The organism is Agrobacterium sp. NPDC089420, assembly GCF_044900305.1.
GTDB lineage: Bacteria > Pseudomonadota > Alphaproteobacteria > Rhizobiales > Rhizobiaceae > Agrobacterium.
Map to the genome: position 1 here is coordinate 1 of NZ_JBJDMY010000001.1, position 224484 is coordinate 224484.

General features: G+C 60.0%; 223 protein-coding genes, 7 tRNA genes and 1 riboswitch (1 of these 231 only partly in view). Of the genes, 91 read left to right on the forward strand and 139 right to left on the reverse strand.

Going from position 1 to position 224484, the window contains the following annotated elements:
* Window positions 1–175: 175 nt before the first annotated feature.
* Window positions 176–1651, reverse strand: coding sequence for an NAD(P)H-hydrate dehydratase (locus tag ACI2KA_RS00005; protein ID WP_404498129.1), 1476 nt, complete (start codon window positions 1649–1651; stop codon window positions 176–178).
* 358 nt (window positions 1652–2009) lie between these two features.
* Here ACI2KA_RS00005 and ACI2KA_RS00010 point away from each other — a divergent pair, with 358 nt between their 5' ends.
* The 4 genes from ACI2KA_RS00010 to hspQ all read left to right on the forward strand — a co-directional run bounded on the left by ACI2KA_RS00010 (window position 2010) and on the right by hspQ (window position 5265).
* Window positions 2010–2348 carry a P-II family nitrogen regulator gene (locus tag ACI2KA_RS00010; RefSeq protein ID WP_003515720.1) on the forward strand — a complete coding sequence of 113 codons (339 nt, stop codon included), beginning with the start codon at window positions 2010–2012 and terminating at the stop codon, window positions 2346–2348.
* A 71-nt stretch (window positions 2349–2419) separates the two neighbouring features.
* Complete coding sequence (gene glnA, locus ACI2KA_RS00015; protein WP_404498131.1) at window positions 2420–3829, forward strand: type I glutamate--ammonia ligase; 1410 nt, start codon at window positions 2420–2422, stop codon at window positions 3827–3829.
* A gap of 99 nt (window positions 3830–3928) precedes the next feature.
* Window positions 3929–4855 (forward strand): DMT family transporter, encoded by a 927-nt coding sequence (locus ACI2KA_RS00020; protein ID WP_404498133.1) that lies wholly within the window; start codon window positions 3929–3931, stop codon window positions 4853–4855.
* A gap of 80 nt (window positions 4856–4935) precedes the next feature.
* A complete protein-coding gene (gene hspQ, locus ACI2KA_RS00025) occupies window positions 4936–5265 on the forward strand; it encodes a heat shock protein HspQ (RefSeq protein WP_149740849.1) in 330 nt (109 codons plus the stop codon).
* Between the two features lie 97 nt (window positions 5266–5362).
* On the opposite strand, the gene ACI2KA_RS00030 is transcribed toward hspQ, so the two are convergent.
* The gene (locus ACI2KA_RS00030) at window positions 5363–6019 is read right to left on the reverse strand and encodes an invasion associated locus B family protein (protein WP_404498135.1); all 657 of its coding nucleotides are present in this window, start codon (window positions 6017–6019) and stop codon (window positions 5363–5365) included.
* Window positions 6020–6533: 514 nt separating this feature from the next.
* Between ACI2KA_RS00030 and ACI2KA_RS00035 the strand changes: the two genes are divergently transcribed.
* Genes ACI2KA_RS00035 through ACI2KA_RS00045 form a run of 3 tightly spaced genes read left to right on the forward strand, consistent with a single transcriptional unit; the run spans window position 6534 to window position 10073 of the window.
* Window positions 6534–8369 (forward strand): extracellular solute-binding protein, encoded by a 1836-nt coding sequence (locus ACI2KA_RS00035; RefSeq protein ID WP_404498137.1) that lies wholly within the window; start codon window positions 6534–6536, stop codon window positions 8367–8369.
* A gap of 43 nt (window positions 8370–8412) precedes the next feature.
* Window positions 8413–9081, forward strand: coding sequence for a DsbA family oxidoreductase (locus tag ACI2KA_RS00040; RefSeq protein WP_404498139.1), 669 nt, complete (start codon window positions 8413–8415; stop codon window positions 9079–9081).
* Window positions 9082–9131: 50 nt separating this feature from the next.
* Window positions 9132–10073, forward strand: coding sequence for a DMT family transporter (locus tag ACI2KA_RS00045; RefSeq protein ID WP_404498141.1), 942 nt, complete (start codon window positions 9132–9134; stop codon window positions 10071–10073).
* 40 nt (window positions 10074–10113) lie between these two features.
* On the opposite strand, the gene ACI2KA_RS00050 is transcribed toward ACI2KA_RS00045, so the two are convergent.
* The 3 genes from ACI2KA_RS00050 to ACI2KA_RS00060 all read right to left on the reverse strand — a co-directional run bounded on the left by ACI2KA_RS00050 (window position 10114) and on the right by ACI2KA_RS00060 (window position 14717).
* On the reverse strand, window positions 10114–10452 hold the full coding sequence (locus ACI2KA_RS00050) for a hypothetical protein (protein ID WP_404498143.1): 339 nt from the start codon (window positions 10450–10452) through the stop codon (window positions 10114–10116).
* 452 nt (window positions 10453–10904) lie between these two features.
* Window positions 10905–14402 carry a transcription-repair coupling factor gene (gene mfd / locus ACI2KA_RS00055; RefSeq protein ID WP_404498145.1) on the reverse strand — a complete coding sequence of 1166 codons (3498 nt, stop codon included), beginning with the start codon at window positions 14400–14402 and terminating at the stop codon, window positions 10905–10907.
* A 3-nt stretch (window positions 14403–14405) separates the two neighbouring features.
* Entirely contained in the window at window positions 14406–14717 is a 312-nt protein-coding gene (locus ACI2KA_RS00060; protein WP_077982075.1) for a succinate dehydrogenase assembly factor 2, read from the reverse strand.
* A gap of 320 nt (window positions 14718–15037) precedes the next feature.
* On the opposite strand from ACI2KA_RS00060, the gene recG reads away from it, so the two are divergent.
* The 4 genes from recG to ACI2KA_RS00080 are packed head-to-tail and all read left to right on the forward strand — an operon-like array spanning window position 15038 to window position 18121.
* Window positions 15038–17143: an ATP-dependent DNA helicase RecG gene (gene recG / locus ACI2KA_RS00065; RefSeq protein ID WP_404498147.1), complete on the forward strand. Its 2106-nt coding sequence runs from the start codon at window positions 15038–15040 to the stop codon at window positions 17141–17143.
* Between the two features lie 12 nt (window positions 17144–17155).
* A complete protein-coding gene (locus ACI2KA_RS00070; protein WP_404498149.1) occupies window positions 17156–17428 on the forward strand; it encodes a hypothetical protein in 273 nt (90 codons plus the stop codon).
* A 55-nt stretch (window positions 17429–17483) separates the two neighbouring features.
* Window positions 17484–17741, forward strand: coding sequence for a type II toxin-antitoxin system Phd/YefM family antitoxin (locus tag ACI2KA_RS00075; protein WP_404498151.1), 258 nt, complete (start codon window positions 17484–17486; stop codon window positions 17739–17741).
* Complete coding sequence (locus tag ACI2KA_RS00080) at window positions 17738–18121, forward strand: type II toxin-antitoxin system VapC family toxin (protein WP_404498153.1); 384 nt, start codon at window positions 17738–17740, stop codon at window positions 18119–18121. Before ACI2KA_RS00075 ends, ACI2KA_RS00080 begins: the two co-directional genes overlap by 4 nt.
* Before the next feature lie 3 nt (window positions 18122–18124).
* On the opposite strand, the gene ACI2KA_RS00085 is transcribed toward ACI2KA_RS00080, so the two are convergent.
* The 10 genes from ACI2KA_RS00085 to pcsA form a co-directional block, all read right to left on the reverse strand.
* Window positions 18125–18793 (reverse strand): DUF502 domain-containing protein, encoded by a 669-nt coding sequence (locus ACI2KA_RS00085; protein ID WP_077982070.1) that lies wholly within the window; start codon window positions 18791–18793, stop codon window positions 18125–18127.
* 13 nt (window positions 18794–18806) lie between these two features.
* Window positions 18807–19310: a GNAT family N-acetyltransferase gene (locus ACI2KA_RS00090; RefSeq protein WP_404498155.1), complete on the reverse strand. Its 504-nt coding sequence runs from the start codon at window positions 19308–19310 to the stop codon at window positions 18807–18809.
* Window positions 19307–21133 carry a glutamine--fructose-6-phosphate transaminase (isomerizing) gene (gene glmS, locus ACI2KA_RS00095; RefSeq protein ID WP_404498157.1) on the reverse strand — a complete coding sequence of 609 codons (1827 nt, stop codon included), beginning with the start codon at window positions 21131–21133 and terminating at the stop codon, window positions 19307–19309. The genes ACI2KA_RS00090 and glmS overlap by 4 nt, the downstream gene beginning before the upstream one ends.
* A 204-nt stretch (window positions 21134–21337) precedes the next feature.
* Window positions 21338–22699, reverse strand: coding sequence for a bifunctional UDP-N-acetylglucosamine diphosphorylase/glucosamine-1-phosphate N-acetyltransferase GlmU (gene glmU, locus ACI2KA_RS00100; protein ID WP_404498159.1), 1362 nt, complete (start codon window positions 22697–22699; stop codon window positions 21338–21340).
* A 209-nt stretch (window positions 22700–22908) separates the two neighbouring features.
* A complete protein-coding gene (locus ACI2KA_RS00105; protein ID WP_404498910.1) occupies window positions 22909–23646 on the reverse strand; it encodes a FadR/GntR family transcriptional regulator in 738 nt (245 codons plus the stop codon).
* A gap of 213 nt (window positions 23647–23859) precedes the next feature.
* Complete coding sequence (locus tag ACI2KA_RS00110) at window positions 23860–24933, reverse strand: BMP family ABC transporter substrate-binding protein (protein WP_404498161.1); 1074 nt, start codon at window positions 24931–24933, stop codon at window positions 23860–23862.
* 38 nt (window positions 24934–24971) lie between these two features.
* Window positions 24972–25892 (reverse strand): ABC transporter permease, encoded by a 921-nt coding sequence (locus ACI2KA_RS00115; RefSeq protein ID WP_404498163.1) that lies wholly within the window; start codon window positions 25890–25892, stop codon window positions 24972–24974.
* A complete protein-coding gene (locus ACI2KA_RS00120; protein ID WP_404498165.1) occupies window positions 25892–26983 on the reverse strand; it encodes an ABC transporter permease in 1092 nt (363 codons plus the stop codon). The genes ACI2KA_RS00115 and ACI2KA_RS00120 overlap by 1 nt, the downstream gene beginning before the upstream one ends.
* A complete protein-coding gene (locus ACI2KA_RS00125; RefSeq protein WP_404498912.1) occupies window positions 26973–28532 on the reverse strand; it encodes an ABC transporter ATP-binding protein in 1560 nt (519 codons plus the stop codon). Before ACI2KA_RS00125 ends, ACI2KA_RS00120 begins: the two co-directional genes overlap by 11 nt.
* Window positions 28533–28744: 212 nt before the next feature.
* Complete coding sequence (gene pcsA, locus ACI2KA_RS00130) at window positions 28745–29470, reverse strand: phosphatidylcholine synthase (protein ID WP_400816634.1); 726 nt, start codon at window positions 29468–29470, stop codon at window positions 28745–28747.
* A gap of 209 nt (window positions 29471–29679) precedes the next feature.
* Between pcsA and ACI2KA_RS00135 the strand changes: the two genes are divergently transcribed.
* Window positions 29680–30888, forward strand: a complete 1209-nt coding sequence (locus tag ACI2KA_RS00135) for a UbiH/UbiF family hydroxylase (RefSeq protein WP_404498167.1) — start codon at window positions 29680–29682, stop codon at window positions 30886–30888.
* On the opposite strand, the gene ACI2KA_RS00140 is transcribed toward ACI2KA_RS00135, so the two are convergent.
* Together ACI2KA_RS00140 and ACI2KA_RS00145 are read right to left on the reverse strand one after the other, a co-directional pair.
* Window positions 30872–31810 carry an AEC family transporter gene (locus ACI2KA_RS00140; RefSeq protein WP_404498169.1) on the reverse strand — a complete coding sequence of 313 codons (939 nt, stop codon included), beginning with the start codon at window positions 31808–31810 and terminating at the stop codon, window positions 30872–30874. The two genes, ACI2KA_RS00135 and ACI2KA_RS00140, sit on opposite strands and share 17 nt — an antisense overlap.
* A gap of 34 nt (window positions 31811–31844) precedes the next feature.
* Window positions 31845–32591, reverse strand: coding sequence for a cytochrome c biogenesis CcdA family protein (locus ACI2KA_RS00145; protein ID WP_065116233.1), 747 nt, complete (start codon window positions 32589–32591; stop codon window positions 31845–31847).
* A gap of 281 nt (window positions 32592–32872) precedes the next feature.
* On the opposite strand from ACI2KA_RS00145, the gene ACI2KA_RS00150 reads away from it, so the two are divergent.
* Window positions 32873–32948, forward strand: a tRNA-Lys gene (locus ACI2KA_RS00150).
* 123 nt (window positions 32949–33071) lie between these two features.
* On the opposite strand, the gene ACI2KA_RS00155 is transcribed toward ACI2KA_RS00150, so the two are convergent.
* Window positions 33072–33758, reverse strand: coding sequence for a hypothetical protein (locus ACI2KA_RS00155; RefSeq protein WP_404498171.1), 687 nt, complete (start codon window positions 33756–33758; stop codon window positions 33072–33074).
* Window positions 33691–34128 (reverse strand): hypothetical protein, encoded by a 438-nt coding sequence (locus ACI2KA_RS00160; protein WP_404498173.1) that lies wholly within the window; start codon window positions 34126–34128, stop codon window positions 33691–33693. Before ACI2KA_RS00160 ends, ACI2KA_RS00155 begins: the two co-directional genes overlap by 68 nt.
* A 193-nt stretch (window positions 34129–34321) precedes the next feature.
* Between ACI2KA_RS00160 and ACI2KA_RS00165 the strand changes: the two genes are divergently transcribed.
* Window positions 34322–35260: an FkbM family methyltransferase gene (locus tag ACI2KA_RS00165; RefSeq protein ID WP_404498175.1), complete on the forward strand. Its 939-nt coding sequence runs from the start codon at window positions 34322–34324 to the stop codon at window positions 35258–35260.
* Window positions 35261–35528: 268 nt separating this feature from the next.
* Here ACI2KA_RS00165 and ACI2KA_RS00170 read toward each other — a convergent pair whose 3' ends face one another.
* From ACI2KA_RS00170 to ACI2KA_RS00195, 6 genes are all read right to left on the reverse strand, one after another.
* A complete protein-coding gene (locus ACI2KA_RS00170; RefSeq protein ID WP_404498176.1) occupies window positions 35529–35780 on the reverse strand; it encodes a hypothetical protein in 252 nt (83 codons plus the stop codon).
* A 191-nt stretch (window positions 35781–35971) separates the two neighbouring features.
* The gene (locus tag ACI2KA_RS00175; RefSeq protein WP_404498178.1) at window positions 35972–37231 is read right to left on the reverse strand and encodes an HlyD family type I secretion periplasmic adaptor subunit; all 1260 of its coding nucleotides are present in this window, start codon (window positions 37229–37231) and stop codon (window positions 35972–35974) included.
* Window positions 37232–37278: 47 nt separating this feature from the next.
* Window positions 37279–38958, reverse strand: coding sequence for a type I secretion system permease/ATPase (locus ACI2KA_RS00180; RefSeq protein WP_404498180.1), 1680 nt, complete (start codon window positions 38956–38958; stop codon window positions 37279–37281).
* Between the two features lie 180 nt (window positions 38959–39138).
* On the reverse strand, window positions 39139–39636 hold the full coding sequence (locus ACI2KA_RS00185; RefSeq protein WP_404498182.1) for a toxin-activating lysine-acyltransferase: 498 nt from the start codon (window positions 39634–39636) through the stop codon (window positions 39139–39141).
* An 83-nt stretch (window positions 39637–39719) separates the two neighbouring features.
* Window positions 39720–46181 (reverse strand): M10 family metallopeptidase C-terminal domain-containing protein, encoded by a 6462-nt coding sequence (locus ACI2KA_RS00190; RefSeq protein ID WP_404498184.1) that lies wholly within the window; start codon window positions 46179–46181, stop codon window positions 39720–39722.
* A 497-nt stretch (window positions 46182–46678) separates the two neighbouring features.
* Complete coding sequence (locus tag ACI2KA_RS00195; RefSeq protein ID WP_404498186.1) at window positions 46679–47200, reverse strand: hypothetical protein; 522 nt, start codon at window positions 47198–47200, stop codon at window positions 46679–46681.
* A gap of 499 nt (window positions 47201–47699) precedes the next feature.
* On the opposite strand from ACI2KA_RS00195, the gene ACI2KA_RS00200 reads away from it, so the two are divergent.
* Window positions 47700–48320 (forward strand): ParB/RepB/Spo0J family partition protein, encoded by a 621-nt coding sequence (locus tag ACI2KA_RS00200; RefSeq protein ID WP_404498188.1) that lies wholly within the window; start codon window positions 47700–47702, stop codon window positions 48318–48320.
* Window positions 48321–48641: 321 nt separating this feature from the next.
* On the opposite strand, the gene ACI2KA_RS00205 is transcribed toward ACI2KA_RS00200, so the two are convergent.
* From ACI2KA_RS00205 to ACI2KA_RS00215, 3 genes are all read right to left on the reverse strand, one after another.
* Window positions 48642–49385 carry a glycosyltransferase family 25 protein gene (locus tag ACI2KA_RS00205; protein ID WP_404498190.1) on the reverse strand — a complete coding sequence of 248 codons (744 nt, stop codon included), beginning with the start codon at window positions 49383–49385 and terminating at the stop codon, window positions 48642–48644.
* Between the two features lie 176 nt (window positions 49386–49561).
* Window positions 49562–50800 carry a YcbK family protein gene (locus ACI2KA_RS00210; RefSeq protein WP_404498192.1) on the reverse strand — a complete coding sequence of 413 codons (1239 nt, stop codon included), beginning with the start codon at window positions 50798–50800 and terminating at the stop codon, window positions 49562–49564.
* A 156-nt stretch (window positions 50801–50956) separates the two neighbouring features.
* On the reverse strand, window positions 50957–51397 hold the full coding sequence (locus ACI2KA_RS00215) for a VOC family protein (RefSeq protein ID WP_404498194.1): 441 nt from the start codon (window positions 51395–51397) through the stop codon (window positions 50957–50959).
* A gap of 192 nt (window positions 51398–51589) precedes the next feature.
* On the opposite strand from ACI2KA_RS00215, the gene ACI2KA_RS00220 reads away from it, so the two are divergent.
* Together ACI2KA_RS00220 and ACI2KA_RS00225 are read left to right on the forward strand one after the other, a co-directional pair.
* Entirely contained in the window at window positions 51590–52168 is a 579-nt protein-coding gene (locus tag ACI2KA_RS00220) for a cold-shock protein (protein WP_142859176.1), read from the forward strand.
* Window positions 52168–52650 (forward strand): DUF192 domain-containing protein, encoded by a 483-nt coding sequence (locus ACI2KA_RS00225; protein ID WP_404498196.1) that lies wholly within the window; start codon window positions 52168–52170, stop codon window positions 52648–52650. The genes ACI2KA_RS00220 and ACI2KA_RS00225 overlap by 1 nt, the downstream gene beginning before the upstream one ends.
* A gap of 58 nt (window positions 52651–52708) precedes the next feature.
* Here ACI2KA_RS00225 and ACI2KA_RS00230 read toward each other — a convergent pair whose 3' ends face one another.
* Window positions 52709–52957: a BON domain-containing protein gene (locus ACI2KA_RS00230; RefSeq protein ID WP_003522642.1), complete on the reverse strand. Its 249-nt coding sequence runs from the start codon at window positions 52955–52957 to the stop codon at window positions 52709–52711.
* 213 nt (window positions 52958–53170) lie between these two features.
* Here ACI2KA_RS00230 and ACI2KA_RS00235 point away from each other — a divergent pair, with 213 nt between their 5' ends.
* Together ACI2KA_RS00235 and ACI2KA_RS00240 are read left to right on the forward strand one after the other, a co-directional pair.
* The gene (locus ACI2KA_RS00235; protein WP_404498198.1) at window positions 53171–53440 is read left to right on the forward strand and encodes a DUF982 domain-containing protein; all 270 of its coding nucleotides are present in this window, start codon (window positions 53171–53173) and stop codon (window positions 53438–53440) included.
* A 217-nt stretch (window positions 53441–53657) separates the two neighbouring features.
* Window positions 53658–54800: a ceramide glucosyltransferase gene (locus ACI2KA_RS00240; RefSeq protein ID WP_404498200.1), complete on the forward strand. Its 1143-nt coding sequence runs from the start codon at window positions 53658–53660 to the stop codon at window positions 54798–54800.
* Window positions 54801–54852: 52 nt separating this feature from the next.
* Here the strand turns inward: ACI2KA_RS00240 and ACI2KA_RS00245 are convergent.
* Window positions 54853–54929: transfer RNA gene (locus ACI2KA_RS00245), tRNA-Pro, on the reverse strand.
* Window positions 54930–55194: 265 nt separating this feature from the next.
* On the opposite strand from ACI2KA_RS00245, the gene ACI2KA_RS00250 reads away from it, so the two are divergent.
* Both ACI2KA_RS00250 and ACI2KA_RS00255 read left to right on the forward strand, forming a co-directional pair.
* The gene (locus tag ACI2KA_RS00250) at window positions 55195–55500 is read left to right on the forward strand and encodes an ETC complex I subunit (RefSeq protein ID WP_004442361.1); all 306 of its coding nucleotides are present in this window, start codon (window positions 55195–55197) and stop codon (window positions 55498–55500) included.
* A 42-nt stretch (window positions 55501–55542) separates the two neighbouring features.
* Window positions 55543–55619 (forward strand) — tRNA-Arg (locus tag ACI2KA_RS00255).
* 56 nt (window positions 55620–55675) lie between these two features.
* Here ACI2KA_RS00255 and ACI2KA_RS00260 read toward each other — a convergent pair.
* The 3 genes from ACI2KA_RS00260 to ACI2KA_RS00270 all read right to left on the reverse strand — a co-directional run bounded on the left by ACI2KA_RS00260 (window position 55676) and on the right by ACI2KA_RS00270 (window position 56819).
* Complete coding sequence (locus ACI2KA_RS00260; protein ID WP_404498202.1) at window positions 55676–55894, reverse strand: hypothetical protein; 219 nt, start codon at window positions 55892–55894, stop codon at window positions 55676–55678.
* Window positions 55895–56000: 106 nt separating this feature from the next.
* Window positions 56001–56444 (reverse strand): VOC family protein, encoded by a 444-nt coding sequence (locus ACI2KA_RS00265; protein ID WP_404498204.1) that lies wholly within the window; start codon window positions 56442–56444, stop codon window positions 56001–56003.
* A 225-nt stretch (window positions 56445–56669) separates the two neighbouring features.
* On the reverse strand, window positions 56670–56819 hold the full coding sequence (locus ACI2KA_RS00270; protein WP_404498206.1) for a hypothetical protein: 150 nt from the start codon (window positions 56817–56819) through the stop codon (window positions 56670–56672).
* A 237-nt stretch (window positions 56820–57056) separates the two neighbouring features.
* On the opposite strand from ACI2KA_RS00270, the gene ACI2KA_RS00275 reads away from it, so the two are divergent.
* The 3 genes from ACI2KA_RS00275 to ACI2KA_RS00285 are packed head-to-tail and all read left to right on the forward strand — an operon-like array spanning window position 57057 to window position 60286.
* Window positions 57057–58355, forward strand: coding sequence for an efflux RND transporter periplasmic adaptor subunit (locus ACI2KA_RS00275; RefSeq protein WP_404498207.1), 1299 nt, complete (start codon window positions 57057–57059; stop codon window positions 58353–58355).
* A gap of 13 nt (window positions 58356–58368) precedes the next feature.
* Entirely contained in the window at window positions 58369–59088 is a 720-nt protein-coding gene (locus ACI2KA_RS00280; protein WP_404498209.1) for an ABC transporter ATP-binding protein, read from the forward strand.
* Window positions 59078–60286, forward strand: a complete 1209-nt coding sequence (locus tag ACI2KA_RS00285) for an ABC transporter permease (protein WP_404498211.1) — start codon at window positions 59078–59080, stop codon at window positions 60284–60286. Before ACI2KA_RS00280 ends, ACI2KA_RS00285 begins: the two co-directional genes overlap by 11 nt.
* Before the next feature lie 92 nt (window positions 60287–60378).
* On the opposite strand, the gene ACI2KA_RS00290 is transcribed toward ACI2KA_RS00285, so the two are convergent.
* Window positions 60379–60882: a DUF6714 family protein gene (locus ACI2KA_RS00290; RefSeq protein WP_404498212.1), complete on the reverse strand. Its 504-nt coding sequence runs from the start codon at window positions 60880–60882 to the stop codon at window positions 60379–60381.
* Window positions 60863–61096, reverse strand: a complete 234-nt coding sequence (locus ACI2KA_RS00295) for a hypothetical protein (RefSeq protein ID WP_404498214.1) — start codon at window positions 61094–61096, stop codon at window positions 60863–60865. The genes ACI2KA_RS00290 and ACI2KA_RS00295 overlap by 20 nt, the downstream gene beginning before the upstream one ends.
* A gap of 178 nt (window positions 61097–61274) precedes the next feature.
* Here ACI2KA_RS00295 and ACI2KA_RS00300 point away from each other — a divergent pair, with 178 nt between their 5' ends.
* Window positions 61275–61565: a hypothetical protein gene (locus tag ACI2KA_RS00300; protein ID WP_404498216.1), complete on the forward strand. Its 291-nt coding sequence runs from the start codon at window positions 61275–61277 to the stop codon at window positions 61563–61565.
* A 203-nt stretch (window positions 61566–61768) separates the two neighbouring features.
* Here ACI2KA_RS00300 and sufA read toward each other — a convergent pair whose 3' ends face one another.
* From sufA to ACI2KA_RS00335, 7 genes are all read right to left on the reverse strand, one after another.
* Window positions 61769–62158: a Fe-S cluster assembly scaffold SufA gene (gene sufA, locus ACI2KA_RS00305; RefSeq protein ID WP_059760334.1), complete on the reverse strand. Its 390-nt coding sequence runs from the start codon at window positions 62156–62158 to the stop codon at window positions 61769–61771.
* Window positions 62159–62315: 157 nt separating this feature from the next.
* Window positions 62316–62699, reverse strand: coding sequence for an SUF system Fe-S cluster assembly protein (locus tag ACI2KA_RS00310; RefSeq protein WP_174029631.1), 384 nt, complete (start codon window positions 62697–62699; stop codon window positions 62316–62318).
* A 38-nt stretch (window positions 62700–62737) separates the two neighbouring features.
* Entirely contained in the window at window positions 62738–63979 is a 1242-nt protein-coding gene (locus ACI2KA_RS00315) for a cysteine desulfurase (RefSeq protein WP_404498218.1), read from the reverse strand.
* Window positions 63980–64089: 110 nt separating this feature from the next.
* The gene (sufD, locus tag ACI2KA_RS00320; RefSeq protein WP_404498220.1) at window positions 64090–65364 is read right to left on the reverse strand and encodes a Fe-S cluster assembly protein SufD; all 1275 of its coding nucleotides are present in this window, start codon (window positions 65362–65364) and stop codon (window positions 64090–64092) included.
* A 24-nt stretch (window positions 65365–65388) separates the two neighbouring features.
* Entirely contained in the window at window positions 65389–66144 is a 756-nt protein-coding gene (gene sufC, locus ACI2KA_RS00325; RefSeq protein WP_003522658.1) for a Fe-S cluster assembly ATPase SufC, read from the reverse strand.
* Window positions 66145–66320: 176 nt separating this feature from the next.
* Complete coding sequence (gene sufB / locus ACI2KA_RS00330; RefSeq protein WP_003522660.1) at window positions 66321–67790, reverse strand: Fe-S cluster assembly protein SufB; 1470 nt, start codon at window positions 67788–67790, stop codon at window positions 66321–66323.
* A gap of 199 nt (window positions 67791–67989) precedes the next feature.
* Window positions 67990–69159: a cysteine desulfurase family protein gene (locus ACI2KA_RS00335; RefSeq protein WP_404498222.1), complete on the reverse strand. Its 1170-nt coding sequence runs from the start codon at window positions 69157–69159 to the stop codon at window positions 67990–67992.
* Between the two features lie 212 nt (window positions 69160–69371).
* Between ACI2KA_RS00335 and ACI2KA_RS00340 the strand changes: the two genes are divergently transcribed.
* Complete coding sequence (locus ACI2KA_RS00340) at window positions 69372–70049, forward strand: alpha/beta hydrolase (protein WP_035263309.1); 678 nt, start codon at window positions 69372–69374, stop codon at window positions 70047–70049.
* Window positions 70050–70285: 236 nt separating this feature from the next.
* Here the strand turns inward: ACI2KA_RS00340 and ACI2KA_RS00345 are convergent, their stop codons facing one another.
* Window positions 70286–71407 carry an anhydro-N-acetylmuramic acid kinase gene (locus tag ACI2KA_RS00345; protein ID WP_404498224.1) on the reverse strand — a complete coding sequence of 374 codons (1122 nt, stop codon included), beginning with the start codon at window positions 71405–71407 and terminating at the stop codon, window positions 70286–70288.
* A gap of 148 nt (window positions 71408–71555) precedes the next feature.
* Here ACI2KA_RS00345 and tyrS point away from each other — a divergent pair, with 148 nt between their 5' ends.
* Complete coding sequence (gene tyrS / locus ACI2KA_RS00350; protein ID WP_404498226.1) at window positions 71556–72809, forward strand: tyrosine--tRNA ligase; 1254 nt, start codon at window positions 71556–71558, stop codon at window positions 72807–72809.
* A 239-nt stretch (window positions 72810–73048) separates the two neighbouring features.
* Here tyrS and ACI2KA_RS00355 read toward each other — a convergent pair whose 3' ends face one another.
* Window positions 73049–76432 carry a DUF3971 domain-containing protein gene (locus tag ACI2KA_RS00355; protein ID WP_404498228.1) on the reverse strand — a complete coding sequence of 1128 codons (3384 nt, stop codon included), beginning with the start codon at window positions 76430–76432 and terminating at the stop codon, window positions 73049–73051.
* 235 nt (window positions 76433–76667) lie between these two features.
* On the opposite strand from ACI2KA_RS00355, the gene bcp reads away from it, so the two are divergent.
* The 14 genes from bcp (at window position 76668) to ACI2KA_RS00425 (ending at window position 89318) form a co-directional block, all read left to right on the forward strand.
* Window positions 76668–77135: a thioredoxin-dependent thiol peroxidase gene (bcp, locus tag ACI2KA_RS00360; protein ID WP_404498230.1), complete on the forward strand. Its 468-nt coding sequence runs from the start codon at window positions 76668–76670 to the stop codon at window positions 77133–77135.
* A gap of 17 nt (window positions 77136–77152) precedes the next feature.
* A complete protein-coding gene (locus ACI2KA_RS00365) occupies window positions 77153–77977 on the forward strand; it encodes a ferritin-like domain-containing protein (protein WP_404498232.1) in 825 nt (274 codons plus the stop codon).
* 111 nt (window positions 77978–78088) lie between these two features.
* A complete protein-coding gene (locus ACI2KA_RS00370) occupies window positions 78089–79387 on the forward strand; it encodes a M23 family metallopeptidase (protein ID WP_404498234.1) in 1299 nt (432 codons plus the stop codon).
* Between the two features lie 219 nt (window positions 79388–79606).
* The gene (locus tag ACI2KA_RS00375; RefSeq protein ID WP_404498236.1) at window positions 79607–81103 is read left to right on the forward strand and encodes a DEAD/DEAH box helicase; all 1497 of its coding nucleotides are present in this window, start codon (window positions 79607–79609) and stop codon (window positions 81101–81103) included.
* Window positions 81104–81119: 16 nt separating this feature from the next.
* Entirely contained in the window at window positions 81120–81545 is a 426-nt protein-coding gene (locus ACI2KA_RS00380; protein WP_404498238.1) for an NUDIX domain-containing protein, read from the forward strand.
* Window positions 81546–82347: 802 nt separating this feature from the next.
* Window positions 82348–83475: a branched-chain amino acid ABC transporter substrate-binding protein gene (locus ACI2KA_RS00385; RefSeq protein ID WP_404498240.1), complete on the forward strand. Its 1128-nt coding sequence runs from the start codon at window positions 82348–82350 to the stop codon at window positions 83473–83475.
* Window positions 83476–83606: 131 nt separating this feature from the next.
* Window positions 83607–84284, forward strand: coding sequence for a ribulose-phosphate 3-epimerase (gene rpe / locus ACI2KA_RS00390; RefSeq protein WP_404498242.1), 678 nt, complete (start codon window positions 83607–83609; stop codon window positions 84282–84284).
* A gap of 56 nt (window positions 84285–84340) precedes the next feature.
* Entirely contained in the window at window positions 84341–84859 is a 519-nt protein-coding gene (locus ACI2KA_RS00395; protein WP_404498244.1) for a hypothetical protein, read from the forward strand.
* A 78-nt stretch (window positions 84860–84937) separates the two neighbouring features.
* Window positions 84938–86245, forward strand: coding sequence for an adenylosuccinate lyase (purB, locus tag ACI2KA_RS00400; protein ID WP_404498246.1), 1308 nt, complete (start codon window positions 84938–84940; stop codon window positions 86243–86245).
* A gap of 68 nt (window positions 86246–86313) precedes the next feature.
* Window positions 86314–86877 carry an alpha/beta hydrolase gene (locus ACI2KA_RS00405; protein WP_404498247.1) on the forward strand — a complete coding sequence of 188 codons (564 nt, stop codon included), beginning with the start codon at window positions 86314–86316 and terminating at the stop codon, window positions 86875–86877.
* A gap of 205 nt (window positions 86878–87082) precedes the next feature.
* Entirely contained in the window at window positions 87083–87847 is a 765-nt protein-coding gene (gene purC, locus ACI2KA_RS00410) for a phosphoribosylaminoimidazolesuccinocarboxamide synthase (RefSeq protein ID WP_003495374.1), read from the forward strand.
* A gap of 54 nt (window positions 87848–87901) precedes the next feature.
* Window positions 87902–88144 (forward strand): phosphoribosylformylglycinamidine synthase subunit PurS, encoded by a 243-nt coding sequence (gene purS / locus ACI2KA_RS00415; RefSeq protein ID WP_080790454.1) that lies wholly within the window; start codon window positions 87902–87904, stop codon window positions 88142–88144.
* A 19-nt stretch (window positions 88145–88163) separates the two neighbouring features.
* Entirely contained in the window at window positions 88164–88835 is a 672-nt protein-coding gene (gene purQ / locus ACI2KA_RS00420) for a phosphoribosylformylglycinamidine synthase subunit PurQ (RefSeq protein WP_404498249.1), read from the forward strand.
* Between the two features lie 78 nt (window positions 88836–88913).
* The gene (locus ACI2KA_RS00425; protein ID WP_404498251.1) at window positions 88914–89318 is read left to right on the forward strand and encodes a hypothetical protein; all 405 of its coding nucleotides are present in this window, start codon (window positions 88914–88916) and stop codon (window positions 89316–89318) included.
* Window positions 89319–89635: 317 nt separating this feature from the next.
* Here the strand turns inward: ACI2KA_RS00425 and ACI2KA_RS00430 are convergent, their stop codons facing one another.
* Complete coding sequence (locus tag ACI2KA_RS00430) at window positions 89636–89941, reverse strand: DUF1127 domain-containing protein (RefSeq protein ID WP_404498253.1); 306 nt, start codon at window positions 89939–89941, stop codon at window positions 89636–89638.
* A 93-nt stretch (window positions 89942–90034) separates the two neighbouring features.
* Here ACI2KA_RS00430 and ACI2KA_RS00435 point away from each other — a divergent pair, with 93 nt between their 5' ends.
* The 3 genes from ACI2KA_RS00435 to ACI2KA_RS00445 all read left to right on the forward strand — a co-directional run bounded on the left by ACI2KA_RS00435 (window position 90035) and on the right by ACI2KA_RS00445 (window position 94092).
* On the forward strand, window positions 90035–91453 hold the full coding sequence (locus ACI2KA_RS00435; RefSeq protein ID WP_404498255.1) for a PLP-dependent aminotransferase family protein: 1419 nt from the start codon (window positions 90035–90037) through the stop codon (window positions 91451–91453).
* Window positions 91454–91607: 154 nt separating this feature from the next.
* A complete protein-coding gene (gene purL, locus ACI2KA_RS00440) occupies window positions 91608–93842 on the forward strand; it encodes a phosphoribosylformylglycinamidine synthase subunit PurL (protein ID WP_404498257.1) in 2235 nt (744 codons plus the stop codon).
* A gap of 16 nt (window positions 93843–93858) precedes the next feature.
* Entirely contained in the window at window positions 93859–94092 is a 234-nt protein-coding gene (locus tag ACI2KA_RS00445) for a BolA/IbaG family iron-sulfur metabolism protein (RefSeq protein WP_003507909.1), read from the forward strand.
* Between the two features lie 136 nt (window positions 94093–94228).
* Here the strand turns inward: ACI2KA_RS00445 and ACI2KA_RS00450 are convergent, their stop codons facing one another.
* Window positions 94229–95377, reverse strand: a complete 1149-nt coding sequence (locus ACI2KA_RS00450) for a hypothetical protein (protein WP_404498260.1) — start codon at window positions 95375–95377, stop codon at window positions 94229–94231.
* Window positions 95378–95546: 169 nt separating this feature from the next.
* On the opposite strand from ACI2KA_RS00450, the gene ACI2KA_RS00455 reads away from it, so the two are divergent.
* From ACI2KA_RS00455 to ACI2KA_RS00465, 3 genes are all read left to right on the forward strand, one after another.
* Window positions 95547–95795: a hypothetical protein gene (locus tag ACI2KA_RS00455; protein ID WP_404498262.1), complete on the forward strand. Its 249-nt coding sequence runs from the start codon at window positions 95547–95549 to the stop codon at window positions 95793–95795.
* 147 nt (window positions 95796–95942) lie between these two features.
* Window positions 95943–96278 (forward strand): Grx4 family monothiol glutaredoxin, encoded by a 336-nt coding sequence (gene grxD / locus ACI2KA_RS00460; protein ID WP_404498264.1) that lies wholly within the window; start codon window positions 95943–95945, stop codon window positions 96276–96278.
* 137 nt (window positions 96279–96415) lie between these two features.
* The gene (locus ACI2KA_RS00465; RefSeq protein WP_404498914.1) at window positions 96416–97624 is read left to right on the forward strand and encodes a multidrug effflux MFS transporter; all 1209 of its coding nucleotides are present in this window, start codon (window positions 96416–96418) and stop codon (window positions 97622–97624) included.
* 225 nt (window positions 97625–97849) lie between these two features.
* Here the strand turns inward: ACI2KA_RS00465 and ACI2KA_RS00470 are convergent, their stop codons facing one another.
* From ACI2KA_RS00470 to rpsD, 5 genes are all read right to left on the reverse strand, one after another.
* Window positions 97850–98674: an inositol monophosphatase family protein gene (locus ACI2KA_RS00470; RefSeq protein ID WP_404498266.1), complete on the reverse strand. Its 825-nt coding sequence runs from the start codon at window positions 98672–98674 to the stop codon at window positions 97850–97852.
* 30 nt (window positions 98675–98704) lie between these two features.
* Complete coding sequence (locus tag ACI2KA_RS00475) at window positions 98705–99532, reverse strand: inositol monophosphatase family protein (protein WP_404498268.1); 828 nt, start codon at window positions 99530–99532, stop codon at window positions 98705–98707.
* A gap of 16 nt (window positions 99533–99548) precedes the next feature.
* Window positions 99549–100475, reverse strand: a complete 927-nt coding sequence (ttcA, locus tag ACI2KA_RS00480; protein ID WP_404498270.1) for a tRNA 2-thiocytidine(32) synthetase TtcA — start codon at window positions 100473–100475, stop codon at window positions 99549–99551.
* Between the two features lie 61 nt (window positions 100476–100536).
* Window positions 100537–101466: a glutaminase gene (locus ACI2KA_RS00485; protein WP_404498271.1), complete on the reverse strand. Its 930-nt coding sequence runs from the start codon at window positions 101464–101466 to the stop codon at window positions 100537–100539.
* A 70-nt stretch (window positions 101467–101536) separates the two neighbouring features.
* Window positions 101537–102154, reverse strand: coding sequence for a 30S ribosomal protein S4 (gene rpsD / locus ACI2KA_RS00490; RefSeq protein ID WP_003520423.1), 618 nt, complete (start codon window positions 102152–102154; stop codon window positions 101537–101539).
* A gap of 450 nt (window positions 102155–102604) precedes the next feature.
* On the opposite strand from rpsD, the gene ACI2KA_RS00495 reads away from it, so the two are divergent.
* Both ACI2KA_RS00495 and ACI2KA_RS00500 read left to right on the forward strand, forming a co-directional pair.
* Window positions 102605–103591, forward strand: coding sequence for a TerC family protein (locus tag ACI2KA_RS00495; protein WP_404498273.1), 987 nt, complete (start codon window positions 102605–102607; stop codon window positions 103589–103591).
* Entirely contained in the window at window positions 103588–104232 is a 645-nt protein-coding gene (locus ACI2KA_RS00500; RefSeq protein WP_404498275.1) for a hypothetical protein, read from the forward strand. Before ACI2KA_RS00495 ends, ACI2KA_RS00500 begins: the two co-directional genes overlap by 4 nt.
* Before the next feature lie 3 nt (window positions 104233–104235).
* Here ACI2KA_RS00500 and ACI2KA_RS00505 read toward each other — a convergent pair whose 3' ends face one another.
* The 8 genes from ACI2KA_RS00505 to ACI2KA_RS00540 all read right to left on the reverse strand — a co-directional run bounded on the left by ACI2KA_RS00505 (window position 104236) and on the right by ACI2KA_RS00540 (window position 111161).
* Window positions 104236–105753, reverse strand: a complete 1518-nt coding sequence (locus tag ACI2KA_RS00505; protein WP_404498277.1) for a helicase HerA domain-containing protein — start codon at window positions 105751–105753, stop codon at window positions 104236–104238.
* 126 nt (window positions 105754–105879) lie between these two features.
* On the reverse strand, window positions 105880–106767 hold the full coding sequence (locus ACI2KA_RS00510; RefSeq protein ID WP_404498279.1) for an EamA family transporter: 888 nt from the start codon (window positions 106765–106767) through the stop codon (window positions 105880–105882).
* 35 nt (window positions 106768–106802) lie between these two features.
* Window positions 106803–107438, reverse strand: a complete 636-nt coding sequence (locus ACI2KA_RS00515) for a LysE family translocator (protein WP_404498281.1) — start codon at window positions 107436–107438, stop codon at window positions 106803–106805.
* Window positions 107439–107482: 44 nt separating this feature from the next.
* On the reverse strand, window positions 107483–107971 hold the full coding sequence (locus ACI2KA_RS00520) for a GNAT family N-acetyltransferase (protein WP_404498283.1): 489 nt from the start codon (window positions 107969–107971) through the stop codon (window positions 107483–107485).
* A 110-nt stretch (window positions 107972–108081) separates the two neighbouring features.
* A complete protein-coding gene (locus ACI2KA_RS00525; protein WP_404498285.1) occupies window positions 108082–108321 on the reverse strand; it encodes a hypothetical protein in 240 nt (79 codons plus the stop codon).
* A 392-nt stretch (window positions 108322–108713) separates the two neighbouring features.
* Window positions 108714–109535, reverse strand: a complete 822-nt coding sequence (gene murI, locus ACI2KA_RS00530; protein ID WP_404498287.1) for a glutamate racemase — start codon at window positions 109533–109535, stop codon at window positions 108714–108716.
* Window positions 109519–110352 (reverse strand): RNA methyltransferase, encoded by an 834-nt coding sequence (locus ACI2KA_RS00535; protein WP_404498289.1) that lies wholly within the window; start codon window positions 110350–110352, stop codon window positions 109519–109521. The genes murI and ACI2KA_RS00535 overlap by 17 nt, the downstream gene beginning before the upstream one ends.
* A gap of 278 nt (window positions 110353–110630) precedes the next feature.
* The gene (locus ACI2KA_RS00540; RefSeq protein WP_404498291.1) at window positions 110631–111161 is read right to left on the reverse strand and encodes a hypothetical protein; all 531 of its coding nucleotides are present in this window, start codon (window positions 111159–111161) and stop codon (window positions 110631–110633) included.
* Between the two features lie 215 nt (window positions 111162–111376).
* Between ACI2KA_RS00540 and ACI2KA_RS00545 the strand changes: the two genes are divergently transcribed.
* Entirely contained in the window at window positions 111377–112591 is a 1215-nt protein-coding gene (locus tag ACI2KA_RS00545; RefSeq protein ID WP_404498293.1) for an NADP-dependent isocitrate dehydrogenase, read from the forward strand.
* 613 nt (window positions 112592–113204) lie between these two features.
* Window positions 113205–113831, forward strand: a complete 627-nt coding sequence (locus ACI2KA_RS00550; protein ID WP_404498295.1) for a glutathione S-transferase family protein — start codon at window positions 113205–113207, stop codon at window positions 113829–113831.
* 83 nt (window positions 113832–113914) lie between these two features.
* Here ACI2KA_RS00550 and ACI2KA_RS00555 read toward each other — a convergent pair whose 3' ends face one another.
* From ACI2KA_RS00555 to recA, 3 genes are all read right to left on the reverse strand, one after another.
* The gene (locus ACI2KA_RS00555) at window positions 113915–114295 is read right to left on the reverse strand and encodes a VOC family protein (protein WP_404498297.1); all 381 of its coding nucleotides are present in this window, start codon (window positions 114293–114295) and stop codon (window positions 113915–113917) included.
* Window positions 114296–114405: 110 nt separating this feature from the next.
* The gene (gene alaS / locus ACI2KA_RS00560; protein WP_404498299.1) at window positions 114406–117069 is read right to left on the reverse strand and encodes an alanine--tRNA ligase; all 2664 of its coding nucleotides are present in this window, start codon (window positions 117067–117069) and stop codon (window positions 114406–114408) included.
* A 230-nt stretch (window positions 117070–117299) separates the two neighbouring features.
* A complete protein-coding gene (gene recA, locus ACI2KA_RS00565) occupies window positions 117300–118391 on the reverse strand; it encodes a recombinase RecA (protein WP_269340932.1) in 1092 nt (363 codons plus the stop codon).
* A gap of 246 nt (window positions 118392–118637) precedes the next feature.
* On the opposite strand from recA, the gene ACI2KA_RS00570 reads away from it, so the two are divergent.
* Together ACI2KA_RS00570 and ACI2KA_RS00575 are read left to right on the forward strand one after the other, a co-directional pair.
* Window positions 118638–119579 carry a carbohydrate kinase family protein gene (locus ACI2KA_RS00570; RefSeq protein WP_404498301.1) on the forward strand — a complete coding sequence of 314 codons (942 nt, stop codon included), beginning with the start codon at window positions 118638–118640 and terminating at the stop codon, window positions 119577–119579.
* A 30-nt stretch (window positions 119580–119609) separates the two neighbouring features.
* Window positions 119610–120533: a pseudouridine-5'-phosphate glycosidase gene (locus ACI2KA_RS00575; protein WP_404498303.1), complete on the forward strand. Its 924-nt coding sequence runs from the start codon at window positions 119610–119612 to the stop codon at window positions 120531–120533.
* A 286-nt stretch (window positions 120534–120819) separates the two neighbouring features.
* Here ACI2KA_RS00575 and ACI2KA_RS00580 read toward each other — a convergent pair whose 3' ends face one another.
* Window positions 120820–123051: an OmpA family protein gene (locus ACI2KA_RS00580; protein ID WP_404498305.1), complete on the reverse strand. Its 2232-nt coding sequence runs from the start codon at window positions 123049–123051 to the stop codon at window positions 120820–120822.
* Between the two features lie 341 nt (window positions 123052–123392).
* Between ACI2KA_RS00580 and ACI2KA_RS00585 the strand changes: the two genes are divergently transcribed.
* The 5 genes from ACI2KA_RS00585 to ACI2KA_RS00605 all read left to right on the forward strand — a co-directional run bounded on the left by ACI2KA_RS00585 (window position 123393) and on the right by ACI2KA_RS00605 (window position 127356).
* A complete protein-coding gene (locus ACI2KA_RS00585) occupies window positions 123393–124166 on the forward strand; it encodes an ABC transporter substrate-binding protein (RefSeq protein WP_404498307.1) in 774 nt (257 codons plus the stop codon).
* Between the two features lie 114 nt (window positions 124167–124280).
* A complete protein-coding gene (locus ACI2KA_RS00590) occupies window positions 124281–125084 on the forward strand; it encodes an ABC transporter permease (protein ID WP_404498309.1) in 804 nt (267 codons plus the stop codon).
* Window positions 125081–125911: an ABC transporter permease gene (locus tag ACI2KA_RS00595; RefSeq protein WP_404498311.1), complete on the forward strand. Its 831-nt coding sequence runs from the start codon at window positions 125081–125083 to the stop codon at window positions 125909–125911. Before ACI2KA_RS00590 ends, ACI2KA_RS00595 begins: the two co-directional genes overlap by 4 nt.
* Window positions 125912–126180: 269 nt before the next feature.
* On the forward strand, window positions 126181–126447 hold the full coding sequence (locus tag ACI2KA_RS00600) for an usg protein (RefSeq protein WP_174057312.1): 267 nt from the start codon (window positions 126181–126183) through the stop codon (window positions 126445–126447).
* Between the two features lie 84 nt (window positions 126448–126531).
* The gene (locus tag ACI2KA_RS00605; protein ID WP_404498313.1) at window positions 126532–127356 is read left to right on the forward strand and encodes a methyltransferase domain-containing protein; all 825 of its coding nucleotides are present in this window, start codon (window positions 126532–126534) and stop codon (window positions 127354–127356) included.
* Between the two features lie 158 nt (window positions 127357–127514).
* Here ACI2KA_RS00605 and ACI2KA_RS00610 read toward each other — a convergent pair whose 3' ends face one another.
* The 4 genes from ACI2KA_RS00610 to ACI2KA_RS00625 form a co-directional block, all read right to left on the reverse strand.
* A complete protein-coding gene (locus ACI2KA_RS00610; RefSeq protein ID WP_404498315.1) occupies window positions 127515–128480 on the reverse strand; it encodes an aliphatic sulfonate ABC transporter substrate-binding protein in 966 nt (321 codons plus the stop codon).
* A 286-nt stretch (window positions 128481–128766) separates the two neighbouring features.
* The gene (locus tag ACI2KA_RS00615) at window positions 128767–129255 is read right to left on the reverse strand and encodes an Lrp/AsnC family transcriptional regulator (RefSeq protein WP_065115978.1); all 489 of its coding nucleotides are present in this window, start codon (window positions 129253–129255) and stop codon (window positions 128767–128769) included.
* A 70-nt stretch (window positions 129256–129325) separates the two neighbouring features.
* Window positions 129326–129979: a uracil-DNA glycosylase family protein gene (locus ACI2KA_RS00620; protein ID WP_404498317.1), complete on the reverse strand. Its 654-nt coding sequence runs from the start codon at window positions 129977–129979 to the stop codon at window positions 129326–129328.
* Complete coding sequence (locus ACI2KA_RS00625; protein WP_404498319.1) at window positions 129972–130565, reverse strand: thermonuclease family protein; 594 nt, start codon at window positions 130563–130565, stop codon at window positions 129972–129974. The genes ACI2KA_RS00620 and ACI2KA_RS00625 overlap by 8 nt, the downstream gene beginning before the upstream one ends.
* Window positions 130566–130672: 107 nt before the next feature.
* Between ACI2KA_RS00625 and pdhS2 the strand changes: the two genes are divergently transcribed.
* Entirely contained in the window at window positions 130673–132208 is a 1536-nt protein-coding gene (gene pdhS2 / locus ACI2KA_RS00630; protein ID WP_404498321.1) for a two-component system sensor histidine kinase PdhS2, read from the forward strand.
* Between the two features lie 12 nt (window positions 132209–132220).
* Here the strand turns inward: pdhS2 and ACI2KA_RS00635 are convergent, their stop codons facing one another.
* Both ACI2KA_RS00635 and cobT read right to left on the reverse strand, forming a co-directional pair.
* A complete protein-coding gene (locus tag ACI2KA_RS00635) occupies window positions 132221–132625 on the reverse strand; it encodes a diacylglycerol kinase (protein WP_404498323.1) in 405 nt (134 codons plus the stop codon).
* An 8-nt stretch (window positions 132626–132633) separates the two neighbouring features.
* Entirely contained in the window at window positions 132634–133668 is a 1035-nt protein-coding gene (gene cobT, locus ACI2KA_RS00640; RefSeq protein WP_404498325.1) for a nicotinate-nucleotide--dimethylbenzimidazole phosphoribosyltransferase, read from the reverse strand.
* Window positions 133669–133821: 153 nt separating this feature from the next.
* On the opposite strand from cobT, the gene ACI2KA_RS00645 reads away from it, so the two are divergent.
* The 4 genes from ACI2KA_RS00645 to ribB all read left to right on the forward strand — a co-directional run bounded on the left by ACI2KA_RS00645 (window position 133822) and on the right by ribB (window position 136596).
* Complete coding sequence (locus ACI2KA_RS00645; RefSeq protein ID WP_404498327.1) at window positions 133822–134607, forward strand: adenosylcobinamide-GDP ribazoletransferase; 786 nt, start codon at window positions 133822–133824, stop codon at window positions 134605–134607.
* A gap of 19 nt (window positions 134608–134626) precedes the next feature.
* A complete protein-coding gene (locus tag ACI2KA_RS00650) occupies window positions 134627–134818 on the forward strand; it encodes a DUF1289 domain-containing protein (protein WP_404498329.1) in 192 nt (63 codons plus the stop codon).
* A complete protein-coding gene (locus tag ACI2KA_RS00655; RefSeq protein WP_404498331.1) occupies window positions 134815–135522 on the forward strand; it encodes a TIGR02281 family clan AA aspartic protease in 708 nt (235 codons plus the stop codon). The genes ACI2KA_RS00650 and ACI2KA_RS00655 overlap by 4 nt, the downstream gene beginning before the upstream one ends.
* Window positions 135523–135683: 161 nt before the next feature.
* Window positions 135684–135833, forward strand: a riboswitch (FMN riboswitch).
* A gap of 121 nt (window positions 135834–135954) precedes the next feature.
* Window positions 135955–136596, forward strand: a complete 642-nt coding sequence (gene ribB / locus ACI2KA_RS00660; protein WP_404498333.1) for a 3,4-dihydroxy-2-butanone-4-phosphate synthase — start codon at window positions 135955–135957, stop codon at window positions 136594–136596.
* Window positions 136597–136867: 271 nt separating this feature from the next.
* Here ribB and ACI2KA_RS00665 read toward each other — a convergent pair whose 3' ends face one another.
* The 4 genes from ACI2KA_RS00665 to ACI2KA_RS00680 all read right to left on the reverse strand — a co-directional run bounded on the left by ACI2KA_RS00665 (window position 136868) and on the right by ACI2KA_RS00680 (window position 141305).
* The gene (locus ACI2KA_RS00665) at window positions 136868–137656 is read right to left on the reverse strand and encodes an SDR family oxidoreductase (RefSeq protein ID WP_065115987.1); all 789 of its coding nucleotides are present in this window, start codon (window positions 137654–137656) and stop codon (window positions 136868–136870) included.
* 14 nt (window positions 137657–137670) lie between these two features.
* A complete protein-coding gene (locus ACI2KA_RS00670) occupies window positions 137671–139149 on the reverse strand; it encodes a sugar ABC transporter ATP-binding protein (RefSeq protein WP_404498335.1) in 1479 nt (492 codons plus the stop codon).
* Window positions 139150–139262: 113 nt separating this feature from the next.
* Complete coding sequence (locus ACI2KA_RS00675; RefSeq protein WP_404498337.1) at window positions 139263–140192, reverse strand: sugar ABC transporter substrate-binding protein; 930 nt, start codon at window positions 140190–140192, stop codon at window positions 139263–139265.
* A 132-nt stretch (window positions 140193–140324) separates the two neighbouring features.
* Window positions 140325–141305, reverse strand: a complete 981-nt coding sequence (locus ACI2KA_RS00680) for an ABC transporter permease (RefSeq protein WP_404498339.1) — start codon at window positions 141303–141305, stop codon at window positions 140325–140327.
* Between the two features lie 440 nt (window positions 141306–141745).
* Here ACI2KA_RS00680 and ACI2KA_RS00685 point away from each other — a divergent pair, with 440 nt between their 5' ends.
* The 5 genes from ACI2KA_RS00685 to ACI2KA_RS00705 all read left to right on the forward strand — a co-directional run bounded on the left by ACI2KA_RS00685 (window position 141746) and on the right by ACI2KA_RS00705 (window position 146884).
* On the forward strand, window positions 141746–142555 hold the full coding sequence (locus ACI2KA_RS00685; RefSeq protein ID WP_404498341.1) for a transketolase: 810 nt from the start codon (window positions 141746–141748) through the stop codon (window positions 142553–142555).
* Entirely contained in the window at window positions 142555–143511 is a 957-nt protein-coding gene (locus ACI2KA_RS00690) for a transketolase family protein (RefSeq protein WP_404498343.1), read from the forward strand. Before ACI2KA_RS00685 ends, ACI2KA_RS00690 begins: the two co-directional genes overlap by 1 nt.
* Before the next feature lie 114 nt (window positions 143512–143625).
* The gene (locus ACI2KA_RS00695) at window positions 143626–145095 is read left to right on the forward strand and encodes an FGGY family carbohydrate kinase (protein WP_404498344.1); all 1470 of its coding nucleotides are present in this window, start codon (window positions 143626–143628) and stop codon (window positions 145093–145095) included.
* 20 nt (window positions 145096–145115) lie between these two features.
* Window positions 145116–146075, forward strand: a complete 960-nt coding sequence (locus ACI2KA_RS00700; RefSeq protein WP_404498346.1) for a sugar-binding transcriptional regulator — start codon at window positions 145116–145118, stop codon at window positions 146073–146075.
* A 23-nt stretch (window positions 146076–146098) separates the two neighbouring features.
* Window positions 146099–146884, forward strand: coding sequence for an SDR family oxidoreductase (locus ACI2KA_RS00705; protein WP_404498348.1), 786 nt, complete (start codon window positions 146099–146101; stop codon window positions 146882–146884).
* Between the two features lie 167 nt (window positions 146885–147051).
* On the opposite strand, the gene ACI2KA_RS00710 is transcribed toward ACI2KA_RS00705, so the two are convergent.
* The 5 genes from ACI2KA_RS00710 to ACI2KA_RS00730 all read right to left on the reverse strand — a co-directional run bounded on the left by ACI2KA_RS00710 (window position 147052) and on the right by ACI2KA_RS00730 (window position 153602).
* Window positions 147052–147813: an ABC transporter permease gene (locus ACI2KA_RS00710; protein WP_404498349.1), complete on the reverse strand. Its 762-nt coding sequence runs from the start codon at window positions 147811–147813 to the stop codon at window positions 147052–147054.
* Window positions 147810–148736, reverse strand: coding sequence for an ABC transporter ATP-binding protein (locus ACI2KA_RS00715; protein WP_404498351.1), 927 nt, complete (start codon window positions 148734–148736; stop codon window positions 147810–147812). The genes ACI2KA_RS00710 and ACI2KA_RS00715 overlap by 4 nt, the downstream gene beginning before the upstream one ends.
* Before the next feature lie 104 nt (window positions 148737–148840).
* On the reverse strand, window positions 148841–149662 hold the full coding sequence (locus ACI2KA_RS00720; protein WP_404498353.1) for a sulfite exporter TauE/SafE family protein: 822 nt from the start codon (window positions 149660–149662) through the stop codon (window positions 148841–148843).
* Window positions 149663–150189: 527 nt separating this feature from the next.
* Window positions 150190–151473, reverse strand: a complete 1284-nt coding sequence (locus tag ACI2KA_RS00725; protein ID WP_404498355.1) for an extensin family protein — start codon at window positions 151471–151473, stop codon at window positions 150190–150192.
* Window positions 151474–151787: 314 nt separating this feature from the next.
* On the reverse strand, window positions 151788–153602 hold the full coding sequence (locus ACI2KA_RS00730) for a methyl-accepting chemotaxis protein (protein WP_404498357.1): 1815 nt from the start codon (window positions 153600–153602) through the stop codon (window positions 151788–151790).
* A gap of 251 nt (window positions 153603–153853) precedes the next feature.
* Between ACI2KA_RS00730 and ACI2KA_RS00735 the strand changes: the two genes are divergently transcribed.
* Window positions 153854–154168: a DUF1883 domain-containing protein gene (locus ACI2KA_RS00735; RefSeq protein ID WP_404498359.1), complete on the forward strand. Its 315-nt coding sequence runs from the start codon at window positions 153854–153856 to the stop codon at window positions 154166–154168.
* 112 nt (window positions 154169–154280) lie between these two features.
* Here the strand turns inward: ACI2KA_RS00735 and ACI2KA_RS00740 are convergent, their stop codons facing one another.
* Window positions 154281–155597: a replication-associated recombination protein A gene (locus ACI2KA_RS00740; protein ID WP_404498361.1), complete on the reverse strand. Its 1317-nt coding sequence runs from the start codon at window positions 155595–155597 to the stop codon at window positions 154281–154283.
* Complete coding sequence (locus ACI2KA_RS00745) at window positions 155594–157000, reverse strand: DegQ family serine endoprotease (protein WP_404498363.1); 1407 nt, start codon at window positions 156998–157000, stop codon at window positions 155594–155596. The genes ACI2KA_RS00740 and ACI2KA_RS00745 overlap by 4 nt, the downstream gene beginning before the upstream one ends.
* A 172-nt stretch (window positions 157001–157172) precedes the next feature.
* Here ACI2KA_RS00745 and ACI2KA_RS00750 point away from each other — a divergent pair, with 172 nt between their 5' ends.
* Entirely contained in the window at window positions 157173–157526 is a 354-nt protein-coding gene (locus ACI2KA_RS00750; RefSeq protein ID WP_404498365.1) for a lysozyme inhibitor LprI family protein, read from the forward strand.
* Window positions 157527–157541: 15 nt separating this feature from the next.
* On the opposite strand, the gene ACI2KA_RS00755 is transcribed toward ACI2KA_RS00750, so the two are convergent.
* The gene (locus ACI2KA_RS00755; protein ID WP_404498367.1) at window positions 157542–158543 is read right to left on the reverse strand and encodes a serine hydrolase domain-containing protein; all 1002 of its coding nucleotides are present in this window, start codon (window positions 158541–158543) and stop codon (window positions 157542–157544) included.
* A 388-nt stretch (window positions 158544–158931) separates the two neighbouring features.
* Window positions 158932–160767, reverse strand: a complete 1836-nt coding sequence (gene ilvD, locus ACI2KA_RS00760; RefSeq protein WP_404498368.1) for a dihydroxy-acid dehydratase — start codon at window positions 160765–160767, stop codon at window positions 158932–158934.
* A gap of 313 nt (window positions 160768–161080) precedes the next feature.
* On the opposite strand from ilvD, the gene msrP reads away from it, so the two are divergent.
* The 3 genes from msrP to ACI2KA_RS00775 all read left to right on the forward strand — a co-directional run bounded on the left by msrP (window position 161081) and on the right by ACI2KA_RS00775 (window position 163007).
* Window positions 161081–162022, forward strand: a complete 942-nt coding sequence (gene msrP, locus ACI2KA_RS00765; protein ID WP_404498370.1) for a protein-methionine-sulfoxide reductase catalytic subunit MsrP — start codon at window positions 161081–161083, stop codon at window positions 162020–162022.
* Between the two features lie 2 nt (window positions 162023–162024).
* The gene (gene msrQ, locus ACI2KA_RS00770; protein ID WP_404498372.1) at window positions 162025–162690 is read left to right on the forward strand and encodes a protein-methionine-sulfoxide reductase heme-binding subunit MsrQ; all 666 of its coding nucleotides are present in this window, start codon (window positions 162025–162027) and stop codon (window positions 162688–162690) included.
* Window positions 162691–162752: 62 nt separating this feature from the next.
* Window positions 162753–163007 (forward strand): hypothetical protein, encoded by a 255-nt coding sequence (locus ACI2KA_RS00775; RefSeq protein ID WP_404498374.1) that lies wholly within the window; start codon window positions 162753–162755, stop codon window positions 163005–163007.
* Between the two features lie 77 nt (window positions 163008–163084).
* Here the strand turns inward: ACI2KA_RS00775 and rplQ are convergent, their stop codons facing one another.
* The 32 genes from rplQ to rpsL form a co-directional block, all read right to left on the reverse strand.
* Window positions 163085–163510: a 50S ribosomal protein L17 gene (gene rplQ / locus ACI2KA_RS00780; RefSeq protein ID WP_080790406.1), complete on the reverse strand. Its 426-nt coding sequence runs from the start codon at window positions 163508–163510 to the stop codon at window positions 163085–163087.
* A gap of 118 nt (window positions 163511–163628) precedes the next feature.
* Window positions 163629–164639, reverse strand: a complete 1011-nt coding sequence (locus tag ACI2KA_RS00785) for a DNA-directed RNA polymerase subunit alpha (protein WP_003495228.1) — start codon at window positions 164637–164639, stop codon at window positions 163629–163631.
* Between the two features lie 195 nt (window positions 164640–164834).
* Complete coding sequence (rpsK, locus tag ACI2KA_RS00790; RefSeq protein ID WP_003495225.1) at window positions 164835–165224, reverse strand: 30S ribosomal protein S11; 390 nt, start codon at window positions 165222–165224, stop codon at window positions 164835–164837.
* Between the two features lie 137 nt (window positions 165225–165361).
* Window positions 165362–165730 (reverse strand): 30S ribosomal protein S13, encoded by a 369-nt coding sequence (gene rpsM, locus ACI2KA_RS00795; RefSeq protein WP_003516122.1) that lies wholly within the window; start codon window positions 165728–165730, stop codon window positions 165362–165364.
* A gap of 303 nt (window positions 165731–166033) precedes the next feature.
* Window positions 166034–166624, reverse strand: coding sequence for an adenylate kinase (locus tag ACI2KA_RS00800; protein ID WP_269340890.1), 591 nt, complete (start codon window positions 166622–166624; stop codon window positions 166034–166036).
* On the reverse strand, window positions 166621–167961 hold the full coding sequence (secY, locus tag ACI2KA_RS00805) for a preprotein translocase subunit SecY (RefSeq protein ID WP_404498376.1): 1341 nt from the start codon (window positions 167959–167961) through the stop codon (window positions 166621–166623). Before secY ends, ACI2KA_RS00800 begins: the two co-directional genes overlap by 4 nt.
* Window positions 167906–168073, reverse strand: a complete 168-nt coding sequence (locus ACI2KA_RS00810; RefSeq protein ID WP_404498378.1) for a hypothetical protein — start codon at window positions 168071–168073, stop codon at window positions 167906–167908. Before ACI2KA_RS00810 ends, secY begins: the two co-directional genes overlap by 56 nt.
* Window positions 168074–168290: 217 nt before the next feature.
* Window positions 168291–168770, reverse strand: a complete 480-nt coding sequence (rplO, locus tag ACI2KA_RS00815; protein WP_003521009.1) for a 50S ribosomal protein L15 — start codon at window positions 168768–168770, stop codon at window positions 168291–168293.
* A 16-nt stretch (window positions 168771–168786) separates the two neighbouring features.
* Complete coding sequence (gene rpmD, locus ACI2KA_RS00820; protein ID WP_003495212.1) at window positions 168787–168993, reverse strand: 50S ribosomal protein L30; 207 nt, start codon at window positions 168991–168993, stop codon at window positions 168787–168789.
* A gap of 11 nt (window positions 168994–169004) precedes the next feature.
* The gene (rpsE, locus tag ACI2KA_RS00825; RefSeq protein WP_035224070.1) at window positions 169005–169574 is read right to left on the reverse strand and encodes a 30S ribosomal protein S5; all 570 of its coding nucleotides are present in this window, start codon (window positions 169572–169574) and stop codon (window positions 169005–169007) included.
* 119 nt (window positions 169575–169693) lie between these two features.
* Window positions 169694–170056 (reverse strand): 50S ribosomal protein L18, encoded by a 363-nt coding sequence (gene rplR / locus ACI2KA_RS00830; protein ID WP_269340884.1) that lies wholly within the window; start codon window positions 170054–170056, stop codon window positions 169694–169696.
* Between the two features lie 12 nt (window positions 170057–170068).
* Window positions 170069–170602 carry a 50S ribosomal protein L6 gene (rplF, locus tag ACI2KA_RS00835; protein ID WP_003495204.1) on the reverse strand — a complete coding sequence of 178 codons (534 nt, stop codon included), beginning with the start codon at window positions 170600–170602 and terminating at the stop codon, window positions 170069–170071.
* A gap of 43 nt (window positions 170603–170645) precedes the next feature.
* Window positions 170646–171044 (reverse strand): 30S ribosomal protein S8, encoded by a 399-nt coding sequence (gene rpsH / locus ACI2KA_RS00840; RefSeq protein ID WP_004442588.1) that lies wholly within the window; start codon window positions 171042–171044, stop codon window positions 170646–170648.
* 12 nt (window positions 171045–171056) lie between these two features.
* Window positions 171057–171362: a 30S ribosomal protein S14 gene (gene rpsN / locus ACI2KA_RS00845; protein WP_400813424.1), complete on the reverse strand. Its 306-nt coding sequence runs from the start codon at window positions 171360–171362 to the stop codon at window positions 171057–171059.
* Between the two features lie 33 nt (window positions 171363–171395).
* Window positions 171396–171950, reverse strand: a complete 555-nt coding sequence (gene rplE / locus ACI2KA_RS00850) for a 50S ribosomal protein L5 (protein ID WP_003495201.1) — start codon at window positions 171948–171950, stop codon at window positions 171396–171398.
* Window positions 171943–172251 (reverse strand): 50S ribosomal protein L24, encoded by a 309-nt coding sequence (gene rplX / locus ACI2KA_RS00855; RefSeq protein ID WP_003521006.1) that lies wholly within the window; start codon window positions 172249–172251, stop codon window positions 171943–171945. Before rplX ends, rplE begins: the two co-directional genes overlap by 8 nt.
* A 12-nt stretch (window positions 172252–172263) precedes the next feature.
* Window positions 172264–172632: a 50S ribosomal protein L14 gene (gene rplN, locus ACI2KA_RS00860; protein WP_003495199.1), complete on the reverse strand. Its 369-nt coding sequence runs from the start codon at window positions 172630–172632 to the stop codon at window positions 172264–172266.
* Between the two features lie 235 nt (window positions 172633–172867).
* Window positions 172868–173104 carry a 30S ribosomal protein S17 gene (rpsQ, locus tag ACI2KA_RS00865; RefSeq protein ID WP_003495195.1) on the reverse strand — a complete coding sequence of 79 codons (237 nt, stop codon included), beginning with the start codon at window positions 173102–173104 and terminating at the stop codon, window positions 172868–172870.
* An 11-nt stretch (window positions 173105–173115) separates the two neighbouring features.
* On the reverse strand, window positions 173116–173316 hold the full coding sequence (rpmC, locus tag ACI2KA_RS00870) for a 50S ribosomal protein L29 (RefSeq protein ID WP_003495193.1): 201 nt from the start codon (window positions 173314–173316) through the stop codon (window positions 173116–173118).
* Between the two features lie 12 nt (window positions 173317–173328).
* Complete coding sequence (gene rplP / locus ACI2KA_RS00875; protein WP_003495190.1) at window positions 173329–173742, reverse strand: 50S ribosomal protein L16; 414 nt, start codon at window positions 173740–173742, stop codon at window positions 173329–173331.
* A 38-nt stretch (window positions 173743–173780) separates the two neighbouring features.
* A complete protein-coding gene (gene rpsC / locus ACI2KA_RS00880) occupies window positions 173781–174512 on the reverse strand; it encodes a 30S ribosomal protein S3 (RefSeq protein WP_003495188.1) in 732 nt (243 codons plus the stop codon).
* Window positions 174512–174901 carry a 50S ribosomal protein L22 gene (gene rplV / locus ACI2KA_RS00885; protein ID WP_003495184.1) on the reverse strand — a complete coding sequence of 130 codons (390 nt, stop codon included), beginning with the start codon at window positions 174899–174901 and terminating at the stop codon, window positions 174512–174514. Before rplV ends, rpsC begins: the two co-directional genes overlap by 1 nt.
* 2 nt (window positions 174902–174903) lie before the next feature.
* Window positions 174904–175182: a 30S ribosomal protein S19 gene (gene rpsS, locus ACI2KA_RS00890; protein ID WP_003507772.1), complete on the reverse strand. Its 279-nt coding sequence runs from the start codon at window positions 175180–175182 to the stop codon at window positions 174904–174906.
* 15 nt (window positions 175183–175197) lie between these two features.
* Window positions 175198–176034 carry a 50S ribosomal protein L2 gene (gene rplB, locus ACI2KA_RS00895; RefSeq protein WP_003521004.1) on the reverse strand — a complete coding sequence of 279 codons (837 nt, stop codon included), beginning with the start codon at window positions 176032–176034 and terminating at the stop codon, window positions 175198–175200.
* A gap of 43 nt (window positions 176035–176077) precedes the next feature.
* The gene (locus ACI2KA_RS00900) at window positions 176078–176371 is read right to left on the reverse strand and encodes a 50S ribosomal protein L23 (RefSeq protein WP_003521003.1); all 294 of its coding nucleotides are present in this window, start codon (window positions 176369–176371) and stop codon (window positions 176078–176080) included.
* A complete protein-coding gene (gene rplD / locus ACI2KA_RS00905) occupies window positions 176368–176988 on the reverse strand; it encodes a 50S ribosomal protein L4 (RefSeq protein WP_003495173.1) in 621 nt (206 codons plus the stop codon). The genes ACI2KA_RS00900 and rplD overlap by 4 nt, the downstream gene beginning before the upstream one ends.
* A 12-nt stretch (window positions 176989–177000) precedes the next feature.
* On the reverse strand, window positions 177001–177642 hold the full coding sequence (gene rplC / locus ACI2KA_RS00910; protein ID WP_004442604.1) for a 50S ribosomal protein L3: 642 nt from the start codon (window positions 177640–177642) through the stop codon (window positions 177001–177003).
* Window positions 177643–177810: 168 nt separating this feature from the next.
* Complete coding sequence (gene rpsJ, locus ACI2KA_RS00915) at window positions 177811–178119, reverse strand: 30S ribosomal protein S10 (RefSeq protein ID WP_003507767.1); 309 nt, start codon at window positions 178117–178119, stop codon at window positions 177811–177813.
* 311 nt (window positions 178120–178430) lie between these two features.
* The gene (gene tuf, locus ACI2KA_RS00920; protein WP_063948570.1) at window positions 178431–179606 is read right to left on the reverse strand and encodes an elongation factor Tu; all 1176 of its coding nucleotides are present in this window, start codon (window positions 179604–179606) and stop codon (window positions 178431–178433) included.
* Window positions 179607–179671: 65 nt separating this feature from the next.
* Complete coding sequence (gene fusA / locus ACI2KA_RS00925; RefSeq protein WP_404498382.1) at window positions 179672–181771, reverse strand: elongation factor G; 2100 nt, start codon at window positions 181769–181771, stop codon at window positions 179672–179674.
* 34 nt (window positions 181772–181805) lie between these two features.
* Complete coding sequence (gene rpsG, locus ACI2KA_RS00930; RefSeq protein WP_003507761.1) at window positions 181806–182276, reverse strand: 30S ribosomal protein S7; 471 nt, start codon at window positions 182274–182276, stop codon at window positions 181806–181808.
* Window positions 182277–182352: 76 nt separating this feature from the next.
* On the reverse strand, window positions 182353–182724 hold the full coding sequence (gene rpsL, locus ACI2KA_RS00935) for a 30S ribosomal protein S12 (RefSeq protein WP_003507760.1): 372 nt from the start codon (window positions 182722–182724) through the stop codon (window positions 182353–182355).
* Window positions 182725–183251: 527 nt separating this feature from the next.
* On the opposite strand from rpsL, the gene ACI2KA_RS00940 reads away from it, so the two are divergent.
* The 3 genes from ACI2KA_RS00940 (at window position 183252) to ACI2KA_RS00950 (ending at window position 185094) form a co-directional block, all read left to right on the forward strand.
* Complete coding sequence (locus ACI2KA_RS00940) at window positions 183252–183545, forward strand: transcriptional regulator (RefSeq protein ID WP_404498384.1); 294 nt, start codon at window positions 183252–183254, stop codon at window positions 183543–183545.
* Between the two features lie 14 nt (window positions 183546–183559).
* Window positions 183560–183910 (forward strand): VOC family protein, encoded by a 351-nt coding sequence (locus ACI2KA_RS00945; RefSeq protein ID WP_404498386.1) that lies wholly within the window; start codon window positions 183560–183562, stop codon window positions 183908–183910.
* A gap of 98 nt (window positions 183911–184008) precedes the next feature.
* A complete protein-coding gene (locus ACI2KA_RS00950; protein WP_404498388.1) occupies window positions 184009–185094 on the forward strand; it encodes a helix-turn-helix transcriptional regulator in 1086 nt (361 codons plus the stop codon).
* A 172-nt stretch (window positions 185095–185266) separates the two neighbouring features.
* On the opposite strand, the gene rpoC is transcribed toward ACI2KA_RS00950, so the two are convergent.
* The 11 genes from rpoC to tuf (ACI2KA_RS01005) all read right to left on the reverse strand — a co-directional run bounded on the left by rpoC (window position 185267) and on the right by tuf (ACI2KA_RS01005) (window position 200173).
* Window positions 185267–189475 carry a DNA-directed RNA polymerase subunit beta' gene (rpoC, locus tag ACI2KA_RS00955; RefSeq protein ID WP_404498390.1) on the reverse strand — a complete coding sequence of 1403 codons (4209 nt, stop codon included), beginning with the start codon at window positions 189473–189475 and terminating at the stop codon, window positions 185267–185269.
* A 179-nt stretch (window positions 189476–189654) separates the two neighbouring features.
* Entirely contained in the window at window positions 189655–193791 is a 4137-nt protein-coding gene (rpoB, locus tag ACI2KA_RS00960; RefSeq protein ID WP_404498392.1) for a DNA-directed RNA polymerase subunit beta, read from the reverse strand.
* 262 nt (window positions 193792–194053) lie between these two features.
* Window positions 194054–194431: a 50S ribosomal protein L7/L12 gene (gene rplL, locus ACI2KA_RS00965; protein WP_404498394.1), complete on the reverse strand. Its 378-nt coding sequence runs from the start codon at window positions 194429–194431 to the stop codon at window positions 194054–194056.
* 59 nt (window positions 194432–194490) lie between these two features.
* The gene (gene rplJ, locus ACI2KA_RS00970) at window positions 194491–195009 is read right to left on the reverse strand and encodes a 50S ribosomal protein L10 (protein WP_004442637.1); all 519 of its coding nucleotides are present in this window, start codon (window positions 195007–195009) and stop codon (window positions 194491–194493) included.
* Window positions 195010–195363: 354 nt separating this feature from the next.
* Entirely contained in the window at window positions 195364–196059 is a 696-nt protein-coding gene (gene rplA, locus ACI2KA_RS00975) for a 50S ribosomal protein L1 (RefSeq protein ID WP_003507704.1), read from the reverse strand.
* A gap of 2 nt (window positions 196060–196061) precedes the next feature.
* The gene (gene rplK, locus ACI2KA_RS00980; RefSeq protein WP_404498396.1) at window positions 196062–196493 is read right to left on the reverse strand and encodes a 50S ribosomal protein L11; all 432 of its coding nucleotides are present in this window, start codon (window positions 196491–196493) and stop codon (window positions 196062–196064) included.
* Window positions 196494–196638: 145 nt separating this feature from the next.
* On the reverse strand, window positions 196639–197169 hold the full coding sequence (gene nusG, locus ACI2KA_RS00985; protein ID WP_065113670.1) for a transcription termination/antitermination protein NusG: 531 nt from the start codon (window positions 197167–197169) through the stop codon (window positions 196639–196641).
* A 32-nt stretch (window positions 197170–197201) separates the two neighbouring features.
* Window positions 197202–197402, reverse strand: coding sequence for a preprotein translocase subunit SecE (gene secE, locus ACI2KA_RS00990; RefSeq protein ID WP_003523719.1), 201 nt, complete (start codon window positions 197400–197402; stop codon window positions 197202–197204).
* A gap of 183 nt (window positions 197403–197585) precedes the next feature.
* Window positions 197586–197661 (reverse strand) — tRNA-Trp (locus ACI2KA_RS00995).
* Window positions 197662–197862: 201 nt separating this feature from the next.
* Window positions 197863–198666: a glycosyltransferase family 2 protein gene (locus ACI2KA_RS01000; RefSeq protein ID WP_404498397.1), complete on the reverse strand. Its 804-nt coding sequence runs from the start codon at window positions 198664–198666 to the stop codon at window positions 197863–197865.
* Between the two features lie 331 nt (window positions 198667–198997).
* On the reverse strand, window positions 198998–200173 hold the full coding sequence (gene tuf, locus ACI2KA_RS01005; protein WP_063948570.1) for an elongation factor Tu: 1176 nt from the start codon (window positions 200171–200173) through the stop codon (window positions 198998–199000).
* A gap of 405 nt (window positions 200174–200578) precedes the next feature.
* Between tuf (ACI2KA_RS01005) and ACI2KA_RS01010 the strand changes: the two genes are divergently transcribed.
* Complete coding sequence (locus ACI2KA_RS01010) at window positions 200579–201211, forward strand: TerC family protein (RefSeq protein ID WP_404498399.1); 633 nt, start codon at window positions 200579–200581, stop codon at window positions 201209–201211.
* A gap of 466 nt (window positions 201212–201677) precedes the next feature.
* Here the strand turns inward: ACI2KA_RS01010 and ACI2KA_RS01015 are convergent, their stop codons facing one another.
* Window positions 201678–202046 carry an MliC family protein gene (locus ACI2KA_RS01015; protein WP_404498401.1) on the reverse strand — a complete coding sequence of 123 codons (369 nt, stop codon included), beginning with the start codon at window positions 202044–202046 and terminating at the stop codon, window positions 201678–201680.
* Between the two features lie 449 nt (window positions 202047–202495).
* A complete protein-coding gene (locus ACI2KA_RS01020) occupies window positions 202496–202945 on the reverse strand; it encodes a hypothetical protein (protein WP_404498403.1) in 450 nt (149 codons plus the stop codon).
* Between the two features lie 329 nt (window positions 202946–203274).
* On the opposite strand from ACI2KA_RS01020, the gene ACI2KA_RS01025 reads away from it, so the two are divergent.
* Window positions 203275–203601: a BA14K family protein gene (locus ACI2KA_RS01025; RefSeq protein ID WP_404498405.1), complete on the forward strand. Its 327-nt coding sequence runs from the start codon at window positions 203275–203277 to the stop codon at window positions 203599–203601.
* A gap of 132 nt (window positions 203602–203733) precedes the next feature.
* The gene (locus tag ACI2KA_RS01030; protein WP_404498407.1) at window positions 203734–203928 is read left to right on the forward strand and encodes a hypothetical protein; all 195 of its coding nucleotides are present in this window, start codon (window positions 203734–203736) and stop codon (window positions 203926–203928) included.
* A gap of 81 nt (window positions 203929–204009) precedes the next feature.
* Here the strand turns inward: ACI2KA_RS01030 and ACI2KA_RS01035 are convergent, their stop codons facing one another.
* From ACI2KA_RS01035 to ACI2KA_RS01045, 3 genes are all read right to left on the reverse strand, one after another.
* Window positions 204010–205860: an ABC transporter ATP-binding protein gene (locus ACI2KA_RS01035; protein WP_404498409.1), complete on the reverse strand. Its 1851-nt coding sequence runs from the start codon at window positions 205858–205860 to the stop codon at window positions 204010–204012.
* 313 nt (window positions 205861–206173) lie between these two features.
* A tRNA-Gly gene (locus tag ACI2KA_RS01040) sits at window positions 206174–206247 on the reverse strand.
* A gap of 25 nt (window positions 206248–206272) precedes the next feature.
* Window positions 206273–206357 (reverse strand) — tRNA-Tyr (locus ACI2KA_RS01045).
* A 209-nt stretch (window positions 206358–206566) separates the two neighbouring features.
* Between ACI2KA_RS01045 and rlmB the strand changes: the two genes are divergently transcribed.
* The 5 genes from rlmB to ACI2KA_RS01070 all read left to right on the forward strand — a co-directional run bounded on the left by rlmB (window position 206567) and on the right by ACI2KA_RS01070 (window position 210407).
* Window positions 206567–207454: a 23S rRNA (guanosine(2251)-2'-O)-methyltransferase RlmB gene (rlmB, locus tag ACI2KA_RS01050; protein WP_020009380.1), complete on the forward strand. Its 888-nt coding sequence runs from the start codon at window positions 206567–206569 to the stop codon at window positions 207452–207454.
* Window positions 207455–207529: 75 nt separating this feature from the next.
* A complete protein-coding gene (locus ACI2KA_RS01055; protein ID WP_004442658.1) occupies window positions 207530–207922 on the forward strand; it encodes an acyl-CoA thioesterase in 393 nt (130 codons plus the stop codon).
* A gap of 5 nt (window positions 207923–207927) precedes the next feature.
* Entirely contained in the window at window positions 207928–208521 is a 594-nt protein-coding gene (locus tag ACI2KA_RS01060; protein ID WP_404498411.1) for a hypothetical protein, read from the forward strand.
* 70 nt (window positions 208522–208591) lie between these two features.
* Entirely contained in the window at window positions 208592–208996 is a 405-nt protein-coding gene (locus ACI2KA_RS01065; RefSeq protein ID WP_404498413.1) for a DUF2946 family protein, read from the forward strand.
* 46 nt (window positions 208997–209042) lie between these two features.
* Window positions 209043–210407, forward strand: a complete 1365-nt coding sequence (locus tag ACI2KA_RS01070) for a PepSY-associated TM helix domain-containing protein (RefSeq protein ID WP_404498415.1) — start codon at window positions 209043–209045, stop codon at window positions 210405–210407.
* Window positions 210408–210474: 67 nt separating this feature from the next.
* Here the strand turns inward: ACI2KA_RS01070 and ACI2KA_RS01075 are convergent, their stop codons facing one another.
* Both ACI2KA_RS01075 and ACI2KA_RS01080 read right to left on the reverse strand, forming a co-directional pair.
* Window positions 210475–210951: a nuclear transport factor 2 family protein gene (locus ACI2KA_RS01075; RefSeq protein WP_404498416.1), complete on the reverse strand. Its 477-nt coding sequence runs from the start codon at window positions 210949–210951 to the stop codon at window positions 210475–210477.
* Window positions 210952–210963: 12 nt separating this feature from the next.
* Complete coding sequence (locus ACI2KA_RS01080; protein WP_404498418.1) at window positions 210964–211575, reverse strand: NAD(P)-dependent oxidoreductase; 612 nt, start codon at window positions 211573–211575, stop codon at window positions 210964–210966.
* A gap of 156 nt (window positions 211576–211731) precedes the next feature.
* Between ACI2KA_RS01080 and ACI2KA_RS01085 the strand changes: the two genes are divergently transcribed.
* Complete coding sequence (locus ACI2KA_RS01085) at window positions 211732–212115, forward strand: winged helix-turn-helix transcriptional regulator (protein WP_404498420.1); 384 nt, start codon at window positions 211732–211734, stop codon at window positions 212113–212115.
* Window positions 212116–212148: 33 nt separating this feature from the next.
* Here ACI2KA_RS01085 and ACI2KA_RS01090 read toward each other — a convergent pair whose 3' ends face one another.
* Together ACI2KA_RS01090 and ACI2KA_RS01095 are read right to left on the reverse strand one after the other, a co-directional pair.
* On the reverse strand, window positions 212149–212571 hold the full coding sequence (locus tag ACI2KA_RS01090) for a GNAT family N-acetyltransferase (protein WP_404498917.1): 423 nt from the start codon (window positions 212569–212571) through the stop codon (window positions 212149–212151).
* A gap of 99 nt (window positions 212572–212670) precedes the next feature.
* Window positions 212671–213024: a DMT family protein gene (locus ACI2KA_RS01095; RefSeq protein ID WP_404498422.1), complete on the reverse strand. Its 354-nt coding sequence runs from the start codon at window positions 213022–213024 to the stop codon at window positions 212671–212673.
* A gap of 255 nt (window positions 213025–213279) precedes the next feature.
* On the opposite strand from ACI2KA_RS01095, the gene uvrB reads away from it, so the two are divergent.
* Together uvrB and ACI2KA_RS01105 are read left to right on the forward strand one after the other, a co-directional pair.
* The gene (uvrB, locus tag ACI2KA_RS01100) at window positions 213280–216258 is read left to right on the forward strand and encodes an excinuclease ABC subunit UvrB (protein WP_404498424.1); all 2979 of its coding nucleotides are present in this window, start codon (window positions 213280–213282) and stop codon (window positions 216256–216258) included.
* Window positions 216259–216332: 74 nt separating this feature from the next.
* Window positions 216333–217301, forward strand: a complete 969-nt coding sequence (locus ACI2KA_RS01105) for an alpha/beta hydrolase (RefSeq protein ID WP_404498426.1) — start codon at window positions 216333–216335, stop codon at window positions 217299–217301.
* A 37-nt stretch (window positions 217302–217338) separates the two neighbouring features.
* On the opposite strand, the gene ACI2KA_RS01110 is transcribed toward ACI2KA_RS01105, so the two are convergent.
* The gene (locus tag ACI2KA_RS01110; protein ID WP_404498428.1) at window positions 217339–217764 is read right to left on the reverse strand and encodes a DUF1801 domain-containing protein; all 426 of its coding nucleotides are present in this window, start codon (window positions 217762–217764) and stop codon (window positions 217339–217341) included.
* 163 nt (window positions 217765–217927) lie between these two features.
* On the opposite strand from ACI2KA_RS01110, the gene ACI2KA_RS01115 reads away from it, so the two are divergent.
* Both ACI2KA_RS01115 and ACI2KA_RS01120 read left to right on the forward strand, forming a co-directional pair.
* Window positions 217928–218383, forward strand: coding sequence for a PRC-barrel domain-containing protein (locus ACI2KA_RS01115; protein ID WP_404498430.1), 456 nt, complete (start codon window positions 217928–217930; stop codon window positions 218381–218383).
* Between the two features lie 160 nt (window positions 218384–218543).
* Complete coding sequence (locus ACI2KA_RS01120; protein ID WP_404498432.1) at window positions 218544–219155, forward strand: DUF922 domain-containing Zn-dependent protease; 612 nt, start codon at window positions 218544–218546, stop codon at window positions 219153–219155.
* 8 nt (window positions 219156–219163) lie between these two features.
* On the opposite strand, the gene ACI2KA_RS01125 is transcribed toward ACI2KA_RS01120, so the two are convergent.
* Window positions 219164–219766 (reverse strand): J domain-containing protein, encoded by a 603-nt coding sequence (locus ACI2KA_RS01125; RefSeq protein WP_404498434.1) that lies wholly within the window; start codon window positions 219764–219766, stop codon window positions 219164–219166.
* Between the two features lie 385 nt (window positions 219767–220151).
* Between ACI2KA_RS01125 and ACI2KA_RS01130 the strand changes: the two genes are divergently transcribed.
* Window positions 220152–220505, forward strand: coding sequence for a nuclear transport factor 2 family protein (locus ACI2KA_RS01130; RefSeq protein WP_404498436.1), 354 nt, complete (start codon window positions 220152–220154; stop codon window positions 220503–220505).
* A gap of 51 nt (window positions 220506–220556) precedes the next feature.
* Here the strand turns inward: ACI2KA_RS01130 and ACI2KA_RS01135 are convergent.
* Window positions 220557–220632, reverse strand: a tRNA-Thr gene (locus ACI2KA_RS01135).
* Between the two features lie 212 nt (window positions 220633–220844).
* Between ACI2KA_RS01135 and ACI2KA_RS01140 the strand changes: the two genes are divergently transcribed.
* Complete coding sequence (locus ACI2KA_RS01140) at window positions 220845–222584, forward strand: GGDEF domain-containing protein (protein ID WP_404498438.1); 1740 nt, start codon at window positions 220845–220847, stop codon at window positions 222582–222584.
* 18 nt (window positions 222585–222602) lie between these two features.
* Here the strand turns inward: ACI2KA_RS01140 and ACI2KA_RS01145 are convergent, their stop codons facing one another.
* Together ACI2KA_RS01145 and ACI2KA_RS01150 are read right to left on the reverse strand one after the other, a co-directional pair.
* Window positions 222603–223712, reverse strand: a complete 1110-nt coding sequence (locus ACI2KA_RS01145; RefSeq protein WP_404498439.1) for an endonuclease/exonuclease/phosphatase family protein — start codon at window positions 223710–223712, stop codon at window positions 222603–222605.
* A gap of 209 nt (window positions 223713–223921) precedes the next feature.
* Window positions 223922–224484 carry the 3' portion of an ABC transporter ATP-binding protein gene (locus ACI2KA_RS01150; protein WP_404498441.1) on the reverse strand. Its footprint extends 466 nt past the window's final position, so only the last 563 of its 1029 coding nucleotides appear in the window; its start codon lies beyond the right edge, outside the window; its stop codon occupies window positions 223922–223924.

Consider the following 224484-nt stretch of genomic DNA (forward strand, 5'->3'; position numbering starts at 1 on the left):
GCCAAAGCCAGCAAACGGTCTCAATCGACCAGGACCCCGACGGCCTTCCGCCCGCAACCCTTATAACACAAGCGCAATACACAGGACCCCGGATCGGGTCCGGGGTGACGAAGTGCGGATGATAGAACTGCGGTAAGATCGCAGGTTCAGCGAGCAGCCAGCAAATCAGACCAATTCACCCAAACGGCCGAACCGCATGGGCCAGGTCTTCCGCCGTCATCCCGGCACCCGCTCTATGGCCCGCCTCGCCATGCAGCCACACCCCGGCCGCAGCCGCTTCGAAGGCGGGCGCGCCCTGCGCCAGCAGCGCGCCGATGATACCGGCCAGCACGTCGCCTGATCCCGCCGTCGCAAGGCTCGCCGGCGCGTTCGTGTTGACCAGCGCCCGGCCGTCCGGCGAAGCAATCACCGTATCCGCACCCTTGTAGACCAGCACCGCGCCGCTGCGCGCCGAGGCGACCTGCGCTCTCTCGATCTTGCTCAATCCAGCATCCTTAACGAGATCAGGAAACAGTCTCGCAAACTCACCCTCATGCGGCGTCAGCACGAATTTGCCCGTGCCCGACGTAACGCGCGCGAAGAGGGCCTCCTTATGATCCTTGAACGCCGTGATCGCATCGGCATCCAGCACCACCGCCCTGTCTCCAAGCATGGACACGAATTGCCGCGCCTTTTCGAGGTCGCCGAAGCCCGGACCGAGAACGAACGTGCCGTGGCGCCCGTCGTCCAGCCAGTCTTGCAGATCATCGCCATTATCCATGGGCGTGTTCATCACGGCCGTCAACGTCACTGAAAGCACATCGAGCGCTGCCTTCGGGGTGGCAATAGTGACGATACCCGCTCCCGCCTTCAGCGCCGCAAGCGCCGTCATGCGGCTTGCACCGGTTGCATGCGCCGGTCCGGAAAACACGGTCAGATGCCCGCGGCGGAATTTATGGGTCTCCATGTCGGCATGGGGCAAGGCATGCCGCCAGACAAGCGGATCGTTTTCCGCCACAGAACCGGCATGGGCATCGAGCACGCGGGACGGAATGCCGATATCGAACACCTCGATCGTCCCGCAAAGCGCCCGCCCCGGCATCAGCAGATGGCCCGGCTTGCGCGCCATGAAGGTCACGGTCCGCTCGGCCCTGAATGAGGCTCCGAGAGGCATGCCCCGCCGGCCGCAGAGCCCGGAGGGCAGGTCGACGGCGAGAACCGGCACCTTAATGCTGGCCACCGCCTCGATGACAAGAGCAAGTTCGCGGGGAATATCGCGCGACAATCCGGCCCCGAAAACCGCATCGATGACCACGTCGCCGGCAAGAGGCTTGTAGTCGCCGAGCGGCAGCGGCATGACCCCGCTCCGTTCGAACGCTGTCCGGGCATCGCCCTTGAGCGCGCCGGCGTCACCGAGATGATGAACCGCCACCGCAGCCCCGCATTGCAGGAGCACCCGAGCCGCCACGTAACCGTCACCGCCATTATTGCCGCCGCCGCACAGCACGACGAAACGCAGCGCCTGCGGATAATGGCGCAGGGCGGCAGCCGCAACCGCCTGCCCCGCCCGCTCCATCAGATCGTAAAGCGGAATACCCGATTGCCCGGCCGCCGCATCGATGCGGGCCATCACAACGGGGTCGATCAGGAAGAGCTGCGAAAGGGATGTCATGCGCCGATCATCCCTTCAAAACGCCGAAAAGGCAATCGATGCAAAAATAAGCAAATATCCAAGCCCAAATAATAATCAATTGCATAAAACATAAACAATCAAGTTTTCGCGTACCCGCGGATCCTTAAATATTCAATATATCTAAAATAATACAAATTCACAGAAATGCTCATGGATTTTTCAGATTTTCGCGAGAAATTCGCCGCAAAACCACAAAAAGCGAATGCATTTTGTGCCGGAAAGCCGAGGGAGCGAAGTTTTTTCTTCAAGCCCGCTTCCGATCTGGCACAATACGTGCATTCTTGTGGCAGAGCGGGAAGAACCTGCTTTAACGGGAGAAGCGGAGAGATATTTTCTCATGAAAAAGATCGAAGCGATCATTAAGCCTTTTAAGCTCGATGAAGTGAAGGAAGCCCTTCAGGAAGTCGGACTTCAGGGAATCACGGTCACGGAAGCAAAAGGCTTTGGTCGTCAGAAGGGCCACACGGAACTCTACCGCGGTGCAGAGTACGTCGTGGACTTTTTGCCGAAAGTGAAAGTCGAAGTCGTATTGGCGGACGAGAATGCGGAAGCCGTCATCGAGGCGATCCGCAACGCGGCGCAGACGGGACGTATCGGCGACGGAAAGATTTTCGTTTCCAATGTCGAGGAAGTCATCCGCATCCGTACCGGTGAAACAGGCGTGGACGCCATATAATCAAGAACGTCCCGAGCCGGGGAGGCTTGGGTTTTCACCTCGTCATCATCACACTCAAGGAAAACGTTTAAATGACGACCGCAAACGATATCTTGAAGCAGATCAAGGATAACGACATCAAGTTCGTGGACCTGCGCTTTACCGACCCCAAGGGCAAGCTGCAGCACGTCACCATGGATGTTGTCTGTGTGGACGAAGACATGTTCGCCGATGGCGTCATGTTCGACGGCTCCTCGATCGCCGGCTGGAAGGCCATCAACGAGTCCGACATGGTGCTGATGCCGGATCCGGCCACCGCCCACATCGACCCGTTCTTCGCCCAGTCCACCCTGGTCGTCCTTTGCGACATTCTCGACCCGATCTCGGGCGAGGCCTACAACCGCGACCCGCGCGGCACCGCCAAGAAGGCCGAAGCCTATCTCAAGGCCTCCGGTATCGGCGACACCGTTTTTGTTGGCCCCGAGCCCGAATTCTTCGTCTTTGACGACGTGAAATACAAGGCAGACCCCTATAACACCGGCTTCAAGCTCGATTCGTCCGAACTGCCGTCCAACGACGATACGGATTACGAGACCGGCAACCTCGGCCACCGTCCGCGCGTCAAGGGCGGTTATTTCCCGGTTCCGCCGATCGACAGCCTGCAGGACATGCGCTCCGAAATGCTGACGGTCCTGGCCGAAATGGGCGTTGTCGTCGAAAAGCACCACCACGAAGTGGCCGCCGCACAGCACGAGCTGGGCGTGAAGTTCGACACGCTGGTCTCCAGCGCCGACAAGATGCAGATCTACAAGTATGTCGTGCACCAGGTCGCCAATGCCTATGGCAAGACGGCAACCTTCATGCCGAAGCCGATCTTCGGCGACAACGGCTCGGGCATGCACGTGCACCAGTCGATCTGGAAGGGCGGCAAGCCGACGTTTGCGGGCGATGAATATGCCGGCCTCTCCGAGACCTGCCTCTATTACATCGGCGGCATCATCAAGCACGCCAAGGCCATCAACGCCTTCACCAACCCCACCACCAACTCCTACAAGCGTCTGGTGCCGGGTTATGAAGCGCCGGTTCTGCTCGCCTACTCCGCGCGCAACCGTTCCGCCTCCTGCCGTATTCCCTTCGGCTCCAACCCGAAGGCAAAGCGCGTCGAAGTCCGTTTCCCGGACCCGACCCAGAACCCCTATCTCGGTTTTGCGGCCATGCTGATGGCCGGCCTCGACGGCATCAAGAACAAGATCCACCCCGGCAAGCCGATGGACAAGGACCTTTACGACCTTCCCGCCAAGGAACTGAAGAAGATCCCGACCGTCTGCGGCTCGCTGCGTGAAGCGCTGGAAAGCCTCGACAAGGACCGCAAGTTCCTGACCGCCGGCGGCGTGTTCGACGACGACCAGATCGACTCGTTCATCGAGCTGAAGATGCAGGAAGTCATGCGTTTCGAAATGACCCCGCATCCGGTCGAATTCGACATGTATTATTCGGCCTGATCGGCATTCGGGACGCTCTTCGGGGCGTCCCTTTCCATTCCGGCGGTTTTCCCTGGAAAGCCGCCGTTTTCTTTTGAAGCCCAGCCATCATTTCGAAGCATGTCGATCAAGCCAGCCTCTCAGCAAACACGCCTCACGGACTGGCTCATCTTTCTGGCGGTGCCGTTCTTTTTCTCCAGCAATGTCATTTTCGGCCGCGGCGTGGTCGGTGAAGTCTCGCCTTTCATCGCCGCCTTCATCCGTTGGATGGGGTCGACCCTCATCATCGCGCCCTTCATGATCGCCGACTGGCGTAACTGCCTTGCCTTCCTGCGTGACAAAACGCTGCTCTGGCTGGTTCTCGGCATTCTCGGCATGGGCATCTGCGGCGGTGTGGTCTATTGGGGCCTCACCATGACGACGGCCGCCAACGGTACGCTGATCTACACCACCTCGTCGCTGTTCATCATCCTGTTCCAGCGCATATTCCAGGGCCGCCCCATTCGAAAGCTCGAAGTGGTTGGCATGGTCATCGCCTTTGCCGGCGTGGCGGCCATCGTGCTCAAGGGCGATTTGTCCGCGCTGCGGCACATGAATTTCAACATAGGCGATTTCGCCATACTGACGGCGGCCATCGCCTTCGCCGTCTATTCGCTGCTTTTGCGCGATCCGGCGGCGCGGCAGATGGCCTCTTTCAGCCTTTTCGGCCTGATCGCGCTCTCCGGCGCGCTCGTGCTTCTGCCGCCGGCGGCCCTCGAACTGGCGCAGGGCGGCATGTTGCCCACCACGCCCGTCGCCTGGGCAAAGATCGGCGGCATCATCCTCTTCGCATCGCTTCTCGCCTTTTATTGCTTCACCCATACGGTGCGTGTCTTCGGTCCCGCCACGGCCGGCATCACCCTTTACATGATGCCGCCGGTCTCGATCCTCATGGCGACGCTGTTCCTGGGAGAAACCTTCGAGACCTATCATGCCGTCGGCATCGTGCTTGTCACCGGCGGCGTCATTCTCGCCACCGCGCCGATCGGCAGAAAGCGCCGATCCTGACGGTAGTCCGGTGCGAAACCGCTAGGTCTTGATATTTCGCATTCCGACCCCAACTAGTATTGGGAAAGGAAGTTCATGCCATGAAACAAAGAAACGCAAAATTCACGCTTGGCGAGATCGTCCGCCACAAGGTGTTTCCGTTCCGCGGTGTGGTGATCGACGTGGATCCGGAATATGCCAATACCGAGGAATGGTGGAACGCCATTCCGGTGGAAATCAGGCCGGATCGCGACCAGCCCTTTTATCATCTTCTGGCGGAAAACGAGGAGACGGAATATGTCGCCTATGTTTCCGAACAGAACCTCGTGCACGACGAAAACGAAACGCCGCTGAGAAACCCCAATATCGGCCGCATCTTCGACAAGGCGCCGAACGGCGAATGGCGTCCGAAAATGTCGACGGCGCATTGACGCCCGCAAACACTTCCCACCTCCCAGGGACAAAAGCGCATAAAAAAACCGGTCTGTCGCCAGACCGGTTTTGTCATTCTTGATGCTTTCGCAGCAATCAGGGCTTGGGCGCGCCCTTGGCGGCGTCCTGAGCGGCTTCCAGCTTCTTGCGGGCTTCTTCAGCCTTCTTCTGCATGCCTTCCTGCAGGCTGCGCTGGCTTTCTGCAAGCTGCGACTGCGAGATGGCCGGGCCGTCGAAAGCGCCGGTGAACCCGTTGAGCGCGATCTTGATCGGGTTCGGCGCGCGGCGGAAGTTGATGGAGGTGAAGACCACCTCGTTGCCCTTCTTCAGCGAAGCGATCATGGCGTCCGTCAGCGGCACTTCGGCCGTGCACTTGTCGGGAAGGCAAACGGCGTAGTCGAGCTTCTGGCCCTTGCCGCCGTCGATCTGCATCACAACGCCCGGAGGGATGAGACGCGCGGTCGGAACGGAAACCTGCAGCAGCTTGCGGTTGACCTTGCCTTCGACGGTGATGAGGCCGACGGCGGTGATCATCTGGCCGTTCTGGGCAAGAACCACGTTCTGCACGACGCAGACATCGTTGTCTTCCTGCTTGGAGCAGGTCTTGAACCAGCCGAGCGGCGGCGCGCCGGCGCCCTGAGCGGCGGGAGCAGCATCCTGCGCCTGCGAGATGGCCGGAGCGGACATTGCGCCGAGAGAAAGGACCAGAGCGGACAGAGCCGTCCGGGTGAATGTGTTTGCCTTGTGCATCATAAGAGTTCCGTCTCCTGAATGTCTGCCAGAACCGGACCGCAAGGTCCCGTTCGCCGATGGCGGTATCCTTCTGCCCGTTCAACTGTCGTTTAAATGAGGCAAATGCGTGACCCGTCTCTTCCGGTCCCCCTGTTACATGCCGATCGCGGCGATATCCAGCACTTCTTTAACTTTTTCTTGAGCGGACCCAAGATTTCCCGCCCTCGCATGGGTCATGCAATGTCCGTATGCTACATATCTGCCAGAATCATGACGATAAACCGGTCTGACGCACATCGGACGGACAATTGGACAGGATAGTGACATGCGCAACCTTATGACGACAAAACACGTCAAAGCGGCTTCAAATGCCGGCGCATCCGTTATTTCTTCATTCCTGGGCTTTTCACAGGAATTCAGCCGACGCGCGTCTGCGCGGCGAGACGAGTCTTTTCAGCCCACGGACCTGGGCTGGCTGGATTCCTGTGACAGGCACAGGAATGAGGGAAGACAGCTGCTGCGCCGGTCACGCGCTTTGCTCCGCACATTCGGTCTGACAATAGTTTTTGCAGCCGCGCTCCTGCCCGGAATATCGCAGGCGCAACCGCTTCACGCCATTTCCATGCACGGCACGCCGGCGCTGCCGGCAGACTTCCGGCATTTCCCTTACGTCAATCCGGACGTGAAGAAGGGCGGCCGCATCTCCTATGGCGTCGTCGGCACCTTCGACAGCCTCAACCCCTTCGTTCTCAAGGGAATGCGCACCACCGCGCGCGGCGTCTGGGACCCGGAATTCGGCAACCTGCTCTACGAACCGCTGATGCAGCGCTCCGGCGACGAACCCTTCAGCCTCTACGGTCTTCTGGCCGAAACCGCGGAATGGGACGAGGAGCGCAGCTTCGTCCAGTTCAACATCAACCCGAAAGCAAAATGGTCGGACGGCCAGCCGGTGACGCCGGAGGACGTGATCTTCACCTTCAACCTCCTGAAGGAGAAGGGCCGCCCGCCTTTCAACAGCCGCATGGACGGCGTGGCGAAGCTGGAAAAAATCGGCGATCGCGGTGTCCGTTTCACCTTCAACGACAAGGCAAACCGAGAAACGCCGCTCATTCTCGCTTCCGCCACCCCGATTTTGCCGAAACATGCCATCGATCCGGAAAAATTCGAGCAAGCCGGTCTGGGGCCAGTTGTCGGCTCGGGTCCATACCGAATCAAGACCCTGCGGCCGGGCGAACGAATCATCTGGGAGCGGAACCCGGATTATTGGGGCAAGGATATTCCCGGCAAGGTCGGCTTCGACAATTACGACGAGATCAGCGTCACCTATTTCCTTCAGGTCACCACCATGTTCGAGGCCTTCAAGAAAGGCGATATCGACATCTACCCCGAAGGCGACGCCATCAACGGCACTTCCGATACCTCCCACTGGGGGCAGGCCTATAATTTCCCGGCGGTCCATCGTGGCGATATCGTCAAGGACGTCTTCCAGCCGCGCCTGCCGTCCGGCATGTTCGGCCTCGTTTTCAACACCCGCCGCGCGGTCTTCGCCGACGAGAAGGTGCGCGAGGGGCTGTCTTACGCGCTCGATTTCGAGTGGATGAACCGGAATATCCTCGGCGGCTCATTCAAGCGCACGCAGAGCTACTGGCAGAATTCGCCGCTTGGCGCCTATGGCAATGCTGCCGATGCGCGCGAGCTTGCGCTGCTTGGCGACGCGGCGAAAACCATGCCGCCCGACCTTTTGGCGGGAACCTATGCCATGCCGACCACCGACGGCAGCGGCGCGGACCGCAAGGTTCTGAAAATGGCCGTCGATAAGCTGAAAGAAGCCGGATACAGCATCAAGAACGGCAAGATGTCCGATGCCGGCGGCCGTCAGCTCGCCTTCGAAATCATGACGCAGAACCCGGCGCAGGAACGCATCGCACTGGCCTATCAGCGCTCCCTCAACCTGATCGGCGTCGCCATGGGCATCCGCTCGGTCGATGACGGGCAATATCAGGCCCGCTCGAACAGTTTCGATTACGACATGATCATCCGCTCCCTGCCATCCTCTCTTTCACCGGGCATGGAGCAGCTCAACCGCTGGAATTCGCTCTCGCGCGATGCGCAGGGCAGCTTCAACTATGCGGGTGCCGCCAATCCCGATATAGACCGCATGATCGAGGCGCTGCTGCAGGCGCGTTCGACGGAGGATTTTCAAGCCGCCGTGCGCGGTTACGACCGCCTTCTCGTGGCCGGCCACTACGTCATTCCGCTCTATTATATCGGCGCGCAATGGGTGGCCCGCTGGAAATATATCGACCGCCCGGATATGACGCCAATATCCGGCAATCAGAAACAGACCTGGTGGGATGCGCGGGCGCAATAACCGCACCGCACCCATCACCGGCAGAAAAAGGGAAGATAAAACCATGGAACGCATCGTTATCGACGTCGTATCGGATATGGTCTGCCCGTGGTGTTATCTCGGCAAGGCAAGGCTCGATCTCGCCATTGCCGAGGTGCAGGACGAAATCAGCGTCGACGTGAACTGGCGTCCCTACCGCCTCAACCCGGACTATCCGCCTGAAGGCGTCGACCAGAAAGCCGCTCTTGAGGAGAAGCTCGGCAAGGAGCGTCTCGAACAGGCCCATGCCACGCTGGTGCAGCTCGGCAGGGAAGTCGGCATCCATTACGATTTCGACGCGATCAAGATCGGCCCGAACACGCTCGACGCCCATCGGCTGTCCCTCTGGGCGCATTCGGAAGGCCGCGACGTGCAGGAGAAGGTCGTCACCGCCCTGTTCAAGGCCAATTTCGAGGAAGGGCGCAACATCGGCGATCACGCCGTGCTGACCGATGTGGCCGAAAAATCCGGCATGGACGCCAAGGTCGTGGCGCGGCTTCTCGCCTCGGATGCCGACAAGGATACGGTGATCGCCGAAATTGACGCGGCGCAGCAAATGGGCGTCGCCGGCGTGCCGTTTTTCATCATCGACCAGAAATACGCCATAAGCGGTGCACAAACGCCCGACGTCTTGATTGCTGCACTGCGGGATATTGCAAAAATCAAGACGGACGAGCATAGATCGATGAACTGACGGTCAAGCACCGGCGGTTTTCAGCAACTCGATTTTTCGCCGGTGTTTCCGTGTCCGACAAGACCCTGAAAGGCATTCTGCTCGCCTTTGCCGCCTTCGCTGCCTACGCCTGGAGCGATGCCAGCGTTAAACTCATAGAAGGCCAGATTTCGCCGATCGAATCGGTCTTCTTCGGCGCCCTGTTCGGCCTCATCGCCCTGCCCTTCATCCGCAAGCGCAATGATCGCTGGCTGGATGTGGTGAAGACGACGAACCGCCCTTTGTGGATCATCCGTTTTTTTGCCGCCGGCACGGGTGCCGTCGGCAGCGTCACCGCATTCACCCACCTTTCCATGGCAGAAGCCTTTGCGCTCATCTTCCTGCTGCCTTCCTTTGTCACCATCATGTCGGTGGTGTTTTTGAAGGAACAGGTGGGCATCCGCCGCTGGTCGGCGGTCATCATCGGTTTTCTCGGGGTGCTGGTCATCCTGCGTCCGGGCTTTCGCGAACTGGGCGTCGGTCATCTCGGCGCCATCATCGGCGGCTTCAGCGGCGCGCTCAGCATCGTCATTTTCCGCGCCATGGGTCCTTCGGAAAAGAACGTCTCGCTTTATGGCGCTGGCGTGCTGGGCTGTCTCATCATCAGCGGCATCGCCATGGTGCCGACCTTTGTCATGCCAGGCGGCGAGCAGTGGCTGCTGCTGGCGGGCTATGGCCTGCTCGGCGCACTCGGCAACGTATTGGTGATGTATGCCGCCCAGTATGCGCCGGCCGCGATGATCGGCCCGACGCAATATAGCCAGATGCTCTGGGCCATCCTGTTCGGTTATCTGATTTTCGGTGACCGCATCGACGGGTGGATGCTGATCGGCATCGCCCTCATCGTCGGCTCCGGCCTGCTGACACTCATCCGCGAGAAGCAGAGGAAAGTGCCGCTGCCCGCCTCGATCGCTGCGACCGACCAGAACGTCGCCGTCGCAATCACGCCGGAAGACGCGCCGCGGACCCTCTAGTCAACGGCGCGTTCCCGCATCGCCGCTTGGGCGGCAAGGCTCAGTCGCAAACCCGTGCGCGATACATGTCGCCCCAGGCATTCTGCCGCCAGACGACATGGCAACGCGGATATACCGGCTGATAGATCACCGGAGGGCCATAAACCGGCGGACCATAAAAGGGGTCGCCGTAATAGGGGCCGCCATAGGAATGCCGCGCCCCGGCGACGATAGCGCCGCCGATAATTGCGCCGGCAATACCCGCGGCAATGCCGCCGCCGCCATGCCCGTGTCCGAAATGGTTGCGTGCTTCCGCCTGACCGGTGGTGGCAATTGTGGTGCCCGCAATTGTCAAAGCAACCAGACCTGCGGTGACGAACCTGTTCATGTTGGTCCACATCGTCTTGCTCCTTCGTCTTCCCACTCGCGCGTCACATTGGGCGCAGCAGAGGAGATGAAAACAAGACTACGCCCACCGAAGCTACCGGCGCATGTCCGTTTCATTACATCCCGGTAATGTTTGCAGAACCTCGGGAGCGGGAGAGCAGACGGATGGCGGATCCTTCCGTTTTCGTTTGTCCGGGAGTGTTTTAGGTTTTGGCTTTAGGGACGTTGTTTGTTGACAGTGGATCGAGGGTGGGTGGGGCTTTACCCCCCTCTGCCCTGCCGGGCATCTCCCCCTCAAGGGGGGAGATCGATCTGCGGCGAGGTTTCGCCCATCTCAACATCTGAGGACGAAGCGACGAGAGAGCCTCCTGCCGATCTCCCCCCTTGTGGGGGAGATGCCCGGCAGGGCAGAGGGGGGTAAAGCCCCACGCACCCTCGATCCGCTATAAATGGACAAGCTCAAATCTACGACCGCGCCAGCTCCGCAAGCTGCGTCATGATCATCGCCGCACCCGCCAGCCGCTTTTCCGGCGTCGGCAGATCGCGGGTCAAAAACAGGCTGTGGTCGGGACGGATCTTCGCCATCGTGCCCTGTTTGCCGATATAGGCGACCAGCGCTGCGGGGTTGGGGAATTCCTTGTTGCGGAACTGCACAACCACGCCCTTCGGCCCGGCATCCACCTTCTCGACATTGGCCGTGCGGCAGAGCGACTTGATGTAGACGATCTTGAGGAGATGCTGCACCTCTTTCGGCAAGGGGCCGAAACGGTCGATCATTTCCGCACCGAAACCGTCGATCTCGCTGATATCGGCAAGCTCGCCGAGACGGCGGTAAAGACCCATGCGCAGGTGCAGATCGGGAACGTAATCTTCCGGGATCATGACGGAGGTGCCGACCGAGATTTGCGGCGACCAGCCGCTATCCTGCACCTGCTCGTCACCCTTCACCTCGGCCACCGCCTCTTCCAGCATCTGCTGGTAAAGCTCGAAACCGACCTCCTTGATATGACCGGACTGTTCTTCGCCGAGCAGATTGCCCGCGCCGCGAATATCAAGATCGTGGCTCGCCAGCTGGAAGCCGGCGCCGAGTGTATCGAGCGATTGCAACACCTTCAGCCGGCGCTCGGCAGTCGTCGTCAGCACCTTGTTGACCGGCAGGGTGAAGAGCGCGAAGGCGCGCACCTTTGAGCGGCCGACACGGCCGCGCAGCTGGTAAAGCTGGGCGAGACCGAACATATCGGCCCGGTGCACGATCAGCGTATTGGCAGTCGGCACGTCGAGGCCGGATTCGACGATGGTGGTCGACAGCAGCACGTCATATTTGCCGTCGTAGAAGGCGTTCATGATGTCTTCGAGTTCGCCGGCCGGCATCTGGCCATGCGCCACCGCGACCTTCAGTTCCGGCACGTCCGATTGCAGGAAGGCATGGATATCGGCGAGATCGGCAAGCCGCGGGCAGACATAAAAACTCTGGCCGCCGCGATAATGCTCGCGCATCAGCGTCTCGCGGATGACGAGCGGGTCGAACGGCGAAATGAAGGTACGGACCGCCATGCGGTCCACCGGCGGCGTGGTGATGAGCGACAACTCACGGACGCCCGTCATCGCCAGCTGCAGCGTGCGGGGAATGGGCGTCGCGGATAGCGTCAGCACATGCACGTCGCTCTTCAGCTCCTTCAGCCGCTCTTTGTGCTTCACGCCGAAATGCTGCTCTTCGTCGATGATCAAGAGGCCGAGATTGGCGAAGCTGATGCCCGCGCCGAGCAGCGCATGGGTGCCGACAACGATATCGGTCTTGCCATCCGCCACTTCCTTTTTCGTCAGCGTCAGTTCCTTGGAGCCGACAAGGCGCGAAGCCTGCTGCACCCGGATGGGCAGGCCGCGGAAACGTTCCGAGAAGGTACGGAAATGCTGGCGGGAAAGCAGAGTGGTCGGCACCACCACCGCCACCTGCACGCCGTTCATGGCGGCAAGGAAGGCGGCGCGCAGCGCCACTTCGGTCTTGCCGAAACCGACATCGCCGCAGATGAGGCGATCCATCGGCCGGCCGGCACCAAGATCTTCGCGAATGGCCTCGATGGCGTTCAGCTGGTCTTCCGTCTCATCATAGGGGAAACGGGCGGCGAATTCGTCATAAAGCCCGTCCGGGGCCGTCAGCACCGGCGCATGGCGCACCAGACGCGCGGCTGCGATGCGGATAAGCTCGTCGGCCATATCGAGCAGGCGCTTCTTGAGCTTGGCCTTGCGCATCTGCCATGCGCCGCCGCCAAGCTTGTCCAGCTGCGCTTCCGCCGCATCCGAGCCGTAACGGGACAGAAGATCGATGTTTTCAACCGGCAGGAACAGCTTGGCATCGTCGGCATAATGCAGTTCGAGACACGCACGCGGCGCACCCGCCGCCTCGATGGTGCGCAGGCCGACGAAGCGGCCGATACCATGCTCGGCATGGACGACCAGCGAGCCCTCATCCAGCCCCGCCACTTCCGAGATGAAATCCGCACCGCGCTTGCGGCGCTTGGAGCGCCGCACCATGCGGTCGCCGAGAATGTCCTGCTCGCCGATGACGGCAAGATTGCCGGTCTCGAAACCCGCTTCGAGGCTCAGCACCGCCGAGGCCGCCTCGCCCTTGCCGAGCGTCTCCACCTCTTTCAGCGCGATGACGGGTTTGATCTTCTCAAGCCCGTGTTCGTTCAGCACCTGCAGCAGCCGGTCGAGCGAACCTTCCGACCAGCCTGTTATCAGCACCTTCCAGCCCTTGGCGCGGCGCTCGGCGATGTGCTTCACCGCCAGATCGAAAACATTGACCCGTTCTTCGCTTTCGCCCTCGGTTGGCGGACGCGCCCAGCGCGGCCCGACATGGGCGTCCAGCGTCGCGACCGGGCGGCCTTCGCTGTCCTGTTCGTTGAAAGGTGTCAGCCGAACCGCGTTGACGGCGGCAAGCTCCGCATCAAAACTCTTGCCGTCGAGATAAAGCTGGCCGGGCGAAACCGGTTTGTAAGGCGCGCCCTGCGTCGACCCCTTGGTCTCGCCGGAAGCCCGCCGAGCGTCGTAATAGTCGAGCACCAGCTTGGAGCGTTCCTTGGCTGCTTCCCGTGCCGTGTGATCGGTGACAATGCGGAAACCCTTCAGATAATCGAAGGCGGTTTCCAGCTGTTCGTAAAACAGCGGCAGCCAGTGCTCCATGCCGGCATAACGGCGGCCCTCGGAGACGGCCTGATAAAGCGCATCGTCACGCGTCGCAGCACCGAACAGCGACAGGTAATTCTTGCGGAACCGGCTGATCGTATCCGGCGTCAGCGTCACTTCGCTCATCGGGTTCAGATCGAGCGAACGCGCCTGGCCGATGGTGCGCTGGCTGGCCGGATCGAAGGTGCGGATGCTCTCCAGCGTATCGCCGAAGAAATCGAGCCGCACCGGCTCTTCCGTGCCCGGCACGAAAACGTCGAGAATGCCGCCGCGCACGGCGAATTCGCCCACTTCACGCACCGTCGCCACCCGGTCGAAACCGTTGCGCTCCAGCCGCGCGGCAATCTCCTCCATGCGGATCTGGTTGCCGGGTTTGGCAGAAAAGCCGAGGCTCTCGATAATGTCGCGCGGCGCCATCTTCTGCAGCATGGCGTTGACGGTGACGAGCACGATGGCCGGATGCGGTTTCTTCGCATGGGCGATGAGGCCGGAAAGCGCCGCCAGCCGGCGCGCCGAGGTGTCGGCGCTCGGTGACACACGGTCATAGGGAAGGCAGTCCCAGGCCGGCAGCGTCATCACCGGAATATCAGGCGCGACGAAACCGAGGATCTGTTCGAGATCGGCGACCCGCTGTCCATCCGACATCACGTAAGCCACCGACGTGCCCGCCCGCGCCATGTCGGCAAGCAAAAGGGCTTCCATGCCGGAAGGCACGTTTCCGATGGTCAGCGGCGTATCGGCCGACGACACCAGCTTTGCATCGAATCCGGCTATCATGTTTCAGGCTTTCAGGGTGTCAGTGGTGACGAGATCGAAATCGGGACGGTAGGAGGCGATCTTTTCAAACAGCGGTGTCTGGAATTTTTCCGGGATGGCAAGGGCGCCGGTCACCATCTTGACGAGGTCGTTATCCTCTTCCGCCATGATGACTTCCAGCTCGTCGAGCTGCTCATCGGAAAGCCCGGCAATATTATCTTCCGCGAATTGCCCGAGCACCAGATCCATCTCGCGAATGCCCCGGTGCCAGCAGCGGTAAAGAATCCGCCGGCGTCTCGGATCGAGGTCGGCACTCGTGCGTACCAGTCCAGTCATCGCATTTTCCTTCCCGTATGGATCGCAGCGCATGATTCAATGGTTTCATCTGCCGGTCCGTCCCCACCACCCTCATTCCTGTGCCCGTCACAGGGATGAGGAAGAGGAGAGCATCGTGAAAAACAGCAGGCTCCGAACTCGCAGCGCGCCCTTCAATCTTTGCCTCGTCTATCGTGACCTCCTATAGAACAGGAGGCGAACGCTTGGGAACCGTTTTTTATCGAAATAATGCCACGGCCACGAAAATCTGCCGGTGATAACCCGCCTTTGTGACCCACCAAGTCTTGCATAAGCCGCTCCCTTCCCCGATTTTCCTGACCATGCGCCCGGCCATTCTCGATCCGTTGTTTGCCTCCGTCTCCACCCTTGCCGGCGTGGGGCCGAAGCTCGCCGATCTTCTGGCCAAGCTGCTGAGCCGGGAAAGCGCCGACGACACCCGCGTCATCGATCTCCTCTTCCACGCGCCATCCAACGTTATCGACCGCCGCAACCGCCCCGGCATTGCGCTGGCCAGCCCCGGCGCCATTGTCACCATCCAGGGACGCGTTGACCGGCACCAGCCGCCGCCGGCTGGAAACCGCTCCGCGCCCTATCGCGTCTTCCTGCATGACGAGACCGGCGAACTGGCGCTGACCTTCTTCCGCACCAAGGGCGACTGGCTGTCCAAGGCCCTGCCTGTGGACGAAGAGGTTCTCGTCAGCGGCAAGGTGGACTGGTTCAACGGCCGCGCCTCCATGGTGCATCCGGATTTCATGGTGAAGCTTTCCGAGGCGGAGAACCTGCCGCTGGTGGAAGCGGTTTACCCGATGACCGCCGGTCTGTCGCCCAAGGTGCTGCGTCGCGCCATCGAAGGAGGGCTGGCGAAGCTGCCGGTCTTTCCGGAATGGATCGACGAGACGCTGAAGACCCGCCAGGGTTTCGGCGATGTCGCCTCGAGCTTCCGCGAGTTGCACGACCCACGTGACAGCGCCGATATCGAACCGCAGGCCCCGGCGCGCAGGCGGCTGGCCTATGACGAATTCCTTGCCGGGCAGCTGTCACTGGCGCTGGTGCGCCAGCGGCTGCGCAAGGTGGCGGGCCAGCCGATCCGCGCCAAAGGCGATATCGCCGCCAAGATTCTCTCGCAGCTGCCCTTCTCGCTGACGGCAAGCCAGAGCGCTGCCGTGAAGGATATCCTGACCGACATGGCCGGCGAAGACCGCATGTTGCGGCTGCTGCAGGGCGATGTCGGCGCCGGCAAGACGCTGGTGGCGCTGATGGCCATGGCAACGGCTGTGGAGGCCGGCGGACAGGCGGTGCTGATGGCGCCCACCGAAATCCTCGCCCGCCAGCACTACGCCACCATCTCCAAACTCGCTCAGGCAGTGGGCATCACCGTCGAGGTCCTGACCGGCCGCACCAAGGGCAAGGAGCGCCGCGAGATCGAGGAGCGCGTCGCATCCGGCGAAGCGCAGATCGTCATCGGCACCCATGCACTGTTTCAGGACAGCGTGACCTATAAAAACCTCGTGCTGGCCGTGGTGGACGAACAGCACCGTTTCGGCGTGCACCAGCGCCTGCGCCTGACCGCCAAGGGCATCACGCCGCACATGCTGGTCATGACCGCCACGCCCATTCCGCGCACGCTGGTTCTGGCCGCCTTCGGCGACATGGACGTCTCCAAGCTCACGGAAAAACCGGCCGGCCGCAAACCCATCCAGACGGTCACGATCCCCACCGAACGGATCGGCGATATTGTCGAGCGGCTGCGCGCGGCGCTGAAAGACGGTAAGAAGGCCTATTGGATCTGCCCGCTCGTCGAGGAAACGGAAGAATCCGATCTGATGTCGGCGGAGGAGCGGCATGCGGTGCTTTCGCAGATGCTCGGCACCAATATCGGTCTCATTCATGGCCGCATGAGCGGCCCGGAAAAGGATGCCGCCATGCTCGCCTTCAAGAGTGGCGAAACCCGGCTGCTGGTGGCGACGACGGTGGTGGAAGTCGGCGTCGATGTGCCGGATGCGACAATCATGGTCATCGAACATGCCGAACGTTTCGGCCTTGCCCAGCTTCACCAGCTGCGTGGCCGCGTCGGCCGTGGCGACGAGGCCTCCACCTGCATCCTGCTCTACAAGGGACCGCTCAGCGAGAACGGCCGCGCCCGGCTTTCCATCCTGCGCGACAGCGAAGACGGCTTCCTGATCGCGGAAGAGGATCTGAAGCTGCGGGGTGAAGGCGAATTGCTCGGTACCCGCCAGTCCGGCACGCCGGGCTTCCGCATCGCCAGCCTCGAGGCCCATGCCGACCTTCTGGAAATCGCCCGCAAGGACGCGGCCTACGTCATCGAGCGTGATCCTGAACTCACAGGCCCGCGTGGCAATGCGCTGCGCACCCTGCTCTATCTGCACCGCCGCGACGAAGCGATCCGCTTCCTGCATGCCGGCTGAAAGTGAACGTCCATGAACATGATCGACCCCCGCCGCCCGCCGCCCGCTTTCCGCAAGGGTTACGCGCTCTGCTCGCCGCAGAACATCCTGCAGCCCGAGACATTTGCGAAAAGCGAGAAAAAGGCGATCGGCAAGGCCTTCAAGAAGCCCGGCCGCAAGAAGGCGTGGTCGGAGGCACTGGAACAGGGCTGGAGCGTGCGGCTGGTCTATATGCGGCTTTTCGTTCCGGTATTCCACGCCACGACCACGGGGACGGAGGTGGATGATCTGGATGACGAGGATTGATATGGTCCATTGAATGGACTAATCTGATACTGGCTTTCAACGCTGGAGATTAACCATGCAGATATCCGTGACCGATGCAAAAAGTCAGCTTACCGAACTGGTGCGCCGCGCTGAAGCTGGTGACGAGGTTATTCTCACGCGTCATGGCCACGCAGCTGTAAGGCTGGTTCCGATCACTGCCGTGGCGGATAAATCATCCCGTAGAGCCGCGCTCGCAAAAGTGCGCGCGACTGTCGCCAACAAAACACATGATGGCCCGGATGCCGCGCAGAGTCAGGATTTTCTATACGACGAGGACGGCCTTCCAAAATGATCGTTATCGATACGTCGGCTCTGATGGCAATCCTGTTTGATGAACCCAAAGCGGATGCCTGCGCCTTAGCTCTCGAAACAGATGAGCTTTTGCTTATTTCCGCGGGAACACTTGCAGAAGCTATGATCGTGGCAGAACGGCGCAACCGCGGCCGCGAACTCCAAATGCTAGTCGAAGGACTGAGCATCGACGTCAGACACGTTACGCCCAAATCCGCGCATGGAATTTCAGAAGCCTATCGTATCTGGGGCAAAGGCATTCATCCCGCCGGGTTGAATTTCGGCGACTGTTTTGCCTACGATCTCGCAAAAACCGAAGGCTGCCCTTTGCTTTATGTCGGAAATGACTTTGCGCAAACGGACGTCGCCAGCGTTCTTTAGCCGTCAAACCGGCGCGATCATCTTTGGCGGCGTGAAGTCGGGCGCCACCAGACCGCCTGATATCAACAGTTTCGCCGCATCTTCCGGCGTCATGTCCAGCATCACGATCTTGTCTTTCGGCACGAACAGCAGGAAGCCCGCCGTCGGCACCGGTGTCGGCGGCAGGAAGACGGCGACCATCTGCTGGCCCATCTCGTTGAAACGATGGGCAAGCTCGCCCTTGGCCTCGGAGGCGACGAACACCATCGCCCAGGTGCCGGATGAGGGAAACTCGATCAGGCCAACCTTCTTGAAGGAGTTCGAATGCTCCTTCAGAACCGATTCGAACAGCTGCTTGATGCTCTTGTAGATCGGCCGCACCAGCGGCATGCGGTTGAGGATGGATTCGCCGACGCCGACGATCCACTTGCCGATGAGGTTATTGCCGAGAAAACCGATGAGCGTGATGCCGATGACGGCAATCAGCAGGCCGAAGCCGGGGATCGCCACATCGAAATATTGCTCGGGATCGTAACGGGCGGGAATATAGGGTTTCACCCAGCTATCCGCCCATTGCAGGAAGCTCCATACCAGCCACATGGTGATGGTGACGGGCGCAAGGATGAGGACACCCGTGAGGAAGCTGTTGCGCAGACGGGCTGCGAAGGAGATTTTTACTGGAATATCGGTCATTTACCGTTCGGCATTAAGCGTTGTCGCTATCGAAACCCGGATGAAAACCGACAATGCCGGATGGAGTTCCACCATGCAAGCGAAGAACTGTGAAATATTCGTCAGGAATCCCCGCGCCGCTCAAGCCCTCGACGGGGCGAAAACCGAAGCGGCCATAATAGTCCGGATCGCCGGCGACCACGCAGCCTGAAGCGCTCAGCCGATCCAGCGCGGCAAGCCCTTCACGCACCAGCCACGAACCGACGCCCTCACCCTGTCTTTCCGGTGTCACGGAAAGCGGCGCAAGGCAGAACCAGCCGCTTTCGCCGCTGCCCAGCGTCACCGGCGAAAAACCGACATGGCCGATGACGCCCTCGCTGTCTTCCGCCACCAGCGAAACCGTCAGCGCGCCGGCATTCCGCAGCCGCTCGAGGATCAGATGTTCGGTCTTGTCGCTGTAATCGACGTTACGGAAGGCCTCTTCCGTAACGCGCGCAATCGCCTCTTCATCGCCCTGCCGTTCCGGGCGGACGATCATTCCACCGTCACCGATTTTGCCAGATTGCGCGGCTGGTCCACATCCGTGCCCATGAAGACGGCGGTGTGGTAGGCCAGCAGCTGGATCGGCAGCGAGAACACCATCGGCGCGATCAGCTCATCGACATTGGGCAAGGTGATCGTCGCCATCGTATCGAGCTTGGAGGCGGCGGCCCCCTTCTCGTCGGTGATGAAGATGATCCTGCCGCCCCGCGCGGCGACCTCCTGCATGTTCGACACGGTCTTTTCGAAGAAACGGTCATGCGGGGCGATGACGATGACCGGCATGTTCTCGTCGATCAGCGCGATCGGCCCATGCTTCAGCTCGCCGGCGGCATAACCTTCGGCATGGATATAGGAGATTTCCTTGAGCTTCAGCGCACCTTCCAGCGCCAGCGGGAAACTGGTGCCGCGGCCGAGATAAAGCACATCCTTGAAGCGCGACAGATCACGCGACAGCGCCTCTATCTGCGGCTGGATGATGTTCAGCACCTTGCTCATGATGCGCGGCATCTCGATCAGATGCTGCACCAATTCCTTTTCCTCACCCGGCTTCAGCGTGCCGCGCGCCTTACCGGCGGCGACGGCAAGCGATGCGAGCACCGCAAGCTGGCAGGTGAAGGCCTTGGTGGAGGCGACGCCGATTTCCGGACCGGCGAGGATCGGAAAGATCGCATCGGATTCGCGGGCCATGGTCGATTCACGCGTATTGACCACCGCGCCGATCTTCAGCCCCTCCTGCTGGCAATAACGCAGCGCCGCCAGCGTATCGGCGGTTTCGCCCGATTGCGAAATGAACAACGCCGCCTGCGTCGGAACCAGCGGGATTTCGCGGTAACGGAATTCCGAGGCGACATCGATTTCCACCGGCAGGCGCGCATAACGCTCGAACCAGTATTTGCCGATCAGGCCGGACAGATAGGCCGTGCCGCAGGCGGAAATGGCAAGGCCGGAAAGCTTGGCGAAATCGATTGCCTTATCGGCGTCCTTGACGGTCTTGCTGGCGAAATCCACGTAATGGCTGAGCGCGTGGGAAATCACCTCCGGCTGCTCGTAGATTTCCTTTTCCATGAAGTGGCGATGGTTGCCCTTGTCGACCACAAAGGCGGTCGCCTGGGAAATCTGCCGCTCGCGCTTCACCGGCTTGCCGGAGAAATCGATGATTTCCGCACCCTGCCGGGTCACGATGGCGCAGTCGCCATCCACCAGATAGGTGATCTCGTTGGTGAAGGGCGACAGCGCGATGGCGTCCGATCCCAGGAACATTTCACCGCGGCCATAACCGACCGCAAGCGGCGGGCCGGAGCGCGCCGAGAGGAGCGTGCCCGGATCGTCCTGGAACATCACGACCAGCGCATAGGCGCCGGTAACGCGGTTCAGCATCTTCAGCATCGCTTCGCGGTGGCCAAGACCTTCGCGGGTATATTTCGCCAGAAGCTGCGCCACCACCTCGGTATCAGTCTGGGTGGTGAAGGTCGCGCCCTCGGCGGTCAGCTCGTCGCGCAGTTCCGCGAAATTTTCGATGATGCCGTTGTGAACGACGGCGACGCCCTCGACGAAATGCGGATGGGCATTGGTTTCGTTCGGCACGCCGTGGGTCGCCCAGCGGGTGTGGGCGATGCCGACGATACCGGGCAGAGGCTCTTCGGAGAGCCGCTTTTCCAGATTGAACAGCTTGCCTTCCGCCCGGCGGCGATCCATCGCGCCATTGTCGATGGTGGCGACACCCGCCGAATCGTAACCGCGATATTCGAGACGCTTCAACGCATCGACAAGCCTTTCAGCAACGGGCTCAGTTCCGACAATTCCGACAATTCCGCACATATGTTTCTCCAGACGGCGATCTCTTCGCCGAAACTACCAGAGTATTTCCGCCTTTCCCTGAAATACGAAAATACTCTACATTTTTGTTCTGAGGCATTTCCGGACGTAAGACCGCCAAGCAGTTTTACGGGAAATGCTTTACCCGTTTCCCTGAAATCGGCAATTGTGCCGCCGGTCACTTTCGGTATCGCTTGGTAACGTCCCTCAGGACGATTTTTTACTGGCTTCCTTCAGCGCCTTCGCCCGCTCGCGCACGACGGTCGCCCGGCCCGGCTTTACCTCCTGGCGCGCACGCCCGAAGGCCAGCGCATCGGCGGGCACGTCCTCGGTAATCACGCTGCCGGAAGCGATATAGGCTCCCTCCCCGATCGTGACGGGCGCGACCAGTGAGGAGTTGGAGCCAACGAAGCTATTGGCCCCGATCCGGGTTTCGGCCTTGTTGTAACCGTCGTAATTGCAGGTGATGGTGCCAGCGCCAATATTGCTGCCCGCGCCGACGAAGGCATCGCCGATATAGGTCAGGTGGTTGACCTTGGCGCCCTCGCCGATTTCGGCCTTCTTGACCTCGCAGAAATTGCCGACCTTGGCATTGGCATGCAGGTTCGCGCCCGGGCGCAGCCGCGCATAGGGACCCACCGTGGCACCCTGCGCGACATGCGCGCCTTCCAGATGCGAAAAGGCGTGAATGACGGCCCCAGACTCGATCGTGACACCGGGACCGATGACGACATGCGGCTCGATCAAAACGTCCTGGCCGATTTTCGTATCGAAGGAGAGGAACACGGTTTCGGGCGCGATCATCGAAACGCCGTCCACCATCAATTCGTGGCGGCGGCGCTCCTGCCAGAGCTTCTCGATAAACGCCAGTTCGGCGCGGTTGTTGCAGCCGACCAGCTCCGTTTCCGGCGCATCGATGGCGACGGCGCGGCGGCCAAGGGAACGGGCGATCTCGACCACGTCGGTCAGATAATATTCACCCTTCACATTGCTGTTGCCGATCCGGTCGAGCAGGTCCAGCGCATTGCGGCCGTTGATGGCCATCAATCCGCTATTGCACCAGGTGACCTTGCGCTCCGCATCGGTCGCGTCCTTCTCCTCGCGGATGGCGACAAGTTCGCCATCCTTGACCAGAAGCCGGCCGTAACCGGTCGGGCGATCGGTATGGAAACCGATGACAGCGACATCGGCGCCGGCGGCAATCGCCTCACGCGCCCGGTCGAGCGTTGCGGAGGTGATGAGCGGCACGTCGCCATAGGCGACGATGAGATCGTCGAAACCGCGTTCGATGGCTGCGCGCGCGGCAAGAACGGCATGGCCGGTGCCCTTGCGTTCCGTCTGCAGGAAAGCCTCGACCTGAAGGCCCGGAAGGCTGGCGGCAGCGGCGACATTGTCGGCATCGCGCCCGACAACGAGCGCCGCCGTGCCGACGCCCGATCCAGCCACCGCCTGCACCACATGCGCAATCATCGGCCGCCCCGCGACCGCGTGCAGCACCTTGGACTTCGACGACTTCATGCGCGTGCTGTCGCCCGCAGCGAGAATAACGGCTAGAGAGCTGCGCTCCATAAGACCTCCAACACCCCGTTTGCGGCTGCCTTGCAGCCGGTACAGCGGCATATGCTTGACTTTGCGCCGGCCGAAGAAACGGACGGACGCGTCGGTAATTGCGTTCCGGCATTGCTATAACGGCGGCCCGCTTAAGAAACCATGCAAATCCGAACCAAAATTTCCGCACCGATTTTCATCAAAAGTGATCAGCGGCCGGACGGCGTGATCTAGCGGCGGGGATTGCGGGCGGTGAATTCCAATATCTGCTGACGGCCATTTTCAATCAGCCGTTCCATTTCACGCCGGGCCGCAGCCTCGTCATGCAGACGAAAGGCTTCGACAAGCCGTAGGTGAGACGCCGATACGTCGGAAATCTCATTGGGATCGGTGTCGGGATTGCTCATCCGGAAAATGCCTGCCAGAGCCGCCTTTATCAGCGAACCGACGGTGCGCATGAAGGGGTTGCCGGACATTTCGGTGATGAGCACATGGAAATTCATGTCCGCAAGCGCCCGTTTTTCCTTGGAATAGGCCGTATTGCCCATCTCGTTGGCATAAGCGGCCAGCCTTGCGATATCGGCATCCTTGGCGCGGGTGGCGGCAAGCCCCGCGCCATAGGGTTCGAAGGCTTTGCGGATGTCGTAGAGATGCAGCAGGAACTCGTCGCTGACGCCCGCCTCGAAATGCCAGAGCAGCACTTCGCTGTCGAACATGTTCCAGCTTTCGCGCTCCGTCACCCGGGTGCCGATGCGCGCCTTGGGGGAAATCATGCCCTTGGCGGTCAGCGTCTTCATCGCTTCGCGCAGCACCGTGCGCGACACTTTCAGCCGCTCCATCAACTCGGCATCGCCCGGCAGGATGTCACCCGTCCTGAAGGTGCCGGAGACGATATCGAGACCGAGCTTGTGAACGACCTGTGCATGATTTGTCCGCAGCTTTCGAAAACCGATCGCCGCATCGAGCATTCCGCGCTGCAAGTGTCATGTCCTTCCGTTCGGTTGGCGACTTCAAAAATCGCGCCAGACGTGTGTATCGCACGTCAGACTATAGTGAAAAACATCATGTCGCATGAAAAGCAAAGGCAAACTGCATCGACAGCGTAAAACGGATTAAAATAACAAAGGCCGCGCATGAATTTCATGCGCGGCCTGTCATTCAATACGCAGAGAAAATCCGCATTATTGCGGCAGCTTGTCATCCACGCCGGCAACATAGAAGTTGAGGCCGAGCAGAACGCCGTCCTCGGCCTTCTCGCCCGCCTTCAGCCACTCGGAACCGTCCTGCTTCTTCACCGGGCCGGTGAAGGGGTGCAACTCGCCCGACTTGATCTTGGCTTCGGTGTCCTCGGCCATCTTCTTCACGTCATCCGGCATGTTGGTGTAGGGCGCCATGGTCAGGATGCCGTCCTTCAGGCCGTCCCAGACGGATTCGGACTTCCAGGTGCCATCGAGAAGAGCCTGCGTGCGCTTGATGTAATAGGCGCCCCAGGTGTCCTTGATGGCGGTGAGCTGCGTCTGCGGGCCGGCCGCGATCATGTCGGACGCCTGGCCGAAGGCCTTGATGCCGCGTTCGGCCGCAACCTGCATCGGTGCCGTCGTGTCGGTGTGCTGCGTCAGGATATCGACGCCCTGATCGATCAGCGCCTTGGCGGCATCGGCTTCCTTGCCGGGGTCGAACCAGGTATTGGCCCAGACGACCTTCACCTTGAAGTCGGGATTGACGGACTGCGCGCCGAGAACGAAGGCGTCGATGCCCATCACCACTTCCGGGATCGGGAAGGAGGCGATGTAACCGGCGAGACCCTTCTTCGACATCTTCGCGGCGATCTGGCCCTGAATGTAACGGCCTTCATAGAAGCGCGAATTGTAGGTGGCGACGTTTTCAGCCGTCTTGAAGCCGGTGGCGTGCTCGAACTTCACCTTGGGGAACTTCTGGGCAACCTTCACGGTCGCATCCATGAAGCCGAAGGAGGTGGTGAACACCAGTTCGCAGCCGGAGCGGGCCATGCGCTCGATGGCGCGTTCGGCATCCGGGCCTTCGGGAACGCTTTCGAGGAACGGCGTCTCGATCTTGTCGCCGAAATGCGCCTGCAGTTCCTGGCGGCCGATATCATGCGCCTGCGTCCAGCCGCCATCGGTCTTTGAACCGACATAGATGAAGCAGACCTTCTTGGCGTCGGCGGCCTCAGCCGAGGAAACGACGCCGCCGAGCGCCGCGACGGAAGCGGCAAGTGCGATGACCAGTTTTTTCATTTTTACCCCTGTTGGTTTGGAGACGTGAGGATTCTTCTTCACCTGTCCGGCACGAAGGATTTGCCCAAAGATGCCGGCGTGTTGATCAAGGTCGTGCGGCGATTATGCGAGATGATGACCAGCACGACAATAGTTGCGAGATAAGGCATCGCCGAAAGCAATTGCGACGGCACGCCGATGCCGAAGGCCTGCGCATGCAATTGGCCGATGGTGACGGCGCCGAACAGATAACCGCCGGCCAGCAGGCGCCAGGGACGCCAGGAAGCGAAAACAACGAGCGCCAGCGCAATCCAGCCACGCCCGGCCGACATGTTTTCCACCCATTGCGGCGTATAGACCAGCGACAGCTGCGCTCCCGCAAGACCGGCGCAGGCGCCGCCGAACATGACCGCCAGATAGCGCGTGCGGATGACATTGATGCCAAGCGCGTGGGCCGAGGCGTGATTGTCGCCGATCGCCCGGATTTTCAGGCCCGTGCGGCTTTTGAACAGGAACCAGCTGATGCCGAAGACCAGCGCGATGGACATGTAGAAGATCAGATCCTGGCGGAACAGCAATGGCCCGATGAAGGGGATTTCCGACAGCACGGGGAAGACAATCGGCTGCAGCTTGATGCCCGGCAGGCCGACGAAACTTTCGCCCAGCATGCCGGAAACGCCAAGCCCGAGAATGGTGAGCGCCAGACCCGTCGCCACCTGGTTGGTGACAAGCGTCAGCGTCAGGAAACCGAACAGCAGCGAAAACACCGCACCGGAAGCGATACCGGCCAGAATGCCGAGATAGGGCGACCCCGTCATATGCGCGGTGGCGAAGGCGCAGACCGCACCCATGATCATCATGCCCTCGACGCCGAGATTGAGCACGCCTGCGCGTTCCGTCACCAGTTCGCCCGACGCAGCGATGACGAGCGGGGTTGCAGCGGTGATGACGGTGAGGAGAATGGCCTGGAGCATATCCATCATGCCGCTCCTTCTTTGCGATGTGTCTTGCCGGTGAACACGACCCGGATGCGATAGAAGATCAGCGTGTCGCAGGACAGGACGAAGAACAGCATCAGCCCCTGGAAGACCCGCGTCACCTTGTCGGAAACACCAATGGAGAGCTGCGCCGCCTCGCCGCCGAGATAGGTCAGCGCCAGCACCAGCCCGGAAAGGATGATGCCGAGCGGATTGAGACGGCCGAGAAAGGCGACGATGATGGCGGTAAAGCCGTAACCCGGCGAAATGCTGGGCTGGAGATGGCCGATGGAACCGGAAGCTTCCGAAATGCCCGCAAGCCCGGCCAGCGCCCCCGATAACAGCAGCGAGAACCACACCATGCGGCTCGACGAGAAACCGGCAAAGCGCCCTGCCCTTGCCGATTGGCCAAGCACGGTGACTTCGAAGCCCTTCAGCATGTAGCGCATCATGAACCACAGCGCGATGGCCGCGACGATGGCGAACACGAAACCCCAATGCGCCCGGCCAGAGGCCAGCATTTCCGGCAACACGGCGCTGTCGTTGAACGGCTTGGTCTGCGGGAAGTTATAACCGCCGGGATCGCGCCAGATGCCGCGTGTCAACCAGTCGAGGAAAAGCTGCGCGACATAGACCAGCATCAGGCTGACGAGGATTTCATTGGTGTTGAATTTCGTTTTCAACAGCGCCGGAATACCCGCATAAAGCGCGCCGCCGATAGCGCCCATCACCATCATCAGCGGCAGGATGAGCGGCGAATGCCAGTCGGGATAAAGCACCGGCAGGATGGAACCGGTAATCGCGCCGATGGTGAATTGCCCCTCCGCGCCGATATTCCAGTTATTGGAGCGATAACAGATCGACAGGCCGACGCCGATCAGGATCAGCGGCGCGGCCTTGATCGCCAGCTCATGCAGCGACCAGACCTCCAGCAGCGGCTCGACAAAAAAGGCATAAAGCGCATGGGCCGGATTTTTGCCGAGCATGGCGAACATGACGGCGCCGACCAGCAGCGTCAGCACCAGCGCCAGAAGCGGTGACAGCAGGGTGAAAAGCTTCGAGACCCCTGCGCGTTTTTCAAGCTCAATGCGCATGCTGGGCGGCTCCCGAATGTGACGTGTGAATGCCGCCCATCAACAGGCCGATCTTTTCGAGCGTCATCTCCTCCACCGGATGGGCTTCGGAAAGCTTGCCATCGGAAATGACGGCGATATTGGTGGCGACCTCGAAGATTTCATCGAGATCCTGGCTGATGACGATGACGGCCGAGCCGGCCCTGGCAAGATCGACCAGCGCCTGGCGGATGCGGCTTGCGGCACCCGCATCCACACCCCAGGTCGGCTGGTTGACCACCAGCACGGAAGGCTGGCGGTCAAGCTCGCGCCCGACGATGAATTTCTGCAGGTTGCCGCCCGAAAGCGAACCCGCCAGCGGATCGGCCCCGCTCTTGCGCACATCCATGGTTTCCGAAATGCGCCGCGCCGCCGCCTTGATGACCGACCCGCGGATGACGCGCAGGAAACCGCCGGTCAGAAACGCCTTGCGGTCGGAGCGCGCCCGCGCCAAGAGCAGATTGTCGGAAAGGCTCATGCCGGGAACCGCGGCATGGCCATGGCGCTCCTCTGGCACGAAACCCGCGCCCATCAGCCGCCGGCCGTTGATGCCGATACGGCCGACCGGCTTGCCGCGCAGATGGATGGCATCATTATTATAAACGGGATATTCACCCGAAAGCGCATCGAACAGCTCGCCCTGCCCGTTGCCCGCCACACCGGCAATCGCCAGCACCTCGCCGGCGCGCACAGTCATCGAAACCGATTTCAGCGCCACGGCAAAAGGCGTGCGCGGCGCAACCGAAAGCCCCATGACCTCGATCTGCGGCGCGCCGAGCGCTTCGCCCGCTGCCCGCGAAACGCTTGCGACATCGCTGCCGACCATCATGCGCGCCAAGGATGCCGGCGTTTCCCTGCGTGGGTCGCAGGCGCCCGTCACCTTGCCGTGACGCAGGACGGTGGCGCGGTCGCAGATGCGCTGCACCTCTTCGAGGCGATGGCTGATATAAAGCACCGAACGGCCTTCGGCCTTCAGTTTTGCCAGCGTCTCGAACAGCTTGTCAGCCTCCTGCGGCGTCAGAACCGAGGTCGGCTCGTCGAGAATGATGAGGCGCGGGTTCTGCAACAAAGCGCGGACGATCTCGATGCGCTGGCGCTCGCCGACCGAGAGATCGGCCACATGCGCATTGGGGTCGAGCGGCAGGCCATAGGCCCGCGACAGCGTTTCCGCTTGCCCGGCGATTTCCTTCAATGAAATTTTCGGGTCGAGCGACAGGGCGATGTTTTCAGCGACCGTCAGCGCTTCGAACAGCGAAAAATGCTGGAAGACCATACCGATGCCCAGACGGCGGGCCTCGCTTGGCGAGCCCACGGAAACCGGCTGGCCCTGCCAGATGATCTCACCCTCCGTCGGCGAAAGCACACCGAACAGCATCTTGACGAGCGTGGATTTTCCCGCGCCGTTTTCCCCAAGAAGCGCGTGGATTTCGCCGGGCGCAATATCGAGATCGATGCCGTTGCAGGCGGCGAAATTGCCGAACAGCTTGGTCAGCTTGCGAACGGACAGGAGAGGCACGGCCTCCGGCGCCAAAGTTCCAGTCACGAGTTCCCTCTCTCACCGACCGCCCATGCCTTCTTCGAGGCGTTTCGAACGGTCGCGGTCATTGTTCCCAATCCCGCACCAAAAAGTATGCAATGACACGCGATCAGAACTTATTGATAACTGTTTTGCTGCTGCGCACAACTGAAAAAGACGTTGCTTAAATGCAATTTGCACAAGCAATAAACGGCTTTACCTTTTTCTCATTTCGCACCGAGCGACGGGAAAAACTGCAAGATTCCACCGATGCAATAAAGGTAGATTCCGCTCGCCACAAAGCCAATCACCGCCCATGTCGGCGTCTGGAAATGCATCAGCAGCGCATAACCGCCAAGTGCGCACCAGATGGCCACGACAAGGAGATTGAGCGGCCGCAGCCGCTTCACCCGCACCGGATGCAGAAAATTGATCGGCAGGAAAGTCAGGAACACCGACACCGTCACCACCGTCATGGCCGTGGTCGCGCTGGCATCCATGACGAACAGGGTGAAGATCACCATGTTCCAAACGACAGGGAAGCCGGAGAAGAAATATTCGTCCGTCTTCATGCCCATATCGGCATAATAAATGGCGCTGGACACCACGATCATGCCGGCCGCCACAAAGGACCAGGGTTCGCCGATCATGCCGCTCTGGTAGAGCGCAAAGGCTGGCAAAAGCACATAGGTGACGTAATCGATGATATTGTCGAGCGTATCGCCGGACCAGTTGGGCAGAACGTCCTTCACCCTGACCTTGCGGGCGATGGGACCGTCAATGCCATCCACCAGAAGTGCCAGCCCCAGCCACCAGAACATGTCGACGAAGCGATGTTCGGAAGCGGCGACGACACCGAGAAACGCCAAGAACGAGCCAGAGGCGGTCAGAATATGAACGGAAAAGGCGCGGATTTCCGCGTAGGGAACACGCTTGTAGTTGAAAATTTTCATGGTCAGCGTCTGCGCCCCGCTTTTCATCCGCCTTGTTCATTCCGGTATGCGGCCATTCACCACGCTTTGCAACCGGCTCAATCCGCTTATCCTAGGACTAATATAGTGACGCAACCAACGAATGTTTGCGCCCGGATGTTCCGGCGCCCAAGTGGATTTACCCGCACAAAGCCTTTATGATGCTCTGGAAATAACAACGGATCAGGACCATGAGACACTTCGATATCGCCATCACCGGTGCGGGACTTGCGGGCCAGATCGCGGCCATCGCGCTGGCGCGGGCCGGCCGCCATGTGGCGCTTGTCGCGCCGTCCAGCGAAAAGAAGGACCAGCGCACGACCGCGCTGATGGACCAGTCGATCCGTTTCATGGACCGCCTTGGCCTCTGGTCGCGTATCGCGCCGTCGGCCGCGCGGCTTTCCACCATGCAGATCATCGACGGCACCGACCGGCTGCTGCGCGCGCCGACAGTGCAGTTCCGCTCTTCCGAAATCGGGCTCGACGCCTTCGGCTGGAATATCCCGAACGAAGCGCTGCTCGGCGTTCTCGGGCAAGCAGTGGAGCAGGAACACAATATTACCCGCCTCGACACGACAGCCGAGACGATCGACATCGGCAACGACCGAGTGACGGTGACGCTTGCGGACGGCGAAACGCTCTCGGCCGATTTCCTCATCGGTGCGGATGGCCGCAAATCGATGGTGCGGGATGCGGCCGGCATCGGCGTCAAATCCTGGTCCTATCCGCAGACCGCTATCGTCCTGAACTTCGGCCACAGCCGGCCGCACGGCAATGTCTCGACGGAATTCCACACTCCCACCGGCCCTTTCACCCAGGTTCCCCTGCCCGGCAACCGTTCCAGCCTCGTCTGGGTCGTCACGCCGGAGCAGGCAGAAGAACTGACGGCACTGCCGCTGGAGGCGCTGAGCCTCCGGATCGAGGAGCGCATGCAATCCATGCTCGGCGCGGTAACCGTCGAGGACAGCGTTCAGGCCTGGCCGCTTTCCTCCATGACGGCACATCGCTTCGGCAAGGGCCGCGTGGCCCTGATCGGCGAGGCCGCCCATGGTTTCCCGCCCATTGGCGCACAGGGGCTCAATCTCAGCCTGCGCGACATCATTGCCCTGACCGAACTGCTGGGCGCCGTCTCCGACCGGCCGATTGCGGCCGACGCCGGCGAGCGCTTCGACCGCAGGCGGCGGGCAGATGTCTATAGCCGTACCCTCAGCGTCGATCTCCTCAATCGCTCGCTGCTTTCCGACCTCCTGCCGGTGCAGATGGCGCGCGCGGCCGGCCTGCATGTCCTCTCCGGCATCGGCACGCTCAGAAGCATGGTCATGCGCGAGGGCATCGAGCCCGGCCGCGGGTTGAAGGCCCTGCCCTCACTGTTGTTCGGCAGCTTCAAAAAGGCTGGATGACATAAACCACGCCCGTCAGCGTGAAGACCGACAGCACCGTCGAGATCAGGATCGTCGCCGACGCCCGCTCCTGCCAGACGTGATATTGCTGGCCGATGACAAAGACATTCGTCGCGGTCGGCAAGGCGGCCAGCAGCACGGCGGAATAGATCCACACCGGTTCGAACCGCTGTAATGATGAGAGCACGAGATAGGCGGCGAGCGGATGCAGGATCAGCTTCGCCGGCACGATATAGATGATTTCCGCCGGCACCCGTTTCATCGGCCTGAGCGCCAGCGTCACGCCCATGGCAAACAGCGCGCAGGGCGCTGCCGACTGCGCCAGATAATCCACCAGCCGCTGCACAGCCTCCGGCGGCTGCCATGACAGCGAGGCGGCGAGAAAACCGGCGATTACCGACACGATGAAAGGATGGGTGATGACCTTGCGCGCCACATCCAGCGCAAGCCTTGAGGCAGAACGCTTGTCACCGCCCGCAACCGCCATCATCGCCGGCGCGACGATGAAATGGGCGGCGTTTTCAAGGCAGACGATCAGCGCCACCGGCACCGCCGCCTTTTCGCCAAGTGCGAGAAGCGCAAGCCCCGGACCCATGTAGCCGATATTGCCGTAACTCGCCGCAAAGCTCTGGATCGTGGTTTCGGCGAGACTGTTTTTCCGCACGAACCGGCCGATCAGGAACACCAGCAGGAAGATCCCATAGGTGCAGGCAAGGCTGGCGGCGACAAAATCCATCCGCGCCAGCTCTTCCACCGGCGTTTTCGAGACAAGCTTGAAAAACAGCGCCGGAAGTGCGGCATAGATGATGAAGGTATTCAGCCAGCCCATCGCCTCGACCGGCTGCCTCGTGATGCGCGCCGCGCCGTAACCGATGAAGATCAGGCCGAAAAACGGCAACAGCAATCCCACGATATCGGCCACGATCATTCCCCTCGCCTATAATGTCCGGGGAGGCTTAACCGATTTTCATCAGGATCGGAAAGGTCTCCTGGAACCAGATCGCCACATTGGTGATGAAACCGGACATGAAAGCGAGGCCGGTCAGCACCAGCAGCACGCCGAGGAGCTTTTCCACGAGGCCGAGATGGCGGCGGAAGCGCACGAGGAACCGCATGAAGGAACCGGAAAACGCCGCCGCAATCCAGAACGGCACGGCAAGACCGAGCGAATAGACCGCAAGCAGCGCCGCACCGTCACCAACCGTGTCGCGTGATGCGGCAACGCCGAGGATCGCCCCCAGAACCGGGCCGATGCAGGGCGTCCAGCCGAAGGCGAAGGCGAGACCCATGACATAGGCCCCGGAAAGTGTGGCCGGCTTGCCCGCGCCCTGAAACCGCGCCTCGCGCGAAAACAGGCCGATGCGGAACACGCCGAGAAAATTCAGACCCATGAGGATAATGATGAAACCGCCGATCTTGGCGAGAATATCGAGATTCTGCCGCAAAAGCGTGCCGATCGTCGAAGCGCCGGCCCCCAGCGCCACGAAAACCGTGGCGAAACCGAGCGTGAAGAAGAAAGCCGAAAACAGCACGGCCCTGCGGATCTCCGGCCGCGGCGCGGTCTCCTCCGTCCTGAACTGCTCGACCGAGACACCCGCCATGTAACAGAGATAAGGCGGCACCAGCGGCAGGACGCAGGGTGACAGAAACGAAAGAGCGCCGGCCAGAAGCGCGCTGAACAGGGAAATATCCGCAATCGACAACAAGGACTCCGCATCCCGCAAAGCGGCCGCGATTTTGAAAATCCGCCGGCACCTCGCGCTTCATTTTCGTGCATGTCATTGCTGCAAAACGATTTCACCCGCTTATCCGACACGCGTGAAGCCGGTTTTATCCCCAGCCGGCCCCTCTCTCCAATCACCTTTTCGGGGGTGCGACAAAAAAAACCGGATTGATTGTAGAAAGCGCTTTTTTTGGGTTGACCGAACGGATCGCTCTACCTATGTTCCGCGCACTTCCGAAGGGCAAATCAGCCCCGCCACGGGAGAGCGTAGCTCAGCCGGTAGAGCAACTGACTTTTAATCAGTAGGTCCAGGGTTCGAATCCCTGCGCTCTCACCAAAAACAACAATAAAATCAAATACTTACCGGTAATTTTCGCTTTCATGCGACTTGCTTGCGACAATTTGCGACTGATAAATGTCGCACATGTCGCATGCCGGTTTTGCGGCTGACTTTTCCGCATTACCCCGGCGTCCTTTTGTTTTCGATCCATCTGCCGAGAGCAAGAAAGACCAAGTCGGAAATCCACATCGCGCTCGTACCAACCTGAAATGCGGCCGCCAGCATCGTGGCATATGTGGCGGCAATACCGGCTACCGCCCCGCCTATTGCCACCAGCGCGGTTTTGACCGTGTTAAGCACGCCGATACCAAGGGCACGACGCACCGCCGGCATAGTGGCGATCGCGTCGACCGCAGAACCAACGATGACGGCCAAGAGCGCGATCTGGACGCGCCAATCAAGCTGGAAAGCGCCAAGTTTCTCGGTGATGGTTGTGCTTGAGATGCCACCAGCAAGAAGCCAGGCCCAAAAGCGGCCGGACTTGCGCACAGGCTTAGCCTTCGGCCTGTCCAGCTTCTCCGGATCAACATTTTTGACCGGGGCGACAGATGCGCCACCGCCGCCCCGCCCAGCCGTTGACGGCTTCGGAGCGATCGTTGCCGTCTTATCCGCCTCAGTCATGAGCGCAGCGAGCTCACGAACGTGACGTAAGCGCTGCTCGACCTGCTCCGGCTTGACGAGAGATTTATTAAGCCTGTCGCCAGCGTAATAGCTCTGCCCGCGCGCGACGTCCCGATGCTCACCTTTGGTAGCGGACAACACCGGAAAACTTGCCCACTCTCTTGCAAGGTTGAGCCCGAACTGCACGAGGCTGATCCGGCCCGCGATGAAATCCGCAGCCGCAACGCAAGAGCAGAAAAGAGCCCAGGCGACCCTGCAGGCTCGAAGAAAAGATTGTCCTGCCATCGATGGAGCCGGCTGCCTTGGCGATATCCTGCAAGGTCTTGCGCATGAACTGATATCGACCAGCAGCGCTCGAGGCGGTCTTGTGGCCCCAGTTTGCGCGCACCCAGGTCTTGTTTCCCCAGTTTCCCTGGGCGTCAACAATCTCGCCGTAGGTCATTTGCGTAAGCCGAACCGGCAGGTTCGCCTGACGGTTACCAAGAATCGTGTCGTAGCCTTGCGGCGCTTCGATATCCCCGATGAAATCCAGCAGGTTTTGCGCATGCAGCGGCACGGTATCAGGCAGTTTAGCAGACGTGAAAATGGCTCCAATTTTACGATTGAAGCCATGATAAGCGCCGCCCGCAGGGTCAAATGTAGCTCACAAACCAACAAGTTAATAAATCAACCATAAATTGAAGTTGACCGAAATACACGGCCTAATTAGGGTGGCGGATCATTCATATTTGCCGGGGGGCAATCAGGAAATGTCACTATCGAAAAGTATAGCCCGGAAACTTCTGGGCGGTCGCGCTATTTGGAGAAAGCGCAACGACGCCAAGGCAAGAACCGACCAACTTTCCCGCGAACTGGAAGAAGAGCGACACACCACCGCCGCACTGCAGAAAGAGATCGAGCAACTCAGGAACCCGCCAAAGCCATTCAAGACCGTTTCGCTTATGGGGCGGCAGATGAAGATCTTCGGCCGGCACGGAGACAGTTATTTCGACAATCTGGATGAGGCACACACCAACAACTTTCTGGCGTTCGCCGCATCGAGGCTCGATCGCAACAGTGCTGTCGCCTTTGACGTCGGCTCCAATATCGGGCTCATCGCATCCACCCTGTCAGGAGCATGCAAGGAGGTGCACTCCTTCGAGCCCAGCCCGACAACGCAGCCATTCCTCATGCAAACACTGGCTGCCAACGGCGCGTCCAACGTCACCGTCAACAAGGTGGCAGTCGCGGCCGAGAAAGGCGAGCTCCGGTTTTTCGATGACTACAATTCGACCTCAGCAAGCCACGTCATCACCGGCGACACGCTCGGCCGGATCTCGGAAGTCGTCGTTCCAGTCACGACGATCGACGCCTACACCGATGAAAAGAAAATCAATCGCCTAGATTTCATGAAGATCGATATCGAGGGTTTCGAGATCGACGCGCTGCGAGGCGGAGAAAACACGATCAAAACGCTCAAGCCGAGCGTTTTGGTAGAATTCAACTCATTTACGATGATCGGCTTCCGAAACGTAAACCCGCGCGAGCTCCTGGACTATCTACGCGGCTTGTTCCCCCATCTGTACAAATGGGAAGGCGGGCAGCCCGTCGAGCTAAAGACCGACGGCGACGCCCTTGGGTTCATTCATAACAACCTGGTGCACCATGGTTGCGTCGACGATTTGCTAGGAACCTTTGCGCCCGTCTGATCTGTGACGCTGGCCCTCGATGGGCCAGCGCTTCATTCGGTTCAAATACTCGCCTGCCAGGACACCTGGCGGTCGGCTGTCACAGCAACACCCAGATCAATCGTAAAAGTCGTCTGGGTTTTCGCAGAAACGCGAGGGATGAACGAGCCAAGGTTCTGAGCGCCAGCGCCGTAGGCGTCGGACGTGACGCTCCGGGGAATGACGCCCAGCCCATGCGTGACAGCAATGCCGGACGCTCCGTTCGGAATGGTAGCAATTCCACAGCGGCTCAAACCCGTGACAATGCCGCCGTTGGTTTCAGAGAACAGCGGCGCTCCTCTTCGGCGAAGCCTTCGGCGGACGCAATTTGCGCTGCATTCGGGCCTTTCACAACCCGATTGCCCTGCTTCATCAGCGCGTCGCCATCCTGAAGACCGGCATCGCGCAAAGAAAGCACGATGTATCGAGTGGTGGCGGGCACATTGGAAGGGAATGTGATGGTGAAAAAATCAAGCGGGTTCAGAACGCTGTTTCCGTTCACCTTGGTGACGGTGACGCCGGCCGTCTCCGCGAACCTCAGCTCGTCGACAGCCTGGGCACAGACAAGAACGTCCTCCGGATCGAATATCTCGAAATCGAAAGGTCCGTAAACAAGCCCGCGCTCACTGCGTTGCGCGCATCGCCTGTCCGTGGGACGTTTAAGTTAACCTGTCCGCCAAACAACCGATCATGCTAATCCTCTCGCATAGCCTTCGCGATCTGGTCCGTGAGCGGCTTGACGAGATAGGATAGCGCGGTTCTTTCGCCGGTCTTGATGTAGGCCTCCACCGGCATACCCGCCAACAAGCTCAGATTGCCGAGTTTCGCCAGTTCATCCGGCTCGATCTCAATGCGCGCTGTATACCAGCTTTCACCCGTTTGTGGATTGCTGACGAGATCGGCGGCAACCGTCTTCACGTACCCGGCGACTTCCGGCGTCGTGCGTTGGTTGAAAGCGGAAAAACGCAGGGTCGCCTGCTGGCCGACATGCAACTGGTCGATATCGGCCGGCTGGATTTTTGTCTCGACCACCAGCCGGTCGTTGATCGGCACGATCTGCATCACGGTCTCGCCGGCGGTGATGACACCGCCAATGGTGTGGACGGCAAGTTCGTGCACGATCCCATCCTGCGGTGAGCGGATATCGATCCGCTTCAACTGGTCTTCGGCCGTGACCTTCTGCTCTGAAAGTTCGGCGAGCTTGTTGTCGACGTCGCGAAGTTCCGTCAGAACCTCCGCCAACCGATCCTGATCGAGCTGAAGGATCTGCAGTTCGGTTTCAGTGATGCGTGTCGCAGCCCTGGCGATCTCGGCGATCAGCTGGCCGCGCTCGCCATCGAGCTGCGCCCGTAGCCGCTCCAGCTCCGCCAGACGGTTGAACTGGATCAGTTGCTGCTCGTTGAGGCTTCGGACGCGAACAAGCTCCTGCCCGATCCACGACAATTCTTCCGCCTTGGCACTCTTGCGAACGACCAACCCTTCGTTCTCCTGCCGTATCTGGTCGATCCGCTGTCCGAGCTGGGCCTTCTGGCCATCAAGGGTGCGCCGCCTGGCGGCAAAAAGCGACGTTTCCGCCGCGATATATTCGGCAACGTCCGCTTCATCGGCCTCATCAGCTCGCCGCATCGCGACCGCGCGCATGCCGGCATTATCCCGCTCTGCCACAAGCCGCATTCTTCTGGCACCCAGTTGAGCCATCTGTTTTGCAACGATAGCAAGATTGGCTCGCGTCACCGTAGCATCAAGGCGAATGAGCAGATCGCCCGACTTGACGATCGCGCCGTTGCGCACGGTGATCTCGCCGACAATACCGCCTTCCCTGTGCTGGATACGTTTGACGTTGCCATCAACGACGACGGTGCCAGTACCGATCACCGCACCGGACAAATTGGCGGTGGCGGCCCAGCCGCCGACGCCAAAAACCATGAGAGCGAGGGTGAATAGCCCCGTCATTGTATAACGCCGAATGGAACGGCTTGCCGGACTTGGTTTTGTTGTGTTCACGCTTTTTCCGATACTGCACGCATTGTCGTCTTGCGGAGCACCTCGTCGCGTGGCCCGAAGGCCACCATCGCGCCTTGGGCAAGGACGAGAACATTGTCGATAGCCGAGAGCGCATTGGGGCGATGCGCGACGATCACCACGATGGCGCCGCCCTGCCGGGCGATGGTGATCGCATTCGTCAACGCCAGTTCGCCTTCCGCGTCGAGGCTGGCATTCGGCTCATCCAGAACGATCAGGAAAGGTTTTCCGAACAACGCCCTGGCAAGGCCGATCCGTTGCCGCTGACCTGCGGAAAGTATCGCGCCGCTCGTGCCGATCCTCGTATCGTATCCTTCCGGCATCGACAGGACGAGGTCATGCACATCCGCCAGCCTCGCCGCCTCGATAATGTTCGACGGTTCAGCTGAGTTGGAAAAACGGCTGATGTTTTCCGCAATCGTGCCGTCGAACAGCTCAACGCCCTGCGGCAGATAGCCGATCGACGGGCCAAGCGCTTCGGGATGCCATTGGTCGAGTTCCGCCCCGTCCAGCCGGATCGTTCCCCTTGCCGCTGGCCAGATGCCGACAAGCGCGCGCACGAGTGTGGATTTACCAGAACCGCTTGGACCGATGATGCCCAGACCTTGCCCTGCCTTGAGGGAAAAGGTGACATCACGGACAATCAGGGACTGATTGCCCGGGGCTGCGACGGCAAGATTGGAAACCAACACGGATTTTTCCGGCGCCGGTAGCGACATCTTCTCCTGGTGTGCTCCCGCCTTGTCGAAAAGCTCGCTAAGACGTGCTTTAGCCTGCCGAAAATTGACGAAGCTTCGCCATTGACCGATCGCCAGCTCAATTGGTGCAAGCGCTTTAGAGGTGATAATTGAGGCTGCGATCATCGCACCCGGCGAAGCCAGTTGTTTGATCGCAAGCCATGCACCTAGTGCGAGGACGGCTGACTGCAGCGCCAGACGAAAAATTTTCGAGAAGGTGGAAAAGCTGGCGGTCGCATCGCTTACTCGTCGCTGCTCGTTCAGGTATGCGACGTTAGTTTTTGACCATCTCTGCGCATATGCGCTCTTCATGCCCATGGCATGCAATGCCTCCGCATTCCTCCGTCCCGCTTCGACGAAATTAGCGCGAACTGACGACAGACTGGACATGCGCTTGCTAGGTGCCCGGAAAAAGGCTTCGCTGGAAAGCGTTATCACGATCAAAACGGCCGCACCGATTATTGCCAACCACCCGAGATAGGAATGAAACAGAAATAACACACCAACATAAAGCGGCAGCCAGGGCATGTCGCAAATGGCAACCGGACCCGGACCGCTCATGAATTGCCGCATCTGCTCGAGGTCCCTGACCGGCTGCGAAGCAACCTCTCTTTTCGACATTTTGAGCGGCAAAAGCATTACGGCGTCAAAAGTCGGACCACCCAGCTGCTCGTCGATCCTCTGGCCGATACGCGCGAGGATTCTTGCGCGTATCAGTTCGAGAATACCGAGGAACGCATATAGGGTGATGGCGAGCACTGACAAAGCAACAAGAGTCGGAACGCTGCGGCTCGAAAGAACCCGGTCATAAATCTGCATCATGTACAGCGGACTGGTCAGCATCAGGATGTTGGTGAAAGCGCTGAGCAAAGCGACCGAGAGAAAAGCACCTCGGGTCGCGCCCAAGGTGGCGTCGACCAATGGTCGTCGCCTGTCATGGTTCAATTGTCTGGGCAATGGTCAATTCCTGGGCGAATTAGCCCGCGCAAATGCTGCGGGGGCCGCCGTTACCTTCAAATATAATTGTCTAATATATCTATCTTTTCACACCCGATGACTAAGGCGAATTTGACCCTCGTCAATGTTGCAAACTACCCCGCCTCACACCGTATGCCTTGCGCGCATGTAATTTACACCATGTAAATGACGGACCCGAAGCTTCGCGTCTCCCCTAACTCGAACAGAACGTGCAGCAATATCTGGGAAGATATTTTTTCGAAGATCGCGAACGATGTTCTTTCCGTCGCCAAACGGAGCCATGAAATCCATGAACAATATTCGATCGCCGCTATTCCAATCTTGCGGACGCAGGATGTAGTCTGTGGAGAGATACCGCTCCTCAATCTCTTTACTGAGCGATGCCCATGTTACAAACCCCACAGGACCACCGTTTTTATAATATATGCGAAATTGATTGAGATCGATCGGTGGAAAAAACACAGATCCAATATCATTGATGAAATATTTCCGATGAAGATCAGACGATAACATCAGGTAAACCAATTCACCGAGAAGCTTGATTATTCGTTTTCCGCTCGCCTGAGCCAAAATACCCAACTGAGCCGCATCAGACGATGTAGAATTGTTATCGCTCGTCATTGTTCGATTTCACAGTTTGTAACTCAATCATTCAAGAACTCATTCCGACTCCTGCAGAAGCCGGAATGAGCAACACAAATCGCTTAGAGCAGAAAGTGGGATTGATCGAGCTTGTGCCCGGCACCCAAAAGCCGGATCGAGAAATCACCTTCCCGATCCAACGAAATGTCGGTGTGGTTGGCACTTTCAACGATCACAAGGTTTTCAAAGGATATTTCAAGTTCTCTGAAATCAAGTTTGTCGATATTTCGTTCGAAGTCGGTAATGACATCGATCATCGCACGCTGACTATCTGTTCGGAAAGAGAAGCGGAACAGGTCCGCCCCTTGTCCGCCTACAAGCACGTCGGCGCCGGCTCCCCCGATAAGAACATCGTCATCCGCGCCGCCTTCCAGCAGATCGGAACCATGTCCACCGATAAGATGGTCCCGGCCCTGCCCCCCAAGCAACTGGTCATTTTGGTCCCCACCATCCAAGGTGTCGTTACCTAAATCGCCTATCAGCCGGTCTTTGCCTTCGTTACCATGAAGTGTGTCGTCGCCTGTTCCGCCATCAATGTAGTCTTCACCGGAGTCTCCGCTCACACGATCATTTCCAGCCCCTCCGAAAAGCCGGTCGTTCCCAATTCCACCCTTCACAACGTCATTATTGACACCACCGAAGATGAGATCACTTCCATCCCCACCTTCAATCAGGTCGGATCCGGACCCACCGTATATTATCTCATCGCCAGTGCCGCCATAGATGACATCCGCGCCAACACCCCCGTGAATCCAGTGATTGCCGGCTATCCCGTAAATGAGATCGCTATCATCTTCTCCGACAATATAGTCCCAGCCGGAGCCTCCTCTGAGAACGTCCGTGCCGGTACCGCCATAGAGCCGATCGTTTCCTTCATTGCCTTCGAGATCATCGGACCCGGCCCCACCATGTAGGGCATCATGCCCGGTGCCGCCAATCAGACGGTCCTCACCCCAGTCGCCAATCAAGGTGTCGTCGCCGTCATCTCCGTACAACGTATCATTGTGACCACCGCCATTCATCCAGTCATTATGAGCTCCACCGCGAAGAATGTCATACCCATCTTCCCCGTTTAGCACATCATGACCATTTCCACCGTCGAGGAAGTCCTCGCCCCACCCGCCATTAAGTTGGTCATTGTCGTCGTCACCATAAAGACTGTCACTATGCCCACCGCCATGCAGAGCATCGTGACCGCTACCACCCCTCAGTATATCGAACCCTTCTTCGCCATGGAGCTGGTCATCCCCGTTTCCGCCGTCAATGAGATCTTCACCCCACCCGCCATTCAAGAAATCATTGCCATCTTCGCCATAGAGTCTGTCACTATGACCACCGCCGTGAATCCAGTCATCCTGGGATCCGCCAACGAGATGATCGAATCCATCTTCACCATAGATGGCATCGTTGCCATCCATGCCGTTGACATAATCATTTCCTGTTCCTGCCCAGATCTGATCGTCACCTGCACCCGCGTAAACCGCGTCATTACCGCCGAATGACCATATACGCTCCGACCACCAGTTGCCATGCATCTCGTCATTCGAGAGGCTCAATTCATCGCTTGGAAGATCATAAAAGCCCGAATAAAGGAGAAACTCCTCAACTCGGAAATCGTAATCTTTGACGAGCACGTTTTGCTTTTTCTTCCCCCCCGTCCGTACCCATTCCTCGTTATTGTGGAAAACTGCATTGGGACCTGTTTTGAAGATATTATCGAAGCTGTCAAAAGATGGATCGTGGTGCCAAATACCGGCACCGGACGACCCCTTGGGAATATCGGCGTTTCTATGCACTTGCGCAAACACGGAACTGTCAGCCTCACCTTCAGGATTGTCGTCCCTGCTGAAATCGTGATCGACATGTCCACTGAAACGTTGCGCCTCCATCGTCCGATCAACGAAGACGTCAAAATAGAAATTCTCGTCTTTGAGGGAATTGGCCTGAACTCTTTCCAGGAGTAGATGCTGATTGTTGCCTAACTCGACAATCGTATCATCGCCCTTTTGAGTGAAACTCAATTGCGCTACCGAAATTCGATCCCCAAATGCGGAGAGATCGATACGATCCTCGGCTGAATTAAAATCCGTAATGGTGTCAATATCACCACTGCGTGCAGTGACCTTGAAAACATCACTACCGGCACCACCCGTCATGATGTCGAAGCCACTGCCATCGACAATGACGTCGTTGCCGGCGGTGCCATCAATAATATCGTTCCCGCCAGTCCCAGAAAATCCTTCTACTTTCTTTATGTTAAACAGGAAGTCATTTTCCGCGAGAGTCGACGCATCGACGTCTTCGATCAACACAAGTTGTCCAGACCCCAGTTTCATCACAGAGTCGGTACCGGCCTGCTCAATACCCGAACCAAAATACTTCATCTGCTTCAGCGAGACGAACCTGTTTTCAAATCCAGTGAGATCAATGCGATCGTCGCCTTTTTCGAAATCGGAAATCGTTTCCTTGCCTGCTTCAATGTTAATGACAAAAAGATCCTTGCCTTGGCCTCCGACGAGCACGTCATCGCCAGTGCCACCAATGATCACATCATTTCCGTCATCACCGACAAGAAGATCGTTTTCGCCTGAACCGTGGATCGTATCATTTCCACCGCCGCCGAAAATCCCATCTTTACCGGCGCCGCCATCCAGAAAATCATCACCGCCAAGGCCAAGGATGCTGTCGTTACCGCCGAGGCCGAGAATTCCGTCATTCCCCTCTGTGCCGACAAGATTGTTGTCACCATCATCGCCAATGATGAGATTGGTCAGATTTATGGTGTAGGCGTTTGAAAATTGAACCGCCTCCACCTTACGCGCGCCATCAGCAAACTGTCCCTGGATACGAACCGCATTTGCGTTGTCCCGAACGGAATATATAACGAGATCATCGCCGTCCCGAGTTAGCGACACATGCTTCGGTTCCACGCCGCCTGTCAGCTTGAGAACATCTGTTCCCTCAGTCTCTGATATAGTTACTGACCCGCCAAACAAATCGACTTCGTAGATGTCATTGCCAGTACCGCCCGAAAGGCTGTCGGTTCCAACGCCACCAATGAGCCTGTCATCACCCAATCCACCGCTGAGAACGTCGTTTCCTTCTTCTCCGTCCAGTGTGTCGGCGCCATCTCCCCCGTTTAGCGTGTCATTACCACCGCCTGCCAGAAGTTCGTCATTGCCAGCACCACCGCTCAGTGTGTCATCACCAAATCCACCTACCAGGACGTCTTCACCATTACCACCATTAAGGACGTCGTTGCCCGCATCGCCGTTCAGAGCATCGTTCTCTGTACCGCCTTCAAGAATATCGTTCCCTTCGCCACCATGCAGCACATCGTCACCAGCACCACCGGAAAGCGTGTCGTCACCCGCATCGCCTTTCAAAATGTCGTTGCCGATCTCTCCAAGCAAGCGGTCGTTGTGTTCTCCGCCAGCGAGTACATCATCACCGACGCCTCCCAAAAGAAGATCATCGCCAGTGCCACCGGAAATCTTGTCGTTGCCTAAATTTCCATTGAGGATGTCATTGCCATTGCCGCCATTAACGGTGTCGTTGCCCATCCCGCCATCAAGGCTGTCACGCCCGTCCCCTCCTTCAAGGATATCGTTGCCTTCCCCGCCTTCGAGTGTGTCGTTGCCGGTTTGCCCGTAAAGAATGTCGTCTCCAGCCCCTCCGAAAAGCGAGTCATCGCCGTTCTCGCCCCATACGGTGTCGTTCCCGTCCATACCGCTGATGACATCGTTACCGTCATTGCCGGTGACAATATCGTTTCCGCCCCCTGCGTAGACGGTGTCATTACCAAGACCTGCGTAGATGCGATCATCGCCTGCGCCGGAGAACGTCATGTTTCCCGCAGGGTCGATGACGACCATATCGCCAAAGAGGGTGTCGTCGCCCGTGTCGCCCGACACAACATCATTGCCCGATCCGCCAATCACCACATCTGCGCCATCACCGCCGTTAAGCTTGTCATCTCCTTCGCCGCCGTCGACAAAGTCAGTATTGCCACCAGCGTGGATATAGTCGTTGCCAGCGCCACCCGTGACCGTATCCTTGCCACCGGGGCCGTTGCTGGCGTAAGCGGTCTTTCCATCCCATTCCTGGTCGCCGTAGAGCGTGTCGTCACCTTCCCCGCCGGAAATGCGATCGTCTCCATTGCCGCCCAAAACGTAGTCGTTTCCATCACCTCCGATCAGGACATCATTACCATCCTTGCCATGGAGAATGTCGTTTCCACCATTCCCATAGAGTTCGTTGTCTCCATTGGAACCAACCAGAGTATCCGGCCCATGATTTCCGATAAGCTTGTCATTCTGTCCATCACGGGCCGAAACGCCATAGCCGCTTGATTGTGCAGTAACGTATTGGGTCAGCGTGCCATCGGCATGGTATTCGATTTTAACCAGAGGCGGTGGCGGCGGCAGCTTGCGTCCGCCAAAGAGGCTGCCGAACAAACCTCCCAGTATGCCTCCCAAGATCGGGCCCAGCGGCCCGAGAACCGGCAGAAGAGCTGCGCCAAGCGTCTGGCCAATATAGGTGGTGGCCGCGGCGACAGCCGTCTGGACTAGGGTTTTATCGAAATCCTTGAAGCCGTGATCAACGAGGTTGGAAAAGAACGTGACCGCAGCCGCAACCGCGGCGCCCCCCGCTGGCGTCAACTTTGGCGTTAGCAGGATTGTGCCCTTGTCGGCAATCATTGCCACGGGCACACTGGATGCGACCCATTCGAACTGCTTCACGACTTCCGTGACCGCATAACGAATAGACGTGTTAGCCGCCAACTTCGCCCAGTCGCTTCCATTCATTTCACTACCGCGAAGGGCAGCGACTACCGCAAACTGTATAACGGCACCCTTAACAGCTTGGCCAGCCGACGTATCGAAGAACTTCGCGCTGTTTATAACAGGGAGGTCACCCACCTTAGTAAAGCCGATTTTATCGCCAGTGAGACCGAACGTGTCTGCGAGGAAATCGACCCCAAGATTTATTGCCAATTGAATTGCGTAGCTCTCAGCAACTTTTTCTAGGTCACCCCCCCTCACAAGATCAGAGATGATCTGGGGCGCATAATTCATCAAGTAACCCGGAATACTCTCAAGCGCGTCACTTAAGGCCTCCCTCACCGCAGCGGCGCCTTCAAGCGTCATGGGTACGTAGTCGCCGAGTTTTACGCGCGTTCCGTCGAGCTGTACGATCTCGATATTTTTATCCAAGAAATACAGAAACTTGCCGTCATCTTTTTCGATAAGGGTGACCTGATCTGCCGTAAACATATCCCGCAAAATGTCTGCGTCCTGACGCGACACAGTGTGGTCTGACTCTGTGCTCTTGTTGTGAACACGCACGCCGCTTGCCACATAAGTATGGAGTTCTTCCACCTCGAAGTTATAGGTTTGCCAGCAATCCTCCATTGTTGGAGCGAGAGCTGCGTTATCTACCGAAATAAGTTGTGTTTTCGCGCGCTCGAACATATGCGCGGTATCCAGAGAGTAGACGATACGTTCCGCCGCTACTTCAACTGTGGCTCCCGATGCAAGGACAACGGTCGCCTTTCCATTCTCGATCATATCTTCAATCGGGGGAAATTCACCGAAAACGTTAAGGAAATGATGGCCTGGTGTCGCCACAAGTACCTGTGCTTGACCGTTCTCCTGCCACGTCAGTTTTATCCACTCTGTCGTCGTATTGCGATAAAGCCTAGTTACCTTACACGGTACAAGCCCGCCACGTCCTAGATCCGCGGAAGGATCGAAAGCGAGAACCGTGTCGCCCTCTGATATATCACTAATTGGCTTGCATTCTCCAGAGTCCATCATGATGGATGTGAAAGAAGGAAAGCACCAATCACCATAAGCTGTTTGATAATTGCCCTGATTAACTAGACCTTGATACCTCGCACCTTCAAAGACCATTTTAACGGGTTCGTATATGCCGAACGGTTTTGTGATTGCATTTATGACAGATGCGGTACCGTTCACCACACCGCTCACGTTGCTGGATCGAAAATCATAATTATCTTCAGCAACGTAGTATCCGAAATTAGATATACTGACGCCGGCCGGAGAAAGATGGAACTTAGTATCATCTGCAATTCTTACACTGTAAGACCCGATGGTAAATCCCACCTCACTCGGCAGCTTCTTGCTACCGAAATTCGATCCCCAATCATACAGCGTGCCGTTAATCGACAGTCCCCCAACTTTGGCATCGCGCAATTGAGCAGCGCTATACGTTCCGTATGCCAAACCAGACTTTCCGGCAAAAAAAGTTTGGACAAAAGAAAACTTGTCGGGAGAAAGTTTATCGAAGTCGATGCCCTTATCTGCATCTACAACCTTCTTAAAAAATTCATCAGCAGGAAAAATTACGGTTGCAGCCTTTCCACCCCCACCTTGAGTAAGAGCAGTGTAACCGTCGGGCACCCCATAGCTGTAGAAATTGTTTGCAACATTGGCATTGAAATCCGCTAGACTCCCAATCCAAATATTATTTTCTTCATCGATAAGCTTAAAGCTTCCCATACCTATATCCCGCAAATGGTTTATTGAAAATCATGTTTATTTTCCCGCAGCTCCCAATAAAAGCGCTCACGAATTGACGTGGATGTGTAAAATTTGCTTCATATTTATTTGTGTCATACTCGGATTCAGGATTGGCAGGAATTTTGTGTTTCTTTATTTCCCAGGAACCGTCCTCTGCTCTCAAATCGGTGGCATTTTTTGGAAAAAAAGATCTCAATCCTGAGGTCTTAATTTCATCTATGACGATGTTTCGTATTTCAAACTCCGACAGCTCTACGTCGCAGCTTTTTGGCGGAAAGTAAGGTATAAGGAGAGGAATAAATAAGGGCCCCGCCGCAATAATTAATACTAACAATACAAAAAATACTGGTATTATTGAAATTATATTTCGATTACCCATAATAACCAGGACCGTTAAAATATTTATATTCGTATTTTTTCGTTTATTAAAGCAGACTGGCGAATTATATTCATGACGTCTGACTCATCTCTATTTCTCAAGGCAATTCAAAATGAAAATGTTCTGTATCGGCATAAATTTCTGAAAGTCGGCCCGCATCATCCGTTCGCCAGGCAATCGAGAAAATAGAGCGCCCAACCGGAGCGTTTCGGGACAGCCCACGTAAAGTTAAAGAGGAGTTTGTCGAACGTCGGATGGCGCTTCGTCGAAGCGACTGGGCATCTTCAGGAAAATGAGATTCGTAATCGCTTTTTCTAGCTTCCCCGAACCCCATGTAGTTCATCCACTCCACGAGATTGCTTTCGCAGGAGCCGATTGGGAAAGCGGCCAGTACGAGGTTCCTGAAGTTTGGCGAGATGCCGTAAATCACAACCGGCGGCCATGCAAAGGCGGATGATTTACTCAAAGGGATACAATTTCTCGGACGAGATTTATAAGTATCGATATAGTGCGGCCCGTAAGGAATCCCCCCAAAAAAAGACAAAAAAAGGACTAAAAACAAAGACATAATAATATTAACATATATTAATATTATTGACTTATTTTCTTTTTGCGACATTATTAAATTCGCCTACGGTATTAAATGTAAAATAACGATAAAAAACCATGACAAGCTACGCCAACTCATGCGTATATTTTAAAACCCAACAAAGTATACTTATTTATGAAGGATTATTGGCGTATTTGAAGAATGTCAACATCTGAAAACAAGATGCCTATACATTAGAAAAATCAACGTACCTAATGCACAAATAAGCCCACGATAGAACCACATTATGCCAATTGGGCAGAACCAATCCGAGAGACCCGCCCCGGTCCGAGACATGCCAAGAGTCGCGGTGCCCACGTCATTTTAGTTGTGTGGGGACCGAGGGGCGTTGCCCCTTCTCTCCCCCAAACAGGTCTTCCGCCCAGCTTCCTCCACTGCGTTCCGTGCAGCCGGTTCCCCGCGAATCCCTGTTGTCCCCTTCCAGCCCCACCGCTCACGCGGCCCAGGGAAACAGGACGGGGTCCTATTTCCCTGTCCTATCCAAGCAACCAAGACAAAGGACGCCATCATGAACATCATTAGGAGCTCACACGAGGCCGTCATCGCCATGACCGTGGCAGAGCCCACCGTAGCCATGCATTATGCAGTTGAAGCCATCGCCCTCAACCGGCTGGTGCCAAGTCCGGCAAACGTCCGGCGCACTAATGCCGCCGCGGGCATATCGGAGCTGGCTGACAGCATCGAGGCCCATGGCCTCATCCATAACCTGACCGTGCGAAAGGCTAAGAAAGGCAAATACGAGGTCGTGGCAGGTTCGCGTCGTCTGGCCGCGTTGCGTCTTCTCGCGAAGGAAGGCCGTTTGACCCCTGACGCGGGAATTCCTTGCAGCATCCGCAATGCAGAGAGCGACACAGAGCTTTCGCTGGCTGAAAACGTGCAGCGGGAGGCGATGCACATCGTTGACGAAATCCTCTCCTATCGTCAGCTTGCCGCGGACGGCATGGCACCGGAGAACATTGCGGCACGGCTCGGGCAGTCCGTTATCACCATACGGCAGCGGTTATTGGGATATCGCTGGGCCAACCTGAAAGAACCGCTCGGAAACGAAGGAATCTGGCCGCACACGGCACGCCTGTGGACGAAGATTCGGCCATCCCCACAATCCGCGAAAACAAATTGCTCAAGATAATTTTGAATAGGCTCTTTCTAAAAATAACGAATGCAAGCGAGAGCTATTACGACGACTATACGATTGGGCACGCCAGACGGCATATCAACGAACCAGTACCGAATTAAAACCCGAATTGGCCGAGTAACATCTCCGTGAACATCGACTGAAACGCCTTCAAATCGCCGCCACTCACACACACATTTTTACGCATACTCTCGAATCCACTGTGAATAAAATAGAAAATACAATAACTTATAGATAGATTACCCTGACTCCGGTTCAGCCCCCATGGCGAAATCCGATCATGCAGCCTGTCCGCGAACGGACATGACCGGCTTCCTAGCGATAAGCGTAAACATACCGCGCAATATTGTCGTAGAAGCTCGCAAGATAGGCTGGTATCCGCTTGAAACGGGCGAATTTGCTGCCGCGATATTCGGCGCGCGTGCCGACCAGCGTATCCGGATCACCGAATGGCAGGAAATCCCTGTCGGTGACATAGACGTCCGTGCCATAGCCCCAGCCGCACTCCAGGGCGCGGTCGAAAGGCAACGTCATCACCCGTGCCGCTTTCACAAACCGCTCCGCCCCGCCCCGCGAGATAATATAGCAGGCCGACGATCCTTGCGGACCGTAGATGCAGCGGCCGAGCGTATCGCCGAGCGCACTGGTTTTCCGGCTCTTGAATCCGCTGCGGCGATGGTTGGTCAGTTTCACGATCGCATTTTCCGGCATCACCGCGACCATTGCCCTGACCCGCTCGGAAAATTCCGGCGTGAAGGCAACGTCGTCCTCAACGATCACCGCCACCGGCGCATCGGTGGCAAGAAATATCTCCAGCGCCCTTATATGGCTGGCGTAGCAGCCATATTCACCGGCGAGCGCATGGCGGCCGTTGCGCAATTCGAAACCGCGCCGGTCGAAATCCGTCCATTCGGCCGGAGGAACGGTCTTGCCGTCGACACCCTCCACCGGGCGCAGATCCAGCCCGAGACCGGCGGCGCCCTCCAGCATCTTCTCAAGCCTTGCCCGCGCCCGGGCAATGGAAATGATGTAGATGGGAAACGTGGAGATCGGCAGCATTCGGAACACACCATGCGCATGAGACGGGAGACCGTCTCCTACAGCAAGGCGCGCCGCCCGTCCATTCGCAGACCGAAAAGCGCAGCGTCGTCAGGCACGCCTGAAGGGACTTTCGGCCCGGCGGTTTGGAGGCCGCAACATGCCGGTCTGATCGCCACCCGAAACGCGGCGCGAGATTATTTGCGGGGAGCAGTGCGGCGGCAGCGCCAGTTCCAGTCTCTCGGTTCGCCCGTATCCATATGAACCGATTCGGTATGGCAATAGGTGCCGACGCCACCACGATCAGGCAGGGAGCGCAGATAGGTGGCAAGCTCCCATTTGGAGACACCCTTGATCTGGATATCGGCGGCATCGCAGGTATAGTGCTTGGAGCCCTGCCTTATGCCCTTTGGCGGACGATAACCCGAGGTGACGATCGCCGGGCTGTTGTAATGGTGCTCGACATCCTTGATCATCCGCACCAGCTCCGGCTTGAAGCAGCCGACTTCGACATGGTCCGTCTGCAGGAAAAGCCCGTTCGGGGCAACACGGGTCAGGCCGGAAAGCGAGGCAAGCTTCATCAGGCCTGTCGGCTGATCCTCTTCGTCTTCGAGATGGGCGTCGTCGAATTCATCGGACATCATCGAGCGGCCGGCAAGCGCAATGCCCATCGTCCTGTCCGCCGCGCCGGGCAGCGCCGCCACCTCGGTATTTGCGGCGCCGCCGTTCTCGATCATTTTTGGCAGCCGCTTCTTGGCGGCTCCGGCGAAAAATGCCGCAAGCGTAACGCCGGTGCCCTCGCCCTGCCGTCTTTCACCTCCGGGCGCCGCATTGGCGGCGGGCGGCGCGGCAGCAACGGCCGCGAGCTGCGGCGGCGCGGGCACGGGAACAGGCTGGCGGTTTTCGCTGTGCTGTTCCGCCACCGGCACCGCAACCGGTGCGGCGGCGGGCTGAAGCTGCGCCGGCGCCGAATAAACGCTGCTGACGGCGGGAACGATCTTCTGCGATGGCGTGACGCCGGCAGCGGCTGCATCCGCCGCTGCGGAAGGCGCGACCGTCCGGGCGGTGGAATAGATGCTGGAGGTGCCGGCGGAAATCGCCGTCGGCTGTGTGGTCAGGCCGCCAATATCGGCGGCGGCGCCGTAGACCTGCGCCGGGCCGCCCGGTGTCTGCGGCGGGACCGGCATCGCCCCGCCGGAGGCGGACGCCACGGCGGGATCGACATAATGCCCGGCCTGCGCGCCGGTCGAAGCCGCAGCGACGGCCGCTGCGGCCGACTGCGGTTTCTGTTGCGCCGTAATTTCCGGCTTCTTGGCGCTGGCGGCCATCTCGTCATCCGTCACCGCCGAGACGCAGCCGGAAAGTCCGAGCAGCGAAACCGCAATGACGAGACGCTGACAGGAAACGCGTCCTTTCGCGCCCTCGACAGTTTTCATGGATGGCCTCCGTATCTTGCATTTCCAACAGCAGCACGGCAACGGAATCGTGCGCTTTCCCCAAACGGGACAGGCCGTTTCGATTCGCGGACTATGCCTCATCCCGTCCGGACAAGGCAAGAGCACCCGAAAATGCCGCTACTGGCCGGAAAATCCTTACCAGGAACCGGTATTCTGCATAGATATCCATGGTTCGGCTGGTGCGAGGCTTTCGCCCTTCTGCAGGATTTCGAAGGAAATACCGTCGGGGGAGCGGATGAAAGCCATGTGGCCGTCGCGCGGCGGGCGGTTGATGACGATACCGTTCTGCTGCAGGCGGGCACAGAAGTCGTAGATATTGTCGACCTCGTAAGCCAGATGGCCGAAATTGCGGCCGCCGGTGTAATCCTCGGTATCCCAGTTATAGGTAAGCTCAAGGCACGGCGCCTTGTTTTCCTTTGCCGCAGCAATGTCGTCGCGCGCCGCAAGAAACACCAGAGTGAAACGGCCTTTTTCGTTTTCGATTCGGCGTACTTCCGTAAGACCCAGGAGGTCGCCATAGAATTTCAGTGATTCGCCAAGGTCTTTGACGCGCACCATCGTGTGCAGATACCGCATTGTCTTCCTCTCCAATACACGGGTCCGGGGTCGTTAAACGCCAGATGGCAAGCCCCGGACAAGGACGGCGACATAAAAGCAGCTGCGCAAATCAAAAACTAGGGCTTGCGTCGAACCGTTACCAAGATGTTAATCTGGCGCACAGGAATCAGTTGACCGGTGTATGGCGCGTAATCGAGGGGTTGGCAGGATATGGCTGATAGGATGTCATCGAAGACGATAGTCGATCTCGAGGACCTTTCGGGCGATGCCGTGGACCTGACCGAAATCACCGGCGTCGTGAAATGGTTCGATGTCGCCAAGGGTTTCGGTTTCATCGTGCCGGACAACGGCATGCAGGATGTGCTGCTGCACGTCTCCTGCCTGCGCCGTGACGGATACCAGACCATCCTCGAAGGCACCCGTATCGTCGCGCTCATCCAGCGGCGTGACCGCGGTTTCCAGGCTTTCCGCATCCTGTCCATGGATCAGTCGACCGCCGTTCATCCCTCGCAGCTGCCGCCGGTGCGCACCCATGTTCAGGTGACGCCGTCCAGCGGGCTGGAACGCGCCATCGTCAAGTGGTTCAACCGCACCAAGGGTTTCGGTTTTCTGACGCGCGGCGAAGGAACTGAAGACATTTTCGTGCATATGGAAACGCTGCGCCGTTTCGGCCTGACGGAGCTTCGCCCCGGCCAGGTGGTGCTGGTGCGTTACGGCGATGGCGACAAGGGCCTGATGGCCGCGGAAATCCATCCCGACAATCCCGCTTCCATCGGAATGTCGCATTGATGGCCGCCCTGCGCGCCATGGTGAAAAGCGCCGTCCTGGCGCTTGTTTTTTTCACACTCGCCAGCGCCGCCCAGTCTCAGGAACGGCAGACATTCACGTCAGAGCCGCTGACGGTCGAAACCGCTTCCGGTAAAACCCACGATTTCGTTGCCGAACTGGCGCTCGACAATGCCCAGCGCGAGCAGGGCCTGATGTTCCGCAAGTCCATGCCGCCGGAAAACGGCATGCTGTTCGATTTCGGTGAGGCGCGGGATGTGGCCATGTGGATGCGCAACACCCTCATCCCCCTCGACATGCTGTTCATCGCCCGCGACGGGCGCATCACCCATATTCACGAAAACGCGGTGCCGCATTCGGAAGCGATCATCAGCTCCCGTGGTCCGGTGAAATTCGTGCTTGAACTGAATGGCGGCGCTGCCAGACGTTATGGCATCAAGCCGGGCGATATGGTCCGCAGCGCGCAGATCGGCAACCGGAAATGATATTGCCGCGTTATTGTATCTGAACGAGCCGGACAAACCCGTCCGGCTGTCGCAATCGTCAGTAAACCGGCTCGATATGGCTCAGAATCCGGCAGTTGGAAATGGAAGCGGCGAGATTGATGGCGATATCGATCGCCTCGACCGAATCGGCCGTCCCTTCCAGATAGATCACATCATTTTCGACAGTTGCGGAAATACGCGACTTTTCAAGGCCCGATTCGAAGGCCAGAGCCGAGGTGATCGCCTGGCAGACACCGGCCATGCGGTCGCCGAAAAAGCTTTCCTGAATGCCTGACAAATTGAACATCTGCGTTCTCCTTCTTATGGACATTACAACGCGCCAATAGCGGTTTTGTTCATCTCCGGTTCATCATTTCGTTCATCTTCCATTCATCTTGCAAAATTGGAACCCCCCGACCGATCACATTTTAGGTGATCGGGAACCATTTCGTGAGACGGGCATTTCGCGCATGGGAGTGAAGACCGCCATGAAGGCGCGTGAAACAGGGAGGAAAATGACATGCTGATCAACAGAACGGAGCCGTGTCACCACGCTTCGTGGATGAAGCCGGTGGCGATCCACCTGCCCTTGTCCGCGGCCGTGGAAATCTACAGCCCGCTGGTGGCGCTGGACATGCTGATGTACCGCTGGCCGGAAGAACACGGACCGGAATATGAAGAAGCGCGCAGAAACTGCCTCGATGCCATCGCCGGAAAATGCGACATCGAAAAAGCCAGGGAATCGTTTCTCATCGCAAGCAGTCACGCGCATATTCTGAACATCCACTAAAGTTCATTGCCCGTGGTGACGACTGGCCCTTCGCTGCGAAGGGCTTTTTCTTTTGCGGCAAACCGCATCCCCGGCACCATGTCCGGCAGCATGCACCCTGCTCACCGGTGGATGATGACATGTAACTGTCACCTAAACGTTATAATCGGCAGGAACGAATTCCATGGAATCGGGAGGCGGACAGACCGCCAGCAGCTAGGGAGTGGAACTGGCCAGCATGGAAACTGTCTTTGCTTTTTGCGCAATCCTGCTCCTTGCCTTCAATCTTCTCGGCATCCTGCTGGCCGGCTGGCGGCTGACGCGGCGCGACGCGGAAAACCTGCTCGTGCGGCAAAAACCGCCGGTCTCCATCGTCGTGCCCCTGCGTGGGGTGGAAAGCTTTACCCCGTTGACGCTGTCACGCGCCTTTGAACTCGACTGGCCGGATTACGAATTGCTGTTCTGCGTCGCCGACGAATTCGATCCGGTGATTGAGGAGGTCAGCCGCGCAAGCGCCGCCTTCCCGGCAATCGCAGCGCAGATTCTCATCGGCGACGACCGGATCAGCGCCAATCCAAAGCTGAACAATTGCGTCAAGGGCTGGCGCGCCGCCCGGCACGACTGGGTCATTCTCGCCGATTCGAACGTACTGATGCCGCAATCCTATATAGCGACGATGATGTCGGCCTGGCGGAAAGACAGCGGGCTGGTCTGCTCGCCGCCGCTCGGTTCGCAGCCGGCAGGGTTCTGGGCGCATGTGGAATGCGCCTTCCTCAACGGCTCGCAGGGCCGCTGGCAATATGCGGCGGAAGCGATCGGCATGGGTTTCGCACAGGGCAAGTCGATGTTGTGGAACAGGCCGTTCCTCGAAGATCATGGCGGTATCCGCGCGCTCGCAGCAGAAATTGCCGAGGACGCCGCTTCGACGAAACTGATCAGAAATGCCGGTCGCAGGGTGCATCTGGTATCCGCTCCCTTCGAGCAGCCGCTGGGCCGCCGCCATGCCGGCGAAATCTGGTCGCGCCAGACCCGCTGGGCACGGCTGAGACGCGTGACCTTCCCGCACTATTTCGCACCGGAAATCCTGACCGGCGCGCTGCCCCCGCTTCTCCTCGCCCTCGCCGCCGCCGCCATGATGGATATGGACCTTGCCGCGACCGCCTTTGCCGTGCTCGCCATCATGTATGTTCCCGAACTGGCGCTCACCGCCCTCAACCGCTGGCCGCTGTCGCTCCATACGCTGCCGGCCATGATCGCCCGGGATATGATCATGCCCGTCGTCTGGACGCGCAGCTGGATCGGCAGCGCCGTGGCCTGGCGCGGCAATGTCATGACGATCGGCACGGCGGAGAGCACTCTGGCCGGGCCATCCACAGATTGAACGGAAGCTTTTTGAAGAGGTTACGCCGGAAAGCCGATGCTTTGCCTTAAAATGGTCGGAGTGGAGAGATTCGAACTCCCGACCCTCTGGTCCCAAACCAGATGCGCTACCAGACTGCGCTACACTCCGCCGAGGCGATGGCTGGGGAATACACGGTTCACCTGAAGTCCGCAACAGGAAATTCATCTTTGTTCAGCCGTACCCCTCATCGGCGAAATCCGGGCCGGCGCGGCGGCGGCGGCAAAGGAAAGCGCGGGATAATCGTCTTGACTCTCACCGGAAGTCGGTCCATTTCAAATTCAGCGTTCCTGACACGATTTGGTTATTCTATTCAGGTACGTGAAGAATAATTCAGGGGCGCCATGCCCCGCCGCCCAACCGGAGCAGTTTCGACATGTCTGCGAAGATCTACCGCCCTGCAAAAACCGCCATGCAATCCGGCAAGGCGAAGACCAATGTCTGGGTTCTGGAATTCGACGCCGAGGTTCCGCGCAAGATCGATCCGATCATGGGATACACCTCCAGCTCCGACATGAAGCAGCAGGTCAAGCTGACATTCGAGACGCAGGAACAGGCCGAAGCCTATGCGCAGCGCAAGGGCATCGAATATCGCGTCATCCAGCCGAAGGAAGCGACCCGCAAGGTGGTTTCCTACACCGACAATTTCCGTTTCAACCGCACCCAGCCCTGGACGCATTGAAACACGACAGTTTTCGCCGGCAGCATCGCTGCCCGGCCAGACGGCCCCTTAGCTCAACTGGATAGAGCAACTGCCTTCTAAGCAGTAGGTCGCAGGTTCGAGTCCTGCAGGGGTCGCCACCGCTTCTCAAACTACTGATAAATTGCGTCTTTAGGGCCTGATCGCCGGCACGGTGTCACTCCGTGTTTGCACGCCCGTTATTCTTCATCTTTCTCCATCTGAAGAGATAACCGAAACCCGGTCCGATCAGCATCCCGCCGATAACCCATTCCAACAGGGTCAAGGGTCGCTCGTCCGGGTCGCGGCCTGTCACGTAAAGGAAGAGAAAAAACGCGACCACGCCGCCGGTCAGGAGCGTGAGGGGAAAAAACACGCTGTCACGAAAGCCTTTCATATAACCACCTCCCTTGGCCGTGGATAAAGATATTGGCTATGAGCCTGTTGGCAAATGGCATTTTAAACAGTGATCGCACATGATCGCCCAGGCATCTCTGCTGCCACTAGCCACCACTGACGCTTTGTTCAAGTTCAAGCACATTTCCTTCAGGATCGCGCGCGTAAGCAATCAGATAGGGCATCTCTGGCGTTCCCAAGTCCGTGATCTGCCCGATCTGCGTCCCTCCCGCTTCAATGACTTTGGAGAGGGTTCTGCCGATGTCCTTCATCTGGAAAGCCAAGTGCCCGAAGCCGGGTTCATTCACCCTTGGCAGCTCTCGGGGGTGGGTGACACCGTGCTCGTGAATCTCCAGAAACGGCTGTTGCAGCCCGGGGAATCTGAGCCAGATACTACGTATCTCAGAAGCTGGAATCCCGTTCCCGCGCGAGATTTTGTCACCGGATAAAGTTGTCAGTTCACGAAGGACATCGCATTTCATCACATTCACATAGAAAGCGGCGAGCGCTTCCACATCCCGCGCAACCAGATTGATGTGAGCAAGCTTCATAGCGTTCAGCACTCTCATATATGAGGCATACCATACCTGGTACCCTGCGTTCACCAACAAGGACTATTTGGAGCCAATAGCCGTCATCAGGATCAGCGGTGGCTTCCCCGGTTCTAAAGGATTATCAAAGAAACCCGCTTGGCAGGCTTACACATTCGCGAGCCCGTCCTGAACCAAAAAAGAGCGGCAACGCCGCCTGCCCCAGCAGGCATTTTTTATCTACCCCTACCCCACCAGCGTAAAATACCCCCACACCGCCACAAAAAACGCGATGACAGCCACAATCGTCAAAACCTTTTTCGCTTTCGGCCCCAGCGGTTCGCGCGGTTTTTTCGGCGGCACCGGTTTGCGGAACTTCACCACGTTGTCGTTCATTTCATCATCGTCCTGGCTGTCGCTGCTGAAACCTCTGCCGGATCGGTGGCATCGGCCTTGTTAATGCTTATCTCTAACAGAGCAGAACTATCATAAATATTACCAAGTTTTCACTTCACCCCGGGGGCAAGCTATGTCACTTCCCACAATCAGAGGAATACGGAACGACAGATGGACGGACAAACCGGAGAGCGGAAACAACCCTCTGTGGTATTTTGAATTTTGCGGGTGACGAGAATGAATGACGCCAATACGAATGGCAGCGACTCAAAAAACAGCCAGCCCGATCTGCGCGAGATTCTGGGAACGAACAGAAACGGCCGCAAGAAAAAGTCGCGCCGCTATCTCTATGCCGCAGCAGCCATCGTGCTGATTGGCGGCGGCCTCGGTTATTATTACCAGTCGCGCGCGGCGGGCGTCGCCTATAGCTACACGACCGAAGCGACCCGCCAGGGCGATCTTTCGGTCATCGTCACCTCCACCGGCTCGGTCCAGCCGACGGATCAGGTCGATATATCGAGCGAACTGTCCGGCACGGTGCGCAAGGTCAACGTCACCTATAACAGCCCGGTCAAGGCCGGAGACGTCCTGGCCGAGCTGGATACCAACAAGCTGGAGGCCGACGTGCAGAGCGCCCGCGCCAAGCTTGCCTCCGCCAAGGCCAATGTGCTGAAGGCGCGCGCCGACCTCGGTTCGGCGAAAACCTCGATGGAACGCCTGAGATCGCTGGTGCAGAACCGGGTGTCCAGCCAGCAGGATCTGGATGCCGCCCAGTTCAGCCACGATGCCGCCGCCGCCACGCTTGACGTCAACGAGGCGACCGTACTTTCGGCGGAAGCGGATCTCAGGCTCGCCGAGGTCAATCTCGGCAAGGCCAAGATCGTTTCGCCCATAGACGGCGTCATCCTCACCCGCAGCGTCGATCCCGGCGCCACCGTCGCCTCTTCGCTCAACGCCCCGGTGCTGTTCACCATCGCCGGCGATCTGCGCCACATGGAATTGCAGGTCTCGGTGGATGAAGCCGATGTCGGCAAGGTCGAAACCGGCCAGAAGGCCAATTTTAACGTCGACGCCTATCCCGACCGCAGTTTCCCGGCCGAGATCGAGACCGTGCGTTTCGCCTCGGAAACCGTGTCCAACGTGGTGACCTACAAGGGCATATTGACGGTCGACAATGAGGAGCTGCTGCTGCGCCCCGGCATGACGGCAACCGCCAATATCGTCGTCGAGGACATCAAGGATGCGCTGCTGGTGCCCAATTCGGCGCTGCGTTATACGCCGCCGCGCGAATCCGCCTCCCGGGGCGGCGGGCTGATGAGCCTGTTCCGCCCGCCGCGCATGGGCCGTCCGCAAAACCGCGAAGCCGGCCAGGCCACGCAAGGCAAAAGAACCGTCTGGGTGCTGCGCAACAATACGCCCGTCTCCGTCGCCATCGAAACCGGCTCCACCGACGGCCAGCATACCGTGGTGAAATCCGGCGAGCTGAAGGCCGATGACCAGGTGATAACCGACGCAACGGCCCGCAACGCCGGCTGACGGAGGAAAACCCATGCAACAGCCGCCGCTCATCGAATTCCGCGATGTCGTCAAGCAATATGGCCGCGGCGAAGCCACGATCCGCGCGCTCGACGGCGTCAGCCTGTCGATCCGCGCGCAGGAATTCGTCGCCATCATGGGGCCGTCCGGCTCCGGCAAATCCACCTCGATGAACATCATCGGCTGTCTGGATGTGCCGACCGCCGGCGAATATCTGTTCCAGGGCGTGCCCACCAGCGGCTTCGACAACGAACATCTGACGCTGCTGCGCCGGCATATGCTGGGTTTCGTGTTTCAGGGCTTCAACCTTCTGTCACGCACCTCGGCGGTGGAGAATGTCGAGCTGCCGCTGATCTATCGCGGCATGAAGGCCTCGGAGCGGCGCGAGCGCGCCATGGAGGCGCTGGCGCAGGTCGGCCTCAAAGGCCGCGAGGACCACACGACACAGGAGCTTTCCGGCGGCCAGCAACAGCGCGTGGCCATTGCCCGCGCCATCGTCACCCGCCCTGCCCTGCTTCTGGCCGACGAGCCGACCGGCAATCTCGACACGAAGACCAGCATCGAGATCATGGAACTGATCACCGCGCTTAACCGCGACAGGGGCATCACGGTCGTCATGGTCACCCATGAAGAGGATATCGCCGCCCACGCCGGCCGCCTGCTGCGCTTTGTCGACGGCCACCTCGCCTCCGACAGCGCCGTGGACGAAAAGGAGACATCGGATGTTCTTTGAAACGTCGCGTCTTGCGTTGCGCGCCATCAGCCGCAACCTCCTGCGCTCCTTCCTCACGGTGCTCGGCGTCGTCATCGGCGTGGCCGCCGTCATCGCCATGGTCACCATCGGCAACGGCACGACCGAGCAGGTGAAATCGGAATTGTCACGGCTCGGCACCAACATGCTGTTCCTGCGCCCCGGCCAGTTCGGCCCCGGACGGGCGAGCACGGAGGCCAAGCGCTTCGACGACCGCGATGTCGAGGCCATTCGCAACCAGATCACCGGCATCCGCGCCGTCGCGCCACAGAACCGCAGTTCCGCCGCCACCGTCATTTTCGGCGGCAAGAACCACCAGACGAGCGTTGTCGGCACCAGCAACGACTATCTGATCGCGCAGGACTGGACCATCGCGCTCGGCCGCGAGTTCCAGCCCGCCGAAGATCGCGGCGGCCAGATCGGCTGCATCATCGGCGAAACCGTCCGCCAGGAACTTTTTGGCGCGGAAAACCCGGTCGGGCAGACGATCCGCGTCAGCAACATCTCCTGCCCCGTCATCGGCGTATTGGCCAGAAAAGGCCAATCCGGCCTCGGTGACGACCAGGACGACACCATCATCATGCCGCTTAAAATCCACCAGCGGCGCATCGGCGGCACCACCACCATTTCATCCATCATGGTTTCGGCACAGGACGGCGTTTCCACCGCCAAGGTGCAAAGCGACCTGCAGAACCTGCTGCGCGAACGCCGCCGCATCGGCATCGGCCGCGAAGACGACTTCACTGTCAACGACATGACGCAGATCGCCTCGGCCATGACCGGCACCACGACGCTGCTGACCGGGCTTCTGGGCGCGGTCGCCGCCGTCAGCCTGCTGGTCGGCGGCATCGGCATCATGAACATCATGCTGGTGTCGGTGACGGAACGTACCCGCGAAATCGGCATTCGCCTCGCCATCGGCGCTCTGGAAAAACAGGTGCTGACGCAGTTTCTGGTGGAAGCCGTCATGCTGTCGGCCTTCGGCGGCCTCGTCGGCATCCTCACCGGCCTTGGCCTTGCTTATGCCGTCGTCGGTTATCTCAACGTGCCTTTCGTCACCAGCCCGTCGATCATCTTCCTCGCCTTCGCCTTTTCGGCGGCCATCGGGGTGATTTTCGGCTATTTCCCGGCGCGGCGGGCGGCAAGCCTGAGCCCGATCGAGGCGCTCAGGCATGAATGAAAGCTGGATTTCAAACCGCAACCGGCTTTTGGGACAATAAACGGAAACCTCCGGTTCTTCCGGGGGATTAGCCGAACCGCTTTAATCGCTCGCTAAGGCGCGCGCAGACCAACCCACTCTTCAAGTGCGCGATTTATGTCATCCTGATAGGACGGCACATTTTCCCTCTCACTGATGGCGCGGAGATACACCTCCACGGCAGTCCGTTGCAAAGGGGTCAGCAAGGAAAACTTCTCCTCGCACCCGCATAAATAGGGTGCGAATTCATGCCTATAGTCGCCATCGAGATCAGCGATCATATAGGCAGGCAGATGAAATCGCATTCCTTCAGCATCAAGGAAGGTGGGGCTGCCGGAATGTCTGTTGAGCTCCCTCGGCGGGATCGCCGCCCAATCATGCTTCTCATCGCCGGCGCGATATGTCGCGCGAACCTCATCATTCGCATAATCGTCAAGTGCCTGCGCCTCGGAAAGACCGACGCCGCCACCCAAAGTGACACCCGCGAATGCCGCTCGCACAGCGGCTTTGGCATTGGCAATCATATCGGGTTCCGGCCTCATCAAATAGCCTGCCTGTTCAATGGTGCGTTCCGCCACTCGCGTCGCCGTGCACTGTCGGCCAGTCTCCACCCTCAGTCCGTTCGAGCGGGGGGCTGTTCAACGCGTCACCCTTGGATGCCGCAGATCCCTTTGTCTCCTCCCAGTAAAACGCAAGGCAAACAATACCAACGATCAGCGTCAGGCCAGCCACGACGCTGGCGACGATCACAGCTATCGTCCAGATATCAATCGAGGCGCTACTGATGTCCATTTCGGTTCACTCCCCACGATCAATCCCGCCGGCGGCCCGAAACGCCTTCCCGGAGCATGGAAGGCATGCGGTTCCGCACCCCCCGCCAAACTTCGCAGAATATCCGATATCCTTGCTGATCTTGCGTCAGGGCGTCAATCGGATAGGCTCACCCTGAAGTTTATCGGATGGAGTTTGGATGTTCAAATCGGTATTGGACAGCGCCGCTGCCGCAGACGGCGGTTCGCTCGCCCTCTTCGTGGAGCGCATTGACGGCCAGACGGAGCAGTTTGTCATCAATCGCTCCCTCGCATCGCGCGGGACACCCGCCTACAACAAAATCGTCTCGAGCCTTCGACCGCTCTCGGCAGACGATTGCCAGACGATCGCCGCCGCTCTCGAACCGTTATTGACGACGACGCCACCGATTCATCCCCTGGCGGATTTTATCAACACCCTGAAACAGCAGCCATCGTCCTTCGAGAACTGATTTCCGGTGACAATCAGTTCCGGGAAACGCAATCCCAGACCTGTCCTCCGTCATCCTCGGGCTTGACCCGAGGATCTGCGAACATTTCAAGCGATGTGAGGGGAATGGATCCTCGGGTCAAGCCCGAGGATGACGTCGCGTTTGCGGGAATGCTGCGTGCACAAGGAAAGGACCCCCGCGCTATCGAAGGCCCACGCAAGCGATCAAACGCTGGCTTCAGCCTCGCGCTGCTTTGCCAGCGCCGCCAGATCGGCGGGTTTCAGCTCCACCGACTCACCGCAGCCGCAGGCCGACGTCTGGTTCGGATTGTTGAAGGTGAAACCGGAGCGCATCTTGGTAACTTCGAAATCCATCTGGGTGCCGAGCAGATAAAGCACGGCGGAAGGCTGAACCCACACCTTCGCCCCTTCGAATTCGACGAGATCGTCCTTCGCATCCGGCTCGGTCACGAGGTCGATGGTATATTCCATGCCCGCGCAGCCGCCCTTCTTGATGCCGACGCGCACGCCCCTGGCATCCGGTCCGGAATTTTCGACGATTGCTTTAACGCGCGAGGCAGCAGCCCCGGTCATGGTCATGATCGCAAAGCCCATGGGCTTATTCTCCTCATGCATCGGCCCGAAAAGTGGAACCCGGTTTTCGGACAGGCGATGCTCATAAATCCAATCGAGTTCAAGGCTCGATGTTTATGGAATTCAATTTAATCGCGTCCGAGAGTCTCATCAAGGGATGACACCCGTCAAAATCACGTCAGTACCAACCGACGGCGACCTGCGCTTCTTCCGACATGCGGTCCGGCGTCCACGGCGGATCGAAGGTCATTTCCACTTCCACACCCGAGACGCCCTCGACAGCACCGACGGCATTTTCCACCCAGCCCGGCATTTCACCGGCCACCGGGCAGCCGGGAGCGGTCAGCGTCATGACGATCTTGACCATCCGGTCGTCTTCGATATCGATCTTGTAGACGAGACCGAGTTCGAAGATATCGGCCGGAATTTCCGGGTCATAGACGGTCTTCAGCGCCGCAATCACGTCGTCGCTGAGGCGCGCCAGCTCATCCGGCGGAATGGTCGACACCTTTTCCTGAGCTTCGGTCGCATCCTGTGTCTTTGCAGTGGCTTCGGCAGTCATGGTCTTAAACCTCAATCCTGATCTCTTTAATCCCGATATCAGGCGAAAAATTTGCGCGCATAGTCCAGCGCCTCAACAAGAGAGTCTACTTCGGCGCGGGTATTGTAAAGGCCGAACGATGCCCGGCATGTGGAGGTGACGCCGAACCGTTTCAAGAGCGGCATGGCGCAATGGGTGCCGGCCCGCACGGCAACGCCGCGCCGGTCAATCACCATCGAGACATCATGGGCATGGATGCCCGCAAGCTCGAAGGAGAAGATGCCGCCCTTGTCCGGCGCATTGCCGATGATGCGCAGCGAATTGATTTCGCGCAGGCGCTCCGCGGCATAAGCGGCAAGATCGGCCTCATGTGCAGCAATCGCGGCACGGCCGAGATTGTCCATGTAGTCAAGCGCGTAACCGAGGCCGATCGCCTGAACGATCGGCGGCGTACCGGCTTCGAAACGGTGCGGCGGCTCGTTATAGGTGACATTGTCTTCGGAAACGTCGAGGATCATCTCGCCGCCGCCCTGGAACGGCCGCATCTCGCGCAGGCGATCCGCCTTGCCATAGAGCACGCCGATTCCCGAGGGACCGTAAAGCTTGTGGCCGGTCATGACATACCAGTCGCAATCGATATCGCGCACATCGACCGGCATGTGAACAGCGCCCTGCGAACCATCGATCAATACCGGAATACCGCGCTCATGGGCAATGCGGCAGATTTCCTTGACCGGCACGATGGTGCCGAGCGCATTCGACATATGGGTGATGGCAACGAGCTTGGTACGCTCCGTCAGGCTCTTTTCGAAAGCCTCGATGTGGAACGCGCCGTCATCGTCCACAGGCACCCAGACGAGTTTCGCGCCCTGCCGCTCGCGGATGAAATGCCACGGCACGATATTGGAGTGGTGCTCCATGATCGAAATGACGATCTCGTCGCCCTCGCCGATCTTCGGCATGCCATAACCGTATGCGACCGTATTGATCGCCTCGGTGGAAGATTTGGTAAAGACGATCTCGTCCACCGAACCGGCGTTCAGGAACCGGCGCACCTTTTCGCGTGCCGCCTCATAGGCGTCGGTTGCGGCATTGGAGAGGAAATGCAGGCCGCGATGCACATTGGCATATTCGTTCGCATAAGCATGCGAAACGGCGTCAATCACCACCTGCGGTTTTTGAGCGGACGCGCCGTTGTCGAGATAGACCAGCGGCTTGCCATAGACCTCGCGCGACAGGATCGGAAAATCCTTCCGCACGGCTTCGATGTCATAGGGGGCCGCCTTTGCGGTCTGGTCCATTTCTCAGGCCCTTTCTTGGCGCTCGTCAAAAGAGTTCCGGGTTTCGCCCAGCCTTATCGCCGCTCCACGTCATCCTCGGGCTTGTCCCGAGGATGACGACGGAGAAGTTGCTAAGCGTGTTTTTCCAGCCAGCCGGAGATGATCGTCTCCAGCGCCTCTACCAGTTCTTCTTCCTCTTCCAGCTCCTCGACGATCTCCGCAACGAAGGCATTGACGAGCATCGCCCGCGCCTTGGCCTTCGGCACGCCGCGCGCCATCAGGTAATAGAGGTGGTTGTCGTCGATATCGGCAACCGTCGCACCATGACCGCACTGGACGTCATCGGCGAAGATTTCGAGTTCCGGCTTTGCCGAAAACTCGCCATCGTCGGACATCAAAAGCGTATTGCACGCCATTTTCGCATCGGTCTTCTGGGCGTCGGGCGCCACCCGGATCATGCCCTGGAAAATGCCCTTGGCACGGTCGAACACCACGTTGCGGAACACTTCCGTCGAGGTCGTGTTCGGCACGTTGTGGCCAAGAACCATCGTCACGTCGGTATGGGTTTCGCCGCCCAACAGGTTGACGCCACGAACGATGAGGTCCGTGCCCTCGCCTTCCACGTCGATGCGCAGTTCCTGACGCACCAGCTTGCCGCCGGCATTGATCACGAACAGGCGGATCTTGGCGTCCGCACCGATTTTCAGGCGCAGCTGGCCAAGATGGATATCGGCGGCGCCCTGCTGCTGCAGGATGATCCAGGTCACATCCGCGCCGTCGTCGACGACAATGTCGCTGACGGAGGATACCAAGGCCGCATCAGGCGTCACCGAAAGGTGACGCTCGATGACGGTCGCCTTGGAACCCTTGCCGAAACGCACCGGGAAGCGGCTGTGCACCTGGCCTGCGCCATGGACCGCCTGCAACTCGATCGGCTTTTCAAGCTGTGCATCGGCCGGAATCTCGATCACCAGACCGTCACGCACGAAGCTGCCATTGATGCGGCCAATCGTGTCGTCCTTGCTGGCTTCGGCAAGACCCGCGGCAGCGGAGCCATCGAGCAGGCTGTCGGCAAAGCGCGATACGCGGATATCATCGATCTTGCCGATATCGGCCGTGCCGTGCAGCACGTAAGCGACAGGCGAACCGGCAATGACCGACGCGGCCTTCTCGATAACGGGTACGGGCCGGTCTTCCGGAACGGTCCGCAGCAGGCTTTTCAGATCGGTATAGTGCCACGCCTCGATGCGGCGGGTCGGAAGACCGCCGGTCTTCAGATCGTCGAACAGCACGTCGCGTGCGGCAACCACGGCACCGTCACCGGGCAGCTCGCTGAACTTGGCGGTATAGGCGTCGACCAGCGCGGTTTCCGCTGGCGTCAGCCGGTTGGTAGCTTGAATGTTCATGGACATCACCTCCTGGCCTCTGGCTTAGGCCGCTTCACCGATGATGTCGGCGTAACCATTGTTTTCCAGCTCCAGCGCCAGCGCCTTGTCACCCGAGCGGATGATCTTGCCCTTGTAGAGAACGTGAACGCTGTCAGGCACGATGTAGTCGAGCAGGCGCTGATAGTGGGTGATGACGACGGTGGCGCGATCCGGCGACTTCAGCGCGTTGACGCCGTCAGCCACGATCTTCAGCGCGTCGATGTCGAGACCGCTATCGGTTTCGTCGAGAACGCAAAGCTTCGGCTCCAACAGCGCCATCTGCAGGATTTCGGCGCGCTTCTTCTCACCGCCGGAAAAACCGACGTTCAGCGGACGCTTGAGCATCTCCATGTCGATCTTCAGATCGCCGGCCGCTTCCTTGACGCGGCGGATGAAGTCCGGCGTCGTCAGTTCGGACTCGCCGCGCGCCTTGCGCTGCTCGTTCATCGCAACCTTGAGGAACTGCATGGTGGCGACACCGGGAATTTCGACCGGATACTGGAAGGCAAGGAAGATGCCCTTGGCCGCACGCTCGGCGGCATCCAGTTCCAGAATGCTTTCGCCGTTGTAAAGAATGTCACCGGAGGTGACTTCATAATCTTCGCGGCCCGACAGGATGTAGGACAGCGTCGACTTGCCGGAACCGTTCGGCCCCATGATGGCGGCAACCTCACCGGCGGCAACCTTCAGGTTGAGACCCTTGATGATCTCGGTTTCGGTATCGGCGATCTTTGCGTGCAGGTCGATGATTTCAAGCATGGTATGGTTCCTGTTCGTGGTGCGGTTTCAAGGACCGCCTCGTGCGCCCCATCAGGGACTTGTCTCAATTCTCTCATCCGTCATCCTCGGGCTTGACCCGAGGATCCAGGAGGTCGGCTATCTCTGCTCAGGCGATGGATCCTCGGGTCAAGCCCGAGGATGACGCCGAGCGAGGGTCAGCCCACGCTTCCTTCCAGCGAAATGCCGATCAGCTTCTGCGCTTCCACGGCAAATTCCATCGGCAGCTCCTGAATGACTTCCTTGACGAAGCCGTTGACGATCAGCGCGATGGCCGCTTCTTCCGGAATGCCGCGCTGCAGGCAATAGAACAGCTGGTCTTCGGAAATCTTCGACGTCGTCGCCTCGTGCTCGAAATGCGCGGACGAGTTCTTCGCCTCGATGTAAGGCACGGTATGCGCGCCGCACTTGTCGCCGATCAGCAGCGAGTCACACTGCGTGAAGTTGCGGGTGTTGGTCGCCTTGCGGTGAGCCGAAACCTGGCCGCGATAGACGTTTTCCGAGAAACCGGCGGCAATGCCCTTGGCGATGATGCGGCTCGACGTGTTTTTGCCGAGATGGATCATCTTGGTGCCAGAGTCGATCTGCTGATGGCCGTTGGAAACCGCGATCGAATAAAATTCGCCACGGCTGTCATCGCCGCGCAGAATGCAGGACGGGTATTTCCAGGTAATCGCCGAGCCGGTTTCCACCTGCGTCCACGAAATCTTCGAACGGTTGCCACGGCAATCGCCGCGCTTGGTCACGAAGTTGTAGATGCCGCCCTTGCCTTCCTTGTCGCCCGGATACCAGTTCTGGACGGTGGAATATTTGATTTCGGCGTCATCGAGCGCCACCAGTTCGACAACGGCGGCGTGAAGCTGGTTCTCGTCGCGCTGGGGAGCGGTGCAGCCTTCCAGATAGGAGACGTAGGCGCCCTCTTCGGCGATGATCAGCGTGCGCTCGAACTGGCCGGTGTTCTTTTCGTTGATGCGGAAATAGGTGGAAAGCTCCATCGGGCACCGAACGCCCTTCGGCACGAACACGAAGGAACCGTCGGTGAAGACGGCCGAGTTCAGCGTCGCGTAAAAATTGTCCGTGGTCGGAACCACAGAGCCGAGATATTTCTTCACCAGTTCCGGATGCTCGCGCACGGCTTCCGAAATCGACATGAAGATGACGCCGGCTTTCGCCAGTTCCGCCTTGAAGGTGGTGACGACCGAGACGCTGTCGAACACGGCATCCACGGCCACCGGGCGCTTTTCGACGCCGGCCAGGATTTCCTGTTCCTTCAGCGGAATGCCGAGCTTCTCATAGACCTTCAAAAGCTCCGGGTCGACTTCATCAAGCGACTTCGGGCCGGGTGCAGTCTTCGGCGCGGCATAATAATAGAGGTCGTTGAAATCGATCTTGGGGTAGCTGACGCGCGCCCAGGTCGGCTCTTCCATCGTCAGCCAGCGCTTGTAAGCCTCAAGACGCCATTCCAGCATCCATTCCGGCTCCTGCTTCTTGGCCGAGATGAAACGGATCACCTCTTCCGAAAGGCCCTTGGGGGCCTTGTCGACTTCGATATTGGTTTCGAAGCCGTATTTATACTGGTCCACATCGATCTGGCGGACCTGATCGATCGTTTCCTGAACCGCTGCCATGTCGTTCTCCAATCTCGCCGGAGCCAAGGTCCGGTGGCTTGTCAACGTATCAAGGCGGAAAGCCGCCTTATTCATCTTCGGGCAAATCGTTCCGAGCCGTCAGCCGGGGCGGAGCTTATACCCATGTAGGTGCGGGATGGCGCTTTTCACACATCCCGGCAAGCGGAAATTTGCGTTTCCGCAATTCTTTGCCGCTTTTTCAAGCGGCCTGACCGGAAAGCTTGCGCCGCCCGGCAATTTTCGTGAACGCCGCAAGCGTCCTGTCTATATCCGCCTCTTCGGTCGCATGACCGAGGGAAATCCTGAGCGCACCGAGCTTGGGATCACGCCCCATCGCGCTCAGCACATGGCTTTCGCCCACCTTGCCGGAGGAGCAGGCCGAACCGGCCGAAAGCGCGATGCCTTCTATGTCGAAGGCAATCTGCCCAGTCTCCGCCTTCAGGCCCGGCAGGGTGAAAAACGTGGTATTGCCGACACGGGCGACATCCTCGCCGTGAATGATCACGTCAGGTGCAGCCGACCGCATGCCGTCTTCCAGCCGCGCCCGCAGGGCGGCAAGACGCGCCGCTTCAACATCCGCATTCCGCGTCGCGACACCAGCCGCAACACCGAAACCGATGACGGACAGGGTGTTTTCCGTACCCGAGCGATGCCCCTTTTCCTGCCCGCCGCCATGGATCAGCGGCTTCGGCATCATCACCTCGCCGCGCGAGATGACAGCGCCCGCGCCCTTGGGGCCGCCAAGCTTGTGGGACGAGATGACGAGGAAATCGGCATCGAGAACATTGATATCGAGCGGAATGCGACCTGCCGCCTGCACGGCGTCGACAACCATCAAACCACCCGCCGCATGCACCAGCCGCGCCGCTTCCGCCACTGGCTGGAGGATGCCCGTCTCATTATTCACCAGCATGCAGGCAACCATCGGCAGGCCGGCGGAAGCATCATGCGACGCCAGCAGCGCCTCAAGCGCCGCAAGGTCAAGCACACCCGCTGACGTAACGGGAACCTCCGTTACGTCATCCTTGCCGAACCGCCCGCCTTCGCGAAACGCCGGATGTTCGATGGCCGAAACGTAAAGACGGCTCACCCGTACCGGGCTGCGTCCCATTTTGAATTGGGGTGTCAGCACCAGATTGGCCGCTTCCGTCGCCCCGCTGGTGAAGGTGACATGGGCCGACTGCGCACCGGCAAGCACTGCAACCTCGCGGCGGGCGGTCTCGATGGCGGCGCGGGCCGCACGCCCTTCCCGATGAACCGAAGACGGGTTGCCGGCGAGATCGAGCGCAGACACAAGACTATCGCGCACGGCGGGCAAAAGCGGCGCCGTGGCGTTCCAGTCCATATATGTGCGCGTCAAAACCGTCATGGCGGTGAGGCTTTATCCAATCTTCCATGCGCAAAAACGCATTTTTCTTGAAATTACAGTTGCGCTTGCCTTATGACACCACCCGAGTGCTTAAGCACACGCAAAGTTTCGAATTGTTCTAAACTGCGTTCTAGAAAAGCTGACACAGTTCGTCAAGTCTTCTCATTGGCAGAATGCGGTTCGGGAACGAAAAAACACGCACCGGAGTACCAATGCCCGAAGTCATCTTTAACGGCCCTGCGGGTCGCCTCGAAGGCCGTTATCAACCCTCCAAGGAAAAGAGCGCGCCGATCGCGATCATCCTTCATCCGCATCCGCAGTTTGGCGGCACGATGAACAACCAGATCGTCTATCAGCTGTTCTATCTTTTCCAGAAGCGCGGTTTCACGACGCTCCGGTTCAACTTCCGCTCCATCGGCCGCAGCCAGGGTGAATTCGACCACGGCGCCGGCGAACTTTCCGATGCCGCCTCCGCGCTCGACTGGGTGCAGAGCCTGCATCCCGACTCCAAAAGCTGCTGGGTCGCGGGTTATTCCTTCGGCGCCTGGATCGGCATGCAGCTTTTGATGCGCCGCCCGGAAATCGAAGGTTTCATGTCGATTGCGCCGCAGCCCAACACCTACGACTTCTCCTTCCTCGCCCCCTGCCCGTCGTCGGGTCTCATCATCAACGGCGATTCCGACAAGGTCGCGCCGGAGAAGGACGTCAACGGCCTCGTCGAAAAGCTGAAGACCCAGAAGGGCATCCTCATCACCCACCGCACCGTTCCCGGCGCCAACCACTTCTTCAACGGCAAGGTGGACGACCTGATGGGCGAATGCGAGGACTATCTCGACCGGCGGCTCAACGGCGAGCTGGTGCCGGAACCGGCGGCGAAGCGTATTCGGTGATTGGCCGTCCGGGATCCGGGCAGGCTTGAATTCCTATAGTGATACCCAGCGGTTGGGCTCACCCCCCTCTGCCCTGCCGGGCATCTCCCCCTCAAGGGGGGAGATCGGCATGAGGCTTGCTCTTCGCCTCAGCTGCAACGTTCAAGGTGGCCGATAGGTCGCCACGATTCGATCTCCCCCTTGAGGGGGAGATGCCCGGCAGGGCAGAGGGGGGTGAGCTACACCCACTGACCCCACTACCCCCGCACCAAAACCCCACCCGTCACAGGCTCCTTCACCCCCGTAGTCCCCGGATAGGTCAGCGGCAGCCCTTTGAGCGAACGCACGGCCAGATAGGCCCAGGCCTCCGCCTCCATCGCCCCGCCATCGAAACCCGCCTCTTCGGCCGCGATCACCCGCGCCCCAACCTTCGCGGCAAGGCCCGCAAACTCTTCCATGATCACCGGATTGAGCCGCCCGCCGCCGCAGACCACGTAAGTCTTCGCCGCCTCCGGCAAATAGCTCGCCGATTTGAGGATCGCCACCCCCGTCAGATGCGCCAGCGTCCGCGCGCCATCCGCCAGCGAGACCTCGCCCTTTTTCGGCGGCAGGAAATCGCCGCGGTCGAGCGAACGGCGGATGTTGGCCGAGAAGAACGGGCTTTCCATATAACGCGTCACCAGCGCGGCCACGACGCTGCCGCCCGCCGCCGTCTGGCCGCCCTTGTCGAAGGCCTTGCCCGTATGCACCTCGATCCACTGGTCGATCAGCATATTGCCGGGACCGCTGTCGAAGGCGGCAAGCCGCCCGGCCTCACCGATATAGGTGAGATTGGAGATGCCGCCGATATTAACGAAAACGGCCGGCGTTTCGAACCCATCTGGCAGATTTGCCGAAAGCGCCATGTGATAGGCGGGAATGAGCGGCGCACCCTGCCCGCCATAAACCATGTCGTTGGCGCGCATGTCGTAAACCACGTCGATGCCGGTCTCTTCGGCAAGCAAAGGCCCGTCGCCGATCTGCACGGTCAATGCCTCGTCCGGCCGGTGCAGCACCGTCTGGCCGTGAAAGCCGATCACATCGATGTCGCCGGGCTGAAGCCGGTGGCGATGGAGGAAGGATTTCACTGCCGCGGCATGGGCAAGCGTCAGCTTGCGCTCGGCCTCCGCCAGATCGCCGGGGCGTTCACGCCTGTCGACGATGGACTTGGCCGTGACCAATGCCTTCTGCCAGACGGCGCGCAGGCCCGGATCATAGGGAAAATAACCGCTCGGCCCGTGCCGCACCACGCTTTCGCCATCCGTGCGCAAAAGGGCGATATCGATGCCGTCCATCGATGTGCCGCTCATCAGCCCGATTGCCGTTTTGATCTCGCCCACCTGCCGCTCCCCTGCATTCTCGAATCATGATGTCCCGAATCCCGATATTCATGGCCGAAACGGGTGCACATTTCAAAAAACAATGATAAAGCCGCGACGGTCATCGGTTCTCGATGACCGCAAAGATCAAACCAGAAAGTAAAAGGTTATGTCCAGGTTCAAGTCCGATTTCCTCCGCACGCTCGACGAGCGCGGCTTCATTCACCAGATCTCCGATGAGGCAGGTCTCGACGAACTGTTCGCCAAGGAAACCGTGACCGCCTATATCGGCTATGACCCGACGGCCTCCAGTCTGCATGTCGGCCACCTCACCCAGATCATGATGCTGCACTGGATGCAGAAGACCGGCCACCAGCCGATCTCGCTGATGGGCGGCGGCACCGGCATGGTGGGTGACCCCTCCTTCAAGGAAGAGGCCCGCAAGCTGATGACGATCGACATGATCGAGGACAACATCACCTCGCTCAAGCATGTCTTCGCCAACTACCTCGATTACGACCGCCCCAGCAACCCGGCGCTGATGATCAACAATGCCGACTGGCTGCGCGGCCTCAACTACCTCGAATTCCTGCGCGATGTCGGCCGCCACTTCTCGGTCAACCGCATGCTGTCCTTCGACAGCGTGAAGACGCGGCTTGACCGCGAGCAGTCGCTGTCCTTCCTCGAATTCAACTACATGATCCTGCAGGCCTACGACTTCGTGGAGCTGAACCAGCGTACCGGCTGCCGCCTGCAGATGGGCGGTTCGGACCAGTGGGGCAACATCATCAACGGCATCGATCTCGGTCACCGCATGGGGACACCGCAGCTTTACGCGCTGACCTCGCCGCTTCTGACTACCTCCTCCGGTGCGAAGATGGGCAAGTCGGCTTCCGGCGCGGTGTGGCTGAACAAGGACCTGCTGCCGGTCTATGATTTCTGGCAATACTGGCGCAATACGGAAGATGCGGACGTCGTCCGCTTCGCCAAGCTGTTCACCACCCTGCCGATGGACGAGATCGCCCGTATCGCCGCCCTTGGCGGATCGGAAATCAACGAGGCGAAGAAAATCCTCGCCACCGAAGTAACGGCGATCCTGCATGGCCGCGCCGCGGCGGAAGAAGCAGCGGAAACGGCGCGCAAGACCTTCGAGGAAGGCGCGCTCGCCGAAAACCTGCCCTCCATCGAGGTTCCGGCGGCCGAGCTCGACGCCGGCGTCGGCGTGCTTTCCCTCATCGTCCGCGCCGGGCTTGCCGGCTCGAATGGCGAGGCCCGCCGCCATGTCCAGGGCGGCGCGGTGAAGATCAACGATCAGGGCGTTTCCGATGAGCGCCAGATGATCGGCACCGGTGAAGTAACCGGCGACGGCGTCATCAAGCTGTCGGTCGGCAAGAAGAAGCACGTTCTGGTTCGCCCGGCGTAAGACTTACAAAAACATCGCATCGAGGACTGCGAAAGCGGTCCTCGATGCACCGATACCCCCAATTCCGTCATGCCGGACTAGATCCGGCATCCAGCCACGGCGCGTCTGCGCCGTGAAAGAGTTCTCGCGCGATCAAGGACTTGATCGCACTGGACCCCGGATCAGGTCCGGGGTGACGGAGTGCGGGTGCACCCGTTCTCGCCAAACAGCCGCTTGCGCCAAGCTTTGCGACGCTCCATTCACTGAAATTCGAAAATCTGCCGGAAGACGCCGGGCGCGATCAGCGACAGCGGGTTGATCGTCAGCTTCGGCTGGTCCGTCTGGCCGGACAGCTTGAAGGTGATGCCAAGCAATCCCCGGTCGCGGCCATTACCGAGGAAGATACCGATAAAGGGCAATTCGCCGAACAACCGGTTCAGGCCGTAGGCGGGCATGAAGGTGCCGGTCATGTCCATGCGGCCGCTCTGGTCCTTCAGCAGACCCTGGAAGGTCGCGCCGATCTGTTCGCCGCGCACCACACCGTTTTCCACCGCAATAGAGCCATTGACGTAGACGAGCCGGGCAAAACCGCGCTGGAATTTTTCCGAGCTGACATCGATATTGCGGCGAACGGCGTTGTTGAGGCTCCTGCCATCCTCACCGGTCGGCGTGGCGACGATATCCTGCAGCTTGGCTTCGTTGACGACGGCAAAATTGCGCAGGTCGAGCGAACCGCTCCAGTCGCTGCCATTGGCGGTCGTCAGCGCGAGATTGAGAAGACCGCCGCGAATGCGGCTGTAGATATTGGCGAAGCGGGCGACAGAACCGGCATCGCTGCTGGTCAGCGTCACCGTCCCCGTAGCCCCGCGATTGGTGGTCTGCGCCACCACGGCCTGGCCGTTTGCGGTGACGCCGCGGAAATCGATCGATCGGACCTTGCCGTCGCGCACGCTGACATCGGAACTGACATTGGCCAGGACTTCGTCGTTGAAACCATAGACCTTGTCGAATTGCGTCTTGATGGCAAGCGACGGCTGCGAGCGCGACGCCCCGTCACCGCCGCCGGAAGAACTGCGCAGCTTCGAGATGAAAGGCCGGACATCGGCGGATTTCCCGGACGCATTGACGATATAGCCGGTTTTGGAAGCCGCGACGGACACGGCGTAATTGTCGGACGGCGACAGCTGCACCCGGCTGAGGTCGGCTGAAATCAGTCCGTTCTTGTTAAAGGCAATATCACCCGCCGCGCCGAAACCGTCACCATCGAGGGAGAAGTCGCTGATCGTCGTGCGGCCGTCCGTCGCCTCCATGGTGAAAGCGGCCTTTGCCGGAATGCCGATGCCCTTGCTCCAGCCAAGCCCCGGCAGAATGATCGACGCCCGCGTCAGATCAAGCTTGACGTCCTGGCGTTTCGGGTCCGCGCCATCGACTTGCATCACCGTCGTGCCGCCCAGAACGGAGGACAGTTCCGGCGCGAGCTTTGCGACCTGCGTCTCGTTCAGGGTCGCCTTCAGAGACAGCGTCGGAGGCACGTCGCTGTTCTTGCGCACCGGCTCCGTCATCTCGATATCCATCGGCACGTCATCCACCCGGCCCTTGCCCTGAAGCAAAAGCTGCCGGTCGTTCAACGTCATGAAACCGTCAAGCGCGGTGACCTTATGGCCGGCGAAGGGCTTTATCAAAGACAGGTTCTTCAGGTCGAGATCGGCCGTCCACACCGGCGCAGGCGGGTTCTGGCTGGAAAGCAGACCCACGGTCAGTTTCGCATTGGCCTTCACGTCGCCGGTAAAATCCTCCGGCTTGAACTGGGTGTCTTTCAGCGCATTGATGGGTTTGAGCGTCGCCAACTCCGCCACGGCATCGGCTGCGCCCGACAGGTTCAGCTCGAGATTTCCAAGCAGCGGCTTGTCATAGACGGAGGAAATGAGGAAGCGGCTGTTTTCCAGCGCCAGCGACCGGTTGGACGGGAAATAGGAAGTCGCCCGCTTGATATCGACATTCATCTTGCCGCCAACAAGGTCGAAATGCGCGTCGACATCGCGCAGCGGCGGAATGTCGCCGGTGGTGTTGAGGCGGGTGTCGTCGATGTCGAAACGGATCTGCATCTCGCTTTCGCCCAGCACCAGCGGGCAACCGGGGCCGCACATCCGGCCCTGCGGAATGAAGATCGCGATCGAGCCGTTGGTCACCGTGCCGCCGTAAAGATTGGACACCACCCAGTCGCGCGGCTTGTGCGCCATCCAGAACGGCCAGAGCTGCTTGACCGCCGTGGCCTCCATCTTCGGGATCTGTCCGCCGAAGCTGATTTCGGGCGACCCCTCGCCAAACCGGATTTTCAGCGATCCCGCCATGTCGCCGAGCGGACCGCTGACATAAAGCGAGGGAACGTCCAGCTGCTTCGTGGCCGCGGTAAAGTGCCCGTCCGCCTTCAGGCTGAAGGGAACGGGGGCTTCGCCGGAAGCTTCGGACGACGCAACCGCATTGTCGACCCTGAGCGAGAGGCCGAACCCCTCTTCCGTATCGCTGATTTCACCGGTGACGGGAATGATTGTCCGTCCGAGCTCCACCCGCGAATTGTCGATCACCAGGGTGCTTTTTGCAAAGTCATACCGCGCATTGACGGTGCCGGCCGTAAAGGGCTGGGCCTCGCCGCCGATCAGAAGCGTTCCGTTGCCCATGCCAAGCGAGACTTCCAGTCCCGGCTCCTGCCCGTCCCTGGCGCGCCGGGCGACAATATTGACGCCCGTCTTGACGTTCAGCCCTTCATGGAGATTTCCGTCCGGATCGTATTTCTCCAGGAACGGGCCGATATCGAAACCGTCGATACGGGCCTGAAAACCGTCGATACGGCCGGCCGCTCCCGATGTCTGCAGCGACACGCTGGCAATTTCGCCGTTAAACAGCGTCTCGCCATCCAGTGAATAGCCGCCCTGCTGGTCAGGCGTCAGCGACAGTTCGCGTATCTCGATGGTGCGCGGCTTGCCGTTTTCGCCGGGCGGCAGATGGACCGACACGCTGGAAATATCGATTTCCTCGGTTCCGCTGCTGAGAAAGGCCTGGGCAAGCTTGTCGAGCTGCGCGAAAGCATCCTCCAATTGCTGCGGCACGGCGTCGAGTTTGACGCTGGCGAGATCGAAACCATTGCCCTTGGGCAAAAGTGCCGTGTCGAGCTCCATGCCGTCGGCTTCGAGGCTTTGTACGGAGACGCGGCCGGCCAAGAGCGCGATGGGATCAAGCGCCATGCCGATCGCCCGCGCCCGGCTGAGATGCTGGCCGGACTCCTTCTCGACGATATCCACATCCTCGGCCACCAGCGCAAGGCGCAGTCCGGTCGAAAACCTTATCGCCGAAGAGCCGATCCGGGCGCTGTAATGCGGACCGAGCGCCCGTTCCAGCGCCTGCTGCGCCTGGCTGGAAAGCGTCTTGTCGATCGACCCGGTCTCGACCGAGAGGATGATCCCGCCGATGGACAGGAAGGCCAGCACGAAAAGCGCCGCAAAAATCTTGATGAAGGCGCGCACCATGGAGCGCGGCGGCGGGCAATGCACGATGATGGGATCTTCGGCCTGCGCCGAAGGAAGATCGTGCAACGCGATGATATCGCGCCTGCCGAACCTGACCTTTTCACCCCGTATTTCAGCCATACGCCCGTGTTTGCCCCTGAATAGCTTTAGTTTCGCCGCAACACCGGAGCGGGATGGCGAAAAATGTAAGCGGTTTTCGTCCGGAATCCCGCTCTGATTCTTTAATTCGGATCACGATTGAGATTTAAGGTCGAAACGATCTGAAATCTCAATCGTGATCTGGACGACGCGCGGTTTCGCTATATATCGAATGTGGCGACTTTCACTCAACATCCCGGCGAAAGAAAGGTAGATTATGACAGACTTGACGATTGGCAGCCCGGCTCCCGACTTTACTTTGCCCCGCAACGGTGAAGGGACGGTGACATTGTCCAAACTGCAAGGCAAGGCCGTCATTCTTTATTTCTACCCCAAGGACGATACCTCGGGCTGCACGGCCGAAGCGATCGACTTCAGCGCGCTTGGCGGCGAATTCGAGGCTGCCAATGCCGTCGTCATCGGCATTTCGCCAGACAGCGTCAAAAGCCACGACAAATTTGCGGCAAAACATTCCCTTTCCGTCATGCTGGCTTCCGACGAGGAAAGGCAGGCTCTTGAAGCCTATGGCGTCTGGAAGGAAAAAAGCATGTATGGCAAGAAATACATGGGTGTCGAGCGCACCACCTTCCTTATCGCGCCGGACGGCAAGATCGCCGAAATCTGGAACAAGGTGAAGGTTGCGGGCCACGCGCAGGCCGTTCTTGAAGCCGCCAGGAAACTTTGAGGGACCGGTCCGTCGTGATGAGCGCCTGCAAGATCACGTCGCTGCGCGGCGGCGCGACGGATGCGATCGCGAGCGCCGATCTCGACCGGAAGACCGCGCTGGCGCAGGAAACGGCGACACGGTGGTTTGAACGCCGCCTGTCGCTGCGCTCCCCGCTCGACCCGCCGCTGCCTAAACGTCCGGGCAGGCCGGAAAAGCCTGATCTCGTTCCGCCGACCGCCGTGGAGCGCCGCTCGCTTCACAGCCTCAAGGGCCGCATCGCGCTGCTGCACGCCATCGCCCATATCGAACTCAATGCCGTGGATCTCGCGCTCGACATCGTTGCGCGTTATGCCAGCGAGCCGGTGCCGCATTCCTTCTTCGATGGCTGGATGCAGGTCGCCTTCGAGGAGGCGAAACATTTCCGGCTGGTGCGAGACCGGCTCAGAAGCCTCGGGGCAGATTATGGCGATCTCCCCGCCCATGACGGGCTGTGGCAGGCGGCGCATTCCACCCGCAACGACCTGACCGCGCGGCTCGCGGTCGTGCCGCTGATCCTGGAGGCGCGCGGTCTCGATGTCACGCCGTCTCTGCAGGCCAAGATGCGGGAAACCGGCGACCTCGAAAGCGCCGCCGTCCTCGACGTCATCTATAATGATGAAAAGGGCCATGTCGCCATCGGCGCCAAATGGTTCCGGTTCCTGTGCGCCCGCGAAAGGAAGGATCCGGCCGCGACCTTCAAACAGCTGGTGCGCGCCAATTTCCGCGGGCCGCTGAAACCGCCTTTCAACGACCTCGCCCGTGCCGAGGCCGGCCTCACACCTTCCTTCTACCGTTCGCTGACCGCCGTCAGCCAGAGCTGACGCCGCCCTTGAGAGCGGGATACCGGCGCCGACCGACACCCCCGGCAAAACTTCGTTAACCTTAACGAATTATGATTTCCGCTGAGAAATCGGCCAGTCCGGAGAGAGATTGTGACTGATACAGCGGAAAACCGGGTATTCGGCAAAAAGCGGCCGCAGCACGTCCTCATTCTGGCGAGCGGCGAGAAGGTTCGGCACATGACGATCCGGCCGTGGATGACCGCGCTCGCCGGTTGCACGATCGGCCTGCTGTCGCTCGGTTATCTCGGCGCCACCGGCTATCTCATTTTGCGTGACGACCTGATCGGCGCGACCATGGCGCGCCAGACCCGCATGCAGAACGATTATGAAGACCGTATCGCCGCCCTCAGGGCTCAGGTGGACCGTGTCACCTCACGGCAGTTGCTCGACCAGCAGGTTGTTGAAAAGAAAGTGGAAAAGCTGCTGGAACAGCAGGCGGCGCTGACCTCGCGGCACGGGCGCATGAGCGAGCTGCTGGAACGCGCCGAAAACTCCGGCATCGCCGCCTCCCCGGCCGCGCCCTCTTCCCTTTCCAACGCCATGGCGCCTGAAAAACGCGCCGACATGTCCGGCGGCCTGTCCGCCATCGAAAAGCTGATGGCCCCGCGCAGGCCGCAGCCGGACAAGCCCGCAGCGACAGACCGGCGGGCCTCCTACGCCCCAGAAGCCGGTGAAACCCCTTCCGACCGGGCGGACCGGGTGTTTTCCAAGGTGACGCTGTCGCTGAAAGATATCGAACGCCAGCAGATATCGCGCATAGCCAGACTGACCAACGACGCCGAGGACAAGGCGAGCGCGATGCAGGACATCATACAGCAGGCGGGATTGAAAATCGAAGAGAACGGCACGGAGGATATTGGCGGCCCCTATGCGGCCCCCCAGCGGGGTGAAACCGATCCGTTCAACCTGTCGCTCACCAATCTCGACAATGCGCTGAACCGGCTGGACATCGTCAAGGAAACCGCGACCGCCCTGCCCTTCGGCAACCCGGCGCCCGGACAGGCGATCACCAGCCGATTCGGCAACCGGATGGATCCGTTTCTCGGAAGGCCCGCTTTGCATACCGGCATCGATTTTCGCGCCGAAACCGGTGCCGACGTCAAATCCACCGGTGCAGGCAAGGTGACGGTCGCTGAAAATTCCGGCGGTTACGGCAATATGGTCGAGATCGATCACGGCCAGGGCGTCTCGACACGATTTGCCCATCTCTCCGCGATCCTCGTTAAGGTAGGCGACAGGGTTGACGCCGGCGACGTGGTCGGCCGCGCCGGCAGCACCGGCCGTTCGACCGGCCCGCACGTGCATTACGAGGTGCGCCGCAACGATACGCCGGTGGATCCGATGCGGTTCCTGATCGCCGGTGCCGAGCTCAAGACCTATCTGAAATGACCGGCGGATTTTAACGCTTTTTTTGCGCTTTTGACGATAAATCGCTGAAAACCGCGCCACAGGCCAAAAAGCCTCGACCGAACGGTCACGTTTCGTGCGCTTTTCCCGTTGTTTCCTTGACTTTCAGGCAATTTGGGCATATCCCCGCGCCAAGTCTTTGCAAGTGCCGTTGCGGCACGCAGGTGTTCTTACCGAACCAGAACGGAAAAAGTTCTTCCTTTGACAACATTCTCTGACCTTGGCCTGAGCCAAAAAGTTCTTTCCGCTATTGCAGATGCCGGCTACACGACGCCGACACCCATTCAGGCTGGCGCCATTCCGCCGGCACTGGAAAAGCGTGATATCTGCGGTATCGCACAGACCGGCACGGGCAAAACCGCGTCCTTCGTTCTGCCGATGCTCACCCTGCTCGAAAAGGGCCGCGCGCGTGCCAGGATGCCGCGCACGCTCATCCTCGAGCCGACGCGTGAGCTTGCAGCGCAGGTAGCGGAGAATTTCGAGAAATACGGCAAGAATCACAAGCTGAACGTTGCGCTTCTGATCGGCGGCGTTTCCTTCGAGGATCAGGACCGCAAGCTCGAGCGCGGCGCCGATGTGCTGATCTGCACCCCCGGCCGCCTTCTCGACCATTGCGAACGCGGCAAGCTTTTGATGACCGGCGTGGAAATTCTCGTCATCGACGAAGCCGACCGCATGCTGGACATGGGCTTCATCCCCGATATCGAACGTATCGCCAAGATGATCCCCTTCACCCGGCAGACGCTGTTCTTCTCGGCCACCATGCCGCCGGAAATCCAGAAGCTGGCCGACCGCTTCCTGCAGAACCCCGTCCGTGTCGAGGTCGCCAAGCCTTCCTCCACGGCCAAGACCGTTGCCCAGCGCATCGTCGCCGCCCACAACAAGGATTATGAGAAGCGCGCCGTGCTGCGCGATCTCGTCCGGGCCGAAGAAGCCGAACTGAAGAACGCCATCATCTTCTGCAACCGCAAGAAGGATGTGGCCGATCTCTTCCGCTCGCTCGACCGTCACGGCTTCTCCGTCGGCGCGCTGCATGGCGACATGGACCAGCGTTCGCGCACCACGATGCTGCAGAACTTCAAGGACGGCAATCTGAAGCTGCTCGTCGCTTCCGACGTTGCGGCGCGCGGACTGGACATTCCCGATGTCAGCCATGTCTTCAATTTCGACATCCCCATTCATTCGGAAGACTATGTTCACCGCATCGGCCGTACCGGCCGTGCCGGCCGCTCGGGCAAGGCCTTCACCATCGTCACCAAGAGCGACACCAAATATCTCGACGCGATCGAAAAACTGATCGGCGAAAAGGTCGAGTGGCTGAACGGTGATCTCTCCACCCTTCCCGCGCCGATGGAAAGCTTTGAAAGCAATTCCGGCCGCCGCGGCAAGGAACGGGGCGGCAGGGGTCGCGACCGGAACCGTCGCGACGCATCGCCGGCCGAAAACATCAATCAGGATGCACAATCCGCTGCGGACACGGACATCGCGGCTCACGGAGACGACAAGGTGAAAGCAGAACGCAGACCGGAAAAGACCCCGCGCAATTCCGAGCGCAACATTCGCAATCCGCTGCACGCCAACGACGACAACCGTGACCGCCGCCGCCATTATCGCGACCATGACGATGGCCCGACCCCCGTCGGCTTTGGCGACGACATTCCGGCATTCATGCTGATCGTGGCCAACGCCAAGGCCTGATCACGGGAACGGCAGCATGACGCCGACCATCAAGCCAGGCCTCGATTTTCCGGGCGTCGGCGTGGGTCTTGCCATATTGCGCGAGGGCCGTATCCTCTTGTGCCGGCGCATCAATGCGCCGGAGGCCCGATATTGGAGCATTCCGGGCGGCAAGGTCGATCTCCTTGAAACCTCCCTCGCCGCAGCGCGACGAGAAGCCGAGGAAGAAACCGGGCTGACGATCGGCGACGTCGAATTTCTCTGCCACAGCGAATTGATCGATACCAGGGACCGCCACCATTGGGTCTCGCTGATCTTCGTCACGCGCGACACGCGGGGAGAACCCGCATTGACCGAACCCGACAAGCTTTCCGCCATCGGCTGGTTCGATCCGGATAAACTTCCCCAACCCGTTTCCGCTTTTGCGAAAGCCGCCCTGAACGCCCTCGGACAAGAGCGCTGACGCTCATTGACGAGTGGACAAGGGCTCATCGACGGGCGCCGGCGAGCGCCACGGCACATCGATTGCCGGCGTCGAACCAGCCTTTGCCCGCCATATGTTTTCGATAAACACCGGAATAAAGGAAAGTCTTTGCGCAAGACTTTTCAAATTCAATTTTAAATTGCTTGAATTAGCTTCATGTAAAAAACCGCCCCAGTTTCCCGAAGCGGTTTATACGTAATGAAAATAATAGAATATGAAAGCAATATAGTCTGGCAGTGCTTATAATCGGAACACTTTCCGAGGCCTTTTATGGCCAATTTCAGTCGTCCCCTGAAACAGTTACATCTAAGCCAATCATTTACTTTCCGTCAAGCAAATCTTCTCGCAAATGCGAAAAAAACACGGCGGAAAAGAGGTGGAAAGTCTGAAGGTTTTAATATTATGTCTAAATATCAATGGATTGAATTGGTGAAAATAAAATGTGCATCATTTTGTCCTGCACTTTAAAAAAGCAGAATCACCAGAAAACTTTCTCTAAACTGTGCTTATAAGCGCCACATGTAATTGTTTTATGAAGTAACGCGCCATTGGGTTGCAACCCGAGATACTTGACCGTTCCTTTTTCTATGAAACCGATTGCACGATGGCGAAACAATCCCGGGCAAGGACGACGATGCGCGATCGCATCGGGCGGCAACAACTACAAGATGCCGCAGCGCCCGCCCTCTTCAATCGACGGCCTCGGATCAAAACCGCGACCCTGCGGGGGACCATATGCGATTATGATCGGCCATCGGCGATTTTTCCTTTGGAAAACCGTTTGTTGCCGATAAACATCAAGCCGGGACAACAGGATTTCGATCACGACATGCTTTCATTTCGCCTGCTAACGATCATCGCCGGTTTTGCCTTTGCGGGTTCAGCGAGCGCGGCGTCGATCGGCATCGTTGCCCCGCAGAGCGGTCCTTACGAACTTCTCGGACAGCAGGTGCGGCAGGGTGCGAAAGCGGCGGCCGCCAAGCTTGGCCTCGATGTCGTCGAAATCCATGAAAGCTGTGAAGACGGCAGCGGCGGCGCGGTTGCCGATGGCCTTGTCGCGGCCAAGGTCAGCGCCGCGATCGGTTTTTTGTGCACGGAAACGCTTCAGGACGTTCTGCCGCCGCTCAAGGCAGCGGCCATCCCGGCCATCACGCTTTCCAGCCGTGCGCCGATTCTCATGGAAGACGCCCTGAAATACGGTTGGCCGCTTTTCCGTCTCGCCCCCTCCGACAGGGCCGAATCGGACAGGGCAGCCGAAATCATCCTGCGCGACTGGAAGGGTCATTCCATCGGGCTGGTGGATGACGGCACGATCTATAGCCGCGAGCTTATCGACCGCATCCGCTCGGCGCTGGAGGAAAACGGGCTGAAGCCCACCTTCGCCGATACGATGCGGCCCAACCAGGAGCAGCAGGTGGCTCTGGTGCGCCGGCTGGCGCGCACCGGCGTCACCCATGTCTTCGTCGGCGCCGAGCGCAACGATGTCGCCATCATTGCCAGAGATGCGGCTTCGGAGAACCTTCCTCTGACCTTCATGGGCGGCGATGCCCTGAATGCGGCCAACAATCCGGTTCCGCTTGCCGCAAACGTGCTGGCCATCACCCGCCCCTCCTATGACACCTTGCCGTCGGCGCAGGCCGTTGCCGGCGAATTGCGCGCCGCCGGCGTCGAACCGGACGGCTATGTCCTGCCCGCCTATGCGGCTGCGGAACTGACCGCGGCGCTGGCGGAAGCGACACAGGCGCAATCCAAACCCGCTGCGGAAATATTGGCGAGCGGAACCGTCTTCAAAACCGTGATCGGCGATCTCGGCTTCAACCCGTCGCACGAACTTTCGGACAATCCCTACCGCCTGCAGCGCTGGAACGGCCAGCGCTTCGAACCCGCGGACAGAGCCGAAAGACAATAGCCGTGGCCGGCACCGGGCGAAATTCGGCAGAGCGCGGCTGAAAACCGCCGGCAACCACGCGGCAAGCCGTTTCAAACCCGGATACTTGGTGCTAAAGGCAGCTTACCCAACGCGTCGAGAGGAGTTTGCCCATGTCCCTGCCCGTCCGGATAGCACCGTCGATCCTGGCTTCCAACTTCGCCAAGCTCGGACAGGAGGTCGCCGATGTCACGGAAGCCGGCGCGGACTGGATCCATCTCGACGTCATGGACGGCCATTTCGTGCCGAATATTTCATTCGGGCCGGATGTCATCAAGGCGCTTCGTCCGCACAGCAACGCCTTTTTCGACTGCCACCTGATGATCGCTCCCGTCGATCCCTATCTTGAAGCCTTTGCCAAGGCCGGCTGCGACGGCATCACCGTGCATGCGGAGGCCGGACCGCACCTGCATCGCTCGCTGCAGACCATCCGCACGCTCGGCAGGAAGGCCGGTGTGACGCTCAACCCCGCCACGCCGCTTTCCGTCATTGAAAACGTGCTCGATGACGTCGATCTCATCCTGATCATGAGCGTCAATCCCGGCTTCGGCGGCCAGAAATTCATTCCGGCCATGCTCAACAAGATCCGTGCCGCCAGGGCGATGATCGGCGACCGGCCGATCGAACTGGAAGTGGATGGCGGCGTGACGGCGGAAACCGCCGGCGCCATCGTCGCCGCCGGCGCCAATGCACTGGTTGCGGGTTCGGCCGTCTTCAAGGGCGACGGCGTCGAAGACTACCGCAAGACGGTGACGCTGCTGCGCACGGCGGCAGAAGCGGCAAGATCCTGATTTAAAAACGGAGATACGCTGCAGGCAAGACGAGAAGGCGTCCGGATGAGGGCTTGATGGACAGCGACACGCAGGACTTCCGCAAGATCATCTCAAAAGCGCTGTTCCCGCTCATCGCCTCGTTTGTCTGGGCTCTCTGTTCGGCGGCCGTCGCCACACTCGGCCTCTATCTCCGAAACCGGCTGGAAACCGACCATGCCGACGAGATCGCAGCGCTGTTCTTCTTCGCTGGCCTTGTCGGATGGCCGCTGGCGGCCGGCGCGTTGCGCTTCCTTCCCGCCTCCACCGCCCTGCCGCTGCGTTTTGCGGCAAGCTGTCTTGCCGTCGCCTTCTTCACACTGGCGGCGGCTGCGGCGTTTTTCGCTTTGCAGTACCGCATGTTTTATGCGCAATGGCATGCGCCGGCGTTCTCCCGCATCTGGTTTTTCCAGCAGCTCTTCACCTCGCTCGGCGCGGTCTACCAGTTCGCCATTCTCGGCCTCGGCCTCTATTTTCCGTTTGCCGCCGCGCCGCTCGCGCTGGCGGGTGCAGTCCTTTGCCGGCGGCGGCATCGCGCTTCTGAGTTCATAGATTGAGATTACCGGAACACTTTGCTAAACGGGCAGCAAAATTCCTCCACCAAGCCAAGCCTCTCTACGAAGAAAGTCATTGCCATGATCCCTCGTTACTCCCGGCCGGAAATGGTCGCCATCTGGTCGCCGGAAACAAAGTTCCGCATCTGGTTCGAGATCGAGGCGCATGCCTGTGACGCGCTGGCGGACCTCGGCGTCATTCCCAAATCCGCGGCGCAAACCATCTGGGAAAAGGGCGGCAGCGCCACCTTCGACGTCGCCCGCATCGACGAGATCGAGGCCGTCACGAAGCACGACGTCATCGCCTTCCTTACCCACCTTGCCGAATTTGTCGGTCCCGACAGCCGTTTCGTGCATCAGGGCATGACCTCGTCCGACGTGCTCGACACCACGCTCAACATCCAGCTCGTGCGCGCCGCCGATCTGCTGCTCGCCGATATGGACCGGGTGCTGGCCGCGCTGAAGACCCGCGCTTTTGAGCACAAGAACACGGTGCGCATCGGCCGCAGCCACGGCATCCATGCCGAGCCGACCACCATGGGCCTGACCTTTGCCCGCTTCTATGCCGAGATGCACCGCAACCGCGAGCGCCTCGTCAATGCCCGCGCCGAAATCGCCACGGGCGCGATCTCCGGCGCCGTCGGCACCTTCGCCAATATCGACCCGCGCGTCGAGGAGCATGTCTGCGCCAAGCTCGGCCTCATCCCCGAGCCGGTCTCCACGCAGGTCATCCCGCGTGATCGCCACGCCATGTTCTTCGCCACGCTCGGCGTCATCGCATCGTCGATCGAAAACGTCGCCATCGAAATCCGCCACATGCAGCGCACCGAGGTTCTGGAAGCGGAAGAGTTCTTCTCGCCCGGCCAGAAGGGTTCCTCGGCCATGCCGCACAAGCGCAACCCGGTTCTGACCGAAAACCTGACCGGTCTTGCCCGCCTGGTGCGCATGTCGGTCGTTCCGGCCATGGAAAACGTGGCGCTGTGGCACGAGCGCGATATCAGCCACTCCTCCGTGGAGCGCGCCATCGGCCCCGACACCACGGTTACCCTCGATTTCGCCCTGAACCGTCTTGCCGGCGTCATCGAAAAGCTGGTGATCTACCCCGACAACATGCTGAAGAACATGAACAAGTTCCGCGGCCTCGTGCATTCGCAGCGCGTTCTGCTGGCGCTGACGCAGGCCGGCGTTTCGCGTGAAGACGCCTACCGTCTGGTCCAGCGCAACGCCATGAAGGTCTGGGAACAGGGCGCGGATTTCCTTGAGGAACTGCTGGGTGACGAGGAAGTGCGCACCGCCCTTTCCGAAGAGGTGATCCGCGAGAAATTCGACCTCGGTTACCACACCAAGCATGTCGACACGATCTTCGCCCGTGTCTTCGGCAAGGCCTGAGACAACTCCCTGAAGTTAATGCCGCCGCGGCCTTGATCGCGGCGGTATCACAACACAGATATGGGCGCATGAAAGTTTCAGAAGCAGATATCCTGATCGTCCCCGGTTATACCAATTCCGGCCCCGACCACTGGCAGAGCCGCTGGGAGCGCAAGCTGTCCACCGCGCGCCGTGTCGAGCAGGCGGAGTGGTCGAAACCCGTGAAGGAAGATTGGGTCGCCCGGCTGGTGGAAGAGGTCAACGCCTCCACCAGGCCCGTGGTTCTCGTCGCCCATTCGCTCGGCGTGCCGACCGTCATCCATGCCCTGCCGGAAATCGGCAAGAAGGTCTCTGGCGCGCTTCTCGTCGCGCCGCCCGATGTCGCCAACCCCGATATCAGGCCGAAACATCTGATGACCTTCGGGCCTTATCCGCGCGATCCGCTGCCATTTCCGACGATCACCATCGCCAGCCGTAACGATCCTTTCGGCTCCTATGAACATGCCGACGACATTGCCGCGGCCTGGGGTTCGCTGCTGATCGATGCCGGCATGTCCGGCCATATCAATGCCGAGTCCGGCCATGGTCCATGGCCGGAAGGCGGCATGGTCTTCGCCCAGTTCCTGAGCCGCCTGAAGGCAATCGATCCCTGACGGCTGCGGCCCGGCGCAAACCGCCTCGCCCGCGGCCATCGGCACCGGCCGATTTCCGGCCGGGGCGGCCTTGCAGGGCCTGACACAAGAATTGAAGGGAAATATGCGCGCCGCATTGTAGAATGCGCTCTTTTCCTTTATGGGACCGCTTCAAAGACCAAACGCAACGCCACCAGAATCGGCGTCAACCAAGAGACCTGCTATTATGAACCGTCGCCGCCGTATTTACGAAGGCAAGGCCAAGATCCTCTACGAAGGTCCGGAGCCAGGCACGCTTATCCAGTTCTTCAAGGACGATGCGACCGCCTTCAACAAGAAGAAGCACGAAGTCATCGACGGCAAGGGTGTGCTGAACAACCGCATCTGCGAATATGTCTTCACGCATCTGAACAAGATCGGCATTCCCACCCACTTCATCCGCCGCCTCAACATGCGCGAGCAGCTGATCAAGGAAGTGGAGATGATCCCGCTCGAGATCGTCGTGCGCAATGTCGCCGCCGGCTCTCTCTCCAAGCGCCTCGGTATCGAGGAAGGCGTGGTGCTGCCGCGTTCGATCATCGAGTTTTATTACAAGTCGGATGAGCTCGAAGACCCGATGGTCTCCGAAGAGCACATCACCGCTTTCGGCTGGGCCAACCCGGCCGAGCTTGACGACATCATGGCGCTCGCCATCCGCGTCAACGACTTCCTGTCCGGCCTCTTCCTCGGCGTCGGCATCCAGCTCGTCGATTTCAAGATCGAATGCGGCCGGCTGTTTGAAGGCGACATGATGCGCATCATCCTCGCCGACGAGATTTCGCCCGACAGCTGCCGCCTCTGGGACATCGAGACCCAGAAAAAGATGGACAAGGACCTGTTCCGCCGCGACATGGGCGGGCTTCTCGAAGCCTATTCCGAAGTGGCGCGCCGTCTCGGCATCATCAATGAAAACGAACCGATCCGCGGCACCGGCCCTGTTCTGGTAAAGTAATATCGGCCTCGTGAAATAATATTGGCCTCGTAGGGTAAATCAGGAGAAGATCAGGTGATCAAGGCACGGGTGACTGTTACGCTGAAGAACGGCGTTCTCGATCCGCAGGGCAAGGCAATCGAAGGCGCGCTCGGCAGCCTCGGCTTTGATGGCGTCGGCCATGTCCGTCAGGGCAAGGTCTTCGACCTGGAGCTGGAAGGCGCCGACAAGGCCAAGGCCGAAACCGACCTGAAGGCGATGTGCGAAAAGCTTCTGGCCAATACGGTCATCGAAAACTACGCTATCGCCATCCTCTGAAGCTGCAGGAGCCGCTCCGATGAAATCCGCTGTCGTCCAACTTCCCGGCCTCAACCGCGACCGCGACATGATCGCGGCGCTGACGAAAATCTCCGGAAGCGCGCCCGTCACCATCTGGCAGACGGAAACGGATATTCCCGATGTCGACCTGATCGTCATTCCTGGCGGCTTCTCCTACGGTGACTATCTGCGCTGTGGCGCCATCGCCGCCCGCATGCCCGTCATGCAGGCCATCCGCGAAAAGGCCGAACAGGGCGTCAAGGTTCTCGGCGTCTGCAACGGCTTCCAGATATTGGTCGAGGCAGGCATGCTGCCGGGTGCGCTGATGCGTAACGCCTCGCTGAAATTCGTCTGCCGGGAAGTGAAGCTCGAAGTCGCCAACAACGACACCGAATTCACCCGCGCTTACGACAAGGGCCAGATCCTGCGCTGCCCCGTCGCCCATCACGATGGCAATTATTTCGTCGAAGCGGAAGAATTGAAGGCTGTCGAAGGCAATGGCCAGGTGGTGTTCCGTTATGCGGAAGGCACCAACCCCAACGGCTCGCTGAACGACATTGCCGGTGTTATCAATGCCCGGGGCAATGTTCTCGGCATGATGCCGCATCCGGAAAACCTCATCGAAGCCGCCCATGGCGGCAATGACGGTCGCGGCCTCTTTGCTTCGGCACTCGGCGTCATCGCAGCCTGATGGACCGGGCGGGCTTCAAGCCCGCCTTTTTTGATGCCGGCTTCCGGCGATGTTTCGGCTTCTCTTCTGGATGACCTGATGCCCCGCATTCTTCGACACGATGCCTATAAAGCCACCGGACTGATCCTTGCTGCCGCCGCGCTTGCCGCCTGCCAGCCGAAACCACAGCCGGCCGCCTCCGTCTCCCGCGCCGCCCTGCCGACGATGGAACGCATCGCGCTTGGCGCCAATGCCTGCTGGTTCAAATCGGGCGATGCGGCTTTCAAGGCCTATCGTCTGGCGCCGGAACTCAATTCCTTTTCCGGCCGGCCGCGCATCCTGCTCGTGCCCCGCAACAGCCCGGAATCGCGCCCCATGCTGGTGGTGCAGGCGGAAGGCAATCCGGCAAAGCTCGATGCTTTCGGACCTGTCATGAACGAAGCCATTTCCGGCCGCATCGCAACCGATGTCAAGCGCTGGGCGAATGGCGGCAAGGGCTGCTGATTAACGAACACCGGTAAAGGGCTCGCGGCGGGCGCATGGGTTAGATGCGGGCCTTGATGATGCCCTGTCCTTCCTCATCCCTGTGCTTGTCACAGAAATCCAGCCAGCCCAAGTCCTGGGCTGAAAAGACTCCTCCCGTCGCGCCGACGCGCGTCGGCTGGTTTCCTGTGACAAGCACAGGAATGAGGGAGTACGCGGTGAGGTTCCTCCAAGCGACACGCATAAAAAACCCGCCGACGCCGGTTGGGATTGGCGTGGCGGGCTGCCGAATGGCTTTCTGGTGCCGGGGAAAGAAGGCACCGCTCTCCGACAAAAAATCAAAGCGGCTGGGACGGCCAGGAGAAAAGCCGCGATTTTCCGGCCTCCTTCAAGGCCTCATCCCGCGTAACGCCGATATCCTCCAGAAGATCGTCGGACAGTTCGCGCAAGGCGAGCCGTCCCCGTCGTTTCTGCTGCCAATGGGCGATGCCCGCAATCAGGCGACCAATAAGCGTGCGGGCGATCTTGGCCGGAAAGGGCGCCGGTGCGACCATGTCGCCGGCATCGCGGAACACGCGTTCCCGTTCGTAACCGTCAGGATAAAGCGTATCCGCTGTCGAAAGGTATTGATCCATCTTGCGCATATTGCACCTATTGTCTCCGTGCGTTAAATTCCACTCAATGCAGACAATAAATACAATTGACTTGACGATAGATACAATGCATAAATTGTCACCATGACAAATTGGCTTCCCAACATCACCGAGGGCGACGGCCCGATTTATCTCCGCCTCGCAGACAGTATCGAGGGCGCGATTTCCGACGGCACCTTGCAATCGGGATCGAAATTGCCGCCGCAGCGCAATCTCGCCTATGATCTGGGTGTGACAATCGGCACAATCAGCCGGGCCTATGCGCTCATTCATGAACGCGGCCTCGTCAGCGGCGAAGTCGGCCGCGGCACCTATGTCAATGAGCGCAAGACGCCTGCCCCCTCCTTGCCCATGGAGCCGGCAGCGGCAGCCTTCGGCAGCACGCGCCACGCCGCCGACAATAGCGCCGAATTCCGGCTGAACACGACGGCAGCGCCCGATGTCGGCCAGAGCGCGCTGATCGCCAGCCATATCGAGGCCGTCACCAGGGAGCATGGCTTCGACATCACCAATTATGCCCGCTCTTTCCCCGACAGCTGGTGCATGGCGGGCGTCCGCTGGCTGTCCCAGAACGGCTGGTCGCCGAAGCCGGAAAACATCGTCTCGACCCTTGGCGCCCATGCCGCGGTGATGAGCGTGATCACGGCCATGACCGCGCCGGGCGACCGCATCGTCTTCGAGCCGCTGACCTACTCCCATATCAGCCGCAGCGCCACGCTGGCCGGCCGGCGGGTGACGCTGGTGGAAGCGGATGAGAACGGTATCGTGCCGGACGATTTCGAGCGCGTCTGCGCCCAACAGCACCCGAAGATGATCTTCCTGATGTCGGCCGGCCAGAACCCCACCTGCGCCACCCTGCCGGAAGAACGCCGCCGTGCGATTGCCGAGATTGCCCGCCGATACGGCGTCTGGATCGTCGAGGACAATCTTTATGGGGCGATGACCCGCGAGGCGATCCCGCTGATCGCCGAATTTGCCCCCGACATTACCTTCGTTGTCGGCGGCCTGTCGAAATCCGTCGCCGCCGGTGTCCGGGGCGGCTGGGTCGCCTGTCCGGCGCAATATTCCTCGCGTATCCGCATTTCCCATTCGATGATGACGGGCGGCCTGCCCTTCATGCTGGCGGAACTGAATGCGCGCCTGGTCAACAGCGGCGATGCCCACGATATCCGCCGCGATTGCATAACCGAACTGAATGGGCGCGAAGCGATTGCCCGCCGCGTTTTTGCCGGGCTGGACTTCAACTCCCTGCCCGATATCGCCTTCATGTGGCTGCGGTTGCCCGAACCCTGGCTTTCCGGCACCTTCCGCAATGCGGCAATGAAGGAAGGCGTGCTGATCGACGACGAGGACGAGTTCAAGGCCGGGCGGGCGGAAAAGGTTTTCCACCGTGTCCGCATCAGCTTTTCCGGACCTTCCACCCGCGAGGAACTGACGCACGCCTTCGGCATTCTGCGCCATCTGCTCGACAACGGTTCGGCCGGCTATGAAAGCGTGGCCTGATCCCGGCCACGGCCCTGCGGGCACCGCCCGCAGCTCGCCAATATCGGTATAAACCGCCAATTAGCGGGCAAAGCGGCGCATTTTCCTGTCGCGCCATTGAGCCTCTTGCGCTAAAGAACCGGAAACTTTCCTCGGCTCGAACCGCGTGAGACCTATGTCGATTCCTAATTCCATCAAGATCACCCCGGAACTCGTTGCATCCCACGGGCTGAAGCCCGACGAATACCAGCGTATCCTCGACCTGATCGGACGGGAGCCGAGCTTTACCGAGCTTGGCATCTTCTCGGCCATGTGGAACGAGCACTGCTCCTACAAATCTTCCAAGAAGTGGCTGAAGACCCTGCCGACCACGGGACCGCGCGTCATTCAAGGCCCCGGTGAAAATGCCGGTGTGGTCGATATCGACGATGGCGACTGCGTCGTCTTCAAGATGGAGAGCCACAACCACCCATCCTATATCGAGCCCTATCAGGGGGCTGCGACCGGCGTCGGCGGCATTCTGCGTGACGTCTTCACCATGGGCGCCCGCCCGATCGCCGCCATGAACGCGCTGCGTTTCGGCGCGCCCGATCATCCGAAGACCCGCCATCTCGTGGCCGGCGTCGTCGCCGGTGTCGGCGGTTACGGCAATTCCTTCGGCGTGCCGACGGTTGGCGGCGAAGTGGAATTCGACCCGCGTTACAACGGCAATATCCTCGTCAACGCCTTCGCTGCCGGGCTAGCCAAGTCCAATGCGATCTTCCTCTCGGAAGCCAAGGGCGTCGGCCTGCCGGTCGTTTATCTCGGCGCAAAGACCGGCCGCGACGGCGTCGGCGGCGCGACCATGGCCTCTGCCGAATTCGATGAATCCATCGAGGAAAAGCGCCCGACCGTTCAGGTCGGCGACCCCTTCACCGAAAAGTGCCTGCTGGAAGCCTGCCTTGAGCTGATGAAGACCGGCGCCGTCATCGCCATTCAGGACATGGGTGCCGCCGGCCTCACTTGCTCCGCCGTCGAAATGGGCGCCAAGGGCGATCTCGGCATCGAGCTTGACTTGAACGCCGTACCGGTGCGCGAAGAGCGCATGACGGCTTACGAAATGATGCTGTCCGAAAGCCAGGAGCGCATGCTCATGGTTCTGGAACCCTCCAAGGAAGAAGTCGCCAAGGCGATCTTCGTCAAATGGGGTCTGGACTTCGCCATTGTCGGCAAGACCACCGACGACCTGCGTTTCCGCGTGCTGCACAATGGCGAGGAAGTCGCCAACCTGCCGATCAAGGAACTGGGCGATCAGGCTCCCGAATATGACCGGCCCTGGACCCCCGCCAAGGTACAGGCGCCGCTTGCGGAAAACGACATTCCTTCGGCCGATATTGCCGATGCGCTGCTGTCCCTCGTCGGTTCGGCCAACAATTCCTCGCGCCGCTGGGTCTATGAGCAATATGACACGCTGATCCAGGGCAATTCCCTGCAGCTGCCGGGCGGCGACGCCGGCGTGGTGCGTGTCGAAGGCCATGACACGAAGGCGCTCGCCTTCTCCTCCGACGTGACCCCGCGTTATGTCGAGGCCGACCCCTTCGAAGGCGGCAAGCAGGCGGTCGCCGAATGCTGGCGCAACATCACCGCGACCGGCGCTTTGCCGCTGGCGGCCACCGACAACCTCAATTTCGGCAATCCGGAAAAGCCGGAAATCATGAGCCAGCTCGTCCATGCCATCAAGGGCATCGGCGAAGCCTGCCGCGTGCTGGAATTCCCGATCGTTTCCGGCAACGTCTCGCTCTACAACGAGACCAACGGCCAGGCGATCCTGCCCACCCCCACCATCGGCGGCGTCGGCCTTATCAAGGACTGGTCGAAGATGGCCCGCATCCGCTTTGCGGCCGAGGGTGAAGCGATCCTGCTTGCCGGTGCGCCGGCCAGCTGGGGCACGCATATCGGCCAGTCGGTCTATCTGCGCGACATTCACGGCCGTACCGACGGCCCTGCCCCGCATGTCGATCTCGTCCATGAAAAGCGCGTTGGCGATTTCGTGCGCGGCCTGATCGAGACCGGTCTTGCGACCGCCGTTCACGATTGCTCTTCGGGCGGTCTGGCGCTCGCCGTTGCCGAAATGGCCATTGCGTCGGGTATCGGCGCAACGATCAATGCGCTCGAAGGCCATGATCCGATCCCGGTCTTCTTCGGCGAGGATCAGGGCCGTTATGTGCTGACGGTGCGGGAAGCCGATGTGGATGCCGTTCTTGCCAAGGCAAAGGCTGCAGGCCTGTTCTGCCCCTGGATCGGCCGCACCGGCGGCGAAAGCGTAAAGCTGGGCACGGCACGCGCCGTCGAGATTAAAGAATTGCACTTGGCCTATGAATCGTGGTTCCCTCAATTCATGGACGGCGAAACTCTGGTCGCCGCAGAATGAATTAAGGAGAAACACCATGCCCATGAAACCCGGCGACATTGAAGACATGATTAAGGCGGGAATTCCCGGGGCAAAGGTCACGATCCGCGATCTGGCCGGTGATGGCGATCACTACGCGGCGGAAGTCGTTGCGGAAGCATTCAAGGGCAAGACCCGCGTGCAGCAGCACCAGATGGTCTATGACGCACTGAAGGGCAATATGGGCGGCGTTCTGCACGCCCTTGCCCTGCAGACCTCGGCTCCCGAATGATGGCGCCCGTCAAAGCGGTTCCGGCGAGGTCCCCTCTCTGTCCCGTCTGAGGCAGAGGATGACGGCTGCCAATATATCAAAGGCCCGCGTGATGCTCTCACGCGGGCCTTTTCACGTCCGGTGGAACCGGTGGCGTCTACAGAACGGGCGGCGTCTGCGAATCCAGATCGGCAAAGGATGCGGCCGGCACAGGCCCCGCCGTCAGCAGCGTGAAATCATAGCCGGATCGGCGGTCCGGCCCGAGAACATATTGCCGGTGCATGCGCAGGAAATTGCGCTTGTTCTTTTTATAGCGTTCCGACGAAAGCGAATGCTTGAAACGGATCGGCACGATCTTCGGCTGCGGCGCATCGTTGTGGCCGGTCAGCGCCACGGTGTTGCAGCGGTAGAGATGGATCGGATCGGTCAGACACTGGATATCGAACCATGTCACCTCCGGGTGATGCGCAATCGCGCCGATGCTCCTGCGAAGCCGCTCGGCGTTCGACAGGAAGGCGCATTGCAGCGCAGCGCCGCCAAGCGTCGCAAAAGACAGTGTCCGGCCATTCAGCGCATCGGGCTTGACTTCCAGCACCCGGCCGATGACCGCCAGCGCCAGACTGGCGCCCATGCTGTGCGACACCACCAGCACCTCATCCGCGGGCTGCTCCAGCGCCGTCAGGACAAGTGCCGCCCTTTCTTCGATCCAGTCCCGGGCAATCGGCTCATCGCGGCCGACCGCGAGCGCGAACCGCCAGTCCGCATAAAGATGCAGGGTGTGAAACCGCTCCGCAAACGGCAGGAACGCCTTCATGAAAAACAGGGCGGCAGCGGGAAGGCTGACCGCAAAGAGCCAGAGCGGCAAAGCGAAAATTAAGGGCGACGCGGCAATCACCGCAGCAAGCGCGCCGCCGGCAAGCATCAGCAGGAACGGGAAGATGAAGAACAGCCCAAAACGCCAGGCATGGCGGAAATAACGCGCCGCGCCGCCCTCACTGACAATGCCTGCCCCGGCCCGAAAGCCGAGCCAGATCTGCCGCCAGACCGGCGCAGCCCGCAATTCGGAGATGACGGCGTTATGATCGTAGACAAAGATGGCCGAACGCGTCCGCCACTCGCCCGCCGAAGCCTCCACCGAGAATGTCTCCCCGCCCGGCGCATTTTCCAGCGGTCCCACCGCATAATCGACATCCCAGGTCTTGCCGGCCAGCGCCGCAGCGCGCTGGTAACGCAGATGATGGGCGGCCGCGTCGAGCGGATCGAAACCGGGGAAATAAAGAACAAGTCGGGACGTGACGCGCGGCATGCATGAACCTTCGGGCCGGAGCATTTCCGGTAAAAGCGGAATCGCTTTTGCGCCAGGACAATGCGTAAAACACTCTAGAGATACCCGAAAGGATCGCTTGATACAGTGGGCGATGCACGTATAGTAAAAATCGCGACGGAAATATGATTTATTTGTTGGCGAGGGAAATTTGTCTGGCATCGTCGATCAATTGCTCAACGGCGTCGTCAAGGGCGCGCTGTCTGAAATCCTCACCAAGACCGGCATCCGCAAGACGCGGCGGACCCGCCGGACGAAAAGCAACGGTTCGCTGGCCGGCGGCATCGTCGGCTCCGTTCTGGAAGCCGCGATCAATGCCGCCGTCAAACCCAAGCCGGCCAAGAAGCAGGTGAGCAAGAGACGCACCGCCGCGGCACGCAGCAGACAGAGATATCGATGATGCATCGCAAGCCGTTTTTCTGACCTGCCATGCTTTGCAACACAGACGCAGTTTTTTCCGCGCCACGGGTGGAAATCGCGCCGCGACATGTTATCTAGGAACAAACGAAAGCAGCGGCCTTGAACCGCATGTGAAAGGAATAGGCCTATGAGCGGCATTCACGACATGATCGACAGCGAAGTGAAGAGCAACGACATCGTTCTTTTCATGAAGGGCACCCCGCAATTTCCGCAGTGCGGTTTTTCCGGCCAGGTGGTACAGATCCTCGATTATCTCGGCGTCGACTACAAGGGCATCAACGTGCTTGCCGATGCCGATATCCGCCAGGGCATCAAGGACTATTCCAACTGGCCGACCATTCCGCAGCTCTACGTCAAGGGCGAATTCCTCGGCGGCTGTGACATCGTAAGAGAGATGTTCCAGTCCGGCGAGTTGCAGAACCACTTCCAAGAACAGGGTATCAGCGTCCGCGGCGCGGCCTGATTTCGGCCGGTTCATCCGGCCCACCCTGATTGTCAGAAATTTATGCCAGGCGTTGCTTCATGCAACGCCTTTGCCGTTCTTTTTGAGGCAATCCTGTGACAAATCTTTCACAATCCACCGCTTCGCGCGCAGGCTCGATGGGGCGCACGGAATTCATCGCGCTGGCCGCGATGCTGATGGCGCTGAATGCGCTCGCTATCGACATCATGCTGCCTGGCCTTCAGGAAATCGGCGCCTCTCTCGGCGTCGAGAATGAAAACCATCGCCAATACGTGATTTCGGCCTATCTTCTCGGCTTCGGCATCGCCCAGCTTCTCTACGGGCCGATCTCGGACCGTTTCGGCCGCCGCAAGCCGATGCTGGTCGGCCTGGCCATCTATATCATCTCCGCCATCGCCGTGGTCTTCACGCCGTCCTTTGCCGGGCTGCTGTTCCTGCGCTTCGTTCAGGGCATCGGTTCGGCCGCGACACGCGTCATCACCATCTCGATCGTGCGCGACATCTATGGCGGCCGCCAGATGGCGGAAGTCATGTCGCTGATCATGATGGTCTTCATGGTCGTTCCGGTCATCGCGCCCGGTACCGGCCAGATCGTGCTTTTCTTCGGCGACTGGCATCTGATCTTCGCCTTCATGGCTGCCATTGCCGCCGTGGTGACGGCGTGGATGTATTTCCGCCTGCCGGAAACCCTGCATCCGGATGATGTGCGCCCCTTCACCGCCCGTTCGGTCCTCGGCGGCTTCAAGATCGTTCTCACCAACCGTATTGCGCTTTGTTACACGCTCTCCAGCACCTTCATCTTCGGGGCGCTGTTCGGTTTCATCAACTCGGCCGAACAGGTCTATAAGGGCATTTACGGTCTCGGCGCATGGTTTGCGGCGGCCTTTGCCGGCGTGGCGCTCTTCATGGCCTTCTCGTCCTTCATCAATGCAAGGCTGGTCGGCCGGTTCGGCATGCGCAAGCTGTCGCACGGGTCGCTGCTCGGCTTCATCGGCATCACCTTCATCTGGCTGGTGGTGCAGATGCTGGGGCCGGAACCGATGCCCTTTGCCATCTTCATCGTGTTCTTTGCGCTCGCCATGTTCCAGTTCGGCTGGATCGGCTCGAACTTCAACTCCCTCGCCATGGAACCGCTCGGCCATGTCGCCGGCACCGCCTCCTCCGTCATCGGCTTCATGGGAACCGTCGGCGGTTCGCTGATCGGCGCCGGTATCGGCCAGGCCTTCGACGGCACGGCGCTGCCGATGGTGGCCGGCTTCTTCGCCGTCTCCATCATCGGCCTCGTCTTCGTGCTGATCGGCGAAAAGGGCATGCTGTTTCAGGCGCACAACAAGCCGATACGGTAACAGCCATTGGAAAAAAGAAAGGGCGCGGAATTCTGTTCCGCGCCCTTTTGGTTTGACGGTTCACGTCATACGTATTCCGTCACCCCGGACCCGATCCGGGGTCCAGCCAGCCCAAGTCTTTGGGCTGAAAAGAGTCTTTCCGCCGCGCAGACGCGCGGCTACTGGATGCCGGATCTAGTCCGGCATGACGGGAGAAAGCCTTGCCGGCCTGACCAGTCAGCCGCCTCACACCGTAAAAATCTTCTCGCGCAGCAATTCCCATGTCTGCTGATCGGGAGCGAGCAGCAGCCCGCCATCCACATGGCGGGGAAGATAGGGCGAACCGTCGAGACGCGCCGCATAGGCGCCCGATTCCTGCGAGATCAATGTGCCGGCCAGATGGTCCCAGGGCATCAGCTTGTTATACATCAGGAAATGCATGTGGCCGCCGCAGAACAGGCGGTATTCGTGTGCGGCGCAGCGATAGCTGGTGAAGAGCCGCACATCGGCGAGGTTCGTCAAGATCTTGCGCCGGGTCTCGACATCGAAATAGCCGGTATTGGCGATGCCGACCATCTGCGACAGTTCCGGCGCCGGCACCACCGACATCTGCGTCTGCGCGCCATCGGCGCTGCAAAGCCATGCGCCGGAGCCTTTTTCGGCAATCGCCCAGTCATTGCCCATCGGATCGAAGATCAGGCCGGCGACGGTCTCGCCTTTCGAGATGACGCTCATCATCACGCCGAAGAGCGGCAGGCCGGAGGCGAAGTTGTAGGTGCCGTCGATCGGATCGACGACCACGGCCAGATCGGCATCGGCAAGCTTGCCGAGCAGCGAAGCATCCGCCGCCACCGCCTCTTCGCCGATAAACAGCGCCTGCGGCATGATTTCTTCGACACGGGCGCGGATCAGTCGCTCGGCAGCCTCGTCGGCCTCCGTGACGAGGTCGATCGCCTCGGTCTTCATCCGCACATCGCCCTCGCCCAGATTGCGGAACCGCGGCAGGATTTCCACGGCCGCCGCCTCCTGAAGCGCATTGGCGAGAGAGGCGATGTCGAGTTCGAGAGCCATGGGCGATATCCTTCTATTGGAGCATCAAACTTATAAGGCGACGATTTCCCGCCGCAGCATTTTCCAGCTTTCCCTGTCAGGGGCAGACAGGATGCCACCCGCCGTTTGTCCGGGCCGATAAGGCGTATTGTCGAACCGGGCCGTATAACCGCCCGCTTCCTGATGAACGAGCACGCCGGCGAGATGATCCCACGGCATCAGCTTTTCATGGCCGATGAAATGCAGCTTGCCGGCCGAGGCAAGCCAATATTCATGTGCCGAGCAGTTGAGCGACAGCGCCATCTTGATCTTGGCCATATTGGCGGCAATGACCGGCCGGCGATCCTGATGGCTGTGGCCCCAGGAAAAAATGCCGACCATGTCGGACAATGGCGCGGGATCGGCGACCTTGAGCCTGGCCTGCGAGCCGTTCTTGCGGTTGAGATAGGCGCCTTCGCCTTTAAGCGCGACGATGCTGTCGCCCATGACGGGATCGTGGATGATGCCCGCCACCGTTTCACCCTTGACGGTGACCGCGAGCAGCGTGCCGAAAGCGGGAAAACCCGAAGCGTAGTTGAAAGTGCCGTCGATGGGATCGATGACGAAGGCGAGCGGCGCATCGGCAAGGGCGGGAACGACGGACTGATCGGCGTCGTAGGCCTCTTCACCGACGATATGGGCCGCCGGGAACCGCGCGAGCAAAGCAGCGGTGATCGCCTTTTCCGCCAGCACATCGGCCTCGGTGACGAGATCGACGGCGGATGTCTTTTCCGAAATGGCGCCGGCGCTCAAGTTGCGGAAGCGGGGCAGGATGACATCGGTGCCGGCAGCGGCAACGGTGGAAACGAGAAAGTCGATATCTTTGTCGGAAAGGCTCATCGGGCGGGGCACTTCTTCATAAGGGAGAGTGGGCCTCCCTACGCTCTTCAGGTGACGCCCCAGTGACAGAAAGCGCCGAGAAATCGAAAAGCCCGGGGTCGAGCAGATGCGACGGGTTCACATGGGCAAGCGCCCGCAGCATCACATCCTTGCGGCCCGGCATGCGCCGTTCGATATCGGCCAGCATTTCCTTCATGGCGTTGCGCTGAAGCCCGTCCTGCGAGCCGCAAAGGTCGCAAGGAATGATCGGGAATTCCATCGCCGCCGCGAATTTCGCCATGTCCTCCTCGGCGCAATAGGCCAACGGACGCATGACCATCAGGTCGCCCTCGTCATTCAAAAGCTTCGCCGGCATGCCGGCCAGCCGGCCGCCATGGAAGAAATTCATGAAGAAGGTTTCGAGAATATCCTCGCGGTGATGGCCAAGCAGCAGCGCGTCGCAGCCCTCTTCGCGCGCGATGCGGTAGAGATTGCCGCGCCGCAGCCGCGAACAGAGCGAACAGTAGGTGCCGCCGGAAGGCACCTTCTCCTTCACCACCGAATAGGTGTCGCGATATTCGATGCGATGGGCGACGCCGATCTTCGCCAGATATTCCGGCAATACGTGCTTTGGAAAATTCGGCTGGCCCTGATCGAGATTGCAGGCCACCAGCTCCACCGGCAGCAGACCGCGCCATCTGAGATCGAGCAGCAGCGCCAGAAGACCGTAGCTGTCCTTGCCGCCGGAAAGGCCGACAAGCCAGCGCTTCTGGCCCTTCAGCATGCCGAAATCTTCAAAGGCCTGCCGCACATTGCGCAGCAGCCGCTTGCGCAGCTTGTTGAAGGAAACCGAGCGCGGTGCATTGTCGAACAGCGGATGCGAGTTGCCGTTTTCTTCCGGCGGCTCCTGATCGGCCCCGACCTTGTCCGCGATATCATCGATCCTGGTGAGAATGTTCATCATCCGCTCGCTCCGGCACGACTGCCGTTCTTCATGCAGGCAATGCCCCCATCCGCCGGCAAGATCAAGCCCCGAATACCGACCAGCCGGTTTTCGTCGCCAGCAATTCCAGCGCCTGTGACCCGAGCGCCGAATTGCCGACCTTGTTGAGCCCCGGCGACCAGACGGCAATCGACGCAGTGCCCGGCGCCACCGCCATGATGCCGCCGCCGACGCCGCTCTTGCCCGGCAGGCCGACATGATAGGCGAAATCACCCGATCCGTCATAGTGGCCGCAGGTCAGCATCAGCGCATTGATGCGCCGTGCGCGGCGGTCCGACACAACCGTATGCCCCGTCAGCGGATTGCGGCCGCGATTGGCCAGAAACAGTCCGGCGCGGGAAAGCTGCGCGCAGGTCATGGAAAGCGCGCACTGATGGAAATAGACGCCAAGCGTATATTCGACGGGATGGTGCACATTGCCGAAGGAACGCATGAAATTGGCAAGCGCGAAATTGCGAAACCCCGTCGCCTGTTCGGATTTCGCCACCGTATCGTCAATGCTGATCGTGTCGTCGTCCGCAAGATAACGAACGAAGCGCAGAAGTTCGCCGATCGCCTCGCGCGGCTGGTGGCCGGCAAGCACGATGTCGGTCACCACGATCGCGCCGGCATTGACGAAGGGATTGCGCGGGATTCCGTGTTCATGCTCCAGCTGGACGATCGAATTGAAGGAAGAGCCTGAAGGTTCGCGCCCCACCCGGTTCCACACCGTTTCCCCCGCCTTGCCAAGCGCCAGCGTCAGCATGAAGACCTTGGAGATGCTCTGGATCGAAAACGGCGTGAGCGCGTCACCGGCCGTATAGGTCGTGCCGTCGACGGTGGTGATGGCGATGCCGAACTGATTGGGATCAACCTTGGCGAGCTCGGGAATGTAATCCGCGACCTTCCCCTCACCGAGCCTCGGCACCATGCTGTCATAGATGGAATCGACGATCGCCTGAATGTCCTGCATGCAAAGCCTTCCCCCGGCAAACAAAAAAGCCGCCCCGAAGGGCGGCTTTCTGAATACTGAAACGCGTCGATTAACGCGAGTAGAATTCGACGACCAGATGCGGTTCCATGACGACCGGGTACGGAACGTCGGAGAGAGCCGGAACGCGGGCGTAGGTCGCAACCATCTTGTTGTGGTCAACTTCGATGTAGTCCGGAACGTCGCGCTCTGCGAGCTGAACGGCTTCCAGAACGGTGACGAGCTGCTTGGACTTCTGGCGAACTTCGATGACGTCGCCCGGCTTGCAGCGGTAGGAACCGATGTTGACGCGAACGCCGTTAACCGTGACGTGGCCATGGTTGATGAACTGGCGCGATGCGAAAACGGTCGGAACGAACTTTGCGCGGTAGACGATGGCGTCCAGACGCGACTCGAGCAGGCCGATCAGGTTTTCGGAGGTGTCACCCTTGCGACGGTTTGCTTCGTCGAAGGTGGCGCGGAACTGCTTTTCGCGCAGTTCGCCGTAATAGCCCTTGAGCTTCTGCTTGGCGCGCAGCTGCGTGCCGAAGTCGCTCATCTTGCCCTTGCGGCGCTGGCCGTGCTGGCCCGGGCCGTATTCGCGGCGGTTGACCGGGGACTTCGGACGGCCCCAGATGTTTTCGCCCATGCGGCGGTCGATTTTATACTTGGCCGATTCGCGCTTGCTCATCGTATTTCCTTCTCAAAAGGTTATGCCGGTCTGTCGCCAAACCGGTTCAAGGAAACACGCCCTCCTCTGAAGCCCGTTTCAGGACCTCTGACAGGCTTCTCACATGCGAATGGAGAAGCCACGGGACATGTCGGTGATGTTGACCGCCGAACGTCAGCTTATAAACTGCAGGGCAGTCAACGAAACACACCGGACATCACTGCCCGGCGTTGGGGCGGCTTCTACAGAGCTTTCACGGTTTTGTCAAACAAGGGCCAGCTGTTTTTTTCCGAACCGCCCCTTGAACCAGTTTCGACCTTCCCCATTTATCTTCCGTGATCAGGACTCGGGCCCCTCTGACGTGTTACCGGACAACACGTGATGTCGAGTCTCTTAAGGTTGGGGCCACGTATATTCTTGACACACGTTCCCCATCCGCAAAGCCAACCTCGTCCGGCTAAAGGTTGACTGATGGAGTTCCTCCTCAACGATTTTCTCGGCACCCCCACCTGGATGTGGGCGGTCTTCATTTCTCTCGTCCTTGGCCTTTTGGCGCTCGATCTTGGCGTGCTGCACAAGAACTCCAAGGAAATCGGCATTCGTGAAAGCCTGCTGATGTCGGGCTTTTACATCGCCATCGGCTTGGCCTTCGGCGGCTGGATCTGGTATCAGTCCGGCCAGCAGTCGGCGATGGAATATGTCACCGGCTTCGTGGTCGAAAAAAGCCTGGCGATGGACAATATCTTCATCATCGCCATGATCTTCTCCTATTTCGCCATTCCCCGCCAATATCAGCACCGTGTGCTGCTGTGGGGTATCCTCGGCGTCATCATCCTGCGCGGCATCATGATCGCCGGCGGTGCTGCCATCGTCGAAAACTTCCACTGGGTGCTGTATCTCTTCGCGGCCTTCCTGGTCTTCACGGGTCTCAAGATGCTGTTCTCGTCCGACCATGACGAGTCCGACATCGGCAACAACCGCATCCTGAAATTCCTGCGCAGCCGCCTGCCGGTGACGGAGAAGCTGCATGGCGAGAAGTTCTTCGTCAAGGAAACGGATGCGACTACCGGCAAGCTCAAGACCTTCGTGACGCCGCTTTTCCTGGCGCTCATCATGGTCGAAATCGCCGACCTGATCTTCGCGGTCGATTCAATCCCGGCGATCTTCGCGATCACCACCGATCCGTTTATCGTCTACACCTCGAACATCTTCGCGATCCTCGGCCTGCGTGCCCTCTATTTCGCGCTCGCCGCCCTGATCCACCGCTTCGCTTATCTGAAATATGCGCTGGCTGCGGTTCTGGTCTTCGTCGGTTCGAAAATCTTCGTCGCCGACATGCTCGGCATCGCCAAGATCCCGCCCGCCGTCTCACTCGGCGTCACGGTCGCCATCCTCGCAACCGGCATCATTGGTTCGCTGATCGCGACGCGGAAAGAAGTGAAGGCAGTCGAAGAATGATGAACAAGGAGGAGGCGGTGACGCCTCCTCCTTCTTTTTTTTATAGTGAAAATATAAACTTCGTACTATTGCTGCCGAGACGAAAATCTATTTGCTCCAATATAGAAACTCATTGCGTTAAAATGACCTTTGAACCCGTAGATCAGGCCATTTCCGAACAGAAATTCTGGCGCGCGAAGGAAATCCTTCAAGGCAGGCTTAGCCATCCTGAAGTCAATCTGGCGCTCTTTCAAAAATATGGCGAAGTGCTGCTTGAGATGAATGATCTCATCGAAGCGGGGCGTATGTTGTTCTGCTCGGGCGCAAGGGACGAGCGCTTCCGGGAAGCGATTGATATCTTCCTCTCAAGAAATGACAGGCGCGAACCGCAACGCTTTCTGGCGCGGTTGCCCTCTTCCATGAGACGGCAACGGCATCTGGCGGAGTTTATCGCTTCGCCGGAATTCGAACGCAGCGGATGGACCGCGGCGCAGCTCTCCCACATTGTTCCAATACAAATGGATATCGGCGCTCGTCCCTATCAACGGTCGCATCGCATGACCTCGATATTGGTGATCGTCTCTTTGGTTTGCGTCCTGGCCCTCAGCCTTGTCGGCCTCTACACGACAATCGGCTCCGCAATGCGGCTTTTTGCAGAATAGCGATTACTCCGCCGCAAGCCTTGCATCATCCTCAGCCGCATCCGCATCGCCGGGTGCGGTTTTCGCGTCAAGATCGGGAAACGCCACGATGCGCTTGCCGGAGAAATCGGCATGCACCACCACGAGCTCCTTCTCTTCGAAATAACCGAGCAGACGCCGCGCGCGGCGGGCGGAATGGGTGCCATAGGCGCGGGCAATGCGGGCATCTGACGGGCAAGGCTCTTCACTCAGCGCCGCCTTGACGAGCAGCAGGAAGACCCCCTGCAGATCGTCGGAAACCGACATGGACAATTCCAGCGCCTTTTCCCAGCCTTCGCTCGCCGCCATCGCCGCATCCACGCCGGAACGGGCGATCGCCACCTGCCGGCGGAATTCCGCCAGCGCCATCGGCGTGCCGGGAATGCGACGCATACGGGCGCGCACCAGAAAATCCTGATAAAGCACGGCGTCCGTGCGATAGGCCGATTGCGGATCGTCGAGAATTTCGACCAGAACCGCGCCGATTTTCTCCTCACGCTCCTCCGGCGTCATCTCCGGCTGACCTGCACGCGGCGACTGCTCGGGTGACGGGCCAACGGCAGCAGGCGTTGAACGGGAGAGTTCGGCCAGAATATCGGTGGTCGGACGTGGTGCCGGCGGCGTGCGGCGCATAGCGGGTCGCGTGAACTCCTCCGGATCCGGCGTGAAGATCAGGTCTTCTACATCCTGTGGTGCATCCGGCAGCGGCATCAGCTTTGGCGAAGATGAGCGCGCCGAGGTTTCCACCGGGCCAATCACGATGGGCAGCGGACGGCGCGACAGCGCCGGCCCGAGCGCCACGAAATTGCCGCGCTGCAGGTCGCGGAACATTTCCGCCTGCCGCCGGTCCATGCCGAGCAGATCGGCAGCACGCGCCATGTCGATATCGAGGAAGGTACGGCCCATCAGGAAGTTCGAAGCTTCCGCCGCCACGTTCTTGGCGAGCTTCGCCAGACGCTGCGTGGCGATGACGCCGGCAAGGCCGCGCTTGCGCCCACGGCACATCAGATTGGTCATGGCGCCCAGCGACGCCTTGCGCGCATCTTCCGTCACCTCGCCGCCGACGGAGGGCGCAAACATCTGCGCCTCATCCACCACGACAAGCACCGGATACCAGAATTCGCGATCCGCATCGAACATGCCGTTGAGGAAGGCGGCCGCAGCCCGCATCTGCTGCTCGATATCGAGACCTTCGAGTGTCAACACGCAGGAAACGCGGTGCTGGCGAATGCGGTTGGCAATGCCGGCAAGCTCCGCCTCGGTCCGCTCGCCATCCACCACCACATGGCCGAACTTGTCGGAGAGCGTGACGAAATCGCCCTCGGGATCGATGATGACCTGCTGCACCCATTGCGCCGATTGCTCCAGCAGCCTGCGCAAAAGATGCGACTTGCCGGAACCGGAGTTGCCCTGCACCAGAAGACGTGTCGCAAGCAATTCCTCGATATCGAGCTTGGCCTGCTGTCCGCCCGATAGGGTTCCCATGTCGATGCCGACCTGCAATGTTCCGTTCCTCGTATTGCATCCGATAGGGCCGATTCCCCCACGGGCGGCCGAACATGCTCTTTACCAAAAAATCGGGGATTGCGTCTGGAACATCCCGATAATGCACAGGCAATTACGCCGCAGCTAGGCAGCCCCGGACGAAATTCGCGAAAACGCAAACCGTCTGCCGAACACGTTCAGCACCAGCCCCAGAATAACCAGCCCACCGCCCAGCACTTCAAGGATGGTTATGTGTTCCGCAAAAGCGAGATAGGCGCTGACGAAACCGACCACCGGCACCAGCAGCGAAAAGGGCGCAACCGTTCCGGCCGGATAACGCAAAAGCAGATAGCTCCAGATACCGGCCCCGACGATGGTGGCGCCATAGGCCATGTAGATCACCACGAAAGCCGTCATCGGCGTCGCATTGACCAGCCCCTCGACAATCGCGCCCGGCCCCTCCACGACGAGCGACAATGCCGCAAGCGGCAGAACCGGGACCAGGCTCGTCCACGCCACGAAGGAAACGGCATTCACCTGGCCGACCCGGCGGTTGACGATATTGCCGAAAGCCCAGGCGATCGCCGAGCCTATGCACATCAACAGCGGCATGAAAGCAGCCATCGTCATGCGCTCTATCCCGATCACCGCAAGTCCGCCAAAGGCGATGACCGCGCCCGCGATCTGCGAAGGCAGAGGCCGCTCACCGAGAAACAGCACGGCAAGCGCGAGCGTGAAGAAGGCCTGCGACTGTATCACCAGCGAAGCGAGTCCGGCGGGCAGGCCGAGCTTGATGGCCGGATAAAGCAGGCCGAACTGCACGAAGCCCATGGCCATGCCGTAAACGATCATATGCCGCCACGGCACATTCGGTTTCGGCAAGAAGAACACCAGCGGCACGGCCGCGCACAGATAACGCAGCGCCGTCAGGAACAGGGGCGGCATGTCGGTGACGCCGATCTTGATGACAACGAAGTTGAAGCCCCACAAAAACACGGTGATCAGGGCAAGGAGAATATGCGGCAGCGCCATTTGTTATGTCCGGTATTTGGCCGTCAGCGAAAACCTTACGGCGCAACCGCCCTCTTCCAGCCAAAGGCAACAAGACCGGCGCCGATCAGGAGACCACCGCCCGTGCGGTTGACGATGCGCTGAACCTTCGGCTTGCGGATCGTATTGCGGGCGGCACTTGCCAGAAGTCCATAAAGGGCCGCGTTCACGCTGGCAAGCACCAGGAACGTCACCTCGAAAATCAGCACCTGTGGCCAGAAGGGCAATGTCGGCACCAGAAACTGCGGCAGGAAGGCCACGAAGAACACGATGCTTTTCGGATTGAGCGCCGTGACGACATAGGCGTGCAGGAAGATCTTGAGCGGACGCTCCCGGCCGGTCACGCCCGTGCCTTCCGCCGCTTCGCCAACCGGCGAACGCCACAGCTTGATGCCGAGATAGATCAGATAAGCCGCACCGATCCATTTAAGGCCAGTGAAAAGGGCAGCCGACGCCGCAAGCAGCGCCCCAAGCCCCAGCATGGAGGCGGTCATCGCGGTAAAATCGCCCAGCGCGACACCCGTTACCGTCGCCGTGCTCGCCTTGCGGCCATGACCCAACGCGTAGGAAATCACCAGCAGGATCGTCGGTCCCGGAATGGCGAGCATGATGGCGGATGCGGCCACGAAGGCCAGCCAGTTCTCCAGCGGCATGAGGAGTCTCCCTTGTCCGATGTGCCGAGCAAGCCATGGAAATATTATTCTGGCAAGAGCTCCGTTTCCGCTCCGGCAAGACGCGTAAGCGCCGCCTCTTCGAACCGAAGGAAAACACTCTCCACTTCCTTCGCGCCGACGCGGCCATAAAATCGTTGCGCGCCGATATTGTCCCTACCCGTGGTGAAATCGAGACGCGAACCGCGCCGCTCAACAACACATTTCGCCGCCTTGCGGATCAGCTCTTCCCCGACGCCACGGCCCCTCGCCCACTCGGCGACGTAAAGCTCCTTCATGAACCACGCCGGCCGTAACGCCACTCCCGGAAACATCTCAAACATCGAGAGAATACCCAGAGCGCGCCCATCAAAAGCCGCAAGCATAATGCCCTGCCCAGATTGAAGATATCCGTCCAAACGAACGCGGACCGTCTTCTCATCAATCGCATCCGCGCCCTCGTAGTGCCGCTCCATGTCCACGAACACCGGGCAAAGCAGCTCCATATCGGCCACTGTAACTTTTCGTATCTGCATGAAACTTCGCTCCAAAAACCAGGACGAAAGCATAAGATCACAACGGTTTCGTAAAACCGATGGACAGCTTCGCCGGGAGTGATCGGCCCGGCGAAGCGCAATTGGCCCGATCAGAACCGCGGCGCCCATGGCGGTGCCGGCAAGTCCCTGCGCCGCTTCACTTGCGATGGTTCGAGGCCGATATCGATCAGAAGACGTTCCGGCAGATCGGCAGGATCGGTCGGCGGTGGACGTGGCACCAGTGCGGCCACGAGAACCGCTTTCAGGGTTTTCCAGACGCCGAATGTGACGAACAGGCGGTCCACCGCATCCGGCAGCGTAAATGCTACCAGTGGTTGATCATTTTGCATGGGGAATCCATCCCGGCGCGGCGAAGCGGCCAGGTCCTTTATCGATGAAAAACGACAAGCCGGAACGACGGGCGCAGCAACGGGGCCACGCGGACGCACAATTCAGATGTCGAACGAAGTGAAAATGCCAAACGGCAGGGAAATCAGGCCATAAGCCTTATCGGAGGGAGATGCCTCGCATCGCATAACCGCCGATAAAGATGCCGGAAAAGCCGGACATGCCGTTAAGGCGCATATTCATGTCATTGGTCATTCCACGCCTCCATTTCGTGCGGTTACAGACACGGAGCATCTTACACAGGAAAACCGGTGCGACAAGGGGCCGCAATCTCGAATTGCAAAAGACCGGCAGGCAAGATGCAAAAATACAACAGTTTTCGGGGACAGAGAACTCAGGCCGCCGAAGCGCTGAGACCGAAGCCCTGCATCAGCCGCCGCGTGGCGAAATCCGGCTTGCCGGAGGTAAAGACGGCAAAGTCGAAACCATCGGGATGTTCGGCATCCTGCGGCAACGGCACCAGATGGCGGGCACGCCGGGCAATCGCCTCGGCGGGGTCGAGCCAGTCCACCGGCCATGGCGCCAGCCTGCGGAACAGATTGGCCATGAAGGGATAATGGGTGCAGGCCAGCACGATGATATCGGTGCGTTTGCCGTCGCTCTCGATGAAGCAGGGTTCGATTTCGGCCAGAACCGCCTCATCCGGAACCGGCTCTCCCCTGATCCAGCTTTCCGCCATGCGCGCCAGATTTTCCGAGCCGACGAGACGCACATGGCACTGGGTGGCGAAGGACTGGATGAGATCGCGCGTATAGGCGCGCCTGACGGTGCCGGGCGTTGCCAGCACCGAGACGAGGCCGGAACGGGTACGTTCGGCGGCCGGCTTGATCGCGGGCACGGTGCCGATGAAGGTCATCTGCGGAAACCGGGCGCGAAGATCGGCGCCAGCCAGCGTGAAGGCGGTGTTGCAGGCGATGATGCAGACTTCCGGGCTGTAATCCTGCAGCAATTTCTCGAAAAGCGCCAGAATGCGCGTCTTCAGCGCCTCTTCCTCCCAGCCGCCATAGGGAAAACCCGCATCGTCGGCCACGTAGATGAAACCGCGCTCGGGCATTAGCACCCGCGCCTCGCGCAGCACGGTCAGCCCGCCAATGCCGGAATCGAACACCAGCACCGGTTTCAGCACATCGGCCGCCGCCTCACTCGTCTTCAGCATTCTCCCCTGCTCCCTCGGCCGACGGCCCCGCTGCCCGGCCCGCCTGCTTCGGCCATTGCCGGGGAAAGCGGTCGAGCGAATTGATCACGCCGCGGAAAACACTGATTTCCTGTTCGGAAAACCCGCGCCGCGACAGCACGGCGCGCAGATTGTCGACCATTTTCGGCTTTTTTTCAGCCGGATGGAAATAACCGCGCGCGTCCAGCGCCTCCTCGATATGTTCGAACAGGCCGAAAACCTGTTCCTTGGTCGAAGGCCGCTGCTCGACGGACTGGAAAAGCGTCTCGCCCAGATCGTCCATGCCGGATTTCATCCATTCATAGGACATCAGCAGCACGGCCTGCGCAATGTTCAGCGAGGCAAAAGCGGGGTTGACCGGGAAGGTCACGATCTCGTCGGCCAGCGCCACTTCCTCGTTCGTCAGCCCCCAGCGCTCGCGCCCGAACAGGATGCCGGTTCTTTCGCCCGCCTTGAATTTCGCGCGAAGCGTATCGGCGGCGGTGACAGGCGCCCGCACCGGCTTGAAGCCGTAACGCTCGCGCGCGGTCGTGGCATAAACGAAGTTGAGATCCTTTATCGCCTCTTCCAGCGTCTCGAACACCTTGGTGGCGTCGATGACGTGATCGGCCTTGGAGGCGGCGGCGCGCGCCTTTTCGCTCGGCCAGCCGTCGCGCGGGTTGACGAGGCGCAATTCGGCAAGGCCGAAATTGGCCATGGCCCGCGCCACCATGCCGATATTTTCGCCGAGCTGCGGTTCGACCAGAATGATCGCCGGGCCTTCCGCCAGAAGTTCAAGCTCGCTATTTGTGCCTGCCATCGTTGTTTGTCCGTTTTCTGAAGCGCGACATCGATTTTTGAACCGATGCCCTTAAAGCGCGCCTCACTGGCACAGATCGGCGCTAAAATCAAAGTCGGAGCGGGCGAATGCGGCGCCTTGAGACGGATGCCAACTCCTCAGTCTTACTCCACTTCATCCTCGAGCTTGACCCGAGGATCCACAACCCGTTGAAATCAATGGATCCTTCAGGTCAAGCCCGAGGATGACGCGCAGTGTGGCGAAAACCTTGGCACTCTCGTCTCACCAAAACCCTGCTGTCACTCACCCTTGATGATCGTCGCCATCTCCTCACGCAGCGAATCCCTGCCCTCATCGCCGACCCGATGAATATCGCTGATGACCGGCCGGCCGTCTTCCTCGATGACGTCGAAATGCACCTCGTCGACGGTCGCCTTCATCTCCGCCTCGTCCATGCAGGCCCAGAGCTTGAATTTCGCCGTCACATCGGTCACGCCGTCCTTCGCAGCGCCCGGCGTCACCGACACCTCCTCGAGCGGGCAGCCATCCTGCGAATTCGTCACGACATCGTAACCGAAGGGATCGCCGGTCTCGCCGCTCTCCGCCTCGTAAGCCGGCTTCTTGGACGCTTCGCGATACTGGGCGACGAAATCCTTGCTGAACAGGCTGGTCAGCATGTCCTCATCGAAAATATATTTCCAGTTCTCGGCATCGCCGGACCAGTTCTTGACGGTGATGTCCATCACCTTCTGGACGGGATCGGCAGGCCCCGCCGCAAGGGCGCTGTGCGAAAAGAGGACGGCGGCAGTCAGAAGCAGAATTTTCCGCATGATGTGATCCCGGGATAGGCCCGATAAGCGGGCGAAGCGATTCGCCTGACTGTATTCCGGCATTGCGGTTTGGCAATGCGCAAAGCGTTATTGCGCTGCGCCAAAAAAGCGCCCCCCATGGCTTTGCCTCAGGCGCGTGCGATGCTATAGCCGCACCGGATATTTTTCCGACTATTGGCGTCACCCGGCGCCACAGCTTCGAAGGTGAGGAATTCATGGCAAAGATCAAGGTAGCCAATCCGGTCGTCGATCTCGACGGCGACGAAATGACCCGTATCATCTGGCAGCTCATCAAGGACAAGCTGATCCTGCCTTACCTCGATCTCGATATCGAATATTACGACCTCTCGGTTGAAAACCGCGACGCCACCAACGACCAGGTGACCGTCGATGCGGCCCACGCCATCAAGAAGCACGGCGTCGGCATCAAATGCGCGACCATCACCCCGGATGAAGCCCGCGTCGAGGAATTCGGCCTGAAGCAGATGTGGAAGAGCCCGAACGGCACGATCCGCAACATTCTGGGCGGCGTCATCTTCCGCGAGCCGATCATCTGCAAGAACGTTCCGCGCCTCGTTCCCGGCTGGACCAAGCCGATCGTCGTCGGCCGTCACGCTTTCGGCGACCAGTACAAGGCGACCGACTTCAAGTTCCCCGGCAAGGGCAAGCTGACCATCAAGTTCGTCGGTGAAGACGGCCAGGTCATCGAAAAGGACGTCTTCGACGCCCCGAGCGCCGGCGTGGCGCTTGCCATGTACAACCTCGACGAATCCATCCGCGAATTCGCCCGCGCCTCCATGAACTATGGCCTGATGCGCAAGTGGCCGGTCTACCTCTCCACGAAGAACACCATCCTCAAGGCCTATGACGGCCGCTTCAAGGATATCTTCGAAGAAGTCTACCAGAACGAGTTCAAGGCGCAGTTCGACGAAATCGGCATCACCTACGAACACCGCCTGATCGACGACATGGTCGCTTCGGCGCTGAAGTGGTCCGGCGGCTACATCTGGGCCTGCAAGAACTACGACGGCGACGTGCAGTCCGACACGGTTGCTCAAGGCTTTGGTTCGCTCGGCCTGATGACCTCGGTTCTTCTGTCTCCCGATGGCCGCACGGTCGAAGCCGAAGCCGCGCATGGCACGGTAACGCGCCACTACCGCCAGCACCAGAAGGGTCAGGAAACCTCGACCAACTCCATCGCCTCGATCTTTGCCTGGACCCGTGGCCTCGCCCACCGTGCCAAGCTGGACGACAATGCAGAACTGGCAAAGTTCGCGGCAACGCTCGAAACCGTCTGCGTCGACACCGTGGAAAGCGGCTACATGACCAAGGACCTGGCGCTCCTCATCGGACCGGACCAGCCCTGGCTCTCCACCACCGCCTTCCTCGACAAGATCGACGAAAATCTCAAGAAGGCGATGGCGGCTTAAGCCTTTTCGTTCAACGACGTTTAAAACCCGGCCGCAGTGCCGGGTTTTTCATGTGCGCCGTAAACCGGCAGCACGATAATAATCCACCCCTGAAATGACACCTTGCCGTCGAACCGGCCATCCAGCAGTTCCGCCGATGACCCGCTCGCCCTCGCCAGCTCCCGCATCGACAACCTGGCATATCCGTGCCGGTGCAATTGCCCGCCTTCATTTCATCTTCGCACCCTGCTGACCACCGTTGCGGTTTTCCTTACACTGCCGGCAACAAGCCGACAGGCGGCCGCGAAGATGGCCGGCCAGACTATATCGGCAACAGGAAATCCGGCGGAGACGCCGGATTTCCTTTTTTGTTCGCAGTATCTTGATTAGCCTTTGCACTAGGCGCAGAGTTCGATTCCGTGTGCCGCGGCCTGAACAACAATAAGACCAAGTCTAAACCGCATCTACTTGCAGATAATTTGCCCGGCGCAGTCAAACTTTCATCGCAGCATCGGCGCGATCTTGAGGAAACATGCGAAGGATGCTGCGGACCGTGAAAAAGCGAGGCACGCGTGTGAAATCCGCCCCGGTTTTCCCATGATGCTTCGACGACTTTGCTTGGGGAGGCAAAAACATGAGCGAATTAATCTTCTATACCAATCCCATGTCGCGCGGACGCATCGCGCGCTGGATGCTCGAGGAAGTGGGTGTTCCTTATAAAACGGAAATACTGGGCTTCGAGACCTCGATGAAATCGCCGGCCTACCGGCTGATAAACCCGATGGCCAAGGTGCCGGCCATCAAACATGGCGATACCATCGTCACCGAGGCGGCGGCGATCTGCGCCTATCTCGCCGATGCCTTTCCCGGCGCGAACCTGGCGCCGACACCCAAGGCGCGCGGCCTTTATTACCGCTGGATGTTTTTCGCCGCGGGTCCGCTGGAAATGGCGGCCAGCATGAAGGCGATGGGTTTCGAAGTACCGAAGGAAAAACTGCGCATGGCCGGCTGCGGCAGCTATGCCGATGTGATGAATACGCTTGAACGCGCCGTCAGTGAAAATCGCTTCATCGCCGGCGATCTCTTCACCGCGGCGGATGTCTATGTCGGTGCCCATATCGGCTGGGGGCTGCATTTCGGCACGATCGAAAAGCGCCAGCCCTTCATCGACTACATGGCCCATCTCACCGACCGCGCGGCCTTCAAGCGCGCAGCCCAGCTCGATGAGGACGCGGCGAAGGATTTGCAGGCAACGGGATAATCGGCTCGCCCCGTTCCGGACGAACGAACGAAGCATAGACCGTCCGGAAATCGCCCATCGGATCGATTTTCGTGACGGGTCGTTCAACCGGACTGGCCGAGCGGCTCTCCGACCTCTATCGCATGCCCGTCCGGATCGTAAAAACGAAACACTCTCTGGCCCCAGGCCTGCCGCTCCAGCGGGTGGATGAGTTCCACATGCGGCGCAATAGCTCGAAACGCCGCATCCACATCCGCATGTTCGAAATAAAGCAGCATGTTGCGTCTGCCATAGGCTTCCTGCTTGTCCGACGGCGTCCGCCAGACCGTCTCCTCGAGCGACCGCCCCTCATGGATTGCAAAGCCGGTTTCAAAAAGGACGAAGTTTCCAAAATCCTCGACGATATTGAGGCCGAGCGTGTCACGATAAAACGCTCTGGAACGCGCGATATCGCGCACGAAAGGGATGGGATTTACAAAGCGCATCACATTCCTCCGTCATCTTTCCCCCTCTTGGCCGCGCATGCCGCCGTCGCAAGACCTTGGGCGGAACAAAAAAGGCGGGGTAAAACCCCGCCTTGATCAATTGTCCCGGATCATGCCGCCAGTGCTGCGGCCACCGCCTCGATGGCCTCCTGCGCCTTGGCGCCATCCGGACCACCGGCCTGCGCCATGTCAGGGCGACCGCCGCCGCCCTTGCCGCCAAGGGCGGCGGATGCGGTGCGAACGATATCCACGGCGCTGAAACGGGCCGTCAGATCTTCGGTCACGGCTGCGACAGCGCTTGCCTTGCCGTCTTCGGAAACCGCGATCAACAGCACGACGCCGGAGCCGAGATTGGCCTTGGCCTCATCGGCAAGACCCTTGAGGTCCTTGGCATCGATGCCCGACATGGATTTCGCGAGGAAATTGACACCGGCCACCTGCTTGATGTCGCTTGCGCCGGCATCGGCCGAACCGCCGCCCATGGCGAGTTTCCGGCGCGCATCGGCAAGTTCGCGTTCCAGCTTCTTGCGTTCGTCAAGCAGCCCTTCGACGCGCGACAGCACATCGCCCGGCTGCACCTTCAGCGAAGACGCCAGCGCCTTCACCCGTTCGTCCTGCTCGGCGAGATAGGCAAGCGCGCCCTGCCCGGTGACGGCTTCGAGGCGGCGCACGCCCGCACCGACAGCGCTCTCGCCGAGAATGCGGATGAGGCCGATCTGGCCGGTGGCGGCGACATGGGTGCCGCCACAGAGTTCGACGGAATAGGGCCGGTTGGCCTTCGCGCCATGCAGGCCGGTGCCCATCGAGACAACACGAACTTCGTCACCGTATTTTTCGCCGAACAGCGCCATCGCGCCCTCGGCAATGGCGTCGTCGACGCTCATCAGCCGGGTCACGACCGGCGAATTCTGCAACACGATCTCGTTGGCCATATCCTCGACGACCTTCAGCTCTTCGGCCGACATCGGCTTCGGATGCGAGACGTCGAAACGCAGGCGCTCGGGCGCAACCAGCGAACCCTTCTGGGCAACATGGGTGCCAAGCACTTCGCGCAACGCCTCATGCAGCAGGTGGGTGGCGGAGTGGTTGGCGCGCAGGCGCGAGCGGCGGCCATGATCGACCGTCAGCTGAACGGCATCGCCAACCTTGAGACCGCCCTTGGAGACCGTGCCCAGATGCACAAAGAGGCCTTCGCCCTTCTTCTGGGTATCGGACACGGCAAAAGCGCCATTGTCGCCGGAGATCACGCCGGTATCGCCCATCTGGCCGCCGGACTCGCCGTAGAACGGGGTCTGGTTGACGACGACCTGCACGGTCTCGCCATCGGCCGCACTGTCCACCGCCTTGCCGTCCTTGACGATCGCCTGGATGACGCCTTCGGCGGTTTCGGTGTCGTAACCGAGGAATTCACTCGCGCCGAGCTTTTCCTTGAGTTCAAACCAGACGGTTTCAGTCGCCTTGTCGCCGGAACCAGCCCAATGCGAGCGGGCTTCCGCCTTCTGGCGCTCCATGGCATCGGTGAAACCGGAAATATCGACGCCGATTTCGCGGGCACGCAGCGCATCCTGCGTCAGGTCGAGCGGGAAACCATAGGTGTCGTAAAGCTTGAAGGCGGTTTCGCCATCCAGCATGTCGCCCTTGTGCAGCGTCGAGGTGGCGTCGGAAAGCAGCGACAGGCCGCGTTCCAGCGTCTTGCGGAAACGGGTTTCTTCAAGCTTCAGCGTCTCGGAAATCAGCGCCTCGGCGCGGACCAGTTCCGGATAGGCGCGGCCCATCTGCTGCACCAGCGCCGGCAGCAGCTTGTAGATCAGCGGCTCGCGCGCGCCGAGAAGCTCGGCATGGCGCATGGCGCGACGCATGATGCGGCGCAGGACATAACCACGGCCTTCATTCGACGGCAGGACGCCATCGGCGATCAGGAAGGCGGACGAGCGCAAATGGTCGGCGATGACCCGGTGGCTGGCGCGCTTTTCGCCTTCGGCCGGAACGCCGGTCGCTTCCACGGAAGCGGCGATCAGCGCGCGGAACAGGTCGGTGTCGTAATTGTCGTGCTTGCCCTGCAGCAGCGCGGAAATGCGCTCCAGACCCATGCCGGTATCGATCGACGGACGCGGCAGGTCGATGCGCTCTTCCTTCGTCAACTGCTCATATTGCATGAAGACGAGGTTCCAGATTTCGATGAAACGATCGCCATCCTCTTCCGGCGAACCGGGCGGGCCACCCCAGATATGATCGCCATGGTCGTAGAAGATTTCCGAACAGGGACCGCAGGGACCGGTATCGCCCATCGCCCAGAAATTGTCGCTGGTCGGAATGCGGATGATCCGGTCGTCGGAGAAACCGGCGATCTTCTTCCAGAGGTTAAAGGCCTCGTCGTCGGTGTGATAGACCGTGACCAGCAGACGGTTGCGGTCGATGCCGAATTCCCTGGTGATCAGGTTCCAGGCATGGGTGATCGCCTCTTCCTTGAAATAATCGCCGAAGGAGAAATTGCCGAGCATTTCGAAGAAGGTGTGGTGACGGGCAGTATAACCGACATTGTCGAGGTCGTTATGCTTGCCGCCGGCACGCACGCATTTCTGCGCCGAGGCGGCCGTGGAATAGGGACGGCTTTCAAGACCGGTGAAGACGTTCTTGAACTGCACCATGCCGGCATTGGTGAACATCAGCGTGGGATCGTTGCGCGGCACCAGCGGGCTGGAGGGCACGACCTCGTGTCCGTTCTTCTTGAAGTAGTCGAGAAAGGTCGACCGAATTTCATTCACACCGCTCATGCCCACACACCGCTCACAGCTGGAGTCCATCACCGCCACCCCGAAGGATGGCTATATTGCAAAATCACTGGCTTTTATCGTCCGCACCCGGCCCTGTCCAGCCATGGCGGCCAGCGAAGACGCGTCGGCAAACAAAAAGGGCCGCGCGAAGAAAAATCGCTCGACCCTTTTGATCCTTATCAGTCCGGCAAAGTCTCCGGGCAGCGATGCCCGGACCTTCGCGGAATGTATCAGCCCTCGTCGCTGCCGTCGTCGCCTTCGCCGGCGTCCGGGCCGCCATTCTGCAGGAAGCGGTCGGCAATCAGACCGGCATTCTGGCGCAGCGCCAGTTCGATCTCGTTGGCCGTATCCGGATTGTCGCGCAGGAAGGTCTTGGCATTTTCACGCCCCTGCCCGAGACGCTGGCTGTTATAGGAGAACCAGGCGCCGGATTTCTCGACGATACCGGCCTTCACGCCGAGATCGACCAGCTCACCGGTCTTGGAAACACCTTCGCCATACATGATGTCGAATTCCACCTGCTTGAAGGGCGGCGCCATCTTGTTCTTGACGACCTTGACGCGCGTCTGGTTGCCGACAACCTCTTCGCGCTCCTTGACGGCGCCGATACGGCGGATGTCGAGGCGCACGGAAGCGTAGAACTTGAGAGCGTTACCACCCGTCGTCGTTTCCGGCGAACCGAACATGACGCCGATCTTCATGCGGATCTGGTTGATGAAGATCACCATGCACTTCGACTTGGAGATCGAGGCGGTCAGCTTGCGGAGCGCCTGGCTCATCAGACGCGCCTGAAGACCCGGCAGGCTGTCGCCCATCTCGCCTTCGATTTCCGCCCGCGGCGTCAGCGCCGCAACGGAGTCGACCACGAGCACGTCCACCGCACCGGAACGCACCAGCGTATCGGTGATCTCAAGCGCCTGCTCGCCGGTATCCGGCTGCGAGATCAGCAGGCCTTGCAGATCCACGCCGAGCTTGCGGGCATAGACCGGATCGAGCGCATGTTCGGCGTCGACGAAGGCGCAGATGCCGCCCTTCTTCTGGGCTTCCGCAATCGTCTGCAGCGCCAGCGTCGTTTTACCCGAGCTTTCCGGACCATAAATCTCAATGATACGCCCCTTCGGCAGACCGCCGATGCCGAGCGCGATATCCAGGCTGAGCGAACCCGTCGAAACGGTCTCAACTTCCACCACATTTTCATTGGAACCGAGCTTCATGATCGATCCCTTGCCGAACGACCGTTCGATCTGGGAGAGCGCCGCTTCCAGTGCCTTGCTTTTATCCACCGATTTATCCTCTACGAGACGCAAAGAATTTTGTGCCATCCGAACCACCTTTAGGTTATTGAAGCCGCACAGGCAATGAAGCAGTATGGAAACGGTATGTACTCTATTTGTTCTCATTTCGCAAGGCTGAGCCAGCATATTGAAAACAAATAGCGATAAGTCGTTTGTTCTGCTTTCGTTTTTCCGTGCCGGGCCTATAGCCGCAAACCGGATGCGAGGTCAGGAAGACATCAGTTTAGGCCGAATCGTCCGGTCTTTCCATCCGCCAGAGAGGGAAACGCAAGCGTGAAAAAAATACTCGTTCTGGGTGGTGCGCATATCGACAGGCGTGGCATGATCGAGACCGAGACGGCGCCCGGCGCCAGCAATCCGGGCTCCTGGATGGAAGAGGCAGGCGGAGGCGGTTTTAACGCCGCGCGCAATCTCTCCCGGCTCGGTTTTCAGGTCCGCATCATCGCCCCGCGCGGCGGCGACGTGACGGGGGAAGCGGTGGCGGAGGCCGCACGCCAGGCGGGTGTGGAAGATACGCCGTTTACCTTCCTCGATCGCCGCACGCCGAGCTACACCGCCATTCTGGAGCGCGACGGCAATCTGGTCATCGCGCTGGCCGACATGGATCTCTACAAGCTGTTCACCCCGCGCCGCCTGAAGGTGCGCGGCGTGCGCGAGGCGATCACAGCAAGCGACCTCCTGCTCTGCGACGCCAATCTTCCCGAAGACACGCTGACGGCGCTCGGCCTCGTCGCGCGCGCCTGCGAAAAGCCGCTCGCGGCCATCGCCATTTCGCCCGCCAAGGCGGTGAAGCTGAAAGGCGCGCTTACCGATATCGACATCCTCTTCATGAACGAAGCGGAGGCCCGCGCCCTTACCGGCGAGACGGCGGCCAATGTCCGCGACTGGCCCGCCATCCTGCGCGGGGCCGGGCTTTCCGGCGGCGTCGTCACCCGCGGCGCAAGCGAGGTCGTGGCCTTCAACAGGACAGAAACGGCGATGCTCCATCCGCCCCTCATCCGTGATGTGAAGGACGTGACCGGCGCGGGTGACGCCATGGCTTCCGGTTACCTTGCCGCCATCGCCGGGGGAAAGACGATTGCAGAAGCCTTGAGGCACGGTGCGGCCGCAGCCGCCATCACCGTGCAATCGCCCTTCGCCACTGCCCAGGATCTATCAAAAGACAGTGTCGAAGCCATGTTGGGGCTTGTTCCCCAGGCCGAAATGCTGGCATGAACCCGCTTTTGTAAATTGGAACAAACTAAAATGACCCGGCCCATCTCCCCGCTCCTTCCCATCGTCTATTCCCAGGAAGTCGCCGCCGCCAAGCAGCGCGGCGCGCCGATCGTGGCGCTCGAATCGACCATCATCACCCATGGCATGCCCTATCCCGGCAATATCGAGATGGCGGAAAGCGTCGAGCAGATCATCCGCGACCAGGGTGCCGTTCCCGCCACCATCGCCGTCATTCACGGCACCCTGCATATCGGCCTTGAGAAGGACCAGCTCGAGGCGCTCGCCCAGACCACCGACGCCATGAAGGTCTCGCGCGCCGATATCGCCTTCGCAATTGCCGAGCGCCGCACCGGCGCCACCACGGTTGCCGCCACCATGATCGCCGCCGCCCGCGCCGGCATCCGCGTTTTCGCCACCGGCGGCATCGGCGGCGTGCACAAGGGCGCGGAAGAGACCTTCGACATCTCCGCCGACCTGACCGAGCTTGCCAGAACCGGCGTGATCGTCGTCTGCGCCGGCGCCAAGGCCATTCTCGATATTCCGAAGACGCTGGAGGTTCTCGAGACCAACGGCGTGCCGGTCGTCACCTTCGGCTCGGAAGAATTCCCGGCCTTCTGGTCGCGCTCCTCCGGCCTGGCAAGCCCGCTCTCGCTGAACAGCCCGGCGGCGATCGCCAATTTCCAGACGACGCGCGAACAGCTCGGCATCGAGGGTGGCATGCTGGTGGCCAACCCCGTGCCGGAAGAAGACGAAATTCCGCGCGAGGAGATGGAAATCTACATCAACCGCGCCATCTCCCATGCCGAGCGCGACGACGTCACCGGCAAGGCGGTCACGCCCTATCTGCTCGGCGATATCTTCCGCCTGACGGACGGCCGCAGCCTGGAGACCAATATTGCGCTGGTGCGTAACAATGCCCGGCTGGCGGCGGAGATCGCGGTGGCGCTGAACTAACCGCCGGGGTTGGGATCATCCTCAAATTTGCGGGCGATGGCAGGGTTCGAAAACCTCTCCTCCGTCATGCCGGACTTGATCCGGCATCCAGCCACGGCGCGTCTGCGCCGTGAAAGAGTCTTTCGTGATCAAGGACTTGATCACGCTGGCCCCCGGATCTGGTCCGGGGTGACGGATTGCGGATGATCCAACTTCGTCAAACGCTTCGGCGCTGGGGACATCGTAATCAACAAAAAGGCCCGGAAAGCTTGCGCTTCCGGGCCTTCGTTTTTCCTGTCGAACCCAATCAGTTCTGGGCGACCGGCTTCACCAGCGGCGTCACGCGGCGGATGGTGACACGGCGGTTCTGCTGTTCCGGACCGAGCGTCTGGACCTTCAGGTAACGCTCGCCATAGCCCTGCGTCGCAAGGTTTTCCGGCGGAATGCCGTAGACATCGGTCAGCACATTGGCGACGGAGGCGGCGCGCTCGTCGGAAAGAACGAGGTTGCTTTCATCCGAACCGACGGCATCGGTATGGCCTTCGATCAGGAAGGTTTCCGCCGGGTTCTTTTCCAGCGCCTTGTTGATCGCATCCGCCACCTTGCGCAGCGTGCGCGCCTGCGCCATCGGAATGTCCGCGCTGCCGGTGGCGAAGGTGATCGTATCGAGGTCGATACGGCGCACCTTGTCGCGGATACGGGCAGAATAACGCACCTCGTCCAGCGAATAGACACGCTCCACCGGTTCCACCGGCGGCTGCTCCAGGAAACGGTAATAATCGCGGTCGGGATCGCTCGATGTGTCGATGATGTAATCGCGGACGGGGATGCGCAGGCGCATCGGCGGCAGGTCGAGGCCCGGATCGCGATAGACGTAGTCGCGGTCGGGATCGTCCATCAGTTCCGGTGCGTAGAACAGCACATATTCGCGGCCGCGATCGTCGATGCGTGAACGCTGGATCACGTCGCCATACCGGTTGCGGATGGTCACCACCTGCGTGCCGTCACGGCGCTCGACGGTTTCGCGCACACGGCCGCCCGGCAGACGCTCGTAATAGGGCTCGCCGCCATCGCGGATAAAGCGCTGGTTGTCGTCGCCGCGCACCACGACGCGATCGCCGAACTGCAGGATGATCGGTGCGTCGCGATCCCGGTCGCGCGGACGGCCCTCACGCGGCTGCCATTCACGCACACCTTCCGGCCGCTCATATTGCGGACGACGGTCGATGCGCTCGCCCTGCTGGGAGGTGATCGCCTCCATCTTCACGGGCGGCGGCGGCGCCTTGCCTTCGGCGGCACCGGCGCGCTGCGCCTCGGCGTCGGAGGTCGGAACCTTCACGTCACCGGCCTGTTCGCGCTCGCGGCGGCGTTGCTCACGGGCCTGGTTGTTGCCCGAGCGCTCCACTTCCTTGTCGCTGTCGAGAACGGCCGCACCCTTGTCGACCGGCAGAATGACGGTATCCACGGTCTTGGAGGGGTCCTTGGCAACCGCCTTGGCTTTGTCCAGCTCCTCCTTCGTCATCGGCGGCGCTTCGGTCTGCGGCACGGCAACCTGGTTGGGAACCGGCTCGCCGGCAGGCGCCTGCCCGGTCGCGGCGCCGCTCGGCGGAGGCGTCGGGCTTCCCGGCAGCGGCGCTGCCGGCTCCGCCCTGCCCTGGCCTTCGGCCGGTTTTTCGGACGGCTGCTGGCCCGGTGCGGGGTTGGGCTGGGCCTCCGGTGCCGGCGGGCGTGCAGGCGTCGGCGCTTCCGCCGGAACAGGGGCTTCCTTTGCGGCCGGCTCAGGGGCTGCGGGCTTCTTTTCCGGAACGGCCTTCTCCGCCGGTTCGGACGCCTTTTCCTCTACCTGCGGCTTTTTTTCCGGTGCCGGTTTGGCGGGCTGCTCGGCATTTTCAGGGCGAGCGGCAGGCTGCTCGGCGGCCGGCTCCTTCGCACGTTCCTTGCGCGGGCGCTGCTCACCCTCGCCTGCAGGCTGCTCGGCGCGCTCCGGCTTGCGGGGGCGCTCCTTCGGCTGCTGTTCGGCCGGTGCGGCCTCTGGAGCAGCTTCGGGCGCTGCTTCCGGGCGCTGGCGGGCGGGACGCTGTTCGCCTTCGGCCTGCGGCTCCTGCGGGCGCTCGGCGCGGCGTGGCCGCTCCTGCGGCTGTTCGGCAGGCGCGGGCTCCGGCCGGGCTTCGCGCTGCTGCGGCTCGGGCGGGGCTTCGCGCTTCGGTTCCGGTTGCGGTTCGGGGCGCGGTTCGGCGGGTGCGGCTTCCGGCTTCGGCTCGGGCGGGCGCTCACGCGGCGGCTCCGGCGCGTGTTCCTGCTTGTGCGGCTCGGCCTGCGGCTGCGCCTCTTCGGCCTGCTTGCGCTGTTTGCGCAGCAACTCTTCCGGATTTTGCTCTTCCGGTTGCGCCTGCGCCAGAATTAGCGGGCTCTGCGTCTGGGGCATCTGTGTCTGCGCCCGCGCCGCGCCGGCAAAACCGGCGGCAGCCGGCTCCACCGCAATCGCCAGCGACATGAGGGGGAAAACCACCCCCGTCAGCAATGTGTTCTTCTTCAGCATCGGTGCTTCCTCATCTGCCATTATTGGTCGCTTGTGCCGCGACGTCTTGAAACCGGCTGCGCGTGCAGGCGCTGGTCAACACCTTACACCCGCTTCGGTTCCCATGATGAACAAAGCCTTCTGTACCGGAAATGAACAGATCAAGGCGTTTTCGTGAAAGCTCTGCGGCACAATCGCGGTCACTAATATTGCAGTTGCATTTTTTGACCAACCGGATGAATAATTGCATCCGCGCTGAAGGCCACGGGCGGTATCATCCGTCCCATCACGCCCCGCGCCCATGGCGTCCGCACTGAAAACAACAACAGACCGCGGATAAACGACCAAAAGAGAGGATCGAAATGCCTATTTCCACCCGTCTGCTCGCAGCCGCATCGATTGCCGCCATCTCGCTGTTTTCCGGCGCAGCCCTCGCGCAGGACAAGATCGTCATCGGCACCGAAGGCGCCTATCCGCCCTTCAACAATCTCGAAGCCGACGGCACGCTGACCGGCTTCGACATCGACATCGCCGAGGCGCTGTGCGTTGAAATGAAGGCCGAATGCACCTTCGTCACCAATGACTGGGACGGCATCATTCCCGCCCTCCAGGCCAAGAAGTTCGACGCCATCATCGCGTCCATGTCGATCACGCCCGAGCGTCTCGAGAAGGTCGATTTCTCCAAGAAATATTACAACACGCCGCCGGCGATTGCCGTGCCGAAGGATTCGCCGATCAAGTCCGTCGACGATCTCAAGGGCAAGTCGCTTGGCGCGCAGGGCTCCACCACTCACTCCAATTATGCCGAAAAGCATTTTCCGGACGCCAACGTGAAGATGTATCCGACCGCCGACGAATATAAGCTCGACATCGCCAATGGCCGCATCGACGCCGTCATCGACGATATCGTCGTGCTGTCGGAATGGCTGAAGACGGATGCCGGCGCCTGCTGCAAGATCCTGACGCCGCTGCCGGTCGATGTCGAAATCAACGGCAATGGCGCGGGCGTCGCCGTTCGCAAGGGCGACACGGCGCTTGCCGACAAGTTCACGGCCGCCATTGCCGCCATCCGCGCCAACGGCAAATACCAGGAGATCAACAAAAAATACTTCGATTTCGACGTTTACGGCGAGTAAGACCGCCCGGCCTGTTGAAATCTGGTGGCGGAAGGCTTGCCCTTCCGCCATTTTTGTTTGAAAACGTCACCATAAAACAATCACGGCGGCTTAAGACCGCAGGGGAAAACTGGCATGAGCGGAGCATTTTCCGCCATAGGTGCATTCTGGACCTATGTCTCTACACTTCTTGACCCCTTGTGCGGTCCGGTCGGAATCTTCTCGCTTTTCGGAAACGGCACGCTTGTGGCGTGCGGCGGCGCCGGATGGGGCGACCAGATCGCATTCGGCGTCAAGGTCACCATCTCGCTGGCCTTCGCAACCCTTCCCGTCGGGCTGCTGATCGGATTTTTCATCGCGCTTGCCGCACAATCGGAAGAAAAATCGCTGCGGCTCGCCGCCGGCATCTATACCACCATCTTCCGCGGCCTGCCCGAACTCCTGACCCTCTTCATCGTCTATTACGGCATCCAGATGCTGCTGCAATCGCTGGCCGGCTCCATCGGCATCAGCGGTCCGATCGAGATCAACGCCTTCGTGGCCGGCATGATCGCCCTGTCCGTCGTCTTTTCGTCCTATGCATCGGAAGTGCTGCTCTCCGCTTTCAAGGCCATTCCGAAAGGACAATATGAGGCGGGCGCAGCCCTCGGCCTGTCACGCGGGCGCACCATGATGCTCATCATCCTGCCGCAGCTGGTCAGGATCGCCCTGCCCGGCATGACCAATCTCTGGGTCATCCTGCTGAAGGACACCTCCTATGTCTCGATCATCGGCCTCGCCGATATCATGCGCCAGACCGGCATCGCCGCCCGCGTCAGCAAGGAAGCCTTCTTCTTTTATGGCATAGCTTGCCTGCTTTATCTCACTCTCGCCCTGGTCTCCTCGATCGGCATCGGCTTCATCGACCGCTGGTCGCGCAAGTCGGAGGCGCGCCGATGAGCCATATCCAGGAACTCATTCCGCCCCGCCCCGCGCCGATCGTGGCCGACAGGCCGCTCAACATGTCGCGCATTGCCGGCATCGCCGTCATCACGCTCTGGCTGCTGCTTGCCGCCGGGCTGATCTTCGCCATGATCGAAGGCTGGGACTGGGATAAATTCAACCGTTACGGCCCGCGCTATATAGACGGCCTCATCACCACCATCACGCTGGTCGGCAGCTCGATCGTTCTCGGCGCCATCCTTTCCGTGCCGATCGCCTTCGGCCGCATGTCGAAAAACCGGATCGTCGGCGCGCTCGCCTACGCCTATGTCTACGTCTTCCGCAGCACGCCGCTGCTGGCGCAGCTGTTCCTGATCTATTACGGTCTCGGCAGCTTCCGCCAGGGGCTGGAAACGGTCGGCCTGTGGTGGTTCTTCCGGGAGGCCTGGTATTGCGGCCTGCTGTCTCTGACCCTCAACACGGCGGCCTACCAGGCGGAAATCCTGCGCGGCGCGATCCGCAGCGTGCCGCTCGGCCAGCATGAAGGCGCCGCCTCGCTCGGCCTGTCGAAATTCGTCACGTTCCGCAAGGTCATCCTGCCGCAGGCACTCATCGTGGCGCTGCGCCCCTATGGCAACGAGATCATCCTGATGATCAAGGGGTCGGCGGTTGTCTCCATAGTCACCGTCTTCGACCTCATGGGGCAGACCCGCTACGCCTTTTCCCGCACCTTCGATTATCAGGCCTATCTCTGGGCCGCGATCTTCTACCTGGCGATCGTGGAAACGCTGCGGCATGTCTGGGCCTGGCTGGAAGCCCGGCTGACACGGCACCTCAAGCGTTAAAGCGTTTTCGCTGGCCATGGAATCGCGACAAGGCTTCGGCTCTTTATTTTGACGCCTGTCCGGACGTCGAACCGCGACGCAGTTTCACCGGAAATGCTTTTATGCAGCTTGGCAGCACTCATCAACGAAGGCTGCCAACAATTTGAAAAATATAACAAATTTGTGACAGAACCATGCTTTTGGCAAGCTTGGATTAACCATGCCGTGTTCCCATGTCAGATACAGCGGCAATGCTGTGATCGGCACTCATGAAAACGGGAACCGCCGTCATGAACAAGGACATGGAAATGATGCTGAGAGGCTACGGCCTCACCACCGCCCAGATATTCTATCGCCTGCCGGACCATCCGCTGGTTCTCCAGACCTATGTCTGGCAGGACTACGATCTGGCACCGGATTTCCCCGAAATGCACGGCTTCCTCAAATTCTGGCAGGAAAAGCTGGATGGACCGCTGCACTCCGTCCGCTATGTGCATCGGCAGGTCATCTCGGCACAGGAATGGCGCGCGCTCAAAGGGGAGTTCATCATCCACTGAGCTGCCACGCCACATAAACATTGCGCCGACCACCTTTGCGGCTTACAGCAGACGTCAACTGAAGACGCTGACGGATAAGGCACGATGACGAAGAACCAGAAGATCGACGAAGAGGCGCTTGCCGAGGCCTATAACCGCGCGCTCTCGCTTGAAAAAGCCGGCGATGTGGATGCGGCGGTGAAGGCCTATGAAGAGGTTCTCGCCATCGATCCGGACGATCACGGCGGCGCGGCCGTGCGCATCGCCGCCATGGGCCGGGGCGAAACCCCGCCAAAGGCGCCGGACGCCTATGTCGAGACCCTTTTCGACCAGCATGCCGAAGCCTTCGAGGACATCCTTGTCGAACAGCTCGGTTACGCCGTGCCGATGATGGTGCGCCAGCGGCTGCAGACGCTGAACCTCGGCCCTTTCAAGCGCCTGCTCGACCTCGGCTGCGGCACCGGCCTCACCGGCGAAGCGCTGCGCGACATGGCCGACGACATTACCGGCATCGATATTTCCGAAAACATGGTCGAGATCGCCCATGAGAAGGATCTCTACGAGACGCTCTACGTCGCCGAGGCCGAGGACTTCCTCGAGGACAATGACGACGAACCCTTCGACATCATCACCGCAACCGACGTGCTGCCCTATCTCGGCGCGCTGGAACCGCTGTTTTTCGGCGCCGCCGAAAACCTTGAGGCCGGCGGCCTGCTGATCTTCTCGTCGGAAACCTTGCCTGAAGCGACCATGGCCGGACGTCCCTATATGGTCGGCCCGCACCAGCGTTTCGCCCATGCGGAAACCTATGTCCGCGAAAGACTGGCCGCCACCGGTTTCGAGATTGTCGAAGTGAGCGACATCAATGTGCGCATGCAGGACGGCAATCCGACCCCCGGCCACCTGGTGATCGCCAAGCTGAAGGGCTGACGCCCCAACATCGCCGCTTGTTTCCTCTCCCCTCTCGGGGAGAGGGTGAAAGACCTACCCGCTCGGCATGCATCGGAGGTCGCTGACGGCGGCATGTCATGAATCAATCTCTCAGCAACATCCGCCAGCGGATTGAAGAGATTCACGTTTCAAAGCGATCAGCTCGCCTTCGGCCGCCAGACGATATCCGCGACCTTGAGTTTCTTCGGCACGATCTTCAGATCGTAAAACTCGTCGGCAAGCGCCTGCTGATAGGCGATGGCTTCATCCGGGACCAGCGAGACCCGTCCGAGATCGGCGCCGGGGCGCGTCAGCGAGACCTTGGTGACATCCTCGGGAACGCCGGTGATGGCCGCCAGCGATTTCGCGGTCTCGTCAATATTGGCCTGCGCCTTCACACCCACATTCGCCAGTTCCTTGAGGATCAGCGGCACGAGATCGGGATTGGCCTCCACGAAATCGCCATTGGCGAGAAAATAACTCCAGGGATCGACGATACCCTCGGCGCTTGCAAGAACCCGCGTTGTCGGCTCCTTTTCCGCCACGGCAAAATAGGGATCCCAGATCGACCAGGCATCGATGCTGCCGCTGCGGAAGGCAGCCGCCGCATCCGGCGGCGCAAGGTCGACGGGGGTGATGTCATTCAGGGTCAGCCCCGCCTTCCGCAATGCCTTGACGGTGACGTTGTGGGCGCTGGAGCCGCGCTTGAAGGCCACCTTCCGGCCCTTCAGATCCTCCAGCGTTTTCAGCGGCGAATCCTTCTGCACCAGGATTGCCGAACCGCCGGCCGCCGCCTTGTAGGTGCCGACATACCGCAGATTGCCACCGGCCGCCTGCGCAAAAAGCGGCGGCACATCGCCGGTCGGCCCGATATCCAGCGCGCCGGCACCCAGCGCTTCGAGAAGCGGCGGACCGGAAGAAAACTCCGACCATTTGACCTCGATGCCGCGATCCTTCAACAGCGCCTCGAGCGCACCCTGGCTTTTCGCCAGCGCGATCACGCCGTTCTTCTGCCAGCCGATCCGCAACGTGGTTGTCGCAGCGCCCGCCCGCCTTATATGCGGCAGAAACACCGCCCCCGTTGCCCCCGCAATCAGTCCCAATGTTCCGCGTCGTGTGACCATAAGAATATCCCTCGCTTTGGCGATGTTTCGACATTAAAAGCGTAGATATTCGAGAGAATTTATCAAAATCCCGCTTTGCGCGAAGGCCGCGTGAAGAGAATTGGATATGCGAATTTGCCCCTGCAGGCGGAATAAGATTGTCACGCCGCCGGGAAGCGGATTCAACCGCGCCGGCCGGGCGACAGGCCAATAAGGCGCTTCAACACTCCCGAAATACCGCCCCAAAACAAAAATGCCCTCTCCGGCAGCGGAAAGGGCATTGCTCAAAGGCGTGATCAGCCGGGGATCATTCTTCGCCGGACTTCGGATTGTCCAGCAGCATGTAATCGAGCGGCAGTTCCGTCGTATATTTGATCTGTTCCATCGCGAAGGCGGAGGAGACGTCGCGAATTTCGATCTTGGCGATCATCCGCTTGTAGAAGGCGTCATAGGCGGCAATATCCGGCACGACGACGCGCAGCAGGTAATCGACATCACCGCTCATGCGGTAAAATTCGACGACCTCCGGAAATTCGGATACCACTTCCGAAAAGCGCTTCAGCCATTCGATGGAGTGGGAGGCGGTGCGGATGGAGACGAAAACCGTAACCTTGGTGTTGACCTTGCCCGGATCGAGCAAGGCCACGCGCCGGCGAATGACGCCGTCCTCCTCCATCTTCTGGATACGCCGCCAACAGGGCGTCGTGGAAAGGCCAACCTTTTTCGCCAGATCGGCGACGGCCAGCGTGGAATCCTCTTGCAGAATGCGCAAAATCTTACGGTCAAGGCGATCCAATGCGTCTGTCCTCCTGAATTAATTTCCTTTCAATACACTAATTTTTACAGAAAAACAGAAAATTGTTTCACTAAATCCGCATTTCCACATGTTGCCGCAGAACCGGGAGCAGGTCCTGGGTGAACCATGGGTTCTTTTTCAGCCAGCCGGTGTTGCGCCAGCTGGGATGCGGCAGGGGAAAAATGCCGGGGCCGGAATTGGCATGCAGATAGCTGCGCCAGTCCTGCACGGTTTCGGTCATGGTTTTGCGCCGCCTTTCGCCCAGGTGAAAGGCCTGCGCATATTGGCCGATGGCGAGGATCAGCTCCACCTGCGGCATCTCCGCCATTACCCGCTCACGCCATGACGGCGCACATTCGCGCCGCGGCGGCAGGTCGCTGCCCTTGTCGTCATAACCGGGAAAACAGAAACCCATGGGCACGATGGCGAAACGCTCCGGATCGTAAAACGTCTCGCGGTCCACATCCAGCCATTGCCGCAACCTGTCGCCGGAGGCGTCATTAAAGGGCAATCCGCTTTCATGCACGCGCAGCCCCGGCGCCTGCCCGGCAATCAGGATACGGGCTTTCCGCGACAGGATGACCACCGGCCGCGGTTCGTGCGGCAGGCGATCGGCCACTCCCTTCGCCGGGTCGTCGCGACAGATGCGACAGCGGGCGATCTCGCTGCGCAGCGCGTCCAGCCCGTCGTCAAGTCGCGGCATCGGCCAGTCCGTTTCAGCCATGATCCCACCCCAGAAGATGGCGGATGATGGTCAGGAACCCTGCCGCCGGCGTTTCCATATCCGCCGCGCGGTGCTCGCGCCGCCATTCGGAAGGTTTTTCGAACTCTCCCGCCCATATGCCGCGCGCCTGCCGCCGGGCGGCCGCCTGTTCGGCGGAAAACTGGAAATAACCGGAGGCGACGGCGAAACCCTCCGACACCATCTCCCGGGAAATATCCCTGCCCCCGGCCGCGCAATAGACGAGCAGCCGCCCGTAACGGTCTCTGGAACTGCCGGAACAGGAAAAATCGGCCGGCTCGGCCAGGCGTTGAAGAACCCGGCGCGCTTCTTGCCCGCACGGCCAGCTTTCGCCATTGCGCCGGCATGTCTGGGCAAGCTCGGGCGCATCGATGCCGAGCAGCCGGAACCGCTCCTCGCCCTTTGACAGCGTGTCGCCGTCGATCACGAAGAAACGGCCGTCATGGGTCTCGCTGTTGATCTGGTCGAGCTTGGCGGCGATGAGAATACCGAGGAAAACCGTGGCGAGAAACAGGCCGCCGTCGCGGACTGCCGAAAAACCCCTGCGCCTGCCTCCGTTTCGTCCCATGTAACAACAAACCCTTGTCAGAAATGGCAAACAAATCCTTTCACGGCAGCATCTTCTTAAGATTTTGCGCGTAGTCTGCAAGCGTTCATGTCACCCGCGTTGTAACAATGAGTAAAAGCGTCAGCACGTCCACCGACAAGATCATCGTCGACCGGTCGAAAAAACACCGCAACAAGGCGGTTTTTGAGGCGGTGAAGACGACGCGTGAACGCCTGCAGCAGGGTGCCGGCGCCAGCGACGCCTATGAACGCGAAATGCTGACCATGCACATCGCCGAAGCCCTTCAGGGCGCGATGATCATGCCGCTCTTCATCGTGCTCGCCTCCGTCATCGGCCTTTACGTCACCCGCGACATAGGCCTTGTCATCTGGTCGCTGATGGCGTTGAGCTTCCACGCCCTGTCGCTGATGCTGGCCAAACGGGCCGCGAAACAGGAAATCACGGCCGATAATCTCCTGCATTGGAAAAACCTTTTCCTCGGCATGCAGATTCTCATCGGCTGCGCCTGGGCCATGTTCGCACTGGCGGAACCGGCCCGCAACGATCCGACGCTGGTGCTTTTCTTCAAGGGCGCGACGCTGCTGATCGCGCTTTCGCTCACCGCCATGGCCAATTTCATGCTGCGCCGGGCGACCTTCATGACCTTTCTGCCGGTGTTGGCCGCACTTTGCGTCACCTCCGCCTTCTCGCGCGATCCCTTCGATGTCGGCCTGGCGCTGATGTTCGGCATGGCGATCCTTTTCTGTCACCGCATCACCAGCCGGCTTTACCAGACCAGCGTCAAGCTCCTTTCGTCGCAGACGGAAAAGGACGACCTGATCGCCGAACTCGAAGTCGCCAATTCGGTTTCGGACGAGGCGCGGCGGCGGGCGGAAGAGGCCAATCTGGCCAAGTCGCGCTTCCTCGCCTCCATGTCGCACGAACTCAGAACGCCGCTCAACGCCATTCTCGGCTTCTCCGAAGTCATGGCGTCCGAAGTTCTGGGGCCGCTCAACAACCCGCTCTACAAGGAATATTCCGGCGATATTCACCGTTCCGGCCAGCATCTGCTCGATCTCATCAACGAAATCCTCGACCTCTCACGCATCGAGGCCGGCCGTTACGACCTCAACGAAGAAGCGATCTCGATGCTGGAAATCGCCGAGGACTGCATCGGCATGATCCAGCTGCGCGCACGCGCCAAGAATATCAGGATTTCCCAGCAGTTCGAAAACAGCCTGCCGCAGGTCTGGGCCGATGAAAAGTCGATCCGCCAGGTCATCCTCAACCTGCTGTCCAACGCCGTGAAATTCACACCGCAGGGCGGCGAAATCCTTGTGAAAGCAGGCTGGACGGCGGGTGGCGGCCAATATGTGTCAATCAAGGATAACGGTCCCGGCATTCCCGAAGACGAAATTCCGATTGTCCTGTCGGCTTTCGGTCAGGGATCGATCGCCATCAAGAGCGCCGAACAGGGCACCGGCCTTGGCCTGCCCATCGTTCAGGCCATTCTCGCCAAACATGACGGCCAGTTCATCCTGAAGTCGAAACTGCGCGAAGGCACCGAAGGCATCGCCATCCTGCCGGCAAGGCGTGTGTTGCAGAGCCTGCCGGCCGTGGAAGAAACCCACGCGATCCAGCCGCGCCGCCGGTCCTTCGCATGAGGTCTGAAACCCTCAGAAGAACAGCGTCGCCACCAGCGAATAAAGCACGAAAAATCCGTTCGCCATCAACAAGCAAAAAACGGCAAAGGAGCCGAGATCCTTGGCGTGCCGACCGACCGAGGAAATTTCCGGTGAGATGCGATCCACCAGCTCCTCGATTGCCGTATTGAGCGCCTCGACGGAAAACAGCAGCAGCATCAGCACGGTAAAGACGAGAAGATGCGCAAACGGTGCGCCGACGATGAGAAGCAGGGCCAGCCCGACGCCAAAAGCGAGAACCTCGTGCCGGAACGCCGCTTCCTGCCACAGCCGGCCAAGCCCCTGCACCGAATAACGGGCAGCGGCAAAAAGATGCCGCCAGCCTTTTTCCTTGCGGAAGGCTGGCTCGTTCTGCTTCTTTTCCGGCATCGCGTCCATCTTTGACCTCAATGATCGGTACGGGGGCTGATGCGGGTGTCCACACCCGCCGCTTCAAAAGTCGCCATGCCGGAATGGCAGGCGGCCGCAGCCTTGACGATGCCGGCGGCAAGCGCCGCCCCTGTCCCTTCGCCCAGCCGCATGCCAAGCGCCAGAAGCGGCGTCTTGCCAAGCTTTTCGATCGCGGCCAGATGGCCGGGCTCGCCCGAGACATGACCGATCAGGCAATGATCCAGCGCCGAAGAATTGGCGGCCTTGAGGAGAGCGGCTGCGGCCGTCGCCACATAACCGTCGATCAGCACGGGAATGCGCTGCACGCGGGCGGCAAGGATGGCGCCGGCAATCGCCGCAATTTCGCGTCCACCGAGACGGCGCATGATTTCCAGCGGATCGGACAGGTGGTCCCTGTGGAACTCCACCGCAGCCTTCACCGCCGCGATCTTGCGGGCCATGACTTCGCCTTCCGATCCCGTACCGGGACCGGTCCATTCTTCCGCAGTGCCGCCATAGAGCGCGAGATTGATCGCCGCCGCAATCGTGGTGTTGCCGATGCCCATTTCACCGACACAGAGAAGATCGGTGCCGCCGGCAATCGCTTCCATGCCGAAGGCCATGGTGGCGGCGCAGTCGCGCTCCGACAGCGCCGGCTCGCAGGTGATGTCGCCGGTCGGATAATCGAGCGCCAGATCGAAGATCTTCAGGCCGAGGTCGTTCGCCACGCAGATCTGGTTGATGGCCGCACCGCCGGCCGCAAAATTTTCCACCATCTGCTGGGTCACGGAAGTCGGATAGGGCGTAACGCCATGACGGGTGACGCCATGATTGCCGGCGAAAATCGCCACCAGCGGACGGGTGACGGCGGGCGAACGACCGGACCAGGCGGCCAGCCACATGGCGATTTCTTCGAGGCGGCCGAGTGAACCGGCAGGCTTGGTCAGCTGCGCATTGCGCTCCTTGGCCGCCACCAGCGCGTGCGTATCCGGGCCGGGAAGCTCGCGCAACAACGCGCGGAAATCGTCGAAGGGCAATCCGCTCATGCTCATGATATCGGTCTCTCTCATAGCCGGCTTGGCTTTCGCATCGGCTCATGCGTCCGGAAACTTGTGTTTTCCGGCAAATCGGTCTTTGTTGCGCCTCTCATAATCGCGGATGCGCCGCGGAACAACCGGAAATGCAGTGACGGCAACGGAGAGAGCATGAAGGCCCGGGATTTTATAACAGATGTCATGCATTCCGTTGCCTTTCTCAGCCGTCTGCCGGTACCCGCGCGATTTTTCCAAGATGCCGACGGCGTGTCGATGCGCCGCACCGCCCGCGCCTTTCCCGCCGCCGGCCTGCTGATCGCTCTGCCCGCCGCTTTCCTGGTGGTGATGTTTACGAGCTTCGATGCATCGCCACAGCTCACCAGCTGGCTCGCCATAGCCCTCGCCGCGCTCATGACGGGCGCGCTGCATGAAGACGGGCTGGCCGACACGGCAGACGGTTTCGGCGGCGGCAGGGACAAGGCGCGCATGCTCGAGATCATGAAGGACAGCCGCATCGGCAGCTATGGCACGATCGCCATGGTCCTCTCCTTCGCCCTGCGCGCCACGGCGCTCGGATCACTGGTCGAAACCCTGCCCGGCAAGACCGCCGCCGCCGGCCTGATCGCCGCGCTTGTGCTGAGCCGCGCCCTGATGGTGTGGCACTGGCAGTCCCTGCCGGCGGCCAAGACCTCCGGCATCGCCGCCGGCGCCGGCCAGCCCGGGCCAGGCGAGCGCAACGTCGCGCTCACGATCGGGGGGCTGCTCTTCATCCTGTTCACGCTGCACGCCCTGCCTCTCCTGTCGATTGCCCTCGTGCTGGCGGCAGCCGTGCTGGCGGCGCTGCTGTTCGCCAGGCTCTGCGAAAGGAAGATCGGCGGCCATACCGGCGACACCATCGGCGCCAGCCAACAGATCACGGAGATCGTTACTCTCGTCGCTCTTGCCCTTACGGCGTAACGGCCTGATATAGATCACCATGGAAACACCCTGCATCCATATCTGTCGCCTGGACGCCAGCAACAGCCTCTGCATCGGCTGCGGCCGCACGCTGGATGAAATCGGCGGCTGGGCAGGCTATAGCGACGGGAAGCGCCGCGCGATCATGCGGGTACTGCCGCAGAGACTGGCAGATTTGCGCGAGACGGCCAAGGAGACACATACCGCATGAACAGGCTGACCATCGTTCTCCTCCTGCTGGCCGTGGGTCTTGGCCTGCTTCTCATGAATCACGACGGCGGCCGCACGCTCGGCATCGACAATGATCAATTCGCCCACGTTCTTTATCTTCTGCCCATTGCCGGCCTCCTGTCGGCAGGTATTCTGGCGGGACGGCGCGGCAGTTTCGGCACCGTCATCCGCCAGCTCGCCGTCTGGCTCGTCATCATCCTCGGCCTTGTTTCCCTCTATCTCTATCGCTACGACCTGCAATCCTTCGGCGACCGGCTGCTTGGCGGCCTGATGCCCGGCCGCGCCGTAGTGGTAACCACGGCAGGCGGCGAACAGGAGATCGTTCTGCATAAATCGATGAGCGGCCATTTCGAGGCGAATGTCGGCGTCGAAGGCCGGACGATCCACATGCTGGTCGATACCGGCGCGAGTTCCGTGGTGCTCGCCAATGCGGACGCCGCGGCCATCGGTATCGACACCGGCAGCCTGCGTTATACCGTGCCGGTCATGACCGCAAACGGCCGCACGGCGGCAGCCCCCGTTACGCTCTCCGAAATCGGCATCGGCCCTATTGTCAGACGCGACATCCCCGCCCTCGTGGCGCAGGATGGCCAACTGGACCAGAGCCTGCTCGGCATGAGCTTCCTGTCGACGCTCGGTTCGCTGCAGATGCAGACGGACGAATTGCGGTTGCGGGATCGATAGGCGCAGGGATCAGGAAGCCCGCCTTCGCACTCTCGCCCGGGTCATCGGCAGCGGAAAGGAAATACTCCGTTGCGGGCGCAACGGGGATGTTCTTTTCACGCCGACCGGCCGAGGCAGGGCTTTGCCCCCTTGATTCCTTCCCATTTGATAATTTATGTTGGGCTTGTTCTCAGGGCGGGGTGTAATTCCCCACCGGCGGTATCGGGATGTTCCCGGAGCCCGCGAGCGCTTCCGGTCTCCAAAGCCGGAAGGTCAGCAGATCCGGTGAGAGGCCGGAGCCGACGGTATAGTCCGGATGGAAGAGGACAAGGCATTAAGACGCCCGCGCGTGAGCGGGCTTCGCATTGCATTGTTCGCCCAAGGGATATTTGGCGCTTCTTGAAGCGCGAAGATGCCGCAAACCGGCATAACCCTTGAAAGGCTTGATAGAAAATGACCATTGCTAGAATTGAAGACGCGATCGAAGCCATTTCCCGTGGCGAGATGGTGATTGTGGTTGACGACGAAGACCGCGAAAATGAAGGCGATATCATCGCCGCCTCCGACAGCATCACGCCACAGCAGATCGCCTTCATGATGAACCATGCGCGCGGGCTGGTCTGTGTCGCCATGCCGGGCGAGCGTCTGGATGCCCTCGACATTCCGCTGATGGTGTCGCGCAATACCGAATCCCTCAAGACGGCCTTTACCGTCTCGGTGGACTATATTCCGGGCACCACCACAGGCATTTCCGCCGCCGACCGGGCAAAGACCGTGCGCGCGCTGGTATCGGAAGATTCGCGCCCGGATGATTTCGCCCGCCCCGGCCACATCTTCCCGCTACGCGCCAACCCGCAGGGCGTCCTTGGCCGCACCGGCCACACCGAAGCCGCCGTGGACCTCTGCCGCCTCGCCGGGAAATTCCCGTCCGGCACCATCTGCGAAGTCGCCAATGACGACGGCACCATGGCCCGCCTGCCGCAGCTCGAAGTCTTCGCCGAACGCCACGGCCTGCTCGTCGTGACGATCAAGGACCTTGTTGCTTACCTCAAGGGCGAAGTTGTCGAAGACGTGGTGCAGAAGCAGGTTGCGTGAGCTGCTGCTTGTGATGTGAATACGAAAACGCCCGGCGCGAGCCGGGCGTAATGCTTGTGAAACCGTCTGGCTTCTCCTCTTCCGTCATGCCGGACTTGATCCGGCATCCAGCCACGGCGCGTCTGCGCCGTGAGAAGAGTCTTTTGCGATCAAAGACTTGATCGCACTGGACCCCGGATCAAGTCCGGGGTGACGGAGGGAAAAAGCCGCGTCAACCTGGCCCATAGGTCTGGCGCCCTATCATCCATCTCAGCGCTAACGCGCCAAAACCCTACCAGCAGCAGAAACCGCCATCCACCAAGAGATCCACGCCCGTCACGAAGCTCGCCGCATCCGACAGCAGGAAGATCGCAGGCCCGACCATTTCATCGACGCCCGCCATGCGCTGCATCGGCGTCTGCTCTTCGAAGAGCTTGGTCTGGTGCACCATTTCCGGCCGCGTGTTCATCGGCGTCGCCGTATAACCCGGCGAGATGGTGTTGACGCGAATGCCGCGTCCCACCCACTCCATCGCCATGGATTTCGACATGTGGATGACGCCGGCCTTCGAAGCGTTGTAATGGCACTGCATCAGCCCGCGATTGACGATGACGCCGGACATGGAGGCAATGTTGACGATCGCGCCACGGCCGTTCTTCAGCATGGCATTGGCTTCCGCCTGGCAGGACAGGAAAACACCCTTCAGGTTGATGTCCATCATCGTCTGGAACTGGCTTTCCTCCATCTCCTCGGCCGGATTGGCATTGGCGATGCCGGCCGCATTGACGGCGAGCGAAAGCGCGCCAAGCTCGGCCTCGGTGCGCGCAACCGCTTCAGTCAATGCCTGCTTGCTGGTGACGTCAGCCGCAATCTGGATCGACTTGCGCCCGGCCTTGGCGATGAAATCGGCCGTCTGCGCCAGACCGTCATCGGTGCGGCGATCGAGCAGCGCGACATTGGCGCCCGACTGGGCAAGCCCCATGGCGATCCGCTGGCCGATGCCGGAGCCGGCGCCGGTGACAAGCGCCACCTGGCCGGAAAGATCGAACAGTTTCGGCGCGTTGAGTGTGATGGTGGACATCTGTATTTCCTTCTTCAGATGGTTGCCAGTTCCATGACCGAGACGTCGTTTGCTTCGTCGCGGTTGAGGATGCCGGCCTGTTTTCCCTGCGCCAGAACGAGGATGCGGTTCGATACGCCCAGCACCTCTTCCAGATCGGAGCTGACGACGATGACGGCCACGCCGTCCTTCGCCAGACCGACAATGATATCGTAAATGCCCGCGCGCGCGCCGACATCGATGCCGCGCGTCGGCTCGTCCAGCACCACCACGCGCGGATTGCGGGCAAGCCATTTGGCGATGACCACTTTCTGCTGGTTACCGCCGGAAAGATCCGACGCCGGCTGTTCGCTGCGACCCTTCACCCCGAATTCGGCGATGGCTTCTTTTGTAAAGGCGCGCTTGATGCGCGGCGTGATCCAGCCGGTGCCGACGCGGTCGAGATTGGCATAGATCAGGTTTTCACCGATCTCGTGCTCCACCACCAGCCCCTGCAATTTGCGGTCTTCCGGCACCATGACGATGCCCTTGGCGATGGCGTCCGCCGGGCTTTTCAGCGTCAGCACCTTGCCATCCAGCAGCACCTCACCCGCACTCGTCGGATCGGCGCCGGAAATGGCCCGCACCAGCTCGGTTCGCCCCGCGCCGATCAGACCGGCGATACCGAGGATTTCGCCGGCGCGAACGCCGAAGCTGATATCGCGGAAGGCATTATTCGCGCCGGTCAGCCCCTTGACCTCCAGCACCATCTTGTCCTGCGGCTCCGGCAGCGCCGGGAACAGGCGCTCCAGCGAGCGGCCGACCATGCTTTCAACAATGGTGCGCACCGGCGTCGCGCTATCGGCAAATTCATGCACCCGCTCGCCATCGCGCAACACCACGATGCGGTCGGTGATCTGTTTGATCTCTTCCATACGGTGGGAAATATAGATGATGCCGACGCCCTCGGCGCGCAGCTTGCGCACCTGCTCGAACAGCGCCTGCGTTTCCGCACCGCCAAGCGCCGCCGTCGGCTCATCGAGGATCAGAAGTTTCGCATCCAGCGCCAGCGCCTTGGCGATTTCGATCAGCTGCTGGTTGGCGGTCGAAAGGCCGGCCACCTTGCGGGTGGCGGGAATGTGGAGATTGAGGCGCGCCAGCTGTTGCTGGGCTCTGCGCACCATCTCGGCACGGTCGATAACGCCGTTCTTCATCGGCCAGCGGCCGATAAACACGTTTTCGGCGATGGACAGCTCCGGCAGAAGCTTCAATTCCTGATGAATGAGGACGACACCTTTGTCGATCGCCTCGCGCGGGGACGACGGCGCATAGGGCTGCCCAAGCCATGTCATCTTGCCCTCGGACGGCTCACGCGAACCAGCGATGATGCCTGACAGCGTGGATTTGCCCGCGCCGTTTTCACCCAGCAACGCCACCACTTCGCCCGCATAGACGTCGAGATCGACGTTCTTCAGGACTTCAAGCGGACCGTAACGTTTGCTGATGCCACGGAGCGAAAGAACCGGCTCGCGCATGACAGGACCTCCAGGGACGTGACCGGCAGCGGGAATGTCCAGAGCCTTGCGTCCGAAATAAGACAAACCAATGAATGCCCCGCGCATCCGATGGGACGCGCGGGGTAGATACATCAGGGATGGTTGGCGATGAAGCCTTCGACATTGTCCTTGGTCGTCAGCGTCGCATCGGAGAGCTGCACGGCCGGAACCTTCTCACCGCCGACGATCTTGACGGCCATCTCGACAGCCATGCGGCCCATCTTCTGGGTCTGCTGCGTTGCGGTCACATCGAAGACGCCGTTCTTCAGCGCCTCAAGGGCTGCCGTATCACCGTCGAAGCCGCCAACGACGATCTTCTGCGAAGGGTTGGCGACCTTGATCGCCTGGGCAGCGCCGAGCGCCAGACCGTCGGCCTGGGCAAAGACGATGGAAACATCCGGATTGGCCTGCAGCATGTTCTGCATGATCTGGAAGCCTTCATCCTGGCTCCACATGTTGGACCACTGTTCGGCAACAATCTTCACGCCGGAATTGGCGTTTACCGATTCCATGCAGCCCTTGGTGCGGTCGACTTCCGGTGTCGTGCCCTTCTGGCCATGGATGATGACCATCTTGCCCGAACCGCCGGCCTGCTTGATGATGTAATCGCAGACCGCCTTGGCGGAAGCGACGGAATCGGTGGCGAGGAAGGTATCGCCCGGCGCGCCGTCGGCATTGCGGTCGATATTGATGACCGGAACCCCGGCGGCCTTGGCAAGCTTTACCGGAACGGTCGCGGCGGCGGCGCCGGCCGGAATATAGATCAGCGCATCGATGTTCTGGGTCAGCAGATCCTGTATCTGGTTCACCTGCGTCGGGCCATCGCCCTTGGCGTCGACGGTGACGACGGCAATGCCGCGCGTCTTGGCTTCGGCTTCAACGGCCTGCTTGATCTGGTTGAAGAAGTTCGCCTGCAGATTGGCGACGGCAAGGCCGATCTTCTTGACTTCGGCGGCATTGGCCTGGCCGAGCGACATGGCGAGAAGGGCGGCGGATGTCAGCAGAATGCGTGAAAATTTCATGATTATTCCTCCATTTGTTGATTGTTGACCTTCGGGCAGATCGAACCTCCTCCCCTCCGGCCGTTTTTCACGCCTCCCATGCCGGGAGGGTCGTTTATTGCGCGGACGGCTCTTCGCCGTCCGCAGGCAAATTCAGCTTCTGCGGCGACGCAAGGTTTCAGCACCCACGGCCAGCACGATGACCACGCCGATGATGACCTGCTGCAAAAAGGGAGAAACGTTGAGCAGATTGAGGCCGTTGCGCAGCACGCCGATGATCAGCACGCCGATCAGGGTGCCGCCAATACCGCCCGCACCGCCCGAAAGCGAGGTTCCGCCGATGACGACAGCCGCAATCGTATCCAGCTCGTAACCGAAGCCGCTGGAGGGCTGCACCGAGTCGAGACGTGCCGCAAGAACGATGCCGGCAAGACCGGCCAGAACCGCGCAGGCGACATAAACGCAGATCGTCACCAGCGGCACGTTGATGCCGGCAAGACGCGCCACTTCCGGATTGCCGCCCACCGCATAGACGGTGCGGCCTTCGGAACGAAAACGCAGGAACGCCCAGGAAATCAGCACCACGACCAGCATCAGCAGCACGGTTGCCGTCAGCACGCCGAAATGACGCTCAATCGCCAGCATCATGAACCAGTCGGGAAAACCGACGATCTGCTGCCCATCGGTGATCATGTTGGCAAGACCGCGCGCCACCGACATCATAGCCAGCGTGGCAATGAAGGCCGGCACCCGGAAGGCGGTGACGAGAATGCCGACCACGAGCCCGCAGGCGGCAGAGGCGACGAGCGCCAGCACGATGGCCATGCCCATCGGCATGCCCGCGACATTGGCCGTCCAGCCCATGATCATCATCGACAACGCCAGCACCGAGCCGACCGACAGATCGATGCCGCCGAGCAGGATCACGAAGGTCATGCCGACGGCCATGATACCGAGAACGGTGATCTGATCGAGAATGTTGAGGCCGTTCCTGAGCGACAGGAAGTTCTCGCTGGCGAAGGTCAGAAACACGCAGAGCAGCAGCAAACCCAGAAGAGGTCCGGTCGCGCCGCTCAGCCAGGCAAGCGGGCTCCTGGCGTGCGTGACCCCCTCGTTGCGTTCAATCGCGGACATGGCTCCTCCCGGTGACTGTCTTGCATTTTTTAAACCGATTAGAATAATTATTCATCATCGGTGAAACATGCATAAGCCAGTTGAGAGAAGCTTGTCAATAGGGCGTTAATGGCGGAAAGGACCCTGCGGAGGATAGGATGGCTGGCGACTTACGTTCTCACCCTCATTCCTGTGCTTGTCACAGGAATCCAGCAGACGCGCGTCTGCGCGGCGGAAAGACTCCTTTCAGCCCAATGACTTGGGCTGACTGGATCCCTGTGACAAGCACAGGGATGAGGACGCCGCGAATACCCTTCCCCATGAAAAATTCTGCGGCACCGGAACAGAGCGGCTTGGGGCGAAACAAGAGAATCCGCAATTCCATCTTGACAGAAACGCCATCTCTGCAATTATATAAATAGCTGTATAAATATTCACATGCATGTTTTGAAGAGGATTCCATGCAGCCCACAGAGCTAGAGCGCATTGCGCGCCAGATTCGCCTTCGCGACGTACAGGCTGTTTTCGAAGCGGGTGCGGGCCATGTCGGCGGCGAAATGTCCGCGATCGACATCATGACGGCCCTTTATTTCCGTGTCCTGCGCATCTGGCCGGATGATCCGAAGAACCCTGCCCGCGACCGTTTCGTGCTTTCCAAGGGCCATACGGCCTGCGCGCTTTATGTGACGCTGGCCAAGCGCGGTTTCATCCCGGAAGAGGAAATATCGACCTTCCTGCAGCCGAATTCGCGCCTCAACGGCCATCCGAACTGTAACAAGGTGCCGGGTGTGGAAACCAATACCGGCCCGCTCGGTCACGGGCTGCCGGTTGCCGTCGGCATGGCCAAGGCGGCCAAGCTTTCCGGTGCGGACTACCACACCTATGTCATGACCGGTGACGGCGAGATGCAGGAAGGCTCCAACTGGGAAGCCATAATGTCCGCTGCGCAATTCGGCCTCAACAATCTGACGCTGATCGTCGATCACAACCGCTTCCAGCAGGGTGCGGCGCTTGCGGAAACCAACGATGTCGCGCCGCTTCGCCCGAAGCTCGAGGCTTTCGGCTGGGAAGTCAGCGAAATCAACGGCAACGCCATGGCGGACGTCGTGCCGGCGCTGGAGCATCGCGGCGACCGCCCGCATTGCATCGTCGCTCACACCAACAAGGGTCACGGCATTTCCTTCATGCAGGACCGCGTCGACTGGCACCATAAGGTTCCGAGCCGGGAACAATATGAAATCGCCGTCAAAGAACTTTCGGAGACCTTGTGATGAACGCGCCCGTAACCGCCGCAAAATTGTATGACTGCCGCGATGCCTTCGCCGAGACGCTGGAGGCGCTGGCCGCCGGCAATGACAGGGTCGTCGCCATCTGCAACGATTCGGTCGGCTCCTCGAAGCTCGGCGGCTTCAAGTCGAAATTCCCCGAGCGCCTCGTCAATGTCGGCATTGCCGAACAGAATATGGTCGGCGTCGGCGCCGGTCTCGCCAATGGCGGCCAATTACCCTTCGTCTGCGGCGCATCGTGCTTCCTCACCGGCCGCGCACTGGAGCAGATCAAGGCCGACCTTGCTTATTCCAACGCCAATGTGAAGCTGATCGGCATTTCGTCGGGCATGGCCTATGGCGAACTCGGCCCGACGCATCATTCCATCGAAGATTTCGCCTGGACCCGCGTTCTGCCGAACCTGCCGGTCATCGCTCCCTGCGACCGCATCGAAACGGCCGCCGCCGTCAAATGGGCGGCGGATTATGCCGGCCCATGCTTCCTGCGGCTGTCGCGCGTCGGCGTGCCGGATCTGCTGCCGGAAGGCCATGTCTTCGACCTCGGCCGCGCCAATCTGCTGCGTGAAGGTTCCGATCTGACGCTGATCGCCAATGGCACGCTGACCCACCGCATCGTCAAGGCCGCCGATATTCTTGCCAGCCGCGGCGTCAAGGCGCGGGTGCTGAACATGGCGACCGTGCGACCCATCGACGAGGCGGCCATCGTCACTGCTGCGAAGGAAACCGGCGCGATCCTGACGGCCGAAGAACATTCGATCTTCGGCGGCCTCGGCTCCGCCATTGCCGAAGTCGTGGTCGATCAAGCCCCGGTGCCGATGAAACGTCTCGGCGTTCCCGGCGTCTTTGCCCACACCGGTTCGGCCGAATGGCTGCTGGATGAATTCGGCATGGCGCCGGCCGCCATTGCCGATGCGGCCGAAGCGCTGATCAAGAGAAAATAAGGTCTCCTCCCAGAGTCGTCGCGTGTCTTCGGATGCGCGGCGACACCCTTTTTGCAATATCGTCGTTTAATCGCCGCAAGGCGGAACGAAAACTGCCGACGAAAGACCTCCGTCATGCGCGCCATTTTGTCCATCGATCAGGGCACCACCAATTCCAAGGCCATTCTCGTCTCGGAAAGCGGAGAGTTGCTGGCGCGCGGCTCATCACCCGTCGGCATTACCTATCCGCAGCCCGGCTGGGTGGAACAGGATCCGAACCGCATCTGGGCCTCGGTCCGTGAAGCGATTTCCGCCTGCCTCGCCGCCGCCCCCTCTGCGATCGATGTCGCGGCCATCGCCATTTCCAACCAGCGCGAATCCGTCACCATATGGGATGGCGAGACCGGCGAGCCGCTCGGCCCGGTGCTCAGCTGGCAGTGCCGAAGAACGGCGCAGGACTGTGCTGAGCTGATCGAGAAAGGCCATTCCGAGCACGTCATGGCGCTGACCGGCCTGCCGATCGACCCGATGTTTCCCGGCGCAAAAATGCGCTGGCTGCTGGAGCGTGCCCCGAAGGGGCATAGGCTCCGCATCGGCACCATCGATAGCTGGCTGATCCATTGCTTTACCGGCGGTAAAGTCCATGCCTGCGACGCCTCCAACGCCGCCCGCAGCCAGGTGCTCGATCTCAACCGGCAGGTCTGGAGCGAGGAGCTTTGCGAGCTCTTCGGCATCGATATCAACGCCCTGCCGGACCTACGCGACAGCAGCGGCGATTTCGGCACCACATCGGGCGTTCCCGGTATCAAGGACGGCACACCGATCCTCGCCGCAATCGGCGACAGCCACGCAGCCCTCTTTGGCCATGGCGCCTTCAACCCCGGCGACGGCAAGGTCACTTTCGGCACCGGCTCATCTGTGATGACCACTCTGCCGCATTTCATCGCGCCCGAACGCGGCATTACCACCACGGTCGCATGGCGGCTCGGCGGCAAGCCGACCTTTGCCTTTGAAGGCAATATTCTCGTTTCGGCAGCCTCCCTGCCCTGGATGACGGAGATTCTCGGCCTGCCGGATGTCGCCGCGCTGGTGGAACTCGCCGCCACTGCCGGGCCAAACGGCCCCGGTTTCGTGCCGGCCTTCGTCGGCCTTGGAGCGCCCTATTGGGATACCAATGCGCGCGCCCTGTTCTCGCAGATCAATTTCAGCACCACGCGTGCCCAGATGGCCCGCGCCGTCACTGACTCGATTGCCTTTCAGGTCCATGACGTCTTCGCCGCCATGCGCGCGCAGTCGCCTTCGGGTTTTGGACGGCTGTTCGTGGATGGCGGGCCGAGCCAGAACCGTTTCCTGATGCAATGCGTTGCCGACATGCTGCAACACCCCATCATCCAGCGCGACGCGCCGGAAGCCTCGGCACTGGGTGCCGCCTATCTGGCCGGCCTTGCCCTCGGTGTCTGGAGCGATCTCGATGCCATCGCGGCGTTGAACAGCAACGGCAACACCATCGTGCCATCCGCCAGCGAAAACAGCCGGCGGCTCAGCGTCTGGCGCGATGCGATTGCCCGCTCGACCTTGCCTGTAACCTCGGGTAATGGTGAATAAAAATTCACCCTGGAGGGCTTATGGGCAGGCTAAACGAACTTCGAATGATATCCCGCGTGGCGCAGATGTATTTCAGCGAGCACAAAAGGCAGGCGGAAATTGCGCAGCATCTCAACCTGTCGCAGGCCACCGTCTCGCGCATGTTGAAGCGTGCCGAGGCGGAAGGCATCGTCCGCACCAGCATCATTCCGCCGCCCGGCACCTATAGCGATCTGGAAGCGCAGCTGCGCGAACGTTTCGACCTGCCGGAAGCCATCGTTGTCGATTGCAGCGAGGATCGCGACGGCGCGATCATGGCCCGCATCGGTGAAGCGGCGGCGCATTTTCTCGAGGTGACGCTGTCGCAGAACGAGATCATCGGCGTTTCCAGCTGGAGCCAGACGATCTTCAAGATGGTGGAAAACATCCACCCGCTGAAAGGGTCGAAGGCGCGCTACATCGTGCAGACACTGGGCGGCATGGGCGATCCTTCCGTGCAGACGCACGCGACCCAGATCACCACCCGGCTGGCGCGGCTGACCGAGGCCGAACCGAAACTGCTGCCGGTGCCGGGCGTCGCCACCTCGCGGGAAGCGAAGCTCCTGATGCTCGCCGATCCCTTCGTGCGCGAAACCATCGATCTCTTCGGGTCCATCACGCTCGCCATCGTCGGCGTCGGTGCGGTCGAGCCGTCGGAACTTCTCGCCCGTTCCGGCAACATCTTTTCCGCCAAGGAACTCGCCGATCTCGCCCAGGCGGGTGCGGTGGGCGACATATCGCTGCGGTTCTTCGACAGGCAAGGCAAACCGGTGAAGACGCCGCTCGACGACCGGGTCATCGGCCTGCCGCTGGAAAACCTCTCCAATGTCGACCGCGTCATTGCGCTCGCCGGCGGCTCGAAAAAGACCGAGGCCATTGCCGGCGCGCTCAGAACCGGTGTGATCGACGTGCTCGTCACCGACAAATTCACTGCCGAACGACTGGTCGGCCAGGAAACATAGCCATATCCCATAAAGGAGGAGACATGAGGCGCTTTGAAGGTCAATCCGTATTCGTGACCGGAGGCAACAAGGGCATCGGTTACGGCATAGCCCGCCGTTTTGCCGAGGAAGGCGCAAAAGTCGCCATCGCCTCAGTCGACAGGGACACGCAGGACGCCGCCCAAAAACTGGCCGACGAAACCGGCTCTGTCACCCATGGCGTCATCCTCGATGTGCGCGACGCGGCAGCGGTGCGCGAGGCCTATGGCGCTGCCGAGGAGGCGATCGGTCCGCTCTCCATCTCCGTCCAGAACGCCGGCGTCATCACCATTTCCAAGATCGAGGAGCTGACGCAGGAACAGTGGGATTTCAATCTCGACGTCAACACCAAGGGCGCTTTCCTCTGCTGCCAGGAGGCGATCCGCCGCTTCCGCGCAAGCGGCACCAGAGGCCGCCTCGTCAACACCGCCTCCGGCCAGGCACGCCAGGGCTTCATCTATACCCCGCATTATGCCGCTTCCAAATTCGGCGTTATCGGCCTGACGCAAAGCCTTGCCAAGGAACTGGCGCCGGAGGGCATCACCGTCAACGCCATTTGCCCGGGCATCATCCATACTGAAATGTGGGACTATAACGACCGTGTCTGGGGCCAGATGCTTGGCGATTACAAGCCCGGCGAATTGATGGCCGAATGGGTACGCAACATTCCCATGCGTCGCGCCGGAACGCCCGCCGAAGTGGCCGCACTGGTGGCGTTTCTGGCCTCCGAGGATGCGGCATATATCACCGGCCAGACGATCAACGTCGATGGCGGTTTGATCATGTCGTAAGGCTTGTTTGGAAACTGGCGCGCGCTCCGATCTCCCTCATCCCTGTGCTCGTCACAGGGATCCAGCCAGCCCAAGCCCTTGGGCTGAAAGGACTCTTCCCGCCGCGCAGACGCGCGTCGGCTGGATTCCTGTGACAAGCACAGGAATGAGGGAGGTGACCCCGGCGATCAGTTGCGCAGCCGATACCCCGTCCTGAACATCCAGCCCACAACGCCAAGGCACAGCGCCAGGAACAGCGTGATCATGGCGAGGCTGATGACCGGATTGACGTCGGCAATCTCGTAAAAACTCCAGCGGAAGCCGCTGATGAGATAAAGCACCGGATTGAAATGGCTGACCGTCTGCCAGAAGGGCGGCAGCATGTCGATGGAATAGAAGCTGCCGCCAAGGAAGGTCAAGGGCGGCACCACCAGCATCGGAATGAGGTTCAGCTGCTCGAAATTCGTCGCCCATATGCCGATGATGAAACCGAACAGGCTGAAACTCACCGCCGTCAGCACGAAGAACAGGATCATCATGAACGGATGGGCGATGGTGATATCCACGAAGAAGGAGGCTGTTATCAGGATGATCGTGCCGATCATCAGCCCCTTGGTCGCCGCCGCCCCGACATAACCCGCGACGATTTCCGTCATTGCCACCGGGGCGGAGAGGATTTCGTAGACCGTACCGGTGAATTTCGGAAAATAAATGCCGAAGGAACCGTTGGCGATACATTGCGTCAGCAGCGTCAGCATGATGAGGCCGGGCGTTATGAACGCGCCATAGGAAACACCGCCAACTTCCTGAATCCGTGAACCGATTGCTGTTCCGAACACGATGAAGTAGAGCGAGGTGGAAATGACCGGCGACACCACGCTCTGCAGCAGGGTGCGCCGCGTGCGCGCCATTTCGAACAGATAGATGGACTTGATGGCTTCGAAATTCATGCCTGGTCTCCCACCAGCGAAACGAAGATATCCTCAAGCGAACTCTGCCGCGTGGAAATATCCTTGAAATGGATGTTGGCGGCAAAAAGTGCAGCCAGAACATCGGCAATGCGGCCCTGCTCGCCATTATCCTCGATTTCATAGGTAATGGTGCAGCCATCCTCGGAAAGCGTGAGGCCGAAGGGCGAGAGACTTTCCGGCAAAGTCGCCACCGGCTGGGAAAGCGCGAGGAAAAGCTGCTTGCGGCCGAGTTTTTTCATCAGCGCCGTCTTCTCCTCCACCAGCAGCAGCTTGCCGCCATTGATGACGCCCACCCGGTCGGCGATTTCTTCCGCCTCTTCGATATAATGCGTCGTCAGGATGATGGTGACGCCTTTGGAGCGCAAATCGGCGACGACGTTCCACATGTCGCGGCGCAGCGCCACATCCACACCGGCGGTCGGCTCGTCAAGAAACAGTACCTTCGGCTCATGCGCCAGCGCCTTGGCGATCAGCACACGCCGTTTCATGCCGCCGGAAAGCTCCCGCAACATGTTGTCCTTCTTGTTCCAGAGCGACAGGGATTTGAGGATGCGCTCGATCAGTTCCGGGTTCTTCTTCTGTCCGTGCAGGCCGCGCGAAAAACTGACGGTGTTCCACACCGTCTCGAACTGGTCGGTGGTCAATTCCTGCGGCACGAGGCCGATCAGCGCTCGCGTCTGGCGGAAATCCTTGACCACATCATGCCCGCCGACGAGTACCGAGCCTCCGCCCGGATTGACGAGACCGCAGACGATGGAGATCAGCGTCGTCTTGCCGGCGCCGTTCGGGCCGAGGAGGGCGAGGATTTCCCCTTCCCTGATATCGAGGCTGATACCTTTGAGCGCCTGAAAGCCATTTGCGTAGGATTTTGTCAGATTCCGTATCGAAACAATGGCATTCATGGCGAATCTTTCGAAAAACCGAGTAAGATGCACGCCATATAGGCCGGGAAACGCACAAATGCCAGCCCGGCGGCCTGAACACTGCGTTCGGCGATCAGGGAAAATCAGCCGTAGACGCTATAGAAAAACTGCGCCGCGACGAAGACCAGAAACAGCCCGAAGGCCCGTTCCAGCTGCTGTTTGCTCAGCGCATGGGCGAGCCGCGCACCATAGGGCGCGACGACGAGCGTGATGGGGATCAGAAGCACCACGGCGATCCAGTTGATGAAGCCGGTCGAAAACGGCGGCAGGCCCGCATCCCCCCAGCCGGCCCAGACATAGCCCAGCAGCCCCGGCAGCGAGATCAGCACGCCGACACCGGAAGAGGTGGCGACGGCCTGATGGATGCTGCGCCCGTAAAGCGTCATGAAGGTATTGTTCATCACCCCGCCGCCCACGCCCATCAGGCCGGAAAAAAGCCCGATGCCGGTGCCCACCAGAAAACGCCCCGGATTTTTCGGCAGGTCGGAACCGAGATGCCAGCTTGCACGGTTGAAGATCATCCGGAAGGCGAGCATGAGCGCGATGAAGGCGAAGATCAGGCGGAGCGCGACGCTGGAGGCATGGGCGGCCACCACCGATGCGAGGATGGTGCCGAGCGGCACGGCGACGATCCAGCCCTTCAGAAGATCGATATCGACCGCGCCTTTCTGGCGATGCGTCAGGAACGAGCGGATGGAGGTTGGCACGATGATGGCAAGCGACGTGCCGAGCGAAAGATGCATGCGCACCGCCTCGGGCACATCCAGAAGGCCGAAGACCTGGTAGAAGACGGGCACCAGCACCGCGCCGCCGCCAATGCCGAACAGCCCCGCCAGAAGGCCTGCAACCACACCCGCGGCTGCAAGCGCCGCGGCAAAGATCATAAGCTCTGAAACAGGGGGCATCAAAGCGGGCTCCCGGCGGCCGTTGTCACAAACATGTGACGCTCATAGCGTATCAGAAAAGCGCGGCAAGCCATGTTGGCCGCAGGTCAGTACGGCGCGATGTCTTTTGCCGCATAGCCGCGCCGGATGGACCACTCCGTGGGATCGTTTTCCCATTGCATGCCCTTGCAAAGACGCCGATATCCCCCCGATAAGGCTGTCTTCTTCACCGGCCTTCGGGCCGGTCTTTTTTTGTGCGCATGTGACGGGCGGCTATCGAACCAGCGCGCAGAGAGAGAGAGAGAGAGAGAGAGAGAGAGAGAGACATCCCAATCTTCGTCATTCCGGCCCTCTCTCAGAATCCGCAGCCCATGTCATCGGCGGCAGGCTGACGACAAGTTGCCCTCCATATTCGACGTCATCCTCGGGCCTTGTGCCGAGAATCTGCCGACCTATTGCCAATCGCGACGTTGCAGATGCTCGGGACAGCCCGAGCATGACGGAGGAGACGCTTTCAAAGTCAGCCCATGAGCCTGCAACGGCAGAGCTTAATCGCAATGCCTGTAACCGGATTTCCGTGTGCGCAGGTCGAAGTGAAAATGGTTCCAGTGGTTCGGATCGCTGCCCGGCCCGAGAACGGTGGAGAAATATTTGCAGCTGTCGGACCTCACCGCCTTCAGCAGCGCCTTTTCGCGGAAGGCGAAGAAGCTCTTGCTGCGGACGTCGATTTCCTTGCCGTTCTTCAGCGTGATGGTGCCGATATCGATGGCGTTGCCGCGCGCATGTTCGGACCAGGGATTGCTGGAACGCGAATTCATCTTGCGGCAGGAATAACCGCCCATCGGCGTGATGCGGCCCACGCCAGAGAGATAACGGAAACGCGAGGATGGCACGAGTTCGAACTTCACCCATTTGGCAAAGGCGAGCGTGACCTGGCAGTTGAGCTTCACCGCCGGGCGGATGGCGACGCCGCTGGCAAGACCGCTGAGTTCGATCGGATAGTCGATACCGCAGGTTGGACCGTCGGCAATACGGGCGACATCGCGGAAGGCGACGCCGAGACGGCGCAATTCGGCGCGGCAGGCCACTTCGGAAGAGGGCATGACGCCGGGCGGCATCGACCGGTTGCTCTGCATGCCGCCGCCCGCCATCGGATCGTTGGGCATAAGCATGGCCACTTCCTCCACCGGCTGGCGGCGGGAAGAGGAACCGGCTGGCGGCGGCGGTATCAGGCGAGACTGGCTGGTGGCCGGCTGACGCCGGGTCGGAGAGATGGCCACCGGATTGTCGGTGCCGATACCGTCCACCACCGGCTGCGCCGACGCGCCTTCGGCAATATCGGCATCCTGTTCTTCGGCAAGCCCGCGAACCGGCTCCACGCCCAGCATGGAATCCATGTTCACGCCGCCCTCGCCTTCGGCGATCTCGTTGCTTGCCATCTGTTGCGCAGGCATGGCCTGGCTCTGCATGGTCTGAGCCGGCATGGTGGTATGGCCGCTGGCCGCCATGCGCGCCTGATGCTGCGCATCGAGCGTGGAATAACCCTGACCGGCCTGCCGCGATTGCAGCAGCGGATCCTGCGATGCGTAAGGTTCCGGCATCGGCTGCGATATGGCAGCGGGATAATCGCCGCTCTGCCCTGCCCGTTCGGCCTGATTGACTGCCCCCGCCGGCGCGCTGTAGCCCTGCTGCCGAGACGAGCGGATGGCGCTGACGCGCGTGGTGCCGTCCACCTCCGCCGGTGGCACGAGGCCCTCCGCCGAACACGACACCATCACCGTGGAAATCATCAGCAACGTCACAAGACGACGCGGAAGGGAAACATACGCCATACGAGAACCTGTACCTTCAGCGGCCGCAATCGCGGCAATACAGGGAAAATTTTAAAGAAATGAGGTAAACGAAACCTTATTGGTTGCAGGAAATAACGAATGGTCCTGTTTCGTGGTACGGGGACTGAAGAAGGGCCGACAGAATTGCGGCGAAGGTGGCGACGAAAACGGTGCCCCCTCGATCGGAGACACTCAAAAACGTCCCTCCTCCTCAGGTTTGCCCCGAGGAGGACGTCGAGTGCTGAAGAAGCGTCTCACCCTTCCAAAGGGCGCGGCCGAGGCCACGCCCTCCACCCAACGTCAGATAAACAGCATCAAGCCGCCCGCGAAACCTCGCGCGCCACGCCCTGCCCCAATTCGAAACGGGAAAGCAGCGCCCGCAACTGACGGCTTTCTTCTGCCAGCGTCTGGCTCGCCGCCGTCGTTTCTTCCACCATGGCGGCGTTCTGCTGCGTCATCTGGTCCATGTGGTTGACGGAGGTATTGATCTCCTGCAGTCCGGTTGCCTGTTCACGCGCCGCGGTGGCGATGGTATTCACATGACCTTCGACGCGGTTGACAAGCTCCACGATCTCCTCCAGCGCATCGCCGGTGGAACGGACAAGTGCCACGCCGCCGCCGACCTCTTCCGCCGAACGGTTGACAAGGGTCTTGATCTCCTTGGCGGCATTGGCGGAACGTTGCGCCAGTTCACGCACTTCCTGCGCCACCACGGCAAAACCGCGCCCCGCCTCACCCGCACGCGCCGCCTCCACCCCGGCATTCAGCGCGAGAAGATTGGTCTGGAAGGCGATCTCGTCAATGACGGAGATGATCTGCCCGATGCGTTTCGAGGACTCCTCGATACGGCCCATGGCGTCGACGGCATTGCGGACGATATCGCCCGACCGGCCTGCACTGGTTTTCGTATCCTGCACCATCTGCCGGGCTTCGTTGGCCCGTTCGGAAGCGGTGCGCACCGTGGCGGTAATTTCGTCGAGAGCCGCGGCTGTCTCCTCCAGCGCTGCCGCCTGCTGTTCGGTCCGGCGCGAAAGATTGCCGGTCGCGCCGCTGATATCGGAGGCACTATCATTGACCACATGGCCGGTTCTGGCAATCGCCTCGATCGCGCCGTGCAGCGCCCCGACCGCCCGGTTGAAATCCATGCGCAATTTCTCATAATCCCCACCGATATCGGCAAGCGACACGGTCAGATCGCCATTGGCAAGGGCTTCGAGCGCATGACCCAGCCGGTCCATCGCGTGGGCCTGCCGCTCGGATGCGGAACGCAGGACCATCTCGTTGCCCTGCCGCGCCTCCTCCAGCGCCCGCTGCTGGTCAGCCTCGCGCGCCTGCAGGACGCTGCGCTCATTGACGCTGTCGCGCAGGACCAAAAGCGTCTTGGCAATCGCGCCGATTTCGTTGCGGCGATCGGCGAACTGGATTTCGGCCGTGCCATCTCCATCCGCGATGCGCTTCATGCTCTGCCGGATGAGATCGATCGGCCGCGTCACGCCGCGCACCACGGCGGCGGCCACACCGATGACGAGAAGACCGGACAGGGCGCACAGGCCGACATAAAAATAAGCGTCGTTCCAGAAAGCCGCCTCGAGATCGTCGACATAAACACCGGTGCCGACAATCCAGCCCCAGGGTGCAAAGCCGGCGACATGGGAAAACTTCTCCACCGGTTCCGGCGCGCCGGGTTTCGGCCAATAATAATCGACAAAGCCCTGGCCGCCCGCCTTCACCGTATTTACGAATTCGACGAACAGCGCCTTGCCGTTCGGATCCTTGTTGGCAGTAAGGTCGGTGCCGTTCATTTCAGGCTTGATCGGATGCATCACCATTTTGGGATGCATGTCGTTGATCCAGAAATAGCCGCTGCCATTGCCATACCGCATGGCGGCGATGGTTGTCTTTGCCTGCTGCTGCGCCGCTTCCCGGCTCAGGCTGCCGCCCTGTTCCAGGCGATAATATTGCTCGAGAATGGCGATGGCGGTTTCGTTCATCGCCGCCAGTCCCGCTTTCCGTTCGCTTTCCATCTTGTGGTAACTTTCAAACAGGCTGAAAGTCAGGGCCGCAGTCAATATTGCCAGAAACAATGCGACGAGCGCATAAAGGCGCATCGATATCGTGATATTTTTCATACTCCCCCCAAGCCGATGATGTAGTTCGACCAGCCGAGGTTAAAGTTGAAAAATTTATTATCATTAAATATGCAGGTTATACGTTAGTATTATTTTCGCGCAGACCGATCGGTGCCGGCAATACTCGCCACCGCTGTTCGAAACCGGCACAGCGGTTGCGGACTTCGTCAAACCCCATGCCGTTTTAAAGAGCTCGTTAACCCTGGCGTTCTATGCTCTTTTGCCAAAATACGGATACAGGGAGGCGCGCGATGGCACGGCCGAATTTCCGCTATACGCATTATGACCTGAAGGAATTGCGGGCTGGCACCACCATTGAAATATCGCTGTCGGCCGTCAACAATGTCCGGCTGATGACAGGCGCGAATTTCCAGCGCTTCACCGAATTGCTCGACTTCAAATATCTCGGCGGCGTCGCCAAAAAATCGCCGATCCGCATCGCCATTCCCGAAACGATGCACTGGCATCTCATCATCGATGCCGAAGGCCATAGCGGTCTGGCGGAATCCTCGGTCAAGATGCTGCCGGCGCAGCCACAGGCGACGCCCCACCGCAAGGCATCCTGACCTTCTTTAAAAACAGCAGGTTGTCGCGGTTTCGCGACTCTTTTTACCAGCGGCTTGATTCTTTTTCTCAAGATCGCCGCGCAATGCGGCTACCGCCCCGACCACGCGGACCCTAACGCGCCCCACGCTCGCGGCGCAACTTCGTCCACCAGTCGAGCCGCTTGCGGATTTCCCGTTCGAAACCCCGGTCCGGCGGATCGTAAAAAGTCGTGCGTCCCATTTTCTCCGGGAAATAATCCTGCCCTGAAAAGGCATCCGGTTCGTCATGGTCGTAACGGTAACCGTCGCCATAACCCTCGCCCTTCATGAGCTTGGTCGGCGCGTTCAGGATGTGTTTCGGCGGCACCAGCGAGCCGTTTTCCTTGGCCGCCCGCATCGCCGCCTTGAAGGCGGTATAGACGGCGTTGGATTTCGGCGCGGTCGCGAGATAGACGCAGGCCTGCGCCAGCGCCAGTTCGCCTTCGGGTGAGCCGAGATAGTCATAGGCATCCTTGGCGGCGTTGCAGACGGCAAGCGCCTGCGGATCGGCAAGGCCGATATCCTCCACCGCCATGCGCACCAGCCGCCGCCCGATATAGAGCGGATCTTCACCGGCATCGAACATGCGGGCCAGATAATACAGCGCCGCATCCGGGTCCGAACCGCGCACCGACTTATGCAGCGCGGAAATGAGATTGTAATGCCCGTCCTGGCTCTTGTCGTAAACCGGCGCGCGGCGCTGCACGATGCGCGTCAGACCTTCGGTATCGAAAGTCTCGTCCTTGCGCGCCGCACGCCAGACCTCTTCGGCAAGGGTCAGCACGGCGCGACCGTCGCCATCGGCCATGCGGATCAGGCTGGCCCGCGCCTCCTCGGTCAGTGGCAGGGCCTTCTGCTCCGCCTCCTCGGCGCGCTTCAAAAGCTCGCTCAGGCTCTCCTCGTCATGCGAGCGGAATGTCAGGACACGCGCCCGCGACAGAAGAGCGGCATTCAGCTCGAAGGACGGGTTTTCGGTCGTCGCACCCACCAGAATGATGGTGCCGTCCTCCATCACCGGCAGGAAACTGTCCTGCTGGGCGCGGTTGAAACGATGTATCTCGTCAACAAAAAGCAGCGTCTGCCGGCCGTTCATCCGCCGTGCGCGCGCCGCTTCAAAGACCTTCTTGAGATCGGCGACACCGGAGAAGATTGCCGAAATCTGCTCGAAGGCCAGCCCCGCCTCGCCGGACAGCAGCCTTGCCACCGTGGTCTTGCCGGTTCCGGGCGGTCCCCAGAAGATCATCGACCCCAGGGAGCCGCTGTCGATCATGCGGCGCAGAACGCCCTCTTCGCCCGTCAGATGCGGCTGCCCGCTCACCTCCGCCAGCGTTTTTGGGCGCAGACGATCGGCAAGAGGCCGCCGGTTGGCGACCTCCACGGGCACTTGCGGGGCGAAGAGGTCGTCGCTCATCGCAAGAACTGCCGGATGCGCTGGCCGTCGCGCAGGATTTCCACGCGCCAGAAGCCGGGATTGTCGTCCAGCGCCTTCTCGACAGCGGCGGTGGAGCCGATATCCGCGCCGTTCAGCGACAGGATCACATCCTTGGGCAGAAAGCCGACACGATAGGCCGGCGAACCGCGTTTCACATCGGTAATGACAACGCCAGTCACCTGCGACGGCATGCGCAATTCGTCGGCAAGCTTCGGCGAAAGATTGGCGACGGTCGCACCGGCGAAGGGATTGCGGCCCTCGATCAGGCGTTCATCGCGTGGCGCGGTTTCCGGCGCGGTATCGAGCGCGATGGTCAGTTTCTTCTCCTTGCCCTTGTCCATGACCGTCAGTTCGGCCGACTTGCCGATACCTGCCGTCGTCAGGCGATAACCAAGGGCATCCGGATGCTCCACCTCGAAACCGTTGACGGCGGTGACGACCTGCCCCGGCTCGACGCCCGCCTTCTCGGCCGGACCGTCCTTGACGACGCTGACGACCAGCGCACCGCGCGCGCGATGCAGGCCAAGCGCTTCAGCGACATCCGAGGTTACCGGATCGAAAGTCGCGCCGATATAGGGTCGCTGGAAACTTGTATCCCCACGCTCGGCGGCGGCGACGAAAACCCGGACCAGATTGGCGGGAATGGCAAAACCGATGCCGTTCGAACCGCCGCCCTTGGAAAAGATCGCGGTATTGATGCCGATCAGTTCACCGGCCATGTTCATCAGCGCGCCGCCGGAATTGCCGGGATTGATGGAAGCGTCGGTCTGGATGAAGAAACCGAAATCGCCCTGCGTCACCTGGTTGCGCGCCAGACCCGAGACGATGCCGCTCGTCACCGTCTGGCCGACACCGAACGGGTTGCCGATGGCCAGCACCAGATCGCCGACTTCAATGGCATCCGAATTGCCGAGCGACAGCACCGGAAACTGCTCCTTCGCATCGATCTGCAAAATGGCGAGATCGACCCGGTCGTCCTTCAGCAGGACCTTGGAGGAAAACTCGCGCCCATCCGCCAGCGCCACCTTGATATCGTCAGCACCGTCGATGACGTGATTGTTGGTCACCACGAGGCCGCCGGCGGTAACGATCACGCCCGAGCCGAGCGACGACTGTTTTTCCGTGCGGTTCGGCATCTGCTGGCCGAAAAACTGTTCGAAGAACGGATCGCCGGCAAAGGGCGAAAGGCGCCGCTGCACCACGCGTTCGGCATAGACATTCACCACCGCGCCTGCGGTGCGCTTCACCAGCGGCGCGAAGGAAAGCTGCATTTCCGTGTGGCTCGACGGCACGGCCCTGTTGTCCTGCGCCGCAGCACCCACGGGCAGGAGAATGAGTGCCGCAAGAAAGCCGGTGGACAGATACTTCAACACGCTTCGCATGTGATTCCTCATCGTCATCAGTATGATGGAGTTATAACGCCAAAGCCTGTAAAGCAAAGAGCGGCAAGATGATGGCCGGCCTTTTCCCTTACGGGTCCGGCTCGTGCAGTTGGAACCAGCGAGACCCCTTTTTGGTTTCACCCGCACCGACTGTCCTTGAAAGAGACGACACATGCATCCGAAACAGACATTCCTCGCCTGCGGCCTCCTCCTCGCCTCCGCCGCTCTGGGTTCCCCCGCTGGCGCTGCCAGCTTCGATTGCACGAAGCCCGATCTGGCCGCGGATGAAAAGGCGATCTGCGACAACCGCGCCCTGAACGATCAGGATGTGAAGATGGCCACCACCTTCGACATCCTCACCCAGCTGATGGCCATGGGCGCCCGCGACGCGCTGCGCGACGAGCAGAGCCAATGGCTAAAGAAACGCCAGGAATGCGCGGCGGATGTCACGTGCCTGACCGGCGCTTACGATGAGCGGATGAAGAAACTCGGTGAAGCCTTCCAGAGCATCAACAGACCTCTTTAAAGCCAGCAGCGCCAATCAGGCTGTCCGGATGACAGTCTCCATAAGGCCGTGCAGCTGATCGCGATAACCGGTTCTGGCGGAAGGTGCATCCTCCCGTGAGGTCATCACCACGGACAGCCGTCTGGCGGGAACGATATAGAGCATCTGCCCGCCATAACCCCAGGCGTAATAGACCGTTTCTCCCGCCATCTCCTTGATGAACCAGCAATAACCGTAACCATCGCCGTTGAAGACCGAATTGGTGCGCTGTCGCCAGGACTGGTCGATCCAGCCTTGCGAGATCAGTCGCTCACCCCCGCGCGTCACGCCGCCCCGGCGGTAAAGCTCACCGAATGCCAATAATGAGCGCGCCGTCATCGCCATCTGGTTGCCGCCGAGATAGATGCCCTGCGGATCGCGCTCCCAGCCGCCGATGGAAAATCCCTCGAGCGGCCGGAACCAGTCGCGGGCGAGAGCCAGAGTCGAGCGGCCGGATGCCCTGGTCAATATCGCCGAGAGCAGATGGGTGGAGCCGGTGGAATAAAGCATGCCGCCGCCCGGTTCTCCGGCAAAACCCGACCCCAGCGCCATTCTCACCCAGTTGCGGCTGGCAACCCACCGGCCATAATTCGGCCCTGACATGCGCTCCAGACCGGATTGCATGGATAGCAGGTTACCGATGGTGATGCGCTCCAGTCGCGGATCGGGGCTCGGCGGAAAATCGCCGCGCAGGATGGTCGTAATCGGCTGATCGGCACCTTCGAGGATCTTGCGATCGATCGCCATGCCCACCAGCGCCGAAATGATCGATTTCGACGCCGATTTGATATTGGTGGAGCCGTTCAGGCTGGCGCCATGATAGGCGCGGCTCGCCGCCTCCTCGCCATCGATGCTGATGATCACGGCCTTGAGGCTGGAAAGCGCATCCGCATCCCGGAGCAACGGATCGAAACGGACGCCATTGCCGGCGTTTTGGGCGCTGGCAAACCGGGCAAAAGGCAGCGACGCGATGAGGGCGAGTGCGGTTCGTCTTTTCATGATGCTGAAGTTAGGCATCGCGCCACGTTGGAAAAGGTCTGGTGACCGAACATCACTCCAATGTGACTGCGAGGATGGCGCGCAAGTAGTTGAAGGCGTGCGATTTATAAATGAAAAACAGCATGTTGGCCGCGTTTGGAGAATCATCCTCTGAGGCAATTGAATCTGTTTCTGAACCGCGACGCTACAGCCGCAGAAATGACAGCAAAAAGCCGCCCGAAAGAGCGGCTGATTAGGACGATAAATCCACCCCAACTCAACGTCATCCTCGGGCTTGACCCGAGGATCCCATGAGGTTAGCGGCCTGTGGATCCTCGCCTCAAGGGCGAGGATGACGGAGGAGAGGCAGCATACTTCGCCCTCCACCGGAAACCGTCTGAACGACAGCTTACTCCGGCAAAATGCGCACAGCACCCTTGTCCGCGCTTGACGCAAAGGCGGCATAGGCTTTCAGCGCCGTCGTGACGTTGCGCTTGCGCGGCGCCACCGGTTTCCAGCCCTGTTCTTCCTGCTCGGCCCGGCGCGACGCCAGTTCCGCATCGGTGACCTTCAGGTTGATGGTGCGGTTCGGAATGTCGATCTCGATCAGATCACCGGGGCGCACGAGGCCGATGGCGCCGCCCTGCGCCGCTTCCGGCGAGGCGTGGCCGATGGACAGGCCCGAGGTGCCGCCCGAAAAACGGCCGTCGGTGATCAGCGCGCAGGCTTTGCCGAGACCCTTGGATTTCAGATAGCTGGTCGGATAGAGCATTTCCTGCATGCCCGGTCCGCCCTTCGGCCCTTCGTAGCGGATGACGACGACGTCGCCCGCCTTGACCTCGTTACCGAGAATACCCTTCACGGCGGCATCCTGGCTTTCGTAAACCACTGCCGGGCCGGTGAATTTCAGAATGGACTCATCAACGCCCGCCGTCTTCACGATGCAGCCGTCGAGCGCGATGTTGCCGTAAAGCACGGCCAGACCGCCATCCTTGGAGAAGGGCTTTTCAACCGAGCGGATGACGCCGTTTTCGCCGTCCGTATCGAGATCGTCCCAGCGCGAGGACTGGCTGAAGGCCACCTGCGTCGGCACGCCGCCAGGAGCCGCCTTGAAGAACTGGCGCACCGTTTCGCTGTTGGTACGGGTGATGTCCCAACGGTCGATGGCGTCGCCCAGTGTCGCCTCATGCACCGTATAGGTGTCGCGGTTGATGAGACCGCCACGTTCCAGCTCGCCGAGGATGCGCATGATGCCGCCGGCGCGGTGCACGTCTTCCATATGCACGTCCTGCTTGGCCGGTGCGACCTTGGAAAGGCAGGGAACCTTGCGGGAAAGACGGTCGATGTCTTCCATGCCGAAATCGACGCCGCCTTCATGCGCCGCCGCCAGAATATGCAGAACCGTGTTGGTGGAGCCGCCCATGGCGATATCCAGCGACATGGCGTTTTCGAACGCCGCCTTGTTGGCGATGGTGCGCGGCAGGACGGTTTCGTCCTCCTGCTCGTAATAACGGCGCGCCAGATCGACGATCAGATGGCCGGCCTCGACGAACAGGCGCTTACGATCCGAATGGGTGGCGAGCGTCGAGCCGTTGCCGGGCAAGGACAAGCCCAGCGCCTCGGTCAGACAGTTCATCGAATTGGCGGTGAACATGCCGGAACAGGAACCGCAGGTCGGGCAGGCCGAACGCTCGATGACCTTCACGTCCTCGTCGGAAATCTTGTCGTCCGCAGCCGCAACCATGGCGTCGACCAGATCGAGCGCCACGGTCTTGCCATGCAGCACGACCTTGCCCGCTTCCATCGGGCCGCCGGACACGAAGACGGCGGGAATGTTGAGGCGCATCGCCGCATTCAGCATGCCGGGGGTGATCTTGTCGCAGTTGGAAATGCACACCATCGCGTCGGCGCAATGGGCATTGACCATATATTCCACCGAATCCGCGATGATCTCGCGCGACGGCAGCGAATAGAGCATGCCGTCATGGCCCATGGCGATGCCGTCATCCACCGCGATGGTGTTGAATTCCTTGGCGACACCGCCCGCCGCCTCGATCTCGCGCGCAACCAGCTGGCCGAGATCCTTCAGATGCACATGGCCCGGCACGAACTGGGTGAAGGAATTGACCACCGCGATGATCGGCTTGCCGAAATCGCTATCCTTCATGCCGGTGGCGCGCCAAAGGCCGCGCGCGCCCGCCATGTTGCGGCCGTGGGTTGTCGTTCTGGAGCGATAGGCTGGCATGGTGTTTTCCTCGATCTCTTGGGTAGAAGGGCCGTCCTCCGCAGCGCGTTCAAAACGGCCCTTGCCCTATTTTGCGGCTTTTCTAGCGCAAACCGCAAGCCCTGTCACTGTCACCTTCGGGCAAAACAGTACGGTTCGGTACGGTACGCCTTGCCCTCACCGCCGATATCGGATGGCATGTCATCACAAATGCGCGATTATCGGCTACCCGACACTGTTTTTCCGCAGAGCACTGAAACATATCTGTGCAGCGGTCGTATTGGCTATCATAATCGATTTATCGCCGATGCACCCGGCTTTTGTGGAGGTTGAAATGCCCGCCTATCGTCCGCCCGTGATCGCGGCCAGTGACATCACGCCGAAGAACATCTACCTGTCGCGACGCGGCTTTCTCGGCACGGCGGCCGGGCTTGCGGCCATCGGGCTTGCCGGCCGCGACGCGATTGCCGCACCGCTTTCCGCAAAAGCCAGCGCCTACAAGCTGGATGAAAAGCTCACTCCGCTCGACGCCGTCACCAGCTATAATAATTTCTACGAATTCGGCGTCGGCAAATCCGACCCGAAGGAAAATTCCGGCCAATTCAAGCCCACCCCCTGGACGGTGAAGGTGGACGGCCTCGTTTCCAAACCGCAGGAATTCGGCATCGAAGAGCTGATGAAATATCCTCTCGAGGAGCGCACCTATCGCATGCGCTGTGTCGAGGGCTGGTCTATGGTCATTCCATGGATCGGTTTCCCGCTTGCAAGCCTTCTCGACAAGGTGGAGCCGCTGGGCAGCGCAAAATACGTTTCCTTCGAAACGGTCGTGCGGCCGGACGAGATGCCGGGCCAGAGGGGCCTGTTCCAGCCTCTCTCCTGGCCCTATGTCGAAGGTCTGCGCCTCGATGAAGCGCGCCACCCGCTCACCATTCTCGCCGTCGGGCTCTATGGCGAGACCCTGCCGAACCAGAACGGCGCGCCGATCCGTCTTGTCGTGCCGTGGAAATACGGCTTCAAAGGCATTAAATCCATCGTCCACATTTCGCTCACCGAAAAACAGCCGGAAACGACCTGGAAAAATTCCAACGCCCGCGAATATGGTTTCTATTCCAACGTCAACCCGCATGTCGACCATCCGCGCTGGAGCCAGGCGACGGAACAGCGCATCGGCGAAGGCGGCTTTTTCGGCACACAGAACCGCCCTACCCTGATGTTCAACGGTTATGACGAGGTGGCGAGCCTTTATGCCGGCATGGACCTGAAGGCGAATTATTGACCATGGCTTTTGCCCTGCCCCTTCCCTCGCTGCCGAAGCGTTACCAGCCGGCGGCCATCTGGTCGCTTTATGTGATCGGCCTCTGTCCGGGCCTCTGGTATTTCTACCTCGCCGCAACCGGCGGCCTCGGCTTCAACCCGGTCAAGGATTTCGAGCACCTGCTCGGCATCTGGGCATTGCGCTTCCTGTGCCTCGGCCTGCTGGTGACACCGCTGCGCGATCTCTTCAACATCAATCTCATCGCCTATCGCCGGGCGCTGGGCCTGATCGCCTTTTATTATGTGCTCGCCCATTTCACCGTCTATCTGGTGCTGGATCGCGGCCTGATGCTCGGCTCCATCGCCGGCGATATTCTCAAGCGCCCCTATATCATGTTCGGCATGGCGGGGCTCATCATGCTCATTCCTCTCGCGCTTACATCCAACCGCTGGTCGATCCGCAAACTCGGCAGCCGCTGGAACACGCTGCATAAACTCGTTTATCTCGTGCTCATCGTCGGCGTGCTGCATTTCGTGCTGGCGCGGAAGTCGATCACGCTGGAACCGGTGTTCTATATCAGCACGATGGTGGTTTTGCTGGGCTATCGGCTGGTGCGGCCGTCGATTATGGCGCGGAAGCGAGGAAAACGCGCTGACAGGAGCCCTCTGCGACCCCAGTCAAAATCATGAAACCGACTGGTCGAAACCGGCAGACATCTTACGATGTTAAAATTTCCCTCAGCGGTCGAGCTATGCTTTCGCAGATATTCACCGCAATGGCAGACGGCGCGGCTTTCCGTCCCTCTCAAATTGCCAGAACCTTGAACGGCATATATCAACGAGCCCTTGCAAGGCTTGTCGAGCGTATCGAGATGGCTGAAATCAAAGAAAAAGACCTGCAAGTTCTTTGGCGGGCACATCACGCTTCCGACCAATTCTTCATGCTCGCGCCCATCGCCGATCTTCTTGGCCAGATCAGCCGGCATCTGCACTGTCGCCGGCCCTGAAGACAACACCAACGCAAAAAAGCCGGGCGATCTCTCACCCGGCTTTTTAACTCATGACGCCTGAACGGCGTCAGACCTTATGCAGCTTCGGCAGCAGCAGCTTCAGCGGCAACGCGTGCCTTGTCGGCTGCGCCCTTGGCGTCAACGTCGCGCTCGACGAATTCAATGACGGCGAGAGCGGCATTGTCGCCCTGGCGGAAGCCGGCCTTCATGATACGCAGGTAGCCGCCATTGCGGGTTGCGTAACGCGAAGCGATCGCATCGAACAGCTTGCGAACGGCGTCCTGATCCTTGATCTGCGAAATGGCCTGACGACGAGCGTGCAGGTCGCCGCGCTTGCCCAGCGTCACGAGACGCTCGACGATCGGACGGATTTCCTTCGCCTTCGGAAGGGTGGTAACGATCTGCTCATGGGTGATGAGCGAAGCAGCCATGTTGGCAAACATTGCCTTGCGGTGGCTGGCGGTTCTATTGAGCTTGCGGCCTGAATTACCGTGGCGCATTGCTATTCTCCTTCTTCGCAGGTTCCTTCTCTAAGGCCTGCCGTTTCCTGGCACATGCAGGTGACTTACCTGCTGTTTGACGGGGAAAGGCAGTCTTTAAGGTCTGCCTTCTTGTTTGTTAGTATTGGTCTTCGTAACGCTTGGCGAGATCTTCGATGTTCTCAGGCGGCCATGCCGGCACTTCCATGCCGAGGTGCAGACCCATGGAAGCGAGAACTTCCTTGATTTCGTTCAGCGACTTGCGACCAAAGTTCGGCGTGCGGAGCATTTCGGCTTCGGTCTTCTGGATCAGGTCGCCGATATAAACGATGTTGTCGTTCTTCAGGCAGTTTGCCGAACGAACGGACAGTTCGAGCTCGTCGACCTTCTTGAGAAGCGCCGGGTTGAACGCGAGTTCGGTAACCGATTCTTCTTCTGCTTCCTTCTGCGGCTCGTCGAAGTTGACGAAGACGCCCAGCTGGTCCTGAAGAATGCGAGCGGCAAAGGCAACGGCGTCTTCGCCGGAAACCGAACCGTTGGTCTCGATCGTCATGATCAGCTTGTCATAGTCGAGAACCTGACCTTCACGGGTGTTTTCCACCTTGTAGGACACTTTCTTGACCGGAGAATAGAGGCTGTCCACCGGAATGAGGCCGATCGGGGCATCTTCCGCGCGGTTGCGCTCAGCCGGTACGTAACCCTTGCCGTTGTTGACGGTGAATTCCATGCGGATTTCAGCGCCGTCGTCCAGCGTGCAGATCACGTGGTCGGGGTTCAGGATCTCGATGTCGCCAACCGTCTGGATGTCACCAGCGGTCACGGCGCCCGGACCCTGCTTGCGCACGACCATGCGCTTGGAATCGTCGCCATCCATCTTGATGGCGATTTCCTTGATGTTGAGCACGATATCCGTCACATCTTCCCGAACGCCGGGGATGGAGGAGAATTCGTGCAGGACACCGTCGATCTGCACGGCCGTCACAGCGGCGCCACGCAGGGAAGACAACAGAACGCGACGCAGCGCGTTGCCGAGGGTAAGACCGAAACCACGCTCCAGCGGCTCGGCAACCAGCGTTGCCTTGGTGCGGCTGGACGAGGTGAACTCGACCTTGTTCGGCTTGATAAGTTCCTGCCAGTTCTTCTGAATCATCTTTAAACCTTCCGTTCGCCGCCACCATCCAATCGTGACGGACCGAGCATGAAAACACCGAGAGGAACCGAATTCAGTGGTTCATCAGTGGGTTCTTGAGCGCAAGTCCGCCGATCGAAATCGACGCGCACACGCCAGATACACGAAAATTCCGCCAGACCGGAGGTAAGGCGGAATTTCCGAACCACGGTCGCGTCAGACGCGGCGCTTCTTGCGCGGACGGCAACCATTGTGCGGGATCGGCGTCACGTCGCGAATGGAAGTGATCATGAAACCGGCAGCCTGCAGGGCGCGAAGTGCCGATTCACGGCCGGAACCCGGACCGCAAACTTCTACTTCAAGCGACTTCATGCCGTGTTCCTGAGCCTTCTTCGCGCAATCTTCAGCAGCGATCTGGGCAGCGAACGGGGTCGACTTGCGCGAACCCTTGAAGCCCTTGGCACCAGCGGACGACCAGGCAATGGCGTTGCCCTGTGCGTCGGTGATGGTGATCATCGTGTTGTTGAAGGTCGAGTTGACGTGCGCGACGCCAGACGTGATATTTTTGCGTTCGCGACGACGGACGCGTGCGGCTTCCTTGGCCATTTTATACCTTTCATTGATCTCTTCACCGCCGTAACACCAGCGGCTACACCGGCGATCAGCCCTTCCGGAGCCTCACGCCAAACTCAGAAAGGCTGGCGCAGACCGCACCAGCCTCCCCTTTCCGGAGAACCGGAAAATTACTTCTTCTTACCAGCGATAGCCTTCGCCGGACCCTTGCGGGTGCGGGCGTTGGTGTGCGTGCGCTGGCCGCGGACCGGAAGGCCACGACGGTGACGCAGGCCGCGGTAGCAACCGAGGTCCATCAGACGCTTGATGTTCATCGACGTCTCGCGACGCAGGTCGCCTTCGACCTGGTAGTCGCGGTCAATGGCTTCGCGGATCTGAAGAACTTCAGCATCCGTCAGCTGATGAACGCGCTTGTCAGCCGGCAGGCCAACCTTGTCCATGATTTCCTGCGCGAATTTCGGACCAATCCCGTGAATATAGGTCAGCGCAATAACAACGCGCTTCGCAGTCGGGATATTGACGCCAGCGATACGTGCCACGTCTCTTCTCCTTGGTTCCAGTTGCCATCCGGCAAGTGGTGATTCCATTCGAGCGGCCGACAAGACCGCCAGTTCAAATTGGTGTCCGTGACAGGTCAAAACGACCGAACCCGGATTTCCCATCCCTCAGGGAAATCCGCGCCAGTCGCTTGGGATGTCGCGAGTTGGCGCGGTGTTTAACGGAATCAGCGCAAAAAAGCAACCGGCTCCGCCAAGATTCTTTTGTGATCCAGAGGATCGGCCGCCTTTCGAAAAAGGAACATGGGCAAGAACGCAACAGTCCTCACCCATCCATTCCCTCGATCAGGCAGAGGCTTTCTCGAGAACGCGCTCGATGGCCTCGGTGACGGCATCGACATCAGCCATGCCATCCAGCGTCACCAGTTCGCCCTGCTCGCTGTAATAGGCGGACAGCGGCGCGGTCTTTTCGCGATATTCCGTCAGGCGCTTGCGGAACGCTTCCGGATTGTCATCCGAGCGAACCGTGCCGCCGGCGGCAATGGTTTCAGCCACACGGTTTTCGATGCGGCGAATCAACGCCTCCTCGTCGACCTTCAGTTCGATGACGGCATCAAGGACCAGATTCTTCTTGCGCATGTTGTCGGCAAGCGCCTTGGCCTGCGGAACGGTGCGCGGATAGCCGTCCAGAATAAAGCCCTTGGCACAGTCAGCTGCTTCGATGCGTTCGGAAACGATCTGATTGACGATATCGTCGGAAACCAGCCCGCCTGCGTCCATGACGGCCTTGGCGCGCTTGCCGATTTCGGTGCCCGCGCTGACCGCAGCGCGCAGCATGTCACCGGTGGAAAGCTGCGGGATCCCGTATTTGTCCGTCAGCCGCTTGGCCTGGGTTCCCTTGCCCGCACCCGGCGGACCCAAAAATATCAGTCTCATCGTCCCCTCTTTCCTCCACGCAACTTCGACTTCTTGATCAGCCCTTCATACTGCTGCGCGATAAGGTGACCCTGAATCTGCGCAACCGTGTCAAGAGTTACACTGACAACGATCAAAAGCGAAGTACCACCAAGGGCTAACGGAATGCCCGTCCGTGCGATAAGTGTCTCAGGAAGGATACACACGAAGACCAGATAAATCGCTCCGACGACCGTGATACGGGTCAGGACGTAATCGATATACTCCGCGGTGCGCTCGCCCGGACGGATGCCCGGAATGAAGCCGCCGTGCTTCTTGAGGTTATCGGCCGTATCCTTCGGATTGAAGACGATAGCCGTGTAGAAAAACGCGAAGAACGCGATCAGCAGGCCGTAGAGCGCCATGAACAGCGGCTGCCCGTGCTGCAGCGACGCGATGATGGACGTTGCCCAGCTCGGCAGGTTGGTATTGCCGGCAAAACCCGCAGCCGTTGCCGGCAGGAGCAGCAGCGACGATGCGAAGATCGCGGGAATGACGCCGGCCGTGTTGAGCTTCAGCGGCAGATGCGAGGTATCGCCCTGGAACATCCGGTTGCCGACCTGCCGCTTCGGATATTGTATCAGGAGACGGCGCTGGGCGCGCTCCACGAAAACGATGAGCGCGATGACGCAGATAGCGACCACCACAACCGTCAGGATGAGCGGGGTCGACAGCGCACCGGTGCGGCCGAGTTCGAGCGTGCCGGCCAGCGCCTTGGGCAGGCCTGCGGCAATGCCCGCGAAGATGATCAGCGAAATACCGTTGCCGATACCACGCGAGGTGATCTGCTCGCCGAGCCACATCAGGAACATCGTGCCGCCGAGCAGCGTGATGACGGTGGAAATACGGAAGAACCAGCCCGGATCGACCACGAGGCCGTTACCGCTTTCAAGGCCGACTGCAATGCCATAGGCCTGCAGCGTGCCGAGCAGCACCGTGCCGTAGCGGGTGTACTGGTTGATGATCTTGCGGCCGGCTTCGCCTTCCTTCTTCAACGCTTCGAGCGAGGGCACGACCGAGGTCATGAGCTGCACGATGATCGAAGCGGAGATGTAAGGCATGATGCCGAGCGCGAAGATCGCCATGCGCTCGACGGCGCCGCCCGCAAACATGTTGAAAAGACCGAGAATACCGTTGGCCTGGCCACGGAAGGCCTGAGCATAGGCTTCGGGGTTCAGGCCCGGAAGCGGAATATGGGTGCCGAGACGGTAGACGAGAAGTGCGGCAAGAGTAAACCAGAGACGCTTTTTCAGATCCTCCGCCTTAGCGAAGGTCGAAAAATTCAGGTTCGAAGCCAGTTGTTCCGCTGCTGAAGCCATAAATTTCTCCGAATGACCCTTGCCAGCCAGCAACACCGGCCGATGCGGAAAGGTCTAAAAGATACTGGTCAAAACCGGGCTTCGGACGAATGCGGCTCTTGGCCGCCATCATGCCTCACCCTGTTTTTTATGTCCTATCCCCTCCCCTACGGAAGTTCAAGAACTGTGAGGCTCTCCCTGCAGCACTTTCTGCCGCAAGCGGGGCTGGAAAGCACACCGCGAAGAGATTGCCATGATGCTCTATAAATCGATTTAGATCGAAAACACCAGTGGCCAGGGAGCGCAAACGCCCGGAGCGACATGCGCACCGGGCGTCTGAAGTCTATATATTACTCGGCGGCTTCCGCTGCAACAGCGAGAAGCTTGATCGAGCCGCCGGCCTTTTCGATCTTTTCGATTGCGGGCTTGGAAGCGCCGGCAACTTCGAAAGCGACCTTGGCCTTCAGCTCGCCGTCGGCGAGAATGCGTACGCCGTCCTTGGCGCGGCGGATAACGCCGGCAGCCTTGAGAGCAGCGGCATCGATCGTTGCGGAAGCGTCAAGCTTCTTGGCGTCGATGGCGGTCTGAATGCGGCCGAGCGATACGACAACATATTCGGAAGCGAAGATGTTGTTGAAACCGCGCTTCGGCAGACGACGGTAGATGGGCATCTGACCGCCTTCGAAGCCGTTGATGGCGACGCCCGAACGAGCCTTCTGACCCTTCACGCCGCGACCACCGGTCTTGCCCTTGCCGGAACCGATACCGCGACCTACGCGGATACGATCCTTGGAGGCGCCTTCGTTGTCTCTGATTTCATTGAGTTTCATGATAGGTTACTCCGTCTCACTTCTCGTCAACGACGCGAACGAGATGCTGGACCGCGCGGATCATGCCGCGAACCGCCGGAGTGTCTTCCAGGGTGCGCTGACGATGCATCTTGTTGAGACCCAGGCCGACCAGCGTCTGACGCTGGATTGCCGGGCGGCGAATGGGGCTGCCGATCTGCTCGACCGTGACAGTCTTCTTGGCTTCAGTAGTCTTCTTGGCCATGATCCAGCTCCTTATTCTTCAGAAGCGTTGCCGGAAGCAGCACGGCGAGCCTGAAGGGTCGCATACTTCAGACCGCGCTGTGCAGCGATGTCCTTCGGATGAACCTGATGCTTCAGGGCGTCGAACGTGGCGCGAACCATGTTGTACGGGTTCGAGGAACCGGTCGACTTGGCAACAACGTCATGAACGCCGAGCGTTTCGAAAACGGCGCGCATCGGACCACCGGCGATGATACCGGTACCGGCCTTGGCCGAACGCAGCAGAACCTTGCCTGCGCCGTGACGGCCATTGACGTCGTGATGCAGCGTGCGGCCATCGCGCAGCGGAACGAAGATCAGATCGCGCTTTGCGCTTTCGGTTGCCTTGCGGATCGCTTCCGGAACTTCACGAGCCTTGCCGTGACCGAAGCCGACGCGGCCCTTCTGGTCGCCAACGACGACGAGAGCGGCGAAACCGAAACGACGGCCGCCCTTAACAACCTTTGCAACGCGGTTGATCGCGACCAGCTTGTCGACGAATTCGCTATCGCGCTCTTCGCGGTTCTGGCGATCTTCGCGAGAACCTCTTTTGTCCTGTGCCATTGTCCTTGTCCTTTTTCTTTTGCGGGTGGAACGGCAAACGAAAAGACCAGCGGCCTCGAGAACGAGATCCGCATGGTCCGGTGAAATTCCGCCCGGATCGTTGTCCGGGCGGAAAAAAATCAGAAGTTCAGACCGCCTTCGCGGGCAGCGTCTGCCAGGGCCTTGATGCGGCCGTGATAGATGAACGCGCCACGGTCGAATACGACATCCTTGACGCCAGCCTTGACGCCGCGCTCGGCAACCAGCTTGCCAACAACGCTTGCTGCTGCAACGTCGGCGCCGGTCTTGAGCGAGCCGCGCAGATCGGCTTCGAGCGTGGAGGCAGACGCAAGCGTCTTGCCGGCAACGTCATCGATGATCTGGGCGTAGATGTTCTTCGACGAGCGATGAACCGACAGGCGCGGGCGGCCGTTGGCAACCGCCTTGATCTGGCGGCGCACACGGCTCGCGCGACGTGCAAGTGCTTCTTTCCTGCTAGCCATTTCGCGTGATCCTTACTTCTTCTTGCCTTCTTTGCGGACAATACGCTCTTCAGCGTACTTCACGCCCTTGCCCTTGTAGGGCTCGGGACCGCGGTATTCGCGGATTTCCGCGGCTACCTGGCCAACCTGCTGCTTGTTGATGCCGGAAACGATGATTTCCGTCGGCTTCGGAACGGCAATCGTGATGCCGACCGGCGGCTCGTAAACAACATCGTGGGAGAAGCCGAGAGCCAGCTGCAGGTTCTTGCCCTGCATGGCGGCACGGTAACCGACGCCGTTGATTTCGAGCTTCCGCTCGTAGCCGTCCTTAACACCCTTGAAGATGTTCTCGATCATCGTGCGGGACATGCCCCACTTCGAGCGAGCTTCCTTGGTGCCGTTAGCCGGCGTTACGGAAACGCCGTTATCTTCGAGCTTCAGCTGGATGTCGTCGTTAGCGACGAAAAACAGCTCGCCCTTCGGGCCCTTCGCAGTGACCTTCTGGCCGTCGACATTGGCCGTCACACCTGCGGGAACCGGAACGGGCTTTTTACCGATACGAGACATTATTCAATCCTGTCTGTTCGTTATGGAGATCCTTGCTCGGGTCTTAGAAGACCGAGCAAAGAACCTCGCCACCAACGTTCTGTTCGCGAGCCTGGTGATCGGCCATCACGCCCTTCGGGGTCGAAAGGATGGTGATGCCGAGGCCGTTCGCGACCTGCGGAATGGACTTTACCGAGACATAAACCCGGCGGCCCGGCTTGGACACGCGGCCGATCTCACGGATCACCGACGCGCCTTCGTAGTACTTCAGCTCGATGGTGAATTCGGACTTGCCGTTTTCAAAATCGACCTTGGAATAACCGCGGATGTAGCCTTCAGACTGCAGCACGTCGAGAACGCGTGCGCGCAGGCTGGAAGCAGGCGTGCTTACCGAAGACTTGCGGCGAGCAGCACCATTGCGGATGCGGGTGAGCATATCACCCAAAGGATCAGTCATGGTCATGTGCCCGTCTCCTTACCAGCTCGACTTGACAATGCCCGGCACCTTGCCGGAATTGCCCAGCTCACGAAGCGCGATACGCGACATCTTGAGTTTGCGATAGAACGCGCGCGGACGGCCCGTTACTTCGCAGCGGTTGCGGATACGCGTCTTCGAGCCGTCACGCGGCAGCGAAGCGAGCTTCAGGGTGGCCTTGAACCGCTCTTCGATCGGAAGGGACTGGTTCATCACGATCGCCTTCAGTGCGGCGCGCTTGGCGGCCTGCTGGGCGACCGACTTGCGGCGGCGCTTGTTCTTTTCAACTGCGCTTGTTTTCGCCATATCGGAGTTCCTTTTCTACGCTCGTCGTTACGGTTAGTGACGGAACGGGAAGTTGAACTCTGTCAGCAGAGCCCGAGCTTCGTCGTCCGACGTCGCCGTCGTGCAAACGATGATGTCCATGCCCCACATCTGATCAACCTTATCGTAGTTGATCTCAGGGAACACAATGTGTTCCTTGATGCCCATGGCGAAGTTGCCACGGCCGTCAAAGCTCTTCGGGTTCAGGCCCCGGAAGTCGCGAACGCGCGGCAGCGCGATGTTGACCAGACGATCAAGGAATTCGTACATGCGGGCGCCACGAAGGGTAACCTTCGCACCGATCGGCATGCCTTCGCGAACCTTGAAACCTGCGATCGAGTTGCGAGCGCGGGTAACGACCGGCTTCTGGCCGGCAATCGCAGCCAGGTCACCGGCAGCAATCGTGGGCTTCTTGGAATCGGCGGTCGCTTCGCCGACGCCCATGTTGATCACGATCTTTTCAAGCTTCGGGATCATCATGACGTTCGCGTAGGAGAACTTCTCCTGCATGGCGCCACGGATACGGGAAACGTATTCCGTCTTGAGACGCGGCTCGTACTTATCAGCCATCGATCACTTCTCCCGAACGCTTGGCCACGCGGACCTTCTTGCCATCCACAACCGAGAAGCCAACGCGGGTCGGCTTACCATCCTTGTCGACGATGGCGATGTTGGAGATGTGCAAGGATGCTTCCTTGTTGATGATGCCGGCTTCCTGGGCCTGGGTCTGGCGCTGGTGACGCTTCACCATGTTGACGCCACGCACAACGGCCCGGTCTTCCTTCGGCAAAACCTGGATTACTTCGCCGGTACGGCCCTTGTCCTTACCGGTCAATACGACAACCTTGTCGCCTTTACGAATCTTCTGCATCGCAATTGCTCCTTACAGTACTTCCGGAGCCAGCGAGATGATCTTCATGTGGTTCTTGGCGCGAAGTTCGCGCGGAACCGGTCCGAAGATACGGGTGCCGATGGGCTCTTTCTTGTTGTCGATAAGAACGGCTGCGTTGTTATCGAAACGGATGACGCTGCCGTCAGCGCGGCGGATGTCCTTGGCGGTGCGCACGACAACCGCCTTCATCACGTCGCCCTTCTTGACGCGGCCGCGCGGAATAGCTTCCTTGATGGAAACGACAATAATGTCGCCAACAGAAGCATATTTGCGCTTCGAGCCGCCCAGCACCTTGATGCACATGACACGACGTGCGCCGGAATTATCCGCCACGTCGAGGTTTGTTTGCATCTGAATCATGTCAGGTCGCCTTCTTGTTGTTACCGGAACGGTTGGGCAAACTCTCCCGAGCGAGCCCCCTGCCCCAGCTTATGAATATCTCTTTTTTTGCGCGGAAATGTCGTGACAGGGTGGTTTCCTAAAAGGACCTTCCGTGCGCATCAAAGCAAAAGACGCCCGGGTCACGAGCGTCCTTGCGCTGCTTCATACAGGAATTCACGCCAAGTTCAAGAGACCTGGCGCGATTCTGATGAAATTAAGCCTGGGCGGAAACGACCGTCCAGCGCTTGTCCTTGGAGATCGGTGCGCATTCCTCGATGGAAACGACATCGCCGACCTTATACTGATTGTTTTCGTCGTGTGCCTTGTACTTCTTCGAACGACGAACGGTCTTCTGAAGCAGCGGGTGAGCGAATCGGCGCTCAACCCGGACCACGACAGTCTTCTCGTTCTTGTCGGACACTACGACGCCCTGCAGAATGCGTTTCGGCATATTATTCTTCCTTAGGCCTTGGCTTCTGCCGCCTTCTGGCGGGCAATGGTTTTAACGCGGGCGATATCCTTGCGGACTTCGTTGATGCGCGAGGACTTCTCCAGCTGGCCTGTCGCCTTCTGGAAGCGCAGGTTGAACTGCTCCTTCTTCAGATCGGCGAGCTTGTCCTTGAGCTGGTCGGCGCTGAGGCCGCGAACTTCATCGGCTTTCATGTGCCTTGCTCCTTACTCTGCGATGCGCTGTACGAAGCGCGTCTTGACCGAGAGCTTGGCAGCGCCGAGACGAAGCGCCTCGCGGGCGATCTCCTCGGACACACCGTCGATCTCGAACATCATACGACCGGGCTTGACCTTGCATGCCCAGTAATCGACCGAACCCTTGCCCTTACCCATACGAACTTCGGTCGGCTTGGCCGTTACCGGAACGTCGGGGAATACGCGGATCCACACACGACCTGCGCGCTTCATGTAACGCGTGATCGCGCGGCGGGCCGCTTCGATCTCGCGTGCATTCACGCGGTTCGGTTCCTGCGACTTCAAGCCGAATTCACCGAATGCCAGGTCAAAGCCGCCCTTGGCGACGCCCTTGATGCGTCCCTTGAACTGCTTACGGTACTTAGTACGCTTTGGCTGCAACATTTTCTTACTTCTCCGAGCTTATCTTTCGCCAGCGTCAATCAAGCGTTTTCGCGACGACGATCAGGACGATCGCCACGCTCACGGCTTGCAGGGCCCTGTGCGTCGCCTTCGAGACCGCGACGCTCAGAAGCCATCGGATCGTGCTCAAGGATTTCGCCCTTGAAGATCCAGACCTTGATGCCGCAAATGCCGAATGCGGTTTCAGCTTCAGCCGTGCCGTAGTCGATGTCCGCACGCAGCGTGTGCAGCGGAACGCGACCTTCGCGGTACCATTCGGTACGAGCGATTTCGGCGCCGCCGAGACGGCCGCCGCAGGTGATCTTGATGCCTTCGGCGCCAAGACGCATTGCGGACTGAACAGCACGCTTCATCGCACGGCGGAAAGCCACGCGGCGCTCGAGCTGCTGGGCGATCGACTGGGCAACCAGCGTCGCGTCGATTTCCGGCTTGCGCACTTCAACGATGTTGAGGTGCGTTTCGGAGTTGGTCATTTCGGAAAGCTTCTTGCGAAGCTTCTCGATGTCTGCACCCTTCTTGCCGATGATCAGACCCGGGCGAGCCGAGTGGATCGTGACGCGGCACTTCTTGTGCGGACGCTCGATGACGACCTTGGCGATGCCGGCCTGCTTGAGTTCCTTGATCAGGTAAGCCCGGATCTTCAGGTCTTCATGCAGAAGCTTGCCGTATTCTGCGGTGTCAGCGTACCAGCGGCTGTCCCAGGTACGGTTGATGCCGAGGCGGAAGCCGATCGGATTGATTTTCTGACCCATTATGCGGCCTCCCCTTTTTCCTCGACTTCACGAACAACGATCGTGAGGTGAGAGAACGGCTTTTCGATGCGGGAAGCACGACCACGGCCACGAGCGTGGAAACGCTTCATGGTGATGGACTTGCCAACATAGGCCTCGGCGACGACGAGAGCGTCGACGTCGAGGTCGTGGTTGTTTTCCGCATTGGCAATGGCAGATTCGAGCGTCTTCTTGACGGTGCCTGCAATACGCTTGCGGGAGAATTCGAGCTCGGCGAGAGCGCGATCAACCTTCTTGCCACGGATAAGAGCGGCAACCAGGTTCAGTTTCTGGGGGCTGACGCGGAGCGTACGGGCAATGGCCTGAGCCTCATTGTCCTTCAGCCGGCGTTCGGTCTTAGCCTTCGCCATGATTACTTCCTCTTTGCCTTCTTGTCCGCGCCGTGACCGTAATAGGTACGGGTCGGAGAGAATTCACCGAACTTGTGTCCGACCATGTCTTCGTTGACGGAGACGGGCACATGCTTGCTGCCGTTGTAGACGCCGAAGGTCAGACCAACGAACTGCGGCAGGATCGTGGAGCGACGGCTCCAGATCTTGATTACTTCGTTACGTCCGCTCTCGCGCACCTTCTCAGCCTTGGTGAGAAGATAGCCGTCAACAAACGGACCTTTCCATACTGAACGAGCCATTAGTGACTACCTCTCTTACTTCTTACGCTGATGGCGCGAGCGCATGATGAACTTGTCGGTCGACTTGTTCGAACGGGTGCGCTTGCCCTTCGTGGGCTTGCCCCACGGAGTAACCGGGTGGCGACCACCCGACGTGCGACCTTCACCACCACCGTGCGGGTGGTCGACCGGGTTCATGACGACGCCGCGAACGTGCGGACGCTTGCCGCGCCAACGGGAACGACCGGCCTTGCCGTCGTTGATGTTGGCGTGGTCCGAGTTCGAAACAGCGCCGATCGATGCGAGGCAGGAGCCGTGCACCAGACGCTGTTCGCCCGAGTTGAGACGCAGGATGGCCATGCCGGCATCGCGGCCGACGAGCTGGACATACGTACCGGCGGAGCGGGCGATCTGGCCGCCCTTGCCCGGCTTCATCTCGACGTTGTGGATGATCGAACCGACCGGAATGTACTGAAGCGGCATGGTATTGCCGGGCTTCACGTCCACTGCCTTGTCGGAGGCGATCACCTTGTCACCGGCAGCGAGACGCTGTGGCGCGAGAATGTAAGCCTGTTCGCCGTCGGTATACGTAACCAGCGCGATGAACGCGGTGCGGTTGGGGTCGTATTCCAGACGCTCAACGGTGCCTTCAACGTCGAACTTGCGACGCTTGAAGTCAACCAGACGGTAGGTCCGCTTGTGACCGCCACCCTGGAACCGGACGGTGATCCGGCCCTGGTTGTTGCGGCCACCCTTGGAGCTGAGGCCCTGGGTGAGAGCCTTTACCGGCTTGCCCTTGTAGAGCGAAGCGCGGTCCACGATAACCAGCTGGCGCTGGCTCGGCGTGGTCGGATTGAAACTTTTCAATGCCATTTTCTTGTTCCCTTTTGGGTCTTTGCCCGCTTGGGCCTAACCTTTAGAGTCCGGTGGACACGTCGATGGATTGACCTTCGGCGAGCGTGACGACGGCTTTCTTGACGTCCTTCAGCTTACCGGCGAACCCACGGAAACGACGGGTCTTACCCTTGCGGATAAGCGTGTTCACAGCCGTGACTTTGACGCCGAAGAGAGCTTCCACGGCAGCCTTGATTTCAGGCTTGGAAGCATTCTTGGCGACGTTGAATACGACCTGGTTCTGTTCGGAGACCAGCGTCGACTTTTCCGTGATCGAAGGAGATACGATCACATCGTAGTGGCGAAGATCCGTCATTTGAACCGCTCCTCCAGAGCCTCTACAGCAGCCTTGGAAAGCACCAGCTTGCCACGGCGCAGGATGTCGTAAACATTGATGCCCTGTACCGGCAGAACGTCCACGTTCGGGATGTTCTGGGCTGCGAGCTTGAAGTTGCCATCAAGTTCGGCGCCGCCGATGACGAGAGCGTTGGTCAGGCCAAGCGAAGCGAAGCTGCCCAGCAGAGCCTTGGTCTTTGCTTCGGATGCGACGAGCTGATCGACGATGATCAGTTCTTCAGCCTTCAGCTTTGCAGACAGGGCGTGACGCAGGGCAAGCGCACGAACCTTCTTGGGAAGGTCATGGGCGTGGCTGCGAACGACCGGGCCGTGGGCCTTGCCGCCGCCGCGGAACTGCGGTGCGCGAGCCGAATGGTGACGAGCGCGGCCCGTACCCTTCTGCTTGTACATCTTCGCGCCGGTGCGGGAAACTTCCGACCGGTTCTTGGACTTGTGGGTTCCCTGCTGCTTCTTTGCAAGCTGCCAGCGAACCATGCGGGCCAGGATGTCCTGGCGGGGGTCGAGGCCGAAGATCTCATCCGACAGAGAAACCTTGCCGGCGTCTTTTCCCTCGAGGGTCTTGACGTTCAATTCCATGATAAGGCTCCCTTACTTCGCAGCCGACTTGACGGCGTCGCGGACGATGATCCAGGAACCCTTCGAACCGGGAACAGCACCCTTCACGAGGATGAGGCCACGGTCTTCATCAGTCGAAACGACTTCGAGGTTCTGGGTCGTAACGCGCGTCTGGCCCATGTGACCAGCCATGCGCTTGCCCTTCCAGACGCGACCCGGATCCTGGTTGGAACCGGTCGAACCGTGTGCACGGTGCGAGATCGAGTTACCGTGCGAAGCGCGGCCACCACCGAAGTTGTGACGCTTCATAGCACCGGCGAAACCCTTACCGATCGTGGTTCCGGTGACATCGACCAGCTGGCCGGTCTGAAAATGATTTGCGGTCAGTGTTGCACCGATGTCGATCAGGTTCTCGGGGGAAACCCGGAATTCGACGAGCTTGGCTTTCGGTTCGACATTGGCAGCGGCAAAATGACCGCGAAGCGCCTTCGTCGTGTTCTTGACCTTGGACTGGCCGGCACCGAGCTGAACTGCGGTATAGCCATTCTTGTCTTCCGTGCGCTGGGCAACGACTTGTACGTTATCCAGTCGCAATACTGTTACGGGGATATGTTCACCTGCGTCGTTATAGACGCGTGTCATACCCACTTTCTGTGCAATCACACCTGAACGCATTGGTTCATCCTCTTGCGAGCCTTGAAGGGAAAACCCTCTCTGGCCTTTGTTAAGGAGTGCCCTTCGACATCTCACGATGTTTCCGGTCTCCGGTTTGGAAGTCGTTGGATCGCTCCACGTACCTTCCTTGTTATTTCAGCCCTCACCTTGGATGGATCGGGCCGGGTCTTAGAGCTTGATTTCCACGTCAACGCCAGCAGCGAGGTCGAGCTTCATCAGAGCATCGACAGTCTGCGGGGTGGGGTCAACGATATCGAGAAGACGCTTGTGCGTCCGCATTTCGAACTGTTCACGGCTCTTCTTATCAACGTGGGGAGAGCGGTTGACGGTAAACTTTTCGATGCGGGTGGGGAGCGGAACCGGGCCGCGAACGCTGGCGCCGGTGCGCTTTGCGGTCGACACGATTTCACGGGTAGAGGCATCGAGGATCCGGTGATCGAACGCCTTGAGGCGGATACGGATATTCTGGCCGTTCATTCGTCTTGTCCTTGTTCTTTGTTATTCGTTTCCGCACGCGGAAACACATGAACTTCTATTGATCGTGGCGCCGCAGATTTTCAAAAATCGAGAGAGATGCGCGTCGCATCCCAATCATTTCGGTAGTCTGTATTGCTAAAAACACCGCGTTCCGCAATCGCTTGCGAATCCAGCGGTGAATGTGAGTGCGCGTTTACGCGCTTTCACCGAATTTTTCAAGCACTAAAAATGCAACGCCGCCAGGCTTTTTGCTAAAAGTCCGGCGGCGGTGTTGTTCACACCGCCGCCAGCCAGAATTTCAACGGTCGATATTACTCGACGATCGAAGCAACGATGCCGGCGCCGACGGTACGGCCGCCTTCGCGGATCGCGAAGCGCAGCTTTTCTTCCATCGCGATCGGAACGATCAGCTCGACGTCAACCGTTACGTTGTCGCCAGGCATAACCATTTCCGTGCCTTCCGGAAGCGTCACGATGCCCGTCACGTCCGTCGTGCGGAAGTAGAACTGCGGACGGTAGTTCGTGAAGAACGGCGTATGACGGCCGCCCTCTTCCTTCGTCAGGATGTAGGCTTCTGCCTTGAACTTCTTGTGCGGCTTCACAGAACCCGGCTTGCACAGGATCTGACCACGCTCGACGCCGTCACGGTTAACACCGCGAACCAGTGCACCGATGTTGTCGCCAGCCTGGCCCTGGTCGAGCAGCTTGCGGAACATTTCAACGCCGGTAACCGTCGTCTTCGACGTCGGACGAATGCCGACGATCTCGACTTCTTCACCAACCTTGACGATACCGCGCTCAACGCGACCCGTCACAACCGTACCACGGCCCGAGATCGAGAACACGTCTTCGATCGGCATCAGGAACGGCTGGTCGATCGGACGCTCAGGCGTCGGGATGTAGGCGTCGACCTGAGCCATCAGCTCGCGGATCGCGTCTTCGCCGATCTTCTTGTCAGAGTCTTCAAGAGCGGCCAGCGCCGAACCCTTGACGATCGGAATGTCGTCGCCCGGGAAGTCGTAGGACGACAGAAGCTCGCGCACTTCCAGTTCGACAAGCTCGAGAAGCTCGGCGTCGTCAACCTGGTCGACCTTGTTGAGGAACACGACGATCGCCGGAACGCCAACCTGACGGGCAAGCAGGATGTGCTCGCGCGTCTGCGGCATCGGGCCGTCGGCAGCCGAGCAAACCAGGATCGCGCCGTCCATCTGTGCAGCGCCGGTGATCATGTTCTTCACGTAGTCGGCGTGGCCGGGGCAGTCAACGTGCGCATAGTGACGGTTCGCCGTCTCATATTCAACGTGCGCCGTCGAGATCGTGATACCACGCGCCTTCTCTTCCGGAGCGGCGTCGATTTGGTCATACGCCTTGAACTCGCCGAAGAACTTCGTGATTGCTGCCGTCAGCGACGTCTTGCCGTGGTCAACGTGACCGATCGTGCCAATGTTGACGTGCGGCTTATTGCGCTCAAACTTGCTCTTTGCCATTAGTGGCTCTCCATTCTTGTCCCTTGACGGGAATAATCTTCAAAATTCGGTGGGGCGTACCCCGATCACTTCTGACCGGAGTACTTTGCCTGGATTTCCTGCGCCACGTTCGACGGAACCGGCGAATAGTGGTCGAACGTCATCGAGTACTGAGCGCGGCCCTGCGACATGGAGCGCAGGTTGTCGACGTACTTGAACATGTTCGCGAGCGGAACATGCGCGTTGATGACAACGGCGATACCACGGCTTTCCTGGCCCTGGATCTGACCACGACGGGAGTTCAGGTCGCCGATAACGTCGCCGACATAATCTTCCGGCGTTACGACTTCGACCTTCATCATCGGCTCGAGAAGCTGTGCACCAGCCTTCTTCGCGGCTTCACGGAAGCAGGCACGCGACGCGATTTCGAAGGCGAGAACCGACGAGTCGACATCGTGGAACGCACCGTCGATGAGCGTCGCCTTGACGCCGAGCATCGGGAAGCCAGCCAGCGGACCGGAAGACAGAACGCTTTCGATGCCCTTCTGAACGCCCGGGATGTATTCCTTCGGAACAGCACCGCCGACGATCTTCGATTCGAACTTGAAGTCTTCGCCTTCGGGGTTCGGTTCGAAGATGATCTTCACACGAGCGAACTGACCGGTACCACCGGACTGCTTCTTGTGCGTGTAGTCTTCTTCGTGCTGACGCGTGATGGTTTCGCGGTAGGCAACCTGCGGAGCACCGACGGTCGCTTCAACCTTGAACTCGCGACGCATACGGTCAACGAGAATGTCGAGGTGAAGTTCGCCCATGCCGGCAATGATCGTCTGACCGGATTCATCGTCGGTCTTGACGCGGAACGAAGGATCTTCAGCAGCCAGACGGTTGAGCGCGAGGCCCATCTTTTCCTGGTCGCCCTTGGTCTTCGGCTCGATCGCGATCTGGATGACCGGCTCGGGGAATTCCATGCGCTCGAGGATAACCGGCTTCAGCGGATCGCAGAGCGTATCGCCAGTGGTGGTTTCCTTGAGGCCAGCCAGAGCAACGATGTCGCCGGCAAAGGCTTCTTCGATGTCTTCACGGCTGTTGGAATGCATCTGCAGCATGCGGCCGACGCGCTCGCGCTTGTCCTTGACCGTGTTGATGACCGACGTACCCTTTTCGAGCTTGCCCGAATAGATGCGTGCGAAGGTGAGCGAACCAACGAAGGGGTCGTTCATGATCTTGAACGCGAGCATGGAAAGCGGCTCGCTGTCGTCGGCATGACGCTCGATTTCAGCTTCGGTCTTGAAGTCGATGCCCTTGATCGCCGGAATGTCCAGCGGAGACGGCAGGTAATCGACAACAGCGTCGAGAAGCGGCTGAACGCCCTTGTTCTTGAACGCGGTACCGCAGAACATCGGGTGGAACTTCACGTCGATGGTGCCGCGGCGAACGAGCGCACGGATCTTGTCGTTGTCGGGCATGATGCCGTTCAGGTAGTCTTCCATCGCTTCTTCGTCGATCTCGACAACGGTCTCGATCAGCTTTTCGCGATATTCGTCAGCCTTGGCCTTCATGTCTTCCGGAATCTCGACGACGTCCCACTGGGCGCCGAGCGATTCGTCGCGCCAGATGAGTGCGTTCATCTCGATCAGGTCGATAACGCCCTTGAACTCGGTCTCAGCGCCGATCGGCAGCTGCATGACAACGGCGATGGCGCCGAGACGGGTCTTGATCATTTCCACCGAGCGGTAGAAGTCAGCGCCGGTCTTGTCCATCTTGTTGCAGAAGATCATGCGCGGAACATGATACTTCTCAGCCTGACGCCAGACGGTTTCCGTCTGCGGCTCGACACCGGCGTTGGCGTCGAGCAGCGCGATGGCGCCGTCGAGAACGCGCAGCGAACGCTCGACTTCAATGGTGAAGTCGACGTGGCCGGGGGTGTCGATGATGTTGAAGCGGCGCATCTTGCCGTCGCGACCCTTCCAGAAGGTCGTGGTGGCTGCGGAGGTGATGGTGATACCACGCTCCTGCTCCTGCTCCATCCAGTCCATCGTGGCAGCGCCATCATGAACTTCGCCGATCTTGTGCGACTTACCGGTGTAATAAAGAATACGCTCGGTGGTCGTCGTCTTGCCGGCGTCGATATGCGCCATGATACCGAAATTGCGGTAGTCTTCGATTTTATATTCGCGAGCCATAATGGACTGCCTTTCGATATGCGACCGGTTAAGATTACCAGCGGTAATGCGAGAATGCGCGGTTGGCGTCGGCCATCTTGTGCGTGTCTTCGCGCTTCTTGACGGCAGAACCGCGGTTGTTCGCAGCGTCCATGAGTTCGCCGGAAAGGCGATCGACCATGGTCGTTTCGTTGCGCTTGCGCGCAGCGGTGATCAGCCAGCGGATGGCCAGCGCCTGACGGCGCTCGGGACGAACGTCGACCGGAACCTGATACGTGGCACCACCAACGCGGCGCGAACGCACTTCAACGTGCGGAGCAACGTTATCGAGGGCGGAGTGGAACACGCCGAGCGGCTCCTGCTTCGTCTTGCCCTGAACGACGTCGAACGCGCCGTAAACGATGCTTTCTGCGACCGACTTCTTGCCGTGAAGCATGATGGCGTTCATGAACTTGGTGACGACCAGATCGCCGAACTTCGGATCCGGGTTGATCTCACGCTTTTCTGCACTATGGCGACGGGACATATTCTTTGTCTCTCAATGTTATTGACGCTTTACCACGCGGAGAACCTCGCGCAGCGCCGGAATTTGTTAAACCGAATTACTTCGGACGCTTCGCACCGTACTTGGAGCGGCGCTGCTTGCGGTTCTTGACGCCCTGGGTATCGAGAACACCGCGGATGATGTGGTAACGAACGCCCGGCAAGTCCTTTACGCGGCCGCCGCGGATCATGACGACGGAGTGTTCCTGAAGGTTGTGACCTTCGCCCGGAATGTAGCCGATGACTTCGAAGCCGTTGGTGAGGCGGATCTTGGCGACCTTACGCAGAGCCGAGTTCGGCTTCTTCGGGGTCGTGGTGTAAACGCGGGTGCAAACACCACGCTTCTGCGGGTTTTCCTGAAGAGCAGGAACCTTGTTGCGCTTTACCTGTGCCTGGCGAGGCTTGCGGATCAGCTGGTTTACGGTAGGCATATAACCATCCCTTGCAAAAACTACTTTAGCCACCCTCTCGGGTGGCGGCTATGCCGTTGCCGGCGACGATGCACGCAACTATCCTCATGCGCAAAACGTGGCCCGATCCGCTTTCACGGATGGACCACCAAGAGCAGAGGACACCGGATGAGGCGTCTTGCGTGCAACATTCGTGTCTTCTACGTGCAATGGAGACCCGTTTGAGATGATGTTCGGGAAAAAGCTTTCCGAACGGCCAGCACCCACAGAGGCTCCGATGGCGGGCGTACTACTGTTTTAGCCAGCTTTCGTCAAGGGCGAATCCGCATTTTGCAGGGGCAGCGGCGGCGGCGGCGCCACCGCAAACGCCATTTCCGGCTCCTTCTAACATAAGTCGCCGCCGGCAACAGCGATTTTGACCTGCGCCCTTTGGCTTTTCATAAAATCCGTCTATTGATTCCCTCAAGCGGCCAGAACCTGGCGCGCCGCACGCGGGGCCGATTCCGGTCGAGCGTGCACATAGCAACGAAAGATCAAGGAACCGCGCCATGAGCAACCTTCCCGACAACGATAATGGACGCGACGAGCCGATGGTCTTCATCGTCATCGGCAAGGCCTACGAGACCGACAATTCGGAAGGCATCGACATCCACGTCATCCTCCGTGCGCCCGACGACGATACCGCCGTGCGCGAGACGCTGAATGCGCTTTCCGAAGAAGGCTTCATCGAGGCGGACCTCGACCAGATCGGCATGCTGACCGAGATTCCGGATGAAGAGCCGCACGCCTCCGCCTATCAGGGCGCGCTGGAAGGCGAAGTCGCCATCATCCGCTTCGCCTGAGAGGCGCCGCAGCCATGGCGGTAAGACGTGTCGTCGCTAATATCGCCACGCCCGACCCTGCCCGGGCGGCGGCTTTTTATGGCGATATCCTCGGCATGACCATCGCCATGGATCATGGCTTTATCGTCACCTATGCGAGCCCTCTCGAAGCCAGGGCACAGCTCGCCTTCGCGTGTGAGGGCGGTTCCGGCACGCCCGTGCCGGCCCTTTCCATCGAAGTCGACGATTTTGACGAGGTTCACGCCAGAATCCTGAGCGCGGGGCTGCCGATCGAATACGGCCCCGCCATCGAGACCTGGGGCGTGCGCCGGCTGTTTCTGCGGGATCCCTTCGGCAGCCTGATCAACATATTAAGTCACTTATAGATTATATACTTTAGATATAATAGTATTGTTCTCACAAACCATTGAAAGACTCAGTAATATTGGTTTAAATAATCCGGAATCAGAATTCCGGTGGCGATTTGAACACTATATCGTCGACAGACATTATCGATGACATTTACGAGGCGGCGCTTTTCCCCGACCGCTGGGCGAAGGTCATGGCGACGATCGGCAACCGGCTCGATTTCTGGGGTGGCGCGCTCACCTGGGGCAAGGGTGACGAGGAGGCCTGGCTGTTCACTCCCAATTTGCAGGAGCTGATGCAGGCTTTCATGGAAGGCGGCTGGAACCACCGCAACGACCGTCTCACCCGCGCAATCCGCGAAGGACAGTTTTCATTCGTGCAGGATTTCGATGTTTTTACCCATGATGAATGGGCCGGGTTGCCGATCGTGCGCGACTTCCTGATGCCGCGCGGGTTGGGATATGGCGCGGCGACGCAGATCGCGCCGCCGGACCATCCGGAAATGACGGTGCTTTTCGAACGCAAGCTGGATAGCGGCGTCATCGGCCACGAGACCATGGCGGCGCTCGGCCGGCTGAGGCCGCATATAGCCCGCAGCCTCACCCTTGCGACCCGGCTCCAGCGGCAGAAGGCCGATGCGATGACGCTCGGCCTCAGCGCCGTCGGCGCTCCGGCGGCGGTGCTTCAGGCAAGCGGGCGCGTTCTTTCCGCCAACGATCTGTTTCTGTCTCTCCAGAAACAGATTTCCACCCGCGCCCGCGACAGGATCGTCATCTCCGACGAAAGGGTAAACCGCCTGCTCTACAAGGCGCTTGCCGGCGATACTGTCGGCTCCTTTCCGCTTCCGGCCGGCGAGGACGGCGCCTGCATCCTGCACGTCATACCGCTGCGCCGGAACGCGCTGGACCTGTCCCCGAACGGCTGCGCCATCGTGCTGATTTCGCAGCCAATGGGCACCATTGCCGATGCGAGTTCACTGTTGAAGGGGCTTTACGACCTCACCAGAGGCGAAGCCCGCGTCGCTCTGGAAATCATGAAGGGGCTTTCGCTTCCCGCCGTGGCCAGGCAATTGCAGATTTCCCATGAAACCGTCCGCAGCAACGCCAAGTCGATCTATGCCAAGACCGGCAGTACCGGCCAGACCGATCTCGTTCGCCGGCTTTCGGTTCTGACGCGCTACAACATCCGCGACGGACGCTGACACCGCGACACGCCCGGGGAACGGCCCTCCCCCAGGCCAAGCGGCAGCCAGGCCGCCTCGCCCGGGGGCCGGCTCTAAGCCCGCGCAAACGAAAACGCCCGGATTGCTCCGGGCGTTTCGACTGAACTTCGGCGGGGCTTCGCAAAGCCCCTGCCCTGATCTTGCCTTGGCCTTATTCGGCCGCCGGGGCCTGATCCGTCATGTCCTGCAGCATCTGGTTCGCCGAACCGGCGCCCGTACCCTTGCGGCGTTCCTCGAGGATGAGGTCGTCGCGCGAGGTGGCGATGCGGCGGATCTGCGTCATGGTACCGCCGGTGCCGGCCGGGATGAGACGGCCGACGATGACGTTTTCCTTGAGGCCCTGCAACGTGTCCGTCTTGCCGGCGATCGCGGCTTCCGTGAGAACCTTGGTGGTCTCCTGGAAGGATGCAGCCGAGATGAAGGACGGCGTCTGCAGCGAAGCCTTGGTGATGCCGAGCAGAACCGGCTCGCCATAGGCAGGCTTCTTGCCTTCTTCGATCAGGCGGTCGTTGTTGTCGTCGAGCTCGATGCGATCGACGTTGTCGCCAACGATGTACTGGCTGTCGCCCGCATCGGTGATCTCGACCTTCTGCAGCATCTGGCGAACGATCACCTCGATGTGCTTGTCGTTGATCACAACGCCCTGCAGACGGTAGACTTCCTGGATTTCGTTCACGAGGTAGGAAGCCAGAGCCTCCACGCCCTTGATCGCCAGAATGTCGTGCGGCGCCGGGTTGCCGTCGAGAATGTATTCGCCCTTCTCGATATAGTCGCCTTCCTGAAGATGGAAGGGCTTGCCCTTCGGGATCAGGTATTCGACCGGCTCGACGCCGTCTTCCGCAGGCTCGATCATCACGCGACGCTTGTTCTTGTAGTCGCGGCCCAGCCGGATCGTACCATCGATCTCTGCGATGATGGCGTGGTCCTTCGGACGGCGGGCTTCGAACAGTTCGGCAACGCGAGGCAGACCACCGGTGATGTCCTTGGTCTTGGCGCTTTCCAGCGGCGAACGCGCAAGCACGTCACCCTGGGAAACCTTGGAACCCGGCTCGACCGACAGGATCGCATCCACGGACAGCTGGAAGCGGGCTTCGCCACCACGGGCAAGCTTCGCAACAGCGCCGGAAGCGTCCTTGATGACGATTGCGGGCTTGAGGTCCGAACCGCGCGGCGTCGAACGCCAGTCAATGACCTGGCGCTTGGTGATGCCGGTGGATTCGTCGGTGGCTTCCAGAACGGAGAGGCCGTCGACGAGGTCCTCGAAGTGAACGGTGCCTTCCACTTCCGTCATCATCGGACGGGTGTAGGGGTCCCACTCCGCAAGACGCTGACCGCGCTTAACCTTGTCGCCATCGTCGACGAAGATCTTCGAACCGTAGGCGACACGCTGCGTGGAACGTTCCGCGCCACGCTCATCCAGGATCGTAACGGACATGTTACGGCCCATGGCGATGAGAACGCCTTCGGAGTTCCGCAGGATGTTGCGGTTCTTGATCTGGATCGTGCCTTCATACGAAGCTTCGAGGAACGACTGGTCGACCACGTTCGCCGTACCGCCAAGGTGGAAGGTACGCATGGTGAGCTGCGTGCCCGGTTCACCGATCGACTGTGCGGCGATGACGCCAACGGCTTCGCCCATGTTGACAGGCGTACCGCGTGCAAGGTCACGACCGTAGCAGACGCCGCAGACGCCGATCTGCACTTCGCAGGTAAGCGCCGAGCGGATGCGGACGGACTGGATGCCGGCCTTCTCGATGGTGGCAACGTCGGCTTCGTCGATCAGCGTTCCAGCCTTGACGATGTTTTCGCCAGTGACCGGATTGTCGATATCATCCAGAGCCGTACGGCCGAGGATACGCGCGCCGAGCGAGGCAACGACCTGACCGGCATCGACGATGGCGGTCATGGTGAGGCCCTTGTCGGTGCCGCAATCGGTGGAATTGACGATGCAATCCTGCGCGACGTCGACGAGACGACGGGTCAGGTAACCCGAGTTCGCGGTCTTCAAGGCGGTGTCTGCGAGACCCTTACGGGCACCGTGGGTCGAGTTGAAGTACTCGTTAACGGTCAGGCCTTCCTTGAAGTTCGAGATGATCGGCGTCTCGATGATTTCACCCGACGGCTTGGCCATCAGGCCGCGCATGCCACCCAGCTGACGCATCTGGTTCGGTGAGCCACGAGCGCCCGAGTGCGACATCATGTAGATGGAGTTCATCGGCTTCTGGCGGCCCGTTTCCGGATCGAACTCGACAGCCTTGATGCGTGCCATCATCTCTTCGGCGACCTTTTCGGTCGCCTTGCCCCAGGCGTCGACAACCTTGTTGTACTTTTCGCCCTGGGTGATGAGGCCGTCATTGTACTGCTGTTCGTATTCCTTCACGAGAGCTTCGGTGTCGCCGACGATCTTCACCTTGCTGTCCGGAATGACCATGTCGTCCTTGCCGAACGAAATGCCGGCGCGGCAGGCATGGGCAAAGCCGAGCTGCATGATGCGGTCGCAGAAGATGACCGTGTCTTTCTGGCCGCAATGACGGTAGACCGTGTCGATCATCTTGGAGATGTTCTTCTTGGTCATTTCCTGGTTGCAGACGTCGAAAGGCACGTTGACGTTCTTCGGCAGAAGTTCGCCGATGAGCATACGGCCCGGGGTCGTTTCATGGATCTTCGAAACCGGCTTGCCATCGGCATCCACGGTCTTGAAGCGGCCGCGGATCTTGGCATGCAGCGTCACGACCTTGTTTTCAAGCGCGTGATGCAGTTCGCCGATGTCGGAGAAGGCCATGCCTTCGCCCGGCTCGTTCTGGTTCATGATCGACAGGTAATAGAGGCCGAGAACCATGTCCTGCGACGGAACGATGATCGGGTGACCGTTCGCCGGATGCAGGATGTTGTTGGTCGACATCATCAGCACGCGTGCTTCCAGCTGGGCTTCCAGCGAAAGCGGCACGTGAACAGCCATCTGGTCGCCGTCGAAGTCGGCGTTGAAGGCCGTGCAGACGAGCGGATGCAGCTGGATGGCCTTGCCTTCGACCAGCATGGGTTCGAAAGCCTGGATACCCAGACGGTGCAGCGTCGGCGCACGGTTCAGCAGAACCGGATGCTCGCGGATGACCTCGTCGAGGATATCCCAGACTTCCGGCTTTTCCTTTTCAACCAGCTTCTTGGCCTGCTTGACGGTAGAGGAGTAACCCTTGGCGTCGAGACGCGCGTAGATGAACGGCTTGAACAGCTCGAGCGCCATCTTCTTCGGCAGGCCGCACTGGTGCAGCTTCAGTTCCGGACCGGTCACGATGACCGAACGGCCGGAATAGTCGACGCGCTTGCCGAGCAGGTTCTGGCGGAAGCGGCCCTGCTTGCCCTTCAGCATGTCGGAGAGCGACTTCAGCGGACGCTTGTTGGCACCCGTGATGACGCGGCCGCGACGGCCGTTGTCGAACAGCGCATCGACGGATTCCTGCAACATACGCTTTTCGTTGCGGATGATGATGCCAGGCGCGCGAAGCTCGATCAAGCGCTTCAGACGGTTGTTACGGTTGATGACGCGGCGATAGAGATCGTTGAGGTCGGACGTCGCAAAACGGCCGCCATCCAGCGGAACCAGCGGACGCAGGTCCGGCGGAATGACCGGAACGACCTTCATGATCATCCATTCCGGACGGTTGCCGCTCTCCATGAAGTTCTCGACGATCTTCAGGCGCTTCATCAGCTTCTTCTGCTTGAGATCAGAGGTGGTCTCAGCAAGTTCGGCACGCAGGTCGCCGGCGATCTTTTCGAGGTTCATCGAAGCCAGCATCTCGTAGATGGCTTCAGCGCCGATCATGGCGGTGAACTGGTCTTCGCCGAATTCGTCGACGGCGATCATGTACTCTTCTTCGGACAGAAGCTGGTTCTGCTTCAGCGAAGTGAGGCCGGGCTCGGTGACGATGTAGTTCTCGAAATAGAGAACGCGTTCTACATCCTTCAGCGTCATGTCGAGCAGGGTCGAGATACGCGAGGGAAGCGACTTCAGGAACCAGATATGGGCAACCGGCGCTGCGAGCTCGATATGGCCCATGCGCTCACGGCGAACGCGCGACAGCGTGACTTCGACGCCGCACTTTTCGCAGATGATGCCCTTGTACTTCATGCGCTTGTACTTGCCGCACAGGCACTCATAGTCCTTGATCGGTCCGAAGATGCGCGCGCAGAACAGACCGTCGCGTTCCGGCTTGAACGTACGGTAGTTGATGGTTTCCGGCTTCTTGATCTCGCCGTAGGACCACGACAGGATTTTTTCCGGCGAAGCGATCGAAATCCGGATGGAATCGAAATGCTGCGCAGGCACCTGAGGATTGAAAAGATTCATGACCTCTTGGTTCATGCCTTGTCTCCTTGAGAGGCTAGCTGCTGCCCCTGTTTGCATCTGGACCGGCTTCTTCCCGGGTCGCCGTCCAGAGCTTTAAATACGGATTAACCGCACAATGCGGCGAAAGTGTCCCTCGTCAACCCGAAGCTGGCGGGGAACCGGCAGGCGCCCGGCAGGCGCCCGCCTCTCTCATTTTATTCCGCCGCGTCGGGCAGCTGGTCTTCGGACTGGTTCTCGATCTTCGAGTTTTCCAGTTCCACCGAAAGACCGAGCGACCGCATTTCCTTGACGAGAACGTTGAAGCTCTCCGGAATACCGGCTTCGAAGGTGTCGTCGCCGCGGACGATCGCTTCGTAAACCTTGGTGCGGCCCGCCACGTCGTCCGACTTGACGGTGAGCATTTCCTGCAGCGTGTAGGCCGCGCCGTATGCTTCCAGAGCCCAGACTTCCATTTCCCCGAAGCGCTGTCCGCCGAACTGCGCCTTGCCGCCCAGCGGCTGCTGGGTAACGAGCGAGTAAGGACCGATCGAGCGAGCGTGGATCTTGTCGTCGACAAGGTGGTTCAGCTTAATCATGTACATGTAGCCGACGGTGACCTTGCGGTCGAACGGCTCGCCGGTACGGCCGTCATAAAGGACGGACTGACCGGATTCATGCAGACCTGCCTTCTTCAGCATCGCGGCGACGTCGGGTTCATGCGCACCGTCGAAGACCGGGGTCGCGATGGAAACACCGCGCTTGGCTTCTTCGGCGAGCTTGACCAGCGATTCGTCATCGAAGCGCTGCACCTCGTCATGCGATTCACTCGCATAGATTTCGGTGAGCTCGGTGCGAAGCTCGCTGATGTCCATCGTCTTGCGATACTCTTCGAGCATCTCGCCGATCTTCTTGCCCATGCCTGCGCATGCCCATGCGAGGTGGGTTTCGAGGATCTGGCCGACGTTCATGCGCGAAGGCACGCCGAGCGGATTCAAGCAGATGTCGACATGCGTGCCGTCTTCGAGGAACGGCATGTCCTCGACCGGAACGATACGCGAGACGACGCCCTTGTTACCGTGACGGCCGGCCATCTTGTCGCCCGGCTGGATCTTGCGCTTCACAGCGACAAAGACCTTGACCATCTTCATGACGCCCGGAGGCATTTCGTCGCCGCGCTGGACCTTTTCGACCTTGTCCATGAAGCGCTGTTCGAGGCGCGACTTGGATTCGTCGTACTGGCCGCGAAGCGCTTCCAGTTCCGACTGGGCCTTTTCGTCTTCGACGGCGAACATCCACCACTGCGAGCGGGGATATTCGGAGACGACGGCGTTGGAGAGCTCGACGCCCTTCTTGAAGCCCTTCGGACCGGCGATGGAAACGTGGCCACGCAGCATGTCGATCAGACGGCCGTAGACGTTACGGTCGAGGATCGCCTGCTCGTCGTCGCGGTCCTTCGCCAAGCGCTCGATCTCTTCGCGCTCGATCGCCATCGCGCGCTCGTCCTTCTCCACACCGTGACGGTTGAAGACGCGGACTTCCACGACCGTACCGAACGTGCCCGGAGGCATGCGCATGGAGGTGTCGCGAACGTCGGAGGCCTTTTCACCGAAGATGGCGCGCAGAAGCTTTTCTTCCGGCGTCATCGGGCTTTCGCCCTTCGGCGTGATCTTGCCGACGAGGATGTCGCCCGGCTGAACTTCCGCACCGATGTAAACGATACCGGCTTCGTCGAGGTTCTTCAGCGCTTCTTCCGAAACGTTCGGAATGTCGCGCGTGATTTCTTCCGGACCAAGCTTCGTGTCACGCGCCATCACTTCGAATTCTTCGATGTGGATGGAGGTGAACACGTCGTCGGAAACGATACGTTCCGACATCAGGATCGAGTCTTCGTAGTTGTAGCCGTTCCAGGGCATGAACGCGACGAGCGCGTTGCGGCCGAGCGCCAGGTCACCGAGGTCGGTCGACGGACCGTCCGCGATGATGTCACCCTTGGAGATGATGTCGCCGACGGAAACCAGCGGACGCTGGTTGACGCAGGTGTTCTGGTTCGAACGCTGGAACTTCTGCAGACGGTAGATGTCAACACCGGACTTGCCGGCATCGAGATCTTCCGTGGCGCGGATAACGATACGGGTCGCGTCGACCTGATCGACGACGCCGCCACGACGGGCTGCAATGGCAGCGCCGGAGTCACGTGCAACGATCGGTTCCATGCCCGTGCCGACGAACGGCGCTTCCGCCCGCAGAAGCGGAACGGCCTGACGCTGCATGTTCGAGCCCATGAGAGCACGGTTGGCGTCGTCGTTTTCCAGGAACGGAATGAGAGCCGCTGCGACCGAAACCAGCTGCTTCGGCGAAACGTCCATCAGGTTGATGTTGTCACGCGGTGCGAGCATGACTTCGCCCGAGTGACGGCAGACGACGAATTCTTCCGAGAAAGAACCGTCTTCATTGAGCGGCGCGTTGGCCTGCGCAACGTAATACTTCGCCTCTTCCATGGCGGAGAGGTAGATCACGTCGTTGGTGACCTTGCCGTCGACGATCTTGCGGTACGGGCTTTCGATGAAGCCGTACTTGTTGACGCGGGCGAAGGTTGCGAGCGAGTTGATCAGACCGATGTTCGGGCCTTCCGGCGTTTCGATCGGGCAAATACGGCCGTAATGGGTCGGATGAACGTCGCGGACTTCGAAGCCGGCGCGCTCGCGGGTCAGACCGCCCGGTCCAAGAGCCGAAAGACGGCGCTTGTGGGTGATTTCCGAAAGCGGGTTCACCTGGTCCATGAACTGCGACAGCTGCGAGGAACCGAAGAATTCGCGAACGGCGGCGGCTGCCGGCTTCGCATTGATCAGGTCCTGCGGCATCACGGTGTCGATTTCGATCGAGGACATACGTTCCTTGATCGCACGTTCCATGCGCAGAAGGCCGAGGCGATACTGGTTTTCCATCAGCTCGCCGACCGAACGGACACGGCGGTTGCCGAGGTTGTCGATGTCGTCGATCTCGCCCTTGCCGTCACGCAGCTCGACCAGCATCTTGACGACGGCGAGGATGTCTTCCTTGCGCAGCGTGCGCACGGTGTCTTCCGCGTCGAGGTCGAGGCGCATGTTCATCTTGACGCGGCCGACGGCCGACAGGTCGTAACGCTCCGCATCGAAGAACAGCGAGTTGAACATCGCTTCCGCCGATTCCATGGTCGGCGGCTCGCCCGGACGCATGACGCGATAGATGTCGAACAGGGCTTCCTGGCGGTTCTCGTTCTTGTCTGCGGACAGCGTGTTGCGGATATAGGCGCCAACATTGACGTGGTCGATGTTGAGAACCGGGATCTCGTCGAAGCCGGACTGCAGGATGAGACCGAGGGTCTTCTCGTCGATTTCGTCGCCGGCTTCGAGATAGATTTCACCCGTCTCGTAGTTGACGATGTCTTCGGCGAGATAGTTGCCGTAAAGGTCTTCGTCGGTCGCCTTCAGCGCCTTGAGGCCCTTCTCCGTCAGCTGGCGGATCAGGCGCGGGGTCAGCTTCTTGCCGCCTTCGACCACGACTTCGCCGGTATCGGCGTCGATCATGTCGGTGATGACCTTGGCGCCCTTCAGCGTTTCAGGCTGGAAGGGAATGCGCCAGCCATCGCCGTCGCGCTCATAGGACGACTTCGTATAGAAAGTCGACAGAATGTCTTCGCCATCCATGCCGAGCGCCATCAGCAGCGACGTTACCGGCAGCTTGCGGCGACGGTCGATACGCGCATAGACGATGTCCTTGGCGTCGAATTCGATGTCGAGCCAGGAACCGCGATAGGGGATGACGCGGGCAGCGAAGAGCAGCTTGCCGGAAGAATGGCTCTTGCCCTTGTCATGGTCGAAGAACACGCCCGGCGAACGGTGCATCTGCGAAACGATGACGCGCTCGGTGCCGTTGACGATGAACGTGCCGTTATTGGTCATGAGCGGCATGTCGCCCATGTAGACGGACTGTTCCTTGATGTCCTTGATGGACTTGGCGCCCGTATCCTCATCGATATCGAACACGATGAGGCGCAGCGTCACCTTCAGCGGCGCGGCATAGGTCAGGTCGCGCTGACGGCATTCCTCGACGTCGAACTTCGGCGCTTCGAATTCGTAGGATACGAATTCGAGCATGGAGGCGCCGGAAAAATCAGTGATCGGGAATACGGACTTGAATACGGCATTCAATCCCTCGTCGGGACGGCCACCCTTGGGCTCGTCAACCATGAGAAACTGGTCGTACGAAGCCTTCTGAACCTCGATGAGGTTCGGCATTTCCGCTACTTCTGGAATTTTGCCGAAAAACTTGCGTACGCGCCTGCGACCGTTAAACGAAAGGGTCTGAGCCATCGTCGCTCCTTTAAAATTGCATCCGGGCCTGCAACGGACGGGAACCGATGGCCAGTCGATCCCGTCAAGCAATGGGTATCATCAATCTCGTTCCACATCCCGGATCGATCAGGCCGGATTGCCTAGATGAGCCGGTTCGGAACCATTCTCTTGAAGAACCCATTACCCAAAAGCCGTTTTCAAGCGGCTTTTGGGTAATAGGTTTTAAAAACGATAACGACGGAAAGGGGCATGAAGCCCCTTCCCGCCAGCAATCGCCAGATTACTTAACGTCAACCTTGGCGCCAGCTTCCTCAAGCTTCTTCTTGAGGTCGGCAGCTTCAGCCTTGGAAACGGCTTCCTTGACAGCCTTCGGAGCGCCTTCAACGAGATCCTTGGCTTCCTTGAGGCCGAGGCCGGTGATAGCGCGGACTTCCTTGATGACGTTGATCTTGTTGGCGCCAGCGTCAACCAGGATCACGTCGAATTCAGTCTTTTCTTCTTCAACAGCAGCAGCAACGCCAGCACCGCCAGCAGCAGCAACAGCTACCGGAGCAGCAGCGGAAACGCCCCACTTTTCTTCGAGAAGCTTGGACAGTTCTGCAGCTTCCAGAACGGTCAGCGAGGAGAGGTCTTCTACGATCTTTGCGAGATCAGCCATTTTGATAGTTCCTTTTGTTCAGTTCGAACCAGTTTGAATATTTACAGCGAAAAACCGCCTTAAGCGGCTTCGTCCTTCTTGGCGTAAGCCGAGAACACGCGGGCAAGCTGGCTTGCCGGTGCTGCCACAACCGTTGCGACGCGGGTTGCCGGGGCATTGAGAAGGCCCAGCAGCTTCGCACGCAGCTCGTCCAGCGAAGGCAGGGTCGCAAGCGACTTGACTGCTTCGGCGTTGAGCGTGGTTGCGCCCATGGCGCCGCCCAAAACAACGACCTTGTCGTTGGTCTTGGCGAAATCCATGACGACTTTCGGAGCGATCATCGGGTCAGTGCTGTATGCAATCAGCGTCTGTCCCTTGAAGAGATTGGTCATCCCTTCCGACTCCGTACCCTGAAGAGCGATCTTGGCCAGGCGGTTCTTCGCGACCTTGACGGTGCCTCCGGCAGCGCGCATCTTCGAACGGAAGTCGTTCATCTGCGCAACGGTGACACCAGCATAGTGGGCCACGACAACCGAACCGGAAGCCTTGAAGACTTCGTTCAGCTCCGTGACGAATTCGCGTTTTTCCGCTCTTTCCACTGTCTGTCTCCAGTAGACGGGAACACAACATGTGAACCCGTCGGGTTTGCCTTTGCCCCAAGGGACCTTTTTACAAAGATCCCGAGCGACGCTCGAGGATCCTGTCCCCCGCTCTGTCGCCGCAAATGGCTTCAGGCACAGGCACACCAGGTTCGAACCGGACAGTCAGGCATCGAAAGATGCCTCAAATCCAGCCTCACCCGTCTCATGCAGGCTAAATGATTAAGGCCAGGCCCCGAAAGACATAGCCACCCGCAATCTCGGACAGGAGTTCCGGGTTTCCCCGGAAATCTCCGGCTCCCTGGGAGCCGGAAATTCTTTTATTCACGCCTCATGACGAAGCGCGAGAATTGATTAAGCCGTGACCGACGAAGGGTCGATCTTGACGCCCGGACCCATGGTCGAGGAAATCGCGACGCGCTTGACGTAGTTGCCCTTGGCACCAGCCGGCTTTGCCTTGATGACGGCATCGGCGAAAGCCTTGATGTTTTCCTCAAGAGCCTTGGCGTCGAACGAGGCCTTGCCAACGCCAGCGTGTACGATACCGGCCTTTTCGACGCGGAACTCGACAGCGCCGCCCTTGGACGCCTTGACAGCACCGGCAACATCCATCGTCACCGTACCGACCTTCGGGTTCGGCATCATGCCACGCGGGCCGAGTACCTTGCCGAGACGGCCGACGAGCGGCATCATGTCCGGGGTCGCGATGCAGCGATCGAAGTCGATCTTGCCGCCCTGAACGATTTCAACCAGTTCTTCCGCGCCAACAACGTCAGCGCCGGCAGCCGTGGCTTCGTCAGCCTTGGCGCCACGGGCGAAGACGGCGACGCGAACGTCACGGCCGGTGCCGTTCGGCAGGTTGACGACGCCACGAACCATCTGGTCCGCATGGCGCGGGTCAACGCCGAGGTTCATCGAAACTTCAACGGTTTCGTCGAACTTGGCGACAGCACGTTCCTTGACCATCGAAATGGCGTCGGTGAGAACGTAAAGCTTGTTGGGATCCACACCTTCGCGGATCTTCTGAATGCGCTTTGCTACCTTGGCCATGATCAACCTACCACTTCCAGGCCCATGGCGCGGGCGGAGCCCTCAACCATCGCCATTGCGCCTTCGATGTCGGCCGCGTTCAGATCCTTCATCTTGGCTTCGGCGATCGTCTTGACCTGAGCCTTGGTGATGGAGCCGGCCTTGGCGCCCTTGCCCGGAGTCTTCGAGCCCGACTGGATCTTTGCTTCCTTCTTGAGGAAGTAGGTCACCGGCGGCTGCTTCATGACGAAGGTGAAGGACTTGTCCTGGTAATAGGTGATGACGACCGGAATCGGCATACCCTTTTCCATTTCCTGCGTGGCGGCATTGAACGCCTTGCAGAATTCCATGATGTTAATGCCACGCTGACCAAGTGCAGGGCCGATCGGCGGGGACGGATTGGCCGCCCCGGCCTTTACCTGCAGCTTGAGCTGGCCTGCAACTTTCTTAGCCATATCTCTCTGCCTTTCAATTCAAACCGGTTACCCGGCTTCTCTTAAGCCGGATCGCTCCGGCGGCTGCGGTTGCGTGGTGCGGCGCCCTGCCCCGGCTTAAAGAGCCAGTTAGCCTTCCACGCGCTTGGGGGCTTCGCCCCTCCAATCAGACCTTTTCGACCTGATTGTATTCCAGCTCGACCGGCGTAGCGCGGCCGAAAATCGAAACTTCCACCTTCAGGCGCGAACGTTCTTCGTCGACATCCTGCACCACGCCGTTGAACGACGCGAACGGACCGTCGGAAACACGAACCTGCTCGCCGATCTCGAACGAAACCGAAGACTTCGGACGCTCGACACCTTCCTGAACCTGACCGAGGATACGGTCGGCCTCATAATCCGGGATCGGAACAGGCTTGCTGTCCGAACCGAGGAAACCGGTCACCTTCGGCGTGTTCTTGATGAGGTGATAGGCCTCATCCGTCAGGTTGGCGCGCACCAGCACGTAACCCGGAAAGAACTTGCGCTCGCTATCGACCTTGCGGCCGCGACGCACCTCGACCACCTTTTCGGTCGGCACGAGGATTTTCTCGAAAAGATGATCAAGACCCTTCTGGCGGGCCTTCTCCTCGATCGACTCGGCGACCTTCTTTTCGAAATTCGAATATGCGTGAACGATATACCAGCGCGCTGCCATTTTTATTCTCCGTTCAATCCTTCGACGGGCCTTTATCGGCCTACGTTCAGCACGAGGCTGAGCAGCCAGCCGATGAGCTGATCCGCAGCAAAGAAGAACAGAGCCGCAAAAATGACCATCACCAGCACCATAGCCGTCGAAATCATGGTCTCGCGGCGCGACGGCCAAGTGATTTTTGACGCTTCGGCGCGAACCTGCTGCAGAAACGTAAACGGATTGGTTTTGGATGCCATTGACTGCCCACGCAATTACGGCGCGTAAAGCCGAACTAATCAGCCCCACGCACCGCGTGTCTGTTTTGACCCTACATAAACACCGATTCCACTTTTAACAAGAGGAAATCGACATTCGGCGAAATTCGCCGGAAAACCGGCCCCATCTGCCATGCAGCGAAAACCGCGCTTGCGAATGGAAAGTGGCAGGGGCAGAGGGGCTCGAACCCCCGACCTGCGGTTTTGGAGACCGCCGCTCTACCAACTGAGCTATACCCCTTTAAGCACCTGAAGCGGCCGCGAAATCGCTTGGCCAATTCGGTATGCGCTCCTTTAAGGCGCAGGGAAAAGAATGGCAAGCGCTTTTTATGCGCTTCCCAAAAACTTTGCCGGGAATACCATCTCCACCGCCGCGCCGAATTGTGCACGTCCGGACAGGCACCTGTTGCGCCGGTATGCGGCCATGGCGCGCCCCGCCCTGCTACTGCTCCGTCGAACGGCTGCGCATGCTGGCGAGCCACGCCCGGCAAAGACGCCTTGCATGCGCGACCTGACGGCCAAAGGAGCGCTGCCACTTTTGCAGGGTCGCCACGGAAAAGAAACGCTTGAGCTTCTTGGCGAACCCGGCAAGACCACGCTCACCCTTGCGCCCATAATTGCTGCGACCACAGCCCGAATGACGGACCCCCGTACCCTCGAGCCAGGCCATGATATCGCCATTCTCCTTGTAATGGAGACTTATGGCAGCCTCCGTGGGGAAACCGGCGTAGCCATGCGGCAGCTTGCGATAGTCGGCTAAGCGCTTCACGGTGGGATTAAACGTAAAACTGTGCCAGACGCGATGCGCAGTCGGAGGAATGCGCCAATAGCCTGTCCCAAGCTCCATCCTTGAACGGCGTCGAATAGTGGCCGGCAGATCGGCATCGGTCCGCAGCTGCACCAGAAATATCCCGGCGTCCCGCCTGAGGATTTCAACGCCCCTTCCGACCATTCCCGCCACGGGAAAAACCCAGTCATCCTCCAGATGCAGAATGAACGGTGTCTGCACCTGCGAGTAGGCCACATCGATCGAACGATGCTGACCCAGATTCCGGCCGTTCAGAATGATCCGAATCGGCTGCTCGGGATAAAGCGAGGGGACACCCAGCACAGAGGCGTCGTCGGAATCCTCTATGATGATGAATTCGTGCAAGGGATAATCATTTGTCGCGAAAAAGCTGCCGAGTGTTTCGACAAGCAAGTCCGGCCGCCTGCAACTGGTTAAAACAACCGTGAGATCAGACATTTTCATCCAATAGACGCGAGCAGAGGGATCAGCCGCGTGACACGCGCTGCCAAAAACAATTCAGAGCACTTGCGTGACTGGACCGCCCAACCCCAAAGGAAATTGAAATAAATTCATATATAAATTAAGAATAGTTTTTAAACTTACATCTAAAATACCGGACTATATATCGAAATAAGCTAATAATGAATCATAAATATTGAAGATACATTATGCCATGCAAGATTAAATTCAACACCAGGCTTAAAATAAAACAAAAAATAAAGGCGGCGGTGCTTTTGGCACCGCCGCCTTTTTGATTTTTTGGCAACCGGCATATGCCGGTCATAAATTACTCGACGATCGAAGCAACGATGCCGGCGCCGACGGTACGGCCGCCTTCGCGGATCGCGAAGCGCAGCTTTTCTTCCATCGCGATCGGAACGATCAGCTCGACGTCAACCGTTACGTTGTCGCCAGGCATAACCATTTCCGTGCCTTCCGGAAGCGTCACGATGCCCGTCACGTCCGTCGTGCGGAAGTAGAACTGCGGACGGTAGTTCGTGAAGAACGGCGTATGACGGCCGCCCTCTTCCTTCGTCAGGATGTAGGCTTCTGCCTTGAACTTCTTGTGCGGCTTCACAGAACCCGGCTTGCACAGGATCTGACCACGCTCGACGCCGTCACGGTTAACACCGCGAACCAGTGCACCGATGTTGTCGCCAGCCTGGCCCTGGTCGAGCAGCTTGCGGAACATTTCAACGCCGGTAACCGTCGTCTTCGACGTCGGACGAATGCCGACGATCTCGACTTCTTCACCAACCTTGACGATACCGCGCTCAACGCGACCCGTCACAACCGTACCACGGCCCGAGATCGAGAACACGTCTTCGATCGGCATCAGGAACGGCTGGTCGATCGGACGCTCAGGCGTCGGGATGTAGGCGTCGACCTGAGCCATCAGCTCGCGGATCGCGTCTTCGCCGATCTTCTTGTCAGAGTCTTCAAGAGCGGCCAGCGCCGAACCCTTGACGATCGGAATGTCGTCGCCCGGGAAGTCGTAGGACGACAGAAGCTCGCGCACTTCCAGTTCGACAAGCTCGAGAAGCTCGGCGTCGTCAACCTGGTCGACCTTGTTGAGGAACACGACGATCGCCGGAACGCCAACCTGACGGGCAAGCAGGATGTGCTCGCGCGTCTGCGGCATCGGGCCGTCGGCAGCCGAGCAAACCAGGATCGCGCCGTCCATCTGTGCAGCGCCGGTGATCATGTTCTTCACGTAGTCGGCGTGGCCGGGGCAGTCAACGTGCGCATAGTGACGGTTCGCCGTCTCATATTCAACGTGCGCCGTCGAGATCGTGATACCACGCGCCTTCTCTTCCGGAGCGGCGTCGATTTGGTCATACGCCTTGAACTCGCCGAAGAACTTCGTGATTGCTGCCGTCAGCGACGTCTTGCCGTGGTCAACGTGACCGATCGTGCCAATGTTGACGTGCGGCTTATTGCGCTCAAACTTGCTCTTTGCCATGTGAATTGCTTCCTGTGAACGTGAAGTAGTTTTCCCGGCGAACCGGTTTGGTGTCGCCGTTTAAGGCTTTGTAAGCGAATGCGCAAGACTTAATTGTGAAAGCGCCTTCGCGCGCGCTTCAAGCGTGCCCCGAGGCGCCTATATGGGGTATGGTTTTCGAGATTTAAACCCTCCGGAGCGTGACGTCGCGGCGGCGGCCGGAGTTTCTTCTTCCACTACTTCCAATCACGAATTAACGTATTTCCATCACAACTTCTTTACCTGCACCGCCATGATGGCTTAAGGACATTTCATCGCCGGGGGGAAGACGGGCGATTGGAACCCGGCGCGGGGGCGCCATCCCGTGCCATATCTCCATCTGCCGCTTTTCCCCTGCAACGTCTCCATCCGTTTCAGGACCTTCCCATGGAAATCTTCACAGCCGCCGGTTTCACGGCATTCTTGCAGGTCATCGCCATCGACCTCGTTCTCGCCGGCGACAATGCCATCGTCATCGGCCTTGCCGCTGCCGGCCTGCCGGCGCATCTCCGCCGCCAGGCGATCCTCGTCGGCATCATCGCCGCCACGGTCCTGCGCATCGGCTTTGCCGCCGTCACCGTACAGCTTCTTGCCATTGTCGGCCTGCAATTGTTCGGCGGCCTGCTGCTCGCCTGGGTGTGCTGGAAGATGTGGTCCGAACTGCGCGAGACGGCAGGCTCGATCGAAGACGAGGTGACGGACGAAGAGGCCGACCTGACCAAGGGGCACAAGACTTTCTTCCAGGCCGCGACCCAGATCGTCATCGCCGACGTTTCCATGTCGCTCGACAATGTGCTCGCGGTCGCCGGCGCCGCCCAGGAACATGTCACGGTTCTGGTCATCGGGCTCGTCGTTTCGATTGCCCTGATGGGGCTCGCCGCCAACTTCGTCGCCAAGCTGCTGCACCGCTATCGCTGGATTTCCTATCTCGGCCTGATGGTCATCATCTATGTGGCGCTCAACATGCTGTATCACGGCACGGTGGAAGTCCTGCCCTATATCCAGGCCTATCTGGCCTGAAACCGCCTGCAGCCCGCTTTTTGGAAGGCCCGGAAACGCCCGTTTCCGGGCCTTTTTCATAACATGCGGCTATCCCGCTCCGGCATCCGGCGCGGCTTCGCGCACAGGGGAATCGATCGCCAAAAGAGCTGCAACATCGAGACAATAGAGGGAAATCGCGATTCTTCGCCCATGGTTTCTGGCAATTGAGGTCAGCCACGGGCAAGCCTAGGGAGCTAGTGATAAGTCATAACAATAAAAAGAAAGGTAAAGCTGCCAATGGCTTATGACTGGAGCGGCGGGCGCACCCGTCGCCTTCGCCGGGTAAAGCTTGGTGTCGTCGCCAGCTCTCTCATCCTGGTGGCGCTTCTCGCGTCGCTCGTTCTCGGTTGAACGCCCCGCGCGCGCAATCTGACGCTGACCGGCGGCATGGCAAGGTTTTCGCAACCGCCCTGCCGCCGTCCCCCTGAGGGGCAAATACGGGCGCTCAGGATTTCTTGACTTCGACACAATGAACCGGCTGCTTCATATCCGGGTCCGCCATCAGGTCATAGAGATCGGCTTTGTCGCCCTTCGACCACCAGACATGAACGCCACCCTGATATTTGGCGCCCGAGCCCGACATGACGTTTGCGGCAATGACGACGCCATCCTTCAGCCTGAGCCGCACCAGGCTGATATCGCCGGCATTGAGATAAAGGGCCTCCACCGTCTCGTCGGCGCATCGATAGACAACCTTCGTCTTTTCAACCGTGGTGCCCTTGGGAAGCGGAATCACCAGATCCCCGGCCAGAGCGGCGGAAGCGAACGGCGCGGACATGCCGGCAAGACATAGGGCGACGAGGGATTTTTTCATGATCGGCCTTTCCTGATCTGGGCCGACCATAACACATGCCGGCAAAGCCGGATCGAGGCGGCCGCCCAGGCCATGAAATTTAATGGAATCGTCACGCAGGCGAGGCAGCCGCTAACGCAACAGCCAATAAACCGCGCCAAGAATCACGGTCCACATCACCAATGATATGGCCAGCACCACGAGATAATTTCGAAATCGTCTGGTCATCCGCCCACATTGCCGGCTGGCCATCGCCTGAGGGCCTGAACCGCTGAATTGCTGGATGCGGATCAACCGCAGGATCGGCTCTTTCTATCAAGAGGCTGAATCGCAAACCATTCGCAGATTTTACCCGCCCGAAAACAGGGTATCAAACCCCGGCGGAGGGCACTCCCCTGCCGGCGGTCCGCATACCGTTGTGAAGATCGGCAAGGCGGGCAGCGGCCCAACGGCCGCCGCCCCTATCCCTATCAGCTCTTCAGGGCCGTATTGCACAGGCTCCAGTAACCGCCGCCCTTCTGAATCCATTTCAGATCGCCGAGCGTGCCGTCATTCTTGTTTTGATGGTAGGAATCGACACAGGTCTTCAGGCGGGCCTTCGCCGGCGTCTCGCTTGAATATTTCTTGTCGACCGCGCTCGGGAAAGCGACGCCCTTCGGCGCCTTTATCGTCGCCTTTTCGGGCTCCTTCTCGGTGGTGGCCGCAACCTGCTTGTCGTCGGCCGCATCCTCGGCCGCCGCATCGGCGCCGCAGAACTTGGCGCGATAGTCGTTCCACTTGATATCCTTGGCGGACCCGTCGGTTTTGGCCGCCTGATATTTCACGCTGCACTCTTTCATGGTGAGTGCGGCGGCGGGGGAGACAAACGCCGCCGATGCCAGCAGCGCAAATGATGAGAGAATGACAACCCTGTTAAACATTGGAGACTCCCGTGTGCATGATTGCCGGGCGACTATCCGACCGGATTTTCCGCTTGTCAACGAGCAGTGCAGCAAGGACGGAAAGTCGGGTCGGTGCTGACTGAAACCCATTGACCTTGCACGGCATTTTCGGAGTGCGACAACGTCGTGCCGGCGCGCTCCACCGCGGCGGCGCGATGGAAAGCCCGCCCTGGCAGGGCAGCCGACGGCTTCGCCTTGACGCCCGTTTTCCTCGCGGAGAATCACGTGTTCGTGTGGCGTCAACCCCGCCAAGGAACGAAATCCCTAAATTTTCGTTAGTATCCCGAACGAATAACGAGGATTTATCGATGTTGAGGATGCCGAAGACTATCTCCGCGCTCGCTCTTGGCGTCGCATTATCTGGCGCTTCCGTCATGCCCGCCCATGCGCTGAGCCTCATACAGCCGGCCTACCATTCACAGGACCAGGCGCAACCGTCCGCCGGACATGGCTACCCGGCATCCGCCTTCGCGGCGGGAACCGGCGAAGACGCCACGCCAAGCGGCTATGCTCTGACGCCGGCGGAAATAAACCATGTAAAATGGTGCGCCGCCCGATACACCTCCTACCATCCGACGGATAACAGCTACATGGCCCCTGCCGGCACGCGCACCCAGTGTCGCTCGCCCTACTGACCGGCACCCACTGTCCCGCGTAACGGGCGGGCTTCGTCCGTTACGGGCAAGATAAAATTTACCTTAAATTTTATCGATCTGAACCTTTTTCTCCGCAGACCGTTTGAAGCGCAGATCAACGGGAACGAGACAATGTTGTGGAATCTTGAGAAACTGGAGCAGGAACGTCTCGAACTGATCGAGGTCATTACTGCCCTTAGTCATACCGAACGCCTTTTGCAGGGCGACCGGTCTTCGATATTTGAAAAAATCGCAGCGCATATGGAAAGGTTGAGCGAGCTGGACACAGAGAAACAGCGGGTTCAGTCGAGGCTGGAAGCATTCTGAACGCACGCCACGCGACCATCGCCACCGGTATTGCTCGATACGCCCGCCCGCGCTGGCTCGCCGTTGCAGATGTCCGTTCGATCACTCATCTTCAGGAATGAAGCCTCCGATCTGACGTTTCCACAGCCGCGCAAACAGCCCCTCCCGCTCCACAAGGTCCTGCGGCCTTCCCTCTTCGATGATCCGGCCATGATCCAGCACGATGATCCGGTCCATCCGGGCGATGGTCGACAGGCGGTGGGCTATCGCGATCACCGTCTTGCCCTCCATCACCAGGTTCAGCTTCTCCTGAATGGCCGCTTCGGACTCGCTGTCAAGTGCGGATGTCGCCTCGTCGAGAATGAGGATGGGCGCGTCTTTCAGCAGGACACGCGCAATGGCAACCCGCTGGCGCTGCCCGCCGGAAAGCTTGACGCCGCGGTCTCCCACAAACGCCTGAAACCCTCTGCGCCCCTCACTGTCGGCGAGATCGGCGATGAAGGCATCGGCCTTCGCTACTTTCGCTACCTGCGCCACATCCTCCTGCGTCGCCTCCGGCCGTCCATACCGGATGTTGTCGCCAACGGACCGGTGCAGCAGCGCCACATCCTGGGCAATCACGCCGATATTGCGGCGCAAGCTCATCTGCGTGACATCGCGGATATCCTGCCCGTCGATGCGGATGGCGCCGTCCTTAATGTCGTAAAACCGCAGGAGCAGATTGACCAGCGTCGTTTTTCCCGCGCCCGACAGGCCGACCAGCCCAACCTTCTCCCCGGCGCGCACGCGCAGCGACAGATCATCAATGACCGGCCTGCCTGACTTGTAGGCAAAACGAATATGGTCGAAATCAATATCCCCCTGCGAAACACTCAGTTCTGCCGCACCGGCCCTGTCTGTAATCGTCGGCGGTGTCGTCATCACCGGCATGGCATCCTTGATCGTTCCGATCGCCTGGAATATCTGCTGGCCCATCTGCAGAAAGGTGAATGTGTGCCCCGACAGACGCTGCAGGATATAAACGGCGCCGACGAATTCACCGACCGTGATGAAGCCCTTGACGAGACCGGAAAATCCCACCGACAGGATTGCGAGCCACAACGCCATGTTGAGCGCCACCACGACCAGTTCGGACGCGCGATAGACGCGCTGCTCCCTGTGCTGTGTCTGCACCGCCTTCATCAGGATGCGGCGGATCGCGCCCGCCTCGCTGTCTTCGGCGGCGAATTGCTTGATCATCTGCATATTGCTGTAAAGATCGGTGATCGCACCGGAGACAAGGCTCTTCTGCTTGGCCGAACGGCGTGACCGCTCCGTGAAGACAGGCGCAAGTTTCACGGCGAGAGCCACATTCAGCACGATCCAGATCAGCACCGGCAGCGCCAGTTGCCAGGACAGCGTGGCCAGCAGAACCAGAGAGCCGACCATCTGCAGCAGGAAGCGCGGGCCGGTCTGAAAGGCGTTGATAATTTGCTGCTGCACCGCTGACGACACCTGGGAAAGGCGCGAGGCGACCTGCCCGGCGTAAAGCTCATGGAAAAACGCCAGATCCTGCCGCTCCACCGCCTTGTGGCCTTGCCACTGGATGGCCGCCGGCATCGCGATGCCAAGAGTGTGCGAATTGAGCGTGTTGAGAAGAAACGACGCTATCGGCATGGCGGGAAAGATCAACAGCCCGAGGACGGCAAGCAGCGGCCATTCATTGCGCAGAAAGGCCTCCGCCCCCTGCGCCGTCACGCCATCGACGATAACCGACAATCCCCAGATGATCGACAGATTGATGGCTTCCACCGCCATGGACGACAAGGCGAGCGCGATGAGGACACCGCGAAACATCGCGATGAAATGCAATAGCACCGCGATAGGACCTTTAGACGGCAGCGGCCGGAAGGGAATGTCGAGCGGCCGTATCAGCGTCTCGAAAGGGCGAAAAATCGTATCTGAAATCGACATGGGCCTCTCGGATCACAGCTTGGCATCGACGGGGAGGAATCAGCTACGCGTCCGGCATGGAACCATGCATGGCCCCTGACCTCAATTATAAAGAATGGCTGGCGCCGCCTTCGCGGCAACTCCCCGGAACACGGTTGTGAAATGTGCGCATGAACCGACAGCGGCCTGAAGCCGATATTCCGACGCAGATCATCGGCAAGTCCAAGCGGCAAAATGATTGCGGGTGAAGCTACCTGCGTGTGAGAGCAGGCAAGACAAAAACGCTGTAAAACCAGCGCGTAACCGACGTCTTTGATTCTATTGGGAGAGTAGCTGGAGCGGGTAGCGGGAATCGAACCCGCGTATTCAGCTTGGAAGGCTGCTGCTCTACCATTGAGCTATACCCGCGGTGGCGATTTCGATCCGTGCAGAATGGTGGAGGGAGTTGGATTTGAACCAACGTAGGCGTAGCCAACGGATTTACAGTCCGTCCCCTTTAACCACTCGGGCATCCCTCCAGTTATCTGCGAGGATCAAGCGACCAAGCTCTTCAGATTTCGCTGCGGCGAAGCGCCGTTGCGTCGTCTGTGGCGCGTATATGACGGCCTCGTTCGTTTCTGTCAACACGCCCTTTCACGAATTTTCGGGAAAAAATTCAAACCCCTTTGCCGCCCTGTGGATTATCGCGGGGGCTGGTGCGCGGCTCTTCCCGGAGATATAAGGCGCCATGAGCAAAGACGATCCCAACAACAAATCCACCCGCGACACGCATTACGCCAACCTGCGCCGCGCCGTGCGCGACGCCAAGCGCGAGCGCGGCGAAATTCCCACCCCGCAGCAGCCGAAGCGCCGGAACCGCGGCGCCGACGACTGGAAGCCGCCGCAGCTTGCGCCGGATCAGGTCCATCTTTACGGCCTGCACACCGTGCGCGCCGCACTCGCCAATCCCGAACGGCAAATCGTCAAGCTCTCCGTCACGCAGAACGCTTTCGCGCGTCTCGATATTGGTGAGGCGGATGCGCAGCCCTTCCCGGTGGAGATGGTATCGCCGCAGGATATCGACCGGGTGCTCGGCCCCGAAGCCATCCACCAGGGTGTGATGCTGGAAACCCGGCCGCTGCCGGTCAAGCGGCTCGGCGCGCTGAAGGACAGCCCGCTCATCCTCGTGCTCGATCAGGTCACCGATCCGCACAATGTCGGCGCCATCATGCGCTCGGCGGTCGCCTTCAACGCCGGCGCCGTCATCACCACCATGCGCCACAGCCCGACCGAGTCCGGCGTGCTGGCAAAATCCGCTTCCGGCGCGCTGGAACTCATTCCCTATATCCAGATCACCAATCTTGCCGATGCGCTGGGCGAACTGCACAAGCTCGGCTTCTTCTCCGTCGGCCTGGATTCGGAAGGCCCCGCCCCCATCGAACAGACCTTCAGCGGCGAAAAGATCGCCCTGGTGCTGGGCGCCGAAGGCAAGGGTCTGCGCCAGAAGACGCGCGAAACCGTCTCGGCGCTTGCCCGTCTCGATATGCCCGGCGAGATCAAATCGCTCAACGTCTCGAATGCGGCGGCCATCGCCCTTTACGCGACGCAGCAATTTCTGGGCAAAGCGTCGTCCTGAGGCCTGCCCTTCCTTGCGAAATCGCAAGGCGCATCGCATGCTGCGCCTTTGTTACTCGCATGGAGCACATCTCACATGACCGACCAGACCATCAAACCGACCGGCGAGCTGACGCTCAGGACGCTCGCCATGCCGGCCGACGCCAATCCCGCCGGGGATATTTTCGGCGGCTGGGTCATGTCGCAGATGGACTTGGCGAGCGGCATCCGTGCAGCCGAGCGCTCGCGCTGTCGCGTGGTCACGGCGGCGGTCAAGGAAATGGCCTTCGAACTGCCGGTGAAGATCGGCGATACGCTGTCCATCTATACCGATATCGCCCGCGTCGGCCGCACCTCCATCACGCTAACGGTGGAAGCCTGGGCACAGCGGTCGCGTTATGACAAGCTGGAGAAGGTTACCGCCGGCACCTTCATCATGGTGGCGATGGACGAGAACGGGCAGCCGACGCCCATTCCTCCGGCGGAGTGAGCGCCATGGAGGCCGCCGTCAACGCCGCAGAAGCCTATTCGCATATTCGCGCGGTCATGGGCATGGTGGTCGGCCTCAGCCTCGCCCGTCTGCTGACCGGTCTTGCCGGTTTCGTGCAACATCCAAAGAAGGAGCGCATCTACCCGCTGCATCTCGGCTGGGTGGCGTTTCTGTTCCTGATGCTGGTGCATTTCTGGTGGTGGGAACACCGGCTTTCCGCCACCGGCCACGTGCTGGGCTTCGGCGCCTTCCTGTTCCTCATCCTGTTCTGCTCGCTGTTCTATTTCCTCTGCGTGCTGCTGTTTCCCACGGAGATGAAGGAATACAAGGGATATGAGGACTATTTCTTTTCCCGCAAAAGCTGGTTCTTCGCCTTTCTGGCCGCGCTTTTCATCACCGATGTGGGCGATACGCTGTTGAAGGGGCAGGACTACCTCACCTCGCTCGGCCCCGAATATCTCTTCCGCACCGCCATTTACGTCATCCTTTTCACCCTGGCCGTTTTTATCGATAATCGCCGTTTTCACCGGTTTCTCGTGATCTTCGCGCTGGCCTACCAGATCGCCTGGATTTTCCGCACCTACGACCTGCTGGCCTGAAGGCCGAAACGTCCCGGCCTCGTCATTGTGTCGCGGTGACATTTCGCCGCGACTATGGCATTCCGGCGGCATGGGACTTATTCGCAGGATCATGCAGGACAGGAGTTCGGCGGGCGCCATCGCCACGCTGGCAATCCTGCTTTTCCTGCTGCAGGGTCTCGCCAACGGCCTGACCCGCGGCAACATGGCCATGGCCGCGCTCGCGGCAGATGGGATCATCTGTTCCAGCCACATGCCGGAAGGCGGCTTTGGCAAGCAGGACCCGGCGGGCAAAATTGCCGCAGACTGCTGCGGAACGCTGTGTCGGCTGGCATCGGCCACAATCGCCACGCTTCCGCTTCTTCCTGTCGAACGCACGGACAGGATTACTGCGACGCACGAAGCCGCGTTTCTGAACGTCGACGCAGCGTTGCCGCCGTCCCCGCCCAACCTGGAATCGCGGCCACGCGCACCGCCCATCGCTTCGCAGAACTGAGACGTTCCCGGCCTGCCGGAAAATCCCTCTTCTTGCGGAGACATCCATGTCCGTTACGACCTCTTTCGAGGGCGCGCGCGCGCCTGCGCATTCCTCGTCCGCCAATCTTTACCGCGCCGTGTGGCGCTGGCATTTCTATGCCGGTCTCTTCGTCCTGCCCTTCATGATATCGCTTGCCGTTACCGGCGCGCTTTATCTGTTCCGGGACGAGGTCGATAACCTCATCCATTCGGATTTGAAGCGGATCGAGGCGGTGCAAGATGCGCCGAAAGCGCTTCCTTCCGACATTATTGCCGCAGCGCTGGCTGCCGTTCCCGGCACCGCTGTCAAATATACGACCCCCGCCGATCCCGGCGCGTCGACGGAAATCACCGTCAATACGGCGGATGGCAAGCGCGCCGTCTACGTCAATCCCTATACGGCTGCGGTTGCCGGCTCCCTGCCGGATCGCGGCACCGTCATGTGGACGATCCGCTATCTCCATAGTCTCAAATATTTCGGCACCTATGCCCGTTATCTGATCGAGATCGCCGCCGGCTGGTCCATCCTTCTCGTCGCCACCGGCATCTATCTCTGGTGGCCGCGCAAACAGACGGGCGGTGTCGTCACCGTGCGCGGCACGCCAAGGAAGCGGGTCTTCTGGCGCGACACCCACGCCGTCACCGGCATCGTCGTCGGCTTTTTCATCGTCTTCCTCGCCGTCACCGGCATGCCCTGGTCGGGCGTGTGGGGGGCGAAGGTCAATGAATGGGCCAATGGCAGCAATTTCGGGTATCCGGCGGGCGTGCGCACCGATGTTCCGATGTCCGGCGACCATCTCGATCACGTGGCCAAGACAAGCTGGTCGCTGGAACAGGCAAAAATACCGGAATCCGCCACGTCCTCTGCCGGCCAACCGATCGGGATCGATGCAGCCATGACGCGTTTCGACGCTTTGGGCCTCGCTGCCGGTTACGTCGTCGCGCTGCCCACCAAATCGTCCGGTGTCTATAGCGGCTCCGCCTATCCTGACGATCTGACGAAGCAACGTGTCATCCATCTCGATCAATATAGCGGTGAGCCGCTGATCGACATGAGCTACGCCGATTACGGGCCGCTCGGCAAGGCGCTGGAATGGGGCATCAACGTGCACCTGGGCCAGCAATATGGCCTCGCGAACCAGATGGTGCTTTTGGCGGCCTGCATCGGCATCGTACTGCTTGCCGTGTCAGCCGGCGTCATGTGGTGGAAACGCCGCCCGAAAGGCTCGCTCGGCGTGCCGCCCCTGCCGCAGGAAAAACGTGTCCTGCATGGCCTGCTCGCCATGCTGGCCATCGGCGGCATCATATTCCCGCTGGTGGGCGCGAGCCTGCTGGTGATGCTGGCGCTGGATCTGATCGTGCAGGCCCGCCAGAGACGACGCGCCATCTGAAAATGGAAACAGCCGGGCGAAATCCCGGCTGCTCCCTTGCTATCGGCAATGCGGCGAAAGGCTGACCTCAGAACATCGTATTGTTGTTCGCCGCCGTCTCCGGCACCGGCTGAATCACATCCCAATGCTCGGTGATCTTGCCATCGGTGACACGAAAGATATCGACGATGGCCGTGCCGCGGTCGCCCTCTTTTTCGGTCGAATGAATATGCAGGTAAACGAGATCGCCATCCGTGGCGCTGCGCACGATGCGCGCTCTGGACTGGGGATTCTCCTTGAAGAACCCCGTAAAGTAATCGACAAACGGCTTCTTGCCGTCAGGCACATTGGGGTTGTGCTGCTTGTAGCTGTCGACGACGACGGCAGCGCCCTTCTCCACCTCGTGCTTGTTGAAGACGGTGTCGTAAAACTCGACCACCAGCTTGCGGTTGGCTTCTTCCTGAGCCAGATCGCGGTTTGCGGTTTGCGCCAGAACCGGCGCGGCCGCCAAAGCGGGCACGAGGGCGAAAGCGGCGATGGCAAGACGGCGTGTAACAAAATTCATGGGTGATACCTCTCAATAACCGACGGTGAAACGCTGGCGGGAATGCTGCGGCTTCTCGATTTCGTCGACAAGCGCGATGGCATAGTCCTCGAAGGAAATACGGCTGCCTTCGTCATTGCTGAGCAGGCTGTCCTTGCCGATCCGGAATTTTCCGGTTCTTTCCCCCGGCACGAATTCGGCGGATGGCGACAGGAAGGTCCAGTCGAGCTGCTTTTCCTGCTTCAGCAGGTCAAGAAACTCCGCGCCCTTGGTTGCCTCTGCCTTGTAGGCGGCCGGAAAATCCGGAAGGTCGACCACGCGCTGGCCCGGCGCGATTTCAAGGCTGCCGGCACCGCCGACCACAAGATAGCGCTGAACACCGGAAGCGCGCACGGCCTCGATCAGCGTCACCGGATCGCTGGCGGTGAAGTGCACCGAGCTGATCACGGCATCGTGACCCTTGAGCAGCTGCGACAGCCCGGCCTGATCGAAGACATCGCCCTTCTCCGCCACGACATTCGGCAGCTTGGCGATCTTTTCGGGGCTGCGTGCAATCGCCGTCACCTGATGCCCGCGATCGGAAAGTTCCTTCAGAATACGGGATCCGGCATTGCCGGAAGCGCCGATGAGCGCGATTTTAGCCATGGCTTCTTTCCTTTTGTTACCATCGTCATTGGTCTAGATAATAGACCGCGCAAAAGAGCTATGGTATCGCAGCCATGACCGCAAGAAGTCAGCGGCCGGTGATCTGGTCACATGGCGATGACCTTGAAGGGTGCAAAAGGGCAAGGGGTAAGAAAAGTGTCGGATACGCAAGCGAAAGAAATCTTCACCTTCGAGCAGCCCTGCCCGATCCGCGACGTACTGGATCGCATCGGCGACCAGTGGAGCCTGCTGGTTCTGGAAGCCCTGCAGGGCGGCGTGCTGCGCTTCAACGAACTGAACCGCCGGATCGACGATATTTCCAAGCAGATGTTGTCCCGCACCCTGAAGCGGCTGGAAGAAGACGGCTTCATCCGCCGCACGCTCTATGCCGAGGTGCCGCCGCGCGTGGAATATGAGCTGACCAATCTCGGCCGCTCGTTTCTGGTGCCGATGCAATTGCTGGTGCAATGGGCCGACGAAAACCATGTCCGCATCTGCAAGGCACGCCAGCAATATTCCGGAAACGACGCTCGCGGCTGATCGACAGGCAGGGAGCCGGACCGCAGACCCTGCCTAGGCCAGCCGGTAGACCTTGCAGACCAGCCCTTCCGGCTGGCGGTAGCTCGTAAAGCCCATCGCCTCGTAATAGCGTTGCCCGAGCCTGTTGTCGGCGCCGATGCTGGCATCGATATTTTTCAGGCCATAAGCTTCCGCCGCCTTTCGGGTTGCGGCAAAGAGCGCGGATCCCACACCCTTTCTCGCCGCAACCGGGCTGACATGCGTGCCGATGATACCCCAGCCTTCCGCCACACCGTAAGGATTGTCCGCCTGCGCATAACGCAGCGACTGGAACCCCAGAATGCGACCGTCCGCGCCCTCGGCGACCGAGCACTCGATACGGTCCGCATGCCGGATGTAATTTTCCAGCACCGCCGCCTCGTCTGTCGACGCCTTTCGGAGGCCGGCCGAGAATATCTCGTTCTGCACCGCCGCCATTCCAGCCGCATCATCAGCTCTCGCAGGCCGTATCTTCATCGATAGATTACCTTCTGCCTGTTGTTGTGTTGGCCTGTCACGGGCCGGCTTCACCCGGCCTCAGGACCGGAAAATGAACGACGCACCGAAAGCGATCAGGGCGAAGCCGATCACGTGATTGATGGTGATGCTCTCCTTCAGCCAGAAGATCGAGAACAGAGCGAAGACCGCAAGCGTGATGACTTCCTGAATGGTTTTCAGCTGCGCGGTGGAATAGACCTCCGACCCGATGCGGTTCGCGGGAACGGCGAGCATATATTCGAAGAACGCGATGCCCCAGCTTGCAACGATCGCCAGAAAGAGCGCGCTGCCCTTGTGCTTGAGATGGCCGTACCAGGCGAAAGTCATGAAAACATTGGAGGCGACGAGCATCAGGACAGGCCAGATGTGGGAGGGGCTGATCGAAAACGGCATGATGATTCCTGAAATTGGGGAGGGATGTCATGGGAGGCAGTTTGAAAATGCAACCATCATTCTGCCAGCAGGGATTTGCTCTAGCGCATCGCACCAAAAACCGGAACGATTTTCGGCATGGTTCGATAAAGCTGCACTCAGCCGCTACGCAACGCATCCGGCCGAATTTTGTTCCGCACGGTTCGTTTCCTTTTTGTACTCATTTTTTCATCGCCTCCCCTTCCCTTTGCGCATGACTCCCTCCATATTTCGCGCATGGCCAGATCACCGAAAAATTCCACCTCCTCGCCCTCGGGCTTCGAGGAAGCTCCGCAATCGTCATTCGAAGGCGCGCCGCTGAGCGGCAGCGTCGCCGACTGGGTGAAGCAGCTCGAGGCGGAAGCGGAGGCGTCCTCCGTGGAAACCCAGCGCGAAATCGCCTCGAAGGCAGGCAAGCACCGCAAGAAGATCGAGATCGAGGCCCGCAAGGAAGCGGGAAAAGCCGCCCCGAAGACGGCCAAGAACACCACGGCCTCCAAGACGGCGCGCGGTGTTTCCATCGGCGCGTCCAGCGATCCGAAAACCCGCGCCGCCGCCGGCCTCAATCCGGTGGCGGGCCTGGACGTCTCGCTGGAGGATGCCGCCAATCTTGCGCCCAGTTCCGTGACCGCCACGGTCGAGGCGCTTTCCGCGCTGATCGAAAGCGGTAATCCCCTGTTCAAGGACGGCAAGCTGTGGACACCGCACCGCCCGGCACGGCCGCCGAAATCCGAAGGCGGCGTCGCCATCCGCATGGCCTCGGACTACCAGCCCGCCGGCGACCAGCCGACCGCCATTGCCGATCTCGTCGAAGGCATCAATTCCGGCGAGCGCAGCCAGGTTCTGCTCGGCGTCACCGGTTCCGGCAAGACCTTCACCATGGCCAAGGTCATCGAGGCGACGCAGCGGCCCGCCGTCATTCTCGCCCCCAACAAGACGCTGGCCGCGCAGCTCTATTCCGAGTTCAAGAACTTCTTCCCCGAAAATGCGGTGGAATATTTCGTCTCCTACTACGATTATTACCAGCCGGAAGCCTATGTGCCGCGCTCCGACACCTTCATCGAGAAGGAATCCTCGATCAACGAGCAGATCGACCGGATGCGCCACTCCGCCACCCGCTCGCTGCTGGAACGTGACGACTGCATCATCGTCGCCTCGGTTTCCTGTATCTACGGTATCGGCTCGGTGGAAACCTATACCGCCATGACCTTCCAGATGCAGGTCGGCGACCGGCTGGACCAGCGCCAGCTTCTGGCCGACCTCGTGGCCCAGCAATACAAGCGCCGCGACATGGATTTCCAGCGCGGCTCGTTCCGCGTGCGCGGCGACACCATCGAAATCTTCCCCGCCCACCTTGAGGATGCCGCCTGGCGCATCTCGATGTTCGGCGACGAGATCGATTCCATCACCGAATTCGACCCGCTGACCGGCCAGAAGACCGGCGACCTGCAATCCGTCAAGATTTACGCCAATTCGCACTATGTCACCCCGCGCCCGACGCTGAACGGCGCGATCAAGTCGATCAAGGAAGAGTTGAAGGGCCGCCTCGCCGAGCTTGAGAAGGCCGGACGCCTTCTCGAAGCCCAGCGGCTGGAGCAGCGCACCCGCTACGACATCGAGATGCTGGAGGCGACAGGCTCCTGCGCCGGCATCGAGAACTATTCGCGTTATCTCACCGGCCGCAACCCCGGCGAGCCGCCGCCGACTTTGTTCGAATATATCCCTGATAACGCGCTGCTGTTCATCGACGAGAGCCACGTCTCGGTCAGCCAGATCGGCGGCATGTATCGCGGCGACTTCAGGCGCAAGGCGACGCTGGCCGAATATGGCTTCCGCCTGCCCTCCTGCATGGACAACCGGCCGCTGCGCTTTGAGGAGTGGGATGCGATGCGCCCGCTCACCGTGGCGGTTTCGGCGACTCCCGGTTCGTGGGAAATGGAGCAGTCCGGCGGCGTCTTCGCCGAACAGGTCATCCGCCCGACCGGCCTCATCGACCCGCCGGTGGAAGTGCGTTCCGCCCGCAGCCAGGTGGACGACGTTCTCGGCGAAATCCGCGAAACCGCCGCCAAGGGCTACCGCACGCTCTGCACCGTGCTGACCAAGCGCATGGCCGAGGACCTCACCGAATATCTGCACGAACAGGGCGTTCGCGTGCGTTACATGCACTCGGATATCGACACGCTGGAACGCATCGAGATCATCCGCGACCTGCGGCTTGGCGCCTTCGACGTTCTCGTCGGCATCAACCTGCTGCGTGAAGGCCTCGACATTCCCGAATGCGGTTTCGTGGCGATCCTCGATGCCGACAAGGAAGGTTTCCTGCGTTCGGAAACCTCGCTGATCCAGACCATCGGCCGCGCCGCCCGTAACGTCGACGGCAAGGTCATCCTTTATGCCGACACCGTCACCGGCTCGATGAAGCGGGCGATGGAGGAAACCTCCCGCCGCCGTGAAAAGCAGATGGCCTATAATGCCGCACACGGCATCACGCCGGAATCCGTCAAGGCCAAGATTTCCGATATTCTTGATTCGGTTTATGAGCGCGACCACGTAAGAGCCGATATTTCCGGCACTTCCGGCAAGGGCTTTGCCGATGGCGGCCATCTGGTCGGCAACAATCTTCAGGCCCATCTCAACGCACTGGAAAAATCCATGCGCGATGCCGCCGCCGATCTCGACTTCGAAAAGGCCGCCCGCCTGCGCGACGAGATCAAACGCCTCAAGGCCGCCGAACTGGCCACCATGGACGATCCCATGGCCAAGGAAGAGGCAAGCGCCATCGAAGGCAGCGGAAAATCCAGGAAAACCGGCACGCGCACCCGCCCCGAGTCGATCTCTCCCCTTGCGGGGGAGATGTCCGGCAGGACAGAAGGGGGTGCGGCGCACCCCGCAGCCTCCAACTCCCTCTTCGCCAAACCTTCGCTCGACGAAATGGGTCCCGGCTCGGACGCCGGAAAGCCGCTGTTCCGCAGGAACACGCTGGATGAGATGACAGTGGGCAGAACCGAAAAACCCGTGCGCGGCACCGTGCCCGACAAGCCGGAAACCGAACCCGGCAAACGGTTCTCACCGCTGCTGGAAGGCCAGCCAGTGCGGGCGACCGACGATCCGCGGCCGCTGGTGCGTGGAAAGATTGGCGCGGGCTCCTATGAGGATGCCGGTGAGCAGAAGCGCAAAGGCCGGACCAAGGGCAAGACCGGGCGGCCGGGGCGCTGACCGGCCGACTTGCAGATTCGAATGCTCGGCGCGATATCCGGCGGGCGTCAGGACATGGAGAGGAGAAACCTGGCATGTATCGACAGCTTCTTTCGGCCTTCTGCCTGCTTCTCTCCTGCGGTCCGGCGCTTTCCGGCCAGATCGCGGATGCCACCTTCCACAGCGCCGCGCTGAATGCACCGCTTCCCGTCAATATCTACCGCCCGGATGGCACGCCGCCGGAAAATGGCTGGCCGGTGCTTTATCTCCTGCATGGCCATGACGGCGACCAGAACAGCTGGCGCGATCTCGGCAACATCGAAAAGACGCTCGATACGCTCATCGAGGCAGGCGCCATCCGCCCGCTGGTGGTCGTCATGCCCGGCGTCAAAAACAGCTGGTATGTGGATTCCGCCGCCGTCGGCGGTCCCGGCGACTACGAAACGGCCCTGACCGGCGACCTGCGCCACCAGATCGAAAAGACCTTGCCGGTGCGCAAGGATCGCGAAGGCCGCGCCATTGCAGGCCTTTCCATGGGCGGGTTCGGCGCCCTGCATCTGGCCTATGCCCATGAGGACCTCTATGGCGCCGTTGCCAGCCTGTCGGGCGCCATCTGGCAGAACGTTCCTGCCTCCGACCTCGACAAGACGCCGGCCGAACTGAAACTCATCCAGGACAGCGCCTTCTTCCATCAGCTCGACCGCGCCACCATCACCAGCGGCATCGTGCTGCCTTCCACCGGCGATCATTTCTCCGGCGCCTTCGGCACGCCTTTCGATGCCAGGCTCTTTAATGAAAAGAACGTCTTCACCCTCGTCGCGCAGCACGTCGCCGAAAGCCAGGATCTGCCCGCCACCTATCTGACCGTCGGCGACGATGACGGCTTTTTCCTCTGGCGCGGCGCCATCGCCCTGCACGAGACGCTGCAGGCCGACAAGCGCAAATCCGAGCTGCGGGTGACCGACGGCGATCACGTCTGGTCGGTGTGGAAGGTTTCGATCATCGATGCGCTGAAATTCATTGATGGGGAGTGGGACAAGGCGGCGGATGGCGCGCAGGATTGAGGTATCCCGCAGTCTTCCCGTCACCGGACTATCGCAATCACTTGCCCGGCCGCTTCTTTCCGCTCTTCCCCGCCACATTCAATGCCACGGCAGCGCGGATCAGCGCCGCCAGCCCCTCTTCATCCACGGCATCCCCTTCGTGAAAATCGATCGCCCGCCGCGTATTGCCGTCCAGACTGGCGTTAAACAGGCCCTCCGGATCCTCAAGTGCGGCACCCTTCGCAAACGTCATCTTCACGGCATTTTTGTAGGTTTCGCCCGTGCACAGAATGCCCGCATGTGACCAGACCGGCACACCGCGCCATTTCACCTCTTCGATCACGTCCGGATCGGCCTTCAGGATCACCGCACGAATGCGCGCCAGCATATCGCCCCGCCAGTCGCCGAATTGCGCGATCTTCCGGTCGATAAAGTCCGATGCCTGGATATTCTCCGCATCTTTCTCGATTGTACTTTTCGTCATGATGGCCTCCCGATTTCGCGGCGCTGCCGCACCCGGCCTGCTGCGCCTCTGCTCCGCCTGTCAGCATAAACCAAATTTTCGTGTCGTCCCAAGCGGAACCAAATCCACCGTTCCCCGTTTCTTCCCCGAACGCAACGTTCAGCATACAAAGGGAAGAAACATCATGAAAATCAATGTCATCGCTCTCGCTGCCGCAGCAGCGCTCTCCTCTTCCGTGGCTTTTGCCCAGACGGCGACCACAGCCCCTGCTGCCGGCGCGGACGCCACCCTGTCCGGTCCCGGTATCACCGTGGGCACCAAGGCCACCGGCCCGCTGAAGTTCGTCAACGTCCAGAAGACCGATCTCACCGCCTCGCAGCTGGACGGCATGGATATCTATAACGCCCAGAACGAAAACATCGGCGAGATCGAGGATGTGGTGATCGGCGACGGCAAGTCGGTCATCGGTCTCGTCGCCAGCGTCGGCGGTTTCCTCGGCATCGACAAGAGCTACGTGGTGCTCGATCCGGCCTCCGTCGCGGTTCACAACGACAACGGCACGTGGAAGGCCTATGTCGACACGACCAAGGAAGCGCTGCAAAACGCGCCGAAGCTCGATTACGACAAGCTGGACGACTGATTACCCCTGCAGTTGGACACTTGTCTCCCCCGCGCCGAGGCGCGGGGGTTTCCATGGGCGACGTTCCGGCGCGCGACAAAACCACCCGCGCCCCACAGGCTCTTGCCTCACGGCCTGCCTCTCGCCTATCTTCGGCGCGCAACCCAGCAAGGATCGATGCGTGCCCGCCTACAGTCTCTCCTCCCTCGCCGTCAGCGCCGCCATGGTCGTCCTGAGCGCCGTCCCGCTGGCAGCGCAATCGGCCGGCTGGAAACCCGCCGAGCAGATAAAGACCTATGCCATCAGCGGCCAGACGGGCGGCGCGTTATACCAGTCGATCGGCGAACGCGGCCCGACCGCCGGCGTGCAGGCGATCGCCCACACCACCTTCAAGCTGACATGGCGGCGCGATTACCGCCCGCAGCCGGACGGCGCCTGTGTGCTGGCCACGGCAAGGCCCAATCTCACCATCATCTATACCTGGCCGAAAGCCCCGGCGAACCTGCCGCCCGCCGTTGCCGCCAGCTGGAAGACCTTCATCTCGGGTGTTGAAACCCATGAACGCGTCCATGGCGACCATATTCTCGGCATGGTCAGAAAGATCGAAGCCTTCAGCACCGGCCTGAGGGCGGAAAACGACCCGAAATGCCAGAAGGTGCGCGCCGTCCTGCAACAGCGGCTGGGCGAACTTTCCAACGAGCAGCGCCAGCGCGGCCGCGATTTCGACCGGGACGAGCTTTCCCCGGGCGGCCGGGTGCACCAGCTCATTCTGGCTCTGGTCAACGGCCCCTGAACGGAGGGTTATTCCGCCGCCTCGCCTTTCAGCAGCGGTTCGGAAAGCACCATGGTTTCCAGCTCATAGGAATAGCCCTCGAGCATGGTATAGGCCTGCTCGATCGCCTCGATCTGCGCCTCCGCATTGCGGATGGCTTCGGCGATGGACTGGCTGCGGGCGCGCAGCATGGAACTCAGCACATCCGTCTCCGGCTTGCGGCCGAGGCGATCCATGTGCTTACGGACCCGGGTGCGGTGCCGCTCGAGTTCGAGAATATGGAAACGGCTTTTGAGGATGTCGTCGGTCAACTTGCGGCGCATGGCGGCCACGGGATCGAAACTGCCGGGTTCACGCTCATCCAGAATGAACTCGTTCACCAGCGTTTCGAGCATCAGCAAGCCCTTGAGGTCCTTGGCATCGGCAAGCTGGGGGTCATAACCGGTATCGTCGAACACCTTGCGACGCACCGGATCCTTCAACAGCTCATAAGCGGTCTGCAAACGGGCGAACTGTTCGGCGTCGCCACCGCTGTCGGGATGGGCGGCCTTGGCAACCTTGCGGTAGGCCGACTTGATCGCCGCCTCGTCGGCATCGCGCTCCACGCCAAGCAAAACATAGGGATCGATCACAAAAACACCTTCAAACGCAAACTGTTACCCGCATGCCTGATACCATCGTCACAGGGCCGGCGGATGGATCATAGGCCAAATCCGCCCTGCACGGCACCCCGCACCGCCGGTTAAACCGGCAAAGCCCACACAAATCCCGCCGCGCGACCTGCGGGAAAGCCCTTGATGCCGAAATTTGTCGGACCCAAGGCGACTATAATGACAGGCGGGACAAAATTGTGGAAAGCACATGCAAAACATGCCGCAGCGTCGCACAGCGCCTTTGCCTTGGGTCTCCGTAAAACGGCGTGGTGAAGGCGTAAGAGGCACGTTTTCAGAGGGTTATGGTGGAAAACCGTCAACGGGTGTAAGCTTGGCTTTTGGATCTGAAGGGAGGGACGATCCGATGCCGCAAACCATTACCCAGACCGTCACGGATTATGTGCACGCCATGGCCTATGCGGACGAGGGCCTGATGCGTGACGTTTTCGATCCGCGCGCCAGCATCGTCGGCACTTTCGAAGGCGAGACCGAATGGCTGTCGCTGGAGGACTTTGTCGACCAGATGCGAAAAACCGAACGCGGCCTCCCCGACCACGACCCCGCTTTCGAAATCCTCGGCATCGACAAGGAAGGCGACAGCGCCTCGGTGAAACTGACGACCCGCTTCGACGGCATGGATTTTTACGAATATCTGTCGCTGCTGGAACACGACGGCAACTGGTCGATCGTGCACAAGCTCTATCATATCAAGCCCTAGGCCGGACAAGCAAAAGAGACAGTGTCGGAGGGATCAAACCTTTGAAAATACTGGTGCCCCCGGCAGGGTTCGAACCCGCGACCCCCTGATTACAAATCAGGTGCTCTACCAACTGAGCTACAAGGGCAAGCCAGTGCCTTGCCAACTATCAGATTCTGCCATGGTGTAAAGTAAAAACTAACCGCACCGCATCGGCGCACCGCTTTTCCACACCGCGCGGATGGATAGGCAGGCACGGGCGCAACTGCGCCAAAAGGCCTGTAAAATAAGCGAAGTATTTACGCGACGCCGCTAAGATGGCGATGAAACATAACCATTGCAGTGAGAACAACGCATCACATGCGCGCGAGCATACAGAAAATACAGCTGACTGGCACGATCGTCATTGCCGCGAGTTCCATCCTGCTGGCCACCCTCGCCGCGTTGCCGAGCGTTGCCAATTATCTGCGATATCGCACCAATGCCGCACAGCTGATCCGCTTCGAAACCGCCCTCCAGTCGGCCTGGCTGGTTTCGGCCGAGCGCGGCCCCGCCAATAACCTGATGGGCGCAGCCGCCCCCGAGCCAAAGCTGGTCGAGGGCCTTGCCGCCGCACGCAAGGCGACGGACGACAAGCTGGCGGAACTCGAAGCCTCCTTCACAGAAGAGATCAGGACCCAGCCCGAACTGGCAAAATCGCTAGCCGAAACCCGCCAGAAGCTCGCGCAATCCCGTGAGGCGGTGGATCAGGTCGCAGCGCTTCCTCCGTCGGCACGCGCCCACAGCGCCATGTCGAATGCGATTTCATCGATGTTCAAGGCCGCCGACAGCGTCAACATGCTGCGTGGCAAGGCGGCGCGCGCCATCATCAAGGTCACGCCCGACGTGGCGATCGACATCGCCATGACCGGCACCGCCGGCGTGATGCGCGACAGGATCGGCCGGCTCGGCTCCTATGTGATCATGAGCCTGCAGGCGAACCGGCAGGAAAAGCTGGGTTATCGCGCCAAGTTCGACAACGAGATGCAAAGCCTGCTTGCCCTCAAAGCCTCGCTCATCAACTATACCGCCGCCTATCTGTCGACGCCGCGGCTGGACAAGGCGTTTCGTGATCTCGAGACCTATTATTTCGGCCAGGCGCTGCGTTACGCGCAGAACACGATCGTCATCGCCATGCCCTCCGCCGAGCCGACCGTTCTCGAATTCTCCAGGAATTATATCGCCGGCATGCGCTCTTCCGATACGCTGCGCGACCTTATTCTCTCCGAGACACGGGCAAGACTGGAAACGAAAAAGAATGAGGCGCTGATCTATGGCGGCGCGTCTCTTTGTCTTGCCGGCATCGCCGTCCTGGTCCTGCTGCGCCTGACCTCGGTCTACAGAACGGCGCTGTTCCAGCCCATGCAATCCGTCCGGGCACAGATCGCCGCCATTGCCGCGGGCGATCTTTCCGAAGCCCGTTGTCAAGACAGGGTCGCTCCGGAGGTGAAGAAGATGTTCGAGGAACTCGATTTCCTGCGTGAGCAGCTGCGCCAGAAGGGCGAGATGGAAAACCAGCAGCGCGCCCTGGCGGAGCAGTTGCGCATGCTCTCCGAAACCGACGCACTGACGGGAGTGTACAATCGCCGGGCGCTGGAACGGGCCGTTCGTGCAATCCTGAGCGGCGAAGAACAATATCGGTCGCTCGGGGTGATGATTGTCGATATCGACCACTTCAAATCGATCAACGACCGATACGGTCACGCCATGGGCGACCTCGCGCTGCAAAAAACGGCGGCGCTGCTGCGTAACGCCTTGCGCAAGAACGATATTCTGGCCCGTTACGGTGGCGAGGAATTCGTCGTCGTCTTGCAGGATGTCAGCCATGCCACGGCGACCGCCACGGCCGACCGGCTTCGCCGCCTGATCGAGGCCCAGACCGTCGACGAACAGAGCGGGCTGTCGCTCACGGCAAGTTTCGGCGTGGTCTGGCAGGAGGCGCGGGCGATCAACAGCTGGGACGAACTCATCGCGATTGCCGATGACCGGCTTTACGAAGCCAAGCGCGCCGGCCGTAACCGCGTCTGGGCCACCTATTTCCCCAGGGTAGCGAACGGATAGGATTGACGGTCGCGGACGCTAGATCAGATCGAGCGTCATCACCACCGGGCAATGATCGGACGCCTTCGGGCGATCCCAACCGGTGCGCGGATACCGACCCACCTCCTGCCCCGGCGGAAAAATGGTGCGGTAAGGCTGACCGGCACGGATGATTTCGGGAAGCCGTGTGGCATTGATCTCGGCCAGACGCGGCGAGAGCCAGATATAATCCAGCTGGCACAGGTGCTGCTCCTGCGGCCCGCGGGAATGATAAAGCGTCCAGCGGTCCATGACGTCCCGGCGCAACATCGGATTGCTGACGAAGTCATCCGCAGTAAAGACATCGAGCGCGCTGCGTTCCTCTTCCACAGGCGTGAAACTGTAGCCATTGCGGCGGTCACCCGCAATCACGACACGTTCCTGATAATCATTCATATCGCCGCAGATGGCGAAATTCTTGTTGCGCGTATTGCCCACGCCCCAGCGGTTTTCGATGATGCGACGCACGGCCCTGGCTTCCGCCTCGCGGATCGGCATGGTGCCCAGCCGCGCATCCACAGCATCGCGGGCATTGGTCATTGACTTGAAGTGCGTGACGTAAAGCGTCAGCGGCTTGCCGCCGATCCTCAGGTCGATTTCCAGGCAGTCCCGTTTGAAGATCTTGTCGTCGATCTGGTTGGTCGCCGCCAGTTCCGGATTGAAGAGATCGAGATTGCGATAGGTCAGCGCCGCATGGCTCTTGATGTCGACCACCTCGATCTTGTCGCCGTCGCGCGTCTCCTCGCGCATGACGACGGCGACATCGATGCCGCGACCGTCATTGCCCTCGACCAGATATTTCTGCAGATAGCCGTTGCCGACCATGCGGTAGAGATAACCATATTCGAAGGCCTGCAGGGCGGCCATGTTGTCGACTTCCTGCAGGCAGAGAATATCGGCATCCGCATCGGCAATGGCGAGCGCCGAAAGCTGGCGCGTATCATCGGTGGAAGACACCGTCCGCGCGCTTTCCAGCGCCTGATAGGTCGCCTCGTCGCGAATGTCGAAAAGCTGGATCGCCCTGTCGCGCCGCGTCTGGTTGCGAAAGCCGGTAAAATCGAAACGGGTGAGGAGATTTTCGATATTGAAGGTGGCGAGCCGAAGCGACATGAATCAATCCTATTGCTGCGGGAAAAGCTTAGCCGGTGTCGCGCCGCCTCGCCAGTAGGCCAAGGCAACGTCCTTCACCCTCGCCCATTCCTGTGCTCGTCACAGGAATCCAGGCAGCCCAAGTCCTTGGGCTGAAAAGAGTTTTCTCGCCGCGCAGACGCGCGTCGGCTGGATCCCTGTGACAGGCACAGGGATGAGGGACGTACACACTAAAGCCGCCAAGCCGCACGAATAGCCACCGGCAGACGGTCTCCGACATCAACCGCCTCGCGCGAATAGGCCCTGAGCGCCTGCCCGTCCGGCAGGTCGAGACGCAGGGCATACCGTTCGCCCTCATAAAGAACGGAGGTGACGGTGCAGGCGATACCCTCCGCATCCCGCACCACATCCTGCGGCCGCACGAGAATATCCGCCTGCGGCAATTGCCTACCGCTCTCCATCGCTGCCCGAAGCCCCGCCCAGTCGAGATCGCGCGAAGCCCCTTCCGGCACAGACAAGGTCACGATTGCCCCCTGCCCCACCAGCGAGCCGACCAGCCTTCCCTCCGGCCGCGCATAAAGCGCCGCCGGCGGCGCGACCTGCAGCAGCCTGCCCTGCGACATGACCGCGACATCGGTTGCCAGCGCCATAGCCTCCGCCTGATCATGGGTGACATAGATCATCGTTGCACCGGAGCGGATGTGGAACTCGCGGAACGTCTCCTCCATCTCCTGGCGCAGATGCCGGTCGAGATTGGCGAGCGGCTCGTCGAGCAATACCACGTCGGGCTCGG

What these genes read in the sequence shown, in the direction of transcription:
- ACI2KA_RS00005 (WP_404498129.1), bottom strand. Translation starts at nt 1,651, where the DNA reads ATGACATCCCTTTCGCAGCTCTTCCTGATCGACCCCGTTGTGATGGCC.
- ACI2KA_RS00010 (WP_003515720.1), top strand. Translation starts at nt 2,010, where the DNA reads ATGAAAAAGATCGAAGCGATCATTAAGCCTTTTAAGCTCGATGAAGTG.
- glnA (WP_404498131.1), top strand. Translation starts at nt 2,420, where the DNA reads ATGACGACCGCAAACGATATCTTGAAGCAGATCAAGGATAACGACATC.
- ACI2KA_RS00020 (WP_404498133.1), top strand. Translation starts at nt 3,929, where the DNA reads ATGTCGATCAAGCCAGCCTCTCAGCAAACACGCCTCACGGACTGGCTC.
- hspQ (WP_149740849.1), top strand. Translation starts at nt 4,936, where the DNA reads ATGAAACAAAGAAACGCAAAATTCACGCTTGGCGAGATCGTCCGCCAC.
- ACI2KA_RS00030 (WP_404498135.1), bottom strand. Translation starts at nt 6,019, where the DNA reads ATGATGCACAAGGCAAACACATTCACCCGGACGGCTCTGTCCGCTCTG.
- ACI2KA_RS00040 (WP_404498139.1), top strand. Translation starts at nt 8,413, where the DNA reads ATGGAACGCATCGTTATCGACGTCGTATCGGATATGGTCTGCCCGTGG.
- ACI2KA_RS00050 (WP_404498143.1), bottom strand. Translation starts at nt 10,452, where the DNA reads ATGTGGACCAACATGAACAGGTTCGTCACCGCAGGTCTGGTTGCTTTG.
- mfd (WP_404498145.1), bottom strand. Translation starts at nt 14,402, where the DNA reads ATGATAGCCGGATTCGATGCAAAGCTGGTGTCGTCGGCCGATACGCCG.
- ACI2KA_RS00060 (WP_077982075.1), bottom strand. Translation starts at nt 14,717, where the DNA reads ATGACTGGACTGGTACGCACGAGTGCCGACCTCGATCCGAGACGCCGG.
- recG (WP_404498147.1), top strand. Translation starts at nt 15,038, where the DNA reads ATGCGCCCGGCCATTCTCGATCCGTTGTTTGCCTCCGTCTCCACCCTT.
- ACI2KA_RS00070 (WP_404498149.1), top strand. Translation starts at nt 17,156, where the DNA reads ATGAACATGATCGACCCCCGCCGCCCGCCGCCCGCTTTCCGCAAGGGT.
- ACI2KA_RS00075 (WP_404498151.1), top strand. Translation starts at nt 17,484, where the DNA reads ATGCAGATATCCGTGACCGATGCAAAAAGTCAGCTTACCGAACTGGTG.
- ACI2KA_RS00080 (WP_404498153.1), top strand. Translation starts at nt 17,738, where the DNA reads ATGATCGTTATCGATACGTCGGCTCTGATGGCAATCCTGTTTGATGAA.
- ACI2KA_RS00085 (WP_077982070.1), bottom strand. Translation starts at nt 18,793, where the DNA reads ATGACCGATATTCCAGTAAAAATCTCCTTCGCAGCCCGTCTGCGCAAC.
- ACI2KA_RS00090 (WP_404498155.1), bottom strand. Translation starts at nt 19,310, where the DNA reads ATGATCGTCCGCCCGGAACGGCAGGGCGATGAAGAGGCGATTGCGCGC.
- glmS (WP_404498157.1), bottom strand. Translation starts at nt 21,133, where the DNA reads ATGTGCGGAATTGTCGGAATTGTCGGAACTGAGCCCGTTGCTGAAAGG.
- glmU (WP_404498159.1), bottom strand. Translation starts at nt 22,699, where the DNA reads ATGGAGCGCAGCTCTCTAGCCGTTATTCTCGCTGCGGGCGACAGCACG.
- ACI2KA_RS00105 (WP_404498910.1), bottom strand. Translation starts at nt 23,646, where the DNA reads ATGCTCGATGCGGCGATCGGTTTTCGAAAGCTGCGGACAAATCATGCA.
- ACI2KA_RS00110 (WP_404498161.1), bottom strand. Translation starts at nt 24,933, where the DNA reads ATGAAAAAACTGGTCATCGCACTTGCCGCTTCCGTCGCGGCGCTCGGC.
- ACI2KA_RS00115 (WP_404498163.1), bottom strand. Translation starts at nt 25,892, where the DNA reads ATGGATATGCTCCAGGCCATTCTCCTCACCGTCATCACCGCTGCAACC.
- ACI2KA_RS00120 (WP_404498165.1), bottom strand. Translation starts at nt 26,983, where the DNA reads ATGCGCATTGAGCTTGAAAAACGCGCAGGGGTCTCGAAGCTTTTCACC.
- pcsA (WP_400816634.1), bottom strand. Translation starts at nt 29,470, where the DNA reads ATGAAAATTTTCAACTACAAGCGTGTTCCCTACGCGGAAATCCGCGCC.
- ACI2KA_RS00135 (WP_404498167.1), top strand. Translation starts at nt 29,680, where the DNA reads ATGAGACACTTCGATATCGCCATCACCGGTGCGGGACTTGCGGGCCAG.
- ACI2KA_RS00165 (WP_404498175.1), top strand. Translation starts at nt 34,322, where the DNA reads ATGTCACTATCGAAAAGTATAGCCCGGAAACTTCTGGGCGGTCGCGCT.
- ACI2KA_RS00175 (WP_404498178.1), bottom strand. Translation starts at nt 37,231, where the DNA reads ATGACGGGGCTATTCACCCTCGCTCTCATGGTTTTTGGCGTCGGCGGC.
- ACI2KA_RS00185 (WP_404498182.1), bottom strand. Translation starts at nt 39,636, where the DNA reads ATGACGAGCGATAACAATTCTACATCGTCTGATGCGGCTCAGTTGGGT.
- ACI2KA_RS00190 (WP_404498184.1), bottom strand. Translation starts at nt 46,181, where the DNA reads ATGGGAAGCTTTAAGCTTATCGATGAAGAAAATAATATTTGGATTGGG.
- ACI2KA_RS00195 (WP_404498186.1), bottom strand. Translation starts at nt 47,200, where the DNA reads ATGTCGCAAAAAGAAAATAAGTCAATAATATTAATATATGTTAATATT.
- ACI2KA_RS00200 (WP_404498188.1), top strand. Translation starts at nt 47,700, where the DNA reads ATGAACATCATTAGGAGCTCACACGAGGCCGTCATCGCCATGACCGTG.
- ACI2KA_RS00205 (WP_404498190.1), bottom strand. Translation starts at nt 49,385, where the DNA reads ATGCTGCCGATCTCCACGTTTCCCATCTACATCATTTCCATTGCCCGG.
- ACI2KA_RS00210 (WP_404498192.1), bottom strand. Translation starts at nt 50,800, where the DNA reads ATGAAAACTGTCGAGGGCGCGAAAGGACGCGTTTCCTGTCAGCGTCTC.
- ACI2KA_RS00215 (WP_404498194.1), bottom strand. Translation starts at nt 51,397, where the DNA reads ATGCGGTATCTGCACACGATGGTGCGCGTCAAAGACCTTGGCGAATCA.
- ACI2KA_RS00220 (WP_142859176.1), top strand. Translation starts at nt 51,590, where the DNA reads ATGGCTGATAGGATGTCATCGAAGACGATAGTCGATCTCGAGGACCTT.
- ACI2KA_RS00225 (WP_404498196.1), top strand. Translation starts at nt 52,168, where the DNA reads ATGGCCGCCCTGCGCGCCATGGTGAAAAGCGCCGTCCTGGCGCTTGTT.
- ACI2KA_RS00230 (WP_003522642.1), bottom strand. Translation starts at nt 52,957, where the DNA reads ATGTTCAATTTGTCAGGCATTCAGGAAAGCTTTTTCGGCGACCGCATG.
- ACI2KA_RS00235 (WP_404498198.1), top strand. Translation starts at nt 53,171, where the DNA reads ATGCTGATCAACAGAACGGAGCCGTGTCACCACGCTTCGTGGATGAAG.
- ACI2KA_RS00240 (WP_404498200.1), top strand. Translation starts at nt 53,658, where the DNA reads ATGGAAACTGTCTTTGCTTTTTGCGCAATCCTGCTCCTTGCCTTCAAT.
- ACI2KA_RS00250 (WP_004442361.1), top strand. Translation starts at nt 55,195, where the DNA reads ATGTCTGCGAAGATCTACCGCCCTGCAAAAACCGCCATGCAATCCGGC.
- ACI2KA_RS00260 (WP_404498202.1), bottom strand. Translation starts at nt 55,894, where the DNA reads ATGAAAGGCTTTCGTGACAGCGTGTTTTTTCCCCTCACGCTCCTGACC.
- ACI2KA_RS00265 (WP_404498204.1), bottom strand. Translation starts at nt 56,444, where the DNA reads ATGAAGCTTGCTCACATCAATCTGGTTGCGCGGGATGTGGAAGCGCTC.
- ACI2KA_RS00270 (WP_404498206.1), bottom strand. Translation starts at nt 56,819, where the DNA reads ATGAACGACAACGTGGTGAAGTTCCGCAAACCGGTGCCGCCGAAAAAA.
- ACI2KA_RS00275 (WP_404498207.1), top strand. Translation starts at nt 57,057, where the DNA reads ATGAATGACGCCAATACGAATGGCAGCGACTCAAAAAACAGCCAGCCC.
- ACI2KA_RS00280 (WP_404498209.1), top strand. Translation starts at nt 58,369, where the DNA reads ATGCAACAGCCGCCGCTCATCGAATTCCGCGATGTCGTCAAGCAATAT.
- ACI2KA_RS00285 (WP_404498211.1), top strand. Translation starts at nt 59,078, where the DNA reads ATGTTCTTTGAAACGTCGCGTCTTGCGTTGCGCGCCATCAGCCGCAAC.
- ACI2KA_RS00295 (WP_404498214.1), bottom strand. Translation starts at nt 61,096, where the DNA reads ATGGACATCAGTAGCGCCTCGATTGATATCTGGACGATAGCTGTGATC.
- ACI2KA_RS00300 (WP_404498216.1), top strand. Translation starts at nt 61,275, where the DNA reads ATGTTCAAATCGGTATTGGACAGCGCCGCTGCCGCAGACGGCGGTTCG.
- sufA (WP_059760334.1), bottom strand. Translation starts at nt 62,158, where the DNA reads ATGGGCTTTGCGATCATGACCATGACCGGGGCTGCTGCCTCGCGCGTT.
- ACI2KA_RS00310 (WP_174029631.1), bottom strand. Translation starts at nt 62,699, where the DNA reads ATGACTGCCGAAGCCACTGCAAAGACACAGGATGCGACCGAAGCTCAG.
- ACI2KA_RS00315 (WP_404498218.1), bottom strand. Translation starts at nt 63,979, where the DNA reads ATGGACCAGACCGCAAAGGCGGCCCCCTATGACATCGAAGCCGTGCGG.
- sufD (WP_404498220.1), bottom strand. Translation starts at nt 65,364, where the DNA reads ATGAACATTCAAGCTACCAACCGGCTGACGCCAGCGGAAACCGCGCTG.
- sufC (WP_003522658.1), bottom strand. Translation starts at nt 66,144, where the DNA reads ATGCTTGAAATCATCGACCTGCACGCAAAGATCGCCGATACCGAAACC.
- sufB (WP_003522660.1), bottom strand. Translation starts at nt 67,790, where the DNA reads ATGGCAGCGGTTCAGGAAACGATCGATCAGGTCCGCCAGATCGATGTG.
- ACI2KA_RS00335 (WP_404498222.1), bottom strand. Translation starts at nt 69,159, where the DNA reads ATGACGGTTTTGACGCGCACATATATGGACTGGAACGCCACGGCGCCG.
- ACI2KA_RS00340 (WP_035263309.1), top strand. Translation starts at nt 69,372, where the DNA reads ATGCCCGAAGTCATCTTTAACGGCCCTGCGGGTCGCCTCGAAGGCCGT.
- tyrS (WP_404498226.1), top strand. Translation starts at nt 71,556, where the DNA reads ATGTCCAGGTTCAAGTCCGATTTCCTCCGCACGCTCGACGAGCGCGGC.
- ACI2KA_RS00355 (WP_404498228.1), bottom strand. Translation starts at nt 76,432, where the DNA reads ATGGCTGAAATACGGGGTGAAAAGGTCAGGTTCGGCAGGCGCGATATC.
- bcp (WP_404498230.1), top strand. Translation starts at nt 76,668, where the DNA reads ATGACAGACTTGACGATTGGCAGCCCGGCTCCCGACTTTACTTTGCCC.
- ACI2KA_RS00365 (WP_404498232.1), top strand. Translation starts at nt 77,153, where the DNA reads ATGAGCGCCTGCAAGATCACGTCGCTGCGCGGCGGCGCGACGGATGCG.
- ACI2KA_RS00380 (WP_404498238.1), top strand. Translation starts at nt 81,120, where the DNA reads ATGACGCCGACCATCAAGCCAGGCCTCGATTTTCCGGGCGTCGGCGTG.
- rpe (WP_404498242.1), top strand. Translation starts at nt 83,607, where the DNA reads ATGTCCCTGCCCGTCCGGATAGCACCGTCGATCCTGGCTTCCAACTTC.
- ACI2KA_RS00395 (WP_404498244.1), top strand. Translation starts at nt 84,341, where the DNA reads ATGGACAGCGACACGCAGGACTTCCGCAAGATCATCTCAAAAGCGCTG.
- purB (WP_404498246.1), top strand. Translation starts at nt 84,938, where the DNA reads ATGATCCCTCGTTACTCCCGGCCGGAAATGGTCGCCATCTGGTCGCCG.
- ACI2KA_RS00405 (WP_404498247.1), top strand. Translation starts at nt 86,314, where the DNA reads ATGAAAGTTTCAGAAGCAGATATCCTGATCGTCCCCGGTTATACCAAT.
- purC (WP_003495374.1), top strand. Translation starts at nt 87,083, where the DNA reads ATGAACCGTCGCCGCCGTATTTACGAAGGCAAGGCCAAGATCCTCTAC.
- purQ (WP_404498249.1), top strand. Translation starts at nt 88,164, where the DNA reads ATGAAATCCGCTGTCGTCCAACTTCCCGGCCTCAACCGCGACCGCGAC.
- ACI2KA_RS00425 (WP_404498251.1), top strand. Translation starts at nt 88,914, where the DNA reads ATGCCCCGCATTCTTCGACACGATGCCTATAAAGCCACCGGACTGATC.
- ACI2KA_RS00430 (WP_404498253.1), bottom strand. Translation starts at nt 89,941, where the DNA reads ATGCGCAAGATGGATCAATACCTTTCGACAGCGGATACGCTTTATCCT.
- ACI2KA_RS00435 (WP_404498255.1), top strand. Translation starts at nt 90,035, where the DNA reads ATGACAAATTGGCTTCCCAACATCACCGAGGGCGACGGCCCGATTTAT.
- purL (WP_404498257.1), top strand. Translation starts at nt 91,608, where the DNA reads ATGTCGATTCCTAATTCCATCAAGATCACCCCGGAACTCGTTGCATCC.
- ACI2KA_RS00445 (WP_003507909.1), top strand. Translation starts at nt 93,859, where the DNA reads ATGCCCATGAAACCCGGCGACATTGAAGACATGATTAAGGCGGGAATT.
- ACI2KA_RS00450 (WP_404498260.1), bottom strand. Translation starts at nt 95,377, where the DNA reads ATGCCGCGCGTCACGTCCCGACTTGTTCTTTATTTCCCCGGTTTCGAT.
- grxD (WP_404498264.1), top strand. Translation starts at nt 95,943, where the DNA reads ATGAGCGGCATTCACGACATGATCGACAGCGAAGTGAAGAGCAACGAC.
- ACI2KA_RS00465 (WP_404498914.1), top strand. Translation starts at nt 96,416, where the DNA reads ATGGGGCGCACGGAATTCATCGCGCTGGCCGCGATGCTGATGGCGCTG.
- ACI2KA_RS00470 (WP_404498266.1), bottom strand. Translation starts at nt 98,674, where the DNA reads ATGGCTCTCGAACTCGACATCGCCTCTCTCGCCAATGCGCTTCAGGAG.
- ACI2KA_RS00475 (WP_404498268.1), bottom strand. Translation starts at nt 99,532, where the DNA reads ATGAGCCTTTCCGACAAAGATATCGACTTTCTCGTTTCCACCGTTGCC.
- ttcA (WP_404498270.1), bottom strand. Translation starts at nt 100,475, where the DNA reads ATGATGAACATTCTCACCAGGATCGATGATATCGCGGACAAGGTCGGG.
- ACI2KA_RS00485 (WP_404498271.1), bottom strand. Translation starts at nt 101,466, where the DNA reads ATGCAGGACATTCAGGCGATCGTCGATTCCATCTATGACAGCATGGTG.
- rpsD (WP_003520423.1), bottom strand. Translation starts at nt 102,154, where the DNA reads ATGAGCAAGCGCGAATCGGCCAAGTATAAAATCGACCGCCGCATGGGC.
- ACI2KA_RS00495 (WP_404498273.1), top strand. Translation starts at nt 102,605, where the DNA reads ATGGAGTTCCTCCTCAACGATTTTCTCGGCACCCCCACCTGGATGTGG.
- ACI2KA_RS00500 (WP_404498275.1), top strand. Translation starts at nt 103,588, where the DNA reads ATGATGAACAAGGAGGAGGCGGTGACGCCTCCTCCTTCTTTTTTTTAT.
- ACI2KA_RS00510 (WP_404498279.1), bottom strand. Translation starts at nt 106,767, where the DNA reads ATGGCGCTGCCGCATATTCTCCTTGCCCTGATCACCGTGTTTTTGTGG.
- ACI2KA_RS00515 (WP_404498281.1), bottom strand. Translation starts at nt 107,438, where the DNA reads ATGCCGCTGGAGAACTGGCTGGCCTTCGTGGCCGCATCCGCCATCATG.
- ACI2KA_RS00520 (WP_404498283.1), bottom strand. Translation starts at nt 107,971, where the DNA reads ATGCAGATACGAAAAGTTACAGTGGCCGATATGGAGCTGCTTTGCCCG.
- ACI2KA_RS00525 (WP_404498285.1), bottom strand. Translation starts at nt 108,321, where the DNA reads ATGCAAAATGATCAACCACTGGTAGCATTTACGCTGCCGGATGCGGTG.
- murI (WP_404498287.1), bottom strand. Translation starts at nt 109,535, where the DNA reads ATGCTGAAGACGAGTGAGGCGGCGGCCGATGTGCTGAAACCGGTGCTG.
- ACI2KA_RS00535 (WP_404498289.1), bottom strand. Translation starts at nt 110,352, where the DNA reads ATGGCAGGCACAAATAGCGAGCTTGAACTTCTGGCGGAAGGCCCGGCG.
- ACI2KA_RS00540 (WP_404498291.1), bottom strand. Translation starts at nt 111,161, where the DNA reads ATGCGGAAAATTCTGCTTCTGACTGCCGCCGTCCTCTTTTCGCACAGC.
- ACI2KA_RS00545 (WP_404498293.1), top strand. Translation starts at nt 111,377, where the DNA reads ATGGCAAAGATCAAGGTAGCCAATCCGGTCGTCGATCTCGACGGCGAC.
- ACI2KA_RS00550 (WP_404498295.1), top strand. Translation starts at nt 113,205, where the DNA reads ATGAGCGAATTAATCTTCTATACCAATCCCATGTCGCGCGGACGCATC.
- ACI2KA_RS00555 (WP_404498297.1), bottom strand. Translation starts at nt 114,295, where the DNA reads ATGCGCTTTGTAAATCCCATCCCTTTCGTGCGCGATATCGCGCGTTCC.
- alaS (WP_404498299.1), bottom strand. Translation starts at nt 117,069, where the DNA reads ATGAGCGGTGTGAATGAAATTCGGTCGACCTTTCTCGACTACTTCAAG.
- recA (WP_269340932.1), bottom strand. Translation starts at nt 118,391, where the DNA reads ATGGCACAAAATTCTTTGCGTCTCGTAGAGGATAAATCGGTGGATAAA.
- ACI2KA_RS00575 (WP_404498303.1), top strand. Translation starts at nt 119,610, where the DNA reads ATGACCCGGCCCATCTCCCCGCTCCTTCCCATCGTCTATTCCCAGGAA.
- ACI2KA_RS00580 (WP_404498305.1), bottom strand. Translation starts at nt 123,051, where the DNA reads ATGCTGAAGAAGAACACATTGCTGACGGGGGTGGTTTTCCCCCTCATG.
- ACI2KA_RS00585 (WP_404498307.1), top strand. Translation starts at nt 123,393, where the DNA reads ATGCCTATTTCCACCCGTCTGCTCGCAGCCGCATCGATTGCCGCCATC.
- ACI2KA_RS00590 (WP_404498309.1), top strand. Translation starts at nt 124,281, where the DNA reads ATGAGCGGAGCATTTTCCGCCATAGGTGCATTCTGGACCTATGTCTCT.
- ACI2KA_RS00595 (WP_404498311.1), top strand. Translation starts at nt 125,081, where the DNA reads ATGAGCCATATCCAGGAACTCATTCCGCCCCGCCCCGCGCCGATCGTG.
- ACI2KA_RS00600 (WP_174057312.1), top strand. Translation starts at nt 126,181, where the DNA reads ATGAACAAGGACATGGAAATGATGCTGAGAGGCTACGGCCTCACCACC.
- ACI2KA_RS00605 (WP_404498313.1), top strand. Translation starts at nt 126,532, where the DNA reads ATGACGAAGAACCAGAAGATCGACGAAGAGGCGCTTGCCGAGGCCTAT.
- ACI2KA_RS00610 (WP_404498315.1), bottom strand. Translation starts at nt 128,480, where the DNA reads ATGGTCACACGACGCGGAACATTGGGACTGATTGCGGGGGCAACGGGG.
- ACI2KA_RS00620 (WP_404498317.1), bottom strand. Translation starts at nt 129,979, where the DNA reads ATGGCTGAAACGGACTGGCCGATGCCGCGACTTGACGACGGGCTGGAC.
- ACI2KA_RS00625 (WP_404498319.1), bottom strand. Translation starts at nt 130,565, where the DNA reads ATGGGACGAAACGGAGGCAGGCGCAGGGGTTTTTCGGCAGTCCGCGAC.
- pdhS2 (WP_404498321.1), top strand. Translation starts at nt 130,673, where the DNA reads ATGAGTAAAAGCGTCAGCACGTCCACCGACAAGATCATCGTCGACCGG.
- ACI2KA_RS00635 (WP_404498323.1), bottom strand. Translation starts at nt 132,625, where the DNA reads ATGGACGCGATGCCGGAAAAGAAGCAGAACGAGCCAGCCTTCCGCAAG.
- cobT (WP_404498325.1), bottom strand. Translation starts at nt 133,668, where the DNA reads ATGAGCATGAGCGGATTGCCCTTCGACGATTTCCGCGCGTTGTTGCGC.
- ACI2KA_RS00645 (WP_404498327.1), top strand. Translation starts at nt 133,822, where the DNA reads ATGAAGGCCCGGGATTTTATAACAGATGTCATGCATTCCGTTGCCTTT.
- ACI2KA_RS00650 (WP_404498329.1), top strand. Translation starts at nt 134,627, where the DNA reads ATGGAAACACCCTGCATCCATATCTGTCGCCTGGACGCCAGCAACAGC.
- ACI2KA_RS00655 (WP_404498331.1), top strand. Translation starts at nt 134,815, where the DNA reads ATGAACAGGCTGACCATCGTTCTCCTCCTGCTGGCCGTGGGTCTTGGC.
- ribB (WP_404498333.1), top strand. Translation starts at nt 135,955, where the DNA reads ATGACCATTGCTAGAATTGAAGACGCGATCGAAGCCATTTCCCGTGGC.
- ACI2KA_RS00665 (WP_065115987.1), bottom strand. Translation starts at nt 137,656, where the DNA reads ATGTCCACCATCACACTCAACGCGCCGAAACTGTTCGATCTTTCCGGC.
- ACI2KA_RS00670 (WP_404498335.1), bottom strand. Translation starts at nt 139,149, where the DNA reads ATGCGCGAGCCGGTTCTTTCGCTCCGTGGCATCAGCAAACGTTACGGT.
- ACI2KA_RS00675 (WP_404498337.1), bottom strand. Translation starts at nt 140,192, where the DNA reads ATGAAATTTTCACGCATTCTGCTGACATCCGCCGCCCTTCTCGCCATG.
- ACI2KA_RS00680 (WP_404498339.1), bottom strand. Translation starts at nt 141,305, where the DNA reads ATGTCCGCGATTGAACGCAACGAGGGGGTCACGCACGCCAGGAGCCCG.
- ACI2KA_RS00685 (WP_404498341.1), top strand. Translation starts at nt 141,746, where the DNA reads ATGCAGCCCACAGAGCTAGAGCGCATTGCGCGCCAGATTCGCCTTCGC.
- ACI2KA_RS00690 (WP_404498343.1), top strand. Translation starts at nt 142,555, where the DNA reads ATGAACGCGCCCGTAACCGCCGCAAAATTGTATGACTGCCGCGATGCC.
- ACI2KA_RS00695 (WP_404498344.1), top strand. Translation starts at nt 143,626, where the DNA reads ATGCGCGCCATTTTGTCCATCGATCAGGGCACCACCAATTCCAAGGCC.
- ACI2KA_RS00700 (WP_404498346.1), top strand. Translation starts at nt 145,116, where the DNA reads ATGGGCAGGCTAAACGAACTTCGAATGATATCCCGCGTGGCGCAGATG.
- ACI2KA_RS00705 (WP_404498348.1), top strand. Translation starts at nt 146,099, where the DNA reads ATGAGGCGCTTTGAAGGTCAATCCGTATTCGTGACCGGAGGCAACAAG.
- ACI2KA_RS00710 (WP_404498349.1), bottom strand. Translation starts at nt 147,813, where the DNA reads ATGAATTTCGAAGCCATCAAGTCCATCTATCTGTTCGAAATGGCGCGC.
- ACI2KA_RS00715 (WP_404498351.1), bottom strand. Translation starts at nt 148,736, where the DNA reads ATGAATGCCATTGTTTCGATACGGAATCTGACAAAATCCTACGCAAAT.
- ACI2KA_RS00720 (WP_404498353.1), bottom strand. Translation starts at nt 149,662, where the DNA reads ATGCCCCCTGTTTCAGAGCTTATGATCTTTGCCGCGGCGCTTGCAGCC.
- ACI2KA_RS00725 (WP_404498355.1), bottom strand. Translation starts at nt 151,473, where the DNA reads ATGGCGTATGTTTCCCTTCCGCGTCGTCTTGTGACGTTGCTGATGATT.
- ACI2KA_RS00730 (WP_404498357.1), bottom strand. Translation starts at nt 153,602, where the DNA reads ATGAAAAATATCACGATATCGATGCGCCTTTATGCGCTCGTCGCATTG.
- ACI2KA_RS00735 (WP_404498359.1), top strand. Translation starts at nt 153,854, where the DNA reads ATGGCACGGCCGAATTTCCGCTATACGCATTATGACCTGAAGGAATTG.
- ACI2KA_RS00740 (WP_404498361.1), bottom strand. Translation starts at nt 155,597, where the DNA reads ATGAGCGACGACCTCTTCGCCCCGCAAGTGCCCGTGGAGGTCGCCAAC.
- ACI2KA_RS00745 (WP_404498363.1), bottom strand. Translation starts at nt 157,000, where the DNA reads ATGCGAAGCGTGTTGAAGTATCTGTCCACCGGCTTTCTTGCGGCACTC.
- ACI2KA_RS00750 (WP_404498365.1), top strand. Translation starts at nt 157,173, where the DNA reads ATGCATCCGAAACAGACATTCCTCGCCTGCGGCCTCCTCCTCGCCTCC.
- ACI2KA_RS00755 (WP_404498367.1), bottom strand. Translation starts at nt 158,543, where the DNA reads ATGAAAAGACGAACCGCACTCGCCCTCATCGCGTCGCTGCCTTTTGCC.
- ilvD (WP_404498368.1), bottom strand. Translation starts at nt 160,767, where the DNA reads ATGCCAGCCTATCGCTCCAGAACGACAACCCACGGCCGCAACATGGCG.
- msrP (WP_404498370.1), top strand. Translation starts at nt 161,081, where the DNA reads ATGCCCGCCTATCGTCCGCCCGTGATCGCGGCCAGTGACATCACGCCG.
- msrQ (WP_404498372.1), top strand. Translation starts at nt 162,025, where the DNA reads ATGGCTTTTGCCCTGCCCCTTCCCTCGCTGCCGAAGCGTTACCAGCCG.
- ACI2KA_RS00775 (WP_404498374.1), top strand. Translation starts at nt 162,753, where the DNA reads ATGCTTTCGCAGATATTCACCGCAATGGCAGACGGCGCGGCTTTCCGT.
- rplQ (WP_080790406.1), bottom strand. Translation starts at nt 163,510, where the DNA reads ATGCGCCACGGTAATTCAGGCCGCAAGCTCAATAGAACCGCCAGCCAC.
- ACI2KA_RS00785 (WP_003495228.1), bottom strand. Translation starts at nt 164,639, where the DNA reads ATGATTCAGAAGAACTGGCAGGAACTTATCAAGCCGAACAAGGTCGAG.
- rpsK (WP_003495225.1), bottom strand. Translation starts at nt 165,224, where the DNA reads ATGGCCAAGGAAGCCGCACGCGTCCGTCGTCGCGAACGCAAAAATATC.
- ACI2KA_RS00800 (WP_269340890.1), bottom strand. Translation starts at nt 166,624, where the DNA reads ATGAGACTGATATTTTTGGGTCCGCCGGGTGCGGGCAAGGGAACCCAG.
- secY (WP_404498376.1), bottom strand. Translation starts at nt 167,961, where the DNA reads ATGGCTTCAGCAGCGGAACAACTGGCTTCGAACCTGAATTTTTCGACC.
- ACI2KA_RS00810 (WP_404498378.1), bottom strand. Translation starts at nt 168,073, where the DNA reads ATGATGGCGGCCAAGAGCCGCATTCGTCCGAAGCCCGGTTTTGACCAG.
- rplO (WP_003521009.1), bottom strand. Translation starts at nt 168,770, where the DNA reads ATGAAACTCAATGAAATCAGAGACAACGAAGGCGCCTCCAAGGATCGT.
- rpmD (WP_003495212.1), bottom strand. Translation starts at nt 168,993, where the DNA reads ATGGCCAAGAAGACTACTGAAGCCAAGAAGACTGTCACGGTCGAGCAG.
- rpsE (WP_035224070.1), bottom strand. Translation starts at nt 169,574, where the DNA reads ATGGCACAGGACAAAAGAGGTTCTCGCGAAGATCGCCAGAACCGCGAA.
- rplR (WP_269340884.1), bottom strand. Translation starts at nt 170,056, where the DNA reads ATGGCTAGCAGGAAAGAAGCACTTGCACGTCGCGCGAGCCGTGTGCGC.
- rplF (WP_003495204.1), bottom strand. Translation starts at nt 170,602, where the DNA reads ATGTCTCGTATCGGTAAAAAGCCCGTTCCGGTTCCCGCAGGTGTGACG.
- rpsH (WP_004442588.1), bottom strand. Translation starts at nt 171,044, where the DNA reads ATGACCATGACTGATCCTTTGGGTGATATGCTCACCCGCATCCGCAAT.
- rpsN (WP_400813424.1), bottom strand. Translation starts at nt 171,362, where the DNA reads ATGGCGAAAACAAGCGCAGTTGAAAAGAACAAGCGCCGCCGCAAGTCG.
- rplE (WP_003495201.1), bottom strand. Translation starts at nt 171,950, where the DNA reads ATGGCTGATAAGTACGAGCCGCGTCTCAAGACGGAATACGTTTCCCGT.
- rplX (WP_003521006.1), bottom strand. Translation starts at nt 172,251, where the DNA reads ATGCAGAAGATTCGTAAAGGCGACAAGGTTGTCGTATTGACCGGTAAG.
- rplN (WP_003495199.1), bottom strand. Translation starts at nt 172,632, where the DNA reads ATGATTCAGATGCAAACAAACCTCGACGTGGCGGATAATTCCGGCGCA.
- rpsQ (WP_003495195.1), bottom strand. Translation starts at nt 173,104, where the DNA reads ATGCCGAAACGCATTCTGCAGGGCGTCGTAGTGTCCGACAAGAACGAG.
- rpmC (WP_003495193.1), bottom strand. Translation starts at nt 173,316, where the DNA reads ATGAAAGCCGATGAAGTTCGCGGCCTCAGCGCCGACCAGCTCAAGGAC.
- rplP (WP_003495190.1), bottom strand. Translation starts at nt 173,742, where the DNA reads ATGTTGCAGCCAAAGCGTACTAAGTACCGTAAGCAGTTCAAGGGACGC.
- rpsC (WP_003495188.1), bottom strand. Translation starts at nt 174,512, where the DNA reads ATGGGTCAGAAAATCAATCCGATCGGCTTCCGCCTCGGCATCAACCGT.
- rplV (WP_003495184.1), bottom strand. Translation starts at nt 174,901, where the DNA reads ATGGCGAAGGCTAAGACCGAACGCCGGCTGAAGGACAATGAGGCTCAG.
- rpsS (WP_003507772.1), bottom strand. Translation starts at nt 175,182, where the DNA reads ATGGCTCGTTCAGTATGGAAAGGTCCGTTTGTTGACGGCTATCTTCTC.
- rplB (WP_003521004.1), bottom strand. Translation starts at nt 176,034, where the DNA reads ATGGCATTGAAAAGTTTCAATCCGACCACGCCGAGCCAGCGCCAGCTG.
- ACI2KA_RS00900 (WP_003521003.1), bottom strand. Translation starts at nt 176,371, where the DNA reads ATGACGGATCTTCGCCACTACGATGTGATCGTATCTCCTTCGATCACG.
- rplD (WP_003495173.1), bottom strand. Translation starts at nt 176,988, where the DNA reads ATGGAATTGAACGTCAAGACCCTCGAGGGAAAAGACGCCGGCAAGGTT.
- rplC (WP_004442604.1), bottom strand. Translation starts at nt 177,642, where the DNA reads ATGCGTTCAGGTGTGATTGCACAGAAAGTGGGTATGACACGCGTCTAT.
- rpsJ (WP_003507767.1), bottom strand. Translation starts at nt 178,119, where the DNA reads ATGAACGGCCAGAATATCCGTATCCGCCTCAAGGCGTTCGATCACCGG.
- tuf (WP_063948570.1), bottom strand. Translation starts at nt 179,606, where the DNA reads ATGGCAAAGAGCAAGTTTGAGCGCAATAAGCCGCACGTCAACATTGGC.
- fusA (WP_404498382.1), bottom strand. Translation starts at nt 181,771, where the DNA reads ATGGCTCGCGAATATAAAATCGAAGACTACCGCAATTTCGGTATCATG.
- rpsG (WP_003507761.1), bottom strand. Translation starts at nt 182,276, where the DNA reads ATGTCCCGTCGCCATAGTGCAGAAAAGCGTGAGATCAACCCGGATCCG.
- rpsL (WP_003507760.1), bottom strand. Translation starts at nt 182,724, where the DNA reads ATGCCTACCGTAAACCAGCTGATCCGCAAGCCTCGCCAGGCACAGGTA.
- ACI2KA_RS00940 (WP_404498384.1), top strand. Translation starts at nt 183,252, where the DNA reads ATGAGCAACCTTCCCGACAACGATAATGGACGCGACGAGCCGATGGTC.
- ACI2KA_RS00945 (WP_404498386.1), top strand. Translation starts at nt 183,560, where the DNA reads ATGGCGGTAAGACGTGTCGTCGCTAATATCGCCACGCCCGACCCTGCC.
- rpoC (WP_404498390.1), bottom strand. Translation starts at nt 189,475, where the DNA reads ATGAACCAAGAGGTCATGAATCTTTTCAATCCTCAGGTGCCTGCGCAG.
- rpoB (WP_404498392.1), bottom strand. Translation starts at nt 193,791, where the DNA reads ATGGCTCAGACCCTTTCGTTTAACGGTCGCAGGCGCGTACGCAAGTTT.
- rplL (WP_404498394.1), bottom strand. Translation starts at nt 194,431, where the DNA reads ATGGCTGATCTCGCAAAGATCGTAGAAGACCTCTCCTCGCTGACCGTT.
- rplA (WP_003507704.1), bottom strand. Translation starts at nt 196,059, where the DNA reads ATGGCCAAGGTAGCAAAGCGCATTCAGAAGATCCGCGAAGGTGTGGAT.
- rplK (WP_404498396.1), bottom strand. Translation starts at nt 196,493, where the DNA reads ATGGCTAAGAAAGTTGCAGGCCAGCTCAAGCTGCAGGTAAAGGCCGGG.
- nusG (WP_065113670.1), bottom strand. Translation starts at nt 197,169, where the DNA reads ATGGCAGCGCGCTGGTATATCGTTCACGCATATTCGAATTTCGAAAAG.
- secE (WP_003523719.1), bottom strand. Translation starts at nt 197,402, where the DNA reads ATGGCATCCAAAACCAATCCGTTTACGTTTCTGCAGCAGGTTCGCGCC.
- ACI2KA_RS01000 (WP_404498397.1), bottom strand. Translation starts at nt 198,666, where the DNA reads ATGTCTGATCTCACGGTTGTTTTAACCAGTTGCAGGCGGCCGGACTTG.
- tuf (WP_063948570.1), bottom strand. Translation starts at nt 200,173, where the DNA reads ATGGCAAAGAGCAAGTTTGAGCGCAATAAGCCGCACGTCAACATTGGC.
- ACI2KA_RS01010 (WP_404498399.1), top strand. Translation starts at nt 200,579, where the DNA reads ATGGAAATCTTCACAGCCGCCGGTTTCACGGCATTCTTGCAGGTCATC.
- ACI2KA_RS01015 (WP_404498401.1), bottom strand. Translation starts at nt 202,046, where the DNA reads ATGAAAAAATCCCTCGTCGCCCTATGTCTTGCCGGCATGTCCGCGCCG.
- ACI2KA_RS01020 (WP_404498403.1), bottom strand. Translation starts at nt 202,945, where the DNA reads ATGTTTAACAGGGTTGTCATTCTCTCATCATTTGCGCTGCTGGCATCG.
- ACI2KA_RS01025 (WP_404498405.1), top strand. Translation starts at nt 203,275, where the DNA reads ATGTTGAGGATGCCGAAGACTATCTCCGCGCTCGCTCTTGGCGTCGCA.
- ACI2KA_RS01030 (WP_404498407.1), top strand. Translation starts at nt 203,734, where the DNA reads ATGTTGTGGAATCTTGAGAAACTGGAGCAGGAACGTCTCGAACTGATC.
- ACI2KA_RS01035 (WP_404498409.1), bottom strand. Translation starts at nt 205,860, where the DNA reads ATGTCGATTTCAGATACGATTTTTCGCCCTTTCGAGACGCTGATACGG.
- rlmB (WP_020009380.1), top strand. Translation starts at nt 206,567, where the DNA reads ATGAGCAAAGACGATCCCAACAACAAATCCACCCGCGACACGCATTAC.
- ACI2KA_RS01055 (WP_004442658.1), top strand. Translation starts at nt 207,530, where the DNA reads ATGACCGACCAGACCATCAAACCGACCGGCGAGCTGACGCTCAGGACG.
- ACI2KA_RS01060 (WP_404498411.1), top strand. Translation starts at nt 207,928, where the DNA reads ATGGAGGCCGCCGTCAACGCCGCAGAAGCCTATTCGCATATTCGCGCG.
- ACI2KA_RS01065 (WP_404498413.1), top strand. Translation starts at nt 208,592, where the DNA reads ATGGGACTTATTCGCAGGATCATGCAGGACAGGAGTTCGGCGGGCGCC.
- ACI2KA_RS01070 (WP_404498415.1), top strand. Translation starts at nt 209,043, where the DNA reads ATGTCCGTTACGACCTCTTTCGAGGGCGCGCGCGCGCCTGCGCATTCC.
- ACI2KA_RS01075 (WP_404498416.1), bottom strand. Translation starts at nt 210,951, where the DNA reads ATGAATTTTGTTACACGCCGTCTTGCCATCGCCGCTTTCGCCCTCGTG.
- ACI2KA_RS01080 (WP_404498418.1), bottom strand. Translation starts at nt 211,575, where the DNA reads ATGGCTAAAATCGCGCTCATCGGCGCTTCCGGCAATGCCGGATCCCGT.
- ACI2KA_RS01090 (WP_404498917.1), bottom strand. Translation starts at nt 212,571, where the DNA reads ATGGCGGCGGTGCAGAACGAGATATTCTCGGCCGGCCTCCGAAAGGCG.
- ACI2KA_RS01095 (WP_404498422.1), bottom strand. Translation starts at nt 213,024, where the DNA reads ATGCCGTTTTCGATCAGCCCCTCCCACATCTGGCCTGTCCTGATGCTC.
- uvrB (WP_404498424.1), top strand. Translation starts at nt 213,280, where the DNA reads ATGGCCAGATCACCGAAAAATTCCACCTCCTCGCCCTCGGGCTTCGAG.
- ACI2KA_RS01105 (WP_404498426.1), top strand. Translation starts at nt 216,333, where the DNA reads ATGTATCGACAGCTTCTTTCGGCCTTCTGCCTGCTTCTCTCCTGCGGT.
- ACI2KA_RS01110 (WP_404498428.1), bottom strand. Translation starts at nt 217,764, where the DNA reads ATGACGAAAAGTACAATCGAGAAAGATGCGGAGAATATCCAGGCATCG.
- ACI2KA_RS01115 (WP_404498430.1), top strand. Translation starts at nt 217,928, where the DNA reads ATGAAAATCAATGTCATCGCTCTCGCTGCCGCAGCAGCGCTCTCCTCT.
- ACI2KA_RS01130 (WP_404498436.1), top strand. Translation starts at nt 220,152, where the DNA reads ATGCCGCAAACCATTACCCAGACCGTCACGGATTATGTGCACGCCATG.
- ACI2KA_RS01140 (WP_404498438.1), top strand. Translation starts at nt 220,845, where the DNA reads ATGCGCGCGAGCATACAGAAAATACAGCTGACTGGCACGATCGTCATT.
- ACI2KA_RS01145 (WP_404498439.1), bottom strand. Translation starts at nt 223,712, where the DNA reads ATGTCGCTTCGGCTCGCCACCTTCAATATCGAAAATCTCCTCACCCGT.